The following is a 222,443-nucleotide window of genomic DNA, read 5'->3' on the forward strand; positions in this document are numbered from 1 at the left end:
GTTGATCTTCTCGCCGCGGAACATGGCGTCCCGCAGCCCGAACACGTCGGTGGCCGCGGCCAGCTCCCGCAGCAGGGCCAGCGTCTCGTCGGTGATCAGGTGCTTGGAGTAGTCGATGCGCAGGTCGCCGACGCGCACGACGTAGCGCTCGGCGCGGCCCGGGTCCTGCGCGAACAGCTTCCGCAGGTCCGGCTGCGGCAGCGCGTCCGCGCGGTGGTTCTCCAGGGCGGCCCACTCGGGCCGCCGGGTGAGCCGGGGCGAGCCGGCGGGGGAGTCAGACATGAGCGGGGGTCTCCTCGGTCGCCTCGCCGTTCAGGGCGATGGCGTACATCTCGTCGGCGTCGAGGCGCCGCAGCTCCTCGGCGATCAGTTCGGACGTGGCACGGACCTTCAGCGCGAGGGTCCGGGACGGCTGGCCCGGCAGGGTCAGCGTGGCCAGCGGGCCCTCGGGGCGGTCGATGACGATCTCGCCGTTCTCGGTACCCAGGCGCACGGCCGTCACGACCGGCCCGGCGCTGACCACGCGGTCCACCCGGACGTGCAGCCGGGCCTCCAGCCAGCGGGCCAGCAGCTCGGCGGCGGGGTTCTCGGCCTCGGCCTCCACGGTCGCCGAGACCACCTTCGCCCGGGCCTGGTCCAGCGCCGCCGCCAGCATCGAACGCCAGGGCGTCAGCCGGGTCCAGGCCAGGTCCGTGTCGCCGGGCGCGTAGGAGCGGACCCGCCGCTGCAGGGTCCCGAGCGGGTCCTCGACGGCGTACAGGTCGGTGATCCGGCGCTGGGCCAGGGCTCCGAGCGGGTCCTTGGCGGGGTTGTCGGGGGCGTCCACCGGCCACCACACCACCACCGGCGCGTCCGGCAGCAGCAGCGGCAGCACGACCGAGTCGGCGTGGTCGGACACCTCGCCGTAGGTCCGCAGGATCACCGTCTCGCCGGTGCCCGCGTCGGCGCCCACCCGGACCTCGGCGTCCAGCCGGGAGGACTGGCGGTCGCGCGGGGTGCGGGCGTGACGCTTGATGACGACCAGGGTGCGCGAGGGGTGCTCGTGCGAGGCCTCCTCGGCCGCCTTGATCGCGTCGTAGGCGTTCTCCTCGTCCGTGACGATGACCATCGTCAGGACCATGCCCACGGCCGGTGTGCCGATGGCGCGGCGGCCCTGCACCAGCGCCTTGTTGATCTTGCTTGCCGTGGTGTCGGTCAGGTCGATCTTCATGGCCTGCGCCAGCTCCGTCCGTCTCGTGCGAGCATCTCGTCGGCTTCCGCGGGTCCCCAGGTGCCCGCGGCGTACTGCGCGGGCCGGCCGTGCGTGGCCCAGTACTGCTCGATCGGGTCGAGGATCTTCCAGGACTCTTCCACTTCCTGGTGACGCGGGAACAGGTTGGCGTCGCCCAGGAGGACGTCCAGGATCAGCCGTTCGTACGCCTCGGGGCTCGATTCGGTGAACGACTCGCCGTAGGCGAAGTCCATCGTCACGTCCCGGATCTCCATCGACGTGCCCGGCACCTTGGAGCCGAAGCGGACCGTCATGCCCTCGTCCGGCTGGACGCGGATGACGATCGCGTTGGCCCCCAGCTCCTCGGTCGCGGTGGAGTCGAAGGGGGAGTGCGGGGCGCGCTGGAAGACGACCGCGATCTCCGTGACCCGGCGGCCGAGCCGCTTGCCGGTGCGCAGGTAGAACGGCACGCCGGCCCAGCGGCGGTTGTCCACCTGGAGCCGGATCGCGGCGTAGGTGTCGGTCGTGGAGGACGGGTCGATGCCCTCCTCCTCCAGGTAGCCGCGCACCTTCTCGCCGCCCTGCCAGGCCGCCGCGTACTGCCCGCGCACGGTGCCCTGCCCCAGGTCCTGCGGCAGCCGCACGGCCTTGAGCACCTTCAGCTTCTCGGTGAGCAGCGAGGGGGCGTCGAAGGCGGCCGGCTCCTCCATCGCGGTGAGCGCCATCAGCTGCAGCAGGTGGTTCTGGATGACGTCACGGGCCGCGCCGATGCCGTCGTAGTAGCCGGCCCGGCCGCCGATGCCGATGTCCTCGGCCATGGTGATCTGCACATGGTCCACGAACGACCGGTTCCAGATCGGTTCGAACATCTGGTTGGCGAAGCGCAGGGCCAGGAGGTTCTGGACGGTCTCCTTGCCCAGGTAGTGGTCGATGCGGAAGACCTGCTCCGGGTCGAACACGTCGTGCACGATCCGGTTGAGCTCCTCGGCCGACTCCAGGTCGTGCCCGAACGGCTTTTCGATGACCGCGCGGCGCCAGGAGCCCTCCGGCGCGTCGGCCAGCTTGTGCTTCTTCAGCTGCTGGACGACCTTGGGGAAGAACCTCGGCGGCACCGAGAGGTAGAAGGCGTAGTTGCCGCTGGTGCCCCGGGAGGCGTCCAGCTCCTCCACGGCGGAGTGCAGCTGCTCGAACGCGTCGTCGTCGTCGAAGTCACCCGGGATGAACCGCATGCCCTCGGCGAGCTGCTGCCAGACCTCCTCGCGGAACGGCGTGCGGGCGTGCTCGCGCACCGCGTCGTGCACGACCTGCGCGAAGTCCTGGTCCTCCCAGTCCCGGCGGGCGAAGCCCACCAGCGAGAAGCCCGGCGGCAGCAGGCCGCGGTTGGCCAGGTCGTACACGGCCGGCATCAGCTTCTTGCGGGACAGGTCGCCGGTCACGCCGAAGATGACGAGCCCGGAGGGGCCCGCGATCCTGGGCAGACGGCGGTCCTGGGCGTCGCGCAAAGGGTTGACGAAGTCGGTGTCGGCCCGGACCGGGTGCGCGGCGGCCCGCGGTGTGCCGCCGTCACCGGCCTGTTCGCCCTCGTCCGGTTCCTGCGCGCCGCTCACCCCCGTCTGCTCGACCCCGGCCGCCTCCTGGGCCGCCCGGGCCTCCTTGTCCTCCTTGGTCCCCTTCGTCTCCTGCTCGGCCGTCCGGTGGATGCCCTCGCTCATTCCGCGTCAACTCCCATGCTGTTCAAGGACTTGGTGACCGCGTCCAGCAGGTCCTGCCAGGCCACCTCGAACTTGGCCACTCCCTCGTCCTCCAGTTGCCGCACCACCTCGTCGTATGCGATGCCGAGCCGTTCGACTGCCGCCAGGTCCGCCCGCGCCCGGTCGTAACCGCCGGTGACCGTGTCGCCCCGGACGTCGCCGTGGTCGGCGACGGCGTCCAGGGTGGCCTCCGGCATGGTGTTGACCGTGCCGGGGGCGACCAGCCCGTCCACGTACAGGGTGTCCGCGTAGGAGGGGTCCTTCACACCGGTGGAGGCCCAAAGGGGGCGCTGGCGGTTCGCCCCGGCCTCCTGAAGGGCCTGCCAGCGCGGCCCGATCGACGGGTTGGTGGTGACGCCGACGACTCCCTTGGTGCGCACGAGCTCGGCCAGGTTGCCGGACTCGATGCGCCGGCGGGACAGGTCGTCCAGCCAGATCGACACGCCCGCCTCGGACAGGCGCTTGAGTGCTCCCGCGCTCGCGGTTGCTTCGGTCACAGTGATCATCTTCCTTCGGGCGGCCGGATCAACCGCGCGCGGCGGCGAGGGATTCCCGGGCGGCCGCGACGACGTTCTCGGGGGTGAAGCCGTACTCGGCGAACAGCGTCCTGGCGTCGGCGGAGGCGCCGAAGTGCTCCAGCGAGACGATGCGTCCCGCGTCGCCGACGAACCGGTGCCAGGTCAGCCCGATCCCGGCCTCGACCGCGACCCGGGCCCGCACGGACGGCGGGAGCACGCTGTCGCGGTAGGCGCGCGGCTGCTGCTCGAACCACTCCACGGACGGCATCGACACCACCCGCGTGCCGATGCCCTCGGCCTGGAGCGCCTCGCGCGCGGCGACGGCGAGCTGTACCTCGGACCCGGTGGCGACGACGATCACGTCCGGCACCTCGGTGGAGGAGTCGGCGAGGACGTACCCGCCGCGCGCCGCGTCCGGGTTCGGCTCGTAGGTGGGCACGCCCTGGCGGGTGAGCGCGAGACCGTGCGGGGCGGGGTCGGTGGTGTGCCGCCGCAGGATCTCCGCCCAGACGACCGCGGTCTCGTTGGCGTCGGCGGGCCGTACGACGTTCAGCCCGGGGATGGCCCGCAGCGCGGCCAGGTGTTCCACCGGCTGGTGGGTCGGGCCGTCCTCGCCGAGACCGATCGAGTCGTGCGTCCACACGTACGTCACCGGCAGCTGCATCAGCGCCGACATGCGCACGGCGTTGCGCATGTAGTCGGAGAACACCAGGAACGTGCCGCCGTAGATCCGGGTGTTGCCGTGCAGGGCGATGCCGTTCATCTCCGCGGCCATGGAGAACTCGCGGATGCCGAAGTGCACGGTCCGGCCGTAGGGGTCGGCCTCCGGCAGCGGGTTGCCCCGCGGCAGGAAGGACGACGTCGTGTCGATGGTCGTGTTGTTCGAACCGGCCAGGTCGGCGGAGCCGCCCCACAGCTCGGGAACGACCGGGCCGAGCGCCTGGAGCACCTTGCCGGATGCGGCGCGGGTGGCGACCGCCTTGCCGGGTTCGAACACCGGCAGGGCGTCCTCCCAGCCCTCGGGCAGTTCGCCCTTGCCGACCCGGTCGAAGGTCGCGGCCCGCTCCGGGTTGCCGGCACGCCAGGCGACGATCCGCTTGTCCCAGGCGGCGTGCGCCCGGGCACCCCGGTCCAGTGCCGTGCGGGTGTGCGCCAGCACCTCGTCGGAGACCTCGAAGGTCTTCTCCGGGTCGAAGCCGAGGACGCGCTTGGTGGCGGCGACCTCCTCCTCGCCGAGGGCCGAGCCGTGGGACGCCTCGGTGTTCCGCGCGTTCGGGGCGGGCCAGGCGATGACCGTGCGCATCGCGATGATCGAGGGGCGCCCGGTCTCGGCCCGTGCCGCCCGCAGCGCCGCGTACAGCGCGCGCACGTCGATGTCGCCGTCCTCCTGCGGGGCGATCCGCTGCACGTGCCAGCCGTAGGCCTCGTACCGCTTCAGCACGTCCTCGGAGAACGCGGTGGCGGTGTCGCCCTCGATGGAGATGTGGTTGTCGTCGTAGAGGAGGACCAGGTTGCCGAGCCTCTGGTGCCCGGCGAGGGAGGAGGCCTCGGCGGAGACGCCCTCCTGGAGGTCGCCGTCGGAGACGATCGCCCAGATCGTGTGGTCGAAGGGCGACTCGCCCTCGGGCGCGTCCGGGTCGAACAGGCCGCGCTCGAAGCGGGCGGCCATCGCCATGCCGACCGCGTTGGCGACGCCCTGGCCCAGCGGGCCGGTGGTGGTCTCCACACCGGCGGTGTGGCCGTACTCGGGGTGGCCGGGCGTCTTCGAGCCGTGCGTGCGGAACGCCTTCAGGTCGTCCAGCTCCAGCTCGTAGCCCGCCAGGTACAGCTGCGTGTAGAGGGTCAGCGAGGTGTGGCCGGGGGAGAGGACGAAGCGGTCACGGCCCGTCCATTCGGGGTCGGCGGGGTCGTGCCGCATCACCTTCTGGAAGAGCGTGTAGGCGGCCGGCGCCAGGCTCATCGCGGTGCCGGGATGCCCGTTGCCGACCCGCTGGACGGCATCGGCCGCCAGGAGACGGGCGGTGTCGACGGCACGCCGGTCGAGATCGGTCCATTCGAAGCTGTCCGCTGTCTGCGTGCTCATCTTCAAGAAGTCCTCGATGGGAGCGGAGGGGCTGGTCTGACGCGTTCAAAACTAAAAGTCTGACTTTTTTGGCGGAAGGTCGCCGTGTGCCAGCCTGTGGTGAAAGTGGGACACCGGCAGGCGATGCGGCGCGGCACGACACGGCAACGGGGCGGTACGAGGCGGACATGGCGGACAGAAGCAGCCAAGGCGGCGACGGGATCAGAACGTTCCCCTTCCCGGTCGAGCTGAGCGTCGGCGGCGTCGGCATGCAGGTCGGCCCCATGGGCACCGGCCGCACCTGGCACGCCGAAGCGCCGCTGGAGCGCGTGCACCGCATCGACTTCCACGTCGTGATGCTGTTCGGCGAGGGCGGGGGCCCGGTCCGGCACATGGTCGACTTCACCGAGTGCGAGGCCGGTGCCGGGGACCTGCTGTGGATCCGCCCGGGGCAGGTCCACCGCTTCTCGCCCACCGACGAGTACCGCGGAACGGTGCTCACCATGCAACCGGGCTTTCTGCCCCGCTCGACCGTGGAGGCCACCGGCCTGTACCGCTACGACCTGCCGCCCCTGCTGCGCCCCGACGCGGCCCGGCTCGCCGGACTGTGCGCCGCGCTCGGCCAGTTGCGGCGCGAGTACGAAGACACGGCCACGCTGCCGCTGAGCCTGCACACCGCCGTCCTGCGCCACACCCTGACGGCGTTCCTGCTGCGCCTCGCGCACCTGGCCACGAGTTCGGCGGAGGCGGTGCGCCGGCAGACCGACTCGACGTTCACGCTGTTCCGGGACGCCGTGGAGCGGGACTTCGCCACCAATCACAGCGTCAGTGCCTACGCCGACGCGCTCGGTTACTCCCGCCGCACCCTGGTCCGCGCGGTCCGGGCCGCCACCGGCGAGACCCCCAAGTCCTTCATCGACAAACGCGTCGTCCTGGAGGCCAAACGCCTCCTCGCCCACACCGACCTGCCGATCGGCCGGGTGGGCGCGGCGGTCGGCTTCCCGGACGCCGCGAACTTCTCCAAGTTCTTCCACCAGCACACGGACCAGACCCCGGCGGCGTTCCGCGCCGAGCTGCGCTGAGGGCAGCGAGAGCCGAGCTGCGCCGAGGGCGGCGAAAAGGGGCTCCACGCGCGCGCGGAGCCCCCTGTGCCGGGCCGGGTCAGCGCCCGAACGTGAACCAGTTGACGTTCACGAAGTCCGCCGGCTGCCCGCTGGTGAAGGTCAGATACACGTCGTGGGTGCCCGTCACGGTACCGATGTTGGCGGGTATGGTCCGCCACGACTGCCAGCCACCGGTGTTGCCCACCGCGAAACTCCCGACAGGCGCGTTGCTCCGGCTGTCCAGCCGTACCTCGACCAGCCCGCTGACGCCGTTCGCGGCGCCGCTCGCGACCCGGGCGCTGAACTGCCGGGCCGCCGTGGAGCCGAAGTTCACGCCCTTGAACTGCAGCCAGTCACCGTTGGCCAGCGCGCCGACGTTCTGGCCGCCGCCGGAGTCGGTGGTCGTCTCGGTCATGGCGCCGGACTGGGCGTCGAACGACTCGGCCTGGATGGTGCCGTAGGCGTCGCGGTTGCCGGTGGGCGGGGGAGTGGTGCCGCCGCCCGAGGACAGCACCTGCACGTAGTCGACGACCATCGCGTGGCCGGGCTGTGTCCCGGCGTCCGGGCCGCCGCCGAACGCGTCGGGGAAGCCGCCGCCCATCGCCACGTTGAGGATGATGAAGAAGCCGTGGTCGGTGGCGTTCCGCCAGGTCGTGGCGTCGACCTGGTTGGCCCGCACGGTGTGGAAGCTGACGCCGTCGAGGTAGAAGCGGATCTCCTCGACGCTCGTCGAACGGTCCCACTCCATCCGGTACGTGTGGAAGCCCGCCTGGCAGGTGGTGCCCTGACAGGTGGTCGAGGAACCGATGCCGCTGGTCTCGTTGCAGGGCCCGCCCGGCGAGGTGCCGCAGTGCATCGTCGCGAACACCGTGTTCATGCCCTGGGTGTTCTCCATGATGTCCAGCTCGCCGACCGCCGGCCAGTTCCAGTAGTTGCCGCGGTAGGGCGCGCCCAGCATCCAGAACGCCGGCCAGTAGCCCTTGGCGGCGGCCCCGGTGACGTTCGGCACCTGGATGCGCGACTCGACGCGGAGCTTGCCGCCGGCCGGGGGCTGGAAGTCGGTGCGGTTGGTCTCGATGCGGCCGGAGGTCCAGTTGCCGGCGGCGTCCCGGCGGGGCGTGATGCGCAGGTTGCCGCTGCCGTCGAGGGAGACGTTGTCCGTGCTGCTCGTCATCGTCTCGATCTCGCCGGTGCCCCAGTTGGCGGGGCCGCCCGGGTATCCCTTGCCGGTGGCGTACTGCCAGTTGGAGGTGTTGACGCCGCTGCCGGCCGGGCCGGTGAAGTCGTCGAGGAACACTTGCGTCCAGCCCGAGGGGGGCGGCGGGGCCGAGGCGTTGGCCGAAGGGGTGGCGACCGCGGCGGCGGCAGCCGCGAGGCCGAGCGTGCTGACGACGGCGACGAACGCCCGTCGGAAGGGGCGGGATCTGCGGGAGGTGCTTGAGGTTCCGCTCATGTGGGGGCCTCTCGGGGAAGGGGTGAGAGCGCTCTCAAAGTGCCGTCAATGTGCTCCACCGCAGACGAGTCGTCAAGGGATGAACCAAGAAAAGCGCGCGGGCGGCCGCCGGCTGCAGAGTCTGAACGAAGAAGACCGCGAGTCAGCCGCAGGCCCTCTCGTCGTCCGCCCCGGCCGGCTCGGCGGACCATCGCTTCACGTACCGGCCCACCGCGTCGTCCATGATCAGCATGAGAAGGACACAGACGCCCAGCGTCCACTCGGGGAAGCCGGACGCGGCACAGATGACGACGAGGGGCATCCCCACGACGGCCATCAGCAGCCACCGCAACCCGTGCTGCCACCACCGGTGCGCCGCCAGCCACCGAGCCCACCGCCGCGCCCTGTCCGACCGTGCCATCCCGGTCTCCCCCCGTCGAGCACCTCGCAGGGTTCGACTCCCGCCGGGTCGCGACGGTTGCCCTCCGCGTTGTTGAAACGGGCCCGGCGGGGCACTCGGGACGCACTACCGGTCGAGGCAGCAGGAGGCACCCGTGGCCGTACGCCATCACCTGATCCGAGTCCCGCCGAGTGCCGTGTGGGACGTCCTCGCCGACGGCGACCGCTACGGGGAGTGGGTGGTGGGGACCTCCGGGTCCCACCCGGTACGCGGGCACTGGCCGCACAAGGACGCCGCGATCCGTTACCGGGTCCGGCTCGGCCCGGTGCGGCTGGACAACGAGACGACCGTCCGCCACTGCGAGGAGGGCAGCCGACTGGAGCTGGAGGCCCACGCCGGTGCGCTCGGCACCGCGCGCATCGCCATCGAGCTGCGGCCCTGGGGTGAGGACTGCCTGGTCATCGTGGACGAACATCCCCTGCGCGGCGCGGGCGGCCGGCTGCACAACGTCGGCTTCGAGGCGCTCATCCAGCTGCGCCACCGTGCCATGCTGGCCCGGCTGGCCCGCTTGTGCGAGGACCAGGCGGGGGTGGGAGCGGAGCGCGGCCGCGCCCTGGGCCAGGTGACCGTGGGCTCCCACGCGGACGGGGGCCGGCATGCCTGACGCCGTGGTGATCGGCGCGGGACCCAACGGCCTGGTGGCCGCGAATCTCCTGGCGGACGCCGGGTGGAGCGTGCAGGTGCTGGAGGAGCAGCCCGAACCGGGCGGCGCGGTGCGCCACGACCGGGGCGTCGACCCCGCGTTCGTCAGTGACCTGTTCAGCTCCTTCTACCCCCTCGCCGCGGCCTCTCCGGTCCTGGACAGCCTGCGTCTGCACGACCACGGACTGCGCTGGAGCCACGCGCCCAGCGTGGTGGCGCACCCGCTCACCGACGGAAGCTGCGCCGTCCTGGGCCGCGACGTCGACGCCACCGCCGCCTCCCTCGACGCCTTCGACCCGGCCGACGGTGACGCCTGGCGGCGGCTGCACGACGTGTGGCAGGGCCTGCGCACCGACCTCCTGGACGCGCTGTTCACCCCGTTCCCGCCGGTGCGCGCGACAGCCCGGCTCGCGCTGCGGCTGCGCGCGGCGGGCGGCCTGCGCATGGCCCGGTCCCTGGTGCTGCCGGTGCGCCGCCTGGGGGAGGAGGAGTTCCGCGGCGAGGGCGGCCGGCTGCTGCTGGCCGGCAACGCCCTGCACGCCGACCTCGCTCCCGAGTCCGCCGGCAGCGGCGGCTTCGGCTGGCTGATGGCCATGCTGGGGCAGACCTACGGCTTTCCCGTCCCGGAGGGCGGCTCCGGCGCGCTGACCGCGGCCCTGGTGCGCCGCCTGGAGAGCAGGGGCGGCCGGGTGCGTTGCGGGCAGCGCGTCGAGCGGATCGTCGTCCGTGGCGGGCGCGCCCTCGGGGTGCGCACGGCGGCCGGTGACGCGGTGCGCGCTCGCCGGGCGGTGCTCGCGGACGTCTCGGTGCCCGCCCTGTACGGCGAGCTCGTCGAGCCGGAGCACCTGCCCGCGCAGCTCCTTGCGGACCTGCGGCGCTTCCAGTGGGACTTCGCCACCTTCAAGGTCGACTGGGCGCTGGACGGACCGGTGCCCTGGCAGGCCGAGCAGGCGTCCCGCGCCGGAACCGTGCACCTCGCCGACGGCGTGGACGAGCTCACCCGCTTCACCGCGCAGATCGCCATGCGGCAGGTCCCGGACCGCCCGTTCGTCGTCTTCGGCCAGATGACCACCTCCGACGCCACCCGCTCCCCGCAGGGCACCGAGTCGGCCTGGGCCTACACCCACATCCCGCACGAGATCCGGGCCGACGCGGGTGACCAGGGCATCACCGGCGACTGGTCCGCCAGGGACCAGGAGCTCTTCGCCGACCGGGTCGAACGCCAGGTGGAGCGGTTCGCGCCCGGCTTCCGCGACCGGATCCGGGCCCGCCGCATCCTGGCGCCCCCGACGCTTCAGGCCATGGACGCCAATCTGCCGGGCGGCGCCATCAACGGCGGGACGACCGCGATGCACCAGCAGCTCTTCTTCCGCCCCCTGCCGGGCACCGGCCGTCCGGAGACGCCGGTGCCCGGTCTGTTCCTCGCCTCCTCGGGAGCCCACCCGGGAGGCGGGGTGCACGGCGCGCCCGGGGCCAACGCCGCCCGGGCCGCGCTGCGCCGCAACCTGCCGCCCGGCCTGGCCCGGGCGCAACGGGTCCTGGCCGGCCGCGACCGCGCCGGAACCAGGCGCTGAACCCCCAGCCCCGGCAGCCGGGAAGGCAGGGCAGCCATGCACAGCAGTCCACTCGCCGACCGCATGGTCGTCATCACCGGAGCCGCCCGCGGTGTCGGCGCCGCGCTGGCCCGCGAGACAGCGCGGCGCGGCGCCCGGGTGGCGCTGCTCGGGCACGAGAGGGCCGCCCTGGAGGCGCTGGCCGCCTCCCTGCCGGGCCCGGCGCTGGCCGTGGAGGTCGACGTCACCGACCTCCCCGCCCTCCACGCGGCGGCCCGCACCGTGCGCGACGGACTCGGCCGCCCCTCGGCGGTGGTGGCGAACGCCGGCGTCGCCGAGGGCGGCGCGTTCCTGGACTCCGATCCGGACGTCTGGCGGCGGGTGATCGACGTCAACCTCACCGGCAGCGCCCACACGGCCCGGGCGTTCCTGCCGGACCTCCTCGACACCGCGGGCTACTTCCTCCAGGTCGCCTCGCTGGCGTCCATCGCCGCCGCCCCGCTGATGAGCGCCTACTGCGCCTCAAAGGCGGGCGTGGAGGCCTTCACGCACGCGCTGGGGGCGGAGGTGGCGCACCGAGGCGTCGGCGTCGGCATCGCCTACATCAACTGGACGGACACCGACATGATCCGCGACGCGGACCGTTACGACGTCCTGCGGGAACTGCGCGCCCACATGCCCCCGCCGGCCCGGCGCGTGTATCCCGTGGACGTGGTCGCCGCCCGCCTGGCCGGATGCCTGGAGCGCCGCCGCACGGCGGTGTACGCGCCCGCCTGGCTCCGGCTGACGCAACCGGTGCGCTCGGCCGTGCCGCCCGTGGTGCTGCGGGTGGCCCGCCGCGAACTGCCCCGCCTGGAGGCCGCCGGCCCCCTCCGCTGCACCGGGCTGCTCGGCGCGGGCGGCCGGGCCGACCGGGCGGCGGCCAAGCACCGGTCCTGACCGCCGCGGCCCGCCGGGCCCGTCAGCCGCGGACATGACGGACACTGGTTGGCAGGGGAAGGGAGGCCGACCGTGCTGACCGGAGTTCGAGAACACCTGGGCCAGGCCCTGTTCCGCCGTGTAGCGGGACCCGGCGGGCCGCAGGCCCGTGCCCGTATCCACCACACGCCCGGACCGCGCTGGTTCGGGCCCGACCGGCCGATCCGCACGGTCCACGGTGACGCCTCGATGTTCATCGGCGGGCTGACCGCGCTGCTGCTGCAGTCCCTGCACCCGCTCGCGATGGCGGCGGTCGCCGGGCACTCCGGCTACCGCGGCGACCCGTGGGGCCGCCTGCAGCGCACCAGCACCTTCCTGGCCGTGACCACCTACGGCACCGCCGAGGACGCCCGGCGGGCCGTCGACCAGGTCCGCGGCATCCACCAACGGATCCGCGGCACGACCGCGCAGGGCGAGCCGTACCACGCGGCCGACCCGCACCTGCTCGCCTGGGTGCACGCCGCCGAGACGGACAGCTTCCTGCGCGCCCACGAACGTTACGGGGCCCGGCCCCTGGACGCCTCCGGCTACGACGCCTACGTCGCCGACACCGCCCGCGTCGCCGAGGCCCTGGGCGCCGAGGACCCGCCGCGCGACCGCCGCGAGCTGTCCGAGCGGCTGACCGCCTACCGGCCCGAGCTGCGGGCCACGCCCGAGGCCCGGGCGGCGGCCCGCTTCCTGCTCTTCCAGCCGCCCCTGCCCCTGGCCGTGCGGCCCTTCTACGGGGGCCTGGTGGCCAACGCCGTCACGCTGCTGCCGCCCTGGGCGCGCGGCATGCTGTGGCTGCCCCGGGTGCCGGTCGTCGAGACCCTCGCCGTCCGCCCCACCGGGCATGCCCTGACCCGGACCATCCGCTGGGCGATGACCCCGGGCCGTCAGGCGTCAGGGCTGCCACCCCAGCGCACGTGAGACGCCCCGTGCCGCCAGCCGCACCGCCGGGGCCAGCACCGGGACCTGGGCGTCCGCGTACGGCACGACGACGGACACGGCGGCGGTGACCGTACCGTCGGCGCCGCGCACCGGTGCGGCCACCGACAGCGCGTCCCCGGTGACCTGACGGTCGCTCACGGCGACCCCGGACCTCCAGCACCCGCCGCAGCCGCGCCGGGTCGGTGATCGGGTACGGGGTGAAGGCGGCGAGTTCCCCCGCGCCGTGCTCGTCCTGGAGGTCCGGGCCGCCGTGGGCCAGCAGGGCGAGTCCGACGCCGGTGGCCGGACGCCGACCTGTCCGCGCTCTCCTGCGGCCGCAGATACGGCGTGAACAGCTCGTCCACCGCCAGCGCGTGATGGCCGACGGGCGCGCCCGCGGTCCGGTCCGGATACGACTCCCAGAGGCCGTGCCCGAACCACTCCCCCAGGGTGAGCCCTTGGACCGTCTCGAACATCGACCCGACCCGGGCCACGTCGTGCAGCGTCCCGGGCAGCTCGGCGCGCTCCTCGACGAGCAGCCCGTCCTCGACCGCCGTGAGCACCTGCTCGTGCCGGACGGTGCCGCCCGGGCAGAGGTGGTCGGCGACCACCGTCACCCGGCCCGGTTCACGCCGTACGGCCACGACCTCGCGGGTGGGCCGGTCCAGCCCCCGGTCGCGCAGCGGCCCGCCATGCCGCCCGGTTCGTCGTTTGTCGGTGGGTGCCCGCCACAGGGACAGCGCGGCGCGGCCGTCAGCAGCGGATGGACCAGCAGCCCGTCCTCGTCGACGTCGACCGCGCGGCCCGCCACGGGGGCGCGCACCTCGGGGGGCGCCGCCGCAGCCGCACCCGGGGCAGGCACACGACCGTGCCGCGCGGCGCCCACGGCTAGTCGCGAGCCGTCGTGACGCGCAGCGTCAGCCACGCCTCGCCGCCGTCCTCCGGCAGCGCGAACGGCGGCGGCACCGCGGCCGTCTCGCCCGGCCGCAGATCGAGAAGCTCCCCGGACGCCGGCCCACGGCGTTCATCGGCAGCCGCCCCCAGGAGGTCACCTCGGGTGCCTCCCAGGGGGCGCAGGGCGATCAGGGGATCGCTCGTCATCCGCGGACGGCTCCCTTCGCGAGGTCGCCGATGATCTGCCGGGCGCCGAGGGCGAACACGATCAGCAGGGGCACGAGCGCGAGCAGCGCACCGGTCATCACCATGCCGTAGTCGGTCGTGCCGTGGGTGCCGTTGAGCTGGGACAGCGCGACCTGGAGGGTGACGTTGTCCGGGTCGGTCAGGGCGATCAGCGGCCAGGCGTAGTCGTTCCACTGGCCCATGAAGGTGAAGATGCCGAGGAAGGCCAGCCCGGGACGGACCACCGGCAGCGCCACGTGCCAGTACTGGCGCAGGAACCCGGCCCCGTCGAGCCTGGAGGCGTCGATGAGTTCGTCGTGGATGGCGCTCCTCATGTACTGGCGCATCCAGAAGATGCCGAACGCGTTGGCCGCCGCCGGCACGATCAGCGACGTCATCGACCCGATCCAGCCCAGCTTCGCCATGATCACGAACTGCGGGATGGCCTGGAGCTGCATCGGCACCATGAAGATGAGCATCAGCAGCGCGAACAGCGCCCGCTTGCCGGGGAAGTCGAACTTGGCGAAGACGAACGCCGCGAGCGAGTCGAAGAACAGCACCAGCGCCGTCACACAGACCGCGACCAGCAGCGAGTTCAGCAGCGAACCGAAGAAGTCCACGGTGTCGAGGAGGTTGCGGACGTTCTCGGTGAAGTGCGAGCCCGGCAGCAGCTTGGGCGGGTAGGAGAAGATCTCGGTCGACGTGTGCGTCGACATGATGACGGCCCAGTAGAAGGGGAAGGCCGACAGCAGCAGGCCGGACACGAGCACCGCGTGCAGTGCGACGCCCCGGCCGCGGGGACCCTTGGTGGATGCCATGGTGACCGTGTCTCCCTAGTCTTCGCCCCGGCGCCGCACCAGGCGCCAGTTGATGATCGAGAAGAGGACGACGACGAGGAAGATGCCCCAGGCCACGGCCGCGCCGTAGCCGAAGTCGTTGTTGTCGAACGTCTGCTGGAAGAAGTAGAGGACCATCGTCCGGCCGGCGTGGTCGGGGCCGCCCGAGAACGTGGACTCGTTCGCCGTGGTCTGCAGCAGCACCTGCGGTTCGGCGAAGCTCTGCAGTCCGGTGACCGTCGAGACGACCAGCACGAACAGCAGGGTCGGCCGCAGCAGCGGCAGCGTGACCCTCAGGAAGGTCTGCACCGGGCCGGCGCCGTCGATCCGGGCCGCCTCGTAGAGGTCGCTCGGGATGGTCTGCAGCCCGGCGAGGAAGATGATCGCGTTGTAGCCGGTCCACTGCCAGGTCATCAGCGTCGCGATGGCGACCTTGATGCCCCACGGCGTGTTCAGCCACGCCACCTGGTCCAGGCCCACCGCCTGCAACAGGGCGTTCATCAGGCCGAAGTCGGTGGAGAACACCGAGCCGAAGACGATCGCCACGGCGACGATCGAGGTGACGTTGGGCAGGAAGTACGCGAACCGGTAGACGTTCTTGAAACGGACCGCCGAGTTGAGCATCACGGCCGTCACCATCGCCAGGAGGATCATGGGGAAGGTGGCCAGCGCCCAGATGATCAGCGTGTTCCCGATGGAGCTCCAGAAGTCGGTGTCGGTGAGCAGGTAGCGGAACTGCGCCAGGCCCGCCCACTCCATCGGGCCCAGACCGTCCCAGCGGTGGAGGGACAGGTAGAGCGAGAAGCCGACGGGATCAGACCGAAGCAGAGGAAGAGCAGGTAGAACGGGGAGATCGCGGCGTACAGCCGCCAGTGGCTCACCACGCCCTTGCGCCGGTGGACGGCCGGCGTTCCGGTCACGGCCGCCGGGGGCTTGTCGAGCGCGGGTGCGGTGGCCATCAGTAGCTCACCCCCAGGTGGTCGGCGATCCGCCGGCACTTGCCCATGGCGTCCCTCCAGGCCTTGTCCGGGTCCTTGCCGAGGACGCCGACGTTCTTGATCTCGTCGCGGACGGGCTGCCCGAGCGCGATGTCGTACGGGCTGTTGTAGGCCACCGGGATCTTCTCGGCCGCCGGGCCGTAGACGTCCATGGTGATCTGGCCGCCGAAGAACGGATCCGGTTCCCGCAGCTTCCGCATCCCGTACGAGGCGGGGGTGGACGGGAAGAGACCGGCGTCGACGAAGCCCTGTGCCTGGTTGTCCGCGTCGAGCATCCAACTGATGATCTCGAAGGCCCGCTCGGGCTCCCGGCACGCCCTGGTGATCGCCAGGAAGGAGCCGCCGACGTTGGAGGGGCCTCCCGGGCAGTCGGCCACGCGCCATCTGCCCTTGGTCTTCGGCAGGCCGAGCTTGAGGTCGCCGGCGGCCCAGGAGGCGTTGAGCTGGCTGGGCAGCAGCCCCCGCTCGGCGGCGGAGTTCCAGTCCGGGGTGCCGCTGACGATGTGAGACACCAGCCCGCGCCGCTTGGCCTCCACGGCACGGTCCCAGCAGGCGCGCACCTGCTCGCCGTCGCCGATGAAGTGCCGGTCCCTGTCGACGAACCGGGTGGTGCCCTGCCCGAGCGACATCTCGAAGACGCTGCCGGCGTCGGTGAGCAGGAACGCCCCGCGCACCCGCCGCTTCAGCTGCTCGCCGGCCGCGAAGAACTTCTCCCACGTGTCCAGCTCCCGGGACACGTCGGCCGGCTCGTGGGGCAGCCCCGCCTTGTCGAACACGGCCGGCTGGTAGTAGTGCACGACCGGGCCCACGTCGATCGGGAAGCCGACCAGGGAGCCGTCGTCCGCCACGCCCTGCTGCCACTTCCAGTCCAGGTAGCGGCCCTTGAGCCGCTCGGCGCCCAGTGTCCGCAGGTCCACGAACTGGTCGGCGTTCGGCAGGTAGGAGGCCATGTCCTCGCCCTTGAGCCCCGCGATGTCGGGGATGTGGGCGCGGCCGGCCAGCGTGGTGATCAGCTTGGACCGGTAGTAGCCGCCGATCTGCTGGGCCTTGAGGCTGACGTCCTTGCCGTAGCGGGCCTCGGCCGCCTTGACGACGGTGTCGCTGAGACCGCCGCTCCAGTACCACAGGACCATGTTCCGGCCGGTCGAGCCGGCCGGGACGGCGCAGCCGGTCGCCAGGCCGCCCAATGCCGTGGCGGCCGCACCGGCCAGGCCCGCGCGCAGCAGGCCTCTTCGTGAGAGCCGCACAGCTCCCACCGCCTTTCGGATCTGTTCGTGATGTCGCTTGGGAAGGGCACGTGAGGGGGCGTGGGGGAGGGGGTGCGTCAGTGCCGCGGGGCCGGAGGGGTGACGGGCGCGTACCGGATCGGCGGCCCCGGGTTCTCCGGGATCCGGTCCGCCAGGAAGCCGTACGCCCGCTTCAGCTCCGGGTCCGTCAGCGCGTTCCACCAGCGGCGGACGCCGTACCAGCCCGGGGCCGCGAGCGCCCCGCCGTGGTGGCGGACCGACAGCCCGGCGGCGAGGACCGCGAACCGCAGCCGCTCCTGGAGGGGCCAGCCGCCGAGGGAGGCCGCGACGAAGCTCGCGCCGAAGACGTCGCCGGCGCCGGTGGCGTCCAGGGCGTCGACGTCGAGGGCCGGGACCTGCGCGTACTCGCCGGTGATCTGGTCGACGGCGAGCGCGCCGTCCCGGCCCCGGGTCACGACCGCCACCGGCACCAGTTCGCAGAGGGTGCCGAGCGCGGCGACGGCGCTGTCGGTGCGGGTGTAGGCCATCGCCTCGGACTCGTTGGGGAGGAAGGCGTGGCAGAGGGCGAGCTGGTCCAGCAGGTCCCTCGACCACTGCTGGGTGGGGTCCCAGCCGACGTCCGCGTAGATCCGCGTGTCGTTCGCCGCGGCCTTGGCGAGCCATCCGCGCGGCTGGGCCTCCAGGTGGACGAGGGCGGTGCGCGCCCGGGGCGGGTCGCCCATCAGCACGTCCTGGGAGAACGGCGGTTCCTGGCCGTGGGTCAGCAGGGCCCGGTCGTGGCCGTAGGCGACGGAGACGGTGACCGGGGTGGGCCAGCCGTCCGCCGTGCGCGAGAGCGAGAGGTCGACGTCCTCCTGGCCGCCGAGGACGTCCCGGCAGTAGGCGCCGTAGAAGTCGTCGCCGAACACCGTGGCCAGCGAGGTGCGCAGGCCGAAGCGGGCGGCGGCCACCGCCAGGTTCGCGATGCCGCCCGGGCCGCAGCCCATGCCCGCCGTCCAGATCTCCTCGCCCGGCGTCGGCGGCTTCCCCAGGCCCGTGAGCACGAGGTCGTAGAAGAGCAGCCCGGTCAGCAGCACATCGGGCCGGTCGTCGTCCACGGTTGCGTCCTCTCGCTCGGGCTTCGACGGAGGTCGTCAAAACTCTTCATTTCGGTGAGCGGAATCGTGCGCCGCTTGCCGAGATTGGTCAATACCCGAGCAGAAACAAGCATGGCGATGATTGAAGATGACGAGTAATGTGCACGACGTGCTGGCAGAACGACGACACCGACTCATCCTGCGGGCCCTGCGCTCCGGCGGCCCCGCGGCTGTGACCGACCTCTCCGAGCAGCTGGGCGTGAGCCCGGCCACCATCAGGCGCGACCTGGTGAAGCTGGAGGAGGACGGTCTGCTGACGCGGGTCCACGGCGGCGCCGTGGTCGAGGAGGGCGACCAGCCCTTCGCCGAGGTCGCCGAGGTGCGCGTCCCGGAGAAGGACGCCATAGCGCAACGCGCCGCGGCGATGATCGGCGACGGCCAGTCGGTGCTGCTGGACATCGGGACGACCGCCTACCGCCTGGCCCGGCAACTGCACGGCCGCCGGCTCACCGTGATCACCAGCAACCTGGTGGTCTACGAGGAACTCGCCGACGACGAGGGCATCGAGCTGGTCCTGCTCGGCGGCATGGTCCGCCGCGAGTACCGCTCCCTGGTCGGCTTCCTCACCGAGGACAACCTGCGCCAGCTGCACGCCGACTGGCTCTTCCTCGGCACCAGCGGCGTGCGGCCCGGCGGGCAGGTCATGGACACCACGGTCGTGGAGGTGCCGGTCAAGCGCGCCATGATCCGGGCCGGTGAGAAGGTCGTGCTGCTCGCCGACGCGGCGAAGTTCCCGGGGCACGGCATGGCCAAGGTCTGCGGCCCGGAGGACCTGGACGTGGTGGTGACGAACGAGCCGCCGGACACGGTGACGCGCGCCTCCCTGGACGAGGCGGGCGTCGAGGTCGTCGTGGCGGGAAGGACGCAGTCGTGAACGCTTTTCCAGGGCCGACGGCCCGGGCCGCGCGAAGGCGCGGCGCACCGGCAGGACCCAAACCCCCGACCCCCGGGCCGGAGCGGACCCGGGACCAGGCACAGCGAACGAGGCGGCGCGCGCCCGGCTCCCCCGGTGCACCGCGCGCGGCCCACGGAGTCGGAGGAACCCGGTGAGACTGACGATTCTGGGCGGCGGAGGATTCCGCGTACCGCTGGTGTACGGGGCGCTCCTCCAGGACCACGCCGAAGGCCGGGTGACCCATGTCGTCCTGCACGATCTGGACGCCGGACGGCTGTCGGCGGTGACCCGGGTCCTCGCCGAGCAGGCGGCCGGCGTCCCCGACGCGCCCGAGGTGAGCGCCACCACCGATCTGGACGAGGCCCTGCGCGGCGCCGACTTCGTGTTCTCCGCGATCCGCGTGGGCGGCCTGGAGGGCCGGGCCAACGACGAGCGCGTGGCCCTGGCCGAAGGCGTCCTCGGCCAGGAGACGGTCGGCGCCGGCGGCATCGCCTACGGCCTGCGCACGGTCCCGGTCGCCGTCGACATCGCCCGGCGGGTGGCCCGTCTCGCGCCCGACGCCTGGGTCATCAACTTCACCAACCCCGCCGGCCTGGTCACCGAGGCCATGTCCCGCCACCTCGGCGAACGCGTCATCGGCATCTGCGACTCCCCGGTCGGGCTCGGCCGCCGCATCGCGCGCGTGCTCGGCGCGGACCCGAAGGAGGCGTGGATCGACTACGTGGGCCTCAACCACCTCGGCTGGGTGCGTGGCCTGCGCGTCGCCGGCCGGGACGAGCTGCCCCGCCTGCTCGCCGACCCGGACCTGCTCGGCTCCTTCGAGGAGGGCAAGCTCTTCGGCGCCGACTGGCTGCGCTCGCTGGGCGCGATCCCCAACGAGTACCTGCACTACTACTACTTCAACCGCGAGGCCGTCCGCGCCTACCAGCAGGCCGAGAAGACCCGCGGCGCCTTCCTGTACGAGCAGCAGGCCCGCTTCTACGCCGAGATGCGCAACCCCGCCGCCCCCGCCTGGAAGGTCTGGGACGACACCCGCGCCGAGCGCGAGGCCACCTACATGGCCGAGAACCGCGAGAGCGCGGGCGCCGGCGAACGCGACGAGGACGACCTGTCCGGCGGTTACGAGAAGGTGGCCCTGGCGCTCATGCGGGCCATCGCCCGCAACGAGCGCACCACCCTGATCCTCAACGTCCGCAACCGGCACACGCTGTCGGTCCTGGACACGGACGCCGTCATCGAGGTCCCCTGCCTCGTCGACGCGGGCGGCGCCCACCCCGTCACCGTCGACCCGCTGCCCGACCACGCCACCGGTCTGGTCTGCGCGGTCAAGGCCGTCGAGCGGGAGGTCCTGGCCGCGGCCGAGTCCGGCTCCCGCGCGACGGCCGTGAAGGCCTTCGCGCTGCACCCGCTCGTCGACTCCGTGAACGTGGCCCGCCGGCTGGTGGAGGGCTACACCGAGGTCCACCCGGGGCTCGCGTACCTTGGGTGAACGCCGTACGGTAAGCGCTTTCCCGCCTGTCTTCCCGCCTCTGGAGACCTCCCATGCACGACGAAAGCCGCCGGATCGAAGAGCGCGTGCAGCGCCTCCACGACCAGCGCATCAGGACCGCGGTCTACGCGGCCACCGTCCCCTTCCAGGTCGAGGCCTGGCAGGCCCCGGGCGAGCCGGTGCCCTTCGAGGAGGCGGCCGCGGCGTCCTACCGGCCGTTCGCGATGGGCACCCCGTGGGGCCCGCCCTGGGGCACCACGTGGTTCCGGATGCGCGGGCAGGTGCCCGAGGCCTGGGCCGGCAAGCGCGTCGAGGCGGTCATCGACCTCGGCTTCACCGGCGACTGGCCGGGCAACCAGGCCGAGGCCCTGGTCCACCGCACCGACGGCACCCCGCTGAAGGCCGTCAACCCGCTCAACCAGTACGTGGCGATCGCCAACCCGGCGGCCGGCGGGGAGACGGTCGACTACCTCGTCGAAGCCGCCTCCAACCCGGACATCCTCGCCGACAACTTCGCGAAGCCCACCCCGCTCGGCGACAAGCTCACCGCGGGCGACAAGCCGCTCTACACCTTCCGCAGCGCCGACATCGCCGTCCTGGACGAAGAGGTCTGGCACCTCGACCTCGACATCCAGGTGCTGCGCGAGCTGATGCTGGAGCTCGGCGCGCACGACCCGCGCCGCCACGAGATCGCCCACGCCCTCGACCGGGCGATGGACCTGCTCGACCTCGACGACGTCTCCGGCTCCGCCCCCGCGGTGCGTGCGGCGCTGCGGCCGGTGCTGTCCAAGCCCGCGCACGCCAGCGCGCACACGATCTCCGGCGTCGGCCACGCCCACATCGACTCCGCCTGGCTCTGGCCTATCCGCGAGACCAAGCGCAAGACGTCCCGCACGTTCTCCAACGTCACGTCCCTGGCCGACGAGTACGAGGACTTCGTCTTCGCCTGCTCCCAGGCCCAGCAGTACGAGTGGGTGCGTGACCACTACCCCGAGGTCTGGGCCCGCATCCAGGACTCCGTCAGGAAGGGCCAGTGGGCGCCGGTCGGCGGCATGTGGGTCGAGTCCGACGGCAACCTGCCCGGCGGCGAGGCCGTCGCCCGCCAGTTCGTCCACGGCAAGCGGTTCTTCATGGACCACTTCGGCATCGAGACCAAGGGCGTCTGGCTGCCCGACTCCTTCGGCTACAACGCGGCCTACCCGCAGATCGCCAAGCTCGCCGGCAACGAGTGGTTCCTCACCCAGAAGATCTCCTGGAACCAGACCAACAGGTTCCCGCACCACACCTTCTGGTGGGAGGGCATCGACGGCACCCGCATCTTCACGCACTTCCCGCCCGTCGACACCTACAACGCCCGTTTCAGCGGCGAGGAGATGTCCCGCGCCGTCCGCAACTACGCCGAGAAGGGCGGCGCCTCCCGCTCCCTGGCCCCCTTCGGCTGGGGCGACGGCGGCGGCGGTCCCACCCGCGAGATCATGGAACGCGCCCGCCGGCTGGCGGACCTGGAGGGCTCCGCCAGGGTCGTCGTCGAACACCCCGACGACTTCTTCGCCAAGGCCCGCGAGGAGTACCCGGACGCGCCCGTGTGGGTGGGCGAGCTCTACCTGGAGCTGCACCGCGCCACCTACACCTCCCAGGCCCGCACCAAGCAGGGCAACCGCCGCTCCGAGCACCTGCTGCGCGAGGCCGAGCTGTGGGCGACCACGGCCGCGCTGCACGCGCCGGGCTACTCCTACCCGTACGAGAAGCTGGACCGGCTCTGGAAGACGGTGCTGCTGCACCAGTTCCACGACATCCTGCCCGGCTCCTCCATCGCCTGGGTGCACCGCGAGGCCGAGGCCGAATACGCGCGCGTGGCCCGCGAGCTCCAGGCGCTGACCGCCGAGGCGCTGGCCGCGCTCGGCACGGGCGGCCCCCGCGTCTTCAACACCAGCCCCCGCGACCGCGCCGAAGTGATCAGGAGCGCCGACGGCGCGCCGGTGTACGTGGAGGTGCCCGCGAGCGGCTCCGCGCCGCTCACCGGCGCCCGGCCTCCGCATCCCGTGACGGTGGACGGCCGGGTCCTCGACAACGGCCTGGTCCGCGTCGAGGTCGCCGAGGACGGCACCCTCGCCTCGGTGTACGACCTGCGCGCCCGGCGCGAGGTGCTCGCCGAGCCGGGCAACCTGCTCCGCCTGCACACCGACCTGCCCAACTACTGGGACGCCTGGGACATCGACAAGCACTACCGGAACCGCTACACGGACCTGCTCGACGCCTCGTCCGTCACGGTCGTCGAGCAGGACCCGCTCATCGGCGCGATCCGCGTCGAGCGGTCCTTCGGCAGGGGCTCGACGATCACCCAGACGCTCACGCTCCGCGCCGGCAGCCCCCGCATCGACTTCGAGACCGACATCGACTGGCACGAGGCCGAGAAGATCCTCAAGGCGGCTTTCCCGGTCGACATCCGCGCCCCGCACTCCTCCGCCGAGATCCAGTTCGGCCACATCCAGCGCCCCACCCACACCAACACCAGCTGGGAGGCGGCCCGCTTCGAGGTCTCCGGCCACCGCTGGGTGCACATCGGCGAACCCGGCTACGGCGTCGCCGTCATCAACGACTCCACCTACGGCCACGACGTCACCCGCACCGTCCGCGAGGACGGCGGCACGACCACCACCGTCCGTCTCAGCCTGGTCCGCGCCCCGCGCGTCCCGGACCCCGAGGCCGACCAGGGCCGCCACCGCCTCACCTACGCGCTGCTGCCCGGCGCGCGCATCGAGGACGCCGTCGCCGAGGGCTACGCCCTCAACCTCCCGCTCCGGGTGGCCGACGCGGCCGGAGCCTCGGAACCCGTCGTCTCCGTCGAGGGCGAGGGCGTCACCGTGGAGGCGGTCAAGCTCGCCGACGACACCTCGGGCGACGTCGTCGTACGTCTCTACGAGTCCCGCGGCGGCCGCGCCACCGGCGTCCTGCGCACCGGGTTCCCGCTGGCCGGGGCGCAGATCACCGACCTGCTGGAGCGCCCGCTCCAGGACGCCGACCTCACCGGCGGTGGCGTCGCCGTCGCGCTGCGGCCGTTCCAGATCCTGACGCTCCGCCTGAAGAGGGGCTGAGCGCGTGGCCGTGCAACGGTGGTTCATCGACGCCAGGCTCGGCATCTTCGTCCACTGGGGCGTCTACGCCGTCGACGGCGTCCAGGAGTCCTGGTCGTTCTACGACGGCATCGTCCCCTACGACCGGTACATGTCCCAGCTCGACCGATTCACGGCCCGCTACGACCCGCGCGACTGGGCCGGGCTGTTCGCGCGGGCCGGCGCCAGGTACGCGGTGCTGACCAGCCGCCACCACGACGGGGTCGCCCTGTGGGACACCGCCCACGGCGACCTGAACGTGGGCCGCGACCTGATCGGCGGCTACACGGACGCCCTGCGCGAGCGGGGCCTCAAGGTCGGCCTCTCCTACTCGCACTCCGACTGGAGCCACCCCGACTACACCTCCACCTGGGAGCGGTATCTCCCCTACCGCGACGGCCGGATACGGGAGCTGACCGGCCGCTACCGGCCCGACCTGATGTGGTTCGACGGCGAGGTCACCGGGGGCCTGCACGAGACCCCCGGCGTCCTGTGGATCCAGCCTCCGGCCGCGGCCGACCTCGATCCGCACGCCACGTGCTGGCCGTGGAACTGCAAGGGGAGCTGGAGCTGTACCGGGGCGCGGGCCGCTCCTGACCCCGCACCGGACGCGGGGGCGGCCCGGCCACCGCTACGTGGACAGTCCCGTGGGGCGCGAGACGCTCGCGGCGAGGTCCTGGAGGGGCGGCGTCCCGGCTGCTTCGGCGGCGCCGACCGGTCCGGCCGGGGCGGGCACCGCCGGAAGCGGTTCGGACGCCTCCGGGCGCTGCTGCGGCAGCGACAGCGGCCGCAGCGGACGAGGCCCCGACACCACTGTGTAGTCCTGCCCCAGGAACGGCGGAACCACCTCGCCCGGGTCCTCGCCGAGCACCAGCTGCACAGCGGCCCACGGGGCGTTGACCCCGCACAGGGACAGCTGGTGCAGACCGCCCGCCGGACGGGTGTTGACGTCCATCAGGACCGGCCGGTCGCCGAGCATCCGGAACTGGATGTTGGACAGGTAGTGCAGACCGAAGCCCTCGGCGATCCGGCGGGCCGGGTCCAGCCACTGCTCGTGCAGCGTGAAACCGCGACGCCGGCCGTTCTTCGTGCGGCCGATGGCCAGGCGGATGCGGTTGTCCGGGCCGGTCAGGCAGTCCACCGACACCTCCGGCTGCTCCAGACGCGGCATCACCAGCCAGTCGACCGGCTCCTCGGCCCGCCGCAGCGCCTCCAGCACCAGGTCGAGCGGTACATACGGGCTCGGGAACCCGTTCAGCTGCATCATCGAGAAGGGCGAGCGCGTGATCACGCGGAAGCCCACCCCGCCCGCCCCGGACGCCGGCTTGAAGCACGCCTTGTGCCCGGCGTCCTCCAACTCCTCGACAGCCGCGACGAGTTCATCGGCCGAGCGGACCCGCCACCACGGCGGCACCGGTACCCCGATGGCCTGGACCGCCTCGTAGGCGATCACCTTGTCCTGGAAGACGGCCACCGCCTCGGGCGGCGGCGCCAGCACCGCCGTACCGGCCGCCTCGAACTCGGCGCGGTGCGCCACGATCGCCGACTGGTGCAGCCGGGGCACGAACACGTCGATCCCGCGCCGGGCGCACTGGTCCAGCGCGTACTCGACGTACCCGGCCGGGGACAGGCCCTCGGGTTCCAGCTCGGCGGTGTCGGCGGCGGCCAGCACGGGCGAGTCGGGGTCGCCGTGCGTGGCGTGGATCTCGACGGCCCGGTCGCTGGGATTTCTCCGCAGCTGATCCATGAAGAACACGTTCTCCGCGTACGTGCGGTTGAGCCAGACGCGTACGCGAGAGACCATGCAGGCCGCCTTCCACGGTCGCGGGCACGGCGCGGCAGCCCGTGCCCGGGCAGGATGAATGGAGGGACACCGAGCCGCCCCCGTGAGAGGGAAGTTTCGTAGCGGTGGTGTTGGGGCAGATCATACGGCTTCGGCGGGCCGTTCCGTGCAACGCGCGGGTTACGGATCGCGGGGCGCGGCTCCCGGGCCGGCCTTGTCCCCGGCGCGCGGATGTGATCTCGTGGGGACGGCGTGCGCGAAGCGCGGAGGGGGGCGAGAGGTGACGTCGACGGCCGGGGGAGCCGGACAGCTGCTGGCCATCAGCGATCTGCACATCGGCTACCCGGAGAACCGCTTGCTGGTCGAGGAGATGCGGCCCGGGACGGACGACGACTGGCTGCTCGTCGCCGGTGACGTCGCGGAGACCGTGGCCGACATCCGCTGGACCCTCAAGACGCTCGCGGCCCGCTTCCGCAAGGTCGTCTGGGTGCCCGGGAACCACGAGCTGTGGACCCATCCGAGCGACTCGGTCACCCTGCGCGGCGTGGCCCGGTACGAGTACCTGGTCGAGTTGTGCCGGGAACTCGGCGTGACCACACCCGAGGACCCCTACCCCGTGTGGCGTGGCCCCGGCGGCCCCGTGGCCGTCGCCCCGCTGTTCCTGCTGTACGACTACTCGTTCCTGCCGGCCGGGTGCGCCACCAAGGAGCAGGGCCTGGAGTACGCCCAGGGCACCGGGATCGTCTGCACCGACGAGTACCTGCTGCATCCCGATCCGTACCCCAGCCGGGAGGCCTGGTGCCGGGCCCGGGTCGCACAGACCGCACGCAGACTCGCCGAGCTGCCCGCCGACCTGCCGGTGATCCCCGTCAACCACTATCCGCTGCACCGGCATCCGATGGACGTCCTGTGGCACCCCGAGTTCGCCATGTGGTGCGGGACGGCCCTGACCGCCGACTGGCACCGCAGGTTCCCGGTCCACACGATGGTCTACGGCCATCTGCACATCCCCCGGACCACGTTCCACGACGGCGTGCGCTTCGAGGAGGTCTCGGTGGGCTATCCCCGCGAGTGGCGCAAGCGGCCCGGGCCGCCGGGGCGGCTGCGGCGCATCCTGCCGAGGGAGGGCGAGAAGCGGTGATCGAGGAACTGCTGCCGCAGACCGTGGTCACGGTCGAGGCGTACGGCCACGACGGCCCGGACACCCCGCTGTACCCCGAGGAGGCGGCCCTGGTGGTGCGGGCGGTCCCCAAGCGGCAGCGGGAGTTCGCCGTCGTCCGCTCCTGCGCCCGGCGCGCCATGGAGAAGCTCGGCGTGCCGCCGCAGCCGATCCTGCCCGGGGAGCGCGGCGCCCCCGGCTGGCCGGACGGGCTGACCGGCAGCATGACCCACTGCGACGGGTACTGCGCCGCCGCGCTGGTGCGCGCCGGCGACCTGGCCTCCGTCGGGATCGACGCGGAGACCCACGCGCCGCTGCCCGAGGGGGTCCTGGAGTCCGTGGCGCTGCCGGACGAGGCGGAGCGGCTGCGGCGGCTCGCCGCGCAACGCCCCGGCGTCCACTGGGACCGGCTGCTGTTCAGTGCGAAGGAATCCGTCTACAAGGCGTGGTTCCCTCTCACGGGGAAGTGGCTGGACTTCCTGGAGGCCGACATCGAGATCGCCCCGGACGGCGACTTCACCGCCCGCCTCCTCGTCCCCGGACCACTGGTGGGCGGCCACCGCCTCGACCGCTTCGACGGCCGCTGGACGGCGGACCGAGGGCTGGTCGCGACGGCCATCAGCGTGCCGCGTCCCTGAGGCGTGGGCCGGCAGCCGGACCGGGCTCCGGGGTCCCGCTCGCCACCCTGGTCCCCATACGGGCCGGGGGGCCGGGCCCTGGGTCCCGGGCCCGGCCCCTGCCCACCTCTCGCCCCGGCCGTCACCTCAAGGCCCTGGCTCCGGGCACCAGCTCTCCAGCAGACGGAAGAAGGCCTCCTCGTTGCCCGTCAGGCCCGCGCGCTCCAGGGCCTGTTCCGCGTCGGCCAGCACGGCGGGCGGGACGACCGGGGGGCCAGTCTCCCGGTCGAACGCGGCGCGGACGGTGTGCAGCAGCCGCAGATAGGCCTGGACGGCGGTGCGCTCGCGGTCGGTCAGTACGGCGGTGGGCATCGGTCGGCTCTCCCCGTGTCGGCGTCGTCGCTCCCCGCGCCTCGCGGCGCGCACGCCCCGCACAGCCGGGGGCGCACCTCCAGCTTGCCGCCCACCACTGACAATCCGGCCCCGCCGCCCGCCGGTTCGCCCGCCCGGCGGAGACCGGAACACCCCTTCACCCTGGTGAAGGGGCAGGTCAGCTCTGCGGACCCCGGTAGCCCAGCGACGCCTCGATCCGCCCCGCCAGATGGTCCCGCTGCACCGGCCCCCGCGACGCCGAACCCGACAGCCACGCCCGGCACTTGCTGGCGAGCAGCAGACCGAAGCTCTCGGCCTCCTTCTCGTCGTCGAGATCGAAACGCGTACGGGCGGCCACCTTCAGCACGGTCGCCTCCAGATCGGCGCCCTCGTCGAGCAGCCGGGCCGCGACGGCCGCACCCTCGACGTGGTGGGAGCAGTGCCCGGCCTTCATGTGCCACAGCTCGTGGCCCAGGATCACCAACTGGTGGTCAGGCGCCGTGCGTTCCTCGATCACGACGAGGTCCTGTTCGGCCATGTCGAGCCAGAGCCCACTGGCGGTCCCGGGCGGGAAGGCGGCCGTACGGAAGTGGACGGGGCGGCCCCGGCGTCTGCTCATGGCGTCGCACAGCGCGGCGTACAGCTCATCGGGCCGTGCCGGCGCGGGGAGGGTCAGCTCCGCGACCAGCTCGCCGCACAGGCGGCGCATTTCCTTACCGATGCCCACAGTTCTCCCCACGGTCACGACTCGGGCCGCTTGACGCTCTCCAGGAGCATGTCCAGCCACTCCGCGACCTTGTCGCGGTGCTGGTCGGTGGGCAGCTGCGCGGCCCGCCAGGCGATGCCGCGCACGCCGTGGTCCTGCAGCAGCCGCTCCAGTGGGTCGTCCGCCGCCGCTGCCGCCTCCCGCTCCCGGTCGGCGAGCTTCTGCAGCAGCTCCTGTTCGGTGTGCTGAAGGGCGCTGACCAGCGCCTCGGGATCCTCGGCGGTGAGGAAACCGGCGTGCACCCGGAAGAACCGCTGCAGGGCGTCGCAGTGCTCCATGGTCGGCCGGCGGTCGCCGTTGATGAGGGCGCCGGCCTGCTGCCGGGACATGCCCGCGCCGTCGGCGATCTCCTGCTGGGTGTACTTGCGGCCGTTGGGCTTCAGGCGGGTCCGCCGCAACAGGTCAAGCCGCTGCAGGAACCGGGCCTGCACATCGGGCTGACCGGCGGGCCGGCCACTGAGCAGCGCCTTGACCACCGGCTCCGGCACCCCGGAGGCGACGGACAGCCGACCGGTGTCGAAGACCTCGCCGTGCGGCACGCCGAGCCGGTCGGCGAGCGCGGTGACCCGGGAGACGACGGCCGGTAGCACGGCCGTACGCGTGGCGCCCGGACCCTCGACGAAGCCACCCGTCACCGACGATTCTCCTACGTCTCTCACAGGCTTCTCACAAGCGGATGCCGTGACTTACCCGGCGTGAACTTCCCGGAGCGTAGCCGGTGCCTCGAACTCACATCCAGGTCTCGCCACAACTGTGGCCAATTTCAGCCGTCAACAGGCACGAAATGCCACGATAGTTGACACGCCACAGTCCGGGGCACCAGGATCGGGGCGCCGCGTCAAGGCCGCACAGGCAAGAGGGGTGACCTCCCGATGGCATTTCAGGCAGGAGGGCAGCGGCCGGCACCGCGGCCCGTCCCCGAGAACCCAGAGGCCCAGGCCTACCTGGAAGACTGCGCCGGGCTTCTGGAAGCCGTCTCCTTCCCCTCGCTCGTCGTCGACTACTGCTGGGACGTCGTCCTCACCAACAGCGCCTTCCGGTCGCTTTTCCGCGGGGTGGGCCCGCACCCCACGGCCATGCCGGACGGCAACTTCCTCCGGTTCGTGCTCTTCCACCCCGACGCGCCCACGGTGCTCGGCGAGCACGAGGCGAGCTGGTGCCTGCCGATGCTGGCTCACTTCGCGCGGGCGGTGGAGAGCCACGGCCCCGACCACGGCCTGCAGGCCATCCGCCGCGAGATCGCCCAGGACCCGATCATGGAGGCCGCCTACCGGCACGGCCTGCCGCACTGGATCCGCGCGGTGGGCGAGGAGGCCGCCGAGCTCGACGGCGCCGTGCGGCCGCTGCTGCACCCGGACCCGCGCTGGGGCGCCACCGACTGCCGGGTCGTCGCCGAGACGTCCCGGACGCTGGAGGAACTGGGCTGCACCCGGCTCACGTTCGTCCTGCGCGAGGCCCGCCGCGCCCCGTCCCGGGAGCGCAGGACGCGCCGCACCGCCTCCCACCTCAGGGTCGTCCCGGCGGCCGGCTGACCGCTCGGCCACCCTCCCGGCAGATCCTCGCCGCTTACTTCCCGGATGGTGTGATGTGTGACATAGTACTGGCGTGAGCAAGCCGCTGACCTGCGATGTCGTGGTGATCGGCGCCGGAGTGGTCGGCGCCGCCTGCGCCCTGTACGCGGCCCGGGCGGGTATGGACACCGTCGTGGTGGACCGGGGCCCGGTGGCCGGCGGGACGACCGGCGCGGGGGAGGGGAACCTCCTCGTCTCCGACAAGGAGCCCGGCCCCGAACTCGATCTGGCGCTGCTCTCCGCCCGTCTGTGGGCCGAAGTGGCGGCGGACGGGCTGGGGGAGGCCGTCGAGTACGAGGCCAAGGGCGGACTCGTCGTCGCCGGCACGGACGCGGCCCGGGCCCGGCTGGCGGCGCTCGCCGCGGGACAGCGCGCGGCCGGGGTCGAGGCGGTGGCCGTGCCCGCCGACCGGCTCGCGGATCTGGAGCCGCAGCTGGCTCCCGGCCTCCTCGGCGGCGTGCACTACCCGCAGGACGCCCAGGTGATGCCCGCCCTCGCGGCGGCGCACCTGCTGCGCGCGTCGGGCGCCCGGCTGTGCACCGGCCGGGAGGTGACCGCGGTGCTGCGCGGCCGGGGCGGTGCGGTGCGCGGGGTGCGGACCGACCGGGGCGACCTGCACGCCCCCGCGGTGGTGAACGCGGCCGGCACCTGGGGTGGCGAAGTGGCCGCCCGGGCCGGTGTGTCGCTGCCGGTGCTGCCCCGGCGCGGCTTCGTCCTGGTCACCGAGCCGCTGCCGCCCAGGATCCGGCACAAGGTCTACGCCGCCGACTACGTGGCCGACGTGGCGAGCGACGCGGCAAAGCTGCAGACCTCGCCGGTGGTGGAGGGAACTCCCGCCGGTCCGGTCCTCATCGGTGCCAGCCGCGAACGGGTCGGCTTCGACCGCTCGCTCTCGCTCCCGGCCCTGCGCGCGCTCGCGGCGGGCGCGACCCGGCTCTTCCCGTTCCTCACCGGCGTGCGGGCCATGCGCGCGTACGCCGGCTTCCGGCCCTACCTGCCGGACCATCTGCCCGCGATCGGCCCCGACCCCCGGGCGCCCGGGCTGTTCCACGCCTGCGGCCACGAGGGCGCGGGCATCGGGCTGGCCACCGGCACCGGGCATCTGATCGCCGCACTGCTGACCGGGCGGGCGCCCGGCCTGGACCCCGCCCCGTTCCGACCCGACCGCTTCGCCGAGGAGGCCGTGTGAATCCCCTGGAACGGGTGGGGGCGCGACCCGGGCCCGCCTTCACGGTCACCTTCGACGGGCGGCCGGTCGAGGCGCTGCCCGGGCAGACGGTCGCCGCCGTGCTGTGGGCGGCGGGCGTCACCTCCTGGCGGGCCACCCGCGGTGAGGGCCGGCCGCGCGGCGTGTTCTGCGGCATCGGCGTCTGCTTCGACTGCCTGGTGAGCGTCAACGGCCGCCCCAACCAGCGGGCCTGCCTGCTGCCGGTCCGGCCGGGGGACGCGATCGCCACACAGGACGGCACCGGGCACGAAGGAGCGGACCGTGCGCAATGACCCCGGCGTGAGCGAGAGGGCCCCCGGCCCCGGGGCGGCGGAGCTGCGCACCGACCTCGCCGTGATCGGTGCCGGGCCCGCCGGGCTCGCCGCCGCGCTCGCGGCGTGCGCGCGGGGCGTGCGGGTCGTGCTCGTCGACGCCGCGCCCGAGCCGGGCGGCCAGTTCTACCGGCAGCCCGCCGCCGGGCTCGGGGCCCGGCGCCCCGAGGCGCTGCACCACGGGTGGCGGACCTGGGAGCGGCTGCGTGACGGACTCGCCGCCGGCTCCGTGCGCACGCTGACCGACCACCACGTGTGGTGCGTGGAGCGAACCCCGGACGGTTTCACCGTGCACGCGCTGCTCGGGCCCGAGCAGGAGGAGCCGGCCGAGGTGCACGCCCGGTCCGTGCTCCTGGCCACCGGCGGCTACGAGACGGTGCTGCCCTTCCCCGGCTGGACCCTCCCGGGCGTCGTCACCGCCGGGGGAGCCCAGGCCCTGCTCAAGGGCGGCCTCGTGGTGCCGGGGCGCCGGGCCGTCGTCGCCGGGACGGGGCCGCTGCTGCTGCCCGTGGCGACCGGCCTCGCGACCGCCGGGGTCGAGGTCGCCGCCCTGGTGGAGTCCACCGGCCCGCAGCGCCTCGCCCGCCACGTCCGGGCCCTGGCCGACAAGCTCCCGGAGGGCGCCGGGTACGCCGCGCGGCTCCTGCGCCACCGCGTGCCGGTCCTGGCCCGGCACACCGTCGTCCGCGCCCACGGCGACGACCGGCTGACCGGGGTGACGGTCGCCGCCCTCGGCGCCGACGGCCGGGTCCGGCCCGGCACCGGGCGGCACTTCGCCTGCGACACCCTCGCCGTCGGCCACGGCATGCTCCCGCACACCGACCTCGCGGAGAGCCTGGGCTGCCGCCTCGACGGGCCGGCCGTGGCCGTCGACGACGAGCAGCGCACCGACGTGCCCGGCGTCTGGGCGGCCGGGGAGGCCACCGGCATCGGCGGCGCGGCCCTCGCGCTCGCCGAGGGACACATCGCCGGCTGTTCGGCCGCCGCCCGCCTGCGCGGCACCGCCCCGGACCCGGCCCCCGCCGCGCTGAAGGCCCGCACGCGGCTCAGAAGATCCGCGGCGGCCCTGGGCTCCGCCTGGGCGCCGCCCGCGCACTGGGCCGAGCAGGTCACCGACGACACCGTCGTCTGCCGCTGCGAGGAGGTCACCGCCGGGGCCGTGCGCGACGCCCTGGACCTCGGGGCGGGCGACGAACGGACCGTGAAGCTGCTGACCCGGGCCGGGATGGGCTGGTGCCAGGGACGGATGTGCTCCCCCGCGGTCGCCGGCCTCGCCGGCTGCGCGCCTGCCCCGGCCCGGCGGCCCCTCGCCCGTCCCGTACCGCTCGGCGTCCTCGCCCGGCACCACCCCCAGGAGGGACCGTCATGACCGACCACCGCCCCTGGCGCGGCGTCCTCGTCGCCACCGCGCTCCCGCTGAACGACGACCTGTCCGTGGACCACGACCGATACGCCGAGCACTGCGCCTGGCTGGTCGACAGTGGCTGCGACGGCGTCGTGCCGAACGGCTCCCTCGGCGAGTACCAGGTGCTCACCCCCGAGGAGCGGAGCCGGGTCGTCGAGACGGCGGTCGCCGCGATCGGCGGGGAGCGCGTCATGCCCGGCGTCGCCGCCTACGGCTCCGCCGAGGCCCGGCGCTGGGCCGAGCAGGCCGCCGAGGCCGGCTGCCGGGCGGTGATGCTGCTGCCGCCCAACGCCTACCGCGCCGACGAGCGCGCCGTCCTCGCCCACTACGCCGAGGTGGCGAAGGCGGGCCTGCCGGTCGTCGCGTACAACAACCCGATCGACACCAAGGTCGACCTCGTGCCGGAACTGCTCGCCCGGCTGCACGGCGAGGGACACATCCAGGGGGTCAAGGAGTTCTCCGGTGACGTCCGCCGGGCGTATCGGATCGCCGAACTCGCCCCCGAACTGGACTTGTTGGCCGGCGCGGACGACGTCCTGCTGGAGCTGGCCGTCGCCGGCGCCAAGGGCTGGGTGGCGGGGTATCCGAACGCGCTGCCCCGGGCCTCGGTCGAGCTGTACCGCGCGGCCGTCGGCGGCGATCTCGTCGCCGCGCTGCCGCTGTACCGGCAGTTGCACCCACTGCTGCGGTGGGACTCGCGGGTGGAGTTCGTCCAGGCCATCAAGCTGTCCATGGATCTCGTCGGCCGCCACGGCGGCCCCTGCCGCCCGCCCCGGATGCCGCTGCCGCCCGAGCAGGAGGCCGCAGTCCGGGCCGCCACCGAGAAGGCGGTCGCCGCCGGACTCGCCCAGTAAAGGACCGGACTCGCCCAGTAAAGGACCGATCATGCGCAGCGGACTCGTCCTGCACGCCGTCGACTCGCACACCGAGGGCATGCCGACCCGGGTGATCACCGGCGGCATCGGCACCATCCCCGGCGCCACCATGAACGAGCGGCGGCTGTGGTTCCGCGAACACCGCGACCACGTCAAGCAGTTGCTGATGAACGAACCGCGCGGCCACTCCGCCATGAGCGGCGCGATCCTCCAGCCGCCGACCCGGCCCGACTGCGACTGGGGCGTCGTCTACATCGAGGTCTCCGGCTACCTGCCGATGTGCGGGCACGGCACCATCGGCGTGGCGACCGTGCTCGTCGAGACCGGCATGGTCGAGGCCGTCGAGCCGGTCACCACCGTCCGGCTCGACACCCCGGCGGGCCCGGTGGTGGCCGAGGTGGCCGTCGAGGACGGGGCCGCCAAGGAGGTCACCCTGCACAACGTGCCCTCCTTCGCCGTCGGCCTCGACCGCGAGGCCGTCCTGCCCGACGGCCGGACGGTGACCTACGACCTCGCCTTCGGCGGCAACTTCTACGCCATCCTGCCGCTGGAGAGGCTCGGCCTGCCCTTCGACCGGTCCCGCAAGGACGAGATCCTGGCCGCGGGCCTGTCCCTCATGGCCGCCGTCAACACCGAGGATCCCCCGGTCCACCCGGAGGACCCCTCCATCCACGGCCTCCACCACGTCTACCTGGCCGCCCCCGGATCCACCGCCCGGCACTCCCGGCACGCCATGGCCATCCACCCGGGCTGGTTCGACCGCTCGCCCTGCGGCACCGGCACCAGCGCCCGCATGGCCCAGCTCCACGCGCGCGGCGAACTGCCCCTGCGCACCGAGTTCGTGAACGAGTCCTTCATCGGCACCCGGTTCACCGGCAGACTGCTCGGCACCACCGAGGTCGCCGGACGCCCGGCCGTCCTGCCCAGCTTCACCGGACGCGCCTGGATCACGGGAACGGCCCAGTACCTGCTCGATCCCGACGACCCGTTCCCGGCCGGGTTCGTCCTGTGAGCCGTACGTCCACCCGGAGAGGAAACCCCGACCGCCATGGCCCCGCAGCACACCCCCGCCCTGCCCGTGCTGGGCAGCAGGAAGCCCAGCCACCGGGAGCGGGTCGCGGACGCGCTGCGGGCCGCCCTGATCGCCGGTGAACTGCGCCCCGGTGAGGTCTACTCCGCGCCCGGCCTCGCCGCCCGCTTCGGTGTCTCCGCCACACCCGTGCGCGAGGCCATGCTCGACCTCGCCAAGGAGGGTCTGGTCGACACCGTGCCCAACAAGGGCTTCCGGGTCACCGCCGTCTCCGAGAAGCAACTCGACGAGTACACCCACATCCGGGCGCTGGTCGAGATCCCCACCACGGCCGGCCTGACGGTCACGGCCGACCCGGTGGCCCTGGAGGCGCTCCGGCCGGTCGCCCGGGAGATCGTCGCCTCGGCCGCGGCGGGCGACCTCATCGCCTACGTCGAGGCCGACCTGCGCTTCCACCTCGGCCTGCTGGCACTCGCCGGCAACGACCACCTCGTCGACGTCGTCCGCGACCTCAGGCGCCGCTCCCGGCTGTACGGGCTGACCGCGCTGGTCGAGCAGGGGCGGCTGGAGGCCTCCGCGAAGGAGCACCTGGAGATCCTGGACGCGCTGCTCGCCCGGGACGAGGAGGCCGTCCGGGCGGTGATGACCCGCCACCTGGGGCATGTCCGGGGCCTGTGGGCAGCTCCCTGACCCATCCCTTTGCGCGATTACGCAAACTGCTTGCGTAAATTGCGCTACGCTTGCGGGCATGACGCGACGACTTGCCGAGGTGGCGAAGAAGGTCGGGGTCAGCGAGGCCACGGTCAGCCGGGTGCTCAACGGCAAGCCGGGAGTGTCCGAGCCGACCCGGCAGGCGGTGCTCTCCGCCCTGGACGTGCTCGGCTACGAGCGGCCCACGCAGCTGCGCGGCGAACGCGCCCGGCTGGTCGGCCTGGTCCTGCCCGAGCTGCAGAACCCCATCTTCCCCGCGTTCGCCGAGGTCATCGGCGGTGCCCTGGCCCAGCTGGGGCTGACCCCCGTGCTGTGCACCCAGACCCGGGGCGGTGTCTCCGAGGCGGACTACGTGACGTTGCTGCTCCAGCAGCAGGTCTCCGGCGTCGTCTTCGCCGGCGGGCTCTACGCCCAGGCCGACGCGCCGCACGACCACTACCGGCAGCTCGCCGAGCGCAACATTCCGGTCGTGCTGGTCAACGCGGCCATCGAGGACCTGGGCTTCCCGCAGGTGTCCTGCGACGACGCGGTGGCCGTCGAGCAGTCCTGGCGGCACCTGGCCTCGCTCGGGCACGAGCGGATCGGGCTGGTGCTCGGTCCCGGTGACCACCTCCCCTCGGCGCGCAAGCTGGCCGCCGCGCGGGCGATCGGGCACGTACCCGACGAGTTCGTCGCACGTGCCATGTTCTCCATCGAGGGCGGCCATGCAGCGGCGGCCCGGCTCATCGACCGGGGCGTCACGGGCTTCATCTGCGCGAGCGACCCGCTCGCCCTCGGTGTCGTACGGGCCGCCCGCCGCAAGGGGCTCGACGTGCCGTCCCGCATCTCGGTCGTGGGCTACGACGACTCCGCGCTGATGAACTGCACCGAACCCCCGCTGACCACGGTGCGCCAGCCCATCGAGGCCATGGGCAAAGCCGTCGTGGAACTGCTGAACGCGCAGATCAGCGGGGGTTCCGTGGCGGCGGAGGAGCTTTTGTTCGAGCCGGAGCTTGTGGTGCGCGGGTCGACCGCGCAGGCACCGCGTATCTGAGATCCATCCAGCTGTCGAATAATTACATATTCTGCGCGACATCTTGCGGTCCGTTGTCGCCGGTGCTTGAGTGTGCGGCGCCCCTCGCTCCTGTCCTGAGGCGTCCACTCGCTCCTGCCCTAAGGGGTCCACCGATGAGAAGCACCGGGATCCGCCGTACCCTCGCCCTGCTCGGCGTCAGCGCCCTCACGCTCACCGCCTGCGGCGGGAACACCGACGAGTCCGCCGGCGGCAAGACCCGCATCACGGTCAACTGCATGCCGCCCAAGAGCGCGAAGACCGACCGCGCCTTCTTCGAGGAGGACGTCGCCGCCTTCGAGAAGCAGCACCCGGACATCGACGTCGTCCCGCACGACGCCTTCCCCTGCCAGGACCCGAAGACGTTCGACGCCAAACTCGCCGGCGGGCAGATGGAGGACGTCTTCTACACGTACTTCACCGACGCCCGCCACGTCGTCGACATCGACCAGGCCGCCGATCTCACCCCCTACGTCAAGGAACTGAAGAGCTACGGCACCCTGCAGAAGCAACTGCGCGACATCTACACCGTCGACGGCAAGGTCTACGGCATCCCGCGCACCGGCTACTCGATGGGCCTGATCTACAACAAGGCACTCTTCGAGAAGGCCGGCCTCGACCCGGACCGGCCGCCCACGACCTGGGCCGAGGTCCGCACCGCCGCGAAGAAGATCGCCGGCTTGGGCGGCGGCACCGTCGGCTACGCCGACTACAGCGCCCAGAACCAGGGCGGCTGGCACTTCACCGCCGAGCTGTACTCCCAGGGCGGCGACGTCGTCAGCGCCGATGGCAAGCAGGCCACCGTCGACACCCCCGAGGGCCGGGCCGTGCTGCAGACCCTGCACGACATGCGCTGGACGGACGACTCCATGGGCAGCAGGCAGCTGCTCGTCATCAACGACGCCCAGCAGATGATGGGTTCGGGCAAGCTCGGCATGTACCTCGCCGCCCCCGACAACATCCCCATCCTCGTCAAGGAGAAGGGCGCCAGCTACGCGGACATCGCCATCGCCCCGATGCCCGGCGGCAAGGCCACCCTGGTCGGCGGCGACGGCTACATGGTCAGCAAGAAGGCGAGCCCCGCGCAGATCCGCGCCGCGCTGAAGTGGCTCGACCACATGTTCCTCACCCCCGGCGACGGCTTCCTCGGGGACTACGCCCGCGCCAAGAAGCACGACGCCCCGGTGGGCCTGCCCGAGCCGCGGCTGTTCACCGGCGCCGCCGACGCGGAGGACCAGCGGGTCAAGCAGGCCAACGCCAACGTCCCGGTGGAGAACTACCAGTCCTTCCTCGACGGCAACCAGCGCCTGGACATGAAGATCGAGCCGCCGCACGCCCAGCAGCTCTACTCCGTCCTCGACGGGGTCGTCTCCGCCGTCCTCACCAAGGAGGACGCCGACATCGACCGGCTGCTGAAGGACGCGTCCGGCAAGATCGACGGCATCCTGGCGCGAGGCTGAGCCCGATGAAGAACACGGGTCCGACCCCCCTGGAGACCGCCGAGCGCCGGGCCCGCCCGGCGATCGAGGTCCGCCCGGTGCAGGCGCCGCCCCCGGCAGGGGACTTCAGGCGGCGCCACCTCGCCGACCAGGGCCGCGCCTACGCCTTCCTCCTCGGCGGGCTCGTCTGCTTCGCCCTGTTCTCCTGGTACCCGGCGATCCGCGCGGTCGTCATCGCCTTCCAGAAGTACACGCCGGGCGCGGAACCCGAGTGGGTCGGCACCGCCAACTTCACCCGCGTCGTGCAGGACCCCGAGTTCGCCGCCGCCTGGCGCAATACCCTCACCTTCACGCTGCTCGCCCTGGTCATCGGCTTCGCGATCCCGTTCGTCCTGGCCCTCGTCCTGAACGAACTGCGGCACGCCCGGGCCTTCTTCCGGGTCGTGGTCTACCTGCCGGTGATGATCCCGCCGGTGGTCAGCGCCCTGCTGTGGAAGTGGTTCTACGACCCCGGCGCCGGCCTGGCCAACGAGGTGCTGCGCTTTGTGCACCTGCCGACCTCGAACTGGTCCAACGGCGCCGACACCGCCCTGGTCTCCCTCGTCATCGTGGCCACCTGGGCCAACATGGGCGGCACCGTCCTGATCTACCTGGCCGCCCTGCAGTCCATCCCGGGCGAACTGTACGAGGCGGCCGAACTGGACGGGGCGAGCCTGCTGCAACGCGTCCGGCACGTCACGATCCCGCAGACCAGGTTCGTCATCCTGATGCTGATGCTCCTGCAGATCATCGCCACCATGCAGGTGTTCACCGAACCGTTCGTCATCACCGGCGGCGGCCCGGAGAACGCCACGGTCACCGTCCTGTACCTGATCTACAAGTACGCGTTCCTCTACAACGACTTCGGCGGCGCCTGCGCGCTGAGCGTGATGCTCCTGCTGCTGCTCGGCCTGTTCTCCGCCGCCTACCTCCGACTCACCCGGACCGACGGGGAGACCGCATGAGCAGCACCCGCACCCTCGTCTCCCCGGCCGTCCTGGCCCGTCCGCGCGGCCGGGCCGTCTACTGGAGCGTCTTCACCGGCGTCGTCCTGCTCTTCGCGCTCGCCTTCCTCTTCCCGGTCTACTGGATGGCCACCGGCGCGCTGAAGTCCCCCGACGAGGTGGCCCGGACCCCGCCGACCCTGGTCCCCGAGGACTGGCGGTTCAGCGGCTACACCGACGCCTGGGAGCTCATGGAGCTGCCGACCCACCTGTGGAACACGGTCGTCCAGGCGGCCGGCGCCTGGCTGTGCCAGCTGGTGTTCTGCACGGCCGCCGCCTACGCCCTGTCCAAACTGAGGCCCGTGTTCGGCAAGGTGATCCTGGGCGGCATCCTGGCCACCCTGATGGTCCCGGCGCAGGCCCTCGTCGTACCGAAGTACCTGACCGTCGCCGACCTCGGCCTGCTCAACGACCCGCTCGCCATCTGGCTCCCGGCCGTCGCCAACGCCTTCAACCTCTACCTGCTCAAGCGGTTCTTCGACCAGATCCCGCGCGATGTGCTGGAGGCCGCCGAGATGGACGGGGCCGGGCGGCTGCGCGTGCTGTGGTCGATCGTGCTGCCGATGTCCCGGCCCGTCCTGGGCGTCGTCTCGATCTTCGCGCTGGTCGCCGTCTGGCAGGACTTCCTGTGGCCGCTGATGGTCTTCTCCGACACCGGCAAGCAGCCCATCAGCGTCGCCCTCGTCCAGCTGTCGCAGAACATCCAGCTGACCGTGCTCATCGCCGCCATGGTGATCGCCAGCATCCCCATGGTCGCCCTGTTCCTCGTCTTCCAGCGGCACATCATCGCCGGGATCAGCGCGGGCAGCACGAAGGGCTGACGCCGCCGACCCCCTCCGACGAAAGGCACCGACCGTGGGACAGCCCACCCCTGCCTCCCCGATCCCCTCGCCTTCCGCGCCTTCAGCCCCTTGCGCGCACGGTGACTGGTGGCGCGACGCCGTCATCTACCAGGTGTACGTCCGCAGTTTCGCCGACGGCGACGGCGACGGCACCGGCGACCTCGCGGGCGTCCGCGCCCGCCTGCCCTACCTCGCCGACCTCGGCGTGGACGCCCTGTGGTTCACGCCCTGGTACCTGTCCCCGATGAAGGACGGCGGCTACGACGTCGCCGACTACCGGGTGATCGACCCGGCGTTCGGCACCCTCGCCGAGGCCGAGAAACTCATCGCCGAGGCACTCCAGCTGGGCATCCGCACCATCGTCGACATCGTGCCGAACCACGTCTCCGACCGGCACGCGTGGTTCCGGGCGGCGCTGCGCGGAGGCCCCGAGCGGGAGCTGTTCCACTTCCGCCCGGGCCGCGGCGCCGACGGCGAACTCCCGCCGAACAACTGGCGTTCCGAGTTCGGCGGACCCGCCTGGACCAGGGTCGCGGACGGCTCCTGGTACCTCCACCTGTTCGCCCCCGAGCAGCCCGACCTCGACTGGTCCCACCCGGCGGTCCGCCAGGAGCACGAGGACGTCCTGCGGTTCTGGCTCGAGCGGGGCGTCGCCGGGGTCCGCATCGACTCGGCCGCCCTGCTGGTGAAGGACCCGGACCTGCCCGATCTCACCGAGGACCGCGACCCCCACCCGTACGTCGACCGCGACGAACTCCACGACATCTACCGGGCCTGGCGGGCGATCGCCGACGAGTACGGTGGCGTCTTCGTCGGCGAGGTCTGGCTGCCGGACACCGAGCGCTTCGCCCGCTACCTGCGCCCCGACGAGCTGCACACCGCCTTCAACTTCTCCTTCATGACCTGCCCCTGGGACGCGCGGCGGCTGCGCGGCTCCATCGACGAGACTCTCGCCGAACACGCCCCCGTGGGCGCCCCCGCGACCTGGGTGCTGTGCAACCACGACGTGACCCGCACGGTCACCCGCTACGGCCGCGAGGACACCGGCTTCGACTTCGCGACCAAAACGTTCGGCACCCCCACGGACCTGGCCCTCGGCACCCGCCGGGCCCGCGCCGCCGCCCTGCTGTCGCTGGCCCTGCCCGGCGCGGTCTACGTCTACCAGGGGGAGGAACTGGGCCTGCCCGAGGCCGGCATCCCCCTGGACCGGATCCAGGACCCGATGCACTTCCGTTCCGGCGGCACCGATCCCGGCCGGGACGGCTGCCGGGTTCCGCTGCCGTGGACGGCGGGGGCACCGCACGCGGGTTTCGGCGGCGAGCCCTGGCTGCCCCAGCCGGAGGGATGGGCGGAGTACGCCGCCGACCGGCAGGCCCGGGACCCCGCGTCGATGCTGAGCCTCTACCGCGAGGCCATCCGGCTGCGCCCGGCCCTGGGCACCGGGCCGCTCACCTGGCTGCCCGCCCCGGACGGCGTCCTCGCGTTCCGCCGGACCACGGGGATCTGCCTGGTGAACCTGGCCGACACCCCGGCCGTCCTGCCCGCCCACTCCGGACTCCTCCTGACCAGCGGCCCGTTGGACGCCGACGGGCGGCTGCCGAAGGACACGGCGGTCTGGCTGCGCGCCTGAGACCGCGACCGCACCGCGCTGTCCCCGTACCCCCACCACGAAGGGATGAGCCCATGCACGCCCGTAGATCTGTCAGGAGCATGCCCGTGCTGGCCGTGGCCGTGGCGATGGCCGCCGGCACGCTGGTCGCCCTGGCCCCCGCCCCCGCCCACGCCGCCGCGGGTGCCACCGTCCCCTTCACCTCGGTCGAGGCCGAGTCGGCGAGCGGCACCGGCACGCGGATCGGCCCCGACCACACCCAGGGCACCCTCGCCTCCGAGGCCTCCGGACGCCAGGCCGTGCGGCTCTCGTCCGGGCAGCGCGTGGAGTTCACCGTGCCCCGCGCGGCCAACGCGGTGAACGTCGCCTACAGCGTGCCGGACGGCCAGTCCGGCTCGCTCGACGTCTACGTCAACGGCCGCAGGCTCGCGAAGACGATCCCGGTGACGTCGAAGTACTCCTACGTCGACACGCCCTGGATCCCCGGCGCGAAGACCCACCACCTCTACGACAACGCCCGCCTGCTGCTCGGGGAGAACGTCCAGGCGGGCGACAAGGTCGCGCTCCAGGCCACGAACGTCCAGGTCACCGTCGACGTCGCCGACTTCGAGCAGGCGTCCCCTCCCGCCTCCCAGCCCGCCGGATCGGTCTCCGTCACCTCCAGGGGCGCCGACCCGAGCGGCCGGGGCGACTCCACCCAGGCCTTCCGCGACGCCATCGCCGCCGCGCGGGGCGGGGTGGTGTGGATCCCGCCGGGCGAGTACCGGCTCACCTCGTCGCTCAACGGCGTGCAGGACGTCACCCTCCGGGGCGCGGGCCACTGGCACTCCGTCGTGCGCACCTCCCGCTTCATCGACCAGTCCAGCTCCACGGGGAACGTCCACATCCGGGACTTCGCGGTGATCGGCGAGGTCACCGAGCGGGTCGACTCCAGCCCGGACAACTTCGTCAACGGCTCGCTCGGACCGAACAGCTCCGTCTCCGGCATGTGGCTCCAGCACCTCAAGGTGGGCCTCTGGCTGACCGGCAACAACGACAACCTGGTCGTCGAGAACAACCGCTTCCTCGACATGACCGCCGACGGCCTCAACCTCAACGGCCACGCCCGCGGTGTCCGCGTCCGCCACAACTTCCTGCGCAACCAGGGCGACGACGCCCTCGCCATGTGGTCGCTGAACGCGCCCGACGTCGACAGCAGCTTCGAGAACAACACCGTCACCCAGCCGAACCTCGCCAACGGCATCGCGATCTACGGCGGCACGGACATCGCCGTGCGGAACAACCTGATCTCCGACACCAACGCCCTCGGCAGCGGCATCGCCATCTCCAACCAGAAGTTCCTCGACCCCTTCCACCCGCTCGCCGGCACCATCACCGTCGCCGGCAACACCCTCGTGCGCACCGGCGCGATGAACCCCAACTGGAACCACCCCATGGGCGCGCTGCGGGTCGACTCCTACGACAGCGCCATCGAGGCCCAGGTGCGGATCACCGACACGACGATCACCGACAGCCCCTACAGTGCCTTCGAGTTCGTCTCCGGCAGCGGGCGCGGCCACGCGGCGAAGAACATCACCGTCGACGGCGCGACCGTGCGCAACACCGGCACGGTCGTCGTCCAGGCCGAGACGCAGGGCGCCGCCACCTTCCGCAACGTCACCGCGACCGGCGTCGGCGCCGCGGGTGTCTACAACTGCCCCTACCCGACCGGCTCCGGCACCTTCACGCTGACCGACGGCGGCGGCAACTCCGGCTGGAGCAGCACCTGGTCCGACTGCTCCACCTGGCCGCAGCCCGGCCAGGGCAACCCCGACCCGGACCCGGGCCGCAACCTCGCCAGGGGCCGCCCGGCCACGGCCACCGGCTCCCAGGACGTCCACACACCCGCCAAGGCGGTCGACGGCGACGCGAACACCTACTGGGAGTCCGCCAACCACGCCTTCCCGCAGGCGCTGACGGTCGACCTCGGCTCCCGGGAGGCGGTGCGCCGGCTGGTGCTGAAGCTGCCGCCGCAGAGCGCCTGGCAGGCCCGGACCCAGACGCTGTCCGTGCAGGGCAGCGCGGACGGCTCGGCCTGGTCGACGGTGGTCGCCGCGAAGGACCACCGCTTCGACCCGGCCACCGGCAACACGGTCACCGTGTCCCTGCCCGACGGGACCAGCCTGCGTCACCTGAGGCTCCAGGTGACGGCCAACACCGGCTGGCCGGCCGCCCAGTTCAGTGAAGTGGAGGCCTATCTGTCCTGACCGCGCCGGGCGCCTCGCGCTTCGCCGCCCGGGTCTGCTCCCACACGCGGGTCCGCGGCTCGGCGAAGCGCGGGGCGACGCGCGTGCGCACCTGGTCCCGCTCGGCCGGTCAGAGGTCCAGCACCAGCCGCCCGCCGCGGCAGCGGGAGACACAGGTGAGCATGGTCTCGCCCGCCGCGCGTTCCTCCTCGGACGGCACCGAGTCGCGGTGCTCCGGCTCGCCCTCCAGGACGTCGGTCTCGCACGTGCCGCAGGTGCCCTCGCTGCAGGAGTACAGCACCTCGACCCCGGCGGCGCGCACGGTGTCGAGGACGGACCCGTCCGGCGCCACGGTGAGCGTCCTGCCGCTGCGCGCCAGCTCCACCTCGAACGCGCTGTCGCCGCCGGTCTCCCGCTCCCCGGGCCGGAACCGCTCCACGCGCAGCACCCCGGTCGCGCACCGGGCCTCGACCGCGTCCAGGAGCGGGCCGGGGCCGCAGCAGTAGACGAGCGTGCCCCCCGGGTACGTCGTCCAGCACCGGCGCCAGGTCCAGCAGGCCCGTCTCGTCCTCGGGCGCGATCGTCACCCGCTCGCCGTAGCGGACCAGTTCACCGGTGAAGGCCATCGACCGGCGGGTGCGTCCGCCGTACAGCAGGGTCCATTCGGCGCCGGCCGCCTCGGCCGCCGCCAGCATCGGCAGGACCGGGGTGATGCCGATGCCGCTCGCGACGAAGCGGTAGCGGGGCGCGGGCTCCAGGCGGAAGCCGTTCCGGGGACCGCGCACCCGCACCTTGTCCGCCCCGGCGGGGCGCCCGCTCAGCGGCGCAGCGGCGCGTGAGCCGTCTCCGGCAGCCGCAGGTACACCACCGACGACACGAGGCAGACCACCGCCACGTACCAGGGGAACAGCCCCGAGTGCCCCAGCTCCTTGAACTGCGTGCCGACGTACGGGGCGGTCCCGCCGAAGAGCGCGACGGTCAGCGAGTAGGGGAAACCGATGCCGGCCGCGCGGACCCGGGGCGGGAAGATCTCCGCGTTCACGGCCGCACTGATCGAGGTGAAGCCGGTCAGCAGCACCATGCCCGCGCAACTCACCAGGAGCAGCACGGTGAACGAGTCGCGCAGGGTGTGCAGCAGCGGCACCGCGAGCAGGGCGAAGCCCAGGCCGAAGAAGAGCAGCAGGGGACGGCGGCCGAAGCGGTCCGACAGCAGGCCGCCGAGGGGTTGCAGCAGCGCGAAGAAGGCCAGTGAGACGGTGCCCGCGAGCAGCGCGTCCGACTTCTCCATCCCCGCGTCGAGTTCGGCGTACGTCGGCAGGTACGACGTCCACGTGTAGTAGGCGAGGGTGCCGCTCGCCGTGATGCCGCCGATCAGCAGCGACTCGCGCGGATGCCGGCGCAGCGCCTCGAACAGGTCCGGGTGCGGGGCCCGTTGCTGCTCGGCGCTGCGGGTCTCCTGCGCCCCCTGCCGGATCCAGAAGCCGACCAGGCTGAGCACGGCCCCGAGCACGAACGGCACGCGCCAGCCCCAGCCGTTCATCCGCTCGTCGCTCAGCGTGTTCACGAGCAGCGTGGCGACGCCGGAGGCGACGAGCTGGCCCACGGTGGTCGACACGTACTGGAAGCTGGAGAACAGCCCGCGCCGGCCGGGTCCCGCCGACTCGACCAGGAAGGTCGTCGAGGCCGCGAACTCGCCGCCCACGGACAGGCCTTGCAGCAGCCGCGCGAGGACGAGGATCACCGGGGCCAGCACGCCCGCCGCCGCGTACGTCGGGGTCAGCCCCACCAGCAGGCTGCTGCCGCCCATCAGCAGGATGGTGACCGTCAGCGCGGCCCGCCGCCCGTGCCGGTCCGCGACCGCGCCCATCAGCAGCCCGCCGACCGGCCGCATGAAGAATCCGACCGCGAAGACCGCGAACGTGGACAGCAGCGGCACCAGCGAGTTGTCCGCGCTCTTGGGGAAGACCTGGGCGGCGATGTAGGTGGCCAGAAACGTGTAGGCGTACCAGTCGTACCACTCCACTGCGTTTCCCACGGAGGCGGCGAGGAGCTGGCGAACGGGCCGTTTCGTCGGCGGGGAAGCCGTCTGCGTCTTCGTCACGTCCCTGTCCCTCCCCGGGAGGCGCACCGGCACACCTCACGTACCGGCGACTTTCACACCCCGGTCACGCGCCCCTTCCTTGGCGTTTGGTGTCCCTGAAACACTCCTTCCGCGCAGATTCCGTCACGTTCCGGCCATCCCGTACCTCAGCATGAGAGGTCTGTCCCACATGTCCGAAGTCAACCGGCGCCGCTTTCTCCAGCTCGCGGGTGCCACCACGGCCTTCAGCGCCCTGTCCGCCAGCATCCAGCGCGCCGCCGCCCTGCCGGCGAACCACCGCACCGGGTCGATCGAGGACGTCGAGCACATCGTCGTCCTCATGCAGGAGAACCGCTCCTTCGACCACTACTTCGGCACCCTGAGAGGCGTCCGCGGCTTCGGCGACCCCCGCCCGGTCACCCTCGGCAACGGCAAACCGGTCTGGCACCAGGAGAAGGACGGCAAGGAACTCCTGCCGTTCCACCCGGACGCCGACGACCTCGGCATGCAGTTCCTGGAGGGCCTGCCGCACTCCTGGCCCGACGGCCAGCAGGCCTACAACGGCGGCAAGTACGACCGGTGGGTGCCCGCCAAGGGCACCACGACCATGGCCTACCTGACCCGCGAGGACATCCCCTTCCACTACGCCCTCGCCGACGCCTTCACCGTCTGCGACGCCTACCACTGCTCGTTCATCGGCTCCACCGACCCCAACCGCTACTACATGTGGTCCGGGTACACGGGCAACGACGGCACCGGCGGCGGCCCGGTCCTGGACAACGCCGAACTGGGCTACGGCTGGACGACCTACCCCGAGCGACTGGAGCAGGCCGGCATCTCCTGGAAGATCTACCAGGACATCGGCGACGGCCTGGACGCGGCCGGCTCCTGGGGCTGGATCCAGGACGCCTACCGCGGCAACTACGGCGACAACTCCCTGCTGTACTTCGACAAGTACCGCGCCGCACAGCCCGGCGACCCCTGGTACGACAAGGCCCGCACCGGCACCGACGTCAAGAACGGCGACGGCTACTTCGACCTGCTGAAGGCCGACGTCAAAGCCGGCAAGCTGCCCCAGATCTCCTGGATCGCCGCGCCCGAGGCCTTCTCCGAGCACTCCAACTGGCCCTCGAACTACGGCGCCTGGTACATCGCCCAGGTTCTGGACGCCCTCACCTCCAACCCCGAGGTCTGGTCGAAGACGGCCCTGTTCATCACCTACGACGAGAACGACGGCTTCTTCGACCACGTGGTCCCGCCGCTGCCGCCGAAGGACGCCTCCCGGGGCCTGTCCACCGTCGACGTCTCCCTCGACCTCTTCCCGGGCGACAGCCGCAAAACGGCCGGCCCCTACGGCCTGGGCCCGCGGGTGCCGATGCTGGTCGTCTCGCCCTGGAGCAAGGGCGGTTACGTCTGCTCCGAGACCCTCGACCACACCTCGATCCTGCGGTTCATGGAGCGCCGCTTCGGCGTGCGCGAGCCGAACATCTCGCCGTGGCGCCGGGCGGTCTGCGGTGACCTCACCGCCGCCTTCGACTTCTCCCGCAAGGACGCGCGCCCGGCCCCGCTGCCCGGCACCGACGCGTACGAGCCGCAGGACCGCGAACGCCACCCCGACTACAAGCCGACACCGCCCGCCGACCCGCGCATGCCCCGCCAGGAGCGCGGCCTGCGCCGCTCCCGGCCGCTGAAGTACGCCCCGCACGTCGACGCCTCGGTCGACGCGGCGGCCGGGAAGCTCACCCTCACCTTCGCCTCCGGACCCAAGGCGGGCGGCGCCTTCCACGTCACCTCCGGCAACCGCGCCGACGGCCCCTGGACGTTCACCACCGAGGCCGGCAGGACACTCAAGGACACCTGGAACTCCGCATACTCCGCGGGCTCCTACGACCTGACGGTGCACGGCCCGAACGGCTTCGTGCGCGTCTTCAAGGGCTCGAACAAGGCGGCCGGCTGCGAGGTCACCGCCCGCCACAAGGGCGACGACATCGAGCTGACCTTCACCAACAAGGGCTCCGGCACGGCCCGGCTGCGGATCGCCGACGGTTACGGCGGCAGGCCCTCGGCCGTCACCGTCCGCCCGGGCGCGACCGTGCGGCGCACCGTCGACCTCACCAGGGGCCGCCGCTGGTACGACCTGACCGTCACCGCCGAGGGCGACACTGCCTTCCTGCGGCGGTTCGCGGGGCACGTCGAGAACGGGCAGCCGGGTGTGAGCGACCCGGCGATCATCACCGCGTGACCGTGGTGAGGTGCCCCGGATCGTGCGGCCGGGGCACCCACGCCGGTTCGGCCGTAGCCGAGTCCGGCCCCAGCGCCAGGACGGCGGCCACCGGATGGTCGTCGTCCGCCGGTTCCTCCCGGGGCGCCTGCCTGCTGAGCAGGATCACACCCCAGCAGGCCAGGCCGGCCCCGGCGAGCGCCAGCAGCACGCCCGCCGGGCCGCCCTGGAGGCGCTCGCCCAGCAGCGACAGGCCGATCGCCGCGGCGGCCAGCGGATTGGCCAGGGTCACCATGGCCAGCGGGCCGCCCAGGCCGCCCCGGTACGCCGTCTGCGACAGCAGCAGCCCGCCGGCCGCGAACGCCGCCACGAGCAGCGCCACCCCGACGACCTGGAGGCTCAGCAGCGGTCCGGTCCGGTCCGTCGCGGCCACCGTCACGGTCTGCGTGAGAGCGGAGGCGACCCCGGAGGCGACCCCCGACGCGGTCGCGTGCCGCAGGCCGGGCCGGGCGCCCGGCCGGGACAGCACTCCGATGAGGGCGGCCGTGGCTCCCGCCACCGCCAGCGCCTCGGGCACGCTCAGCACGTCGTCGGGCGCCGGCCCGGACGCCGTGACCAGGATGGCGCCCAGGCCCAGCAGGGTCAGTGCCGTGCCCCTCCACTCGGCCGCGGCCACCCGCCGTCCCGCCATCCGCGCGCCCAGGGGCACCGCCGCGACCAGGGTGAGCGCGCCGAGCGGCTGCACCACCGTCAGCGGGCCGTACCGCAGCGCCACCACGTGCAGCAGCGCGGCCGCCGCGTTCAGCCCGACCGACCACCACCAGACGCCGCTGCCGAGCAGCCGCAGGGCGCCCGAGCCGGGGGAGCCGGCGGCGAGCCGCTCCTGGGCGACCGCGGCGGCCGCGTAGGCGACGGCGGAGACGAGGGAGAGGGCGACGGCGACCAGCACGGCGTTCACCGGCCCGCCCCGATCAGCGACTGCTCGTCCCGCTGCGCGGGGACGAGGCCGTCCCGCGCACGGCCGGCCGTGGACGCCGTGGACGGCGTGCGGTGCGGCAGGGGGACGGCCACGAGCACGAGGCCCAGCAGGGCCCCCGCCACGATCGCGTCGAGCCAGTAGTGGTTCGCCGTGCCTACGATCACCAGCAGCGTCAGCGTGGGATGCAGCAGCCACAGCCACCGCAGGCGGGAACGGGTCGCGACGATCAGCCCGATCGCCGCCATCAGCGCCCAGCCGAAGTGCAGCGACGGCATCGCCGCGAACTGGTTCGACAGGGAGTCGTTCGCCGGATCGCCGTACACCGACGGCCCGTACACCCGCGCGGTGTCCACGAGACCGGCCGCGGTGAGCATGCGCGGCGGGGCGAGCGGGAAGAGCAGGTGCAGCACCAGCGCGGCGGCGGTCAGCGCGGCCAGGACCCGGCGGGCCCACACGTAGTGGGCCGGGCGGCGCAGGTAGAGCCAGACCAGGAAGGCGGCGGTGGCCGGGAAGTGGACCGTCGCGTAGTACGTGTTCGCCACGTGCACCAGGCCGTCACCGTGCAGCAGCAGCGACTGCACCGCCCCCTCGCCCGGCAGCCGGACCGCTCGTTCGACGTCCCACACCCGGTGCGCGTTGGCGAAGGCCTCGCCGGTGTGGCCCGTGGCCAACTGCCGGCCGAACTTGTAGACGAGGAAGAACCCTGCGACGAGCAGGAGCTCCCGGACGAGCGGTGGTCGCGCTATCGCGTCGGACCCCGTCGGCACAGGCTCGGTGCGGGCATTCATCCCCCGGCCCCTTCGATGACGGTGGTGCTCTTATCGGTACGAGTGCGTACCGATACGCCAGTGTACCGATACGACCGCGTACCGGTACACTGGCGTATCGATAGACGAGGAACACAGCACCGGCCGGGAATACTCCGGCCGCCGACGAGAGCCGGGAGCACACGCCATGACGTCGCAGGCAGCGGACCGACCCGAGCAGGTCGGTTCCTCGCGCCGCTCCAAGATCACGCCGGAGCGTGAGCAGGAGTTCTTCGACGCCGTGCTGGACCAGCTGCGCGAGTGCGGCTACGACGCCGTCACCATGGAGGGGATCGCCGCCAGCACCCGCTGCAGCAAGTCCACGCTGTACCGCCAGTGGAAGACCAAGCCGCAGTTCGTCGCGGCGGCACTGCGGTCCCGCCGGCGCACGCGCTGCGTCGACACCGGCTCGCTCGCCGAGGACCTGCGGGAGGCCGCCCGGGTGATCGGCGACCTGTCCGGCCGCGACACCAAGCTCCTGCACGCGCTCGCCCACGCCGCCGGGCAGGACCCGGAGTTGCAGTGCGCGCTGCGCGAGGCGGTGGTGGAGCCGGAGATCGCCGCGCTGAAGGAGATCGTCCGCCGCGGGGTCGAGCGCGGGGAGGTGCCGGCCGACCACCCGGCGCTGCCGTACGTCCCGGCGCAGATGCTGGGCGTGCTGCGGCTGCGGCCCGTCCTGGAGGGCCGGCCCGCCGACCCGGACTACCTCGTGCGTTTCGTGGAGGCCGCGGTGCTGCCGGCCCTGGGCCTGACCTGAGACCCGGGCCGCCGTCCACGGATGACCGGACGACGACCCGACCGCGCCGACCCGTGGGGACGGGGGCGGCGCGCACCCCCCGGCCGGGTGGGGTGCCCCTGTGAGCGGCGGGGGCGCCCCACCCGGCCGACCGGTGTCCGGCGGTGGAGCGCCGGATCAGACGTCCTGGCCGTTGCCCCGGCCCGTCGACACCTTGATGCCGCGGGTGATCTCGTCCAGGACGGACTCCTGCTGGCCGGCGTCGACGCCGAACCGTACGACGACCATCAGCTTCGCGTTCGCGGGGGAGGGGAACGCGAGCGACTCCACGATGCCGTCGGCGCCCTTGCTCGTGACGGCCTTCCAGCGGACCAGGTAGCCCTTCTGGCCGGCCACGGTCACGGCCTGGGAGGCCAGCACGTCGTGGGAGGTGATCCCGCCGTAGGACTTGCCGCCGTAGGACTCCTCGGCGTTGGCCGCGATGTCCGCCTTGGCGATCTCCTCCGGGGTGTCGCCCTTGGTGCCGAGGGCCAGGGCGGGGGCGGAGTAGGCGCCGCCCTTGGTGCAGGTGGAGGCGGTGTCGCCGGGGCACTTGTAGGAGTCGTCGGACGTCACCTGCGCACCGGCCTGACCCTGCTGCCCGTACCACCCCTTCGGGATGGGCAGGCTGATCCCGCTGACCGGGTCGGTCACCGAGCCGCTCCTGAGCTTCGGGGGCTCGGACCGGTCGGGCTGCGGACTCTGCCCGCCGGAGCCGCCGGAGCCTCCTGATCCGCCGTCGCCCCCGGAGCCTCCGGACCCGCTGTCTCCGCCGGACCCGCCGGACCCACCGGAGCCGCCCGGCGCCTGCGACGTGGCGGAACCACCGCCGCCGTTGTCGGTCAGCGCGTAGACGCCGACACCGATGCCGGCGAGCACGACGACGGCGGCCCCGACGGCGATACCGGCCCGCAGCCGCCGCCCGCGGGGTGCGGACGGCGGTGCGGCGGGATGGCCGGGGTGAGCCGGGTGGCCGACGGCTGCGGGGTAACCGGGGGCGGTGGGGTGACCTGCGGGGTTGGGGTGACCGTAGGGGGAGGGATGGCCGAAGGGCGCGGCATGGCCGCTGCCCTGCTCCGTCCCAGGACTCGGCGTCGGTGCGGAGGCCGGTTCCCGCGCGAGGGCGGAAGCCCCGGCCGGACCGGCAGCGGCCCCTGCGGGGGGTGCGTCCGCCACCGAGGCTGTGTCCGCCGAGGAAGGGGACTCCGTAGCCGAAGGGGATTCCGTAGCCGAAGGGGATTCCGTAGGCGAAGGAGGCTGTGTAGCCGATATCGGGTCCGCCGCAGCCCTCGGGTCCGCCGCAGCCCTCGGGTCCGCCGCAGCCCTCGGGTCCGCCGTGCCACGCGGGTCCGCCGCGCCGCTCGGTTCCGCCGCGCGTGCCGGATCTCCCGCGCGTGCCGGATCTCCCGCGCGTGCCGGATCTCCCGTGCGGGCCGCGTCACCCTCGCTCGGCGGGCCCGCCGGTGGGCCGCCTGCCCCGGGCCGCTCCTTCGGGCGGATGTGGGCCGTCCAGGCCCTGCCGTCCCACCAGCGCTCGGTGGCGGGGCCGTCCGCTGTCTGTCCGGGGTCCGGGTACCACCCGGGAGGAGTCTCGCGCGTCATGCCCCCACCGTATGAGGCGTCGGTGAAAGAGGCATGAGAGGAGCCGGAATCGATCGTTCCACCCGGGCCCGCACCCGCACCCGCACTTGCACCGGCCGAGGCCCCGAAATCGGAGGCTTCCGCACCTCCCGTCGGAAACGGCCGAAAAGCGCTGCCCCGGCGGGACCGAGGAAGAACGCCACCGCACACCCCGGCCTCCGTCTCCGCCGGCCGCTCCGTCCCGCCGCCGCCCTCCGGTGTGAGGAACGGCGCCGCGACGATCACCGGGAAGTAGCCGTAGACGCCGTACTCGCACCACTCGATGAGGTCGCCCACCGACCCCGCGGTCAGCGCCGGCGGCCCCGCCGTGTCCTCGCAATCCGGTGATGGAGCGTCACCTCCCTTGCAATTGCACGCCGTTGGCGCGAAGACGACTGGTGACGGGCTGGGCGCGTCGTCCTGTCGTACCCGGTGTCACCCGTCACGGCAACAGGTGCCCCGACCATCCTCCACTCGGGCAATCGGACGGCTACGCTCGATGTCTGTACGTCGTTCGGGCGACTTGGGGAGGTAGCGGGATGACGGAGGTACGGCCCACGGCCGCCGCCTCGGCTTCCCTGTGGGAGCGCGACGAGGAAGTCGCCGCCGTCACAAGGGCGGTCGACAGCCTGTGCGCGGACCGCTCCTCGACCGGCGGACTGCTGGTCTTCAGCGGCGAGGCCGGACTCGGCAAGACGGCGCTGCTGGCCGAAACCCGCCGCATCGCCGAGGCGCGCGGCTGCACCGTCTGGTCAGCCCGCGGCGGCGAGACCCTCAGGTCGGTCCCCTTCAACGTGGTACGGCAGCTGCTGCAGCCGGCCCTGGTGCCGATGCTGCCGGAGGAGGCCCGCGAGTACCTCGGCGACTGGTACGACATCGCCGGACCCGCCCTCGGCATAGTGGACCCCGGCGACCGCCAGGCCGACCCGCAGGGCGTGTGCGACGGCCTGGTCGCGGCCGTGCGGCGGCTCTCCCGCCGGGACTGGCCGCTGGTGCTGCTGATCGACGACGCCCACTGGGCCGACCAGGAGACCCTGCACTGGCTCGCCGGACTGGCCGGGCGGCTCGAGGAGATGTCCGTCCTGGTCGTGGTCGCCCGCCGCCCGGGCGACCTCTCCGGCGCGAGCGCCCGGCACCTCGACACCGTCGCGGCCGCCGCCGACGGCCCGGTCACGACCCTGAGCGCCCTCACCCCGGACGCGACGGCCGGCCTCACCCGCGCCACCCTCGGCCGGCACGCGGACGCCGCGTTCTGCCGCGAGGTCTGGGCCGTCACCGCCGGCAACCCCTACGAGACCGTCGAACTCCTCGCCCGGGTGCGGGACAGCGAACTCGAACCGGTCGAGGCCCGGGCCGGGGAACTGCGCGAGCTGAACCGCTCGGCCCGCGGCGGCGGCCTCGTCGCCCGCCTGGAGGAACTCGGCATCGACGCGACCCGGTTCGCCTGGGCCGCCGCCATCCTCGGCACCGGCATCTCCGTCGGCCTGGTCGCCAAACTCGCCACCCTCAGGACCGAGGACGCCCGCCGCTGCGCCGAACTGCTGCGCACCGCCCGCATCCTCACCGCGCCGGACCCCGCCACCGGCCGCGGCGCCGAGGGCGACCTGGAGTTCGTCCACCCGCTCATCGCCACCGCCGTCTACGACTCCATCCCCGACGCCCTGCGCACCGCCATGCACGGCATCGCCGCCCGCATCGTCACCGACGAGGGGCACGGCGCCGCGGTCGCCGCCCGGCACCTGCTGGAGGTCCACCCGGACGACGACGAGGAACTCGTCGGGCAGCTGCGCGAGGCCGCCCGCGAGCACCTCGCCGTCGGCGCGCCGGACGCCGCCCGCCGCTGCCTGGAGCGCGCCCTGAAGGAACCGCCCCGGCCCGAGTCCCATCCGCACGTGCTCTACGAACTGGCCGAGGCCACGTTCCTCACCGCACCCGCCCGCACGATCAGCCACCTGCGCGCCGCGCTCTCCATGCCCGGACTCGACGGCCAGAAGCGGGTGGACGCCGTCTTCCGCCTCTCCCAGGCGCTCCTGCACAACGACCAGCTGGAGGAAGCGGTCCGCACGGTCGAGGCGGAGGCGGCCCGGCTCGAGCCCGGCCCCGCCCGGATGCGGCTCCAGGCCGTCCACTTCATGTGGGAGGGCATCCACGCCGGCGAGGCCACCTCACCCGGCCGCTCCCAGCGCCTCGCCGACCTCGCGGCCACCTGCACCGGCCGGGACAACTCCGAACGGGCGCTGCTCATCCTGCGCGGCTTCGACGCCCTGATGCACGGCGAGAACGCCGAGGAGGTCGCCGAGTTGTGCGACCGCGCCCTCGTCAACGGCCGCCTGGCACCCGGACTCGGCTGGACCGACACCGAGTGGGGCATCGAACTGCTGCTGATGCTGGCCAACGCGTACGCGTTCACCGACCGCCTCGACCGGGCCGAGACCCTCTACAACGAGGCCCTGCGCGCGTACGAGTCGGCCGGCTGGAGCGGCGGTCACCTCGCCCTGGCCCACGCCTACGTCGGGCTCGGCCACCGCAGGCGCGGCCGGCTGGAGGAGGCCGAGACCTCCCTGCGCGAGTCGCTGCGCCTCGCCGAGCGCGTCGGCCGCGGGCTGCCGCTGTACTGGTCCGCGATCTGCAACCTCGTCGACACACTCCTCGCCCGCGGCAGGGTCGAGGAGGCCTGGGGCGTCGCCGAGCGGTACGGCTTCGCCCCGCCCTACCCCTCCACGATCGTCCTGCCCGACCCGCGGTCGGTGCGCGGCCGGCTGCTGCTGGCCGTCGGCCGCACCAAGGACGGCATCAACGAACTCGAGGCCGCCGAGAAGGCGGCGGCGGCCCGGGGCCACCACAACCCGGTGCTCGTCCCCTGGGCGACGGACCTCGCCCGCGCGCTGAGCACCGAGGACCCGGCCCGCGCCGCCCGGCTCGCCGTCGACGTCCGCCGCCAGGCCGAGCGCTTCGGCACGGACACCGCCATAGGGGAGGCCCTGCGCTGCGCCGCGGCCCTGGAGACCGGCCAGCGCGCGGTGCGGCTCCTGGCCCGGGCCGTCACCTACCTGGAGGCCTCGCCCTGCCAGTACGAGCACGCCGCGGCCCGCATCGAATACGGCATCGCCGCCCGCTCGGCGGCCGACCTCCGGCGCGGCCTGGACCTGGCTGTCTCGTGCGGCGCGGACGGACTGGCAGAACGGGCGCGCGCGGAACTCGCGACGGGCGCCGCCCCGCGGTGAGCCGCGCGCCCCGGTCACTCAGGCGCGGACCAGCTGGTCCGTCACCGCCGCCAGCCGGGCCCGCACCCGCGGGTCGTACGCCGCCTCGTGGGCGCGGGCCGGGCGTGTCCCGTCGAAGTAGCGGCCGGTGCCCGCGTCCCGCGTGGCCAGGGCCAGCAGGGCGGCCGCCCCGTCGGCGACGGTGTACCAGGGGGTGACGTCCGCCTCGCGGACCATCGCCGTGTCCATGAAGGTCGCCGGGTGCAGCACGTTCACCGTGACACCGGTGCCGTCCAGCTCATCGGCGAGGGCGAACGTGTGCGCCGCGAGGGCGAACTTGCTGCGGCGGTACGCCGCGGTGCCGTCGTAGCCGCGGCCGAACTCGGGGTCGTCGAAGACGAGCGGTTCCTGCCCGGCCGAGCCGACGTTGACGATCCGGGACGGGGCGTTCGCCCGCAGCACGGGCAGCAGGGCCCGGGTCAGCACGACCGGCGCGAGGTAGTTGACCGCGAGCCGCAGCTCGTGCCCGTCGGCGCTGAGCTCACGGCCCGCCCCGGGCACCCCGGAGCCCACCCCCGCGTTGTTGACCAGCACGTCGAGTTCGGGGTGTGCGTCTGCGACGTGCGCGGCCAGCTCGCGCACCTGCGTCAGGGAGGCCAGGTCCGCGACGAACGCCTCGGCGTCGCCCTCGGTGCGCAGCTCCGCGGCCAGCCGCTCGGTGCGCTCCGGGTCCCGGCCGTGGACGAGGACGACGTGCCCGGCGCGGACCAGTTCGAAGGCGGCGTACCGGCCGAGCCCCGAGGTGGCGCCGGTGATCAGCAGGGTGGACATGCCCCCACCGTAGGCACGCCGGAAGGGCCCGGGCGAGCTGCCGCCGTGCGTACGACCGGCAGGGTCACCCTCCCGCGCCGTCCTCCTCCGCCAGCACCCGCTGGGCCGTCGCGAACGCCGAGTTCGCCGCCGGCACCCCGCAGTACACCGCCGTCTGCAGCAGGACCGCACCGATCTCCTCGGCGGTGAGCCCGTTGCGGCGGGCCGCCCGGACGTGCATCGCCAGCTCGTCGTAGTGGCCGTGCGCGACCAGCGCGGTGAGGGTGATCATGCTGCGCTCGCGGCGCGACAGGGTCGGGTCGGTCCAGATCTCGCCCCAGGCGTAGCGGGTGATGAAGTCCTGGAACCGGGCCGTGAAAGGCGTCTGCCGGGCCTGTGCCCGGTCCACGTGCGGGTCGCCGAGCACCTGGCGCCGCACCTCCGTCCCCCGCCCCGCGGGCCGGCCGAGGTGGGACCCCAGCGCGGCCAGCACCTCCTCCGGGCACTGCGCGGGCGCCAGGTGCGAGGCGCCCGGGATCTCCACCAGGGCCGCGCCCGGTACCGCGTCGGCGATCTCCCGCAGGTGCGCGGGCGGGGTCGCCGGATCCTCGCGGCCGGCGACCAGCAGGGTCGGCACGGTGATCTCCGCCAGCCGGTCCCGCAGGTCGAACGCGGCGAGCGCGTCACAGCAGGCGGCGTACGCCTCCGGGTCGGCCCGGCGATGGTCCGTCACCAGCTCCGGCACGGTGAAACCGGGCGTGAACCAGCGCGCGTCGGCGGTCTCCGCCAGCGCGGCCAGTCCCTCGCGCCGCACCCGCGCGGCCCGTTCCTCCCACGGCCCGGCCCCGTCGAAGTGCGCCGAGGAGCAGATCACGGCCAGCGAGGACAGCCGCTCGGGGTGGTGCACGGCGAGATGCAGCCCCACGGCGCCGCCCAGCGACACCCCCGCGTAGGCGAACCGCCGGATGCCGAGCGAGTCGGCGAGCGCCAGCACCAGCCCGGCCAGATCGCCGACCGTGGCGCCCGCCGTGAGGAGACCGGCGGCCGAACCGCCGTGCCCCGGCAGGTCCCAGCGGATCACGCGATGGGTGACCGACAGCTCGGGCGCCACCCGGTCCCACAGGGCGTACGAGGTGCCGAGCGAGGGCCCGAGCAGCAGCGGGGGAGCGGCGGCGGGGCCTTCGGCACGGTGATGCAGCAGGGTCAACGTCGCTCCAGGGCACGGTCGGTGAGGGTTCCGGCGGAGCCGGTGTAGTGCGTGGGGTCGAGGTCGGCGCCCGCGAGTTCCGGCGCGTCGGCGAGCGGGCGCCCCTCGGCGGCCAGCCGGGTGAGCAGTTCCCTGGCCCGGGCGCGGCCCAGCACCCCGGCCAGTTCGGCGGACAGCCGCTCGGAGACGATCGCCCCGCCGGTCAGGTCCAGATGGGCGCGCATGGCCTCGGGTCTGATCCGCAGCTCCTCGGCCAGCTCCGCGGCGTCCCGGGCGGCTCCGCCGGCCAGCCGCAGCAGGTCGCGCAGCGGCTCCCACTCGGCGTGCCAGGCCCCGGCCGGGCGTTCGTCCTCCGCCGCCATCGCCCCGTAGAGCGTGGCCGCGAGCTGCGGTGCCCGCCGGGCGGCGGCGGCGATGAGGGTGGACCGTACGGGATTCGCCTTGTGCGGCATGGCGGACGAACTGCCGCCGCTGCCCTCGGCGACCTCGGCGATCTCGGTGCGCGACAGGGTGAGGACGTCCACGGCGATCTTGCCGAGGGCGCCCGCGGTGAAGGCGAGGCAGCCGGCGAGGTCCGCGACGGGTGTCCGCAGGGTGTGCCAGGGCAAGTCGGGCGCCCGCAGCCCGAGTTGCCGGGCGTATGCCGTCGGCAGCGCGGTCGGGTCGGCCGCTCCGTACGCGCCGAACGCCGCCAATGTTCCGGCCGCGCCACCGAGTTGGACGGGCAGCGTGTCCCGCACGGCGCTCACCCGGTCCCGCGCGTCGAGCACCAGCGACCGCCACCCGGCGGCCTTGAGACCGAACGTGGTCGGCACGGCGTGCTGGGTGAGCGTCCGCCCCGGCATCGCCGTGTGGCGGTGCTCGGCGGCCAGCCGGGCCAAGGCCTCCGCGGCGCGGCCGAGGTCGGCGAGGACGAGCTCCAGGGTGCGCGAGGCGACCAGCATGGCCGCGGTGTCCAGGATGTCCTGGCTGGTCGCGCCCCGGTGGACGTAGGGGCCGAACGGGTCGCCGACGGCCCTGGTCAGGTCCGCGACCAGCGGGATGACCGGGTTGCCGCCCGCCCGTGCCCGGGCCGCCAGGGACCGTGCGTCGAAGGCGCCGGAGCGTGCCGCCCCGGTCACCGCCTCGGCGGCCTCGGCCGGGGCGAGTCCCAGCGCCGCCTGGGCCCGGGTCAGGGCGGCCTCCGCCTCGAGCAGGGCCCGCAGATACGCGTCGTCGCCGGTCGCGGCCGCGGCCGGCGAGTCGGCCCAGCCGGGGGCGAGCAGGCCGGGGTCGCCGTGGGGAGATGTCACTGGAACTCCAGGAAGACCGTCTCGCCTTCGCCCTGAAGGCGGATGTCGAAACGGTACGTGCCGTCCGGCTCCACCCCGGCGATCAGCGTGTCGCGCCGCTCCGGCTCCACCCGGGACAGCAGCGGGTCGGCCGCGAGGACGGCGGCGTCGCCCGGCAGGTAGATCCGGGTGAACAGGTGCACCAGGAGCCCTCGCGCGAAGACGCACACGCTCAGGTACGGGGCGCCGCGCCCACGCGCCCCGGGCCGCAGCGTCCGCGCGTACCAGTGGCCGTTCGCGTCGGTCTGTATGCGCCCCCAGCCGGTGAACTCCACGCCGTTGCGGCCCAGAAAGCCGCCCGAGGCCGGGTCGCGCCGCATCGAGCCGTCGGCGGTGGGCAGGTTCCCCTCCGGGTCCGGACCCCACAGCTCGATCAGCGCGTCGGGCAGCGGCGCGCCCGCGCCGTCGGTGACGTATCCGTGCACGGTGATCGTGTCCGGGTGCCCGGCGGGTGCGATGTCCTCGCCGCCGCGGAACGGCAGGGCGTGGCCGTAGAACGGGCCGACGGTGTGCGAGGGGGTGGGCAGCACGCTCTCGGGGCGGCTCGGGTCGATCCTCGTCATGGTCGGTCAGCGCCCCTCTTCCACCCAGGTGGCCCGCGGGCCGTCCAGCACGATGTCCCAGTGGTAGCCCATCGAGAACTCCGGCACCGACAGACTGTGGTCGTAGGTGGCGACCAGCCGCTGCCGGGCCGCGTCGTCCGTCACCGACTGGATGATCGGGTCGTGGGGGAACAGCGGGTCGCTCGGGAAGTACATCTGCGTCACCAGGCGCTGGGTGAACGCCGTGCCGAACAGCGAGAAGTGGATGTGTGCGGGCCGCCAGGCGTTGAGGTGCTGGCGCCACGGGTAGGGGCCGGGCTGGATGGTGGTGAAGTGGTAGCGGCCCTGGTCGTCGGTGAGGGTGCGGCCCACACCCGTGAAGTTCGGGTCGAGCGGGGCGTCGTGCTGCTCGCGCTGATGGGCGTAGCGGCCCGCGGAGTTGGCCTGCCAGATCTCCACGAGCTGGCCGCGCACCGGGCGGCCGTCCCGGTCGAGCACCCGCCCGGAGACGGTGATGCGCTCACCGATCGGCTCGCCGGGGTGCTGCCGGGTGAGGTCGTTGTCGATCTCGGTGATGTCCCGCTCGCCGAAGGCCGGGGAGCCCAGCTCCACCAGCTCCGGGTCCTTGCTCACGTCGATGGTGAGGGGCGGTCGCCCGGGGTGCCGGAGCACCGAGGAGCGGTACGGCGCGTAGTCGCGGCGCGGCTGGTGCTCGACGGGCCCGCCGTCGGCGAGCCGCTTGGCGTAGGCGGCGCGCTCGGCCGCGATCTCCTGATCGATGTCGTGCTGCGTGAGCGTCATGAAAGTCCCTGGGGTACGTGCAGGCCGCGCTCCGGCAGGGGCGCGGGGCGGTATCGGTATGCGGCTTCGCCGCGTGGGCGCGTGACTGCGCAGCTCGAACTCGTCCTGCCGCTCGCGGCTGATCCTGCGCAGGTACGCGATGAGTTCGGCGCTCTCGCCCAGCGGAATCGTCCGCTGCGGATCCATGCGCGGGCCGACCATCCGCCGGCCGAGGGTCGTGGGGTACAGCTCGGTGTGCCCGGCCGGGAAGGCTGGTCGTTCCTGGGCAGCACGTACGGCGCCCGGATCATCGACTCGACACCGCCCGCGAGCGCGATCCAGCCGTCGCCGAGCGCGATCGCGCGGGCCGCCTGGATCACGGCCTCCAGGCCGGACGCGCACAGCCGGTTGGCGGTCACGCCCGGCACAGGGGTGGGCAGGCCCGCGAGGAGGGAGCGGCCATACGACCGACGTTGCGGTTCTCCTCGCCGGCGCCGTTGGCGTTGCCGGGAGGGCGTCGTCGATCCGCGCCGGGCCCAGCTCCGGTGTGCGGGCGGGGAGTTCACGGATCGCGTGCGCGGCCAGGTCGTCCGGGCGTACGCCCGCCGGCCCGCCGTCGTAGCGGCCGATCGGCGTGCGGACCGCGTCGACGAGGTAGACGTCCTTCACTTCAGGCGCTCCGGCACGGTGAGTCCGGCGGCGGTCCGGGCGGCGATCTCGCCGGCGCTGACGCCCGGCGCGGTCTCGGCCAGCACCAGCCCGTCGTCGGTGACGTCGAGGACGCCCAGGTCGGTGATGATCCGGTCGACGCAGCCCTGGCCGGTCAGCGGCAGGGTGCACTCGGTGAGGATCTTCGGGGAGCCGTCCTTCGCGGTGTGCGTCATGACGACCACGACCGTGCGGGCGCCGTGCACCAGGTCCATCGCCCCGCCGATGCCCGTGACCAGCTTGCCGGGGACGGCCCAGTTGGCGAGGTCGCCCCGCGCGGAGACCTGCATCGCCCCCAGCACGGCGACATCGATGTGCCCGCCGCGGATCATCGAGAAGGACAGCGCCGAGTCGAAGAAGGAGGCGCCCGGCAGGACCGTCACCGTCTCCTTCCCGGCGTTGATGAGGTCCGGGTCGACGGTGTCCTCGGTGGGGTAGGGCCCGGTGCCGAGGATGCCGTTCTCCGATTCCAGGACGACCTCGACGCCCTCGGGCAGGAAGTTGGGGATCAGCGTGGGCAGGCCGATGCCGAGATTGACGTACTGCCCGTCGCGCAGTTCCCGCGCCGCCCGTGCGGCCATCTCCTGGCGCGTCCAGGCCATCAGGAGCTCACCGTCCGCTGCTCGATCCTCTTGTCCGCCGCCTGCTCAGGGGTGAGCGCCAGCACCCGCTGCACGAAGATGCCGGGCAGGTGCACCGCGTCCGGGTCGATCGCGCCGGGTTCGACGAGCTCCTCCACCTCGGCGACCGTCACCCGCCCGGCCATCGCGGCCAGCGGGTTGAAGTTCCGGGCGGACTTGTTGAAGACCAGGTTGCCGTGCCGGTCGCCCCGGGCCGCCCGGACCAGGGCGAAGTCGGTGCGGATGCCGCGTTCCAGCACGTACGGGGTGCCGTCGAACTCCCGGACCTCCTTGGGCGGTGACGCCAGCGCGACCCCGCCCTGCCCGTCGTAGCGCCAGGGCAGGCCGCCGTCGGCGACCTGGGTGCCCACCCCGGCGGGCGTGTAGAAGGCGGGGATCCCGGCACCGCCGGCCCGCAGCCGCTCGGCCAGCGTGCCCTGCGGGATCAGCTCGACCTCCAGCTCCCCGGCCAGGTACTGCCGGGCGAACTCCTTGTTGGCGCCGATGTAGGAGCCCGTCACCCGGGCGATCCGGCCGGCGGCCAGCAGGACGGCCAGCCCCGACTCCATGGCCCCGCAGTTGTTGGAGACCACCGACAGACCGGACACCCGGCGCTCGTACAGCGCCTGGATCAGCACGTTCGGGACCCCGCTGAGCCCGAAACCGCCCACCGCGAGCGACGCGCCGTCCGGCACGTCGGCCACGGCCTCCAGGGCCGTGGCGACCACCTTGTCCATCCGACCAGCCCCATCTCTTCCGCGCGACCCGAATTATTCAGGGCACTGAGTATTCCGCGAGCCGCCTCTCACGCTGCCACCGGACGGCAGGGGCGTCAAGGCCCGGGATGGCAGGCCTTCGAGGTGGCAGACAGCTTTGCGATGGTCGACTATCGTTCAGTGCACCGACTAATCGACCGAGGGGTGCACATGGCGGCGGCGGACCTCACCACCCACCCCGGGCACCTCGCCCGGCGGCTCCAGCAGGCACACCATCTGCTGTGGAACGCGATGGTCTCCGAGGAGATCACCTCGCCCCAGTACGCGGTCCTCAACACGCTCGTCGACGAGCCCGGCCTGGACCAGCGCACGGTGGGGGAGCGGGTGGGCCTCGACCGGTCCACCATCGCCGAGGTGATCAGCCGGCTCAGCCGGCGCGGGCTGCTGGACAAGGTGCGCGACCCTCAGGACGGCCGCCGCTCCCTGCTGCGCCTGACGGACCAGGGGGCGCGCACCCACCGCAGACTCACCGTGCGCGCCGCCCGGATGAACCAGGTCTTCCTCGCCCCGCTGACCGCCGGCGAGCGGACGGTGTTCCTCGACCTCCTCCGGCGGGTGGCGGACGCGGCCGAGGAGCTGCGCCACCCCGAGGAGCCCGCGGCCCTGCCCCGCTGAGGGATCCGGGCCGGTCAGGAGGCCTGGACGTACACCACCCACACCTGGCCCCGCGCGAAGTTCACCGGCGAGCCGTCGCCGGTGGTGAACGCGGTGCCGTCGGTGGCCTTCGCGCGCTTCCAGTCCACCTCCCAGGCCCGCCCGTCGCGCAGCACGGTCGCCTTCCCGGAACCCACCGTCTCGGTGTACGGCGAGTTGTTCCCGAGGAAGTCCCGGAAGCCGGACTCGCGGATCCTCACGTACTGCACGACGACGGTCGCCGCCGTCATCCGCTCACCGCCGGCCGACGTGGCGGAGGAGCCGTCCATGCCGACCAGCCAGCGATCGCGGGCGTCGGACCAGGTGAAGGTGAAGCGGGCCGCCGGGTAGCGCACCGTCCGCGAGGCCGTCGCCGTGCCACCCGCCGGGGCGGAGCCGTAGCGGAAGCCGGTGTTCAGGGCCGCCCGGCCCGGGGCCTCGTTCACGATCCGCCCGGGCCGCAGGTAGAGGTTGTGCGGGGCGGCCCGGTCGCCGCCGCGGTAGAAGGCGTCCGGGGCGTCGGACGGGGTCACCGCCCGCAACGGCGCCTCGTCGATCAGCGGCAGGAGCTTCTTCTGCGCCCCGGAGAACGCCAGCGTGGGCCGGTGGAACTGGCGCAGCAGCTCCAGGTCGGACTCACGGGCGCTGCGCACCGGGCCGACCGCCTCCGGCACCCGGGTCGCGTACACCGCCATCAGCCGGCTCAGCCCGCCCTCGACCTGCTCCACGTACACCACGTCCGCGGCGTCGACGCCCGTGTGCGGACGTGCCGCGCTCGCGTTGTCGAGCTTGACGGCGAGTGCGGAGGGGCCGGTCGCCGACGGGGACCGTTCCGAGGCGCTGGGGGAGCCCCGTCCGTCGTCGGGAGCGCCGCTCCCGCCGGTGCACCCCGCGGCCAGGGCGGCCGTCAGCGTGACGGCCAGCAGTGACGCCGTCGTCGCGGCGCGCCGTCCGCGTGCCCCTCGTCCCATGCCCACCGTCGTCACCGGCCCCTGTCATCGATATGTATTAATTGTGCACTTATCTGACCATTTACGACCAGGCTCGATCCTTCATGACGGGACGGTGTCCCGGCCGCGTCCGTCGATCGGCGCGAAGGTTCAGCGCGGGGCGCCCGGGTACCCGGGCCCCGCCGACCGACCGACGCGCACGCCGACGGAGGGAGCGCGAAGCGATGAGGGCAGTGACCTGGCAGGGCAAGCGGGACGTGCGGGTGGAGAGCGTGCCCGATCCGGGCATCCAGGAACCGACGGACGCGATCATCCGCATCACCTCCAGCGGACTGTGCGGATCCGATCTGCACCTGTACGAGGTGCTCACACCGTTCATGACCCCGGGCGACATCCTCGGCCACGAACCCATGGGCATCGTCGAGGAGGTCGGCGCGGGCGTCCCGGACCTCCAGGCGGGGGACCGGGTCGTCGTCCCGTTCCAGATCGCCTGCGGCAACTGCTGGATGTGCCTGACCGGCCTGCCCACGCAGTGCGAGACCACCCAGGTCACCGGCGAGGGCATGGGCGCCGCCCTGTTCGGCTACACCCGTCTGTACGGCGCGGTGCCGGGCGCCCAGGCCGAGTACCTGCGCGTCCCGCAGGCGCAGTTCGGCCCGATCAAGGTCCCCGAGGGCCCGCCCGACGACCGGTTCGTCTACCTCTCCGACGTGCTGCCCACCGCCTGGCAGGCCGTCGCCTACGCCGACGTCCCGCAGGGCGGCAGCGTCGCCGTGCTGGGTCTCGGGCCCATCGGCGACATGGCCTGCCGCGTCGCCCAGGTGAAGGGCGCCGGGCGGGTGTTCGGCGTGGACCTGGTCCCGGAACGGCTGGCCCGGGCCAAGTCGCGCGGGGTGGAGACCTTCGACCTGCGGTCCTTCGACGACGAGAAGGAACTCGTCGCCGCGATCCGCGACGAGACCGACGGCCGCGGCCCCGACGCGGTGATCGACGCGGTCGGCACCGAGGCCCACGGCAGTGCGGTATCCCGCCTCGTGCAGAACACCGCCGCGCTGCTCCCGCGCAAGCTGAGCGGCCCGATGTCCGAGCGGTTCAGCGTCGATCGCCTCGCCGCCCTCTACACGGCCATCGACCTGGTGCGCCGCGGCGGCACCATCTCGCTCTCCGGCGTCTACGGCGGCATGGCCGACCCGATGCCGATGCTCACCCTGTTCGACAAGCAGGTCCAGATGCGGATGGGCCAGGCCAACGTGCGCCGCTGGAGCGACGAGATCATCCCGTACCTGACCGACGAGGACCCGCTCGGCGTGGACGACTTCGCCACCCACCGGGTGCCGCTGTCGCAGGCGCCGCACGCCTACGAGATGTTCCAGCGCAAGCAGGACGGCGCGGTCAAGGTCCTGATGCAGCCCTGAGCGGCCCTCGCCGCCGGGTCCCGCGTCAGGTGCCGAGGATCTCCCCGAGGTCGTAGCGGACCGGCTCCTCCAACTGGGCGTACGTGCAGCTGGAGGGGGTCCGGTCCGGGCGCCAGCGGCGGAAACGGGCGGTGTGCCGGAAGCGCTGCCCGTTCTCCATGTGGTCGTAGGCCACCTCGGCCACCCGCTCCGGCCTCAGCGGCACCCACGACAGGTCCTTCCGGCCCGACCAGCGGCTCGGCGCCCCCGGCAGCCGGGCCGTCGCGTGGGCGGCCTCCTCGGACCAGGCCGCCCAGGGATGCCCCGAGACGTCGTCCATGCGCAGCGGCTCCAGCTCCGCCACCAGCTCCGCCCGCCGCTTCATCGTGAAGGCCGCGGACACGCCCACGTGCTGCAGCGTGCCACGGTCGTCGTACAGGCCGAGCAGCAGCGAGCCCACCACCGGGCCGCTCTTGTGCAGCCGGTACCCGGCGACCACGACGTCCGCCGTCCGCTCGTGCTTGATCTTGAACATGGCCCGTTCGTCCGGGCGGTAGCGCCCGGTCGGCGGCTTGGCGATGACCCCGTCCAGACCCGCCCCCTCGTACTGCTCGAACCACTGCCGCGCCACCTCGATGTCCGTGGTCGCCGGCGCGAGGTGCACCGGCGCCGTCACCCCGGACAGCGCCTGGGCCAGCCGCTCCCGCCGCTCGGTCAGCGGGGCGTTCATCAGGGACTCGTCCCCGAGCGCCAGCAGGTCGAACGCCACGAGCGACGCGGGCGTCCGCTCCGCCAGCGTCCGCACCCGCGAGTCCGCCGGGTGGATCCGCTCCGACAGCGCGTCGAAGTCCAGATGCCCCTCCCGCGCGATCACGATCTCCCCGTCCACCACGCACCGCCCGGGCAACCGCTCCCGCACGGCCGCCACCAGCTCGGGGAAATACCTGGTCAGCGGCTTTCCCGTGCGACTTCCCAGCTCGACCTCGTCCCCGTCGCGGAACACGATCGCCCGGAACCCGTCCCACTTCGCCTCGTAGTGCATGCCCGCGGGGATCGCCGCCACGGACTTGGCGAGCATCGGCAGCACAGGGGGCATCACCGGCAGATCCATGGCTCGATTCTGCGCGCACCCGCAGCGATCTGCCCGATGTGCGAGGTATGCGGGCTACGCCTACCGTGACGGACATGGGTGACGCGGTGGAGCTGGAGGTGGGCGGCCGGACCGTACGGCTGTCCAGCCCGGACAAGGTCTTCTTCCCGGAGCGCGGTTTCACCAAGCTGGACCTCGCCCGCTACTACATCGCCGTCGGCCCCGGCATCCTGCGCGCCCTGCGCGACCGGCCGACCACCCTGGAGCGCTACCCCGAGGGCGTGAGCGGGGAGAACTTCTTCCAGAAGCGGGCGCCGAAGAACATGCCCGACTGGATCCCGACCGCGCACATCACCTTCCCCAGCGGCCGCAGCGCCGACGAGATGTGCCCCACCGAGGTCGGCGCGGTGGTGTGGGCCGCCCAGTTCGGCACCCTCACCTTCCACCCCTGGCCGGTCCGCCGCGACGACGTCGACCGCCCCGACGAACTGCGCATCGACCTCGACCCGCAGCCCGGCACCGACTACGACGACGCCGCTCGCGCCGCCCACGAACTGCGGGCCGTGCTCGACGAGTTCGGCGGACTGCGAGGCTTCCCCAAGACCTCCGGAGGCCGGGGCCTGCACGTCTTCGTGCCCATCGAACCCCGCTGGACCTTCACCCAGGTCAGGCGCGCCGCCATCGCCGTCGGCCGGGAGATGGAACGCCGGATGCCGCGGCAGGTCACCATCAAGTGGTGGAAGGAGGAGCGCGGCGAGCGCATCTTCGTCGACTACAATCAGACGGCCCGCGACCGCACGATCGCCTCCGCCTACTCGGTACGGCCCCGCCCGCACGCCCCCGTCTCCGCGCCCCTGCGCTGGGAGGAGGTCGGGGTCGCGCACCCGCAGGACTTCGACCTCGCGACCATGCCCGCGCGCTTCGCCGAACTCGGCGACGTGCACGCGGACATGGACGAGCGTCGCTACTCCCTCGAAGCCCTGCTCGACCTCGCCCGCCGCGACGAACACGACCACGGGCTGGGCGACCTGCCGTACCCGCCCGAGTACCCGAAGATGCCGGGGGAGCCCAGACGGGTACAGCCGAGCAGGGCCCGCAAGGAGAAGGAGCCTCCTACAACTCCTTGATCCGGATGTCGCGGAACGAGACCACGTCCGTCGTGCCGTGCACCTGGAGCCCGATGTAGCCGGAGGCGAAGCGCCGCCCGTCCGTGCCCGGGTCGTCCGAGCGCGGGGGAGTGAACTCCTGGCCGCCGGTGTTGTCGAACTCGTTGATCAGCACGCCGTTGCGAAAGACCGAGTAGTGCTGGCCCTCCACCCGGATCTCGTAGTCGTTCCAGGTGCCCTTCTGCGTCACCCCGGCCCCGGCCAGTCCCACGCGGTCGAAGCCGTAGACCGAGCCGGTCTTGTACATGTCGCCGTCGGGCCGGTCGAGCACCTGCACCTCGTGCCCGTACTTGATGGCGACCCACTCGGGCCGTGACTCCTCCGGGTGGTCGTGGACCCAGGGGAAGCGCACGAAGACGCCCGAGTTGGCGTTGCCGGTGCCGGGCGCGTCGTCACGCCACTGCAGCTTCAGCGAGAAGTCGCCGTACTTGCGCTGCGGGAACCACAGCATGCCCATGCCCGGCGTGGTGGTGCTGGAGGTGATCGTGCCGTCCGGGTTCAGCCCGAACGAACCGCCGCCCACATGCTGCCACTTGGCCAGGGACTCCGCGCTGCCGTCGAAGATCGCCCGGTAGCCCTCGGTCTGCCCCGGCTTGCCGATGCCCGACTGGCGGGCGGCCTTGCGGACGGCGTTGGACTCGCGCTGGTCGATCACGCCTTCCTTCAGCAGCGCGTCCAGGACGGACGTGACGTGCTTGAGGAACAGCGCGTGGGACGTCCACTCCTTCTCGTCCTCGATCAGCTCGCCGATCCGGCACCGGTTGTCGGTGACCCGGTTGCGCACCCCCGAGTCGACCGTGCCGACGAACACCGTCAGCCGCTCGTCGTACTCCGGGCAGTCGGGCGCCGGGACACCGCCGGAGACGACCGTGAAGGTCACGGTGCGGGCCGCCGAGGTGTTGCCGGCCTTGTCGGTCGCCCGGTACGCCACGGTGTGCGCACCGGCCCGGTCCACCATCACCGGCGCCGAGTAGGCCAGGTACGGTCCGCCGTCCAGCGAGTACTCGATCCGCTCGACGCCCGAGCCGTGCGCGTCGGTCGCCGTGACCGTCACCCGGGCGCTGTTGACGTACGCCCCGTCTGAGTTCTTCGTGCCCTCCACGGTCACGCCCGTCACCGGCGGGGTGGTGTCCTGCGGCGGCGCGGCGGCGACCGTGAACCGCACGTTCTTCTCGGCCGCCACGTTGCCCGCCTTGTCGGTGGCGCGGTAGCGGACCGTGTGCTCGCCCACCTGGTGCACCATCACGGGCGCGGTGTACGGCTGCCAGGCGCCGGAGCCGATCGCGTACTCGATCGCGTTGACCCCGGAGCCGGTGTCGGACGCGGAGACGGTGACCGTCGCCATGTCGATGTACGCCCCGTCCGGATTGCGCTCGCCGGTCACCGTCGCCGAGGTCTCCGGCGCGGTGGTGTCGTCCGACTGCGGTGCCACGACCGTGAACGCGGCGCTCTTCTCGGCGGATACGTTGCCCGCCTTGTCGAACGCCCGGTAGCGGACCGTGTGATCACCGACCTGGTCGACCACGACCGGCGTGGTGTACGGCTGCCAGGCACCCGTGGCGCCGAGCGCGTACTCGATCCGGTCGACACCGGAGCCGCCCTCGTCGGTGGCGTGCAGCGCCACGCTCGCGGAACCGACGTACTGGCCCTGCGTGTTCTGCGTGCCGCTCACGTGCGCCGAAGCCTCGGGCGCGGTGGTGTCCTCACCCGTGCCCTCGGTCACCGTGAGGATGCCCTGCATCTGGCCGTGGCCGGGGATGGTGCAGTGGTAGAAGTACCGGCCCGGCGTGAGCGTGACCTGGGCGGTGTGCTTGCCGCCCTGGGCGTCGTTCGGGTTGGCCAGGAGGTTCAGCTGCACGTCGCTGTTGAACTCGGGGTCGCTCGTCACGAACGTCAGCGTGTGCGGCATGCCCGTGGTGTTGCCGGTGGCCGCGCTGTTCTCGAAGACGATCGTCGCCTGACCGGCGACCGCCGTCCTCGGCGCCGACAGGTACTTGTCGATGTCGTTGCCGGCCGTCCAGGTGAGCACCTGTTCGGCGGTCGGCGCCGTGGTCTGCCCGGCCGCGGGCATCGCCTGCAGGCCGAGCATCACGAGCAGGGCGGCCAGCAGGGCGGCCCGGACTCTTCGGTGCGCTAGGTGCCGTGTCACTCGGTCCCCCTCGCCAGCTGACCGGCGGCCGGGGTCGGCCCGCCGCCCTTGTAGACGACCCGCCACAGGGCCGACTTGGAGTCCGAGGTGAAGAAGCCGCGGCCGTAGTCGAGGACGTACAGCGCGCCGTCCGGACCGAACTTCCAGTCCATCAGGTTCTTGATGCCGTCGTTGCCGATCGGCACGATCTTCTTCAGCGACTCCGAGTGCACCGGCAGACCGCCGTCTCCTTGCGTCTTCGGGTCCATGAGCACCGCGTTGCGCGGCTGGTCGGCGTCGTAGAAGTCACCGACGAACCACTTGCCGTCCCAGTAGGCCGGCCACTTGACGGTGCTGTCGGCCGCGACCGCGTCGGAGCGGTACACCGGCCCGTTCATGGCCGCCTGCCCGCCGCCCTTGAGCCAGGGCAGCTCGTAGGTGGCCTCCTCCGGCTTGTAGGAGGGGATCCCGTTGGCGTCCCGCGGGTAGTCCGGCGCGCCGCCCGAGGGCGAGTACCAGATGTTGTTGCCGGTCACCGGCGGCAGGTTGACCAGGCCGTCGTTGTTCGGCGACTCGTTCTTCGGGTGGTCGCAGTCGTACCAGCCCAGAGGCTTCGACGGGTCCGGCAGATTGCGGTCGCGGTAGGGCTGCTTGTTGCCCATGCAGTACGGCCAGCCGCGGTGGCCCGCCTCGGTGATGGCGGCGAACGTGTCGTACTTGGCCGGTCCCCACGTGGTCGAGGGCGCTCCGGCGTCCGGCCCGACCCAGCCCGCGTAGAGCACGTCGGTCGACTTGTCGACGAAGATGCGCGCCGGGTTGCGCACGCCCATCACGTAGATCTCGCCGCGCGTCTTGCCGCCGCCCTCGTCGGTCTCCTTCCCGGTGAACAGGTTGCCCTCGGGCAGCGTGTAGGTGCCGTCCGGCTCCGGGTGGACGCGCAGGATCTTGCCGTTGAGGTTGTTGGTGTTGCCGGCGGTGCGGCGCGCGTCGGCGAACGAGACGCCCTTGTAGTTCGGTTCGGGGTTGTTGCCCGAGTAACCGCCGCTGAAGCCGCTGGAGTTGTTGTCACCCGTGGCGATGTACAGGTTGCCCTTGGAGTCCCAGGCCATCCCGCCGCCCGCGTGGCAGCAACTGTGGATCTGCACCGGCCACTTCAGCAGCACCTTCTCGCTGGACAGGTCCAGCTTGTTGGTGGCCTGGTCGAGCGTGAACCGGGAGACCCGCCGCTCCGCCATCCGCGTGTCACGGTTGATCCGCTCGTGCGGCGTGTAGTGCAGGTACACCCAGCCGTTCCGCGCGAATTGCGGGTCCAGCTCGATGCCGAGCAGCCCCTCCTCGACCTTGACCAGTTCGTCGCCACCGCCCTTGTTGCCGAAGACGGTCAGCGCGCCGGCGAGGGTGACCTGCTTGGTCCTCGGGTCGTAGACGTGGATCTCGCCCTTGCCCTTGCCGATGTCGGGGTTGTTCCAGTCCGTGATCACCGGCTGCGAGGAGTCGGCGCCGCCCCGGCCGATGTAGAAGACGCGGCCGTCGGGTGCGGTGACCAGCCCGTGCGGCTCGCCGATCTGGTCGTTTCGCCCCGGCTGGTTGGGCTTGGTCAGGCGCTCCGCCGCGTAGTTGGCGTTGATGGCCGCCTTGCAGTCGGCCTGCTCCAGGCGGGTCGTCCACATCAGCGCGCCGCGCAGGTGGGCCCGGAAGTCGGTCTCGTCGTACGACGACACCGTGCCGCCCATGCCGGTGTAGAAGGAGCGGCCGCCGTCGTAGTCGCGGCACCAGCTGACCGGGTGGTCCCAGCCGTTGGCACCCGTGCCCGGCTGATAGGTCGACTCCCGCACCCGGGCCACCGTGTGGACGTCGCCCGAGGGGTTCTTCACCCAGTTGAGCCACTTGTCCGGGCGTTTCCACTGCACCGGCAGGTCCTTGGTGGCCGGGTGCCGGCGGTCGCCGACCTCCACGGTCGCCCGCTGCACGGCCGCGGGGCTGGAGGCGCCAGGGCGGGCGCCCACCAGACCGGTGAACCAGTCCGAGTACGGCTCCGCGCGCGCCGCGTCATGGATGCCGACGAACCCGCCGCCGGCCTCCATGTACGCCTCCAGGCCCGCCTCCTGCTCCGGTTCGAGGACGTCGCCCCCGCCGGTCAGGAACACGATCGCGTTGAAGCGGCCGAGCCTGGTCTCGTCGGTGAACACCGAGGCGTCGCCGGTCGCCTGGACCTTGAAGCGGCGGTTCGTGGGGCCGGTCAGCCCGATGTCCTCGATGGCCTCGATCGCGGCGTTCACGACCGGGGACTCCTCCCCGGCCGCGGAACCGTGGAAGACCAGCACCCGTACGTTCGCGCCGCCCGGCGGCGACTTGATCGACATCGTTGTCAAGGGTGGTTCCGGATATGGACGAGCACTCGCCGCGGGCCCCGACAGCAGCCCGGCGGTCACGACACCGGCGGCCACCGAGGCCGCCCAGACGCGTCTTCTCTGGCTCAGCCCTCGTAAGTGCATGGGCACCTCCTCGGTCACAGCGACACCGCCAAGGAAGCTAAACCCCTTTGCCCATCTCGCCAATACCTATGACCGGGATGGCACCAACTTTGTCTTGAGTGTGGATAAACGGCGGCGTGGCCGGTACCGTCTCACCGGTTCATCACAGGTACGCCTCCGTAAGAGCCTTACCAGGGTGGGGAGTTCCGCATGGACAGACGCAGCTTCAACCGGCGCGTGCTGCTGGGCGGCGCGGCCGTCGCGACATCGTTGTCCGTGGCGCCGGAGGCCATCAGCGCCGACGGGCCGGCTAAGACGGCACCCGCCGGAGGCGAGGTGAAGCGCATCAGGATGTACGCCGAGAAGCTGGCGGACGGTCAGATGGGCTACGGCCTGGAGAAGGGCAAGGCCACCGTCCCCGGCCCGCTGATCGAGCTCAACGAGGGCGACACCCTGCACGTCGAGTTCGAGAACACCATGGACGTGCCGGTGAGCCTGCACGTGCACGGCCTGGACTACGAGATCACCAGCGACGGCACCAAACTGAACCGCAGTCACGTCGAACCGGGCGGCACCCGCACCTACACCTGGCGCACCCACGCCCCCGGCCGCCGCAAGGACGGCACCTGGCGGGCGGGCAGCGCCGGCTACTGGCACTACCACGACCACGTCGTCGGCACCGAACACGGCACCGTGGGGCTGCAGAAGGGCCTGTTCGGACCGGTCATCGTCCGCCGCAAGGGTGACGTCCTGCCCGACCGCACGCACACGGTCGTCTTCAACGACATGCGCATCAACAACCAGGCGCCGCACTCCGGGCCGAACTTCGAGGCGACGGTGGGCGACCGGGTCGAGTTCATCGTGATCACGCACGGCGAGTTCTACCACACGTTCCACATGCACGGTCACCGCTGGGCGGACAACCGCACCGGCATGCTGACCGGCCCCGACGACCCCAGCCAGGTCATCGACAACAAGATCACCGGACCGGCCGACTCCTTCGGCTTCCAGGTGATCGCGGGGGAGGGGGTGGGGGCCGGCGCCTGGATGTACCACTGCCATGTGCAGAGCCACTCCGACATGGGGATGGTGGGACTGTTCCTGGTGAAGAAGCCGGACGGGACGATCCCCGGCTACGACCCGCACGAGCACGAACACGGGCACTCCGAGCAGCCGGCGGACGGGGGACAGGGCGGCGGACACGACCACTGACGGGTACCTGACACCGCGAAGGCGCAGGCGAGAGCGCTCTCACCGGCGGCGCACCCGGGGCTATCCTGATCCGCAGCCGCAGGTGAGGAGCCCCGAAGTGACCGAGACAGCGCCGCGTCCCACCCTGGAGGCCGTGGCCGCCCGGGCCGGTGTCTCGCGGGCCACCGTCTCCCGCGTGGTCAACGGCGGGGACGGGGTGCGGGACGTCCTCGTCGAGCGGGTCCGCAAGGCCGTCGAGGAACTCGGTTACGTGCCCAACCAGGCCGCCCGCTCCCTGGTGACCCGGCGGCACGACGCGGTCGCCGTGGTCGTCGCCGAACCGGAGAGCCGCGTCTTCGCCGACCCGTTCTTCGCGCTCCAGCTGCGCGGCATCAGCAAGGAGCTCACGGCCCACGACAACCAGCTCGTGCTGCTGCTCACCGAGGGCCGCGACGACCACGCCCGGGTCGGCCGGTACCTCGCCGGCGGCCATGTCGACGGTGCGCTGGTCTTCTCGCTCCACCTCGACGACCCGCTGCCGGAGCTGATCCAGCGAGCCGGTGTCCCGACGGTCTTCGGCGGGCGGCCCGGCTGGAGCGGGGGCCGGAGCGACGTGGTGTACGTCGACAGCGACAACCGCGGCGGAGCCCGCGACGCCGTCCGCCACCTGGCCGGCCTCGGCCGCACCCGGATCGCGCACATCACCGGTGCCCTGGACCAGACGTCGGCGGTGGACCGGCTGGACGGCTACCGGGACGTCATGGCGGACGCCGACCCACGGCTGATCGCCGAGGCCGACTTCACCCCGGCCGGGGGCGAGCGGGCGATGCGCGAACTCCTCGACCGCTGCCCCGACCTGGACGCGGTGTTCGCCGCGAACGACCTCACGGCCTCCGGCGCCCTGCGCGTCCTGCGCGAGTCCGGCCGCCGCGTCCCGGACGACGTGGCCGTCATCGGCTTCGACGACATGCAGCCCGTCGCCGAGCAGACCGACCCGCCGCTCACCACGGTCCGCCAGGACATCGAGGAGATGGGCCGCCTCATGGCCCGCCTGCTGCTGCACGGCCTCGACCGAGCCCACCGCCACGAGGCGGTCGCCACCCCACCGTCCAGCGTGGTGTTGCCGACGACGCTGGTGCGGCGCCGGTCGGCCTAGGAGGGAGCGGGTCCGCCCGGTCCGGACGTCCGGGCTACAGGGCCCGGCCCTGCCCCGGCTCGGTGCGGATCACCGCGAAGCGGGCGCCGTAGGGGTCGGTGAGCCTGGCGACGCGGCCGACGTCGGGCAGGTCCGTGGCGGGCACGCGCAGCGTGCCACCGTGTTCCTGGGCGACGGCGGCGACGGCGTCGGGGTCGGCGACCTCGAAGTAGGGGAGCCAGTGGGGCTCGTGCTCGGCCGGGTCGTCGGCGAGGGGCACGACCGCGCCGAACATCGCGTCCTCGTCCTCCCCGGCGGGGCCGAAGGTGGTGTACGTGCCGCCGTACAGGTCGACGCCGTAGGTCTCCAGGCCCAGCACGGAGTGGTAGAACGCGGCGGCGGCCGGGACGTCCGCCGTGTACAGCTCGGCCCAGCACAGCGAGCCGGATTCCCCGACCACGTCCAGACCCCGGGTGCGTCCCGGCTGCCACAGGCCGAAGGGCACCCCGGCGCGGTCGGCGAGGATCGCCGTCCGGCCCAGGTCCTGCACGTCCATGGGCGGCAGCAGCACCGAGCCGCGTGCCTGCCGGGCCGCCTCGGCGGTGGCGTCCGCGTCCGGCGTCAGGAAGTACACCGTCCAGGAGGGCGGCCCCTGCTCCGGCGTGGTCCGCATGCCGCCGGCGACGGTCCGGCCGCCGAGCTGGAAGAGGCCGTACCCGCCGACCTCGGGCCCGCCCGGCCGGAACCGCCAGCCGAACAGGGCCTCGTAGAAGACCGTCGCGCCGTCGATGTCGGGGGTGGCGAGATCGATCCAGTTCGGAGCGCCGGTGACATAACGGGTGGTGAGCATCCTCGCCCTCCTCGCACAGGGGACCGTTCGGCCGCACTGCCGAGTCTCGCACCGCCGGCGGGCGGGCGCCGCGTCGCCGCGCGGCCGGACGCGCTCGTCCGGTCCCGCGCGCCGCCGTGCACCGGCGGCCCCGGCGGGCGACGATCGACACCGGGCTCAGGCCCGTGAACGCCGTGTTGATCGCGCGTTGATCGAACGTTTTGCACCGGCCGGGACGCTACTGGCCATGCCCATCGACACGATCACCCCGCCCGAACTCGCCTGGCAGCAGGAAGCGCTGTGCGCGCAGACCGGGGCGGAGTTCTTCTTCCCGGAGCCCGGCAGTTCGGTGCGGGAGGCGAAGCGGATCTGCGGTCTGTGCCCGATCCGGACGGCCTGCCTGGAGTACGCGCTCGACCACGACGAGCGCTTCGGCGTCTGGGGCGGCCTGTCGGAGAAGGAGCGGCTGGAGCTGCGCCGGGCGTCACGGTAGCCACACCGACCGCCCACGTCGCCCTGCGTCGCCCCGCGTGTCCCGCCGGTCCGCATGTACTGCGTCGCCCCGTGCCGGTCCGCGTCACCTCGCGCCGGCCCGCGTTGCCGGGGGTGTCCGTGTCGGCCCGTGCCGGTCCGTGTGGGTCCGTGCCGGTCCGTGTGGGTCCGTGCCGGTCCGTGCCGGTCCGCGTGTCCCGCGTCGCCCCGCGTGTGCCGCGTCGCCCCGCGCCGGTCCGCGCCGCCCTGCGTGTGCCGAGCCGGTCCGCGCCGCCCCGCGTGTCCCGCGCCGCCCCGCGTCGCCCCGGGTGCGTCGCGTTGCCCGGGTGTCCCGTGTCGACCCGGGCGTCCCGCGTTCGCAAGGGTGAGGCCCCCGGCCGCTAGTAGCGGCCGGGGGCCTCAGGGCCTGGTTGCGCGGGCTGACGTCAGGCGCCGGCTCGGGCCGCCATGCGGGCCTTGCGCGCGGCCAGCTTCTCGTCGAACTTCGTGGCCTCCGCGTCCAGTCCGTCCATGTACAGTCCGAGCTCCTCCTGTGCCTTGCGGCCCTCGGGGCCCAGGCCGTCGATCTCCATGATCTTCAGGAAGCGCAGCACGGGCTGCAGGACGTCGTCGTGGTGGATGCGCAGGTTGTAGACCTCGCCGATCGCCATCTGCGCGGCGGCGCGCTCGAAGCCGGGGATGCCGTGGCCGGGCATCCGGAAGTTGACGACCACGTCGCGGACGGCCTGCATGGTCAGGTCGGGGGCGAGATCGAACGCCGCCCGCAGCAGGTTCCGGTAGAAGACCATGTGCAGGTTCTCGTCGGTCGCGATGCGGGCGAGCATGCGGTCGCAGACCGGGTCGCCGGACTGGTGGCCGGTGTTGCGGTGCGAGATGCGGGTGGCCAGCTCCTGGAACGCGACGTAGGCGATCGAGTGCAGCATCGAGTGGCGGTTGTCCGACTCGAAGCCCTCGCTCATGTGCGACATCCGGAACTGCTCCAGCTTGTCCGGGTCGACCGCGCGCGAGGTGAGCAGGTAGTCGCGCATCACGATGCCGTGCCGGCCCTCCTCCGCGGTCCAGCGGTGCACCCAGGTGCCCCAGGCGCCGTCACGGCCGAAGAGGGAGGCGATCTCGTGGTGGTAGCTGGGCAGGTTGTCCTCGGTCAGCAGGTTGACGACCAGCGCGATGCGGCCGATCTCGGTGACCTTGGACTGCTCCTTCTCCCAGGCCTCGCCGTCCTCGAAGAGGCCGGGGAAGTTGCGCCCGTCGCTCCACGGCACGTACTCGTGGGGCATCCAGTCCTTGGCGACCTGCAGATGCCGGTTGAGCTCCTTCTCGACCACTTCCTCCAGGGCGTACAGCAGCTGAGCGTCGGTCCAGGTGCCGGCGGGGCTGCCGAAATGGGGAGTGGTGATCGTCATGGACTCTCCAGGGGGACATGCGTACGAGCGGTGTGCAGTAACTTACGGCATCGTAGGCTACGTTCCCGTAGGTTACGACGTCGTAGATTAAAGACACCGTAAAGCGGCTGGCCAGCGGGGTGTCCGCGTGTCAGCCGGAGTGCCCGGACCCGCAGGTCGGCGGCCGGGCGGTGGTGCCGTCGACTCCTCAGACGTACAGCTCGCGCAGCCGGACCGAGAGGCATGTCACACAGCCTTCGAGCTTCTCGAACTCGCTGATGTCCACGACGACCGGTTCGTACCCGAGGTCGGAGAAGAGGTCCGCGGTCTTCGGGGCACTGGCAGCCATCAGCAGCTTGTCCCCGCCGAGCAGGACGACGTGGGCGCCGGTCTCCTCCGGGACGGGCAGGAAGCGGGCGAACAGCGACGGGGCGTCCATCTTCGGGATGTGGCCGATGACCGTCCCGTCGGGCAGGGCCGTGACCGCGGACTTCAGGTGCAGCACCTTGCTCACGGGTACGGCGACGACCCGGGCGCCGAGCGGCTCGAACGCGGCGCGCAGCTGCTGGACGCCGGCGGCGTTGGTGCGCCCGCCGCGGCCGACGTACACGGTGTCGCCGATCTTCAGGACGTCCCCGCCGTCCAGCGTCCCCGGCTCCCAGATCCAGTTCACCGAGCAGCCGAGAGCGGCCACGGCCTCCTCCACCCCGGCGGTCTCCGCGCGCCGGGAGTCGGCGCCCGGGCGGGTGATCAGCGCCACGTTCCGGTACATCACGACCGTGTCCTCGACGAACACCGAGTCCGGGCAGTCGTCGGCCGGGTCCACCTCGATGGTCTCCCAGCCGTGCGTGCGCAGGGCCTCCACGTACGCCTCCCACTGCTCGCCCGCGAGGCCGGCGTCGACCCCCTCCCGTTCGATGTGCGTCACCAGCCCTTCGGCCAGGCGCGGGCTGGGGCGGCGGACGAGGGCCTTCTTGCTGGGCACGAGCGTGACTCCGTATGGGATGGGACGTGTCTGGACCACACCGGCGGAGTTCCCGGATCGACCGGAACCCATCGGGCGTCGGCCGACCATCATGCAGGGCGAGGACGGCGGAGGACACCCCTGGGGGCAGGCGGCGGGAGGGTCCGGCCGCGGCGCCCGCACCGTGCCGCTCGCACCCCCTGCCGTGTCAACGGTTCCGCGTCCGGCATTCCATCGCAGTAGCCGATCAACGGTTGTGCAGATCATTCACCTGGTCGGGGCCGTACCGATCGTCCGGTGGGTCGTTGGTCGTAGTGCTCCGGCCGAGACGGCCGGCGACCGATCCGGCGAAAGGAAACCGATACAGATGTACGGCACGCGGCGCATGGCGGTGGTGGCCTCGATCGCGGGGATGCTGATGGCCGTTCCGGCCGGCATGGCCACGGCTCATGCCGGTGACGGCGACGCGGGGGCGGGCGGTGTGCTGTCCAACCTCTCCGGCCGGAACTCGTCCGGCCACGCCAACCTCTGCGGCACCGGAAAGGTGGCCCTGTTCAAGGAGCGCACCTGTGTGACCGAGGACGACGGCAGGGGCGGCGGCGACCAGGCGGGCCCCAGCGGCGGCGTCCTGTCCAACCTGCTCTTCGCCCGGAACGCCTCGGGCCACAGCAACAACTGCGGCAACGAGACGGTGGCGGTGTTCAGCAGGACCACCTGCGTCACCGCGGACCGTTCCGGCCGCTGAGCGGTCACACCGGACACACGAGAGGGGCCTCGGTGCAGTCGACTTCCTTGTGCGTGGGCGTGGTCGCGCCTCTGACGGGCCGACTGGCCCCTCTCGGATCCCCGTTGTCGTACGTCCTGCGCAGACTCGGCCCCCGCCTCGCGCACGTGCGCAACGGCGGCCGCCGGCACGCCGTGACCGTCGCCGTGCGCGACAGCCGCTCGGACCCCGAGGCGGCCCGGCGGGCCGTGCGCGACCTGGCCGGTGCCGGCGCGCACCTCGTGCTGACGATGGCCGGGACCCGGGTGCTGCCCGCGGTCACCGACGCCTGCGAGGAGGCCGGCGTTCCGTGTGTGTCGACCACGTTCCCGTGGCAGGCCTACCTCCAGGCGCGCGCCGCCGAGCCGGGGCACCGCTTCCGGTGGACGTACCACTTCGCGTGGGGGCTGGACGACATCGCCGCCGTCTTCGCCGACCTGTGGGAGCGCGTCGGCGGCCGGGGCGCCGTCGGGTGCCTGTGGAACGACGACCTGCAGGGCGCGCTGCTGCGGCACCAGCGGTACGGCTTCGCCCCGGTGACGTCCCCGCGCGGGCACACCCTGGTCGACCTCGGCGCCTACCGGGAACCGGCCCCCGGCTTCGCCGCGCAGGTCGCCCGGCTGCGCGAGCACGGCGCCGACCTCGTCACCAGCGCCGCCACCGCAACCGACCTGGCCCTGTTCCACCGCGAGGCCCGGGCGGCGGGGGTGCGGCCGCGGCTGATCACCTGCTCCCGCTGGCTGACCTACCCGCACACCCACACCACCCCCGCCCCCGGCGTCCACGGTGAACTCGGCGACGCGCGCGTGGCCACCCTCGTGTACTGGAGCCCGGACCACCCCTACCGCTCCGGTCTCGACGGCACCACGTGCGCCGAACTCGCCCGCGCCTATGAGCGCGAGACCGGCGCCCCCTGGCTGCAGCCCCTGGGCCTGGCGCACGCGCTGCTGGAGACCGCCCACCACGCCCTGACCGCCGCGGACGACCCCACCGACCGGGCCTCCGTCGCCGGGACCCTCGCGGACACGACCCTCGACACCGTCGCGGGCACCCTCGACTGGACCCGGGGACCGGCGCCCAACATCGCCCTGCTCCCCCTGGTGGGCGGGCAGTGGCAGCCGACTCCGCGGGGCCCCCGGCTCGCCGTCGTCGGCAACCAGGCCCACCCGGGCGTTCCGCTCACCGGGGAGCTCACGCCGGCCCGCTGACTCCCGACCGCACGAACCGCCGCAGATGCTCCCCGGTGAACGATCCGTCCGCCTCCAGGAGTTGCCGCGGCGTGCCCTCGAACACCACCTCGCCACCGTCGCGGCCGCCGTCCGGGCCGAGATCGATCACCCAGTCGGCCCGGGCGACCACGTCCAGGTTGTGCTCCACGACGACGACCGTGTTGCCCGTGTCGACCAGCCGGTCCAGCAGGCCGATCAGGCCCTCGACGTCGGCCATGTGCAGACCGGTCGTCGGTTCGTCCAGCACGTAGACCGCGCCCGTCCGGTGCAGCCGCGTCGCCAGTTTGATGCGCTGCCGCTCACCGCCGGAGAGCGTGGACAGGGGCTGGCCGAGCGTCAGATACGTCAGTCCGACGTCCCGCAGGGCGCGCAGCCGGCGCCGTACCGCCTCGTCGTCGAAGAAGCCGAGCGCCTGCTCGGCCGTCATCTCCAGCACGTCGGCGACGGAACGGTCCCGCACGGTCAGCCGCAGCACCTCCTCCTTGAAACGCCGCCCCTCGCAGTCGTGACACGTCGTCGTCACCGGGTCCATGAAGGCGAGGTCGGTGTAGATGACGCCCCGGCCCTCACAGGTGGGGCAGGCGCCGCCGGAGTTGAAGCTGAACAGGCCCGCCTCGGCCCCCGTCTCGCGGGCGAAGATCTTGCGGACGGTGTCCATGATCCCCAGGTACGTGGCCGGTGTGGACCGGCCCGAGATGCCGATCGAGGACTGGTCGACCACCACGGCCTCCTGGTGGGCCGCGGTGAACTCCGCGACCAGACTGCTCTTGCCCGAGCCGGCGACCCCGGTCACCGCGGTGAGCACACCCGTGGGGAACCGCACGGTCACGTCCCGCAGGTTGTGCCGGCCGGCGCCCTTGACCCACAGTTCGCCGGTGGGCCTGCGCACCTCCTCCTTGACCGCCGTACACCGGCGCAGACAGCGCCCGGTGAGCGTGTCCGACGCGGCCAGTTCCTCGGGTGTCCCCGCGAACACCACCGTGCCGCCCCCGGCGCCGGCACCCGGCCCCATGTCCACCACGTGGTCGGCCAGCGCGATGACGTCCGGGTCGTGCTCGACGACCAGCACGGTGTTGCCCTTGTCGCGCAGCCGCAGCAGCAGGTCGCCGAGCCGGCCCACGTCCCGCGGGTGCAGCCCGACGCTCGGCTCGTCGAAGATGTACGTCATGCCGGTCAGGCTGGAGCCGAGGTGCCGCACGGTCTTCAGCCGCTGCCCCTCCCCGCCGCTGAGGGTGGCGGTCTCCCGGTCGAGGCTGAGATAGCCCAGGCCGATCGCCTCGATCCGCTCCAGCGCGGCCACGGCCGCCCCGGCGATCGGCCGGGCCACCGGGTCGTCGATCTCCTTCAGCACCGTGATCAGGTCCGTGACCTGCATGCGGGTGCAGTCGGCGATCGACCGGCCGCCGATCCGGGTGGCCAGCGCCGCCGCGTTGAGCCGTGCTCCGCGGCAGGCCGGGCAGACGCCCTCCACCAGGAACTCCCGGACCAGGTCGCGGGTCTTCTGGCTCATGGCCGACAGGTCCCGCTTCAGGTACAGCCGTTCGAAGCGGTCGGCGAGTCCCTCGTACTCGGTGGTCCAGGTGCCGCCGCTGCCGGTGACGGTGACCTTGCTCCCGGGGCGCCCGCGCATCAGGAACTCGCGCTCGGCGGCGGTGAACCGCCCCACGGGCTTGTCCGGGTCGAGGTCGGGGCTGTTGGTGTACGCCTGGCCCTGCCAGGTCCCCGCCGCGAACGGAGGGAAGCGGACCGCCCCGTCCGCGAGCGAGCGGTCCGGGTCCAGGATGCGGTCCCAGTCGGGCCCCACGGTACGGCCGAGACCGTCGCACTCGGGGCACATGCCCGACGGGTCGTTGAACGAGTAGGCCGTGGCCGGGCCGGCGCTCGGCGTGCCGTGCCGGGAGAACAGGACGCGGATCACCGAGTAGACGTCCGTCATGGTGCCGACCGTCGACCGGGAGTGGCCGCCGACCGGCCGCTGGTCGACGACGATCGCGGGGGTGAGGTCCTCCAGGGCGTCCGCGTGCGGCCGTTCGAACTTGGGCAGCCGGTTGCGGACGAACCACGGGTAGGTCTCGTTGAGCTGGCGCTGCGACTCCACCGCGATCGTGTCGAAGACGACCGACGACTTCCCCGACCCCGAAACGCCGGTGAACACGGTCAGCCGGCCCTTCGGGATGCGGAGAGTGACGTCCTTGAGGTTGTTCTCGCGGGCTCCGGTCAGGGTGATGAATGCGGGCATGTGCCCGACGCTAGGCGTAATACCCGACAGCCTCTGGCGTGATTTCCCGCAGTTCTCCCTCCTCCAGCCGCAGCCAGCGCGTGATGCCGATCGACTCCAGGAACGGCAGGTCGTGACTGGCCACGATCAACGCCCCCTCGTAGGAGTCCAGGGCCGTGGTCAGCTGCCGCACGCTGGCCATGTCCAGGTTGTTGGTCGGCTCGTCCAGCAGGAGCAGCTGCGGGGCCGGCTCGGCCAGCATCAGGGCGGCCAGGGCCGCCCGGAAGCGTTCGCCGCCCGACAGCGTCGATGCCCGCTGGTCGGCCCGGCCGCCCCGGAACAGGAAGCGGGCCAGGCGCGCCCGGATCCGGTTGTTGGTGGCGCCCGGCGCGAACCGGGCCACGTTCTCGGCGACCGTCCGCTCCCCGTCCAGGACGTCGAGGCGCTGCGGCAGGAACCGCAGCGGGACGTGTGCCGTCACCTCGCCCGACTCCGGAGCCAGCTCCCCGGTGATCGTGCGCAGCAGCGTGGTCTTGCCCGCGCCGTTGCGTCCGATCAGCGCGACCCGCTCGGGACCGCGCAGTTCGAGCCCGCCCTCGACCCGGGCGCCGTACCGGAGCCCGAGATCCTGGAGGGTGAGGACGGTACGCCCCGGCGGGACGGCCGTGAACGGCAGGTCGACGCGGATCTCGTCGTCGTCCCGCACGGCCTCCACCGCCTCGTCGAGCCGCTCCCTGGCCTCCGCCAGCTTCTCCTCGTGCATGATCCGGTGCTTGCCCGCCGAGACCTGGGCCGCGCGGCTCTTGAGCTTCATGACGGCCCGGGGTTCGCGCTTGGTGTCGTACATCTTCTGCGCGTACCGCCTGCGGCGCGCCAACTTCACCTGGGCGTCGGTCAGTTCGCGTTTCTGCCTGCGGAAGTCGGCCTCGGCGACGCGCACCATGCGCTCGGCGGCCTCCTGCTCGGTCTCCAGGGCCTCCTCGTACGCGGAGTAGTTGCCGCCGTACCAGGTGATCCCGCCGGAGCGCAGGTCGGCGATCTGGTCGACGAGGTCCAGCAGTTCCCGGTCGTGGCTGACGACGACCATGACGCCCTGCCAGGACCGGACGGCCGCGTACAGCCGCCGGCGGGCGTACAGGTCGAGGTTGTTGGTCGGCTCGTCCAGCAGCAGCACGTCGGGCCGGCGCAGCAGCAGCGCGGCCAGCCGCAACAGGACGGACTCGCCGCCGGACACCTCGCCGACGGTGCGGTCCAGCCCGATGTGCCCGAGGCCGAGTTCGCCGAGCGTGGCCAGGGCGCGTTCCTCGACGTCCCAGTCGTCGCCGACGGTCTCGAAGTGCTCCTCGGCCACGTCGCCCGCCTCGATGGCGTGCAGCGCCGCACGCCGCGCGGCGATGCCGAGCGCCTCGTCGACGCGCAGGGTGGTGTCGAGCGTGACGTTCTGCGGCAGGTAGCCGACCTCGCCCGCGACGCGGACGGTGCCGTCCGCCGGTACGAGTTCACCGGCGATCAGCCGCAGCAGGGTCGATTTCCCCGACCCGTTGACCCCGACCAGGCCGGTCCGGCCGGGGCCGAACGCGACGTCCAGGTCCTCGAAGACGACAGTGCCGTCGGGCCAGGTGAACGACAGGGAGGTGAGGGTGACGGAAGTGGACATGGTGGCCTCACTCGCGGTTGCTCGAAGCAGTCAGGGGCAAACGCGTGTCGAGACACCTGCGACCAGGGAGGAGGCCTCACGGGCATGAGAAGAGCCCTGCACCGGGGGACGGCTCGGACGCCGAGGTCGCACGCAGCGCACACACCTCACGGGTGGGGCGCGGTGTCTCAGGACCTCAGACGAGCAACGTCCTTCTCCAATCGACGGCAACAGGACCGCTGTACACCGTAGGAAGGGGTACAGGGGCCTGTCAACGCATTTAACCGAAGCCGATCTCCCGCCCCAGGAGGCCTCGTGTCCCATGGTTCGCTCACGCTGCCGGCCCGGCTGTCGCTGCTGGCCTGGGACACCGCGCGGCCCCCGGCGGGCGGCGCCGCGCACCCGGCGGGCCCGGTGCGGGCCGGTGCCCTCGTCGACCTGGCCCGGCGCGGGCTGCTCACCGACGAGGACGGCATCGCCACGCCGGCCGACATGGACTCCCGCAGCGGTGACGCCGCCCTGGACGGGCTGCTGGTACTCGTCCACGAGTCGTGCCCGCACCCCTGGCGGACCTGGGTGACGCTGCGGGCGCGGGTGACCGCCGACGCAGTACGGGAGCAGCTCGTGGCCGGGGGGTACCTGCGGGCGGAGAAGAGACGTGTCCTCGGTGTGTTCCCCTCCGTCGAGTACGAGCTGGAGCGCGCAGCCGCGGTGAAGGTGCTGCGGGAGGAGACGCGTGAGGCCCTCCTCGGGCCGCTCCCGGCCGCCGGCCTCGCGGAGCGGGACGCGGCGGTCGCCGTCCTGGCCGACGCGGCGGACCTGCTGGGCGTGAGCGCGGGCGAGCGGCGCGTCGGGGAGCTGACCGAGCGGGCCGGGGCGTCGGTGCCGGGCCTGGAGAGGATCGTCCGCGAGGTGCGCGCGGCGGTGGCCGCGACCGTGCCGGTGCCGGCGTCCCTCTGACGGACCGTTCCACGTCCCGGTCGGGTTCCGGCCGGCCGGCGGGCCGGCGGGCGGTGGCGGCTGGTCGAGTGACGGGCATGACGAACCAGAACTGCCGTGCCGCGGCCTTCCACGCCCTGCCCGTGCCCGGCACTGCGCTGGTCCTGCCCCGCGCAGGGGACGCCGTCAGCGCGCGGCTCGTCGGGGAGGCCGGCGCTGCGGATCTTCGTCCCCGGGGCCGTCGACCCGGGAACCGTCGGGGAGCTCGTGGCGGGCGTCGGGCCCGCTCGACGTCGTGGCCAACCCCGGCGCGCCGCCGGTCGCCGAACCGGCCGCCCCGGGCGTCGCCCGCGTCAGCACCGGCTCGGGCCTCGCCCAGGCCGAGAGCGCCCCGGTCCGCCGGGCCGCGCGGGAGCTGCCGGCGGCGGGCACCTACCGGTCGCTGACCGGAGTGCTCGGCTACGGCAGGGTCAACGCCCTCTTCCCGGCGCCGCGTCGACGCTCAGCAGGCGTCCCGCATGAGCTCCGCCAGGCCGTGGTCGAGGTCCAGCTGCAGGTGCTCGAGGCCGACGGGCACGAGCTCGCTCGTCGCCGCAAGGAACGAGCGGATCTCGCTCGACCGGACGTGCACCACGGCGGTGCCCTCGGGGGCGTGGAACTCCAGCACCGTGCGGTCGTACCCGTAGGGCCGTACCCGCACGTCGCCGGGCCCCTCGGGGCCGTCCAACCCGGCGGCGAGCAGCTCGCGGGAGAAGGTCCAGCACACGTCGACGCCCTCCAGCGTCGCCGGGGCGGGGAAGGACATACGGACGGCGAACGGGTCGCGCCGGTCGTAGTGCAGCGTCGCGGGAATGCTCGGCATACGCGGCGCGGCGGCGACGAGGCGGGCCTCCACGGGCTGCTCGATGACGATGGACAACGCCTTGCTCCCTTGTGACGGCTGGACGGACACGTCCGGGCGGATGAGGCCGGGCATGGGAAGAGACGATGGAATCGGCCATTCCGTGCACACGAGATGCGAGTGACCTCTGTCACCGCGTTCATGCGCGGGAGTGACCTGGCTCTCCTCGTGTGCCCTGAAGGGCACTTGTGACGCCTCCCCGGACAGCCCGGTGTGACCGCGAGGCCGTCTGGACGGCACCCGGGCGGTGGGCTAGCTTCCCCGGCCATGAGGCGCATGGGGAGCAGGCGACGGACGGGACGGACAAGGCGCGGCGTGATCGCGGCCACGGCGTGCGCGGCGGCACTGGCCGCCCTGACCGCCGGGCCCGCGGGGGCGGGGGAGCCGGACCGCCGGGCGCCGCACTGGGAGCTCAAGGACACCGGCACCCCGGACGTACGGTTCCGCGGTCTCGCCGCCGTCGGCCGCAACACCGCCTGGGCCGCAGGAACCGCCGGCACCGTGCTGCGCACCACCGACGGCGGTGCCACCTGGCGGAACGTCTCGCCGCCGGGCGCCGGGGAGTTGCAGTTCCGGGACGTCGAGGCGTTCGACGCGCGCCGGGCCGTCGTCCTGGCCATCGGCGAGGGCGAGGCGTCCCGCGTCTACCGCACCGACGACGGCGGAACCACCTGGACGGAGTTCCGCAACACCGACCCGAGGGCCTTCTACGACTGCCTCGCCTTCTTCGACCACCGCCACGGCCTCGCCCTGAGCGACCCCGTGGACGGGAGGTTCCGCATCCTGTCCACCGGCGACGGCGGCCGGACCTGGACGGTGCTGCCGGACCGGGGCATGCCGCCCGCGCAGGAGGGAGAGGCCGCCTTCGCCGCGAGCGGGCAGTGCCTGGTGACGTCCGGGCCGAGGGACGCCTGGGTCGCCACCGGCGGGGCCGCGCACGCGCGCGTGCTGCACTCCGCCGACCGGGGACACACCTGGCGGGCCACCGGCATGCCCCTCCCGGCGGGCGACCCGGCCCGCGGGGTCTTCGCGCTGGCCTTCCGCGACCGGGCCCACGGCCTCGCCGTCGGCGGCGACTTCCGCCCCGACCGGCCCTCGCCCCGCGCCGCCGCGCGCACGTCCGACGGCGGCCGCGGCTGGCGCCCCGCGGCCACACCTCCCCCCGCCTACCGCTCCGGCGTCGCCTGGCTCCCGCACAGCCGCACCGCCGCCCTCGCCGTCGGCCCCACCGGCACCGACCTCACCACCGACGCCGGCCGTACCTGGCGGACCGTCGACGCGGGCTCCTACGACACCGTCGACTGCGCCCCGGACCACGGCTGCTGGGCCGCCGGCGAGAAGGGGCGGGTGGCCCGCCTGGAGCAGTGAGCGAGCGGGGTGCGGTGAGGGTTGGCAGTGTGGGTACCCGTTCACGGGACGTGAAAGGAAGTGAGCGAGCATGCCACGCGGTTCCAGCCCGAAGCGGGAGCGCCAGTACGAGCACATCAAGGAGAGCGCGAAGGACCGGGGCGAGAGCACCGGCCGCGCCAAGGAGATCGCCGCACGGACGGTGAACAAGGAACGCGCCCGCTCCGGCGAGTCGAAGACGGCCAGCCGCACCTCCACCAAGGACATGTCGTCCGGCAGGCGCGGCGGTCAGCGGTCGGGGCAGGGCTCCCAGGGCCCCACCTACGACCAGCTGTACCAGGAGGCCAAGCGCAAGGGCGTCGAGGGCCGTTCCAGCATGAACAAGAGCCAGTTGCAGCGCGCACTGGGCAAGTGAGGCGCCCGCTCCACGAGGCCGGCGGGACACCCTGACCCCGCCTGCCTCGGCGCGCGACGTAGGCTCGGGGCACCATGACGACCGTACGCATCCCCGAGGACTGGCCCGCCACCGAGGAGCAGGCGCGCGCCGTCCAGGACGCCCTGCGTGAGCGGGTCGTCCTCGACGAACCGGGCCCGCCGCCCGGAAGCGGCCGTGTCACGGGTGTCGACGTCGCCTACGACGACGAACGCGACGTCGTCGCGGCGGCGGCGGTCGTCCTGGACGCGGCGAGCCTCGATGTCGTCGCCCAGGCCACCGCGGTGGGCCGGATCTCCTTTCCCTACGTGCCCGGGCTGCTCGCCTTCCGCGAGATCCCCACGGTCCTGGCCGCCCTCGAAGCCCTCCCGTGCGACCCCGGATTGGTGGTCTGCGACGGCTACGGCCTCGCCCACCCCCGCCGCTTCGGCCTCGCGAGCCACCTCGGCGTCTTGACGGGTCTGCCCACGATCGGCGTCGCCAAGAACCCGTTCACCTTCGCTTACGGCGACCCGGACACCCCGCGCGGCAGCACCTCGGCCCTGCTCGCCGGCGACGAGGAGGTCGGCCGCGCCCTGCGCACCCGGCACGGGGTCAAACCGGTCTTCGTCTCGACGGGTCACCGCGTGAGCCTGGCCAACGCCTGCGCCCACACCCTCGCCCTGACCCGCGCGTACCGCCTCCCGGAAACCACCCGCAGGGCGGACGCGCTGTGCCGCGAGGCGCTGCGCCGGACCCGGCCGGCCTCGCCCTCCATCCACCAGCGGCCCCCCTCGCTGTAGTGCGAGTCGTGGAGGAATCGCATGCCTTCGCGGGTTTTCGAACTCCTCGTGGGGACTTCCCGAGCGGCCACCGCCGGGCGGAACGCCGGAAGTCCCCGACCGGGGAGGAAGGCCGAGGTGGCGGCCGGAGCGCGGGCCGGGCGCGGGGCCGGATCTGAGTACCGGCTCTGAGTACTCGTACGGATGCCCGGCCGGCGCCCCCCGGGAAGGGTGGGGTGCATGACAACGCACCGTGCCCCCAAGCCAGTTGCCGGCCCGACCCAGACGGTCGAGCGGGCCGTCACCATCGGTCTGATCCTCGCCGTGCTCGCGGGGCTCGGCTGGATAGCCGGGATGATCTACACCATCGCCGAATGGCCGCTGTAGGCCACCCGGCGACTCCTCAGCGCACCGACGCCACGCGGAAGCGGATGCCCGCCGCCCGCAGCCGGCCGACGAGCGCGTCGCCCATCGCGACCGCCGTGGTGACCTGGCCGGCCGCCTCCGGCAGCTCGTCGAAGGCCAGGCACAGGGCCGACTCGGCCAGCATCTTCGCCGTCTCGCCGTAGCCGGGATCGCCGCCCGAGACCTCCGTGTACACCCGCCGGCCACCGCCCTCACCCACGAAACGCACGGAGAACCAGCTCCTGGCCCGCTTCTGCGGATCCGGCCCGTCCCCGGGCGCGAGCCGGTCCGACAACCAGCGCCGCGCGGGCGGCACCTGGGCCGCCGCCACCAGCGCGCCGACGGCCGCGACCCCGCCCACCGCGACCGGCAGCCGGCGCACGGCCGCGTACTGGCGGTAGCGGAAGTCGGGCCCGTACCGGTCCAGGGCCGCCGCCGAACGCCGCACGATCTGCGGGTCGATGGTCGGCATCGGCAGCGCCCACGCCCCGACCTCCCGGGCGAACCGCGGCCCGCCCAGCGGCGCCGAAGCCCGCCGGCCCACCAGCCGCGGCTCGTGCCGCCGCCGGTCCCGCGCGGCGGCCGCCATCTGCCGCCGCCGTGCGAACTGGTTGAGGGCCGAGGCGAAGGTCCCGCCCGAGAATGCCGCGTCGGCGGTCACGAAGCCCTCGATGCTCAGCGGCACCCCCTGGGGCAGCTGCTGCACGGTGAAGTACACGCCCAGGTCGTGCGGGATCGAGTCGAACCCGGCGGCGTGCACCAGCCGCGCCCCGGTCTCCCGCGCGCGTGCGTCGTGCCGGACGTACATCAGGTCCACGAACTCCGGCTCGCCGCACAGGTCCAGGTAGTCCGTCCCGGCGTCCGCGCAGGCGGCGACGAGCGCCTCGCCGTAGGTGACGTACGGCCCGACCGTCGTGGCCACCACGCGCGCCTGTTCGGCGAGGGCGCGCAGCGAGGCCGGTTCCGACACGTCCGCCCGCACCACATCCACCTGCGCCTTGCCGGGCAGCCGCTCCCGCAGCCGCGCCAGCTTCTCCTCGCTGCGGCCCGCGATCGCCCAGCGCAGCCCCTCCGGCGCGTGCTCGGCCAGGTACTCGGCGGTGAGCGTGCCGGCGAAACCGGTTGCTCCGAAGAGCACGATGTCGTAGGGACGGTCCGTCCTGTTTTGCCTGTTCATGACACCCCTCGGTCGCGCAGCCCGTGCCGCTGTCGGTGGCCGAGGCTAGCGTGAACGGTGCGGAGCCCGACGACGAGCCCGGAGGAACGCGATGGCCCTGCCCAGGAATGCCCTGAAGAAGCGGGAGAAAGTGCGCGCGTTCGCGCTGGGGCTGCCGGGCGCCGTGGAGGAGTTCCCGTGGGGCGAGTCCGTCGCGAAGGTCAACCGGAAGGTGTTCGTCTTCCTCGGTGCGGGGGACGGCAGTCACCCCCTCGGGGTGACGGTGAAGCTCACGGACGAGACGGCGCACGCGCACGCGCTGGCGTGCCCCGGCGCCGAGCCCGCGGGATACGGCCTGGGCAAGGCGGGCTGGGTGAGCATCCCCCTGGAAGCGCGGGGCGCCCCGGCCGCGGAACTCCTGTGCGACTGGGTGGAGGAGAGCTACCGGGCGATCGCACCGAAACGGCTGACAGCGGAGCTGGACGAGGCCTGACCCGTACGGCACATTACTAAGCGCTTGCTCGTTCAGCTCTTGTGCCGAGTGGAACGTGTTCTTAGCATCACTGGTGTTACATCATGTGTGTCACAGACCTGGGGGCCGGATGACCACGGCAGGGACGGCAGCACACGGCCCGCTCACCGGCGTGCGCGTCGTCGAGCTGGCCGGGATCGGGCCCGGTCCGTTCGCCGCCATGCTCCTGGCCGACCTCGGAGCCGACGTCGTACGCGTGGACCGGCCCGGCGGCCCCGGGCTCGCCATCGACCCGGCCTACGACGTCACCAACCGCAACAAGCGCTCGGTGCTCGTCGACCTGAAGGCCCCGGACGGCCCGGAGCGGGTGCTCGCCCTGGCCGCTCGCGCCGACATCCTGGTCGAGGGCTACCGCCCCGGCGTCGCCGAGCGCCTCGGTGTCGGGCCCGGGGACTGCCACGCCCGCAACCCGCGCCTGGTGTACGGCCGGATGACCGGCTGGGGCCAGGAGGGGCCGCTCGCCCCGCGCGCGGGACACGACATCGCCTACATCGCCCCCACCGGCACCCTCGGCATGATCGGCCGCCCCGGCGAGCCGCCGCCGGTCCCCGCCAACCTGCTCGGCGACTACGCGGGCGGCTCCCTCTACCTCGTCGTCGGCGTCCTGGCCGCCCTCCACCACGCGCGGGCGACCGGGACCGGGCAGGTCGTGGACGCCGCCATCGTCGACGGCACCGCCCACCTGGCCACGATGATCCACGGCATGCTCGCCGCCGGCGGCTGGCAGGACCGCCGCGGCGCCAACCTCCTCGACGGTGGCTGCCCCTACTACGGCACCTACGAGACCGTCGACGGCCGGTACATGGCCGTCGGCGCCCTGGAGCCGCGGTTCTACGCGCAGTTCCTCGACCTGCTGGGGATCGAGGACCAGGGACCCGCCCGCGAGGACGTCGCCCGCTGGGGGGAACTGCGCGAGGAGGTCGCCGCCCGCTTCAGCAGCCGCACCCGGGACGAGTGGACGGCCGTGTTCGACGGCACCGACGCGTGCGTGGCGCCCGTGCTGTCGCTGCGCGAGGCCCCGCACCATCCGCACCTGGCCGCCCGCGGCACCTTCACCGACCACGGCGGCATCACCCAGCCCGCCCCGGCCCCCCGTTTCTCCACGACCCCGACCTCCGTCCGCAGCGGCCCGGCCCGGCCCGGCGCCGACACGGCGGACGTCGCCCGGGACTGGGACGTCCCCGGGCTGCTCCCCTCGTCCCGCACCCCCCAGTGAAAGGCCTCCTCGTGAGCACCGAAGCGTACGTCTACGACGCGATCCGCACCCCGCGGGGGCGCGGCAAGGCCAACGGCGCTTTGCACGGCACCAAGCCCATCGACCTGGTCGTCGGACTCATCCACGAGATCCGCGCCCGGTTCCCCGGCCTCGACCCGGCCGCCGTCGACGACATCGTGCTCGGCGTCGTCGGCCCGGTCGGCGACCAGGGCTCCGACATCGCCCGGATCGCCGCCATCGCCGCAGGACTGCCCGACACGGTCGCCGGAGTGCAGGAGAACCGCTTCTGTGCCTCGGGCCTGGAAGCCGTCAACCTGGCCGCGGCGAAGGTCCGTTCCGGCTGGGAGGACCTCGTCCTCGCGGGCGGTGTCGAGTCGATGTCCCGGGTGCCGATGGCCTCCGACGGCGGCGCGTGGTTCAACGATCCGATGACCAACCTCCAGGTCAACTTCGTGCCGCAGGGCATCGGCGCCGACCTCATCGCCACCATCGAGGGCTTCTCCCGCCGGGACGTCGACGAGTACGCCGCGCTCTCCCAGGAGCGGGCCGCGACCGCCATGAAGGAAGGCCGCTTCGACCGGTCCGTGGTCCCCGTGAAGGACCGCAACGGGCTCGTCGTCCTCGACCACGACGAGTTCCCGCGCCCCGGCACCACCGCCGACTCCCTCGCCAAGCTGAAGCCGTCCTTCGCGGACATCGGCGAACACGGGGGATTCGACGCGGTCGCGCTCCAGCGGTACCACTGGGTGGAGAAGATCGACCACGTCCACCACGCGGGCAACTCCTCCGGCATCGTCGACGGCGCCTCGCTCGTCGCGATCGGTTCCAAGGAGGTCGGCGAGCGCTACGGACTCACGCCCCGTGCGCGGATCGTCTCCGCCGCGGTATCCGGCTCCGAGCCCACCATCATGCTCACCGGCCCCGCGCCCGCCACCCGCAAGGCCCTCGCCAAGGCCGGGCTGACCATCGACGACATCGACCTCGTCGAGATCAACGAGGCGTTCGCGGCAGTCGTGCTGCGCTACGCGCGGGACATGGGCCTGTCCCTGGACAAGGTCAACGTCAACGGCGGCGCGATCGCGCTCGGCCACCCCCTCGGCGCCACCGGCGCGATGATCCTCGGCACCCTCGTCGACGAACTGGAGCGCCAGGACAAGCGCTACGGTCTCGCCACGCTGTGCGTCGGCGGCGGTATGGGCATCGCCACGATCATCGAGCGCATCTGACCTCCTCCTGACGGATCACACGGAGCACCTCCACATGAGCACTGAGTCCACCACCATCCGCTGGGAGCAGGACCGCACCGGCCTCGTCACCCTGGTCATCGACGACCCGAACCAGTCCGTGAACACCATGAACCAGGCGTTCCGCGAGTCCCTCGCCGCCGTCACCGACCGTCTGGAGGCCGAGAAGGACACCATCCGGGGCGTCATCATCACCTCGGCCAAGAAGACCTTCTTCGCCGGCGGGGACCTGCGTGACCTCGTCCGGGTCACGCCGGGGACCGCCCAGGAACTGTTCGACGGCGGCATGGCCGTCAAGCGGAACCTGCGCCGCATCGAGACCCTCGGCAAGCCCGTCGTCGCCGCCCTCAACGGCGCGGCCCTCGGCGGCGGTTACGAGATCGCCCTGGCCTGCCACCACCGCGTCGCACTGGACGCGCCCGGCTCCAAGATCGGCTGCCCCGAGGTCACCCTCGGCCTGCTCCCCGGAGGCGGCGGCGTCGTCCGCACCGTCCGGCTGCTGGGCATCGCCGACGCCCTGCTGAAGGTCCTCCTCCAGGGCACCCAGTACAGCCCGCGCCGCGCCCTGGAGAACGGCCTCGTCGACGACGTCGCCGACAGCCCGCAGGACCTGCTCGCCAAGGCCCGCGCCTTCATCGACGCCCACCCCGAGTCGCAGCAGCCCTGGGACCGGCCGGGCTACAGGATCCCCGGCGGCACACCGGCCGACCCCGCGTTCGCCGCGAACCTGCCGGCCTTCCCGGCCACCCTGCGCAAGCAGACCAACGGCGCCCCCTACCCGGCCCCGCGCAACATCCTCGCCGCCGCCGTCGAGGGCGCCCAGGTCGACTTCGAGACCGCCCAGGTCATCGAGGCCCGCTACTTCGTCGAACTGGCCGCCGGGCAAACCTCGAAGAACATGATCCAGGCGTTCTTCTTCGACCTCCAGGCCGTCAACTCCGGCGCCGGCCGCCCCAAGGGCGTCGAGCCGCGCACGGTCCGCAGGGTCGCCGTCCTCGGCGCCGGCATGATGGGCGCCGGCATCGCCTACTCCTGTGCCCGCGCCGGCATCGACGTCGTGCTGAAGGACGTGTCCCTGGAGGCGGCCCTCAAGGGCAAGGGCTACTCCGAGAAGCTGTGCGCCAAGGCCGTCGCCAAGGGCCGCACGACCCAGGAGAAGGCCGACGCGCTGCTCGCCCGCATCACGCCCACGGCCGAGGTCCAGGATCTGGCGGGCTGCGACGCGGTCATCGAGGCCGTCTTCGAGGACACCTCCGTCAAGCACAAGGTGTTCCAGGAGATCCAGCACGCCGTCGCCCCCGACGCGCTGCTGTGCTCCAACACCTCCACCCTGCCCATCACCGCCCTCGCCGAAGGGGTCGAGCGCCAGGGCGACTTCGTCGGCCTGCACTTCTTCTCGCCCGTCGACAGGATGCCGCTCGTCGAGATCATCAAGGCCGAGCGCACGGGCGAGGAGGCCCTGGCGCGCGCCTTCGACCTGGTGCGGCAGATCAACAAGACGCCGATCGTCGTCAACGACTCGCGCGGCTTCTTCACCTCCCGCGTCATCGGCCACTTCATCAACGAGGGTGTCGCCATGGTCGGCGAGGGCATCGAGCCCGCCTCCGTCGAACAGGCCGCCGCCCAGGCCGGCTACCCGGCCAAGGTCCTGTCCCTCATGGACGAGCTGACCCTCACCCTGCCCCGCAGGATCCGCGCCGAGACCGAGCGGGCGGTCGAGGAGGCCGGCGGCACCTGGACGCCCCACCCCGCCGAGGCCGTCATCGACCGCATGGTCGAGGAGTTCGGCCGCACGGGCCGCAGCGGCGGCGCCGGCTTCTACGACTACGACGAGGACGGCAGGCGCACCGGACTCTGGCCGGGCCTGCGCGAGCACTTCACGAAGCCCGGCCACCGGATCCCGTTCGAGGACATGCAGGAACGCATGCTCTTCTCCGAGGCGCTGGACACCGTCCGGCTGCTGGAGGAGGGCGTGCTGACCTCCGTCGCCGACGCCAACATCGGCTCCCTGTTCGGTATCGGCTTCCCCGGCTGGACCGGCGGTGTGCTCCAGTACATCAACGGCTACGAGGGCGGGCTGCCCGGCTTCGTGGCCCGTGCGCGGGAGCTCGCCGAGCGCTACGGCGACCGGTTCACCCCGCCGGCCCTGCTCGTCGAGAAGGCGGAGAAGGGGGAGCGCTTCGCCGACTAGTCCGCGGCCGGCCCGCCGGCAGGACCGGTCAGCCACTCGCCCAGCTCTTCCCTGAGCGAGCGCTGGAACGCGGCGAGGAGCGCCTGCACCACCAAGGGGTGCATGTGTGCCGACAGGGACCGCACGTCCCGCGCGTCGCGCTCCGCCATCTCGGCGCGGAAGAGCTGGGAGAGCTCCCGGGCCGCGGCGCGCGTGTGTTCCAGGAGGACCTTGCGCGCCGCGAAGATCGCCTGAGGGGAGAGAGGCACGTCCAGCAGCCCGGCGCCCAGCCGGAGCAGGCCGAGGTCGGTCTCGTAGCCGTCCTCGGCGGGCCGGACCACGCCCATCGCGACGAGCCGCTCGACGTCCTCCTCGTCCAGCGGCCGCCCGGCCCGCCGCGCCAGTTCCTCGTGGGTGACCGTCTCGACGGTGTCCGGCGCCCAGGACGCCACCACCGCCCGCTGCACGGCCAGGTCGTGCGCGCTCAGGTCGGGCGGCAGCTGCCGCAGGTACCGCTCGATGCCGGCCAGCGTCATGCCCTGCCGCTGCAGCTCCTCGATCAGCGCCAGCCGGGCCAGGTGCTCCCGCCCGTAGTGGCCCACGCGCCGGGGACCGAGCACCGGCGGCGGCAGCAGCCCCTTCGTCCCGTAGAAGCGGACCGTGCGCACCGTGACACCGGTCCGGGCGGCCAGCTCGTCGATCGTGAGGGTCGGCTCCTCGGCGTCGGTCGTCATGCGCAGCAGTATCGCTGTCCCACCAGAGCTGTGACACCTCGTCCGCAGCGGTCGATGAGCATGCGGTGAACGTCGGGCGGCCGCTGTGCGGGTCCCTGGTGGACCTTGTGAGAAGTGACGCTCTGTGACGCCGGTCACCGTGTGCGAGCTGAGGCGTGTGGGAAAGTGCTGCCTTGGTCTGTGCCGCGTCACGAGGGTGGTGCGGGCCGACGCACTGTACGGACCCCGGACCCACGACGTCCGGGGCGATCCAGGAAGTGGAACCACCCGTGAGCAAGGACGCCGTGAACACGGCTGCGGCCACGCCGCGTACCGATGCGGCCCAGGTGCCCGCGGACGCGGGCGACGCCGGCTACAGCAAGGACCTCAAGGCCCGCCACGTCAACATGATTGCCATCGGCGGCGCGATCGGCACCGGACTGTTCCTCGGGGCGGGCGGCCGGCTGCACAACGCGGGCCCGGCGCTCGCGTTGGCCTACCTGGTCTGCGGCATCTTCGCCTTCTTCGTCGTGCGGGCCCTCGGCGAGCTGGTCCTGTACCGGCCCTCCTCCGGCTCGTTCGTGTCGTACGCGCGTGAGTTCCTCGGTGAGAAGGGCGCCTACGTCGCCGGCTGGATGTACTTCCTGAACTGGTCGACCACCGGCATCGCCGACATCACCGCGATCGCGCTCTACACGCACTACTGGAGCCTGTTCACCGACATCCCGCAGTGGGTGCTGGCGCTGATCGCCCTCGCGGTGGTGCTGGCCGTGAACCTGATCTCGGTGAAGATCTTCGGCGAGATGGAGTTCTGGTTCGCGATCATCAAGGTCGCGACGCTGGTCGGCTTCATGCTCATCGGCATCTTCCTGCTGGCCACGCAGCACGAGGTGGGCGGTCAGACCCCGGGCCTGAGCGTGATCACGGACAACGGCGGCGTCTTCCCGCACGGCATGATGCCGGTCGTCCTCGTCATGCAGGGCGTGATCTTCGCGTACGCCGCGCTGGAGCTGGTCGGTGTCGCCGCGGGCGAGACCGCCGAGCCGGAGAAGGTCGTCCCGCGCGCGGTGAACTCGATCATGTGGCGCGTCGGCCTGTTCTACGTCGGCTCGGTCGTCCTGCTGGCCCTGCTGCTGCCCGGCTCGGTCTACTCGGCCGACCAGAGCCCCTTCGTCACGGTCCTGTCGAAGATCGGCGTCCCGGCCGCGGGCGACGTGATGAACCTGGTGGTCCTGACCGCCGCCATGTCCTCGCTGAACTCGGGCCTGTACTCCACGGGCCGCATCCTGCGCTCGATGGCGATGGCCGGCTCCGCGCCGAAGTTCACCGCCCGCATGAACCGCAGCCAGGTCCCCTACGGCGGCATCCTGCTCACCTGCGCGGTCTGCGTGCTCGGCGTCGGCCTGAACTTCCTCGTGCCGGCCCAGGCCTTCGAGATCGTGCTGAACGTCGCCTCCCTCGGCATCATCAGCACCTGGGTGATCATCATGATCTGCCACCTGGTCTTCGTCCGCCGCGCCAGGGCGGGCCTGGTCGCCCGCCCCTCCTTCCGCCTCTTCGGCAGCCCGGTCACGGAGATCGCCACGATCGCCTTCCTGCTGGCCTGCCTCGGCATGATGTGGAACGACCCCGAGGTCGGCCGCAGGACGCTCCTGCTCATCCCGCTGATCGCGATCATGCTGGTGGCGGGCTGGTTCGGCGTCCGCCGCCGGGTGTCGCAGACGGCCGACCAGGAGCTGTCGAAGCTGACGAGGTAGCGGACCGGGGCCGCTGTCAGTGGCCGCGGCTACGGAGGCGTCATGCCGGGCATCGCATATGTCCGGCATGACGCCACCGCTCCGCCGGTGAAGGGCGTCAGGATCATCGCCCATGTCTGCGACGACCTGGGGGGCTGGGGCAAGGACTTCGTCCTCGCGCTGTCGCGCCGGCGGCCAGAGCCGGAGGCGGCGTACCGGGCCTGGCACCGCGACCGCGCGGCGAACGACTTCGCCCTCGGCGCGGTGCGGTTCGTCCAGGTCGAGCGCTACGTCTGGGTGGCCGACATGATCGGCCGGCGCGGCACCAGGACCGGCAGCAAGGGCGTCCCCGTCCGCTACGAGGCGATCGACCGGGCTCTCGGGGCCGTCGCCGACAGGGCCCGGGAGCTGGGTGCCTCCGTGCACATGCCCCGGCTCGGCTGCGGTCTGGCCGGGGGCAGCTGGTCCCGTGTGGAGCCGCTGATCGAGGAGCGGCTGGTGCGGCAGGGCATACCGGTGACGGTGTACGACCACGGGAAGTGAGCCCCCGGCTCAGTCCAGGCCGTCGAAGGCCCGGACCAGGCAGTCGGCCAGGCGGTGCGTGAGCGTCCCGTCGGGGTCCAGGCGGGGATTGAAGATCGCCACGTCGAGGCCCTCGGCCGCGCCGCAGGACAGGGCCGTGCGCAGGACCGTCTCCAGCTCCTGCCAGGTCAGGCCGTCCGGCAGTCGGTAGTCGACGGCGGGCATCACCGCGTCGTCCAGGACGTCGACATCGAGATGGACCCAGTACCCGGCGCCCCCGCCGGAGCCGGTCAGCAGCCCGACCGCCCGCCGGGCGGCCTCGCCGGCGCCCAGGGCGCGTACGGTGTCCAGCTCCATCGCGTGCAGCGCGTCGGGCAGCGGCTGCATCCCGTACGCCGCGGACTCCTCCGCGTCCCGGAACCCCAGGGCGACGACGTCCTCGTCCCGTACCAGCGGGCCGCGCCCCTCCAGGTCGGCCAGGACGCGCGGGCCGCGCCCGGTGGCCAGGGCGAGTTCCATGGAGGCCACCTCGCCGGCCGGCTCGGCCTGAGGCTGGTAGAAGTCGGTGTGCCCGTCGAGGAACAGCAGCCCGTGCCGGTCCCGGCGGCGCAGCGCGAGCAGGGTGCCGAGCAGCACGCTGCAGTCGCCGCCGAGCACCAGCGGGAACCGGCCGCCGTCGAGGACCCCGCCCACGGCGTCGGCCAGCTCCGCGGAGTAGGCCGCGATGCCGCCCGGGTTCAGCATCCCGGTCCCCGCTTCCCGCTCCGGGTCGTGGGGCGGCGGCTCGACCCGCCCCACGCTCTGTGCCGCGAGTGCCTCGGCCAGCCCGGCGCCGAGCAGCGCCGGCGCCAGGTCCTGGACCCCCGTCGGGCGCAGTCCGAGAACGGACGGAGCCTCGATGATCGCCACGTTCCGCACGCCCGGCTCCTCGTCGCCAGCCCATACGCACCGGCCCCATACGCCCGGTGCGTATGGGCCCACCGTAGACCGCGGGGCGGGACGGGGCGCGTCAGTGACGGTGCCCTGCGCCCTGCGCGTGGCCGCCGTGCTCGTGCACCCCGTTGGTCGCCGCGATCTTCTTCCACGACTTCGGCCGGGCCACCGTCTTGGCCGCCTTCGCGACCGCCGCGGCCCGGGCCGCGGGCACCCCCGGCTTGGACGGCTGGAACAGCCAGGTGTCGAAGAGGGCGGCCAGCGGCTTGCCGGACACCTCCTCGGCGTACCGCCGGAAGTCGGCGACGGACGCGTTGCCGTGGGCGTACTTCTGCGGCCAGCCCTTGAGGATCGTGAAGAACGCCTCGTCGCCGATCGCGTTGCGCAGCGCCTGCACGGCCAGCGCGCCGCGGTCGTAGACCGCGATGTCGAACTGGTCGTCCGGCCCGGGGTCCCCGGGCCGCACCGTCCAGAACGGGTCGTCGGCGGGGTGCGAGGCGTACACGTAGTCGGCGAGTTCCTGCGCGGTGCCCTCGCCCTCGTGCTCGGACCACAGCCACTGCGCGTACCGCGCGAAGCCCTCGTTGATCCAGATGTCCTTCCAGCCCTTGAGGGACACCGTGTCCCCGTACCACTGGTGGGCCAGCTCGTGGACGACGAGGGACACGTTCGACCCGTTCGCGAACTGCCGGGGGCTGTAGAACGGCCGGGTCTGGGTCTCCAGCGCGTACCCGGTGTTCGTGTTCGGGACGTACCCGCCGAGCGCGTTGTACGGGTAGGGCCCGAAGTAGCCGCTCAGCCAGTCCACGATCTCGCCGCTGCGCTCGATGCTCGCGCGGGCCGCGCCGGCGTGGTCGCCGAGGTCCTTGCTGTACGCGTTGACGACCGGGATGCCGCTCTCGGTCGTGCCGGTGGTGAGGTCGAACTTCCCGACCGCGAGCGTGGCGAGGTAGGTGGCCTGCGGCTTGTTGGAACGCCAGTTCCAGCGCGTCCAGCCGAGCCGTGAACTCGTCGACTGCAGCGTGCCGTTGGAGATGGCCTGCGTGCCGTCCGGCACCAGCACGGACACGTCGTAGGTGGCCTTGTCGAGCGGGTGGTCGTTGCTCGGGAACCACCACGCGGCCGCCTCCGGCTCGTTGGCCGCGACACCGCCGTCCGGGGTGCGGTGCCAGCTGGTGAAGCCGTAGGCCCGCTTCGACGACGGCACGCCGTGGTAGCGCACGACGACCGTGACGGCCGTGCCCTTGGACAGCGGGGTCTTCGGCGTGATCTCCAGCTCGTGTTCGCCGGAGGTCGTGAACGAGGCCTTGACCCCGTTCACGCGTACCTCGTCGACGTCCAGCAGGAAGTCGAGGTTGAAGCGCGACAGCTCCTGGGTGGTGCGGGCCACGAGGGTGGCCGTGCCCTCCAACTCGTCCGTGGCCGGCTGGTACTTCAGCCGGAGGTCGTAGTGGGAGACGTCGTATCCGCCGTTGCCGTAGGCCGGGTAGTAGGGGTCGCCGATCCCCGGCGCGCCGGGGGAGTGGGGGGCGGCCGATGCCGGGATCGCCAGCAGGAGGACGGCCGCTGCCAGGGCTCCCGGCGCGATGATTCTGCGGTGCACGCAAGGCTCCAAGTCGTAGGTCCCGAAGTCTGTCCGGAGCCTATTGACTCCCTGTGTCACTGGTCATGTCCATGGCCCCTGTTGTCACACGATCGCCATTCGGCCGACATGAGACACCCGCCCCGCGGAGCGCTCCCGGACACGCCGTCCCGTCAGCGGCCCTCTTCTGAAGGGGAGTTCACCGATGTACCGTCCGGCGCATGCCGAAACGCACGCGCTTCACGACCTGGAGACCGCTCGCGACGGCGGCCACGGCCGCCCTGATGGCCACACTGCTCACCCCGGCGGCCGCACAGGCGACCCCCCGCGGGAGCCAGCCCGTCCACTCCTACGAGAACGCCATCCGCGAGGCCGTCTGGGTGGACACCGGACTCGACGGGGACGGCGACGGGAAGGCGGACCGGGTCGCCGTCGACATCGTCCGCCCCCGCGAGCCCGCCGCCCGGGGCCGCAAGGTCCCCGTCATCATGGACGCCAGCCCGTACTACTCCTGCTGCGGGCGCGGCAACGAGAGCCAGAAGAAGACGTACGACGCGAACGGCGACATCGTGCAGATGCCGCTGTTCTACGACAACTACTTCGTCCCGCGCGGCTACGCCGTCGTCGGCGTCGACCTGGCCGGAACCAATCGCTCGGACGGCTGCGTCGACGTCGGCGGCCGCTCCGACGTCCAGTCGGCCAAGGCCGTCGTCGACTGGCTCAACGGCCGCGCCAAGGCCTACACCACGCGCACCGGCACCACCCGCGCCAAGGCCGGCTGGACCAACGGCCGCACCGGCATGATCGGCAAGAGCTGGGACGGCACCATCGCCAACGGCGTCGCCGCCACCGGCGTCGAGGGCCTGGAGACCATCGTCCCGATCAGCGCCATCTCCTCCTGGTACGACTACTACTTCCAGCAGGGCGCCCCGCTCTACGACTCCGGCCCCGACTGGCTCTCGCACTACGTCGACAGCCCCGACGCCCGCGCCAAGTGCGGCCCCGTCCAGCGGAAGCTGGCCGAGGGCGCTCCGCGCACCGGCGACTGGACCCCGCTGTGGACCGAGCGCGACTACGTCGAGGCCGCCCGCAAGGTGAAGGCCAGCGTCTTCCTCGTCCACGGCATGCAGGACCTCAACGTCCGCATGAAGCACGTCGGGCAGTGGTGGGACGCTCTCGCGAAGAACGGCGTCGACCGCAAGATCTGGCTCTCCCGGACCGGCCACGTCGACCCGTTCGACTTCCGGCGCGCGGCGTGGGTCGAGACTCTGCACCGCTGGTTCGACCACGAACTCATGGGCCACGACAATGGCATCGACCGCGAGCCCATGGCCGACATCGAACGCGCGCCCGACCAGTGGAGCACCTCCCGGACCTGGCCGCCCAGCGGCACCCGCGCCGCCACCCTGCGCCCCGGCCAGGGCGCCCAGGACGGCGTCGGCACCCTCGGCCTGCACCGCCGCCACGGCACCGAGACCATCACCGACGACCCGGCGCTGAGCGAGACCGACTGGGCCGCGAGCATCGACAAGCCCACACCGGACAAGGCCGGCTTCGTCACCGGAGCGCTCAGCCGCGACCTGCGCCTGTCCGGCTCGTCCGAGGTCACCGTCACCGCGACGCCCTCCACCCCCACGGCCCACCTCTCCGCCGTCCTCGTCGACATCGGCCCCGCCACCATCCGCGACTACGCCGACCCGGGTGAGGGCGTCACCACGCTCACCGACCGCACCTGCTGGGGCGCGAGCACCGCCGGCGACAGTGCCTGCTTCAAGGAGACGAAGGCGAAGACCGCCGACGTCGACTACACGATCGTCAGCCGCGGCTGGGCCGACCTGGGCAACCACGCCTCCGACGTCAGGGGCACCCCGCTCACCCCGGGCAAGCGGTACACGATCACCCTCGACCTGGCGGCCACCGACCATGTCGTGCCGAAGGGCCACCGCCTGGCGCTGATCGTCGCGGGCACCGACAAGGATCTCATCGACCCTCCCCCGAGCTCTCGGCTTGGCTCGAGCACGGGGGACCCCCATGCCGACCGGCCAAAGCTGACGCTCGACCTCGCGCGTACCTCGGCACGCGTGCCGTTCGTCGGCGGGGCCACCGCCTTCGCCCGCGCCACCGCGGGTGGAGCGTCCGCCACGCCCGGCGCCTCCCTCCTGGACGGCGTACGGGAGCCGCGCACCACCCACCGCCTCCCGGGGGGAGCCCGGTGATCCGCGCCCTGGCCCTGACCGCCGCGGCACTCGCCGCGTCCCTGGTCGCCGTCCCGGCCGAGGCGACGGCCACGGACGCACCGCCGCGCACCGGCTTCGAACAGACGAATGGAGCCCGGTGGACCACCCAGCCCGAGGAGCAGGACTTCCTCAGGGCCGTCGACCGGTCGAGCAGCCGTGTCTCCGTGTCCCGCTTCGGCACGACGAAGCAGGGCCGCCCCCTCCAGCTCGTCCGGATCGGCACCCGGCCGAGTCCCAGCAAGGTGCTCCTCGTGTGCAGCCAGCACGGCGACGAGCCCTCCGGCCGCGAGGCCTGCCTCACCACGATCCGCGATCTCGCCCACGCCCGGGACAGCCGCACCCGGCGCTTCCTGGACCGCACCACGGTCCTCGTCGTGCCCACCGCCAACCCGGACGGCCGGGCCGCGAACACCCGCGGCAACAGCGACGGCGTCGACATCAACCGCGACCACCTCGCCCTGCGCACCGCCGAGGGCCGCGCCCTCGCCGCCGTCCTGCGCGACCAGCGCCCCGACCTCGTCTACGACCTGCACGAGTACGGCGCCACACCCCCCTACTACGACAAGGCCCTGTTCGACCTGTGGCCGCGCAACCTCAACACCCATGACGCGGTCCACGAGGAGGCGCGGACACTGTCCGAGGCGTACGTCCGGCCCGCCGCGCGGCGGGCCGGCCACTCGACCGGCACCTACGGCATCTGGACCGACCCGGACACGGGCGAACCGATCAGGCAGGTCGCCGGGGACGGGCAGGAGCGCATCCTGCGCAACATGTCCGGGGTGAAACACTCCGTCGGCCTGCTCATCGAGAGCCGCGTGGACCCGCTCACCGACGCCGAGAAGGCGGACGAGGCGCTGAACAACCGGCGCCGGGTGACCTCGCAACTGGCCGCCCTGAAGGGCTTGTTCGGCTACACCGAGGAGCGCCGTGGCCGGATCGAGGCGGCCACGGGCCGGGCCCGTCTCGCCGGGTACGCCACCGGCGGCCCGGTCTACCTCGGCGGCGCCGACAACGACCCGCCCGAACCGGCGGACGTCATCGCCGACCCGCCCTGCGGTTACCGGCTCACGGCCGCCCAGTACGCCGAGGTGGGAGACGAACTCGCCCTGCACGGCGTGCGCGTGCGCGACGACGCCGAGGGCGTGCTCGTGCCCGTGCGCCAGTCCCTGCGGGCGCTCGTCCCGCTGCTGCTCGACGACCGGGCCGAGTACCACCTGACCGGAGGTTCACGCGAAACCGCATGCTGAGGGGGGTGAAAATCCGCCACACGTGGTAGCAGCGTTACGGAGGAACCGATTCTCCACGCTGTCCCGATGAAAGGTGCCGCCTGTGACGCAAGAACGACCAAGCGACAAGGACCCCCACGAGGGAGCCGCGCTGCCGGGGTCGGAAGCGGGCCTGCCCGGCCGGGACCGGCCGCAGACCGACCGCATCGTCTTCGGCGTCACAGCGGTGCTCACCCTCGCCTTCGTGGTCTGGGGCGCCGCGGCGACCGACTCGCTCGAAGACGTCTCCACGAGCATGCTCAGCGGCCTGATGCACAACGGCGGCTGGGCGTTCATGCTCGCCGCCTCGGGCTTCGTCGTGTTCGCCCTGTGGCTCGCGATCAGCCGCTACGGCCGGATCCACCTGGGCGCGGAGGGTGAGGAGCCCGAGTTCCGCACGGTCTCCTGGGTGGCCATGATGTTCAGCGCCGGCATGGGCATCGGCCTGATGTTCTACGGCGTGAGCGAGCCGCTGTCGCACTACTCGACGGCCCCGCCGGGCACCGACCCGGCCGACTCCGGTGAGCGCATGGAGACGGCCATGGCGACCACCCTCTTCCACTGGACGCTCCACCCCTGGGCGATCTACGCCGTGGTGGGCCTGGCCATCGCCTACAGCACCTTCCGCAGGCGCCGCCGGCAGACCATCAGCGCCGTGTTCACCCCGCTCATCGGCAAGAAGCACGCCAACGGCGCCGCCGGCCGGGTCATCGACATCCTCGCGATCGTCGCGACCGTCTTCGGCTCCGCCGCCTCCCTGGGGCTCGGCGCGCTGCAGATCGGCTCCGGTGTGCAGGAGCTGGACTGGATGGACGAGGTGAGCACCGGGCTGCTGGTCACGATCATCGCGGTGCTGACCCTGGCTTTCGTCGCGTCCGCGGTGTCGGGCGTGGAGAAGGGCATCCAGTGGCTGTCCAACACCAACATGGTGCTGGCGCTGGTGCTCGCCCTGTTCGTGTTCGTCGCCGGGCCGACCATCATCGTCCTGGACCTGCTGCCCACCTCGGTCTTCGCCTACCTCGGCGACCTGCCCCAGCTGGCCGGGCGCACGGAGGCCAGCGGCGGCGAGGGCGTCGGGGACTGGCTGGGCAGCTGGACCGTCTTCTACTGGGCGTGGTGGATCTCCTGGACGCCCTTCGTCGGCATGTTCATCGCCCGCATCAGCCGGGGCCGCACCATCCGGCAGTTCGTCGGCGGTGTCATCCTCGTGCCCAGCACGGTCAGCCTCATCTGGTTCGCGATCTTCGGCGGCTCGGCGATGAAGATGCAGGAGCAGGGGCAGCTCGGCAAGGAGACGACCCCGGAGGGCCAGCTCTTCGGCGTGCTCCAGCAGTTCCCGATCGCCACCGTGACCAGCCTGCTCGTGATGATCCTGGTCGGCATCTTCTTCGTCTCGGGCGCGGACGCGGCCTCGATCGTCATGGGCACGCTGTCGCAGAAGGGCGCGCTCGAACCGGGCCGGCTGGTCGTGGTGTTCTGGGGCGTGGTCACCGGAGCGGTCGCCGCGATCATGCTCATGGTCGGCAGCGGGCAGGGCGACGCCCTGACCGGCCTGCAGAACCTCACGATCCTCGCGGCGGCGCCGTTCGTCGTCGTGATGACCTTCATGTGCGTCGCCCTCATGCGCGACCTGCGCCGCGACCCGGTCATCGTGCGCGAGCAGATGGGGTCCGAGGCCATCGAACTGGCCGTCATCGAGGGCCACAAGAAGTACGACGGCGAGTTCGAGTTCCGCGTCGGCCCGGGCCGCGGCCCGGACGTCGAGGGCGACCCGATCGGCAAGCACTGACACGAGCCTTCAGGGCGCCCCGGGCATTCCACCCGGGGCGCCCTGGCCGTTCCACGGGCCCCGCGCACCGGATGCGGTCCTCGCCGCAGGCGTCGTCGGCCGCGCCGCTTCTCTGCGGCCGTGGTCGTACGGGTTCGGTTGCCCCGCGGGGGCTCGTGGTCCAGGCGGTCCGGAGGGTGGGGTGGGCTGTGGCGCGGTGCTGGAGCAGCCGGGTGCGGTGCTCGCCGCAGGCGTCGTCCGGCCGCGCCGCTTTCCCGGTGCATCCCTGCGGCCGTGGTCGCACGGGTTCGGTTGCCCCGCGGGGGCTTGTGGTCCAGGCGGTCCGGAGGGTGGGGTGGGCTCCGGCCCGGCGCCAAAGCAGCCGGGTGCGGGCCCCGCCTCAGCCGGTGACCAGCTCCGCCGCCTCCTCCGCGCACCCCCACGCCACCGTGACGCCCGCGCCGCCGTGGCCGTAGTTGTGCACCAGGAGCCGGCCGTCCGGCAGGGTGTCGCGCTCCAGGCGGACCGCCGGGCGGGTGGGGCGCAGCCCGACCCGGTGCGCCAGCACCTTCGCCCCGGCGACCTCCGGCCGCAGCGCCGCGCAGCGGGTGACGATCGCCTCGGCCGTCGCCGGGTCCGGCTCCAGGGACCACACGTCCTCCTCCGCCGTACCGCCGAGGACGAGCCCGCCCGGCTGCGGGAACAGGTACGCGTACTCCCCGGCCGCGTCAGTGGCGACCAGCCACGTGTCGATGCCGGGGTTCTCCACCACGACCAACTGCCCGCGCACCGGCCGCACGGACGGATCCGGCACCAGCTCCCGCGCCGCGAGCCCCGTGCAGTTGACCACGACCGGCGCGTCGGCCTCCGCGAACGAGGACACCGTACGCGCCTCGACCACCCCGCCCGCCGCGACGAACCGCTCGCGCAGCCACGCCAGATGCACCGGCATGTCGATGAGCGGCAGCCGCGCGCGCACGCCCGGCCCCGCGTACTCCCCGGCCGTGGTGGCCCGCAGCCCCGGCACCCGCTCCGCCAGCCACCCGGCCACCTCGTCGAGCCGGGTCTCGCCCAGTACCCCTTCGACCATGCGTACGCCGGCCGTCCCCGGCCGCCCGGCCAGCTCCTCGTACACCTCCAGCGACCGCAGGGCCCACGCCCGCGCCAGTCCGGCCGGCTGGATCCGGTAGGGCCACCACAGCGCACCGGCAACGGCGGAGGTGGTCGCCTCGGCGGGGTCCCGCGTCCACAGCCGCACCCGCCGTCCGCGCCCGGCGAGAACCACCGCGGTCGTCAGCCCGACGACCCCGCCTCCGACCACCACGATCTCGTCACTCGGTTCGTCTGCCATGGCCGGACCGTAGCGGAATAAGGCATGCCGTGCTCACATCACGCCCAGTGTGGGGATACTCACCCCATGTGCGCCGAGTACGCCCAGTACACGACCTTCGGCCTGGCCCCCGCGATGCGGGCCGGCGGAGTCCTCACGGACGGTGGTTACCAGGTCCACCGGGACTTCCTCGACTTCATCGTCGACGGACGCCCCCTGCTGTTCCAGCTCTCCGATCTCGACGCGGTCTCCCCGCTCGCCTCCGACGTCCCGCCCGCGATCTTCACCGCCCAGGTCCGCAGCCTGCTCCTGGAGAGCCCGGCCCCGCTGCCCGGGGACCGGTACGTCGTCTACGGCTGCCCCGAGTGCGAGGACCTGGCCTGCGGCGCCGTCACCGCCGTGATCCGCCCCGACGGCGAGGACGTCGTCTGGCGGGACTTCGCCTGGCAGACCGACGAACACGCCGACCTCGAACGCAACGGCTACCACGGCATCGGCCCGTTCCGCTTCCGCGGCGCCGAGTACCGCACGGCCCTGACCACCCTGCTCGACGGCTCCGTCCCGGATCCCCGCCGCCGCGTCCTGCTGATCGGCGCCCGCGTCGCCGTCCTGGCCAGGCTCGCCGCCGCGTTACGCATCATCGGCGTCGGCGCCGACATCGCCCACGACGCCCACGGCGTGCCCGCCGACGAACTGCGCGGCTACGCCGCCGTCGTCTTCGGCCCGGACACCGCCGAGCTGGAACGGGCCGCCGTCCGCCGCGCCTTCGAACACGCCCGGGTCCCGGTCGCCCACGTCGACGGCCTCGCCCCGATCGTCCCGCTCCTCGTCGCCCAGATCGAACACGCCCTGGACCGCAGCCCCGCCGGACAGCGCCGCCTGACCGCCCTGACCGCCGACGGCGGCGGCGCGGACGTCGAGGTCACCTCCGCCTGCCGGCTCACCCTCACCGCGTTCCGCGTCGACCGGCTCTCCCGCACCCACACCCACGAACTGTTCGACGGCGTCCTGCAACCGGGCCGCCACCGCATCCCGCTGGACGCCAAGGCGGTGAAGGGGCGGTCCTTCCTCGTCGCGCGCACCACGGGCAGCGTCTTGGCGACGGCGGTGACCCACCCAGCGGCCCCTTAGGATCGGCCCTGAGATGACTGCCACCCTCGTCGCCAAGAACCTCGCCGCCGGCCACGGCGACCGCGCCCTGTTCACCGGGCTCGACCTCGTCGTCGCGCCCGGCGACGTGATCGGCCTGGTCGGCGCCAACGGCGCGGGCAAGTCCACCCTGCTCCGGATGCTCGCCGGCCTCACCACACCCGAGCAGGGGGAACTGCGCCTGTCCCCGCCGAGCGCCACCGTCGGCCACCTGCCTCAGGAGCCCGACCGCCGGCCCGGCGAGACCGTCCGGGCGTTCCTGGCCCGCCGCACCGGCGTCGCCGAGGCGCAGCGGCTCATGGACGAGGCGACGCAGGCCCTGGTCGACGCGGCGCCGGGCGCCGACGACGCCTACGCCACGAGCCTGGAGCGCTGGCTCGCCCTCGGCGGCGCCGACCTCGACGACCGCGCCGAGGAGGTGGCCGACTCCCTCGGTCTCGCGATCGACCTGGACCAGCCGATGACCTCCCTGTCCGGCGGCCAGGCCGCCCGCGCCTCACTCGCCTCCCTCCTGCTGTCCCGCTACGACGTCTTCCTCCTGGACGAGCCGACCAACGACCTCGACCTGGACGGCCTGGAGCGCCTCGAACGCTTCGTCTCCGGCCTGCGCGCCGGCACGGTGGTCGTCAGCCACGACCGCGAGTTCCTCACCCGCACGGTCACCAAGGTCCTCGAACTCGACCTCGCCCAGGGGGAGATCAACCTCTACGGCGGTGGCTACGCGGCCTACCTGGAGGAACGGGACGTCGCCCGGCGGCACGCCCGCGACGAGTACGAGGAGTACGCCGACAAGAAGGCGGCCCTCCAGGACCGCGCGCAGACGCAGCGCTCCTGGATGGACAAGGGCGTGAAGAACGCGCGCCGCAAGGCGGGCAACGACAACGACAAGATCGGCCGCAAGTTCCGCAGCGAGGCCAGCGAGAAGCAGGCCGCGAAGGCCCGCCAGACCCAGCGCATGATCGAACGCCTGGACGTCGTCGAGGAGCCCCGCAAGGAGTGGGAACTGCGCATGGAGATCGCGTCGGCGCCCCGCTCGGGCGCCGTCGTCGCGACCCTGCGGGACGCCGAGGTGCGCCGCGGCGGCTTCGTCCTCGGCCCGGTGTCCCTCCAGATCGACTGGGCGGACCGGGTGGCGGTGACCGGCGCGAACGGCGCCGGCAAGTCCACGCTGCTCGCCGCCCTGCTCGGCCGGATCCCGCTGGACGCCGGGCACGCCGCGCTCGGCTCGGGTGTCCTGCTCGGTGAGGTCGACCAGGCCCGCAAGCTGTTCCACGGCGAGGAGTCCCTGCTCGACGCGTTCCGCGCGGCCGTCCCGGACACCGAACCGGCCGAGGTCCGCACCCTCCTGGCCAAGTTCGGTCTCAGGACGGACCACGTGCTGCGCCCGGCGGCGACCCTCTCCCCGGGCGAGCGCACCCGGGCCGCCCTCGCCCTGCTCCAGGGCCGGGGCGTCAACCTCCTGGTCCTCGACGAGCCGACCAACCACCTGGATCTGCCGGCCATCGAGCAACTGGAGTCGGCCCTCGACGCCTACGAAGGCACCCTCCTGCTGGTCACGCACGACCGCCGCATGCTGGACGCGGTGCACGTCACCCGCCGCCTGGAGGTGGCGGACGGCAAGGTGACCGAGCGCTAGGCAGCGGCCAGGCGCCTCGCGAGCGAGGGGTAGTCGACGACGAACCCCTCCTCGTCGAACTCCAGGTCACTGCGGAAGTCACCGGAGGCGTACCGGACCCGCCCGGGGCGCAGATGCGTGTACGTCTGCCGCGACGGCCACACCGCCAGGTCCGGCACGGACACCCAGGCCATCAGCAACTCCGGCTCGCCCGGCCCGCGATGGAGCCCGTGCCGCAGCACCGGCATGCTGTTGGTCAGCGGGCACAGCCCGAGGTCGCAGTCGAGGGCCCCGTCGACGTCCGGCAACCGCTCGCCGTCCGCGGACCATCCGCCCCCGCCGTCGTGCCGCAGATCGAGCGTGCGGCTGCCGCCGGCGGAGTCGACCGTCACCCGCAGCCGGCGGGTGACGAACCCCTCGGCGGTGTCCAGGTCGTATGTGACCCAGTAGGGCTCAGGCTCGGTCCCGACGGCCCGCCCGCGCGCCCGCAGGACGCCGTCCCGTACCTGGACCCAGGCGGTCTCGAACCCCCGGCTCGCGGACACCTCCCAGGTGAGGACGCGTGCAGCAGACATACCGACAGTCTAGATCCGCCCCGCCAGGGGCGCGGGGGCTGCGGTCGATGTGCGGCTGCCGCCGCGTGGGGGCGACCAGCCACGACGGACCCGCGGCTCCCCACGCCACGACCACCCCGGCCGAGCCGTCAGCGGCGGCCGTTCTTCGGATCGGCCAGACCGGCCCGGCGCAGCGCGTCGGCCATCGCACTGTTCGCCGGCGCGGGCGCCTGACGCGACCCCCCGCCCTGGCCCCCGCGGCCCCCGCCCTGGCCCCCGCCCTGGCGCTGCTGAGGCGGTCGCCCGCCCCGCCGGCGACGCTCGCCCTCGCCGGAGCCGCCGCCCTGCGGGGCCGCCTCGTCGTCCAGGCGCAGCGTCAGCGAGATCCGCTTGCGCGGGATGTCGACGTCCAGGACCTTCACCTTGACGATGTCTCCGGGCTTGACCACGTCACGTGGGTCCTTGACGAACGTCTTCGACATCGCGGACACGTGGACCAGGCCGTCCTGGTGGACACCGACGTCGACGAACGCCCCGAAGGCGGCCACGTTGGTCACCACACCCTCCAGGACCATCCCGGACGACAGGTCGGAGATCTTCTCCACGCCCTCCTTGAAGGCGGCCGTCCGGAACGCCGGTCGCGGGTCGCGGCCCGGCTTCTCCAGCTCCCTGAGGATGTCGGTCACCGTCGGCAGACCGAACGACTCGTCGACGAAGTCCTCGGGCCTCAACGAGCGCAGCACGGAGGTGTTGCCGATGAGCGCGGCGACCTCCTGCCCGGTCGTCTTCACCATGCGCCGGACCACCGGGTAGGCCTCCGGGTGCACGCTCGACGCGTCCAGCGGGTCGTCGCCGCCGCGGATGCGCAGGAAGCCCGCGCACTGCTCGAAAGCCTTCGGGCCGAGCCGCGCCACCTTCTTCAGCTGGCCGCGGGACGTGAACGGCCCGTTCTGGTCGCGGTGCGCCACGATGTTCTCGGCGAGCCCGGAGGTGATGCCGGAGACCCGGGCGAGCAGCGGCGCCGAGGCCGTGTTGACGTCCACGCCCACGCCGTTCACACAGTCCTCCACCACCGCGTCCAGCGAGCGCGACAGCTTCACCTCGGACAGGTCGTGCTGGTACTGGCCGACGCCGATCGACTTCGGGTCGATCTTCACCAGCTCCGCCAGCGGGTCCTGCAGCCGGCGGGCGATCGACACGGCGCCGCGCAGCGAGACGTCCATGTCGGGCAGCTCCTGCGAGGCGAACGCGGACGCCGAGTACACCGACGCGCCGGCCTCGGAGACCATCACCTTCGTGAGGTTCAGCTCCGGGTGCCTGGCGATCAGTTCCCCGGCGAGCTTGTCGGTCTCGCGCGAGGCCGTGCCGTTGCCGATGGCGATCAGCTCGACCGCGTGCTCCTTCGCCAGCCGGGCCAGCTTGGCGATGGCCTCGTCCCACCGGTTGGCCGGGACGTGCGGGTGGATGACGTCCGTGGCGACGACCTTGCCGGTCGCGTCGACCACGGCGACCTTCACACCGGTACGGAAGCCGGGGTCCAGGCCGAGCGTCGCGCGCGTGCCGGCCGGGGCGGCGAGCAGCAGGTCGCGCAGGTTCGCCGCGAAGACCCGCACCGCCTCGTCCTCGGCGGCCGTGCGCAGCCGCAGCCTGAGGTCGATGCCGAGGTGGACGAGGATGCGGGTGCGCCAGGCCCAGCGGACCGTGTCCGCCAGCCACTTGTCGGCGGGACGGCCCCGGTCGCCGATCCCGAACCGGTGCGCGACGATCCCCTCGTACGACGAAGGGCCGTCCGTCGGCTCCTCGGGCTCCAGGACGAGGTCGAGGACCTCCTCCTTCTCGCCGCGCAGCATCGCCAGCACGCGGTGCGAGGGCAGCTCCGTGAACGGCTCGGCGAAGTCGAAGTAGTCGGCGAACTTCGCGCCCACCTCCTCCTTGCCCTCGCGCACCTTGGCGACCAGCCGCCCGCGCACCCACATGCGCTCACGCAACTCGCCGATGAGGTCGGCGTCCTCGGCGAACCGCTCGGTGAGGATCGCCCGGGCACCGTCGAGGGCGGCCTGCGGATCGGCCACGCCCTTGTCCGCGTCGACGAACGCGGTGGCCGCGGCGAGGGGTTCGACGGTCGGATCGCCGAGCAGCCCCTCCGCCAGCGGCTCCAGGCCCGCCTCGCGGGCGATCTGCGCCTTGGTGCGGCGCTTGGGCTTGAACGGGAGGTAGATGTCCTCCAGGCGCGCCTTGGTCTCCGCGCCCCGGATCCGGGCCTCCAGCTCCTCGGTGAGCTTGCCCTGCTCGCGCACCGAGTCCAGGATCGCGGCCCGCCGCTCCTCCAGCTCCCGCAGGTAGCGCAGCCGCTCCTCGATCGTGCGCAGTTGCGCGTCGTCGAGCATCTCGGTCGCTTCCTTGCGGTAGCGAGCGATGAAGGGCACCGTGGAACCGCCGTCGAGCAGTTCCACGGCGGCCCTGACCTGCCGCTCCCGTACGCCGAGCTCCTCGGCGATCCTGCCTTCGATGGACACTGCGCTGGTGGACCCGTTGGACCCGGGTGTCGTCACGATCCCGTACCGCCTTCTCCGCTGAGGTTGCGCGGCAATTGTGGCAGGTGACACCGACACCCGGGGATCAAGGCGGCACGCGGCGGCCCGTCGGCAGCGGTCAGGCCCTGCGGCTGCGGGTGGAGGACGAGGCCCCGCCGAAGAGCCGGGCCAGGGCCCGGAAGGGCAGCGTCACGACGGTGGCGATGGCCCCGCCGATCTGGCGCAGCACGTCTGCGATAGCACGGAACACGAAATTCCCCTTTCTCCACTCCCGGCCGCGACGGCCGGTGCGGAGCGAGTACCGCGCAGACTCCTCACCATGCGTCACGGCCGGACACGCGTGCCCGGAAGGGTCCCGGGCGTGAGCGGAGCGGCCCCGACGAACTTCCCGCCCCGAGAAGCCGTCAGCCCTTGCCGATCAGGTCCGCCGGGAACGCCCCCGCCATGACAGCGGCCTGCGCGAACGCTCCGCCCAGCTCGGTCAGCCGGGCCACGCCCTCCGGGCCCAGGTGCTCGTACGGGGCCCGGTCGAGACGGTCCGTCTCCTGCTCGATCTCGCCGCGCAGGGCCACGCCCCGCTCCGTGAGCTCGCCGCTCCCGTCCAGCAGCCCGCGCTCGCGCAGCCGGTCCGACGCCGTGTCCCAGTCCTCCCGGCTCCAGCCCCGGGTGGCGAACACCCACTTCGGCGTCATGCCCTTGCCCGTCGCCGTATGGGTCACCAGGGCTTCGAGTCCGTCCAGGCCCGCGGACACCAGGGCGGCCAGGTGCCCGTCGCCCCGGTGCTCGCGCAGCAGGGTCGCCGCGTGCCAGTACCTCAGGTGCGGCTCCTCGGGGACGGGCAGGTCGGCGTGGGCGGCGTACAGCGGCCGCGCCTCGCGCGCACAGGCCTCGGCGGCCCGCAGGGCGAGCCGGGCGGCCTCCGCCATCTCCGCCGACGCCAGGGCCTCCTCGCCGAGCAGCCGGCGCAGGGTCGCGTCCACGGCACGCACGCGTGCGGCCAGCACCTGCCCGGGCGTGGCGGTCTCCCACACCGCGGGCACGTGCCGGGCCACCAGCTCGTACCGGTAGTTGTAGAAGACCGCGGCCACCGCCCCGGCGCCGACCGGACCGAAGGCGGCGGAGCGCACGGCGAAGTTCACGGCCCGGGGGTCGGTGATCCCGACGGCACCCAGTTCCCGGCCGAGGTCCGGCGAGAAGTAGTGCGTCGCGTGCAGGGAGTTGAGCACGTTGTGGCAGCGTCGGCCGGCACGCGGCTCCAGGGCGGCAGTGGTCATGCCGCGCAGGTTACCAACCGCTTGGTATGACCTCCACAGCCGTGCGCGACAGGGCAGGAAAGGTGGGTACTCGTCATTGCGGCCGTGCGCCGTGCCCGCGCACCATCGACGGCATGGCCCAGCGCACGGTTCTCGCCGTCCTCTACGACGGCGCGCAGAGTCTCGACGTGTCCGGCCCCGTGGAGGTCTTCGCGGGCGCGGAGCTGCTCGCCCCGGGGACGTACCGGATCCGCACGGCCTCCCTGGACGGCGCGCCCGTACGGACCACCAGCGGCCTGACTCTCGTACCCGACGCGCCCCTGGACGGCGCGCCGGACCCGGACATCCTGCTCGTCCCCGGCGGCACCGGCGGTCTGCGGCCCGACGCGCGACTGGTCGACTGGGTGCGCGAGCACGGGCCGGGCGCCGGGCGGCTGGTCTCCGTGTGCACCGGAGCGACCGTGCTCGCCGCGGCCGGGCTGCTGGACGGCCGGCGCGCCACGACCCACTGGGCCTACAGCGCCCGGCTCGCCCGCGACCATCCGGCCGTCGAGGTCGACCCCGACCCGGTCTACGTCCGCGACGGGCACGTCGCCACCTCGGCCGGTGTCACCGCCGGCATCGACCTCGCCCTCGCGCTGGTCGAGGAGGACCTGGGCCGGGAGGTGGCCCTCACCATCGCCCGGCACCTCGTGGTGTTCCTGCGCCGGCCCGGTAACCAGGCCCAGTTCAGCGCCCAGCTCGCGGCCCAGACCGCCCGGCGCGAGCCCCTGCGCGAGGTCCAGCGCCACATCGCCGAGCGCCCGGACGCCGACCTGTCCGTCGAGTCCCTCGCCGCCCGGGCCCGCCTCTCGCCCCGCCACTTCGCCCGCGCCTTCCGCGCGGAGACCGGCATGACGCCCGGCCGCTACGTGGACCGCGTCCGCCTCGAACACGCCCGCCGCCTCCTGGAGGACACGGTCGACGGCATCGAGGAGATCTCCCGCACCAGCGGCTACGGCACGCCCGAGGCCATGCGCCGCGCCTTCGTCAAGGCCCTGGGCACACCCCCGGCGGAGTACCGCCGCCGCTTCCGCCCCGCGCCGGCACCCTGACCACCGCACCCGACCGGAAGGGATTCCATGCAGATCGCCATCGTCCTCTACGACCGCTTCACCGCACTCGACGCCGTCGGCCCCTACGAGACCCTCGGGCGGCTCCCGGGCGCGCGGACGGTCTTCGTCGCCGAGGAGCCCGGTCCCGTGCGCAACGACTCGGGCAGCCTCGCCCTCACCGCCGACCGGGCCCTGGCCGACGTGCCGAACCCCGACATCATCGTCGTCCCCGGCGGCCCCGGCCCGCTGCCGTCGGCGGCGGACGGCCCCCTGCTCACCTGGCTGCGCGCCGCCGACGCCACCAGCACCTGGACGACGTCCGTGTGCACCGGCTCCCTGCTGCTCGCGGCGGCCGGGCTCCTGCGCGGCCGCCGCGCGACCTCCCACTGGCTGGCCCTGGAGGAACTCGCCCGCCACGGCGCCGAGCCGACGGGGGAGCGGGTCGTCACCGACGGCAAGTACGTCACCGCCGCCGGCGTCTCCGCCGGCATCGACATGGGACTGACCCTGCTCGGCCGGATCGCCGGCGACGACCACGCGCGCATCGTCCAACTGGCCACCGAGTACGACCCCCAGCCGCCCTACGACGCCGGATCACCGGAGAAGGCCCCCGCCCACCTGGTCGACCTGGTCCGGACCCACGCCGGGCTCATCCTGACGTAGGCACGCTCCAGCCGAACCGGGGCTGCCTGCGCTCCAGGAACGCGCCGACCCCCTCCGCGGTGTCACCGCTCGCGCGTGCCTGCCCGGCCCAGTGCGCGTCCCGGTCCGTGCGGCCGTCCGCGAACTCCTTGGCCGCCGCCTGTGTCAGCTGCGAGCGGGACGCCAGGACCCGGGTGAACTCGGCCACCCGCTTGCCGAGTTCACCCGCGGGCAGCACCTCGTCGACGAGGCCGGTGCGCAGCGCCCGCTCCGCGTCGATCAACTCCGCCGAGAACAACAGGTACTTGGCGGTGGCCGGCCCCACCAGGGACACCAGCCGCCGGGTGGCGGACGAGGGGTACACGATGCCGAGCTTCGCGGGCGTCACGCCGAACAGCGCGCCCTCCTCGGCGAACCGCAGGTCGCAGGCCGCCGCCAGCTGCGCACCGCCGCCCACGCAGTGCCCCCGGATCGCCGCGAGCGTCGGCTTGGGGAACGCCGCGAGTGCCTCCTCGGCCCGCACGGCCAGCCGCTGCGCCTCCCGAGGCGAGCCCCGCAGCGTGGCGATGTCGGCCCCGGCGCAGAACGTCGCGCCCTCCCCGGTGAGCACCAGCACCCGCACGGCCGGGTCGCCCGCGAGCTCTCCGAGCAGCGGCGGCAGGGCGCGCCACATCGCGGCCGTCATGGCGTTGCGCTTCTCCGGGTGGCTGATGACGACCGTCGCGACCGAGCCGGCCACGCTGTGCTGCAGCTGCGGATCCATGCGCCGGATGCTATCCGGAGGTCAAACCCGTACAACCCGAATAGTTCGCCAAGACGGCACAACAGGGGCAGGACCAGTCCCACAACTGACCGTGTCAAGCGCCAACGGTCAGAAGCGCTCGATACTTGCTGACTTCTGTTCAGCACCGGGGTCCGGAGCGCATCGTTACCAACACTCGACGTGTGGCGACAATCGAGCGTGAGGGTGGCGACCGGACGATGGACGACGAGGGGCGCGGGTTCGGCCCACGCCCAGAGGGCGGCGCGGCGCCCCTAGGTGCCGGGCCGGCGGATCCGCTGCCGTACGAGGGGATCTGGCGGTTCACCGCACCGGCCGTCGACGCCTCGGTCCCGCAGGCGCGGCACGCCGTACGGGACCTGCTGCGCCGTCAGGCGGTGCCGGTCGCGGACGACCTGGCCCAGGGACTGCTGCTGATCGTCTCCGAACTGGTGACGAACGCCGTGAAACACGCGGCCGTGCTGTCGCCGACGATCGCGGTCGAACTGGCCGTCGGCGCCGAGTGGCTCCGGGTGTCCGTGGAGGACAACCACCCCTACCGGCCGACGGCCCTGGAGACCGACCACGGCCGGACCGGGGGCCGCGGCCTGCTCCTCGTCCGCGAGATCACCCGCGAGGCAGGCGGTCTGTGCGAGGTCGAACACACCGCGAGCGGCGGCAAGGTGATCTGGGCCGCCCTGCCGCTCCGGCCCGCCCGCTTCTCCTAGGCCTGCCGGCGGGTCCTCACCAGCCGGCCGAGGTGCCCGTCAGCTCCCTGATCGCCGGCCGGGCGGCGTCCAGGACGGTCATGAACCAGGCCGAGAAGGTGTCCCTGGCGTGCCGCTCCGCGAGCTCCGGTGGCGTCACGAACGCCGTCGACGCCACCTCCGCCGGATCGGGCCGTAGCACGGCCTGCACCATGCCGACGAAGAGGTGGTTGTACTCCTGCTCCACCAGTCCCGACTCCGGGTCCGGGTGGTTGTAGCGGACCGTGCCCGCCTCGGCCAGCAGGGAGGGGGAGGCGCCGAGCTCCTCGAAGGTGCGCCGCGCCGCCGCCGCGAAGGGCGCCTCACCCGGGTAGGGGTGGCCGCAGCAGGTGTTGGACCACACCCCGGGGGAGTGGTACTTGCCCAGCGCGCGCTGCTGGAGCAGCAGTCGGCCGTACTCGTCGAAGAGGAACACGGAGAACGCGCGGTGCAACTGCCCGGGCGGCCGGTGTGCGGCGAGCTTCTCCGCGGTGCCGATCGTCACGCCGTCCTCGTCGACCAGTTCCAGCAAAATCGCGTCTGCGGTGCCGTTCGACGGGCTGTGCGTCGCGGTGGCAGGTGTGATCGGCATACCCATCCTTCACATCGGTCTTCGCGCCCCAAGTCTGCCGTACGAATCCGGCACTCCCGGCACTTCGCTGTCCCCGCATGTCCCGCACGGCGGATGGCGTCTGCCGGGACGCCGGAAGGAGGGACCCCGCAGGGGATCGTGCCCGGGCCGATGGGCCGGAAATCGTCTCCGCCGATGCGGTGAGAGCCTCCGGCGCGGGCGCGCCCCGGACGGTCGTGCCCCCCGGCGCACACCAGAGGTCACGCGCCCCATGGGCCTCCCGCGCCTCAGTGACAGAGGTGCGCCTCGTGCTCCGCGTGCCCGCCCGGCTCCAGCTGGAAGGTGCAGTGCTCCACGTCGAAGTGGTCACCGAGGCAGTTCTGCAGCTCGTGCAGCATCTTCTCGTGGCCGGTCGCGCTCAGCGCCTCCGAGCTGACGACCACGTGGGCCGACAGCACCGGCATGCCCGAGGTGATGGTCCAGGCGTGCAGGTCGTGGACGTCCTCCACCCCGTCCGTGGCGAGGATGTGCGCCCGCACCTGCGCCATGTCGACCCCCTTGGGGGCCGCCTCCAGCAGCACGTCGAGGGTCTCACGCAGCAGCTTCAGGGTCCGGGGCACGATCATCAGCGCGATGACGAGCGAGGCGATCGGGTCGGCCGCCTGCCAGCCCGTGAGCATGATCACCACAGCGGAGACGATCACCGTGACCGACCCCAGCGCGTCCGCCGCGACCTCGAGGAACGCGCCGCGCACGTTCAGGCTCTCCTTCTGCCCCCGCATCAGCAGCGCCAGCGACACCAGGTTCGCGACCAGGCCGATCGCACCGAACAGCAGCGCCAGCCAGCCCTCGGTCTGCGCCGGGGTGAGGAAGCGCTGCACCGACTCGTACACCACGTACCCGCCGGCCCCCAGCAGCAGCAGGCAGTTGGCCAGGGCGGCGAGGATCTCGGCCCGCGCGTAGCCGAAGGTGGCCCGGTCGCTCGGCGGGCGGTTCGCGAAGTGGATCGCGACCAGCGCCATGGCCAGGCCCAGCGCGTCCGTCGCCATGTGCGCCGAGTCCGCGACCAGCGCCAGCGAGTCGGCGAGGACGCCACCGACGATCTGGACCGCCACGATGCCGAGCGTGATCGCCAGCGCGACCCGCAGCCGGCCCCGGTACGCCGAGGTCGCCGTGGCGCCGCCCGGCCCACCGTGCGCGTGCCCGTGATCGTGCCCAGCCCCCATGAAAAGCCACCCTCCGCGTCCGCCTCATCGTGCTCGGGGACCCCAGTGAACTACGGGGAGGGGGTATGCGCAACGCGGCACTGAACACCGTTGTCATGTGCCCTGACCTGCGGAAACGATACGCAGGTCAGGGCGCCCTCAGCCGCTCTCGGGGGGTCGCGAGCCGTGGTGCAGCAGCCAGCCGTGCCAGGCCGACGCGGCCATCTCGCGCACCCCGCGCCGGGCGGTCCAGCCGAGTTCCGAGGCCGCCCGCGCCGCGGACGCGACCGCCCGCGGCGCGTCCCCGGGGCGCCGGCCCTCGACGACCGGGGGCCGCCGGTCGCCCGTGACCTCACCGATGACCGTGATCAGCTCGCGCACCGAGACGCCCTCCCCGCGGCCGATGTTGACCGTCAGATCGCCCGGGACGCCGTCCCCGGCGAGCCGCCGGGCCGCCGCGAGGTGCGCCTCGGCCAGGTCGGCGACGTGGATGTAGTCGCGCACACAGGTGCCGTCCGGGGTCGGGTAGTCGTCGCCGAAGATCCGGGGCGCCTCGTCGCGGGTCAGCCGGTCGAACACCATCGGCACGATGTTGAACACCCCCGTGTCCGCCAGCTCGGGCGCGGCCGCCCCCGCCACGTTGAAATAGCGCAGGCACACGGTGGAGATCCCGTGCGCCCGGCCCGCCGCCCGCACCAGCCACTCCCCGGCCAGCTTGGTCTCCCCGTACGGGTTCACCGGCGCGCAGGGTGTGTCCTCCGTGATGAGGTCCACACCCGGGTCGCCGTACACCGCCGCCGACGACGAGAACACGAAGCGCCGGACGCCCGCCTCGGCCACCGCGTCCAGCAGGGTCGCAAGGCCGCCCACGTTCTCCCGGTAGTACCGCGTCGGCTGCGCCACGGACTCGGCGACCTGCTTGCGCGCCGCGAGGTGCACCACCCCCGTCACGCCGTGCTCCGCGAACACCCGCTTCAGCAACGCCCCGTCGAGCGAGGAGCCCCGCACGAGCGGGACGCCGGACGGCAGCCGCGCGGGCACCCCGGCCGAGAGATCGTCCAGGGCGACGACGCGCTCCCCGGCCTCCGTCATGGCCCTGGCCACATGGGCCCCGATGTAGCCGGCCCCGCCGGTGATCAGCCAAGTCATGGTCGCCCACCCTATGCCGCCACTCCCGTGCCCGGTGCAATGTCCCCGATGTCCGGTACGGGAAGCGCGGTTTGTGGGGCGGCCCCCGGATCCACGATGATGATCGCGGCAAGGGCTCGGGCGAACTGCGTCGATCCATCCGCCGAACGGGTGGTGAACACGCCCTTCCCGGGATCCGATAGCCTCTGCCGACAGCCGCCCGGCAGTCACCGGCACGGGCGCCCCCATCGTGCACACCACCGGCGCGGACGCGTCGGTACCAGGGAGTGAATTCGGTTGTCGACCGCCATCCTCACCGGTCAGCCGGTCCCCGGATCGTCGATCGAGGGCGACCTGCGGTCCCTCGGGTTCGACGTCCGGGTCGCAGCCGACGCCACCGAGGCCGAGACACTGCTCGCCGAGGTGCCGGGCGACGAGCGGGTGGCCCTGGTCGACGCCCGGTTCGTGGGGCACGTGCACGCCCTGCGCCTCGGCCTCACCGACCCCCGCTTCCCGCTCGCCGCGATCCCCGGCGCCGTCACCGCCCGGCCCGCCGGCCGCCAGGCCCTCACCCGGGCCATGGCCCGCGAGAACTCCTCAGGCGGCGGCACCACCCTGGTCGACAGCCTCGCCGACCGCGTCCTCACCGCCCTGGACGCCGACGGCACCGCCGTGCACCGCCCCGAGCTGGGCACCCTGGTCGCCGCCGTGCCCGCCGACCCGCAGGCCCGCAACGAGGCCCGGCAGGCGGTCGCGGACGTCGACGACGAGGCCGTACGCCTGAAGTCGGCCGTGAAGGCCCGCGACGGCTTCTTCACCACCTTCTGCGTCAGCCCGTACTCCCGTTACATCGCCCGCTGGTGCGCCCGCCGGGGCCTGACCCCGAACCAGGTCACCACCGCCTCGCTGCTGACCGCCCTCATAGCGGCGGCCTGCGCGGCCACCGGCACCCGCGGCGGCTTCGTCGCGGCCGGCGTCCTGCTGATCGCCTCCTTCGTGCTCGACTGCACCGACGGCCAGCTCGCCCGCTACTCCCTGCAGTACTCCACGCTCGGCGCCTGGCTGGACGCCACCTTCGACCGGGCCAAGGAGTACGCCTACTACGCCGGCCTCGCCCTCGGTGCCGCCCGCGGCGGCGACGACGTCTGGGCCCTGGCCCTCGGCGCCATGGTCCTGCAGACCTGCCGGCACGTCGTGGACTTCTCCTTCAACGAGGCCAACCACGACGCCACCGCCAACACCAGCCCCACCGCCGCCCTGTCCGACAAGCTCGACAGCGTCGGCTGGACGGTCTGGGTGCGCCGCATGATCGTCCTGCCCATCGGCGAACGCTGGGCGATGATCGCGGTGCTCACGGCCCTCACCACCCCCCGCATCACCTTCTACGCCCTGCTCGTCGGCTGCGCGTTCGCGGCGACGTACACCACGGCGGGCCGGGTGCTGCGCTCCCTCACCCGCGGGGCACAGCGCACCGACCGGGCGGCACGCGCCCTGGCCGACCTCGCGGACAGCGGCCCGCTCGCCCAGGGCATCGCCGAGGCGCTGCGCAAGCCCGCGCGCTCGCTGCCGGGCTTCACGGCACCCGCCGTCGCCCTCCTCGGCGGCCTCGCCGTCGTCCTCACGTCCGTGCTGACCGGCTTCGGCGGGCCCTGGCCGGTCGTCGCCGCACTCGCCTACGCCCTGACCTCGGGCCTCGCCGTCGCCCGCCCCCTCAAGGGCGCCCTCGACTGGCTCGTGCCCCCGTTCCTGCGCGCCGCCGAGTACGGCACCGTCCTGGTACTGGCGGCCCGGGCGGACGTGAACGGAGCCCTTCCTGCGGCTTTCGGGCTGGTGGCCGCGGTCGCCTACCATCACTACGACACGGTGTACCGCATCCGCGGCGACGCCGGAGCGCCCCCCGCCTGGCTGGTGCGTTCCATCGGGGGGCACGAGGGACGGACGCTGCTCGTCACCGTCCTCGCCGCGCTGCTCACCGCCCCGCAGTTCACGGTCGCGCTCACGGTCCTCGCCGTGGCCGTGGCCCTGGTGGTGCTCGTCGAGAGCATCCGCTTCTGGGTCGCCGCCCACCAGGGCGGCGCACCCGCCGTACACGATGAAGGAGAACCCGCATGATCGGCCTCGTGCTGGCGGCCGGCGCCGGACGGCGTCTGCGCCCCTACACCGACAGCCTTCCCAAGGCGCTGGTGCCGGTGGGGCCCGCGGGCATAGAGGGCGAACCAACGGTTCTCGACCTGACCCTCGCCAACTTCGCCGAGGTCGGCCTCACGGAAGCGGCGATCATCGTCGGCTACCGCAAGGAGGCCGTCTACGCGCGCAAGGAGGCGCTGGAGGCGAAGTACGGCCTCAAGCTCACCCTCATCGACAACGACAAGGCCGAGGAGTGGAACAACGCCTACTCCCTGTGGTGCGGGCGTGACGCCCTCAAGGACGGCGTGATCCTCGCCAACGGCGACACCGTCCACCCGGTCTCCGTCGAGAAGACGCTGCTCGCCGCCCGCGGTGAGGGCAAGAAGATCATTCTCGCGCTCGACACGGTCAAGCAGCTCGCCGACGAGGAGATGAAGGTCGTCGTCGACCCGGCCAAGGGCATGACGAAGATCACCAAGCTGATGGACCCCGCCGAGGCCACCGGCGAGTACATCGGCGTCACCCTCATCGAGGGCGACGCGGCCCCGGAGCTCGCCGACGCGCTCAAGGCCGTCTGGGAGACCGACCCGCAGCAGTTCTACGAGCACGGCTACCAGGAGCTGGTGAACCGCGGCTTCCGCATCGACGTGGCACCCATCGGCGACGTCAGCTGGGTCGAGATCGACAACCACGACGATCTCGCCCGTGGACGGGAGATCGCATGCCAGTACTGACCCGGCTGATCCCCTCGCCGCTCGTCGTCGACATCCGCCCGGGCGCCCTCGACGACCTGGCCTGCGTCCTCGCCGACGAGCGCATCTCGCACTCCGGCCGCCTCGCCGTCGCCGTCAGCGGCGGCTCCGGCGCGAAGCTGCGCGAGCGCATCTCGCCCGGCATGCCCGGTGCCACCTGGTACGAGGTCGGCGGCGGCACCCTCGACGACGCGGTCCGGCTGGCCGGTGACATAAAGGCCGGCCACTACGACGCGGTCGTCGGCCTCGGTGGCGGCAAGATCATCGACTGCGCGAAGTTCGCCGCGGCACGCGTCGGGCTGCCCCTGGTCGCCGTGCCGACGAACCTCGCGCACGACGGCCTGTGCTCGCCGGTCGCCACCCTCGACAACGACGCGGGCCGCGGCTCCTACGGCGTGCCGAACCCGATCGCGGTCGTCATCGACCTGGACGTCATCCGTGAGGCCCCGGTCCGCTTCGTCCGCGCCGGCATCGGCGACGCCGTCTCCAACATCTCGGCGATCGCCGACTGGGAGCTGGCCAACCGGGTCAAGGGCGAGCGGATCGACGGACTCGCCGCGGCCATGGCCCGCCAGGCCGGCGAGGCCGTGCTGCGGCACCCGGGCGGCATCGGGGACAACGACTTCCTCCAGGTGCTCGCCGAGGCGCTCGTCCTCAGCGGCATCGCCATGTCGGTGTCGGGCGACTCACGGCCGTCCTCCGGGGCGTGCCACGAGATCAACCACGCCTTCGACCTGCTCTACCCGAAGCGGGCCGCCGCCCACGGCGAGCAGTGCGGTCTCGGCGCGGCCTTCGCGATGTGGCTGCGCGGGGCGCACGAGCAGTCGGCGTACATGGCCGAGGTGCTGCGCCGCCACGGTCTGCCCGTGCTGCCGGACGAGATCGGCTTCACCACGGACGAGTTCGTCAGGGCCGTCGAGTTCGCCCCCGAGACCCGGCCCGGCCGCTACACCATCCTCGAACACCTCGACCTGAACACCGAACAGATCAAGGACACCTACACCGACTATGTCAAGGCCATCGGTAGCTGAACTACGCCCCGTCGTTCACCCCGCAGGGGTGAAGGACCGGCGCAGCGGTGAGCACTGGATGGGACGCCTCTACATGCGCGAGGTGTCCCTGCGGGTCGACCGCTACCTGGTCAACACCAGGGTCACGCCCAACCAGCTCACGTACCTGATGACCGTCTTCGGTGTGCTCGCGGCCCCGGCACTGCTCGTGCCGGGGATCCCGGGCGCCGTGCTCGGCGTCGTGTGCGTCCAGATGTACCTGCTGCTGGACTGCGTCGACGGCGAGATCGCCCGCTGGAAGAAGCAGTACTCGCTCAACGGCGTCTACCTGGACCGCGTCGGCGCCTACCTCACCGACGCCGCCGTGCTCACCGGCTTCGGCCTGCGCGCCGCCGACCTGTGGGGCAGCGGCCGCATCGACTGGCTGTGGGCCTTCCTCGGTACCCTGGCCGCCCTCGGCGCCATCCTCATCAAGGCCGAGACCGACCTCGTCGGCGTCGCCCGGCACCAGGCCGGCAAGCCGCCGGTCAAGGAGGCCGCCGCCGAGATGCGCTCCTCCGGCATGGCGCTGGCCCGCAAGGCCGCCGCCTTCCTGAAGTTCCACCGCCTCATCCTCGGCATCGAGGCGTCCCTGCTGATCCTGGTCCTGGCGATCGTCGACCAGGCCCGCGGTGACCTGTTCTTCTCCCGGCTCGGCGTGGCGGTGCTGGCCGGCATCGCCCTGGTGCAGACGCTGCTGCACCTCGTCTCCATCCTCGCTTCGAGCAGGCTGAAGTGAGCGGCATGAAGGTCGGCGCCGTCATCATCACCATGGGCAACCGCCCCGACGAGCTGCGCGCCCTCCTCGACTCGGTCGCCAAGCAGGACGGCGACCCGGTCGAGGTGGTCGTGGTCGGCAACGGCTCGCCCGTCCCGGACGTCCCCGAGGGCGTGCGCACGATCGAGCTGCCCGAGAACCTCGGTATCCCCGGCGGCCGCAACGTCGGCATCGAGGCCTTCGGCCCGGCCGGCCGGGACGTCGACATCCTGCTCTTCCTCGACGACGACGGGCTCCTCGCGAGCCACGACACCGCCGAACTGTGCCGCAAGGCGTTCGAGGCCGACCCGAAGCTCGGCATCATCAGCTTCCGCATAGCCGACCCGGACACCGGCGTCACCCAGCGCCGCCACGTCCCCCGGCTGCGCGCCGCCGACCCGATGCGCTCCTCCCGGGTCACCACTTTCCTGGGCGGCGCCAACGCCGTCCGCACCCGCGTCTTCGCCGACGTCGGCGGCCTGCCCGACGCGTTCTTCTACGCCCACGAGGAGACCGACCTCGCCTGGCGGGCCCTCGACGCCGGCTGGATGATCGACTACCGGTCCGACATGGTGCTCTACCACCCGACGACCGCCCCCTCGCGGCACGCGGTCTACCACCGGATGGTGGCCCGCAACCGGGTCTGGCTGGCCCGCCGCAACCTCCCCGCGCTCCTCGTCCCCGTCTACCTCGGCGTGTGGCTGCTGCTCACCCTCCTGCGCCGCCCCTCCCGCCGTGCGCTGCGGGCCTGGTTCGGCGGATTCCGCGAGGGCTGGGCCACCCCCTGCGGGCCCCGCCGGCCCATGAAGTGGCGTACGGTGTGGCGGCTGACCCGACTGGGCCGGCCCCCCGTCATCTGACAAGCTCGTGTCCGCGAGCGTCCGGGAGCATCCGGGAGGGGCCGTACCCCGGCCCCCGGCTCATGCCAGGCCCGCACAGGCCGCGCATCTCGAAGACGAAAGTTTCCACTAGTGAGTGAGACAACGCACGACGCCACGGTCGCGGTGAGCGCGCCCACGGCGCCCGACGAGGGCCTCACGGCGAGGGAGCTCGCCGCCAAGTACGGGCTGAGCGTGAGCGGCGCCCGGCCGTCCCTCATCGAGTACGTCCGTCAGCTCTGGGGACGGCGGCACTTCATCCTCGCCTTCTCCCAGGCGAAGCTGACCGCACAGTACAGCCAGGCCAAGCTCGGCCAGCTGTGGCAGGTGGCCACGCCGCTGCTCAACGCGGCCGTGTACTTCTTCATCTTCGGCCTGCTGCTGGAGGCCGACCGGGGCATGTCCCGCGAGGTGTACATCCCGTTCCTGGTCACGGGCGTGTTCGTGTTCACCTTCACGCAGAGCTCGGTGATGGCGGGCGTGCGCGCGATCTCCGGCAACCTCGGCCTGGTCCGCGCCCTGCACTTCCCGCGCGCCTCACTGCCGGTCTCGTTCGCGCTGCAGCAGCTCCAGCAGCTGCTGTTCTCGATGATCGTGCTGTTCGCCGTGGCGATCGGGTTCGGCCACTACCCGGACCTGTCCTGGGCGCTGATCGTGCCGGTGCTCGTCCTGCAGTTCTGCTTCAACACCGGCCTCGCGCTGATCATGGCCCGGGCGGGCGCCAAGACCCCCGACCTCGCGCAGCTGATGCCGTTCGTGATGCGGACGTGGATGTACGCGTCCGGCGTGATGTTCTCCATCCCGATCTTCCTTGAGGACAAGCCGGCCTGGATCGCCAACGTCCTGCAGTGGAACCCGGCCGCGATCTACATGGACCTGATGCGCTTCGCGCTCATCGACGACTACGGCTCGCAGTACCTGCCCGACCACGTCTGGGCGGTCGCGGGCGGCTGGGCCGTGCTGTTCGCCCTCGGCGGCTTCGTGTACTTCTGGAAGGCGGAGGAGAGGTACGGCCGTGGCTGAGCAGAAGCAGGACGCGAAGATCCCCACCGTCATCGCGGACGATCTGCACATCGTCTACCGCGTCAACGGCGCCAAGACCGGCAAGGGCAGCGCCACCGCCGCCCTCAGCCGCATCCTCAAGCGCGGCTCCGACGACGCCGCGCGGGGGGTGCGCAAGGTGCACGCCGTGCGCGGGGTCTCCTTCGTCGCCTACCGGGGCGAGGCCATCGGCCTGATCGGTTCCAACGGCTCCGGCAAGTCCACCCTGCTGCGCGCCATCGCGGGTCTGCTGCCCGCCGAGCGGGGCAAGGTCTACACCGACGGCCAGCCCTCGCTGCTCGGTGTCAACGCGGCCCTGATGAACGACCTCACCGGCGAACGCAACGTCATATTGGGCGGGCTGGCCATGGGCATGTCCCGCGAGGAGATCAAGGAGCGCTACCAGGACATCGTCGACTTCTCCGGCATCAACGAGAAGGGCGACTTCATCACCCTGCCCATGCGCACCTACTCCTCCGGCATGGCGGCCCGGCTCCGGTTCTCCATCGCCGCGGCCAAGGACCACGACGTCCTGATGATCGACGAGGCACTGGCCACCGGCGACCGCAAGTTCCAGAAGCGCTCCGAGGACCGCATCCGGGAGCTGCGCAAGGAAGCCGGCACGGTGTTCCTGGTCAGCCACAACAACAAGTCCATCCGCGACACCTGCAACCGCGTCCTGTGGCTGGAGCGCGGCGAGCTGCGCATGGACGGCCCGACCGACGAGGTGCTCAAGGAGTACGAGAAGTTCACCAACAAGTAGCCCGGCTCGGCCAGGGCCCCGGCGGAACTGTTCCGGCGGGGCCCCGCGTCTGCAAAGGAAGCGTCAACTCCGGTCCTTTGCAGGAAGCTTGGGGCCGATCGGTGTGTTCTCGTGATGTGCAGGACACCCAGGCGATCCGCGATGCGTTGTACAACGTAAGCTGTACCGGTCCCGAAACACGGCAATCAGGGCGATAATGCGCGACACCGCTCGTCGGGTCGCCGTGCGGACGGTCGGGCGGCGTGTCCGAAATAGTGTGTATTGGGTCGGCAGTGTAGAACGGGAGATGTGACGGCGATGGCTACGGAAACTCCCCAGCTCCACGCAGCACGTGCCGTCCCCGCGCCGGGCAGCCGGCGGTGACGGGAACCGGCACGGCGCGCGCCCTCGACCCGGAGCGCGGCACCCTCGGCAAGGCCGCGGGCGAGAACTTCCCGGTGGCCCCCTTCTTCCTGCCCCGGGTCTGGCGCACCGACCTCATGGCCGTCTACGGCTTCGCCCGCCTCGTCGACGACATCGGCGACGGTGACCTCGCCCCCGGCGGTGCCGACGCCCGGCTGCTCGGGGTCTCCCCGCAGGAGGCCGACGACCGGCTGGTCCTGCTCGACGCCTTCGAGGCCGACCTGCGCCGGGTCTTCGACGGCACGCCCCGCCACCCGCTGCTGCGCCGCCTGCAGCCGACCGTCCGCCGCCGCTCCCTGGCCCCCGAGCCGTTCCTCGGCCTGATCGCCGCCAACCGCCAGGACCAGCTGGTCGGCCGCTACGAGACCTACGACGACCTGCTCGCCTACTGCGAGCTCTCGGCCAACCCGGTGGGGCGCCTCGTCCTCGCCGTCACCGGCACCTCCACGCCCGAGCGGATCCGCCGCTCCGACATGATCTGCACCGCCCTGCAGATCGTCGAGCACCTCCAGGACGTGGCCGAGGACCTCGGCCGGGACCGGGTGTACCTGCCCGCCGCCGACCTGAAGCGTTTCCACGTCGAGGAGGAGGATCTCGCCGCGGACACCGCCGGCGCCCCGGTCCGCGCGCTGATCGCGTACGAGGCGCAACGGGCCCGGGATCTGCTGAATGAGGGCGCCCCCCTGGTGGGTAGCGTCCACGGCAGACTGAAGCTGCTGCTCGCCGGGTTCGTGGCGGGAGGAAGGGCGGCTCTGCACGCGATCGCCGCCGCCGACTACGACGTACTTCCCGGCCCGCCCAAGCCCGGCAAGGTCCGCTTGCTGCGTGAGGTGGGCGTGACCCTGCGAGGAGAGGGGTGATCCGGACCGTGGAGTCGGAACCACACACATCCCCGCCGGTACTCGCCGCCTACAGCTACTGCGAGGCCGTCACCGGGCGGCAGGCCCGTAACTTCGCCTACGGCATCCGGCTGCTGCCGACGGCCCAGCGCCGGGCGATGTCGGCGCTGTACGCGTTCTCGCGGCGGGTCGACGACATCGGTGACGGCGCGCTCGCCGACGACGTCAAGGTCGCCCGGCTGGAGGAGACCCGGGCGCTGCTCACCCGCATCCGCGAGGGCGGTGTCGACGAGGACGACACCGACCCGGTCGCGGTCGCCCTCACCCACGCGGCCGGGCAGTTCCCGATCCCGCTGGGCGGCCTGGACGAACTCATCGACGGCGTCCTCATGGACGTCCGCGGCGAGACCTACGAGACCTGGGACGACCTGAAGGTGTACTGCCGCTGCGTGGCGGGCGCCATCGGGCGGCTCTCGCTCGGCGTGTTCGGCACCGAACCGGGGGCGCGCGGCGTCGAGCGCGCGCCCGAGTATGCCGACACGCTCGGTCTCGCGCTCCAGCTCACCAACATCCTCCGGGACGTCCGCGAGGACGCCGTGGAGGGCCGTACCTATCTGCCCGCCGACGATCTCGCGAAGTTCGGCTGCTCGGCCGGCTTCAGCGGGCCGAAGCCACCCGAGGGCTCCGACTTCGCGGGCCTGGTGCACTTCGAAGTGCGACGGGCCCGCGCTCTTTTCGCCGAGGGCTACCGGCTGCTGCCCATGCTCGACCGGCGCAGCGGCGCCTGCGTCGCCGCCATGGCCGGCATCTACCGCCGCCTGCTCGACCGCATCGAGCGCGACCCCGAGGCCGTGCTGCGCGGCCGGGTCTCGCTGCCCGGCCGGGAGAAGGCGTACGTCGCCGTGCGCGGGCTGTCCGGCCTGGACGCCCGGCACGTGACCCGACAGGCCGTCAGGAGGCGCGCATGACCCGCGGCACCGCCCTCGGCGGAAAGCGGCGGGCAACCCTCCGGCCGGGGCCCGCGTCCCTGACACAGACGGCCGGCCGCGCACGGTCCGGGCAGCACGGCCGCCGCACAGGGGAGGGCGCGTGATGAGCACACGGTCCCACGGACCGGTCGCGGACGGCCGGCACACCGTCGTGGTGGGCGGCGGGCTCGCCGGCGTCACCACCGCGCTCGCGCTCGCCGACGCCGGAGTGCGCGTCACCCTGCTGGAGGGCCGGCCCCGGCTCGGCGGCCTGGCCTTCTCCTTCCAGCGCGGCGACCTCACCGTCGACAACGGCCAGCACGTGTACCTGCGCTGCTGCACCGCCTACCGCTGGTTCCTCGACCGCATCGAGGGAGCGGCGCTGGCCCCGCTGCAGGACCGGCTCAACGTCCCCGTCGTGGACCTCGCGCGGCCCGAAGGGCGGCGGCTCGGCAGGCTGCGGCGCGAAGCGCTGCCCGTGCCCCTGCACCTGGGCCGCAGCCTCGCCACCTATCCGCACCTGTCGCTGGCCGAGCGCGCCCGGGTGGGCCGGGCGGCGCTCGCGCTGAAGGGGCTCGACCTCGCCGACCCGGCGCTCGACACGCAGGACTTCGGCAGCTGGCTCGCCGCGCACGGCCAGTCGCCGCGCGCCGTCGAGGCCCTGTGGGACCTGGTCGGCGTCGCCACCCTCAACGCGGTCGCGTCGCAGGCCTCCCTGGGGCTCGCCGCGATGGTGTTCAAGACCGGTCTGCTGTCCGACCCGGGCGCGGCCGACATCGGCTGGGCGCGTGTCCCGCTGGGCGACCTGCACGACCGGCTGGCCCGCAAGGCCCTGGACTCCGCGGGCGTCCGCACCGAGGTCCGTACCCGCGTCACCTCCGTCTCCCGGAACGCGGACGGCGGGTGGAGCGTCCAGGTTCCCGGCGAGACGCTCGACGCCGACGCCGTCGTGCTCGCCGTACCGCAGCGCGAGGCGCACGACCTGCTGCCCCAGGGCGCCCTCGACGCGCCCGAGCGGCTCCTGGAGATCGGCACCGCGCCGATCCTCAACGTCCATGTGGTGTACGACCGCAAGGTCCTCGCCCGGCCCTTCCTCACCGCCCTCGGCACGCCGGTCCAGTGGGTGTTCGACCGGACCGAGGCGTCCGGGCTGCGCTCCGGGCAGTACCTGGCCCTGTCCCAGTCGGCGGCCCAGGACGAGATCGACGCGCCCGTCGCCGTCCTGCGCGAGCGGTACCTGCCCGAGCTGGAGCGGCTGCTGCCGCTGACCCGGGGCGCCGAGGTGAAGGACTTCTTCGTCACCCGGGAGCGCACCGCGACGTTCGCTCCCACCCCCGGCGTCGGGCGCCTCAGGCCCGGCGCCCGCACCAAGGCAACCGGCCTGTGCCTGGCCGGAGCGTGGACCGCCACCGGGTGGCCCGCGACCATGGAGAGTGCGGTCCGCAGCGGTGTGAGCGCGGCGGACGCCGTGCTGGGCGCCCTGGGCCGGCCCCGCCCCCGTCACCTCTTCGACTTCGAGGAGGCGGCGTGATGCCGGCCCAGGCCGGCGCGGCGGGCGGCGGCCCCCGCACCCCCGGTACCGCAACAAGAGGAGAGACTGTGCCCACTGTGCCCCCGGCCTCGAGGACTGCCGAGGCGGTGGACGTGACCGCGCTGCTGGAGCGCGGCCGGACCCTGGCCACTCCGGTGCTGCGGGCGGCCGTCGACCGTCTGGCCCCTCCCATGGACACGGTCGCCGCCTACCACTTCGGCTGGATCGACGCCCAGGGCAGGCCAGCCGAGGGCGACGGCGGCAAGGCCGTGCGCCCCGCCCTCGCGGTGCTGTCCGCCGAGGTCATGTCAGCCGCTCCCGAGACCGGCGTCCCCGGCGCCGTCGCCGTGGAGCTCGTCCACAACTTCTCCCTCCTCCACGACGACCTCATGGACGGCGACGAACAGCGCCGCCACCGCGACACGGTGTGGAAGGTGCACGGCCCCGCCCAGGCCATCCTGGTCGGCGACGCCCTGTTCGCCCTCGCGGGCGAGGTGCTCCTCGAACTCGGCACCGTCGACGCCGGCCGCGCCACCCGCCGCCTGACCACCGCCACCCGCGCCCTGATCGACGGCCAGGCCCAGGACATCTCCTACGAGCACCGCGACCGCGTCAGCGTCGAGGAGTGCCTGGAGATGGAGGGCAACAAGACCGGCGCCCTGCTCGCCTGCGCCAGCTCCATCGGCGCCGTCCTCGGCGGCGCCGACGACCGCACCGCCGACTCGCTGGAGAAGTACGGCTACCACCTGGGCCTCGCCTTCCAGGCCGTCGACGACCTGCTCGGCATCTGGGGCGACCCGGTCTCCACCGGCAAGCAGACCTGGAGCGACCTGCGCCAGCGCAAGAAGTCCCTGCCGGTCGTCGCCGCGCTCGCGGCCGGCGGCCCCGCCTCGGAGCGGCTCGGCGAGATCCTCGCCGCCGACGCCAAGGCCAGCGACTTGGAGAACTTCTCCGAGGAGGAGTTCGCGGCCCGCGCCGCCCTCATCGAGGAGGCCGGCGGCCGCGAGTGGACCGCCGACGAGGCACGCCGTCAGCACACCATCGCCATCGAGGCCCTCGACGCCGTGGACATGCCCGAACGGGTGCGGGAACAGTTCACGGCGCTCGCGGACTTCGTCGTCGTACGGAAGAGATGATCACTATCGGCCGAATAACCCTCGCGTAGTCGCCGGCCGGTGCCGCGAGCCAGCACGGAGCACCGGCCGACGGCGGACCCACAGCAGCTGCACACCTTGCACCACTGCACGAAGGGGAAGCCATGACAGCGACGACCGACGGAAGCACCGGGGCCCTGCCACCCCGCGCCGCCGCGGCCAGCGACACCGACACGGACACCCCCGGGGCGGCCGGGGTACCCGAAGCCGCCGCCCGCGCCGCCCGGCGCGCCACCGACTTCCTGCTCTCCCGCCAGGACGCCCAGGGCTGGTGGAAGGGCGACCTCGAGACCAACGTCACGATGGACGCCGAGGACCTGCTGCTCCGCCAGTTCCTCGGCATCCGCGACGAGAAGACCACGCAGGCCGCCGCGCTCTTCATCCGCGGCGAGCAGCGCGCGGACGGCACCTGGGCCACCTTCTACGGCGGCCCCGGCGAACTCTCCGCCACCATCGAGGCCTACGTCGCCCTCCGCCTGGCCGGGGACGCGCCCGACGCCCCGCACATGGCGAAGGCCTCCGCCTGGATCCGCGCGCGGGGCGGCATCGCCGCCGCCCGGGTCTTCACCCGCATCTGGCTGGCCCTGTTCGGCTGGTGGAAGTGGGAGGACCTGCCCGAACTCCCGCCGGAGCTCATCTTCTTCCCCACGTGGGTGCCGCTCAACATCTACGACTTCGGCTGCTGGGCCCGCCAGACCATCGTCCCGCTGACGGTCGTCTCCGCGAAGCGCCCGGTCCGCCCTGCCCCCTTCCCGCTCGACGAGCTGCACACCGACCCGCGGCAGCCGAACCCGGCCAAACCCCTCGCGTCTCCGCTCAGTTGGGACGGAGCCTTCCAGCGGATGGACCGGGGCCTGCACGCCCTGCGGAAGGTCGCTCCGCGCAGACTCCGCGAGGCCGCCATGAGAAGCGCCGCCCGCTGGATCATCGAACGGCAGGAGAACGACGGCTGCTGGGGCGGCATCCAGCCTCCGGCCGTGTACTCGATCATCGCCCTGCACCTGCTCGGCTACGACCTCCAGCACCCCGTGATGCGCGCAGGGCTCGCGTCCCTCGACCGGTTCGCCGTGTGGCGCGAGGACGGGGCCCGGATGATCGAGGCCTGCCAGTCGCCGGTGTGGGACACCTGCCTCGCCGCGATCGCGCTGGTCGACGCCGGGCTGCCCGCCGACCACCCGCAGTTGGTGAAGGCGGCCGACTGGATGCTGGGCGAGGAGATCGTCCGGCCCGGTGACTGGTCGGTGCGGCGGCCCCAACTGCCGCCCGGAGGGTGGGCGTTCGAGTTCCACAATGACAACTACCCCGACATCGACGACACCGCCGAGGTGATCCTCGCGCTGCGCCGGATCGCCCACCACGACCCGGAGCGGGTCGACCGTGCCATCGGCCGGGGCCTGCGCTGGACGCTCGGGATGCAGTCGAGGAACGGGGCGTGGGCCGCCTTCGACGTCGACAACACCAGCCCCTTCCCCAACCGGCTGCCGTTCTGCGACTTCGGCGAGGTCATCGACCCGCCCTCCGCCGACGTCACCGCGCACGTCGTCGAGATGCTCGCCGTCGAGGGCCTCGCCCACGACTCGCGCACCCGGCGCGGCATCGAGTGGCTGCTGGCCGAACAGGAGCCGGACGGTTCCTGGTTCGGGCGTTGGGGCGTCAACTACGTCTACGGCACCGGGTCCGTCGTCCCGGCCCTGGTCGCGGCCGGCATCCCCGCCGCGCACCCGGCGATCCGGCGGGCGGTGGCCTGGCTGGAGTCGGTGCAGAACGACGACGGCGGCTGGGGCGAGGACCTGCGCTCCTACCAGGACATCGCGCGGTGGAGCGGCAGGGGTGCCTCGACCGCCTCCCAGACGGCCTGGGCGCTGATGGCGCTGCTCGCGGCGGGCGAGCGGAACTCCAAGACCGTCGAACGCGGCGTCGCGTGGCTCGCCGCCACCCAGCGGGAGGACGGCTCCTGGGACGAGCCCTACTTCACCGGCACCGGCTTCCCCTGGGACTTCTCGATCAACTACCACCTCTACCGCCAGGTGTTCCCGCTGACGGCGCTCGGCCGGTACCTCCACGGAGAGCCCTTCGCCGACCGGGTCAAGGGGAACTGATGGGGGCACGGCCCGCCCCGGCCCCGCTGCTGATCGCCTGCGCGCTCGGCATCGAGCAGTTCGCCCTGCGCGCCGGCGGGCGGGGCGGCGCCGGCGGTCCGGTCACCGTGCTGCGGACCGGCATGGGACCGGCGGCGGCCGAGCGGGCCGTGACGCGGGTGCTGGCCGACCCGGCGCTGCGCGACGCCGCCGTGCTGGCCACCGGCTTCTGCGCGGGGCTCGCGCCCGGCATGCACCCCGGTGACCTGGTGGTCGCCGAGGAGACCCGCGACCCACGCTCGACGACCCCCTGCGTCGGGACGGAACTGCTGGTCGAGGAGCTGGGCCGGGCGGCGCCCGGGCGGACCGTGCACACCGGGCCGCTGACCGGCTCCGACCACGTCGTGCGCGGCCACGAGCGGTCCGCCCTGCTCGCGACCGGCGCGATCGCCGTCGACATGGAGTCGGCGGCCACGCTCCTGAGCGCCGTGCGCGCGGGCGAGCGCCCGGTTGCGGCCGTCCGGGTGGTCGTGGACGCTCCTGAACATGAGCTCGTCCGGATCGGCACGGTGCGCGGTGGAATATCAGCTTTCCGTGTTCTTCGCTCGGTCCTTCCCGCTTTCTTCGAATGGCACCGTTCCTTGCTGCTCCCCAGGAGGTGAGCCAGATGGCCATGCCGCTCCGACAGTCCATCAAGGTCGCTACGTACTTGGCTGAACAGAAGCTCCGGCGGCGGGACAAGTTCCCCCTGATCGTCGAGTTGGAGCCGCTGTTCGCCTGCAACCTCAAGTGCGAGGGCTGCGGCAAGATCCAGCACCCGGCCGGGGTGCTCAAACAGCGGATGCCGGTCGCCCAGGCGGTGGGGGCGGTCATGGAGTCCGGCGCCCCCATGGTGTCCATCGCCGGCGGCGAGCCGCTGATGCATCCGCAGATCGACGAGATCGTGCGTCAGCTCGTGGCCAAGCGCAAATACGTCTTCCTCTGCACCAACGCCATGCTGCTGCGCAAGAAGATGGACAAGTTCACGCCGTCGCCCTACTTCGCCTTCGCGGTGCACATCGACGGACTGCGCGAGCGGCACGACGAGTCCGTGGCCAAGGAAGGCGTGTTCGACGAGGCGGTGGAGGCGATCAAGGAGGCCAAGCGGCGCGGCTTCCGGGTCACCACCAACTCCACCTTCTTCAACACCGACACCCCGCAGACCATCGTCGAGGTGCTGAACTTCCTCAACGACGACCTCCAGGTCGACGAGATGATGATCTCCCCCGCCTACGCCTACGAGAAGGCCCCCGACCAGGAGCACTTCCTCGGCGTGGAGCAGACCCGGGAGCTGTTCAAGAAGGCCTTCGCGGGCGGCAACCGGCGACGCTGGCGGCTCAACCACTCCCCGCTCTTCCTGGACTTCCTGGAGGGCAAGGTCGACTTCCCGTGCACGGCGTGGGCGATCCCGAACTACTCCCTCTTCGGCTGGCAGCGCCCCTGCTACCTGATGAGCGACGGGTACGTGCCGACCTACCGGGAGCTGGTCGAGGAGACCGACTGGGACAAGTACGGCCGCGGCAAGGACCCGCGCTGCGCCAACTGCATGGCGCACTGCGGCTACGAGCCCACCGCCGTCCTCGCCACCATGGGCTCGTTGAAGGAGTCCCTGCGCGCCATGCGCGAGACGGTCTCCGGGAACCGGGAGTGAGGACGTGACGGCCATCGAGCTGGGCGTCCCCGAGGTGCCCCTCCGGCCGGTCGCCCAGCGGCGCGTGTCGCGGCGGATCCAGGTCGGTCCGGTGCCGGTCGGGGGCGGGGCCCCGGTGTCGGTGCAGTCGATGACGACGACCCGCACCTCGGACGTCGGCGCCACGTTGCAGCAGATCGCCGAACTCACCGCGTCCGGCTGCCAGATCGTCCGGGTCGCCTGTCCCACGCAGGACGACGCTGACGCGCTGGCGACCATCGCCCGCAAGTCGCAGATCCCGGTGATCGCCGACATCCACTTCCAGCCGAAGTACGTGTTCGCGGCCATCGAGGCGGGCTGCGCCGCCGTCCGCGTCAACCCGGGCAACATCAAGGAGTTCGACGACCGCATCAAGGAGATCGCCCGGGCGGCCAAGGACCACGGCACCCCGATCAGGATCGGCGTCAACGCCGGATCGCTGGACCGCAGGCTGCTGCAGAAGTACGGCAGGGCCACCCCGGAGGCGCTGGTGGAGAGCGCGTTGTGGGAGGCCTCGCTGTTCGAGGAGCACGACTTCCGCGACCTCAAGATCTCCGTCAAGCACAACGACCCGGTCGTGATGATCGAGGCCTACCGGCAGCTCGCCGAGCAGTGCGACTACCCGCTGCACCTCGGCGTGACCGAGGCCGGCCCCGCGTTCCAGGGCACGATCAAGTCGGCGGTGGCGTTCGGGGCGCTGCTGTCGCGGGGCATCGGCGACACGATCCGGGTGTCGCTGAGCGCGCCGCCGGTCGAGGAGGTCAAGGTCGGCATCCAGATCCTGCAGTCGCTGGGGCTCAGGGAACGCCGGCTGGAGATCGTCTCCTGCCCCTCCTGCGGACGCGCCCAGGTCGATGTGTACAGGCTGGCCGAGGAGGTCACGACCGGGCTGGAGGGCATGGAGGTGCCGCTGCGCGTCGCCGTCATGGGGTGCGTGGTCAACGGGCCCGGCGAGGCGCGGGAGGCCGATCTGGGGGTGGCCTCCGGCAACGGCAAGGGGCAGATCTTCGTCAGGGGCGAGGTCGTCACGACCGTCCCCGAGACGAGGATCGTCGAGACGCTGATCGAAGAGGCGATGAAGCTCGCCGAGCAGATGGAGCAGGACGGCGTGGGGCCGGGGGAGCCGGCCGTCACCGTGAGCTGAGCAGCACGGAACCGAAGGGGGCCCGAGCGTGACGATTCTGGAGAGCATCCGGGGACCACGCGACCTGAAGGCGCTGTCCGAGGCCGAACTGGGGGAACTGTCCGACGAGATCAGGGAGTTCCTGGTGCACGCGGTCGCCAGAACCGGCGGCCATCTGGGACCCAACCTGGGCGTGGTCGAACTGACCGTCGCCCTGCACCGGGTCTTCGAGTCGCCGGCCGACCGCATCCTGTGGGACACCGGCCACCAGAGCTACGTCCACAAGCTGCTGACCGGACGCCAGGACTTCTCCAAGCTGCGCGGCAAGGGCGGCCTGTCCGGCTACCCCTCGCGCGAGGAGTCCGAGCACGACGTCATCGAGAACAGCCACGCCTCCACGGCGCTCGGCTGGGCCGACGGCCTCGCCAAGGCCCGGCAGGTGCAGGGGGAGAAGGGGCACGTCGTCGCGGTCATCGGCGACGGCGCCCTCACCGGCGGCATGGCCTGGGAGGCCCTGAACAACATCGCGGCCGCGAAGAACCGTCCGCTGATCATCGTCGTCAACGACAACGAGCGCTCCTACGCGCCGACCATCGGCGGCCTCGCCGACCACCTCGCGACGCTGCGCACCACCGACGGCTACGAACGGGTCCTCGCCTGGGGCAAGGACGTGCTCCAGGCCACCCCGCTGGTCGGCACCACCCTCTACGAGGCCCTGCACGGCGCCAAGAAGGGCTTCAAGGACGCGTTCGCCCCCCAGGGCCTCTTCGAGGACCTGGGACTGAAGTACGTCGGCCCGATCGACGGACACGACATCGGGGCCGTGGAGTCCGCGCTGCGCCGCGCCAAGCGCTTCCACGGGCCGGTCCTCGTGCACTGCCTCACGGAGAAGGGCCGCGGCTACGAACCCGCCCTCGCGCACGAGGAGGACCACTTCCACACCGTCGGCGTGATGGACCCGCTGACCTGCGCGCCCCTCTCGCCCGCCGGCGGCCCGTCCTGGACGTCCGTGTTCGGCGACGAGATGGTCCGGATCGGCGAGGAGCGCGCGGACGTCGTGGCGATAACCGCCGCCATGCTGCACCCGGTGGGTCTCGGCCGGTTCGCCGAGCGGTTCCCGGACCGGGTGTGGGACGTCGGGATCGCCGAGCAGCACGCGGCCGTCTCCGCGGCAGGGCTGGCGACGGGCGGCCTGCACCCGGTCGTCGCCGTCTACGCCACCTTCCTCAACCGCGCCTTCGACCAGCTCCTGATGGACGTGGCCCTGCACCGCTGCGGGGTGACCTTCGTCCTGGACCGGGCCGGCGTCACCGGCGTCGACGGGGCCTCCCACAACGGCATGTGGGACCTGTCCGTCCTCCAGGTCGTCCCGGGCCTGCGCATCGCCGCGCCGCGCGACGCGGAGCAGCTGCGGGCCCAGCTGCGCGAGGCGGTCGCCGTCGACGACGCGCCGACCCTGGTGCGTTTCCCGAAGGAGTCGGTGGGCCCGGACATCCCCGCCGTCGACCGCGTGGGCGGACTGGACGTGCTGCACCGTGCGCCCGAGCCGCGGGTGCTGCTGGTGGCCGTGGGCGTGATGGCGTCCGTCTGCCTCCAGGCCGCCGAGCTGCTGGAAGCCCGCGGCATCGGCTGCACCGTCGTCGACCCGCGCTGGGTCAAGCCCGTCGACCCGGCACTGCCCGCACTCGCCGCCGAGCACCGCATGGTCGCCGTCGTCGAGGACAACAGCCGGGCCGCCGGGGTCGGCTCGGCCGTGGCACTGGCCCTCGGAGACGCCGAAGTCGACGTGCCCGTACGGCGGTTCGGCATCCCGGAGCAGTTCCTCGCGCACGCCAAGCGCGCCGAGGTGCTCGCCGACATCGGCCTGACGCCCGTCGAGATCGCCGGACGGATCAGCGCGAGCCTCACCGTCAAGGAAGAGCTGTCCAAGGAGCCACAGGAATGACAACCGCCGAATCCGCGTCGGAGTCGTCGCGGGCCGCAGAGTTCGACCTCGGCAGGCTGCTGGCCGAGCGCGGGCCCGAGCGCTACGAGCTGCACACCCGGTACCTCAACCACCAGCTCCCGCGCATGCTGCACACCATCGGCTTCGACAAGGTCTACGAGCGCGCCGAGGGCGCCTACTTCTACGACGCGGACGGCAACGACTACCTGGACATGCTCGCCGGGTTCGGAGTGATGGGGCTCGGCCGCCACCACCCCGTGATCCGCAAGGCGCTGCACGACGTGCTGGACGCCTCTCTCGCCGACCTCACCCGGTTCGACTGCCAGCCGCTGCCCGGCCTGCTGGCGGAGAAGCTGCTCGCGCACAGCCCGCACCTGGACCGTGTGTTCTTCGGCAACAGCGGCACCGAGGCCGTCGAGGGCGCCCTGAAGTTCGCCCGGTTCGCCACCGGCCGTCCCAGGGTCCTGTACTGCGCGCACGCCTTCCACGGCCTGACCACCGGCTCCCTCTCCGTCAACGGCGAGTCCGCCTTCCGCGACGGCTTCGCCCCGCTGCTGCCCGACACGGCCGTGCCGCTCGGCGACCTCGACGCGCTGGAGCGGGAGCTGCGCAAGGGCGACGTCGCCGCCCTGATCGTCGAGCCCATCCAGGGCAAGGGCGTGCTGCAGGCCCCGCCGGGATACCTGCTCGCCGCCCAGGAGCTGCTGCACCGGCACAAGGCGCTGCTCATCGCCGACGAGGTGCAGACGGGCCTCGGCCGCACCGGCGACTTCTACGGCTACCAGCACGAGGACGGGGTGGAACCCGACCTGGTGTGCGTGGCCAAGGCGCTGTCCGGCGGCTACGTGCCGGTCGGCGCCACGCTCGGCAAGGACTGGATCTTCAGGAAGGTCTACTCGTCCATGGACCGGGTGCTGGTCCACTCGGCGAGCTTCGGCTCGAACGCGCAGGCCATGGCGGCGGGTCTCGCCGTGCTGTCGGTGATGGAGAACGAGCAGATCGTCGCAGGCGTCCGGGCCACGGGGGAGCGGCTGAAAACCCGGCTCGCGGCGCTGACGGACCGGTACGAGATGCTCGCCGACGTCCGCGGCCGGGGCCTGATGATCGGCATCGAGTTCGGCCGGCCGAAGTCACTGAAGCTGCGCAGCCGGTGGACCATGCTCCAGGCCGCGCGCAAGGGACTGTTCGCGCAGATGGTGGTCGTACCGCTGCTGCAGCGGCACCGGATCCTCACCCAGGTCTCCGGTGACCATATGGAGGTGATCAAGCTGATCCCGCCGCTGATCATCGGGGAGCGGGAGGTGGACCGGTTCGTCGACGCGTTCACGGCCGTGATGGACGACGCCCACAACGGCGGACTGGTGTGGGACTTCGGCAAGACGCTCGTCAAGCAGGCGGTCGCCAACCGGTGAGACGGCCCCTCTTGCCTCAGGGGCAAAAAATTTGCCGCTGAGGCAACACTTCGGCTGAATGGAGCCATGAGCTCCCCCGAGACCGAGCGGCCCCCCGGGGCCGACTCGCCGGCCGACCCGGCCGGTGCGCTGCCCGCGGTCGCGCCGCAGCTGCGGGCCCTGCGGCGCCAGGCCTCCCTGACCCTGGAGGCCGCGGCCCGCGCCGCCGGACTTTCGCCCGCCCACCTCTCCCGCCTGGAGACCGGGCAGCGCCAGCCCTCGCTGCCGATGCTGCTCACGCTCGCCCGCGTCTACGGTACGACCGTCTCCGAGCTGCTCGGTGAGACCGTCGCCGGCCGGGACGCCGTCGTGCGCGCGGCCGACATGGAACCCACCGCTGCGGGCGGCTGGACGTACTGGCAGGCCGGCGCCTCCGGCCGCGGGATGCAGGCCCTGCGGGTCCACGTCCCGTACGGCTCCCAGGGCGACATCGTGCGCGTCCACCCCGGCGAGGAGTGGCTGCACGTCCTGCGGGGCCGGCTTCGGCTGCGCCTGGGGGACACCACGCACCGGCTGGCGGCCGGCGACAGCGCCCACTTCGACTCGCTCACCCCGCACCGTATCGCCGCCGAGGACCACGACGGCGTCGACCTGCTGTTCGTCCACACCCTGCTGCAGAGCCCCACGGCCGCCCTGTGCCTGGGGCCGGCCTCCGGAGACGCGTCATGAGCGACATAGAGGACAAGTTCCCCCGCGCCCTGTGGGTGCGGCTGTTCGTCTACCTCGTCCTGGGGCACGTCTTCGCCGCGTTCGTCTACCTGCTGTTCGAGGTGGGCGCCAAGTAGCCGCCGGGCGGTGCCTCAGTCCAGGAGCCGCTCGCGCAGCCGCTCCCGGGTTTGCGAGGAGAGCTTCAGCCCCTTCTCCAGGTAGGGGTCGACGCCGCCCCAGGTCTCCTCGATGGTGTCGAAGGCGGCCGTCAGGTACTCGGCGCGCGCGTCGAACAGCGGGCTGAGCAGCTCCATGACCTCGGGGGAGTAGGCCGAGGCGTGCGAGCTGCTGCGGTGCACCTTGTAGCGGCGGTGCTTGGCGTTCGACTTCAGGTAGTCCTCGACGATGGCGTCCCGCTCGACGCCCAGGGCGAGCAGCGTCACCGCGATGGACAGGCCCGCGCGGTCCTTGCCCGCCGCGCAGTGCATCAGCGCGGGGACGCTGTCCTCGGCGAGCGCGTGCAGCACCCGGGAGTGCTCCGCGGTGCGGTCCTTGATGATCATGCGGTAGGACGCGATCATCCGGTCCGCGCCCTTGCCGTCCGCGAGGATCGCGCGCAGCTGGTCCAGGTCGCCGTCGCGGACCATCCTCCAGAACTCGGCGCCGTCGGCCGGGTCGCTCAGCGGCAGGTTCACATTGCGCACGCCCGGCAGGTCGATGTCCGGGCCTTCGAGCTTCTGGTCGGCGGCGTTGCGGAAGTCGAAGACCGTGTGCAGACCCAGCGTGGCCAGGAAGGCGGCGTCCTCCCCGGTCGCGTGCGCCAGGTGGCCGCTGCGGAACAGCACGCCCTGCCGCACCCGCCGTCCGTCCACGGTCGGCAGTCCGCCCACGTCGCGGAAGTTGCGCACTCCGGCCAGCTCGGGCTCGGTCGACGGGACCTGCTGTGTCACCTGGGCTCCTCCCCATCGGCGCCGCCGACGCGGGCTCGCCGACGGGCACCACTCGACCATACGACATGCCTGCCAGGGGCAATGAGTCGTCCACAGGCGTTGCCCGAAGCGCCCGCGGCACTCGATGATGTTGCTGCTTGATCGCACCTGGTCGCGCTTGTTCGAATCTGTGAGGGCTCGATGCTGGACATCTCCGAGGACGGTCGTACATGGGTGCTCTCCGGGCCGGCCAGCAGCTACGCCCTCCATGTCACCGACCGGCATGAACTGCTGCACCTGCACTGGGGCCCCCGGATCGCGCTCGCCGACGCCGAGGCCCTCGCCGCGCGCCCGCTGCCGGAGTACTGGCCGTTCGAGTCCCCGCTCGACGGCCGCGAGGAGTACCCGGCCGAGGGCGGCCCCCGGTTCGTCCACCCCGCCCTGTCCGTGCGCACCGCCGGGCGGCGCGGCACCGAGTGGGTCCACGAGGGGCACGACACCGAGGACGGCGAGCTGCGCCTGCGCTTCCGTGACGACGGCCTGACCGTCACCCTGCACTACCGGATGCGCCCCTCCTCGGACGTCGTCGAGCGCTGGGTGACCCTGGACAACCGGGGACCGCAGGCCGAGGTGCTGCGCGCCGACTCCGCCACCTGGACCCTGCCCGACCGCGACACCTGGCGGCTGTCCCAGCTGCACGGCCGCTGGGGCGCCGAGTCCCGGCTGGTGCGCTCCGAACTGACCTACGGCGAGAAGGTGATCGGCAGCCGGCGCGGCCACACCGGACACCAGCATCTGCCCTGGGTCGCCCTCGACACCGGCGCGACCGAGGAGCACGGCGAGGTCTACGGCTGCGCCCTGGGCTGGTCCGGCTCCTGGCGGATCTCCGTGGCGCGGCTCCCCGACGCGCGCGTGCAGATCACCGGCGGCGCCGGCCACGACGACTCGGGCCTGCTGACGCTGGGCACGGGCGAGTCGTACACGACCCCCGTCTTCGCCGGGCTGTGGAGCGACGGCGGCTTCGGCGGGGCGAGCCGCGCCTGGCACGCCTACCAGCGGGCGTACGTGATCCCGGACGCCGGGCAGGACCGGCCGGTGCTGTTCAACTCCTGGGAGGCCACCGAGTTCGACATCTCCGAGGAGCGGCAGCGGGCGCTCGCCGAGCGGGCCGCCGCCCTGGGGGTCGAGCTGTTCGTCGTCGACGACGGCTGGTTCGGGGCACGCACCAGCGACCGGGCGGGGCTCGGCGACTGGACGCCCAACCCCGACCGCTTCCCCGGCGGGCTGAAGCCGCTCGCCGACCATGTGCACGGCCTCGGCATGCGGTTCGGCATCTGGGTCGAGCCCGAGATGGTGAACCCGGACAGCGACCTGTACCGCGCCCACCCGGACTGGGTGCAGTACCAACCAGGACGAAACCGGACTGAGTTCCGCAATCAGCTCGTACTGAACCTGGCCCGGGAGGACGTCCAGGAGTACCTGTGGGAGCAGCTCGACGGGCTCCTCTCCAGCGCCCCGATCGACTACGTCAAGTGGGACTTCAACCGCTGCTTCACCGACGCCGGCTGGCCCGGCGACCCCTACCCGCAGCGGCTCTGGGTCGACCACGTCCGCGCCCTGTACGCCCTGTTGGACCGGTTGCGGGCCGCCCACCCGGGCGTGGCCTTCGAGTCCTGCTCGGGCGGCGGCGGCCGGATCGACCTCGGCGTGCTGAGCCGTACGGACCAGGTGTGGACCTCCGACAACACCGATCCGCTCGACCGGCTCGCCATCCAGCACGGCTTCAGCCAGATCCACCCCGCGCGCGTGATGGCCGCCTGGGTCACCGACAGTCCGAACGCCATGCTCAACCACCGGGCCAGTTCCCTGCGGTTCCGGTTCGTCAGCGCCATGGCCGGGGTGCTCGGGGTCGGCGGCGACCTCACGAAGTGGACGGAGGAGGAGCTCGCCGAGGCGCGGGAGTGGGTGGGGCGCTACAAGGAGATCCGCCCCGTGGTGCAGCGCGGTGACCTCCATCGGCTGCGGCCCCCGGAGGGCGGACTGAGCGCCGTGCAGTACGTCCTCGGTGACGAGACCGTGGTCCTCGCCTGGCTCCAGGCGCAGCGCTACGGCGAGCCCGTGCCGGCGCTCCGGCTGCGTGGGGTGGATCCGGCGGCGACGTACGAATGCCTCGAAACGGGCGAACTGCATCGAGGGGCCGTCCTGCTGCACCACGGGCTGCGGGTCGGTCTGCGCGGAGATCTGGACGCCGCCGTGGTCCACCTTAAGCGGAAGTAGCCCTTCTTGTCCGAATAAGGTGCTTCAGTCGCTTCGTCATAACGTGCCCCGGTCGTAGAGGAGATGGGGCCGGGGTGCGTGACCATCGTCATATTCGTGACGATGCGTTGTCGCCATGTGCACGTAATCAACGCGTTATTCAGGGCGATTGAGGAAATCCGGAGATCCGCAATCCACGCTCGGTGACGGGAAATGTGCCGACGCGTCGAGGAAAACGCCTTCACAGGCAACCCCAAGCTTGTCCCGTCGCGTCCTGGTCGCTTACGTTCCACACCAATCCGGACGGACGCCTAATCCTGCCGCCGCCCGGAGCCCGCACACACTGACCCGACGTACGGCAGGAGCGGGGGACCCACAGGTAAGACGCCTGTTCCGGTTCCCGGAACGGGCTTGGGGTTAAGCCGCGCCTTGGCGCGGCCGGGCATCTCCAGCCCGCACCCGACAGCTCACCTCGCAGGCGACGGAGAGGAATTCGTCATGCCCGCGAAGGGTAAGCACCGCCGCCCCAAGACCCAGCGTTTCACCCGCTCCATCGCCGTCGCCGGAACCGGTGGAGCCGCTCTCGCCCTTCCCCTCATGGGGGCCGCCGGCGCCCACGCCGCCACCCCGCAGTCGGCTCCGGAAAAGGCCGTCCAGGCCGCCCCGGCCGCCGAGAAGAAGGCCGCGGAAAAGGGCACCGGCGCGCGCACCTACACGGTGAAGGCCGGCGACTATCTCGCGAAGATCGCCGACGACCAGAACGTCAGCGGCGGCTGGAAGAAGCTCTACTCCGACAACCGGGACGCCGTCGGCGACGACCCGTCGCTGATCCACCCGGGCCTGAAGCTCACCCTCGGCAAGAAGGCCGCCGCGAGCGCCCCCGAGGCGTCCGCGCCGTCCGCGCCAAAGGCCTCGGCCGGGAAGGCGGAGAAGGAGTCCGCGGAGAAGTCCGCGAAGTCCTCGTCCGCCGGATCGTCCGCCGGGACGGAGACCGCGGCGAAGCCGGCCGCAGCGAAGCCGGCCGCCGCCAAGCCGGCCGCCGCCAAGCCGGCCGCCCAGAGCAACGCCGGCGGTTACAGCTCGCCGGTGGACGGCGCCATCGTCGGCACCCCGTACCGCATGTCCGGCAGCATGTGGTCCAGCGGCTACCACACCGGCGTCGACTTCGTCGTCCCGACCGGCACCTCCCTCAAGGCCGTCGGCGCGGGCACGGTCGTCTCCGCCGGGTGGGGCGGCGCGTACGGCAACCAGGTCGTCATCAAGCTGAACGACGGCCACTACGCCCAGTACGCCCACCTGTCCCAGCTGTCCGTCTCGGCCGGCCAGACCGTGACGGCCGGGCAGCAGGTCGGCCTGTCCGGCGCCACCGGCAACGTCACCGGACCGCACCTGCACTTCGAGATCCGCACCGCCCCGGGCTACGGCTCGGACGTGGACCCGGTCGCCTTCCTGCGCTCCCACGGCGTCTCCGTCGGCTGACCGACCGCGCCACCAGCTGCCCGGCATGGCCTGACACGCTGACATGCCTGACATGGCAGGCACGGCTGACTCCTGACACGTCACCGAAGGCCGGACCCCGATCCCCGGGGTCCGGCCTTCGGTGTGCGCGTTCCCTGATCGGCCCATGGGGTCGACTGGGGGCGGCAGTCGGGACACAGTGATCCGACCAGCAGCGGCTCGGTGTAGCCGAAGACCAGCGGCCGGACCCCGGGTCCGCCGACGCAGCGGCGCAGCCGGGTCGTGGTGTTGTGATTGGCGCCGCTGGCGATTCACCCGGCAACACCCCTGACGCGTCGGCTATTCCGGAATTGGGGAACACTTCAGGAGTGGCTTATCTCACCGCCCGTCAACTCTTTCCTACGGTCGCGTAGGTCACATTCGAGGGTGAATCATGAGCGGCTGTGGCAGACGATTCGAAGAGTGACAGCAGAGCAGTGATCGGGTCGTACGTGGCGGTGGGGGACAGCTTCACCGAGGGCGTCGGTGATCCCGGCCCCGACGGGGCGTTCGTCGGCTGGGCCGACCGGTTCGCCGTCCTGCTCGCCGACCTCCGGCCCGAGGGCGACTTCCAGTACACCAACCTCGCCGTGCGCGGGAAACTCCTCGACCAGATCGTGGCGGACCAGGTTCCGCGGGCCATCGAGATGGCCCCGGACCTCGTGTCGTTCTGCGCCGGGGGCAACGACATCATCCGGCCCGGCACCGACCCGGACGAGGTGGCCGAGCGCTTCGAGCGGGCGCTGGCGCGGCTCACCGCGGTGGCCGGGACGGTGCTGGTGACGACCGGGTTCGACACGCGTGGCGTGCCCGTGCTCAAGCATCTGCGCGGCAAGATCGCCACGTACAACGGCCATGTCCGGGCCATCGCCGACCGGTACGGCTGCCCGGTGCTCGACCTGTGGTCCCTGCGCAGTGTGCAGGACCGCCGGGCCTGGGACGCCGACCGGCTGCACCTGTCGCCCGAGGGGCACACGCGCGTGGCGCTCCGCGCGGGGCAGGTGCTCGGTCTCGACGTGCCGGCCGATCCCGAGCAGCCCTGGCCGCCGCTGCCGCCGCGCGGCACGCTGGAGGTCCGGCGCGACGACGTGCAGTGGGCGCGGGAGTTCCTGGTGCCGTGGATCGGGCGACGGCTGCGGGGGGAGTCCTCCGGGGACCAGGTGACGGCCAAGGGGGCGTTGTCGCCGGCGGACATCCGGATGCGGATCGCCGCTGTGGCGTGAGGGCGTAGCGGGTTGCGCGTCTTCGCCTGACCGTGGGTGGTGGGTCGGGGCCGCGCAAGGGGGTGTCCGTCCTCGCAACGGCGCGATGGAGTGTCGTACCGACTCACTGTCCGCTGACGCGCCAACCGCTGCGGGCGGACCCCCCCGACACGTTCCCTCGCGCCGTCCGGCGGGTGCGGGTGGTCCTTCGCGTGGCTGCGGGCTCGCGTGCCGCCTGGGCGGTCCTACGCCGGGTTGCTCATCGGCGGGGTCAAAGGAACCGACTCCAGGCCCAGTTCGCGGGTCAGGGCCTCCTCCGTCCACTGCTGGGCCCAGGCTCGGGGGATCGCGCCGGGGTAGGACGTCAGCCGGACGGCCAGGCCGTCGAGGAACGCGGTGAGGCGCAGGGCCGTGGCCTGCGGGTCCGGGCAGTGGAACTCGCCCGCCGCCACGCCCTCCGCGATGACCTCCGCGAGCGCGGCCTTCCACTGGCGGTCGAGGTTCTGCGTGACCTCCCGCAGCACCGGCTCGCGCGGGGCCGCCGCCCAGCCCTCGATCCACAGCCGCCAGCCCTTGGCCTGGCCGGTCGGGGCGTACCAGCGGACCGCCGACCGCAGCCGCCGCAGCGCCGACGTGCGGCGGCCCAGCAGCTTGCGCAGGTGCGCGAGGTCGGCCTCGGCCGCATGGCGGAACGCCGCCGCGACCAACTGCTCCTTGGACGAGAAGTGGTAGAGCACCAGCGCGTTGCTCACCCCGAGCGCCGAGGCCACGTCGGCGATCCTGACCGCGGCCACGCCCCGGGCCTCGATCTGCTCGACGGCGGCCCGCAGCAGTTCCCCGCGCCGCTCCGCCACGCTCAACCGGACTCTCGTCACGCCGTCACCCTACCCACGCGCTCGGTCTCGCCGACGTGCGGATCCGGCCTGCCTCAGCGGTAGCAGCCGTACCGCTGCGCGATCACCGGCAGCCGGTCGGTGGCGATCGCGTGGGCCGCCGCGCGCGGTGTCGTCCCGTCGGTCCCCGCGCGGGTGAGCATCAGCTCGACCAGGGCCCGCATCGAGCGGCGCGTGTACGCGAACGCCTCCTCGGCGTCGGCGCCGACCTCCCCGAACAGCGTCCACCACCACCAGGCGTTGGTCCCGGAGTTGACCACCACGTCCGGCAGCACGCTCACCCCGCGGCCGGCCAGCAGCAGCTCCGCCTCCGGCCGTACCGGCATGCTGGCCGCCTCGACGATCCAGCGGGCCGTGATGTGCCGCTGGTTCTCGGCGTCGACGGCGTACGACACCGCCGCCGGCACCAGCACCTCAGCGTCGGCCGACAGCCAGGCGTCACCGGGCAGCTCCACGTCGCCTGGCCGCAGCGCGGAGCGGTCCACCGTGCCGTGGGCGTCCCGCGCGGCGAGCAGTGCCCCGACGTCGAGTCCGGCCGGGTTGGCGATCGTGCCCTTGAGATCGGCGACCGCCACGATCCTGAGCCCCGCCCGCGACAGGAAGCGTGCGGTGGCACCGCCCATGGTGCCCAGCCCCTGGAGGGCGACCCGGGTCCCCCGGTGCGGCACACCGGCCCGGTCCAGCGCCGTGAGGGCCGCCTCGGCGACGCCGCAGCCGCCGGCCAGTTCGTCGAGCCCGATGCCGTCCACCTCGACGGCGAAGGCGTCCGCCAGCTGTCGGCGTGCCCCGGCCTCGTCGTCCAGCAGCGGATACACGGCCTGGATGGAGGAGACCAGCCCCGCCTCGGCGACGGCCCGGTCCACCGTGTCCTGGGAGAGCCCGAGGTCCTCGCCCGTCGTCCACATGCTCTCGACGTACGGCCGCATCGCGCGCAGGTAGCGCACCAGCAGCGGGTACGCCCCGGGGTCGCGCGGGTCGCAGTCGATGCCGCCCTTGGCGCCGCCGAGCGGGACGCAGCGGCTCGCCGGGTCGTAGTGCAGGGCCTCCTTCATTGTCATGCCGCGGGCCAGACCGGTGACCTCGTCCAGCGTGCAGCCGGGGCGCATCCGCAGTCCGCCGCTGGCGACGCCGCGCACCAGCCGGTCGACGACCAGGAAGCCCTGCCGGCCGGTGACGTGGTCGGTCCAGGTGAGGGACAGCAGGGGGCCGGCCGCCATGGGGGGATCTCCTTCGCAAGGTGTTCGGGGGGTTACTGAATCATCGGTCAGTATCGCGCCCGGAGGGACCCCTGCGCCCCGGTGGTGCCGGAGGGGCCGACCATAATGGAAAGCCTGACCGATTCCACCTGGAGGTACCGTGGCCGGTTTCCGTCCCCTGAGCGCCGGGCTCCGCACCCTGCGGCCCGCAGCGTTCGGCGCGGACCCGCGCGGTGAGCGCATGGCGCGCATCCGCAGATCGCCCCACTTCAAGGACGGGGTCTTCCAGAACCCCGGCGGCCCCGCGCGGACCCGGCCCTCGGGCTCGACCCTGGACTTCGCGAAGGTCTTCTTCGACAAGGACACCCGGCCCCGCCGCGCCCCGCGGGGCCCGGTGCCGGTGCACACCACCACCCTCGCCGACATCTCCCGGCCCCCTGCCACCGGCCTGCGGCTGACCTGGATGGGGCACTCCAGCGTGCTCGCGGAGATCGACGGCCGGCGCGTGCTGTTCGACCCGGTGTGGGGCGAACGCTGCTCCCCGTTCCCCTTCGCCGGTCCCAAGCGCCTGCACCCGGTGCCCCTGCCGCTGGCCGCACTCGGCCCGGTCGACGTCGTCGTCATCTCGCACGACCACTACGACCACCTGGACCTGCCCAGCATCAAGGCCCTGGCCGGCACGGACACGCTGTTCGCCGTGCCGCTCGGCGTCGGGGCGCACCTGGAGCACTGGGGCGTCCCCGCCGACCGGCTGCGCGAACTGGACTGGCACGAGTCGACCAAGGTCGCCGGCCTCACCCTCACCGCCACCCCGGCCCGGCACTTCTGCGGCCGGGGCCTGCGCAACACCCAGCACACCCTGTGGGCCTCCTGGGTGGTCGCCGGCGACGGGCACCGGGTCTACCACAGCGGGGACACCGGCTACTTCGGGGGCTTCAAGGAGATCGGGGCGGAGCACGGGCCGTTCGACGCCACGATGATCCAGATCGGCGCCTACTCCGACTTCTGGCCCGACATCCACATGACCCCGGAAGAGGGCATGCGCGCCCACCTCGACCTCCAGGGCGGGCCGGAAGGGGGCCCGATGCTGCCGATCCACTGGGCCACCTTCAATCTGGCCACGCACCCCTGGGCGGAACCGGGCGAGGGGACCCGCTCGGCCGCCGCCGCGGTGGGCGCCCGGATCGCCCTGCCCCGCCCGGGCGAGCCCTTCGAGCCCACGGCCGGGACCATCCCGTCCGAGCCGTGGTGGCGTGGGGTGGCGCGCACACCGGCGGGCGGCACCCCACGGGCCGGGCAGGCCGTCACCGACGCCGCGATCAGGACCGCGTCAGACGCGGCAGCCATGGCCCAGGCCGATACGCTGAGTGACGGCCGGAGGGGTGCGGCCAAGGGCACCGAAGGCTCCGAAGCGCTCCCGGCGGGCTGACCCGGGACGCGTGCGAGGCGACGGCGAGGGCCGGGGAGCGAGATGCTCCCCGGCCCTCGCTGTCTATGTATGACCAGTGCTGACCAGGTCCGATCGAACCCTTACCGTTCGCGACGAGTTCGGCGGCGAGGTTATCGGTCTGTCGTACGAGGCCTCATACCAGAGCGGGACGCTCACCGTATGAGTTTGTCAACTGCCCACCGCACATGATGCGCTGGCGACTACTGTCAGTGGCCGTCGGAAGCAGGGCGGATCAGGGAGCGGGGGCCGGCACGTGCAGGCGCAAGGTGGACGAGGGAGCCGACGCGAGGACGATCCCCGCTGCCCGCGCGCCACCGAGACCGGCCCGGGCGCCGCCCCGGCCCCCGGCCCTCGGCAGCCGGCCGAACCGGTCCGGGGAGCCGACGCGCGGCCACGGGGAGAGTCCGGGCGGACGACGCGAGGGGAATCCGGGTGGACGACGCGAGGGGAATCCGGGCGGACGACGCGTAGGGATTCCGGGCGGATGGACCGGGGCGCGCGGAAGCGGCCGCGGGAGCCCGGGCGCGCCTCCGCGAACTCCCCTGGCACCAAGGCCCGACGGACCAGTACGAGGACACCGATGTCTCACCTCCGCGCCCCGGCCGCACGAGCGGACCGCCGTGAGGGCGCGCGGCACGGGCGGCCCGCCGCCCGCACCGCCCCCGCGCTGCCCGAGACCCACATACGGCCCCAGCTGCTGCGTCTCGCCGTCCTGCCGCCGGTCGCCGTCGCCCTGAGCGGCTGTGCCGCCGTCCTCTTCACGGTCCGGTCCACCGGAGCGCGGCCGGGACCGACCCTGTGGGCCGTGCTCGGCGGAGCCGTCTTCGTGACCCTGGTGGGCATCGCCGTCGCCGCGGTGGCCGCGGACCGCGCCGCCCGCTCCGTGCACGACCGCATCGGCGTGCTGCGCCGCGCCACCGCACGCCGCGAGGCCGATCTGCGCACCCTGGTCGAGACGCTGCGCCGGGGCGACGGGCCCCCGCAGCACACCCCGCACAGCCGGCGCGCCGGCACCGACGAGGACGCCGACGACCTCGATCTCCTCGCGGGCGACCTGGCCCGGGCGCACGACGGTGCCGTCACCGCCGTCGTCCAGGCCGCGCAGCTCTCCAGCCAGGCGGGCAGCGAACAGAAGCTCGAAGTGTTCGTCAACCTCGCGCGGCGCCTGCAGTCGCTGGTGCACCGCGAGATCTCCATCCTCGACGAGCTGGAGAACGAGATGGAGGACCCCGATCTGCTCAAGGGGCTCTTCCACGTCGACCACCTCGCCACGCGCATCCGCCGCCACGCCGAGAACCTCGCCGTGCTGGGAGGAGCCGTCTCCCGCCGCCAGTGGAGCAACCCGGTCTCCATGACCGAGGTGCTGCGCTCGGCCATCGCCGAGGTCGAGCAGTACTCGCGGGTCAAACTCGTCCCGCCGATCGACGGAACCCTGCGCGGTCACGCCGTCGCCGACGTCATCCACCTGCTGGCCGAACTCGCCGAGAACGCCACGGTGTTCTCCGCTCCGCACACCCAGGTGCTGCTCCGCGCCAACCTCGTCACCTCCGGGCTCGCCGTCGAGGTCGAGGACCGTGGGCTCGGCATGCCGCTGGAGGAGCAGACGCGGATGAACGCACTGCTCGCCGACCCCGACCAGGTGAACGTCGCGCGGCTCCTCGCGGACGGCCGCATCGGCCTGTACGTGGTATCGCAGCTGGCCCGGCGGCACGGCATCACCGTCCGTCTGCAGAGCAACATCTACGGCGGGGTGCAGGCGGTGCTCGTCGTGCCGCAGGCGCTGCTGGGGGCGGAGGCCGGGGCGTCTCCGGCCGGGGGCACGGGGCAGGACGGACGGGACGGGCGGGCATCGGCCGGTGCCGGTGCCGGTTTCGGAGGCGGAGCGGGGGAGGGCTCCCTGTGCGCGGGCGCGTCCGGCGCGCAGGCTCCGGCTCCGGGTGCGGGTGCGGGTGCGGGTGCGGGCGTGGTGCCCGGGTTCCCGCCCGCCCCCTCGTCGGTCATGGGGTTCGCTCCGGAGATCGGCGCCGGGTCCGGCACCGGGGCCGAGTCCGGGGCGCCGTCGGCGAGCAGGGCCGTGTCCGACGCGTGGCCCCCGGCTCCGAGCGGAATCCCCGCCGCACCGCGTGGCAGGCATCACGCGCCCGAACCGGGCCCGGAGGGCCGGGTCACCGGACGGCCCGCGCCGCTGCCGGTGCGCGGTGCCCATCGTGAGCGGCCCACCCCCGCCGAGGCCCGGCCCGGCATCAGCGACGACGACCGGCGCGTCCTCGCGGAGAACGTGACCGCGATGCCCACCCCTCGCAACGGCGCCGTGCGCGGCACCATGGGCAAGCCCCAACTGCCCCGCCGCCGCGCCCAGGAGCACATCGCGCCGCAGTTGCGCGACGGCCCGGTGCCGCGCCAGGACTCCGAGGTCCTCGTCGGCCACGACCCTGGTCTGATGGCGGCCTTCCAGCGCGGCATCAGCCTCGCCGAGGCCCAGCAGCACATGGAGGCCGAATCCAGGGAGACGGCACCCATGGAGCGAGGCCACATGGAGCGAGGCCACATGGGGCCGAGCCGTATGGAGCCGGGCCACGTGGAGTCGACGAGCACGGCGACCGCACCCGCGGAGCCCTCGCGTACGGCGTCGTCCGAGCCCGTGGATTCCCCCCACATGGATTCTCCCCACGTGGACTCCCCCCACATGGATTCCGCGCACGCGGCGCCTCCGCACGCGGCGCCTCCGCACGCGGCGCCTCCGCACGCGGCGCCTCCGCACGCGGCGCCTCCGCACGCGGCGCCTCCGCACGCGGCGCCCCCGCACACGGAGCCAACGCACACGGCGTCCCCGCACACGACGCTCCCGCACACGGAGCCAACGCACACGGAGCCAACGCACACGGCGTCCCCCCACGTGGAGCCGACCCACATGGAGCCGACCCACGTGGACCCGGCGCACGCAGAGGCCGTCCCCAGGGACCCGATCCCTCTGCGGCCGTCCCACCGGGGCTCGTACCCGACCGGGCTGACGTCCTCGACCACCCCGGCCGACCGGGACGTGTCCCGCCCCGACCGCACCACCACCCGGCACGACGGGAGCGCACCCGCCGGATGACCACCCCCGTTACCACCCCCACCCCCAGCGCTCCCGCAGACCTTCGTACCCCAAGGAGTCGATCCACCATGGCGAGCGATGCGCCGACCGCCCACGTATCCGATCTCGACTGGCTGATGAGCGGCCTCGTGCAGCGCGTACCGCACACGAGTGCCGCGGTGCTGCTGTCCTGCGACGGGCTCGTGAAATCCGTGCACGGCCTGGACCCGGACAGCGCCGACCACATGGCCGCCCTGGCCTCCGGCCTGTACTCCCTCGGCCGCAGCGCCGGAGTCCGCTTCGGCGACGGCGGCGACGTGCGGCAGGTCGTCGTCGAGCTCGCCTCGACCCTGTTGTTCGTCACCACAGCCGGTTCCGGCACCTGTCTGGCCGTGCTCGCCGGCCGCGAGGCCGACGCGGCCGTGCTCGGCTACGAGATGGCGATGCTGGTCAAGAGCGTCCGGCCGTACCTGGTGACCGCTCCCCGCCAGCAGTCCGTCGAATCCCCGGCGATGAGGGCTTGAGCGTGACGGCGGCCGGCGACGGGCCCTGGCTCGACGAAGCGGCCGGGCGGCTGGTGCGGCCGTTCACGGTCAGCAACGGCCGCACCCGTCCCACCGTCGCGCTCGACCTCATGTCGCAGGTGATGGCCACCGGGGCGACCCCCCTCGGCTATCTCGGCCCCGAACACGCGCAGGCGCTCGAACGGTGCCGCGTGCCCGTCGCGGTCGCCGAGGTCGCCGCCCATCTCAAACTGCCGGTGGCCGTCACCAAGGTGCTGCTGGCGGACCTCGTCGACTGCCGGGCGTTGACGACCAAGCCCCCCGCGTTCCACCACAACCCGACGGACCGGGCTCTTCTGGAGGCAGTGCTCGATGGACTACGACGACAGCTCTGACTACGCCGACCGCGCCGACCGTGGCGCCGATCCCTTCCCGACCGCGCTGAAGATCCTGGTGGCGGGCGGGTTCGGGGTGGGCAAGACGACCTTCGTCGGCGCGGTCAGCGAGATCGCACCGCTCAGCACGGAGGAGCTGCTCACCACCGTCAGCGCCGCGACCGACAACCTCGACGGCATCGAGAACAAGGTCGAGACGACCGTGGCCATGGACTTCGGCCGCATCACGCTCGACGCGGAACACGTGCTGTACCTGTTCGGGACCCCCGGCCAGGAACGGTTCTGGTTCATGTGGGACGAGTTGTGCGAGGGCGCGCTCGGGGCGGTCATCCTCGCCGACACGCGCCGCCTGCAGGAGTGTTTCGCGGCCGTGGACTTCTTCGAGCAGCGCGGCCTCGAGTTCATCGTCGCCGTCAACGAGTTCGACGGCTCCTACCGCTACGACCCCGAGGAGGTGCGCGGTGCCCTCGACCTGTCCGACGACGTCCCCGTGGTGTGCTGCGACGCGCGGATCTCCAGCTCCGGGGTCCAGACCCTGCTGACCCTGGTGCGCCACCTGATCGCCCACACGCCGGCCACCCCGACGGGGTACGGCGCCCACATGTGACATCCCAACACCCGTCAGGGAGAACCTGTATGACACATGCCCACACTCCGGGAGCACGCCCATGAGCTACGACCCGCCGCGCCCGGCCGGTCGTCTGCTGCTCACACCCGAGGACAAGGAGGCCCCCGCACGCGCCCGCCGACTGCGCGGGATGGGCCTGGGGGAGCGCCCCGAACCCGCCCTCGACGCCTTCGCCCAGCGTCTCGCCCAGCTGACCGGGGCGCCGTACGCCATGGTCAACTTCCCCGGCGAGCACGGACAGTTCTACGCCGGCCTGTGCGTGCCGGCCGTGGCGCCGGTGGTGCGCAGCGACGGCACCGGTGCGTGCCTCGGCCGTGCCCTGCCCCGCGACCACGGCTTCTGCCCCCATGTGGTGGCGCGCCGCAAGGCCCTGGTCCTGGAGGACGTCGCCGACTACCCCCGGTTCGCGGGCAACCCGGTGGTCGACGAGTTCGGCATCCGCTCCTACCTCGGGGCACCGCTCATCGACGGCACGGGCCTGGTGCTCGGCACGGTGAGCGTCGCCGACGTCGGGCCGCGGCCGTGGGGGAAGACGGGCCTGACGGTCATCAAGGAACACGCCGCCGAGCTGGTCATGCACCTGGAGAGCGGGGGCGGCCTGCTGCCCTGGTGAGTCGCACCCGGCTCGGAACACCGCGGCTCCGGCCGCTCCCGCCGAGGCGTGAAGGAAAGCTGAGGCGGCGCTTAAGAAAACCTCGATGGACCGGTGCGCCGTCGTACGGCAGATTGCTGTGCGATTCCACTCCTCTCCCGGCCCAGGGGCTCGTTCGGCATGCCCGGAGCCGGGACTCACCCCCAGGAGCCGTAGCGGTGAAGGCGCTGGTCAAGCAGAAGGCGGAGCCCGGCCTGTGGCTCGCGGACGTCCCCGAGCCGGTGATCGGTCCCGGTGACGTCCTGATCAAGGTGCTGCGCACCGGAATCTGCGGCACGGACCTGCACATCAGGGCCTGGGACGGCTGGGCCCGGCAGGCGATCAGCACCCCGCTCGTGGTCGGGCACGAGTTCGTCGGCGAGGTCGTCGAGACCGGGCGCGACGTCACCGACGTCTGCGTCGGCGACCGGGTCAGCGGCGAGGGCCACCTGGTGTGCGGCAAGTGCCGCAACTGCCAGGCGGGCCGCCGGCACCTGTGCCGGGCCACCGTCGGGCTGGGCGTGGGCCGCGACGGCGCGTTCGCGGAGTACGTGGCGCTGCCCGCCGGCAACGTCTGGGTGCACCGGGTGCCCGTCGACCTCGACGTCGCCGCGATCTTCGACCCGTTCGGCAACGCCGTGCACACCGCGCTGTCCTTCCCGCTCGTCGGCGAGGACGTCCTGATCACCGGCGCCGGCCCCATCGGCCTGATGGCCGCGGCCGTGGCCAAGCACGCCGGTGCCCGCAATGTCGTGATCACCGACGTCAGCGAGGAGCGGCTGGAGCTGGCCCGCAAGATCGGCGTCAGCCTCGCGCTCAACGTCGCCGAGGCAGGTATCGCCGACGGGCAGCGCACGCTCGGACTGCGCGAGGGCTTCGACATCGGCCTGGAGATGTCCGGCCGCCCCGAGGCGATGCGCGACATGATCGCCAACATGACGCACGGCGGCCGCATCGCCATGCTCGGCCTGCCCGCTCAGGAGTTCCCCGTCGACTGGGCGCGGATCGTCACCTCGATGATCACCATCAAGGGCATCTACGGCCGCGAGATGTTCGAGACCTGGTACGCCATGTCGGTCCTGCTGGAGGGTGGCCTGGACCTCGCCCCGGTGATCACCGGCCGCTACGGCCACCGCGACTTCGAGGCGGCCTTCGAGGACGCGGCGAGCGGCCGCGGCGGCAAGGTCATCCTCGACTGGACCGCGTAGCACGCCACACGAGCGCCCGCCCCCCTCCCGCGAGCACCTTTAGGAGAGCTTCCCCATGTTCGACTCCGTGCGCGACGACCTGCGCGCCACCCTCGACGAGATCCGCGCCGCCGGACTGCACAAGCCCGAGCGCGTCATCGGCACCCCGCAGTCCGCCACCGTGAACGTCACCGCGGGCGGTCGCCCCGGCGAGGTCCTCAACTTCTGCGCCAACAACTACCTCGGCCTCGCCGACCACCCCGAGGTGATCGCCGCCGCCCACCAGGCCCTGGACCGCTGGGGCTACGGCATGGCCTCCGTGCGCTTCATCTGCGGCACCCAGGAGGTGCACAAGGAACTGGAGGCGCGGCTGTCGGCGTTCCTCGGCCAGGAGGACACGATCCTTTACTCCTCCTGTTTCGACGCCAACGGCGGCGTCTTCGAGACGCTGCTCGGCCCCGAGGACGCGGTGATCTCGGACGCCCTGAACCACGCCTCCATCATCGACGGCATCCGCCTCAGCAAGGCCAGGCGCCTGCGCTACGCCAACCGCGACATGGCCGACCTGGAGGCCCAGCTCAAGGCCGCCGGAGACGCCCGGCGCAAGCTGATCGTCACCGACGGCGTCTTCTCCATGGACGGCTATGTGGCCCCGCTGCGCGAGATCTGCGACCTCGCCGACCGCCACGACGCGATGGTCATGGTCGACGACTCGCACGCCGTCGGCTTCGTGGGCCCCGGCGGCCGCGGCACGCCCGAGCTGCACGGCGTCATGGACCGCGTCGACATCATCACCGGCACCCTCGGCAAGGCCCTCGGCGGAGCCTCCGGCGGCTACGTCGCCGCCCGCGCCGAGATCGTCGCCCTGCTGCGCCAGCGCTCCCGGCCGTACCTGTTCTCGAACACGCTGGCCCCGGTGATCGCGGCGGCCTCCCTGAAGGTCCTCGACCTGCTGGAGTCGGCGGACGACCTGCGCGTCCGGCTGGCCGAGAACACGGCCCTGTTCCGCGGCCGGATGACCGAGGAGGGCTTCGACGTCCTGCCCGGCGACCACGCCATCGCCCCGGTCATGATCGGCGACGCGGCGAAGGCCGGCCGCATGGCCGAACTGCTGCTGGAGCGCGGCGTGTACGTGATCGGGTTCTCCTACCCCGTCGTGCCGCAGGGCCAGGCCCGCATCCGCGTCCAGCTGTCCGCCGCGCACTCCACGGACGACGTGCACCGCGCCGTGGACGCCTTCGTCGCGGCCCGGGCGGAGCTGGACGGCTGAAAACCGCCGGTGACCTGAGAGAATCGGTCGCATGATCGAGGCGCGGCGGCTCCACATCCTCCGTGCGGTGGCCGACCACCGCACCGTGACGGCGGCTGCCGCCGCGCTGTACCTCACCCCGTCGGCCGTCTCCCAGCAGCTCGCGGCGCTGGAGCAGGAGACCGGCCACCGGCTCGTCGAGCGCGGCGCCAAGGGCGTGCGCCTGACCCCGGCGGGCGAGATCCTGCTCAATCACACCAACGCGGTCCTCGCCCAGCTGGAGCGGGCCGAGGCGGAGCTGGCCGCGTACAGCTCGGGCGCGGCCGGCACGGTCACGGTGGCCTCCTTCGCCACCGGGATCGCCCTGGTCGTGGCGCCCGCGCTGGCCCGCCTCGCCGAGTCGGCACCCGGCATCCGCATCCGCGTCCAGGACGCCGAGGGCGACGCCAGCCTGCCGATGGTCCTGGACCGGCAGGTCGACGTCGCCGTCGCCGTCGAGTACCGGGGCGCCCCGCCCGCCGACGACCCGCGGCTGACCCACGTACCGCTGTACGCCGAGCCCTTCGACGCGGTCGTGCCCGTCACCCACCGGCTGGCCGACGCGGCCGAGGTGCCCCTCGCCGAACTGGCCAAGGACACCTGGATCGGCCCGTACCCCGGCAACCCCTGCCATGACGTGGTGGTCCTGGCCTGCGAGAGCGCCGGATTCCAGCCGCGCATGGAGCATTCCTCGGACGACTTCCGCGCGGTAGTGGCGCTGGCCTCGGCCGACGCCGGTGTGGCGCTGGTGCCGCGCTCGGCGCTGCGCGGCATGGATCTCGCCGGTGTGGTCGTCCGCCCGGTCGACGGGACGGCGCCCACCCGCCGGGTCTTCGCCGCCGTGCGCCGGGGAGCCGAGGGGCATCCCCTGATCCGCCCGGTGCTGGACGCGCTCGACGCCGCGGCCCGGGTGTGAGGACTCCGTAACCGGGCCGTCTCATTTCCGGGATAGCGTCCCGGATATGAGAAGCGATGAGGTGGACGCCGTCGACACCCGGCTGGGTACCCGCCTGGCCGAGCTGCGGGCCGAACACGGCTGGTCCCTGGGGGAGTTGGCCGAGCGCAGCGGAGTGAGCAGATCCACCCTGTCCCGGGCCGAACGCGCGGAGACCAGTCCCACGGCCTCCGTGCTGAACCGCCTCTGCGCGGTCTACGGCCGCACCATGTCCCAGCTGCTCAGCGAGGTCGAGGCCGCGCCGGATCCCGTCGTGCGCGCCGACGCCCAGCGCGTGTGGCAGGACCGTGCCTCCGGCTTCGTCCGCCGGTCGGTCTCCCCGCCGCACCCCGCGCTGCGCGGCGAACTCGTCGAGGGACGCCTGGACGCCGGCGCCGACATCGCCTACGACCGCCCGCCCGTGGCCGGCCTGGAGCAGCACATCTGGGTGCTGGAGGGCGCCCTGGAAGTGACCGCGCAGGACACCGTGCACCACCTCGGCAGCGGCGACTGCCTGCGCATGCGGGTGTGGGGGCCGACGCGCTTCCGGTGCGCCGTTGCCGAGGGTGTCCGGTACCTGCTGGCGGTGGTGCGGCCGTGATCCGCCTGGACGCGACGCGACTGCGCGGCCACGCCGGGGCGTTGGCCGACCTGCTGACCGGCACCGTGCACGCGGGAGCCTCGGTCGGCTTCCTCGCCCCGCTCGGCCGTGCCGAGGCCCTCGCCTGGTGGGAGGGACGGGCCGCCGACGTGGCCGCCGGCCGGCTCGCCGTGTGGGCCGTGCCCGACGGCGACCGGGTGCTGGGCACCGTGAGCCTCGCGTTCCCCGCCAAGGCCAACAGCCGTCACCGCGCCGAGCTCGTCAAGCTCATGGTGCACCCGGACGCCCGCGGGCGCGGTCTCGGCCGCCGGCTCCTGGCCACCGCGGAGGACGCCGCCGCGGCGGCCGGCATCACCCTGCTGCACCTCGACACCGAGACGGACAGCCCCGCCGAGCGGCTGTACCGGTCCGCCGGCTGGACACCCGTCGGCGCGATCCCCGACTACGCGGCGCGCCCCGACGGGGTGCTGCGCCCGACGACCCTCTACTACAAGCGCCTGCCGGCGACCGCTCCCACCAGGTGAATGTCAGTGCCGGGCGCTACGGTTCCTGCCATGCCGGACGCCGAAGACGTACGCCGTATCGCCCTGTCCCTGCCGGACACGACGGAGAAGATCGCCTGGAGCATGCCCACGTTCCGGGTCGCGGGGAAGATGTTCGCCACGCTGCCGGAGGACGAGACCTCCCTCGCCGTGCGCTGCCCCAAGGAGGAGCGGGACGAGCTGGTGCTCGCCGAGCCGGGCAAGTTCTGGATCGCCGACCACGAGGCGCAGTTCGCCTGGGTCCGCGCCCGGCTCGACGCGCTGGAGGACGAGGCCGAGCTGCGGGACATCCTGGCCGACTCCTGGCGCCAGGCGGCCCCGGCCCGGCTGCTGGAGGCCCATCCCCGGCTCGGACTCCCGGCACACTGACGCCCCCGGGGGCTCACGCGGGCGTCGCCGCCTTGAGGAAGCCCTCGATCCGCTCCCGCAGCGAGCGGGCGTCGAGGCCGTGGGCGGCGACGTGCTCCCCCACCTGCCCGTAGCGGCGCAGTTCCCGGCGTCCCACGCCCAGTCCCAGGATCCGGTGCGGCACCTCCGCCAGGGCGTCGTTCGCCGCGGTCGTCGACGTGCCCGCCAGGTAGGGCTCGACCAGGACGACGTCCGTCCCGGCTGCCTCGGTGGCCCGGCGCAGGGCGGCCCCGTCGAAAGGACGGACGGTGGTGGCGTAGAGGACGGTGACGTCCAGGCCCTCGGTGGCGGCGAGCGTGGCGTCGAGCATCGGCCCGACGGCGACGACGACGCCGGAGCGCCCCTCGCGGACGGTCCTGAACCGCTGCCCGTCGACGGGCAGCCCCTGCCGGTTGGACTGCACGGAGAGCCGGACGTACACCTTGTCGTCGCCCGCGGCGACCGCGTGCCGCAGCAGTGTCTCGGCCTCGTCCGGGTGGCCCGGGACGTGGACGGTCCAGCCGTCCAGGGTGTCGAGCAGTGCCACGTCGCCGGGCGCCATGTGGGTGTAGCCGCCCGCCGGCCAGTCGAAGGAGGCGGCCGCGCTCACCAGCACCGCGCCCGCGTCCTGGTGCCCGAGGTCCAGCTTGACCTGCTCGAAGGGCCGCTCGACCAGGAAGCTGGCGAAGGTGTGCACGACGGGCCGCAGCCCGGTCAGCGCCAGCCCCGCCGCCGCCCCGACCAGGAGCTGCTCGCGGATGCCGACGTTGACGACCCGGTCGGGGTGCCGGCGGGCCGCCTCGGCGAAGCCGTCCGCGCCGATCTCGGCGAGGACCACCGCGACCCGGGGATCCTCGTCGAGCAGCCGGGAGACGACGGGGGCGAAACGGTCACGCATGGTGTCCATGGGGTGAGGGTTCCTTTCCGGTCGGTCGCAGATCAGGCGTGCTTCGGCTCGACTCGGGCCACCACCACGTGCGGGCGGCCCGGGTGCGGCGCGGTGAAGGCGGCGTACAGCGCCTCGTGGTCACGGCCGTCGACGGTCAGCGCGGACCAGCCGGCCACCTCGAAACGGGCGGCGATCCCGCCCGGCCGCGCGTGGCTCGCGGAGGAGTTGTCGACGACGACGGTGTGCAGCCGCTCCAGTCCGACGGGTCCCGCGAAGGCGATCGCCTCGTGGTTGCTGCCCTCGTCCAGCTCGGCGTCCCCGATCAGCGTCCACACCCGCGGCTCGTGGAGCCCCTGGGCGCGCAGCCCCAGCGCCGTGCCGACGGCGAGGGGCAGCCCGTGCCCCAGCGAACCGCTGCCGATCTCGGCCCCGGGGACGAGCGTGCGGTCGGGGTGGTGACCGAGCGGGGAGTCGTAGGAGCCGAAGCCGGGCAGCCACTCCACCGGCACGAAGCCCTTGGCGGCCAGGACGGCGTAGTACGCCATCGGCCCGTGCCCCTTCGACAGCAGGAACCGGTCACGCCCCGGGTCGGTCATCCGCTCCGGGCCGACCCGGAGCACCCGGTCGTAGAGCACCCAGAGCACGTCCAGCGTGGACGTCGCGGCCGGGCCGTGTTTCTCGTCGCCGGTCATCAGGCCCATGAGTTCCGGCAGGTCGGCGTAGGTGTACGTGCGGGTCGTGGTGGTCATGGAGACGAGCGTGCAACCTCAACCATTCTTGAGGTCAAGCGGTGGGGCCGGGAAACGGATGCGCGATCACCGGCACGAGTGCGGTATTGTTTCCCTGCGCGTTCGGCCGGGGGAAACCCCCAGGTCAGACGGGCAACGGGACGTGGCGCAGCTTGGTAGCGCACTTGACTGGGGGTCAAGGGGTCGCAGGTTCAAATCCTGTCGTCCCGACAGTACGGATACGACCAGCGGGTCTGCCGATATCGGCAGACCCGCTGTCTGTCTCCCGGACGGCCGCGCGCCGGCCGAGGTCGGGAGCCCGCGCGCCGGCCGCCGCCCGGGCCCTCCCGTCCGGCGCCCGTCAGATCACACAGCCCGCGTGCGCCAGCGCCTGCTTCAGCAGCACCCCGTGCCCGCCCGGCATCTCACTCTGCACCGCCGCCGAGACGGCCTCCTGCGGGCTGAACCACACCAGGTCGAGCGCGTCCTGGCGGGGCCGGCAGTCGCCCGTCACCGGCACGATGTAGGCGAGGGACACTGCGTGCTGGCGGGGGTCGTGGTACGGCGTGACGCCCTGCGTCGGGAAGTACTCCGCGACCGTGAACGGCTGGAGCGAGGCCGGGACCCGGGGCAGCGCGACCGGGCCGAGGTCCTTCTCCAGGTGGCGCAGCAGGGCGTCCCGGACACGTTCGTGGTGCAGTACGCGGCCGGATACCAGCGTCCGGCTGACCGTGCCGTCGGGCCCGATGCGCAGCAGCAGGCCGACACTGGTGACTTCGCCGCTGTCGTCGACGCGGACCGGGACGGCCTCGACGTACAGGATCGGCATGCGGGCGCGCGTCGACTCCAGTTCGTCGGAGGACAGCCAGCCGGGCGTGGTTTCGGTCATGTCAGACATCGCTTGATCATACTTTCAGCCGTTCGGACTTCCTGGGCAGCCGCTCCAGAAGAACTGTGACCGGCCACACGCCCGTTCAACCGTCCTCGCGCGAGCGGACTCGTCAGGGCTTCACGGCCACCGCGCCGTACTGGGGGACCAGGACCGCCGTGCCGGGCGCGGCGCGCCACTGGCCGCACGACACCATGCCGGGTTCGAGCAGTTCGAGACCGTCGAAGAACTCCGCGATGTCCGCGCCGCTGCGGGCGGTGATCGGGGGAGTGGCGTTCTCGTTCCAGAACTTCATCGCGGGGATCTGGCCCGCGCCGCCCAGCGCGTCGTCGAAGGTCGGGTGGGTGAGGACCAGGTAGCTGCCGGAGGGGACCGCGGCCATCACGCGGTGCGCGATGTCCCGGGCCTTGGCGGTGTCCAGGACGAAGTTGAGGATGCCCAGCATCATCACGGCGACCGGCTCGGTGAAGTCCAGGGTGCCCGCGGCCCGTTCCAGGATGGCGTCCGGGTCGTGCACGTCGGCGTCGATGTAGGCGGTGACGCCGTTCTGGGTGCCGGTCAGCAGCGTCCGGGCGTGCACCAGGACGATCGGGTCGTTGTCGACGTAGACGATGCGTGAGTCGGGCGCGATCCGCTGGGCGATCTCATGGGTGTTGTCCGCCGTCGGCAGACCCGTGCCGATGTCGAGGAACTGCCGCACTCCGCGCTCGCCGGCCAGGAAGGACACGGCACGGCCCAGGAAGTCCCGGTCCGCCCGGGCGATGTCCCGGATGATCGGGAACATACCGGCGACGTGCTCGCCGACCTGCTGGTCGACCTCGTAGTTGTCCTTGCCGCCGATCCAGTAGTTCCACACGCGCGCGTTGTGCGCCACACCGGTGTTCAGCCGCGCCGAGCCGCTCGGCGGGGTGTGGCTCTCACTCACGTCTCTTCCTCTCCTCGCCCGTACGGCCGCGACCGGCCGCCGCCGCCATTGTGCCGCTCCGTTGATCACGTTGTCCCGGGAATCGGCCGCCGAGTCTCGCCGCCTGCTCGACGGAGTCGTCCTCGCCGCCGTCGATGCCGCCCGCCGTGACGGTGATCGCGTCGTCGCCGACGCCTACGGCGGCGACGTCCAGGGTGAGCGTGGCGTCCGTGCCGCCCGCCGAGCCCTTCACGGAGACGCGCACGGCCTCGCGGGCGTCGGCCACGGCGGGCAGTGAGGTGTCGACCACCTGGACCGTGCGCTGCTCACCCCGCGGCCGGGTCGCCATTTCACCCCAGGGAGTCCTGTGGGTCGGTCCGGCCGTAGGAGGCCACCTGGTACAGCAGGCGCGACTCGCCCCGTTCGAAGCCGCGCAGGACGGACGCGAGCCGCCTCCGGTCCCCGACCGGTCCGGCGCGGCACGCCGGGCGGGCTCGGTGATCGACGGCGACCCGGGCGCGGCCGGCTCGCCACCGTGGCGGACGTGGTGGACGCGGTCGGCTTCCTGCTGTGCGGCGTCGGGTCGGTCGTGGCCGTCGAACCGACCATGGACGGCCAGTGGTTGCCGGGTGGGCCGGGGCCGGCACGGCGCGTGCCGGTCAGCCGGCGCGGCGCAGGGTGTCCTCGGCCACCTTCCTGTCCACCGCCGCGCGCACCAGCGCGGCGGCGAGCACGGCCGTGCCGGTGTTCCCGGCCAGCGCCGCGAGCCGCTCCGGATCCACCGGCAGGTTCAGCCGCTCGGCGCCCTGCAGGGCCTTGGCGTCGAGGCAGGGGGCCACCTCCGGCCAGACCTCCTGCGCCTCGCGCAGGAAGATGTCGGCACCGGCGGGCCCGATGCCCGGGAACTGCCGCAGCAGACGCCGCAGTTCGGACGGCTCGCCGTCCGCCTCCCGGCGCAGGCGCCGCAGATCGCCGCCCCACCGCTCGTTCAGCAGGGTGGCTGCGTCGCCGAGTTGGGTGGCCGTGCGTTCGTCGTAGCGCCGGTAGCCGCCGCGGCCGAGCGCGTCCACCCGGTCCTGCCGGGGCGACCCGGCCATGCGGCGCGGATCGCGCAGCCCCGCCTCGTGCAGGGCACGGGCGGTGGCCAGCGCGATGGAACCGCGGATGCGGGCACTGAGCAGGTGGGACAGCACCAGCAGCCGGTACAGGGGCTGCGGCGTGTCCTTCAGCCGGATGCCCGCCTCGTCCGCGAAGGTCCTGCCGTGCGCGTCGAGGAGCGCGTGCACGACGCGCTCCCGGCGGTCCACGCCTAGCCCTTCAGCGGATCGTGGCCGAGCGTCATCAGCCGGTGCCGGCGGCGGGTGTCCTCGGCCGTGGTCTCGGGCTCCGGCTCGTTCTCCAGGTCGGCCTGCTCCGTGACGGTGTCCACGACCTCGCGCATCACGCGCAGGTCGTCCCCGGTCAGATCCGTGCGCCGCTTCTGCAGGATCGCCAGGACGTGCTGCCCGGTGGGCGTTCCCGCCTGCTCCGGAAGCGGTTCCGTCGCCTCGTCGGCGTCCCGCACCCGCAGCCAGGCCGCGAGTTCCTGGGAGGTCATGTTCACCACGCGGTGGAAGTCCTCCCACAGCGCGTCGAGTTCGAGGGCGTCGGTCATCGCCTGCCCCTTTCCGTACGTACGTCGGGTGCTCTGCGCCGGATCCGCGGAGGTCAGCTCTCGCGGGGGAAGTTCTCGGCGTCGAACATCCAGCGCTGCTTCTCCAGCTCCGCCGTGACGGCGATCAGCAGGTCCTGGGTGACCGGGTCGGCCGTCTCGGTCGCCTCGATGCGCCCGCGCAGCCGGCCGATCGCCTCCTGCAGCGCATCCACCATCACCTGCACGGCGTCCTCGTCACGGACCCAGCCCTCCTTCGGGGCCGGCAGCGTGAAGGCCTTGGCGACGGTCTCCGGGCGGCCGTCCGGCGGCACGCCGAGCGCGGCGGAACGCTCCGCGACCGTGTCGGCGAAGTTCCGCGCGGCCACGACCACCTCGTCCAGCTGCAAGTGGATGGACCGGAACCGCGGTCCGACGATGTTCCAGTGCGCCTGCTTCCCCGTGAGCGAGAGTCCGAGCAGATCGACCAGGGTGTCCTGGAGTGCCTCGCAGGCGACCTTGCGGGCGTCGTCGGGCAGGGTGCTCCTCACAGCCGTCATAGGGCGCTTCTCCTTCTCGCGTCGTTCCTCGTGGTCCGGAGCAGTGCGTCGCGCTCCTCCTTGCAGGTGCCGCCCCACACGCCCGATGCCTGACCACTGCCGAGCGCGAAGCTCAGGCAGTCGTCGGTCACCGGGCAGCGCGCACAGATCCGCTTGGCGGCCGTCACGTCGGGCAGGGCCGGGCCCGCGGTGCCCACGGGAAAGAACAACTCGGGGTCCTCGTCCACGCAGGCGGCGCTCCGCAACCACTCCATGAACGCGCGGGTGCCCAGGGCCCACGGGTGCAAACGCGCGGCAGACCGGCTCAGCCGGCCCCCGGCCTGCGAGAACACCGTACGGGAGCCCTTTCGGCCACCGAAATCTTCCCAGCGAGAGGTGAAGGGGCTATCATCCGAAACTAGCAGTGCTAATTAACTGGCGGTGTGAGGAGTCCTCTCGTGCGTCCCGTCCACTTCGCGGCCGCCCGCCGCACCCCCATCGGCAAACTGCGGGGATCCCTCTCCTCGGTACGGCCCGACGACCTCGCCGCGGCCGTCGTCCGTGCCCTGGTCGGCGGCGTGCCCGCGCTGGACCCGGCCCGCGTCGACGACGTCTACTGGGGCGCCGCCAACCAGGCCGGCGAGGACAACCGCAACGTCGCCCGCATGGCCGCCCTGCTCGCCGGCCTGCCCGAGTCCGTCCCCGGCGCCACCGTCAACCGCCTGTGCGCCTCCGGCCTGGAGGCGGTGACCACGGCCGCCCGCACCATCGCCGCCGGTGAGGCGGACGTCGTCGTCGCGGGCGGCTCCGAGTCGATGAGCCGCGCCCCCTTCGTGCTGCCCCGCCCCGACGAGGCCCTGCCGCACCGCATCGAGACCGTCGACACCCGCCTGGGCTGGCGCCTGGTCAACCCGGCGATGAAGGACCTGCACGGCCTGCTGTCCATGGGCGAGACCGCCGAGGAGGTCGCCGCCCGGTACGGCATCCCGCGCGAACGCCAGGACGAGTTCGCCCTGCGCAGCCACCAGCGCGCCGCCGAGGCCCGCAAGAACGGCCACTTCGACGACGAACTGCTGCCCGTCGAGCGCCCCGACGGCGTGGTCGTCGACACCGACGAGTGCGTCCGCGAGGACACCTCGTACGAGAAGCTGTCCCGGCTGAAGCCGGTCTTCCGGCAGGGTGGCACGGTCACCGCCGGCAACGCCTCCCCGATGAACGACGGCGCCGCCGGACTGCTGCTGGTCAGCGAGGAGGCGCTGAACGACCTGGGCCTGGAGTCCCTCGGCCGCTACGTCGCCGGCGCGTCCGCCGGCGTCCACCCCGACGTCATGGGCATCGGCCCGGTCCCCGCCACCCGCAAGGTCCTGGCCCGGGCCGGCTGGGACATCGCCGACCTCCAGGAGGCCGAGTTCAACGAGGCGTTCGCCGCCCAGGCGCTGGCCTGCGTCGACCAGCTCGGCATCGACCCCGACCTGGTCAACCCCAGCGGCGGCGCCATCGCCCTCGGCCACCCCCTGGGCTGCTCCGGCGCCCGCATCCTCACCACACTGCTGCACCGCATGCGACGGACGGGGGCAGCCCGAGGGCTGGCCACGATGTGCGTCGGCGTCGGGCAGGGCAGCGCGGTGCTGGTCGAACGGCCCTGAGCCGCACCGGACCGGCAGGCCCAGCAGGCGAGACGGCGCTCACCGCACCGGTTCGTTGCACATAGCATCGGTGTTCGCATGAACACCATGACGCTCTGGCACATCACCGGCTGGGAGTTCGCCGCCCTGGCCTTCGCGGCCCTGCTCGTCGGCTTCTCCAAGACCGCCGTGAGCGGGGCCAACACCGTCAGCCTCGCCATCTTCGCCGCGGTGCTGCCGGCCCGGGCCTCCACCGGCGTGCTGCTGCCGGTCCTGATCGCCGGGGACCTGCTCGCGGTCGCCACCTACCGGCGGCACGCGCACTGGCCCACGCTGTGGCGGCTGTTCCCCGCGGTCGCCGCCGGCGTCGTCGTCGGCACCGTGTTCCTGATGTGGGCGGACGACACGATCGTACGGACCTCCATCGGCGCGATCCTGCTGCTGATGGCGGCCGTGACGGTGTACCGCAGGCGCACGGCGGACGCGCAGGAGGAGCCGGAGCCGGTCACCACCCGGCCGGGCCGCCTCAAGGCCCGCTCCTACGGCGTGCTGGGCGGCTTCACCACCATGGTCGCCAACGCGGGCGGCCCCGTGATGTCGATGTACCTGCTGTCGGCCGGCTTCCGCAAGCTCGGGTTCCTCGGCACCTCGGCGTTCTTCTTCCTGATCGTCAACGTCTCCAAGCTGCCCTTCAGCGCCGGCCTCGGCCTGATCGACGGCCGCTCCCTCCTGCTCGACCTGGCGCTCGTGGTGTTCGTCGTGCCCGGCGCGCTGCTCGGCAAGTGGGCCGTCGGCAAGATCGACCAACAGCTGTTCGAGCAGCTGGTCATCGCCGCGACCGTCGTCGGCGGCCTGCAGCTCCTGCTGCGCTGAACCCCGCGCTACCGCCGCCGCGCCCAGTCCCGCAGCAGCGCCGGCACGCCCGCGAACGAGTCGATCACGTGGTCGGGCGCACCGTCGGCGGCGTCCAGCGCCTCCGGCTGGAACTTGCCGGTCCGCACGAGGACCCCGGTGATGCCGGCCCGCTGGGCCGCCAGGACGTCGGACTCGACGTCGTCCCCGACCATCACGGCCTCGCCCGCGCCGACGCCGAGCCGGGAGAGGGCCGCCTCGAAGAACGCCCGGGCCGGTTTGCCCGTGATCTCGGCCTCCACCCGCGCCGCCCGCTCCAGGCCCGCGAGGAAGGCGCCCGAGTCCAGCCGCAGCCCCTCGGTCGTACGCCAGTACAGGTTGCGGTGCATCGCCACCAGCCGCGCCCCGCGCTGCAACTGCCCGAAGGCCCGGTCGAGCGCCTCGTAGCCGAACTCGGGGCCGGCCCCGCCGACCAGCACCACGTCCGGCACGGCATCGCCGTCCGCGGGGTCGACGAGCGTCACCCCCTCCAGGTCCGCCGCGATGTCACCGCTGTTGAGCAGCGCGCACCGGGCACCAGGGGCGTGCGCGGCGAGATGGGCGGCGGTGGCCGCGGGCGCGGTCAGGACGTCCTCGGCGGACACCGGGAACCCCGCGTCCGCCAGCGTCCCGGCGATCGACCCCCGCGTCCGGGACGTCGTGTTCGTCACCAGCAGGACCGCGTATCCGGCCTCCCGGATCTCCCGCAACGCCTCGACGGCACCGGGCAGCGGCCGCCACGAGACGGTCAGCACCCCGTCGATGTCCACCAGCACGGCACGCACGGACTCCATGCCAGGACCATAACCACCCCGGGCCGCGCCCGCCGGTCCGCACCCGCCCCGAAGTCCGCCGCGCGGGACCTCGTACGCTCGACGCGTGTCCCCTCACGTCCTGATCCTCGGCGGCACGGCCGAGGCCCGTGCCCTGGCCACCGCGTTGTCCGCCCACCCCGGTGTCCGCGTCACCACGTCGCTGGCGGGGCGCGTGGCACGGCCGGGCGCGGTGGACGGCGAGGTGCGCGTCGGCGGCTTCGGCGGGGCCGAGGGGCTCGCCGGGTGGCTGCGGCGGGAAGGGGTGACCGCGCTGGTCGACGCCACGCATCCCTTCGCGGAGTCGATCACGGCCAACGCGGTACGGGCCGCGGCTTCTGCCGGGGTGCCGGCGGTGGTGCTGCGCCGCCCGGGGTGGCGGCCCGGCCCGGGCGACCGCTGGCACCCGGTCCCCTCACTGGACGCGGCGGCGGACCTGCTGCCCGGTCTGGGCCGCCGGGTGTTCCTCACCACCGGGCGCCTCGGCCTCGCCTCGTTCGCGCACCTGACCCGACTGCGCTTCGTGGTGCGGTCGGTGGATCCCCCCGAGCCGCCGATGCCGCCCGACACGCACGTACTGCTGGCCCGGGGCCCGTTCACGGTGCCCGGCGAGACGGCCCTGCTGCGGGAACACCGCGTCGACGTCCTGGTGACCAAGGACAGCGGGGGAGCGGCCACGGCGGCCAAGCTGACCGCGGCGCGGGGCCTCGGGCTGCCGGTGGTGGTGGTCGGCCGGCCACCCCTGCCGGACGGCGTGCCGACGGTCCCCGACGTGGAGAGCGTGCTGGAGCGGCTGGGGTACGGCGCGGCGTCCTGAGGACCGTGTGACGGCTGTGCGGCTGTGCGGCAGTGCGGCTGTCCGGCAGTGCGGCTGTCCGGCAGTGCGGCTGTCCGGCAGTCGGCTGTGCGAGTGTGCGGGTGTCCGGCTGTGCGGCTGTGCGGGTGTCCGGCTGTCCGGGGCGCGCTGGGGCGTCAGGCCGCGCTCGTCGCCAGGGACTTCGGCGGCCTGGCCGGCAGGCCTCGGCCCAGGTCCTCCACCAGCAGCCGTTTCGCGATCGCGTCGACCGCGATGCGCAGGTCGCTGTCCGAGGGGCGGCCGACGTCCCGTCCCAGCCGGTCCTCCAGCCACGCCGCCCAGGCCCTGCTGATCACCGCGGCCTCCCGGGCGCCCGCCTCCGTGTGGGAGAACAGCGAGCCGCTGCGGGTGAGGAACCCCTCCTCCACCATCCGCTCGAAGACCGGCAGCAGCACCTCCGGCGGCATCCGGCGCCGCGCGGCGATCAACCCGAGGCTCGCGTGCCCGACCATCCGCGTGAACAGTTCCACCTGCATCACGGCCCACGCCCCGGCCACGTCCAGCCGGGTGTCGGACTCCACGACGATCCGGCGCGTGGTGTCCAGGTCCGTACTGCCGATGATCTTCCCGACGGCGGCCTCCAGCACCCGCCGGGAGTCCGCGCCGTGCGGCGAGGCGAACCCCTCGCCCAGATCGGTCGACCCGGTCCGCGCGGTGTCGCGCAGCCGGACCTGCTTGAGGAACAGGGCGACGAGGAAGCCCAGGACGGCGACCGGCACGGTCCACAGGAAGACGGTCTGCAGCGTGTCCGCGTAGGCGTCGACGATCGGCGCCGCCGTGGCCGACGGCAGCTCGTGCACGCCCTCGGGGCTGGTCGCCGCCCGGCCGACGACGGCCGGGTCCACCTCACCGGCCCGCGCGGCGCCCGCGACGCCCTCGCGCAGGTTGGACGCCAGAGCGTTGGTGTAGATCGTGCCGAACACGGCCGTGCCGAACGAACTGCCCAGCGTACGGAAGAAGGTGACGCCGGAGGTGGCCGTCCCGAGGTCCGCGTAGTCGACGGTGTTCTGCACCGCGATCGTCAGCACCTGCATGCTCAGCCCGATGCCGGTGCCCAGCACGAACATGTAGAGGGACTCAAGACCCGCGCCCGTGCCCGGCCCCATCAGGGACATCAGGTACAGGCCGAGGCCCATCACCAGCGAGCCGACGATCGGGAAGAGACGGTAGCGGCCGGTCCTGCCGACCACGGTGCCGCTGAACACCGACGCGATGAGCAGCCCCGCCACCATCGGCAGCGTCCGCACGCCGGACACCGTGGCCGAGTCGCCGTCGACGTACTGCAGGTAGGTCGGCAGGTACGTCAGCGCGCCGAGCATCGCGAACCCGACGACGAAGCTCAGCACCGAGCAGACCGTGAACACCGGGTTGGCGAACAGCCGCATGGGCAGCATCGGTTCGCGCGCCCGGGCCTCCACCCGGCAGAACAGCGCGAGCGCGACCACACCGCCCACGAACAGCCCGATGATCACGCCCGAGCCCCAGGCGTACTCGTTGCCGCCCCAACTCGTCGCCAGGATCAACGCGCCGGCGCCGACCGCGACCAGCGCGATGCCCAGGTAGTCGATGACGGGCCGGGTTGCCGCCTTGACCACCGGAATGGTCCGGGCCGCCGCCGCGACGACCACGATCGCGATGGGCACGTTGACGTAGAACGCCCAGCGCCAGGTCAGATGGTCGGTGAACAGCCCGCCCAGCAGCGGCCCGACGACGGTGGCGACCCCGAACACCGCGCCGATCGCGCCCTGGTACTTGCCGCGCTCCCGCAGCGGGATCACGTCCGCGATCAGCGCCATGGAGGTGACCATGAGCCCGCCCGCGCCGATGCCCTGCATCGCCCGCCAGGCGATCAGCAGCGACATGTTCGTGGCCAGACCGCACAGGAACGAGCCCGTGATGAACACGATCGCCGAGACCTGGAAGACCAGCTTGCGGCCGAACAGATCGCCGAACTTGCCGACCAGCACGGTCGCGACGGTCTCCGCGAGGAGGTACGAGGTGACCACCCACGACATGTGCTCCGCGCCGCCGAGGTCCGACACGATGGTCGGCAGGGCGGTGCCGACGATGGTCTGGTCGAGCGCCGCGAGCAGCATGCCCAGCGTGATCGTCACGAAGACGACGTTGCGGCGCCGGGTGTCCAGCACCGGGGGCTGGGAGGCGGGCGGTGCGGTTTCCTCCACGACGGTCACGTCGTCACCTTCACACCTGTGGACTACGCGCGCATGCCAGAACGTCCGCACGGGTGCCCGGTGTCGTGCGCCCCGGTCGGGTCAGTCCCGGGGGTGGCGGCGCAGCAGATACGTGTCCATGATCCAGCCCTTGCGCTCCCGGGCCTCGGCGCGCAACCGCTCGATGCGGGGAGCGGCCTCGGCGATCGGGCCGGAGACCAGGATCTCGTCCGGGGTGCCGATGTAGGCGCCCCAGTAGATGTCGACGTCCTCGTCCGCGTACCGGCGGAACGTCTGGTGCGCGTCGAGCATCACCACCACGTCGTCCACGTCCTGCGGGAAGCCCTCCGCGAGCCGCCGTCCCGTGGTGATCTGCACCGGGCGGGCGACGCGGTTGAGGCCCGTGCGGTGCCGCGCCACGAGCGCCGAGACACTGCTGATGCCGGGCACGACGTCGTACGCGAACGCGACGGCGCCGCGCTCCAGCACCTCCTCCAGGATCGCCAGGGTGCTGTCGTACAGCGAGGGGTCGCCCCACACCAGGAACGCGCCGGTCTGGTCCTCGCCGACCTCCTCGGCGATCAGCCGCTCGTAGATGTCGGCCCGGGCGCTGCGCCAGTCCCCGACGGCGGGGGAGTAGGCGGCACCGCCGGCGCGCCGGTCGCGCTCCGGGTCCCGCGCCTCGACGACCCGGTACGTGCCGTGCGGAACGTGCGTGTCGAGCATGTCCCGCCGCAGGCCGGTGAGGTCCGCCTTCACCTCGCCCTTGTCGAGGATGAAGAACACGTCCGTGCTCCGCATCGCCCGGACCGCCTGGAGGGTGAGCTGGTCGGGGTCGCCCGCGCCGATACCGATGACATGAATCTTTCGCACGCCCCGAGTCTGCCGCACGGGCCGGGGCGGCCCTCCACCGCGTCCCGGGTCGGTCCGGTCCCGGGTTGCTGCGCGGGCGATCGGGTGGTCCCGCGCCGTGTTCCGACAGGCCCGGGCCCCCGCCCTGGGTCGGCTCGCTCGTCCGCCCCTGCCGGGACCGGTCGGTTCAGTCGTCCGCGCCCGGTCCTGGCCGGTTCAGTCGTCCGCCCCCGGTCCTGGCCGGTTCAACCGTCCGCGCCGCGCAGCCGGGGTGCCCGCGCTCCCGCGTCCACGGCCCGGCCCTCCCGCTCGACCTGTCCGGCCAGTTCCCGTGCCCAGGCGGCGACGGTCTCGACGTCGATGCCGTGCGGCCGGGCCCGCCCGGAGTCCGACACCCACGCCTCGGCCGCGCCCGCACCGCGCCGCAGCAGCCGGGCGCCGCCGGTGAGGTTGCCGCGGGCGGCGTGCGTCAGGCCCACGGCGAGCTGGGCCAGGCCGCGCCACAGCTCCCGTTCCTCCTCGGGACCCGACTTCCACGCGTCCTCGAAGACCTCGTGCGCGTGGAACGGTTTCCCCTCGTCCAGCAGCCGCTGCGCCTCGGTCACGGTCTCCCCGGGCGTGCGGACCACGCCCTCCGGCTGCCGGGGCACGCCGTCCGCCCCGTACGGCAGGGGCCGGCCGAGACCGTCCCGCGGCCGGGCGTTGCGGGCCCGGCCCTCCGTGTCGCGGTCCCGCGCGCCGCCCGGCCGGTCCGAGTACGTCTCTCCTGTGCTGCCCATACGCCGATTGTCCCGCCCGGGCCGCTTTCGGCGCGGCCAGGGGTGTGGGGTAAAGTGCTGTTCGCGCGATCACGCGGCTCACCGCGGGTGGCGCGCACCGGGACGTGGCGCAGCTTGGTAGCGCACTTGACTGGGGGTCAAGGGGTCGCAGGTTCAAATCCTGTCGTCCCGACGGTGCGGAAGGTCCTCGCAGGCGGATGCCCGCGGGGGCCTTCTTCCGTCGGGATCGCTTCCGGGCCTGCTGCGCGCGGGTGATCAGGGCACGCGGTGTCCGTAGAGCCAGTCCAGCCGGCGGTGGTACGCGCCGGGAGCCGGTTTCCCGAGGAACCACAGGGGCACGTGGGCGAGGCCGTCTCCCCGGTGGAATCCGCTGCCCGTTCCGGCGTGACCCCCTCCTGGACGCGAGCGGTGCGCGGTCGCCGTGCCGCGGCGTACTCCCGCAGCGAGGCGCATCGGATCACCGCCGTCCGCCCTCCCCTGCCCCGCGGCCCCTCGCCACCAGGCCGCGGGAAGCGGGCTCCCACCGTCCCCCACCTCACGGGGCGGGGGCAGTCCCGGACACGTCATGCTCGGTACCCCCGCGCCCCGGCCGCCCCCGGGATGGATGGTAGAAGCGGGCATGACCCTTTCGATCCTCCCGCCCCGCCGTCCGGCCGGTGCCCGATGACCGCCGGCATCGACACGCCCGACCGCAGGGGCCGCACCGGACTCGACCGCGCCGGCCGGGACCTCACCGGCAACCCCCGCGTCAGAGTCCGCGACGTGAAACTCCTGTCCAGCCACTGGTACGTCGAGCGGACCACGACCTTCGACTTCCGGCACGCCGACGGCACTTGGAGCACCCAGGAACGCGAGACGCATGACCGGGGCAACGGGGCCACCATGCTCCTGTACGACGCCGCCCGCGAAACCGTCCTGCTCACCCGCCAGTTCCGCTTCCCCGCGTACGTCAACGGGCACCCCGACGGCATGCTCGTGGAGACGCCGGGCGGTCTGCTCGACGACGAGGACGAGCACCCGGAGATGGCGGTCCGGCGCGAGGTCGTGGAGGAGACCGGCCACACCATCGGCGAGGTCCGGCACGTTTTCGACGTCTACATGAGCCCCGGCTCGGTCACCGAACGCGTCAGCTTCTACGCCGCCGCCTACGGCCCGTCGACCCGCACCCACGAGGGCGGCGGCCTCGGCGAGGAGGGCGAGGACATCGAGATCCTCGAACTGCCCTTCCGCCGGGCCCTGGAGATGATCCGCACCGGTGAGATCGCCGACGCCAAGACGATCATGCTGCTGCAGTGGGCGGCACTGGAAGGGCCGTTCGCCCCCGGCGCTCCCCGTCCTTGACCTGGAGCGCACTTCAGCAGGAAGACTCCCGTGCCGTGCCCCGAGGCCCCGGGGCGCGCACGGGAGGAGCAGCCATGAAGTACCGCACGATCGGCACGGACCCGCGCACCCGCCGCGAGGTGAGCGTGCTCGCGCTCGGCGCCATGCTGTTCGGCTCGGTGACGGACGAGGCGACGTCCTTCGCCCTGCTCGACCGCTACGCCGAGGCCGGCGGCACCTTCATCGACACGTCCGACAACTACGCCTTCTGGGCCGACGGCGGCCAGGGCGGCCAGAGCGAGGAACTCCTCGGGCGCTGGCGGCGCAGCCGCGGCATCGGCGACGAGATCGTCATCGCGACCAAACTCGGCGCCCGCCCCCTGGCCCCGGGCACCGGCTACATCGACAACCCCGAGGGCCTGTCGGCGAAGGCGATCCGCGAGTCGGCGGAGCGCAGCCGCGAGCGGCTCGGCATGGAGAAGCTCGACCTGCTCTACGCGCACATCGAGGACCACACCGTCCCGCTCCAGGAGACCGTCGAGGCCTTCGGCGCCCTCGTCGCCGAGGGCACGGTGGGACTGCTCGGCGTCAGCAACCACGCCACCTGGCGCGTCGAGCGGGCCCGGGCCCTGGCCGCCGCGGCCGGACTGCCTGGCTACGAGGTGCTCCAGTACGCGCACACCCACCTGCGCCCCCGCACCGACGTGTCCGACGGTCTCTTCCCGGACGGCAGCCTCGGCCACGCCGGCCCCGACCTCCTGAGCTACCTGCGGGCCGAACCCGGCCTGACCCTGGTCGCCTACTCGCCCCTGCTGAGGGGGGCCTACAGCCGCCCCGAGCGCCTGCCCGCGGACTTCGACCACCCCGGCACCCCGCCCCGCCTGGCGGCCCTGCGCGACGTGGCCCGCGAGACCGGCGCGACGGTCAACCAGGTCGTCCTGGCCTGGCAGATCGGCGGCGCCCTGCCGGTCGTCCCGCTCGCCGGGGTCTCCACACCGGCCCAGCTGGAGGAGAACCTGGCCGCCGTGGACCTGGAACTGACCGAGGAGCAGCGGGCCGGGCTCGACGCGGCGCACTGAGAGCCGTGGGACGGTGGAGGGGAACGGACCTCCGGACCCCGACAGGTGTGGGCTCCGGTCCACTCCGGGGCCACGGACCCTTGCGGACCTCCTGCGCGTGAAGGAGACACCGGCCATGACCACCCACCCCGCCCACCCCGCCGCCCGGTCCCTCAGGACCACCCCCGAAGGCCTCACCTGGGAGCCCAGCGAGCGCTGGGTGCGCGGCCGCAAGGGCGACATCACCGTCGTCGACAGCCGCCACCCGGTGCTCGTCTGGGAGCCCGGCCTGCCCGTGCCCCAGTACGCCTTCCCGCGCGCGGACGTCCGCACCGACCTCCTGCGCCCCGCGGCCGACCCGCCCGTCGGCACCCACACCGGCTCCCGGGTCTTCTACGACCTGGCCGCCGACGGCGAGGTGCGCGCGAACGCGGCCTGGACCTTCCCCGCCGAGGACCTGGCCGGCCACATCGCCTTCGAGTGGTTCCGGCGCGCCGACACCGGCCTCGACCACTGGTACGAGGAGGAGGAAGAGATCTTCATCCACCCCCGTGACCCGCACAAACGCGTGGACGCCCTGCCCAGCAGCCGCCATGTCCGCATCGAGATCGAGGGTCACGTCGTCGCGGACACCCACGCCCCCGTCCTGCTCTTCGAGACGTCCCTGCCGACCCGGTACTACCTCCCCCGCGAGGACGTCCGCCTCGACCTGTTCCAAGCCACCGACCACAGCACCGGCTGCCCCTACAAAGGCACCGCCTCGTACTGGTCCTGGCGCGGCGAGGGCGACGTGCCGCCCGACGTCCTCTGGAGCTACCCCGACCCGCTGCCCGCAGTGGCGGCGATCCGGGGACGCCTCGCCTTCTTCAACGAGGTCGTGGACATCACGCTGGACGGGGAGCGCCTGGAGCGCCCTGAGACGCCGTTCAGCGGGATGCTGCGGAAGACGAGCCGCCGGTGAGGCCGTCGAGCACCACTTCGTGGACGGCCCCGGCGAACCGTTCCACCGGGCGAGGACCTGGGGGTGCGGTGAGGGGTGCGGTCAAGCCCGGACCAGCAACTGGAAGTCGAACGTGTACCGCGACGCCGGATAGATGTGGCTGCCGTACTCCACCGCCCGCCCGCTGTCGTCGAACGCCGTCCGCTCCATCGTGAGCAGTGCCGCCCCCGCGGTCTCCTCCAGGCGGGCCGCCTCCTCGCGGGTCGCCGCGCGGGCGCCGACCGTCTGGCGGGCGCGGTGCAGGGTGATGCCCGCCGAGCGCAGCATCCGGTACAGGCCGGTCGACTCCAGACGGGCGGTGTCGAGGCGGAGCAGGGACGGCGGGAGGTAGTTGCGGAGCAGGGCCACGGGGCGGCCACGGGTGCGGCGCAGGCGTTCCAGGGCCGCGACCTCGCTGCCCTCGGGCACGCCGAGCGCCGCCGCCACGTCGCAGGGGGCCGGGACGACCTCGTTGCGCAGGACCTGTGTGGTCGGGCTTTGCCCGGCCGCCTCCAGGTCGTCGTAGAGGCTGCTCAGTTCCAGGGGGCGCCTGACCCGGCTGTGCACCACCTGGGTGCCCACCCCGCGCCGCCGGACCAGCAGCCCCTTGTCGACGAGGCACTGGATGGCCTGGCGGACGGTGGGGCGGGACAGGCCGAGGCGCGCGGAGAGGCCGACCTCATTGCCCAGCAGGTCGCCCGGGGCGAGGGCGCCGTGCTCGATCGCGGCCTGGAGCTGCTGCGCGAGCTGGTGGTACAGCGGCACGGGAGTGGTCCGGTCCAGGGCGAAGTCCAGTCCGGCCAGCGCGGGGGCGGTCGCCGTCCGGGTCCGGTCACCGGTCCTCGCCATGGATGGATCCCCCTCGGGGCGTCAGGAGTTGCTCGGGAAACCGAGGTTGATGCCGCCGTCGGACGGGTCCGGCCAGCGCGTGGTGACGACCTTGCCCTGGGTGTAGAAGGCGATGCCGTCGTTGCCGTAGATGTGCAGGTCCCCGAAGAGGGAGTCCTTCCAGCCGCCGAAGGAGTGATAGCCCACGGGAACCGGGATGGGCACGTTGACGCCGACCATGCCGGCCTTGACCTCCAGCTGGAAGCGGCGGGCCGCGCCGCCGTCCCGGGTGAAGATCGCGGTGCCGTTGCCCCAGCGGGAGTCGTTGATCAGCTTGATGGCGTCGTCGTAGGTCTCGGCGCGGACCACGCACAGCACCGGGCCGAAGATCTCGTCCCGGTAGGCGTCAGCCGTGAGCGGCACCCGGTCCAGCAGGGAGACGCCGAGGAAGAAGCCGTCCTCGTGGCCGTCCACCGACAAGCCCGTGCCGTCGACCACGACCTCGGCGCCCTGCTCGGCGGCCGACGCCACGTAGGAGGCCACCTTGTCGCGGTGCTCGCGGGTGATCAGCGGGCCCATCTCGGACGCCGGGTCGGTGCCGGGGCCGATCCTGAGCTTCTTCGCCCGCTCGGCGATCTTGCCGACCAGCTCGTCACCGGTGTCGCCGACCGCGACCACGACCGACACGGCCATGCAGCGCTCGCCCGCCGAACCGTACGCCGCGTTGATCGCCTGGTCGGCGGCGAGGTCCAGGTCGGCGTCGGGCAGCACCAGCATGTGGTTCTTGGCACCGCCGAGCGCCTGGACGCGCTTGCCGTGCTCGACGGCCTTGAGCTGGATGTATTTCGCGATCGGGGTCGAGCCGACGAAGGAGACCGCCTCGATGTCCGGGTGCTCCAGGATGCGGTCCACGGCCGTCTTGTCGCCCTGCACGATGTTCAGCACACCGTCCGGCAGGCCCGCCTCGGCGGCCAGTTCGGCCAGGCGGAAGGAGGCCGACGGGTCCTTCTCCGACGGCTTCAGCACGAACGTGTTGCCGCACGCGATGGCCAGCGGGAACATCCACATCGGCACCATCGCCGGGAAGTTGAACGGCGTGATGCCCGCGACCACGCCCAGCGGCTGGCGGATCGAGGCGACATCGACCCGGGAGGACACCTGGGTGGACAGCTCGCCCTTCAGCTGGACGGAGATGCCGCAGGCCAGCTCCACGATCTCCATGCCGCGCGCGACCTCGCCTAGCGCGTCGGAGTGCACCTTGCCGTGCTCGGCGGTGATCAGCGCGGCGATCTCGTCGCGGTGGGCGTCCAGCAGCTCGCGGTACTTGAACAGCACCGCCGTGCGCCTGGCCAGGGAGGACTGGCCCCAGCTCGCGAAGGCGGCCCTGGCGGAGGCGACCGCGGCGTCCACCTCGGCGGCGGTCGCGAAGGCGACCTGCTTCTCCTGGGCGCCGGTGGCCGGGTTGTAGACGGGGCCGAACCGGCCGGAGGTGCCCTCGACGGGCCTGCCGTCGATCCAGTGGGTGATGGTCTTCATGGTGCGCATGGGCCTTTCGGGGAGCCAGGGAGCAACAAAGGGGGTCACAGGTGGCGGCGGCGGCCGGCCACCTGGCGGTCGTAGCGCTCGCGGGCCTCGACGGCGGCCTCGCGGGCGGCGGTCTCGGCGACCGGCACGTCCCACCAGGCCTCCGCCGGGGGAGCGGTCGGCGACGGGTCGGTCTCGACGTACACGCACGTCGGCCGGCCGGAGGCGCGGGCCGTCGCCAGGGCCTCGCGCAGCTCGCGCACCGTCTTGGCGCGCAGCACGTCCATGCCGAGGCTCGCGGCGTTCGCGGCCAGGTCGACGGGGAGCGGGGCGCCGGTGAAGGTGCCGTCGGCGGCCCGGAAGCGGTAGGCGGTGCCGAAGCGCTCACCGCCCGTCTCCTGTGACAGGCCGCCGATGGACGCGTAGCCGTGGTTCTGGATGAGGACGATGTTGAGCGGCAGGCCCTCCTGGACGGCCGTGACGATCTCCGTCGGCATCATCAGGTAGGTGCCGTCGCCGACCAGCGCCCACACCGGCGTGCCCGGCGCCGCCTGCTGGACGCCGATGCCGGCCGGGATCTCGTAGCCCATGCAGGAGTAGCCGTACTCCAGGTGGTACTGGCGCGGGCTGCGCGAGCGCCACAGCTTGTGCAGGTCGCCGGGGAGCGAACCGGCCGCGTTGATCACCACGTCGTCGTCGCCGACGACGGCGTCCAGCGCGCCGAGCACCTGCGTCTGGGTCGGGACGGCGCTGTCGTCGCCGGCGCGGTAGGCGGCCTCGACGACCTCGTCCCAGCGGTCCTTGCCGGCGCGGTACTCGGCCGCGTACTCCCGGCTCACCCGGTGGCCTGCGAGTGCCTCGAGGAGCCGTTCGAGACCCGTCCTCGCGTCGCAGACCAGGGTGCGCGCCGCGAGCTTGTGCGCGTCGAAGCCGGTGATGTTGAGGTTGAGGAACCGCACGTCCGGGTTCTGGAAGAGCGTGCCGGAGGCGGTGGTGAAGTCGGTGTAGCGGGTGCCGACGCCGATCACGAGGTCGGCCGTGCGGGCGAGGTCGTCGCTGACCGCCGTGCCGGTGTGGCCGATGCCGCCGAGGTCGGCGGGGTGGTCGTGGCGCAGTGATCCCTTGCCCGCCTGGGTCGAGGCGACGGGGATGCCGGTGGCGTCCACGAACGCCTTCAGCGCCTCCTCGGCCTCGCTGTGGTGGACGCCGCCGCCCGCCACGATCAGCGGCCGCGCGGCCGACCGGATCGCCTCCACGGCCGCCGACAGCTCCACCGGGTCGGGCGCGGGACGCCGTACGGACCACACGCGCTCGGCGAAGAACTCCTCCGGCCAGTCGTACGCCTCCGCCTGCACGTCCTGGGGGAGGGCGAGGGTGACGGCGCCGGTCTCGGCCGGGTCGGCCAGCACGCGCATCGCCTGGAGCGCCGAGGGGATCAGCGCCTCGGGGCGGGTGACGCGGTCGAAGTAGCGCGAGACCGGGCGCAGGGTGTCGTTGACCGACACGTCCGCCTCGACCGGGTGCTCCAGCTGCTGCAGCAGCGGGTCGGCGGAGTGCGAGGCGAAGTAGTCGCCGGGCAGGAGCAGCACCGGCAGGCGGTTGATCGTCGCGAGCGCGGCGCCGGTGACCAGGTTGGTGGCGCCCGGGCCGATGGAGGTCGTCACGGCCTGCGCGGACAGGCGGTTGAGCTGCCGGGCGTAGCCGACCGCCGCGTGCACCATCGACTGCTCGTTGCGGCCCTGGTGGAACGGCATCACCTCGGCGTACTCGACCAGCGCCTGGCCGACCCCGGCGACGTTGCCGTGGCCGAAGATGCCCCAGGTGCCCGCGATCAGCCGGCGGCGCACGCCGTCGCGCTCGGTGTACTGGGCGGACAGGAACCGCACCAGGGCCTGGGCGGTGGTCAGTCGGCGGGTGCGGGCGCTCATGCGGAGATCTCCGGGGCGGTGTAGAGGGGGAGGCGGGGATCGACCGGCTGGTCCGGCCAGGTGTCGCGGACCCAGGCGTGGTCGGGGTGGTCGCAGATCAGCCAGGCGCGCTCGGCCTCCGGGCCCGCCATGACGTTGAGGTAGTACATGTGGTGGCCGGGGGTGGCCATCGACGGGCCGTGCCAGCCGTCCGGGATCAGGACGACGTCCCCGTCGCGGACCTCGGCCAGCACGTCGGTGTCGCGGCCGGGGCCGGAGGGGGTCACGCGCTGGTAGCCGAGGCCGGGGACACCGTCGTGCCCGGCGAACTCGAAGTAGTAGATCTCCTCCAGCACGGACTCCTCGCCCGGCCGGTGCTCGTCGTGCTTGTGCGGCGGGAACGACGACCAGTTGCCGCCCGGGGTGATCACCTCGACCGCGATGAGCTTGTCGCACTCGAAGACCCCGGCCGCGCCGAAGTTGTTGACCTGCCGCGAGCAGTTCCCGGTGCCGCGCAGCTCCACGGGGACCTCGGAGGCCGGGCCGTAGCGGGCGGGCAGACGGCGGGAGCAGCGCGCGCCGGTCAGCGCGAACCGGCCGCCGCCCGCCGAGGTCACGGTCGTGCGGGCGTCGCGCGGCACGTAGGCGAAGTCGCTCACCGCGCTGAACACGTCGGGGCGGCCGTGCAGGTCGAAGGTGTCCTGGCCGAGGTCGTCGGCGGACGCGACCGTGCAGGCACCGCTCAGCGGGACGACGATCCACTCGCTGTCGCCGGTGTCGAAGGTGTGGGAGCCGCCCGGCGGCAGCTGAAGCACCCGCAGGCTCGAGTGGCCCCAGCCGGCCTTCTCGGGCGTGACGTCGACGGTGTAGGGGCCGCCGAGTGCCTTGCCGACGGGAAGGTGGTACGTCATGGCATCCTCCGGGATCACAACAGGCCGACGGCCGTGTCCACCGCTTGCTCCACACTGCCCTCGGCCGGGTAGAGCAGCGACCTCCCGACGACCATGCCCTGGACGGTGGGCAGGCGCAGGGCCTTGCGCCAGCGTTCGTAGGCGCCCTCCTGGTCGTCGCCGACCTCACCGCCGAGCAGCACGACGGGCAGTGTGGAGGTCTCCAGGACCTCGGCCATGTCGTCCGGGTCGTCGGTGACGGGGAGCTTCAGCCAGGTGTAGGCGGAGGTGCCGCCCAGGCCCGAGGCGATGGCGATCGACTTGGTGACGGCCTCGGCGGACAGGTCGTTGCGGACCCTGCCGTCGACGCGCCGGGAGAGGAACGGCTCGACGAACAGCGGCAGGCGCAGGGCCGCCATGGCGTCGATGGCCCGCGCGGTGGACTCCAGCGTGGTCAGCGAGCCCGGATCGTCGTAGTCGATGCGGACCAGCAGTTTGCCCGCGTCGAAGCGGAGCCGGGCGATGTCCTCGGCGCGGTGGCCGGTGAAGCGGTCGTCCATCTCGAAGGCGGCCCCGGCGAGGCCGCCGCGGTTCATCGAGCCCATGACGACCTTGTTCTCCAGCACGCCGAGCAGGAGCAGGTCCTCCAGGATGTCGGCGGTGGCGAGCACCCCGTCGACGCCGGGCCGCGACAGCGCGGTGCACAGGCGCTGGAGCAGGTCCGCGCGGTTGGCCATGGCCAGGCGCCGGTCGCCCACGCCCAGGGCGCCGCGCGCCGGGTGGTCGGCGGCCACGATCATCAGCCGGCCGCTGTCGCCGATCAGCGGGCGGCGCGCCCGGCGGGCGGCCGCCTCGGCGACGGCCTCGGGGTGCCGGGCTCGCACCGTGGCGAGGTCGGGGATGCCGATGTTCAAGGAAGACTCCGTTTCAGTGGCTCGGGCTCGGCGCCGGCACCCCGGCGAGGAGGTCCTGGACCTCGGACTCGGTGGGCATCGCGGAGGAGCAGGCGAGGCGGGAGGCGACGAGGGCTCCGGCGGCGTTGGCGTGGCGCATGGTCCGCTCCAGGTCCCAGCCGGCGAGCAGCCCGTGGCAGAGAGAGCCGCCGAAGGCGTCGCCCGCCCCCAGCCCGTTCACGACCTCGACCGGCACCGGCGGCACCTCGGCCCGGGTGCCGTCCCGGTGCACGGCCAGCACGCCCTTGGGGCCCTGTTTGACGACGGCCAGCTCCACGCCCGCCTCCAGCAGGGCGTCCGCGCAGGCCTGCGGTTCGCGCACGCCGGTGGCGATCTCGCACTCGTCGAGGTTGCCGACCGCGACCGTGGCGTGGCGCAGGGCCTCGCGGTAGTAGGGGCGGGCCTGTTCCGGGTCGCGCCAGAACATCGGGCGCCAGTCCAGGTCGAAGACGGTGGTGCCGGCCTTGTCACGGGCCTTGAGGGCGGCGAGCGTGGCGGAGCGGCTGGGCTCCTCGCTCAGGCCGGTGCCGGTGATCCAGAAGATCCGGGCCCCGCGGACGGCGGAGAGATCCAGCTCGTCGGTGTGGATCTCCAGGTCCGGGGCCTTGGGGCGGCGGTAGAAGTACAGGGGGAAGTCGTCCGGCGGGAAGATCTCGCAGAAGGTGACCGGCGTCGGGTGGGCGGCGACCGGGGTGACCCAGCGGTCGTCGACGCCGAAGCCCTTCAGCTCCTGGTGCAGGTACGTGCCGAAGGGGTCGTCGCCGGTGCGTGTGATCACCGCCGTACGGCGTCCGAGCCGGGCGGCGGCGACCGCCACGTTGGCCGCGGAACCTCCCAGGAACTTGCCGAAGGTCTCCACGTCGGCCAGCGGGACGCCGGTCTGCAGGGGATACAGGTCGACTCCGATGCGGCCCATCGTGATCACATCGAAATACTGTGCCGGCCCGGCCATGCGTGACCTCCTGGGGAAGCTGGGGATGCGGGTCCCGGGACGCCCTGACACCGTGGGGGCGTGGCGGAACGGGACCTGACGCCTCCCAGGTGTAGGTCCCGGAGGGCGGGCTGTCAATACTTTGTACTTACATTCGGACCTGCTCGTGAAATGATGTCTTAACAAAGTATTGACAGCGGGCGCGGCAGGGACTTGTATCCCGTGCCATCGCAACAGTCGGTTTGCGGCATCATGATCCGGACTCCGTAAGGCTCCGGGACCACGGATCCCTTCGTGATCCCTTCCTTTCCCCGCAGTAGCACAGTGAGGTGCCAGGAAAGATGGACCGCTCTTCTCACCCCCGCTCTCGCAGGTTCGCGCCCGTCGTCGCCGTCGCCGCGGCAGCGGCCCTGACCCTCGCCGGCTGCTCCAGCGGTTCGGGGGGCAAGAAGTCCGAGGAAGGCGGCGCGAACGCCTCGGCCGGCAAGGCCACCACGCCGCGCATGACCGTCGCCCTGGTCACCCACCAGGCGCCCGGTGACACCTTCTGGGACACCGTCCGCAAGGGCGCCGAGGCCGCGGCCGCCAAGGACAACATCAAGCTCATCTACTCCGCCGACCCGAATGCGGGCAACCAGGCCAACCTGGTGCAGAACGCCATCGACCAGAAGGTCGACGGCATCGCGGTCACGCTCGCCAAGCCGGACGCGCTCAAGGGGGTCGTCGGCAAGGCGGAGAAGGCCGGCATACCCGTGGTCGGCCTCAACTCCGGCCTGAGCGACTGGAAGAACCTCAACCTGCTGGAGTTCTTCGGCCAGGACGAGTCCGTCGCGGGCGAGGCCTTCGGCAAGAAGCTGAACGAGGTCGGCGCCAAGAAGGTCCTCTGCGTCATGCAGGAGCAGGGCAACGTCGGCCTGACGCAGCGCTGCGACGGCGTGGCCAAGACCTTCGAGGGCACGGTCGACCCGCAGAACGTCAACGGCACCGACATGCCGTCCGTGAAGTCGACGATCACCGCCAAGCTCAAGCAGGACCCGTCGATCGACTACGTCGTCACCCTCGGCGCTCCCTTCGCGCTGACCGCGGTCCAGTCGGTCTCCGACGCCGGCAGCAAGGCGAAGATCGCCACCTTCGACCTCAACAAGGACCTGATCAAGTCGATCAAGGCCGGCGACATCCAGTTCGCCGTCGACCAGCAGCCCTACCTGCAGGGCTACCTGGCCGTCGACGGCCTGTGGCTCTACAAGAACAACGGCAACTACAGCGGCGGCGGCGAGCAGCCCGTGCTGACCGGCCCGGCCTTCGTCGACAAGTCCAACGTCGACCGGATCGGGGAGTTCGCCGCGAAGGGCACCCGGTGATGAGCATGACCCAGCAGGCCACGCCGGCGGTGGACACACCGCCGGCCCCCGGCCCCAGGCAGTCCGACGGCCGGACCCGCCAGCGCCCGCTCGCGCTGCGGCTGCTCGCCCGGCCCGAGGTCGGCGTCTTCCTCGGCGCCGTCGCCGTGCTCGTGTTCTTCCTGTTCGCCGCGCCGCCGGTGCGCGACGGCAGCTCGATGGCCAACATCCTCTACCAGTCGTCGACCATTGGGATCATGGCGCTGCCCGTGGCCCTGCTGATGATCGGCGGCGAGTTCGACCTGTCGGCCGGTGTCGCCGTGATCACCTCGGCGCTGACCGCGTCGATGCTCAGCTACCAGCTGACCATGAACGTCTGGGTCGGCGTGATCGTCGCCCTGCTCGTCTCGCTCGCGATCGGCGCCTTCAACGGCTGGCTGCTGGTCAAGACCGGCCTGCCGAGCTTCCTGGTCACGCTGGGCACCTTCCTGATCCTCCAGGGCGTGAACCTGGCGATCACCAAGCTCGTCACGGGCAACGTCGCCACCGACGACATCAGCGACATGGACGGCTTCGCCCAGGCGCAGAAGCTCTTCGCCTCGACGTTCGAGGTCGGCGGGGTCAACGTCAAGATCACCGTCGTGTGGTGGCTGGTCTTCGCCGCCCTGGCGACCTGGGTGCTGCTGCGCACCAGGTACGGCAACTGGATCTTCGCCGTCGGCGGCAACAAGGACTCCGCCCGGGCCGTCGGCGTGCCCGTCACCTTCACCAAGATCTCCCTGTTCATGCTGGTCGGCTTCGGCGCCTGGTTCGTCGGCATGCACCAGCTGTTCTCCTTCAACACCGTGCAGTCCGGCGAGGGCGTGGGCCAGGAGCTCATCTACATCGCCGCGGCCGTCATCGGCGGCTGCCTGCTCACCGGTGGCTACGGCTCCGCGATCGGCCCGGTCTTCGGCGCCTTCATGTTCGGCATGGTGCAGCAGGGCATCGTCTACGCCGGCTGGAACCCCGACTGGTTCAAGGCCTTCCTCGGCGTGATGCTCCTCGGCGCCGTCCTCATCAATCTGTGGGTCCAGCGCACGGCGACCCGGAGGTGACCGCGATGACCAGCAACGAAACCGGCACCCACGGTGCCGTCCTGAAGGACACCCCGGCCGAGGGCCGCCCCCTGGTCGAACTGCGTGGCGCGGGCAAGTCCTACGGCAACATCCGCGCCCTGCACGGCGTCGACCTGGAGGTGTACCCCGGCAAGGTCACCTGCGTCCTCGGCGACAACGGCGCCGGCAAGTCCACCCTCATCAAGATCGTCTCGGGGCTGCATCAGCACACCGAGGGCGAGTTCCTCGTCGACGGCGAACCGGTGCGCTTCTCCACCCCGCGCGAGGCCCTCGACAAGGGCATCGCCACCGTCTACCAGGACCTCGCCGTCGTCCCGCTGATGCCGGTGTGGCGCAACTTCTTCCTCGGCTCCGAGATGACCAAGGGCCCCTGGCCCGTGCGCCGTCTCGACATCGACCGGATGAAGAAGACCGCCGACGAAGAGCTGCGCAACATGGGCATCGTCCTGGACGACCTGGAGCAGCCCATCGGCACGCTCTCCGGCGGCCAGCGCCAGTGCGTCGCCATCGCCCGCGCCGTCTACTTCGGCGCCCGCGTCCTCATCCTGGACGAGCCGACCGCCGCCCTCGGCGTCAAGCAGTCCGGCGTGGTGCTGAAGTACATCGCCGCCGCCCGCGAGAAGGGCCTCGGCGTCATCTTCATCACGCACAACCCCCACCACGCCTACATGGTCGGCGACCACTTCAGCGTGCTGCGCCTGGGCACGATGGAGCTGTCCGCCTCCCGCAGCGAGGTCAGCCTCGAAGAGCTGACCAACCACATGGCCGGCGGTGCCGAACTGGCCTCCCTCAAGCACGAGTTGGCGCAGGTCCGCGGCGTCGACGTCGAAGGGCTCCCCGAGGAGGGGGACCTCACCGCTCCCGTAGCCACGTCTTCGGAAGGAAAGTCCTGACATGGCGCTCGCGCTCGACCGTATCCGGGTCGGCTCCGCCCCCGACTCCTGGGGCGTCTGGTTCCCCGACGACCCCCGGCAGGTGCCCTGGGAACGCTTCCTCGACGAGGTCGCCGAGGCCGGCTACTCCTGGATAGAACTCGGCCCCTACGGCTACCTGCCCACCGACCCGGCCCGCCTCACCGAGGAGGTGGCCAAGCGGAACCTGCAGGTCTCCGCGGGCACGATCTTCTGCGGACTGCACCGCGGCCCCTCCGAGTGGGACTCCACCTGGGAGCAGGTCAGCCGGGTCGCCGCCCTCACCCAGGCCATGGACGCGAAGCACCTGGTCGTCATCCCCTCCTTCTGGCGGGACGACAAGACCGCCGAGATCCTGGAGCCCCCGGAGCTCACCACCGAGCAGTGGCGCGACCTCACCACCGGCATGGAGCGCCTCGGCCGCGAGGTGAAGGACCGCTACGGCCTGGACATCGTCGTCCACCCGCACGCCGACACCCACATCGACACCGAGGAGCACGTCGAGCGGTTCCTCGACTCGACCGACTCCGACCACGTCAACCTCTGCCTGGACACCGGGCACTACGCCTACTGCGGCGGCGACAGCGTCAAGCTGATCGAGACCTACGGCGAGCGCATCGGCTACCTGCACCTGAAGCAGGTCGACCCGGAGATCCTCGCGGACGTCGTCAAGAACGAGGTCCCGTTCGGCCCGGCCGTCGCGCGCGGTGTGATGTGCGAACCGCCCGCCGGCGTCCCGGAGCTGGGCCCCGTCCTCGCGGCCGCCCAGAAGCTCGGCGTGGACCTCTTCGCCATCGTCGAGCAGGACATGTACCCGTGCGAGCCGGACAAGCCGCTGCCGATCGCGGTGCGCACCCGCAAGTTCCTGAGGTCCTGCGGCGCCTGACGACCCGAAAGGACGGCCATGACCGAGCGCGCCACTGTGGGAGTCGCAGTCGTCGGTACGGGCAGGATGGGCGCCGACCATGTGCGCCGCATCCACGAAGTCACCAGCGGGGCACGGGTGGTGGCCGTCGCCGACGTCGACGCGGAGCGCGCGAAGGCCGTCGCCGCCCGCGTCGACGGCTGCACCGCCCACACCGACCCGGCCGCCGCGCTGGCGGCGGACGGCGTCGACGCCGTCCTGATCGCCTCCCCGGGCCCGGCCCACGAAGCCACCCTGCTCGCCGCCTTCGAGCGCGATCTGCCCGTACTGTGCGAGAAGCCGCTCACCCCCGACGCGGCCTCCGCCCTGCGTGTCCTCGAAGCCGAACAGCGCCTCGGCCACCGCCGGGTCCAGGTCGGCTTCATGCGCCGCTACGACCCCGAGTACGCCAAGCTGAAGGCCCTGCTGGCGACCGGACAGCTGGGTCGTCCGCTGATGCTGCACAACCGGCACCGCAACGTCGCCAGCCCGCCCTTCTTCACCAGCTCCATGCTCGTCACCGACTCCGTCGCCCACGAGGCCGACGCGACGCGCTGGCTGCTGGACCACGAGATCACCGCCGTCACGGTGCTGCGCCCCACCCCCTCCGCCAGCGCCCCGGACGGCTTGCAGGACCCGCAGTTCGTCGTCTTCGAGACCGACGGGGGCGCCCTCAGCGACGTCGAGATCTTCGTCAACTGCGGCTTCGGCTACCAGGTCCAGGCCGAGCTGGTCTGCGAGCGCGGCACCGCCCGCATCGGCGACGGCCACGCCCTGGTCACCCACATGGCCGGCCGCTGGGGCGGCACGATCGCCCAGGACTGGACGGAACGCTTCGAGACGGCCTACGACCGCGAGGTCCAGGCCTGGATCGACGCCACCCGCCGCGGCGTGGTCACCGGCCCGAGCGCCTGGGACGGCTACGCCGCGACGGCGGTGTGCGAGGCGGGCGTGCGGGCGCTGCGGGACGGCGGCCGGGTGGAGGTCGATCTGGTGGAAAGACCCGAACTGTACGCGTGAGAAGGGGCCCCTGGGACGTCCCCGGGACCCCTTCGGGCTGCGGTGCCTCAGATCCGGGTACGCGGCCGGGGCTCGAACCCGGCCTTTCGGTAGCAGGCGTCGATGAGCCGCAACGTCGCCACCGCGTCGTTGGCGTCCAGCGGCAGGGACGCCCCCTCGCGCACCCCGGCGGCGAACGCCTCCAGCTGGTACGTGTACGACGAGCGGATGCCGAGGTGCTCGGTGCGCTCGCCCCGCGCCGTGCGGACCACGACGCGGTCGTCCAGCCGGGGCAGGACGAAGTTCGGGGCCGTCGCCTCGCCCCGGGAGCCGACGATCCGAAGGCTCATGTCGAGCCCGCCGTACGCCATGTGGCAGCGGGCCGCACCGGTCGCCCCGCCGGGGAACTCCAGGTCGGCGTCCAGCCACTCGTCGACACCGGGGGCACCCGCGCGTTCCCCGGCCCGGGACGCCGTCAGCCGGGGCGCGCCGCCCGCCCAGGGGGCCAGCATGCGCAGGGCGTGCAGGCCGTAGCAGCCGAGGTCCATCAGGGCGCCGCCGGCCAGCGGCAGCGACCAGCGCGGGTCGTCCTGCGCCGGCGCGGCGATCGCGACCATGGCCTCGACGTGCCGCAGTTCGCCGAGTTCGCCCGAGGCCAGCAGCTCGTGCAGCCGGCGGGTGACCGGGTGGAAGAGGTAGTGGAACGCCTCCATGAAGACCGTCCCGGCCCGCTCGGCGGCGGCTCGCACCTCCGCCGCCTCCTCGGCGTTGCTCGCCGAGGGCTTCTCCGACAGCACGTGCTTGCCCGCCGCGAGGGCGGCGAGGTTCCACGGGCCGTGCAGACCGTTGGCGAGCGGGTTGTAGACGACGTCGATCTCCGGATCGGCCACCAGCTCGGCGTACGAGGACGCCACCCGTTCCACGCCGTGCCGGGCGGCGAAGACCTCGGCCCGGGAGCGGTCGCGGGCGGCCACCGCGACGAGGCGGTGGCCGGTCGCCCGGACCGGGTCGATCAGGGAGCGTTCGGTGATGCGCGCGGCTCCCAGCACACCGATGCGCAGGGGATCCCGGCCCGGGCCGCTCATGCCTGCCGCACCTCCGCGATCGTCACGGGGCGGCGCTCGTGCAGCGACAGGGTGCACGCGTCGGCGATCCAGCCCGCCTCCAGGGCGTCCTCGATGGTGCAGGGGGACGGGCGGGTGCCGGCCACGACCTCGGTGAACGCGGTCAGTTCGGCGCGGTAGGCCGCGGTGAAACGGTCCATGAAGAAGTCGTGCGGGGTGCCCGCCGGGAAGGTCACGCCCGGTTCGACCGAGCGCAGCGGCAGTTTGTCCTCCAAGCCGACGGCGATGGAGTCCTCGAAGCCGTGGATCTCCATGCGGACGTCGTAACCCCGTCCGTTGTGACGGGAGTTGGAGACCACCGCGAGCGTGCCGTCGTCGAGGGTGAGGATCGCGCCGGTGGTGTCGGCGTCACCCGCCTCCCTGATGTACCCGGCGCCGCGGTTGCCGCCCACGGCGTACACCTCGCTCACCTCGCGCCCGGTCACCCAGCGGATGATGTCGAAGTCGTGCACCGAGCAGTCGCGGAAGATGCCGCCGGAGGCGGCGATGTACGCGGCGGGCGGCGGCGCCGGGTCCAGCGTGGTCGAGCGGACCGTGTGCAGGGTGCCCAGCTCACCGCTGCGCACGGCGGCACGGGCGTTGACGAAACCGGCGTCGAAACGGCGGTTGTACCCGATCTGGATCGGCACGTCCGTGCCCTGGACGGCCTTGAGCACCTCGACGCCCTCGGCCATGGTCCGGGCGACGGGCTTCTCGCAGAAGACCGGGACCCCGGCCTCGACCCCGGCCAGGATCAGCGCGGGGTGGGCGTCCGTGGCGGCCGCGACGACGATCCCGTCGACCCCGGCGGCCAGCAGCGCCTCCGGCGAGTCGACGACATCGGCCCCGAACCGCTCGGCGGCGGCCTTGGCGGCGTCGGCGAACGGGTCGGTCACGACGAGGGAGTCGACCGCGTCGAGGCCGGAGAGGGTCTCGGCGTGGAAGGCGCCGATGCGGCCGAGGCCGAGGATTCCGATACGCATGGGTGTTGCTCCTGGAGAGGGTGGGTGTCGTGCGGGGGTGTTCAGTCCAGTCCGCCGAGGACGTTCTGGTCCCAGTCGATGACCGACCCGGTGACCACGCCGGACCGGTCGGACAGCAGGAAGACCACGAAGTCGGCGATCTCGTCGGGCTGTCCCAGCTTGCCCATGGGCAGCTTCGCGGCGGCCTCCTCGCGCCAGTCGTCCCCGGCCCCGTGGAACGTCTTCTGCGTGGCGTCCTCGCCCTCGGTCGCCGTCCAGCCGATGTTGAGGCCGTTGATCCGCACCCGGTCCCAGCGGTGGGCGTGCGCGGCGTTGCGGGTCAGGCCGATCAGCCCGGCCTTGGCGGCGACGTACGGCGCGAGGAAGGGCTGCCCGCCGTGCGCCGACGACGTGATGATGTTGACGACCGTGCCGGGCGCCCGGCGTGCCACCATGTCCGCGACCGCCGCCTGCATCGCGAAGAACGGCGCCTTCAGGTTGATCGCGATGTGCTGGTCGAACAGTTCCGGCGTGGTGTCGAGCAGCGTCCCGCGGGACGTCAGCCCCGCGGAGTTGACCAGGCAGTCGACCCGGCCGTACGCGTCGACCACCCGGGCCACGGCCGCCTTCGCCTGCCCGGCGTCGGCGAGGTCGGCGCGGACGAACATCGCCTTGGCCCCGGCGGCGGTCAGCTCCGCCACCAGCGCCTCGCCCGGCTGTGGACGCCGCCCGGTGACGGCCACGACCGCCCCCTCGCGGGCCGCGGCCCGCGCGATCGCGGCACCCACCCCCTGGCTGCCGCCGTTGACCAGGACGACCTTGTCGTCGAGAAGTCCCATGGAGTTCCTCAGCTCTCTCGTCGTTCGGCGGCGGCCCGCAGCTCCGCCCGGAACGCCTGCGGCGTCCACCCCTCGCGCAGCGCCCGCCGCATCAGGTCCGCCTGGGAGAGCGGGGCCAGTCCGTCGAGCGGCGGATCGCTGTCGAGGTTGGTCGGGAAGGGGTAGCCCTCGGCGCTCGCCGCGACCACGTTGTCGAGCCACGCCTGGTCGGCGCCCTCGGCCTTGCGCCTGAGCAGGACGGGATACACGGCGTTCGCCACGGCCTGCCGGTCCACCGTCTCCATCGCGCGGCCGAACGCCGACGACACCTGCAGCAGGTTGGCCATGCGGCGGATGTCCGCCGAGTGGTTGGTGCCGGCCGCGTGGAACAGCGCGGGGTTGAAGAACACCGCGTCGCCCTTGGCCAGCGGCAGCTGCACGTACCGTGCCTCGAAGTACGCCCGGAACTCGGGCAGCCGCCAGGCGAGGTAGCCCGGCTCGTACTTCTGCGAGTGCGGCAGGTACATCGTCGGCCCGGACTCCACTGGCATGTCGCAGTGGGCGACCGCGCCCTGGAGGGTCAGCACCGGGGAGAGGCGGTGCACGTGCGCGGGGTAGGCGGCGGCGACGTCGTTCGACAGGAAGCCGAGGTGGTAGTCGCGGTGCACCGTCTGCGCGGCGCCACCCGGGTTGACCACGTTGAGCTGGGAGGTGACCTGGTAGCCGGGGCCCAGCCAGGCCGTGCAGACCAGGGCGAGGATGTCGTTGGCGTAGTAGTCGGCGAACGCCTCCGCGTCGTACAGGGCGGCCTTCTCCAGGGCGTTCCACACCCGGTCGTTGGCGCCGGGCCTGGCGAAGTGGTCGCCGGCCGTGGCGCCCGAGGCGCGCTGTTCGGCGATGAGCCCCTCGAACACCGCGGTCGCCCGGTCCACGACCTCCGGGTCGGGAAAGGCGCCGCGGAAGACGACGATGCCGGGGCCGTCGGCGAGGGCCCGCACCAGTTCGGCCTGGACCACGCGGTCGCCTTCGAGGAGGCCGCAGTCGTAGACCGGCACGTTCCGCTCGACGGCCACGGCGTGCGGATAGTCGTCGGGATCGGTCGCCTGCTCGACCAGCGCGCGGAACGCGTCGAGGTCGCAGTCCTGCTCGGAGAGCCAGGCGCGGCGGTGTACGGAAGTGAAGGACATCGTCGTCCCTTCAGGGGTCACGGAGCGACGCAGCCCTGTCATTCTTGTCAGTACAAACCCCTCGAACAACCAGCAGCGACCCATCAAAAACCCCTCAAGGAGCCGAGGCGTGGGACACCCCTTCCCGATCCGCGAGATCGCACGTCAGGCGGGTCTGAGCGAGGCGACCGTGGACCGGGTCCTGAACGGCAGGGGAGGCGTGCGCGAGAGCACCGCGCGCGAGGTCCACCAGGCCATCGCGGACCTGGACCGGCAGCGCACCCAGGTCCGGCTCGTCGGCCGGACGTTCATGGTCGACCTCGTGATGCAGGCGCCCGAACGCTTCACCACCGCCATTCGGGCCGCCCTGGAGGCCGAGCTGCCGGCGCTGCACCCGGCGGTGCTGCGCTCCCGCTTCCACTTGCGCGAGACGGGCCCGGTCGGAGCGCTGGTGCGGACCCTGGACCGGATCGCCCGGCGCGGCTCGCAGGGGGTGATCCTCAAGGCGCCGGACGTCCCCGAGGTCACCGCCGCGGTCGGCCGGCTCGCCGCCGCCGGGATACCGGTCGTGACCCTGGTGACCGACCTGCCGTCCAGCGCCCGCCTCGCCTACGTGGGCATCGACGACCGGGCGGCGGGAGCGACGGCCGCGTACCTCATGGGGCAGTGGCTGGGGGAGCGGCCGGGCAACATCCTCACCAGCCTCAGCAGTGGCTTCTTCCGCAACGAGGAGGAGCGCGAGATGGGCTTCCGCAGCGCCATGCGCGCCCGGCACCCCGAGCGCACGCTGGTCGAGATCGCCGAGGGACAGGGCCTGGACGCCACCCAGTACGACCTGGTCCGGGCCGCCCTGGAACGCGACCCGGACATCCGCGCCGTCTACTCGATCGGCGGCGGCAACATCGCCACGCTGCGGGCCTTCGACGACCTCGGCCGCGACTGCGCCGTTTTCGTCGCGCACGACCTGGACCACGACAACACCCGGCTGCTGCGCGAGCACCGGCTGTCGGCCGTGCTCCACCACGACCTGCGCCAGGACGTGCGCGAGGCCTGCCACACCGTCATGCGCGCGCACGGCGCCCTGCCCCCGGCCGGCCCGACGCTTCCGTCGGCGATCCAGGTGGTGACGCCGTACAACATGCCACCGCAGGCGGCCGTGTGATCCGGGGACGGGACCGGGCGCGGGGCAGGGGCAGCGCAGGCCCCGGCCCCTGCCGTCGGGCCCATGTGGACCTCACGCCGCCGCCTGCCGCGCGGCCCTGCGCGAGCTGCTCCCGGCCGGGTACGCGCGAGCGGTCGCCGCTCCCGGCGCCTTCCGCCTGGCGGTGCCGCCGTCCTGGCCAGGCGCCCCGGGCCGCGCCACGACCGGCCCCGGGATCAGGGGGAGGCGGCTCGCCCCGCTCCAGGCGAAGGTCTGCCGGGCCGGCGGCTCCAGACCCGGGCCTGACGGCGGGGATCACGCCGGCCCGTCCACCCGCTCCCAGGCACCGCTGTGCGCCGACCGCGCCATGGCGTCCAGCGCGGCCGCGCTGTGCACGGCGTCGGCGAGCGTCGCCCCGTGGGGGGTGCCCTCGGCGACCGACCGCAGGAAGCGGTACGCCTCGATGACCTTCAGGTCGTCGTACCCCATGGCGTTCGCCGCGCCCGGCTGGAACGCGGCGAACTCGCCGTGGCCCGGGCCCACGTAGACCGTGCTGACCGACTGGTCCTGGTACGTCGTGCCGCGGCTGATCCCCAGCTCGTTCATGCGCCGGAAGTCCCAGAAGACCGCTCCCTCGGTGCCGTGCACCTCGAAGCCGTAGTTGTTCTGCTCGCCGACCGAGACCCGGCAGGCCTCCAGCACGCCGCGCGCACCGGAGGCGAAGCGGAGCAGACAGCCGACGTAGTCCTCGTTCTCGACCGGGCCGAGCTCACCGCCCGTGGCGCGGCTGTGGCCCGCCGTCGCGCCGGCCGGGCGGGCCCGCTCCGGGAGGAAGATCGCCGTGTCCGCCGTGAGGGACGTGATGTCGCCGAGGAGGAACCGGGCCAGGTCCGCCCCGTGCGAGGCCAGGTCGCCCAGCACCCCGCTGCCCCCGCGCTCCCGCTCGTAGCGCCAGGTCAGCGCGCCCTCCGGGTGGGCCGCGTAGTCGCTGAACAGCCGCACGCGCACATGCGTGACCGTGCCGAGCTCCCCGGAGGCGATCAGCTCGCGGGCCGCCTCGACGGCCGGCGCGTTGCGGTAGTTGAAGCCGACCGCGCCCTGCACGCCCGCCTCGGCCACCGCGTCCGCCACCGCGCGGGCGTCCGCGGCGGTCAGGCCGACCGGCTTCTCGATCCAGACGTGCTTGCCCGCCCGGGCCATGGCGACGCCGATCTCGCGGTGCAGGAAGTTCGGCGCGGTGATGCTGACCGCCCGCACCCGCGGGTCGGCGGCCACCTCGCGCCAGTCGCGGGTGGTGGAGGCGAACCCGAACTGCGCGGCGGCCTCCTCCGCCCGGCCCGGCACCTCCTCGGCGACCGTCACCAGCTCCGGGACGAGAGGCAGTCGCGGATAGTGGTGCCGCACACGCGCGTACGCCTGGGTGTGCACCCGCCCCATCCAGCCGAATCCGACGACGGCGACGCCGAGCGTGTCCACCATGAGAGCCCCTCTTTGGACCGTTCCAGAACCTGTCCGGGCCACCCTCGGTGCGTGTTCCCGGCGCTGTCAACCCTTTGACAAGCACACGGGGGTCATGGAACGGTCCACGGCATGAGACCACCGACCATCCGAGACGTCGCCGAACGGGCCGGCGTCTCCAAGTCGCTGGTCTCCCTCGTGCTGCGCGGCTCCGAGCAGGTGCGCCCCGGGAAACGGGACGCCGTCCTGCGGGCCGCCCGGGAACTGGGCTACCGGCCCAACGCCGCCGCGCGCTCCCTCAGCGAACGGCGCACCCGCACCGTCGGCGTCCTCCTCAACGACCTGCGCAACCCCTGGTTCGTGGACCTCCTCGACGGCCTGAACTCCCTCCTGCACGCGCACGGCCTGCACATGCTGCTGGCCGACGCCCGCCTGAACCGCCGCACCGGGCAGGACCCGGCCGACCCGCTGCTCGACCTGCGCGTCGACGGCCTGGTCGTGGTCGGCACCCTGCCCGACCCGGCGGCCCTCGGCACGGTCGCCGAGCGGATGCCGGTCGTGCTGGCCGGTGCCCGCGAGCCGGTGCCGCCCGGCGTGGACCAGGTCGCCGGCGACGACGAGCGGGGCGCCCGGCTGGTGACCGAGCACCTCATCGGACTCGGTCACCGCCGCATCGCGCACCTCGCGGGCTTCGGTGCGGTGGGCGAACTGCGCCGCCGCAGCTTCGAGGCGACGATGCGGGCGCACGGCCTGGCGGACCGGGCCGTCGTCGAGTCCGGCGACATGACCGAGGAGGGCGGCTACCGCGCGACCGTCCGCCTGCTCAGCCGCCCCGACCGGCCCACCGCAGTCTTCGCCGTCAACGACATCACCTGCGTGGGCGCCCTCTCCGCCGCCGAGGAACTCGGACTGCGCGTACCGCGCGACCTCTCCCTCGTCGGCTACGACGACACGAGCCTGTCCCGGCTGCGCCACCTGTGGCTCACCACGGTCGACAACGCCGGGCACGACGTCGGCCGCCGGGCGGCCCGCTTCCTCCTCGACCGGCTGGATCGGCCCGGGGGAGAGGGGCGGGTCCAGCTGGCCGCGCCGACGCTCCAGGTCCGTGGGACGACCGGGCCGCCGGCCGGCACGGCGTCCGGCGGCTGAGGGGGCGAGCGGCCGACCGCCGTGCGGGGCACGCCGGACCCGGCTCATGGCGAGCAGGACGCCAGGCGCCGCCGGACCGGGTGCGGCGGTCGTGCCGCACGGCACGACCGGAGGACAGCGCGCCGCCGCACCGCGGTGGTGAAGCGTCCGGCGGCCCACCCCGTATGACGATCTACGCGACCCTCTCGATCACGCTCGGCGCCCGACAGCCGCGCCGCCACCGTCGGCTAGACACCGGCAGGGCCGCTTCGGCGCCGTCTGCGGCCGTGGCGCGGCGGGCGGTCGCTCGCCGCCGACCGGGGCACCGGCGCCTCACCGCCTTCGCGCCGGCGGGCGTGAGTTCCCTGGGCTCCATCGGCCTGGCCGCGGTCCGTGGCGCGCGGCGGACGGCCGGGGACAGCGCGGAGCGGACACCGATCGGCGCGCGACTGATGGCGTGCGCCGCCGCACAGGGCGCGCACGGACATCGGCCGGCGCGTCAGCGCGCGGCCGGTGTTCCGTCCCGCCGTACGCCCTGGTCGGATGCGCCTCTGGAGCCCGCTTATGGTGTGCGGCATATGCCCGGCAGCGGATGCCGGGCGTCCGAGTGCGAAGGGGGCCACGGGGTGGACGAGGCGGGGGACCGGCGTGTCCGGCGGGCCGACGCGGCCGGGGGTGCCGTCACGGCGCTCCTCGCGGTGGCGGCCTGCGCCGGACACGCCACCAAGGCGGAACTGCCCTGGTGGGCCGTCCTCGCGGTCGCCGTGTCGACGGCGGGGCTGGCCGGCTGGACCGGCGCGCGGATGGGCGGCCGGCGCGGCCCCCGCGACGAACCCCTGCCACCCGTCGAGCACGTGCCGGCCCACCCCGTGCCCGGCGCCGCCCACCCGGAGCACCTCACCGCCCCGGGGCCCGCGCGGCTGACCCCCCCTTCCCGTATGCGGTAGGGTTGACCTGCGCGATCACGCGGTTCACCCCGCGCGAGACGCATCGGGACGTGGCGCAGCTTGGTAGCGCACTTGACTGGGGGTCAAGGGGTCGCAGGTTCAAATCCTGTCGTCCCGACTTGCTGAGACAGCGGGTCGCGAGGCCGTACCGGGTGTTGCCGGTACGGCCTTTCGCTCATGGCCGGTCAGACGCTCCCGGCCATGAGCCGTCGACCCCCAGCGCCACCAGCCGCAGATCCGGCTCCGGCCCGGCCGCGGCCCCTCGCGCCCCGAGCCCGGGCGGCTCGTGCGCGGTCCGTTCCGCGATGCGTTCCACGTAGGCGCGCACGGACATCCCCTCGGCCGCGGCCACCGCCGCCAGGCGGTCGTACGCGGACGCCGAGATGGTCAGGTCCCTCGTCTCAGGCACCGGTGGCCTGCCTCCCCTCCGCCAGCAGGTCGAGCAACTCCCCGGCCCACGACGGGTCGTAGCGGTCGAGGCGCGGCACGCCCCCCTCGTTCGGGTCCTTCGTCCACTCGACGTGCGCACCCGGGTTGTGGGCCGCGTACCCTCCCGGCGCGAACAGGTGAGGGCTGCCCTGGACATCCGGTCCCTGGGCGACGCGGAACTGCTCGTGGATCTCGGCGCGGCCGGCGCCGCGCTCCAGGGCGCGGGCCAGCGCCTGCTCGTCCACGTGCTCGCACCGCGCGGCGACGTCGAGGATCTCCGAGGGGATGCTGACGCACCGGCTCTCGACGTAGAACGCGTGCCGCAGGCCGGCGTCCAGTTCGTCGCTGCCGCGCAGGCCGCCGACGGACGGGTCCTTCGCGGCCTGGACCGCCTCCATCGCCGGCAGCATCGTCGACGGGTAGTCGTACTCCCGCCCCGCCCACAGGCGCCAGCCGAGGTCGGGACGGTGCGCGGAGATCACCACGATCTCGGGCTCCACGATGAACTTGGGCGTCGGCTGGTGGTTGAACAGCTCCAGGGGGAACGCCCGGTGGTCGATCAGGAGGTCCTGCCCGCGGTCCCGGGCCGTGGTGCGCAGCGTGTGCAGGGCGAGGGAGGCCCAGGGGCACCCCAGATCCGACCAGACGGTGACGGGTCGTGGCTCCGGGGCAGCGCTCATGGTGTCCTCCTTGGTAGCGGGACCACACCGGGGTCCCCGTCGCGTGTGCCGAGGCATGGAACTCCATGGTGACGCGCCTGCGGCGCCCGGCGCCCGATGCCGGTGTCACTCTGTCAACTCCCCCCGACAGGGGCCCCGGACACGGCCACCGCGGACCGTGCGGTGGTCCGGACACATCCTGAACGCAGTGTTCCGGATCGGGCCGCCGGGGCAGAGGGACGCGATGGTGGCCCGGCCACCGCCGCCCGTCACAAGTCCTGTGCTCCGTGTACCTGGGACCCGCGCCCCGCCTGCCCGCACAGTGGACGGGCAGCCCTTCGGATCGTCTTCGTCTACTCCCGATGGAGGGTCCGTTCATGAGTGTGGTCGTGCTGAGCCCTGACCAAGCACAGAGTCCGACCATGCACGAGCCGTCGTACGCCTCTCCGTGCGCCGTGTCACTGCCGGAGATGTGTTCACTGCTGTTCGCCTCCCTGCCCCGCAGCGACCAACGTCGCAAGGGCATGGAGTACATACGTGGTTTGCTGGAGGTGAGGGGACGCAAGTCGATACGGAACATCGCCGCGCTTGTCGGAGGACAGGCGACGGAACAGAGCCTGCACCACTTCATCAGCGATTCGAGTTGGGAGTGGGGGCCGGTGCGCCGGGCACTGGCCCGGTACGTGGTGAGTGTGGCCCCGCCACAGGCGTGGGTGGTGCGCCCCATGGTGATCCCCAAGGCCGGGCGGCACTCCGTCGGAGTGGAGCGCCGCTTCTTCCCGGAACACGGCCAGATGCTCAACGCACAGCAGGCCGTGGGCGTATGGGCGGTCTGCGAGGAGACGAGCGTGCCGGTCAACTGGCGCCTGCAGCTCTCCCCGTCCTGGTTCGCCGAGGACCGTCGGCGCCGTGCCTCCATCCCGGACGACGCGTCGGCCGAGACCCTCGGCGAATGCGCACTCCAGGCCTTCCTGGAGGCGGCCGCGTGGCGGCTGCCGCCCCGCCCCGTGGTGATGGACGCCCGCGGCGGTGACGTCGCCTCGACCGTGTCGCGGCTCCTGGACCGGGGCATGCCGATGATGCTCAGGGTGGACGACACCCTGCGGCTGTCGGTCACGGACCCCGCGCTCAAGGGCTTCGACGCCGTCCCCCGGTCGGTACGCCAGATCATGGGCGCGAGCCGGGGCCTGCAGCGGCCGGTGGTGTGGCCGGACGACAGCATGGGGACGGTCAGGCGCTCCGGGCTCGTCACCGCCGTACGGGTGGCGCTGCCCGGGCCTTCGCGCCGGCGGACCGGAACGGGGCCCTGTGACCTGCTCCTGCTCGGGGTGGGGAACAACGACCGGAGCCGGCCGCGGGACGTGTGGCTGACGGACCTGACGTCGGTTCCGCCCGCGTTCCTGATGCGGCTGCGAGGGATGGTCCGCCGGGTGGACCAGGACTTCGCCCGGGGCGCCGACCAGGTGGGGATCCGCGACTTCGCCGGACGCTCCTACCGCGGCTGGCACCGGCACGTCACCCTCGCGTCGGCCGCGCACGCCCTGGCGGCCCTGGGCGACACCGAGGACGGCGCACTCGACTATGCGTCCTGATCCCCGGCCGGCTCCCCGCGCTCCCCCAGCACCCGCCTTATCCGGGACATCCTCAGCGCGAGCTGGATCTCCAGGGCACGTTCGGGCCGCTGCCAGTCGGAGCCGATCAGGTCACCGATGCGCTCCAGCCGGCGGGCCACGGTGTTGGGGTGCACGTGGAGCTTCTCGGCCGCGTACGTGGGGCTCCCCCCGGTGTCGAAGTAGGCGTCCAGCGTGCGGACCAGCTCCGTCAGGCGCTGCTCGTCGTAGTCGAGCACCGCTCCTATGGTGCTCTGGATGAACCTTTCGGCGTCCACCTGCTCCGACAGCAGCAGACCCACGAACCCCATCTCGTGGGTCGAGGCCGAGGTACCGGTGGCGCCGAGGGCGGTCATCGCGTCCAGGCAGCGTGCCGCTTCCCGGTACCCGTGGAGGACCGCACCGGGGTCCGACACGGGTCCGGAGCCGCTGACCGTGGGCGGACCGCCGGGCAGGGACGACAGCTCGTCGTGCACCGTCCGGGCGGCGTCGCCCGGGTCGGTGCCCGGCAGCAACAGCACGATGTCGCCCTCGTGCGTCGTCTGGAGCCCGTTCATCCGGCGCGCGCACGACGACGCCCGGGTCACCGCATGCGCCTGCGGGTCCCCCGCGACGCGGGCGACGACGACCACGTGCGGCTGATCCAGGCCGATGCCGAGCCGGCGGGCGCGCCGCTCCAGCACGTCCCGGGGCCGGGGCACACTGATCAGCAGGTCCCCGAGCAGTTCGTCGCGGAACTGCCCCTCCACGACCGTGCCGCCGCCCTCCTGCAAGGACAGCAGCACGGCGGCGGCCCGGGCCGCGTGCCGCAGCAGTTCCGCGGTGTCGCCGGAGAGCGCGGGACCGGCCTGCACGTACAGGGCGCCCAGATGGTGACTGCCGGCCAGGACCGGCACGGACCAGATGCCGTAGTCCAGGAGGGCGGGTGAGGGATCCAGCAGGGTCCCGGTGTCCTCCGCGGCGCGGGCGAACTCCTCGCGGGTGCGCCCGGACAGGGCCCCGGAGGCGGCGATCGCCGTGCCGTGCGGACCGCACAGCAGCACCGGGGCACCCAGTCTGCGACGGCACTCCTCGACCAGCAGCTGCGGATCACAGCCACCGAGGACCAGGTCCAGCAGCGCCCCCTGCGCCGCGGCCAGCGCGCGCGCCTCGTCCCCCGCGGCCTCCGCGCGCAGCACCCGCTCGCGCAGGGCCGACATCTCCGCGACCGTCTCGTCCAGGTACACGGCGCGGTCCAGCGCCACACCGCCGATCTCGGCGAGCATGTTCACCAGCGCTATCTCGTCGGCGGAGAAATGGCGCACACTGCGGTCCGCCACGTGCAGGGTCCCGACGGTGACCGCGCGGCTCAACGGCACGGCGAGAACGGCGTGCAGCCCCTCGGCGCTGATCCACTGATCGAGCTCGTGGGCGTGCCGGAAGCTGTCGTCCGTCAGGTAGTCGGAGGTCCACAGCGGCGCGCGATGCGCCCGTACGGCGGCCGCGAGTCCCGCTCCCTTCGGTAATCGCAGCCGGGCGTTGAGCATCGTGACGTGGCCGTCGAGCGAGTGCAGCCGGAACCCTCCGTCGTCCTCGGCGGCGGGCAGGGTGACCCAGGAGACGTCGGCGCCGAGCAGCAGCCGCGCCCGGCGGGTGATGATCTTGAGGGTGTCCTCGACGGTGTGCGGACTGGCCAGGTCGGCGGCGGTGTCGACGAGCGCGGCGAGGGCTGCGCTCCACTGCTGACGGCGCTCCAGCCGGGCCTGGATGCCCAGGGCCAGCCGTCTGGTCTGTTCCACCATGCGCAGGTCGGCGCCGGTCACGCCCTGTCTTCGGGCCTCCTCGACCACCGCTTCGAAGCGGTTCGCCGGCCCCTCACCCGCCAGGAGGTCCAGCAGCGCCAGCACGGCCGCCACCGATGCGTCCTTCTTCTGCGACACGAGGCCCTCCGGTGTCTCGTTCCCCAACCGCCGGCAGTGACGGTGCACGACGGCCGAGTCGCACGGACCGCGGCCTACCGGCGCAGCGGGAGGACTCCCGCGTGCATTCCGCGAGCCGTGCCCGCGAACCGGGAGCCGCAGCCTCTCCCCCCCCACATGGTCACCTGGTGGCCTGCGGCCCGGACCGGTGCCGGCCGACAACCGGGCAGACGCACTGTCCTTTCGCGAACCCCGCTGGCGATTATGCCAGTTGACGCATGTGGAGGTGCTTCGGAAAACGCGGTGTGCGCCGTCACACCCACGGGGTGTGACGGCGCACCCGGACCGGACGCCGGCGGTCAGAGCGCCAGGAGCGAGACGATGGCGGGCCCGAACGCCGCACCCAGCAGATAGGACAGGTTGAACATGCCGATGGCCGGGGGGCGTTGATCGTCGGGAACGGCCGAGGCGGCGTGCACCGCGAACGCTCCCTGGCCCGAGGCCGCCGCGATCGACGTCAGGGCCTGAGCGGCCAGCAGGACCGCGGCGGACGTGCCGACGAAGGCCAGCACCGCTCCGAGCACGGCGAGGGTGACCAGCGCGCTGATCACGGTCCGGCGTCCCGTCCGCGCCGACACCGCCACGACGAACCAGGACAGGGCGCCGCCCAGCAGCAGCGGCCACACCATGGCGACGCCGATCTCACTGGTGGACCACGTCGTGTGGTCCTCCAGCCGCTCCGGAATCGCGTACATCATGCCGAAGTTGACCACCGCCAGGCACAGCGCGAGGCCCGCCGAGACCAGGAAGCCCGGGTTGCGGACCAGGACGGCGGGGACGAAGCCCCGCGGCCGCGCGCGCACGTGGGCCGCCAGCAGCCCCGCGGCGAGGACGGAGCACACACCGGCCACCAGCGGCTGGTGCGGCACGAACACCAACGCGGTGACCAGCGCGGTCAGCAGCACCGCGCCCAGCGGGTCGAACGGCTCCCGGGTGACCGGGGCGCCGTGCGCGCACCGGGCCACGGCGAAGGGCACGGCCACCGCACTGAGCACCGGCAGCGCGAGGGTGGCCTGCCAGGACAGCACGTCGTTGACGAGGGAACCGGCCAGCGGGGCCGTCGAACCCACCACGGCGAGCGAGGCGGTGACCAGCCCCATGGCGCGCGGCGAGCCGGCGAGGCTCATGGCCGTCGCCGTGAGACCGGCCGTGCCCAGACCCATCAGGGCGGTGCCCAGGACGAGGACCGGCAGCACGGGTATCCCGGCCACCAGGCCCGCCCCCAGCAGGACGAGCACACCGCACACGGTCAGCGCGGCGCGCGCCCCCCGGCGGTCCAGCAGCCCGGCCAGCAGGGGGGTGCCGACCGCTATGCCCCAGCCGAACGCGGTCACGGTCCAGGTGGCGGTGCCGGTCGAGACGCCGAGGTCCCTCGCGGCGTCGTCCAGGACCAGGGCCGGGCCCGCGATGCCGAAGGACAGCGGGCCCGCCATGAGGGCAAGCCAGAGGGCCGCGGCTCCGTGGAACGGGCCGCGGGCTTCGTTTTCGTGAGGTTTCCTGCCCGGCGCGGCGGGACCCGGGGCGCCGGACTCGGCGAGTGAGTTGCTCATCTGCTGCTCCCTGAGCGGTCGTTCGTCGCTGGACCACCCTGGCCCGGTCCGGCGTGCAGCCCTTCGGGGGAGAAGGCGCCGGCCGGGCCAGGGAGCCGGGGAACGGGCGGTGCGGAAGCGGGGCGGGACGGGCCGGGCCGGGCGCCGACCGCGTGCCCCGCTGCCGCCTGCCCGGTCGGTCAGCTGTCCAGCGTCGGGTAGTCGGTGTAGCCCCGGTGGTCGCCTCCGTAGAAGGTCTCCGGGTCGGGGGTGTTGAACGGGCCGCCGGCCTTGATCCGCTCGGGCAGGTCGGGGTTGGCGAGCCACAGCGAGCCGATGCTCACCGCGTCGCACAGGCCCTCCTCCAGCACCGCCCGGGCGGCCTCGGGCGTCACCGCTTCCTCCTCGCCCGTGGCGTGCGGGTTGAGGATCAGCACTCCGGGCCATTCCTGCCGGATCAGCTTCGTGACGTCACGGCCGCCGAACTCCATCAGGTGGACGTAGGCCAGGTTGAGCGGCGCCAGGGCCCGGATCAGGGCCCGGTACAGCGTGGCCGGGTCGCTCTCCTCGATGCCGTTGCTCGTGTTGGCGGGGGAGAGGCGGATGCCGACCCGCTCGGGGCCGATGGCGTCGGAGACCGCCTGGGCGACCTCGACGGCGAAGCGGATGCGGTTGTCGACGCTGCCGCCGTAGGCGTCGGTGCGGAGGTTGGTGTTGTCGGCGAGGAACTGGTGGATCAGGTAGCCGTTGGCGCCGTGCAGCTCCACACCGTCGAACCCGGCGTCCATCGCGTACTTGGCGGCGGAGATGTGGTCCTCGACCGCCCGGGCGATGTCCTCCAGGTCCATGGCCTTGGGCGTGGGGTGGTCCAGCATGCCGTCCGGCGTGTACATCCGGCCGCCCGAGGCCACCGCCGAGGGGGCCAGGGGCAGTGCGCCGTCCGGGTAGAGGCTCGGGTGCCCGATGCGGCCGGAGTGCATGATCTGCACGAAGATCCGGCCCTGCCTGTCGTGCACCGCGTCGGTCACCCGGCGCCATGCCTCCGCCTGCTCGGGCGTGTGCACACCCGGGGTGTCGATGTATCCCTGCCCGATCACGCAGGGCTGCGTGCCCTCGGTGATGATGAGACCCGCTCCGGCGCGCTGTGCGTAGTACTCGGCCGCCAGCGGGGTCTGCACGCCGTCCCTGGCCCGGCTGCGCGTCATCGGCGCCATGACGAGCCGGTTGGGCAGCGTCAGCTTTCCCAGGGGCAGCGGTTCGAAAAGGTGGCTCACGATCTCCTCCATCGGGGAACCGGCTTGTTCCACACCGTAGGAAGGGGGGCGGCCGGGCCGAATCAGTAAGATTTCTGAAACCGGATACGTACTTAGGCACGGCCTGCCTACCGATGGGCCGCGTCACGGGGAGTGGGGGCACCGACGTGCTGTACGGCAGGTCCACCGAGCTGGCGGCGCTTGAGGATCTGGCCGCGGGAGCCCGCGAGGGACGCAGCGGTGCCCTGGTGCTGCGGGGTGAGGCGGGCATCGGGAAGACCGCCCTGCTCGACCGCGCGGCGAAGTCGGCCTCGGCGGCCGGCATGCGCGTCCTGCGGGTCACCGGGGTCGAGCCGGAGGCCGACCTCGCCTTCGGCGGGCTCGTGCAGTTGCTGTGGCCCGTGCAGGACCGGCTGGACGCCCTGCCCGAGCCGCAGGCGCAGGCGCTGCGGGCGGTGCTCGGCACGGGCAGCACCCGGACCCAGGACAGGTTCCTGACCGGGCTGGCCGTGCTCACGCTCCTGGCGGACCTGGCCGAACAGGGACCGTTGCTCTGCCTGGTGGACGACGCCCAGTGGCTGGATCAGGCCACCTCCGACGCGCTGCTCTTCGCCGCGCGCCGGCTCGCCGCCGAGCAGGTGGCCATGGTGTTCGCGACCCGGGACGAGGGCTTCGCCGCGCCCGGGCTCGCCGAACTGCGGCCCTCCCGGCTGGACACCGGCGACGCGGTGAGCCTCCTCGCCGACCTGGGGCTGACCCCCGCCCTGCGGGACCAGGTCATCGCCGAGTCCGCGGGGAACCCGCTGGCGCTCATCGAGTTCGGGGCCGCCCGCCGCGACGACCCCGGCCGGTTCACGCCCGTGACGGTCGCCGACCGGGTGCTGTCGTCGTACCGCACCCAGATCGCCGGACTCCCCGAGAAGACGCGGCTGGCGCTGCTGTTCGCCGCGGCCGAGGGGCGGGGCGACCTGCCGCTGCAGATGAAGGCGGCCCGGTCCCTGGGCGTGGGCCTGGAGGATCTGGAGGACGCGGAGCGGGCGGGGCTGATCCAGGTGACCGAGAGCACCGTGGTGTTCCGCCACCCGCTGATCGGGACCGCCGCCTACCAGGGGGCCGTGCTGGCCCGGCGGATCGCCGTCCACCAGGCGCTGGCCGACGCGGCGGAGGACCCCGACTGCCGGGCCCGGCACCTGCCGCTGGCCACCACGTCACCCGACGACGGGGTCGCGGCCGAACTGGTCGCCGCCGCCGAGCGGGCCGCCGACCGCAGCGCCTACGCCGCCGCCTCGCTCCTGCACCAGCAGGCCGCCCGCCTCACCCCCGACCGCCGCGCCCAGGTCCACCGGCTCACGGACGCGGCGACCTGCGCACTCAACGCCGGGCACGCCGGCCAGGCCCGGGACCTGGCCGAGCAGGCCGAACAGTCGGCCGCCGCACCGGAGGACCTGGCCCGGCTCGCCCCCGTGCGGGCCGCCGTGATGTTCGAGTCGGGTCACCAGCGGGAGGCCGCCCGGCTGCTGCTGCGGCGTACGCACGCGGCCGGTGCCGGCCTGGCCGCGGTCATGCTCCGCACGGGCGCCACGTACGGCTGGTTCGCCGGTGACGCGGACTCGGTGCGGGAGGCCGCCGAGCGGCTGGCGTCCCTCGGGGAGGCCGACCCGATGGTGGAGGGCATGGCGCACCTCGTCGACGACGACTACGCCCGCGGACTGCCCCTGCTGCAGCGCGCCGTCGCCGCCGGCCAGGACGGCTCGGACGCGGCGCGCACCCACGCCCTGCACAGCGCGGTCCTGCTGGGGGACGACGCCGCGGCCATGGAACTGGCCGCGGCGGAGGTGGCCCGCTGCCGCGCGCAGGGCCTCATCGGCGCCCTGCCGCAGGCCCTGCACCTGCTGGCGGAACGCCAGGTGCTGGCCGGGGCGCACCGGGACGCCGAGGCGGCGGTGGCCGAGGCCGTGGAGATCGCCCGCGACACCGGCCTGCGCGAGCGCGTCGCCTGGCTGAACGGCGTTCCGGCGCGGATCGCGGCGATCGAGGGCGACGAACAGCGCTGCCGCGACCTCACGCGGGACGTGCCCGACGCCGGCCGGGTGGCCGGTGAGAGCGCCCTGAGCCTGCTCGAACTGGCGCGCGGCGACTACGAGGCGGCGCTCGGCCGGCTGGAGAGCGCCGTCGGCCCGGGGCCGCAGCGCCACACGGCGATGGCCATGGCCACCGTCGCCGACCAGGTGGAGGCCGCGGTACGGCTCGGGCGGCACGAGCGGGCCGAGCGGCCGATGCGCGCCTTCGAGGCCTGGGCGCGGGCCGGTGACCAGCCGTGGGCGCGGGCGGTGGCGCACCGCTGCCGGGCCCTGGTCGAGGGGCGCGAGGAGGACTACCAGGAGGCGGTCCGGCTGCACGAACAGGGCCGGCGGCCCTTCGAGGGGGCCCGCACCGCGCTGCTGTACGGGGAGTGGCTGCGCAGGGCCCGGCGCCGCAGCGAGGCCCGTGACGCGCTGCGGTCGGCCCTGGAGGACTTCGAACGGCTCCGCGCCGAGCCCTGGGCGGAGCGTGCGCGTGCCGAGCTGCGGGCGGCGGGCGACGCGACGACGGGCGCCAAGGCCACCGCGGAGAACGTCCTCGACCGGCTGACCCCGCAGGAGCTGCAGGTGGTCCGGCTGGCCGCCGACGGCAACAGCAGCCGGGAGATCGCCGCGCAGCTGTTCCTCAGCCGCAGGACCGTCGAGCACCACCTGTACAAGGCCTATCCCAAGCTGGGCGTCGGCTCCCGGCGGGAACTGGCCCGCCTCGACCTGGCCTGAGCGCGGCGGATCTGACAGACATGGTCCCGATCTGACAGATCCGCGACGGTGTCCGGGCCGCTCGCGGACGGGGGCGGGGCCCCTTTGCCAGAATCCGTGACCATGATGCGTGCTGCCTACATTGAACAGCTCGGATCTCCGGACGTCATCCGTTACGGTGATCAGCCCACGCCGGAACCCGGGCCGACCGACGTCCTGGTGGACGTCACGGCCGTCTCCGTCAACCACGTCGACACCTTCGTGCGCTCGGGCGCCTGGCGCACCCCGCTCACCTTCCCCTTCGTCATAGGCCGCGACCTCACCGGCACCGTCGCCGCGGTCGGCGCCGGCGTCCACCGGTTCCGTCCCGGCGACCGGGTGTGGTGCAACAGCCTCGGCCACGACGGCCGCCAAGGAGCCGCCGCCGAGCGGGTGGTGGTGCCCGTCGACCGGCTCTACCACCTGCCGGAGGGCGCCGACCCGTACGAGACCGTGGCGCTGGCCCATCCGGCCGCGACCGCCTACCTCGGCCTGTTCACCCACGGGCGGCTGCGCCCCGGCGAGACCGTCGTCGTGGTCGGCGCTGGCGGGAACGTGGGAAGCGCCATGGTGGTGATGGCCGCCGCCGCGGGCGCCCGGGTCGTCGCCGTCGCCTCCGCGCGGGACGCCGGGTACTGCCGCGGTCTCGGCGCCGACCACGTCGTCGACTACCGGGACCCCGACGTGCCCGGGCGCATCCGGGCCGCCGCCCCCGGGGGCGCCGACCTCTACCTCGACGCCTCCGGCACCAACGACCTGGACACCGCGGTGGACCTGCTCGCCGGGCGGGGACGGATCGTGCTGCTCGCCGGACTGCGCACCAGGCCCGTGCTGCCCGCGGGGCCGCTGTACCTGAGGGACCGTTCGATCCACGGGTTCGCCATCTCGCACGCCACCGCCGGAGAGCTCGCCGAGGCCGCCGGCACCATCAACCGGCTGGTCGCCGACGGCCGTCTCGGGCCCCGGGCGATCGAGCGGCTGCACCTGAGCGACGCCGCCGAGGCGCACCGCCGGCTGGAGGAGGGCAAGGTGCACGGAAAACTCGTGCTGAGCGTGGGCGCCGAGGCCTGAGGAACCCCCGCGGGCGGCGCCGGTGAAATGCGGGAATTCGGACCTGACAAATGAGAAAGCCGCTCTTTGACCGGCGCCCGACGGCCTCGACAGAATTCTGCACATGACTCAGTCAATCATCGACACCTCGCCGCTGTTCGAGCTCAAGGCCGACATTCACGTTTCCGCGACCCCGCTGGAGGTCTACTCCGTCGTCAGTGATCTGCCGCGCAGTTCCGAGTGGAGCCCCGAATGCCGGGGCGGCACGTGGGTCTCCGGGGAACCGTCCACGGTCGGCGCCATCTTCCGGGGCGAGAACCTCCGCAGCGAGGACGTCGTCGCCTGGGCGCCCCTGGTGCGCGGCGTCTGGCACACCGAGTGCCGCATCACCGCCGCCGACCCCGGCCGCACCTTCCAGTGGATGATGCTCACCCACGCCCGCGAGGACCAGGAGAGCATCTGGGGCTTCGACATGGCGCCCGCCGACGAGGGCTGCGTGCTCACCCACCACTTCCGCATGGGCCGCGCCACGGCCGGCATCCACAAGATCGTCGCCGACCTGGACGAGAACGACCGCAAGCGTTTCGTCGCCGACTGGACCGCCAAGCTCGAACAGGACCTCGACGCCACGCTGAAGCGCATCAAGGATGTCATCGAAAAGCGGTGACATTTCCCCGGCGATCCGTACGGGAGCCTGAAATTCGAAACGGCCTGCCGCACGGCTGAGGGACAGTCGCGGCGGATGAGAGGGTGGGCAGATGTTTCTCCAGCGCATCGGAAACAAGGGAATTCGGCTGGGTACGCTTTTCGACCGGGCCGCGGCTCGGCACCCGGCGAATCCCGTGATCCTCGACCATGATCTCGACGTCGCTCCGGAGCGCGGGCGCCGCATGACGCTGACGGAGGTCGCCGACCTCGTCGACGACCTGGCCTCGCGGCTGTGGGCGGCGGGTGTCCGGCCCGGGGAACGCGTGGTCGTCCACAAGACCAACGGGTTCGACATCACGCTCCTGGCCTGCTCCACGGCCAGGATCGGCGCCGTGCCGGTCCTGCTGTCCCCGAAGCTCGACGGCGCGACCGTGTGCGAGCTGGTGCGCCGCGTGGACCGGCCGTACCTGGTGACCGACCAGGACAAGCTGGACCACCACCTGCCCGCCGAGATCTTCGGCCTGACCCGGCAGGTGCTCCTCGCCTCCGGCAGCCACGACGAGGCCGTCACCCTCGCGTCGCTGGCCGGCTCCACCCGGGTCGCGCCGGTGACCATGCCGCCGGACCACCCGACGCTGGTCACCCACACCTCCGGCACCACCGGGACGCCGAAGCTGGCGGTGCACACCGGGCGCACCTTCGAGGCGCGCTACCGCCCCCAGGGCACGGTGGCGTCCCTGGTGGGCCGCAGCGAACCGGTGGCCATCCACGTGTCGTTCGTGCACTCGCGGATGTTCACCGCCATGCCCATCACGATCCTCCAGGGACACCCGATGATCATCCTCCGGGACGACGACCCGGAGGTCGTGGCCGAGGTGTTCGGGCAGGCCCCGCCGGGCCTGATCGAGGCGCACCCGAACACGTTCCTGCGCTGGGAGGTGCTGGTCGACGACCCGCGCCGGCCGCTGGCGAACGTGAAGTACTTCAGCAGCACCTTCGACGCCATCCACCCGCGCACCGTGCACCTGATGCTCACCGCGTCCCGGCGCGAGAAGCCGCAGTTCGTCCAGATGTACGGCCAGAGCGAGGTCGGCCCGATCGCCGGGCGCACCTACTCGAAAAAGCGCGGCGCGGACGCCGACGGCCGCTGCGTGGGCTCCCCGTTCCCCGGCATGACGGGCGTGCGGGTCGTCAGCCGGGACGGCGAGCGGCCCACCAAGTCCAACCCCGGGTACATCGAGGTCCGTTCCGACGGACGGATCGTCACCTACCTCGGCGAGCACGAGCGGTGGGAGAAGCAGGCCGACGGCGAATGGTGGCGCATGGGCGACCTGGGCTACCGCACCAAGTGGGGCTGCCTGCACCTGCTCGACCGGGAGGTCGACGAGATCGAGGGCATCGACAGCACCCTGGAGATCGAGGACACCCTCTTCGCCCGGATACCGGAGCTCGTCGAGGTCATCATCGTCCCGGACGAGGACGGCAAGCCGCTGCCCGTGGTGTGCACCCGCGACGACAAGCCGCTCGACCTCGCGGCCTGGAAGCGGGCCGTGGCCGGCCTGCCCGCCATGGCGGAGCCCGTGCAGTGGAAGCTCGACGACCTGCCGCAGACCGCCACCACCAAGATCAAGCGGCTGGAGCTGGCCCGGCTGCTGAAGGCGGAGCGGACCGGAGCGTAAGCCCCGGCCCCCGCACCGCCGCCTCCCGGGGCGCGGGCCCATCCCCCCCCGTGGGCCCGCGCCCCCGTCACGCCCCCGCACGGCGGCCCGTCACCCGCCCCCGCACGGCGGCCCGCGCGCCACGCGCCCGGCCGCCGTCCCCAGCCGAGGAGTTGCCCCGATGACGGCACTGCGCGCCTCCCGACGCCGGATCGAGCACTGGGACCCGGAGGACGAGGAGTTCTGGGAGCGCACCGGCAAGCACGTCGCACGACGCAACCTCGTCCTGTCCGTCCTCTCCGAGCACATCGGCTTCTCGATCTGGAGCATGTGGTCGGTCCTGGTGCTGTTCATGTCCCCGGCCATCGGCCTGGGCTTCGCCCCGAGCGAGAAGTTCCTGCTGGTGGTCACCCCCACTCTGGTGGGCGCGCTGCTGCGCCTGCCCTACAGCCACGCCGTGACCCGGTTCGGCGGGCGTGACTGGACCGTCTTCAGCTCGGCCCTGCTGTTCGTACCGGCACTGCTGGCGCTGTACTTCGTCCAGCGGCCCGGCACGCCCCTGTGGGTGTTCCTGCTCATCGCCGCCACCGCGGGCGTCGGCGGCGGCAACTTCGCCTCCTCCACCACCAACATCGCCCACTTCTTCCCCCGGCGGCACCAGGGCTGGGCGCTCGGCCTCAACGCCGGCGGCGGCAACCTGGGCGTCGCCGTCATCCAGCTCGTCGGTCTGCTGGTCATCGCCACCGCGGGCGACACCCACCCCGCCTACGTCATCGCCGCCTACCTGCCGCTGATCGCGCTGGCCGCCCTGCTCGCGGCGCTCGGCATGGACAACGTCGACACCGGCCCGGCCTCCTCCGGCGTGCTGCGCGAGGCGGCGGGCAATCCGCACACCTGGTGGATCTCGCTGCTGTACCTCGGCACGTTCGGCTCGTTCATCGGCTACGGCTTCGCCTTCGGTCTCGTGCTGCAGAACCAGTTCGGCTCCACCCCGCTGGAGGCCGTCGGCTACACGTTCCTCGGTCCGCTGCTCGGCTCGCTGTCCCGGCCGCTCGGCGGCCGGCTCGCCGACCGCTTCGGCGGAGCCCGGGTCACGTTCTGGAACTTCCTCGCCATGGGCGCCGGCACGCTGTTGCTGCTGGTGGCCTCGGCCCACCACTCCCTCGCCCTGTTCGTCGCCGTGTTCACGGTGCTGTTCGTGCTCAGCGGCCTGGGCAACGGGTCCACGTACAAGCTGATCCCGGTCGTCTTCGCCGGGCAGGCGGAGGCCGCCGTCACCGCCGGCCACGACGCGACCGAGGCCTTCGCCCGCGCCCGCCGCCTGACCGGCGCGGTCATCGGCATCGCCGGTGCCGTCGGCGCGCTCGGCGGCGTCGTCGTCAACCTCGCCTTCCGGGCCTCCTACGGCAGCCAGGGCACGGGCGAGCCCGCCTTCTGGTTCTTCCTCGCCTTCTACGCGGTGTGCGTGACCGTCACCCGCCTGGTGTACCTGCGCGCCCCGCACGGCACCGTGCCGGGCGAGGCACGGGACCCCCGTCGGGCCGGGCGTGGGGCCGCCGAGTCCTCGGAGGTCACCCGTGCCTGACACGGCGCCGCGCTCCGGCGTGGCCACGCACTGCCCGTACTGCGCCCTGCAGTGCGGCACCCGCCTCGGCCACGACGCCTCGGGGACCGTGGTGGAACCCTCCGACTTCCCCGTCAACGACGGCCACCTGTGCCAGAAGGGCTGGACGGCGCCCGCGCTGCTCGGCGTCCCGGACCGGCTGCGCCAACCACTGGTGCGCGGCGCGGACGGCCGCCACGCCCCGGTCGACTGGGACACCGCCCTGGACACGGTCGCCGCGCGCCTGCGGCGGATCCGCGACACGCACGGCCCGGACGCGCTCGCCGTGTTCGGCGGGGGCGGCCTGACCAACGAGAAGGCCTACCTGCTGGGCAAGTTCGCCCGGCTCGCCCTCGGCACCAGCCAGATCGACTACAACGGCCGGTTCTGCATGTCCTCGGCCGCCGCGGCCGGAAACGCCGCCTTCGGCCTGGACCGCGGCCTGCCGTTCCCCGTCGCCGACCTCGGCGCGGCGGACGCGATCCTGCTCGCCGGCGCCAACCCCGCCGAGACCATGCCCCCGCTGATGCGGCACCTGCGCAAGGCGGAGCTGATCGTCATCGACCCGCGCCGCACCCGGACCGCCGAGCGGGCCGCCCTGCACCTGCAACCGGTGCCCGGCACCGACCTCGCCCTGGCACTGGGCCTGCTGCACATCGCCGTGAGCGACGGCTGGTGCGACAAGGAGTACGTCCAGGAGCGCACCACCGGCTTCGACGCGGCCTGGCGACGCGCCGTCACCTGGTGGCCCGAGCGCGTGGAACAGGTCACCGGCGTCCCCGTCGCCGAACAGCGCGCCGCCGTGGAACTGCTGGGCGAGGCGCGCCGGGCCTACGTGCTCACCGGCCGGGGCGCCGAGCAGCACAGCAAGGGCGCCGACACCGCCGCGGCCTTCATCAACCTCGCCCTCGCCCTGGGCCTGCCCGGGGTCGCCGGAAGCGGCTACGGCTGCCTGACCGGGCAGGGCAACGGTCAGGGCGGCCGCGAGCACGGGCAGAAGGCCGACCAGCTCCCCGGCTACCGCATGATCACCGACCCGGAGGCACGGGCCCACGTCGCACGGGTCTGGGGCACCACCCCGGATACCCTGCCCGGCCCCGGCCGCAGCGCCTACGAGCTGCTCGACGCGCTCGGCACCGAAGGCGGCCCCCGCGCCCTGCTGGTGTTCGGCTCCAACCCCCTGGTGTCCGCGCCCCACTCCGCGCACGTCGCCGACCGGCTGGCCGCCCTCGACCTGCTGGTGGTGGCCGACTTCGTGCCCTCGGAGACCGCGCGGACGGCCGACGTGGTCCTCCCCGTCGCCCAGTGGGCCGAGGAGGAGGGCACCCTGACCAGCCTGGAGGGCCGGGTGCTGCGCCGCCGCCGGCTGCACCCGCCGCCCGAGGGCGTGCGCACCGACCTGGAGGTCCTGCACGGCCTCGCCGTCCGGCTCGGCGAGCCGGCCCACCGCTACCCGACCTCGCCGCACCAGGTCTTCGACGAGCTGCGGCGCGCCTCCCGCGGCGGCAAGGCCGACTACTCCGGCATCACCTACGAGCGGCTGGACGCGGGGGAGAGCCTGCACTGGCCCTGCCCCGAACTCCCGGACGGACAACCGCACCCCGGCACACCCCGCCTCTTCCTCGACGGCTTCGCGACCCCGGACGGACGCGCCCGGTTCGCCGAGGTCGACCACCGCGACCCGGCCGAGACACCCGACGCCGGCCACCCCCTGTACGCCACGACCGGCCGGGTCCTCGCCCACTACCAGTCCGGCGCGCAGACCCGCCGCGTGCCCGAACTCAACGACGCCGTCCCCGAGCCGTTCGTCGAGATCCACCCCGACACCGCCGAACGCGCGGGCCTGCGCGAGGGCGACACGGCCCGCGTCACCTCGGCCCGCGGCACCACGGTCGCGCGGGTCAGGCTGGTCGGCAGCATGCGCACGGACACGGTGTTCCTGCCCTTCCACCACCCCGGCACCGGCCGGGCCAACCTGATCACCAGCACCGCCCTCGACCCCCGCAGCAAGATGCCCGAGTTCAAGGTCTGCGCGGTGCGGATCGAACCCGGCACCGACGCGTCGTGAGGCCCGCCATGCCCGACTCGCAGCACGTCCTCGTCGTGGGGCACGGCCCCGCGGCGCACCGGCTCGTCGAGCGTCTGTCCCGGCTCGGCCACCCGGGCCCGGTCACCGTCCTCGGCGCCGAACCGCGACCGGCCTACAACCGGGCCCTGCTCACCTCCCTCCTCGACGGCACCCTCACCGACCAGGACCTGCAACTGCCCGCCCCGCCCGACGGGGTGCGCGTCCGGCCCGGCGTCACCGCCACCGCCGTCGACCGCGCCCGCCGCCTGGTGCGCACCGGCACCGGGGAGACACTCCGCTACGACCGGCTGGTGCTGGCCACCGGCGCCCGGCCGCGGATCCCGCGCCTGCCCGGCGTGCTCACCGAGGACGGCCGGCTCACCGAGGGCGCCACCGCCCTGCGCACCCCCGCCGACGCCGAACGGCTCACAAACGGGCCGGTGGTGGTGCTCGGCGGCGGGATCCTCGGCACCGAGACCGCGCTCGCCCTGCTGCGCGCCGGCCGCGACGTCACCCTCGTGCACCCCGGGCCGCACCCCATGGACGACCGGCTCGACCACACGGCCGGTGCCCTGCTCGCCGGCCACCTCCGCTCCGCCGGTGCCCGCCTCCACCTCGGGCGCGCCGCCGTGGAGTACCGGCCGGGCAAGCTGGTCCTCGACGACGGCGAGGTCCTCCGCGCCGACGTGCTCGCCCTGTGCACCGGTGTGGCACCCGAGACCGCGCTCGCCCGGCGGGCCGGACTGGCCGTGCGCACGGGGGTGGTCGTCGACCGGCACCTGCGCACCAGCGATCCGCACATCCACGCCGTCGGGGACTGCGCGGAGTTCGGCGGCGAGGTCCCCGGACTCGCCACGACCGCCTGGGAACAGGCCGACACCCTCGCCCACATCCTCATCGGCCACGACAGGCACCACCACGCCGGCCGTCCCGTGCTGCGACTGAGGACGCCCGGCTTCGACCTGGCCTGCCTCGGCCCGCCCGAACCGCCGCAGGCCGACCGGCACATCACCCTGTCCGACCCCGCCCGGGGCCGCTACGCCGCTCTCGCCCTGTCCGGGGAGCGGCTGGCGGGCGCGGTCCTCGTGGGACTGCCGCGCGCCACCGCCGCGCTGGCCCAGCTGTACGCGCGCGACCTGCCGGTGCCGTCCGACCGGTTCGGGCTCCTGCTGGGCACCGCGACCGGCGAGGGACCCGCCCGCGTCGAACTGCCGGACGCGGCGGTGCTCTGCCACTGCAACCACGTCACCAAGGCCGACCTGCTCCGCGCCTGGCGCGACGGCGCCCGCGGCCTGACCGAGATCGCCGCCGCGACCCGGGCCACCACCGGCTGCGGAGGCTGCGCGGACGACGTGCGCCTGGTCCTCGCATCCGCGACCGGAGGGAACAGCGACCCATGACCCGCACCCCGCGCACCCTGGTGGTCGTCGGACACGGCATGACCGGCCACCGCCTCGTCGAGCACCTGCGGGCCCACGACCGGCACGGCGCCTGGCGCGTCGTCGTCCTGGCCGAGGAACCCCGTCCCGCCTACAACCGGGTCGCCCTGTCGTCCTACCTGGAGGGGAAGACCGCCGCCGACCTCACCCTCGCCGGCCACGACTTCCTCACCGACCCCCTGGTGGAGCTGCGCACGGCCACCCCGGTGACCGGCGTCGACCGGCGGGCCCGCACGGTCACCACCGCCGACGGCACGCGCACCCGCTACGACGCCCTGGTGCTCGCCACCGGCTCGCGTCCGTTCGTACCGCCCGTCCCGGGGCACGACCTGCCCGGCTGCTTCGTCTACCGCACCTTCGACGACCTCGACGCCCTCCGCGAGGCGGCACACGCGAAAGGGCCCGGGGTCGTGGTGGGCGGCGGCCTGCTCGGCCTGGAGGCCGCCAACGCGCTGCGGCTGCTCGGCGTACGGCCGCACATCGTGGAGCTCGCGCCCCGCCTGATGCCGGTGCAGCTCGACGACGGGGGAGCGCGCGTGCTCACCCGGCTCGTCACCGGCCTGGGCCTGCGGGTGCACTGCGGCACCGCCGTCCGCGAGATCCGCGCGGGCGGCGACGGCCGGGTCGAAGGGGTCCGCCTCACCGACGGGACCGCGCTCGACGCCCGGCTGGTGGTGTTCTCCGCCGGCGTGCGTCCCCGCGACGACCTGGCCGGGCCCGCCGGGCTCGCGACGGGAGAACGCGGCGGCTTCCTCGTCGACGACCTGTGCCGCACCGCCGACCCGGCCGTCTGGGCCGTCGGCGAGTGCGCGGCCGTCGGGGGCCGCACCTACGGTTTGGTGGCACCCGGCTACCGGATGGCCGAACTGGTCGCCGACCAGTTGCTCGGCCGCTCCCCGGCCCCCTTCGCCGACCCCGACACCGCCGCCAAGCTCAAACTCCTCGGCGTCGACGTGGCCAGCTTCGGCGACGCCCACGCCGAGACCGAGGGCGCCCTGGAGTACGTCCTGCGCGACGACGGCGCCGGCACGTACGCCAAGCTCGTCCTCGATGCGCAGGGGCGAATCCTGCGCGGCGGTGTGCTCGCCGGCGACGCTTCCGCCTACCGCACTCTGCGCGCCCTGACCGGCCGCGAACTGACCGCTTCCCCCGACCGGTTGCTGTCCGCGCCGGACCCCGGCGGCCCACCGCACCGCAGCCGCGCGGCGGACGCGGCCTGACTTGACGGAGTAGTGACCGGCGGTTGGCGGCCGGCCCGGCACCGGAGCGACGATCACTGTGCTCCATTGATGCGCGCCGCGCCGCCCCGGCAGCGCCGAGGCGGGAAGTGAGGTTTCACCAGATGCCCAGTCGCACAGTGGTCGTCCGGACGACGGCGGGACGAGTGGCGGGGGAGCGGACCGACGGACTCACCGTCTTCCGGGGCGTGCCCTACGCGGCTCCGCCGGTGGGACCGTTGCGGTTCTCCTCGCCCCGGCCGCCCGAGCCGTGGCAGCGCGTACGGGACGCCACCGCCTTCGCCGCCGCCTCGCTCCAGGGCGACTACCTGCCCGACAGCAGCGAGGACAGCCTGTACGCCAACGTGTGGACCCCGGACGTGGACGGCCGTTTGCCGGTCCTGGTCTACATTCACGGCGGCGGCTGGATGCTCGGCGCGGGCAGCGAGCCCGACTACGACGGTGCGCGCACCGCCGTCCACGGCCGGATGGTCGTCATCACCTTCAACTACCGTCTGGGCGCGTTCGGCTGGGGACTGCACGAGGAGCTCACCGACCCGCACACGGGCTCCTGCGCCAACTGGGGCCTGCAGGACCAGGCCGCGCTCGTGCGCTGGGTCCGGGACAACGCCGGCGCGTTCGGCGGCGACCCCGGCAACATCACCGTCGCCGGCACCTCGGCGGGCGGCTCCAGCACCTGGCAGCTGGCCCTGCTGCCCGAGCTGCGCGACATCATCCGCAGGATCATCCCGATCAGCGTCAAACACGTCTGGGAGCCCGCCAGTTCGACCACCCCCGAGGAGTCCCGCCGGGTCTACGAACACCTCGCGCGCCGCTTCGGCACGACCGTCCCGGGGCTGCGCGCCGTACCGGCCGCCGAACTGCGGGACGCCTGGGACGACGTGTACGCGGGCCGCCCCACCGAGCGGTTCGTGGAGGGCGGCCGGGAGTACCGGGGCCCGGTCGTCGACGGGCGGTGGATGCGCGGCTACGACCACGCGCTGCCCACCCCCGGCGTCCCCATGATGCCGATCCACTGCCGCACCGAGGGCTCCTTCTTCACCACCGGCCCCGGCTACCCCTACCCGGGCCCGCACCCGGCCGACGAGGCCGGACTGAGCGCGGCCGTCCGCGAGGTGCTCGAGAAGGGCGCCGCCAAGGTCACCGACGAGCAGGTGGCGGACTGCGTCGCCCACTACCGCCGGGCGTCGCGGGCGGAGGGCCTGCCCGTCGACCCGGTGTCGGTGTGGACGCAGGTGTGGGGCGACGGACTGTTCCGCTACCAGATCGTGCGGCTGGCCGAACGGCACGCCCGCGAGCGGGACCCGGCCGCCTCCCCGCAGTACCTGATGGAGTTCGCCCACCCCCTCAGGCCGCCGTACGCCGGCACCACCCCGCACGAGGCCGTCGCGAAGTTCCTCTTCGGGACGTTCGCGCTGCCGGTCAACGCGCCCTTCTACGGGAACGGACCGCTGGAGCGGCGGATCTCGAACGCGCTGATCGACCTGGTGGCCTCCTTCGCCCACGGCAGGACACCGAGCAGTGAACACGCTCCCGAATGGCCGGTGTTCACCCCCGACCGGCCGACCGTGATGGTCCTCGGCGGCGAGCGGGTGGCACGGATCGGCACGGTGTCGGCCCAGGCCCACCTGACGTACTGGGACCGCGCCGGCTGGGTGCCGCGGCCCTGAACACCCCGCCCACACACCACCACAGCAACGAAAGGACTGGGACTTCGATGTGCGGACTCGCAGGCTGGGTCGCCTACGACCACGACCTGACGGCACACGGCGCGACGGCGTCGGCCATGACGGAGACGCTGGCGTGCCGGGGACCCGACGACCGCGGCGTGTGGAACTCACCGCACGCGATCCTCGGCCACCGCCGGCTCTCCATCATCGACCTGGAGGGCGGGCGCCAGCCCATGCACGTCACCGGCGAGACCGACGGCCTGCCCGTCCTCGCCTACACCGGCGAGGTGTACAACTACCGCGAGCTGAAGGAGGAACTCGCCGGCCTCGGTCACGCCTTCCGCACCTCCAGCGACACCGAGGTCGTCCTGCACGCCTACCTGGAGTGGGGCGAACACTTCGCCGAACGCCTCAACGGCATGTACGCCCTCGCGTTGTGGGACCCGCGCACCGAGGAACTGCTCCTGGTCCGCGACCGCATGGGCGTCAAGCCCCTCTTCTACTACCCGACGCCCGACGGCGTGCTGTTCGGCTCCGAGGCCAAGGCCATCCTGGCCCACCCCGACGCCGAGGCGGTCGTCGACCGCGAGGGCCTGGCGGAGATCTTCGCCATCATCAACACCCCCGGCCACGCCATCTTCAAGGGCATGCACGAGGTGGTGCCCGGCACCGTCGTGCGCTTCCACCGCGGGGGCCACACCACCCGCACCTACTGGCAGCTCGAGGCCCGCCCGCACACCGACGACCTCGACACCACCGTCACCCGCGTCCGCGAACTCCTCGAGGACATCGTCGAACGCCAGCTCATCGCCGACGTCAAGGTGGGCACCCTGCTCTCCGGCGGCCTCGACTCCAGCGCAATCACCGCCCTCGCCGCGAAGGTCTTCCGCGACCAGGGCAAGCAGGAACGCATCAAGGCCTTCTCCATCGACTTCAAGAACAACGAGGAGAACTTCCGCGGCAACGGCATCTGGATGGACCCGGACACGCCGTACGCCGTCGACGTGGCCCGGCAGTCCGGCGCCGAGCACGTCATCGTCGAGCTGGAGAACCACCACGTCCTCGACGAGGACGTGCGCATGCGGGTGCTGCGCGCCCAGGACCTGCCCATCTCCACCGGCGACATGGAGCACTCCCTCTACCACCTGTGCAAGGCCCTCAAGGAGCAGGTGACGGTCGCCCTGTCCGGCGAGACCGCGGACGAACTCTTCGGCGGCTACAACTGGTTCTTCGACAAGGAGGCCGTGGAGGGCGACACCTTCCCCTGGTACGACGCCTGGCGCCGGCTCGGCGGCCTGGACACCATGAAGGAGATCGGCCTCTGGGACCGGCTCGGCCTCGACGAGTACGTCGCCAAGCGGTACGCCGAGGCGCTCGCCGAAGTGCCCCGCCTGGAGGGCGAGTCCGCCCAGGAGGCGCGGATGCGGGAGCTGTCGTACCTCAACATCAGCCGCTGGGAGAACTTCCTCCTCGACCGCAAGGACCGCATCAGCATGGCCGCCAGCCTGGAGGTGCGGGTGCCGTTCACGGACCACCGGCTGGTCGAGTACGTCTTCAACGTGCCGTGGGCGATGAAGACCTTCGACGGCCGCGAGAAGAGCCTGCTGCGCGCCGCCGCCGCCCACGTCCTGCCCGAGTCGGTGCTGGAACGCAAGAAGAGCCCCTACCCGTCCACCCAGGACGTGGAGTACGTGCGGGCCCTGCGCGCCAAGGTCGAGGCACTGCTCGACGGTTCCCCCGTGCTCGACCTCGTGCCGGCCGAGGGCATCCGCAAGCTGCTGGACAGGCCCGTCGAGTCCTACGCCGGTCTCGGCGGCCTGTGGGGCATGCGGGCCGTGATGGAGCGGCTGGTCGAGTTCGACGCGTGGGTGAAGGAGTACGACGTCCGCGTGGAGTGGTGACACTCCCGCCGGCGCGGGGGGGGGGGGGCCGGGCGGCCCCCCCCGCGGGCCGGCGCGCGCCCCCCCCCGCCCCCCGCGGCCCGCCCGGCCC

General features: G+C 72.9%; 194 protein-coding genes, 3 tRNA genes, 8 pseudogenes and 1 riboswitch. Of the genes and pseudogenes, 118 read left to right on the forward strand and 87 right to left on the reverse strand.

The window, feature by feature from the left end:
• The 5 genes and pseudogenes from ABTZ58_RS16360 to tkt all read right to left on the reverse strand — a co-directional run.
• A partial coding sequence (locus ABTZ58_RS16360; protein ID WP_502996077.1) for a phosphoglucose isomerase-related protein occupies positions 1-282 on the reverse strand: 282 nt, incomplete at its 3' end.
• Positions 275-1,210, reverse strand: coding sequence for a glucose-6-phosphate dehydrogenase assembly protein OpcA (gene opcA, locus ABTZ58_RS16365; RefSeq protein WP_351356170.1), 936 nt, complete (start codon positions 1,208-1,210; stop codon positions 275-277). The genes opcA and ABTZ58_RS16360, both read right to left, overlap by 8 nt.
• A complete protein-coding gene (gene zwf, locus ABTZ58_RS16370) occupies positions 1,207-2,922 on the reverse strand; it encodes a glucose-6-phosphate dehydrogenase (RefSeq protein ID WP_351356173.1) in 1,716 nt (571 codons plus the stop codon). Before zwf ends, opcA begins: the two co-directional genes overlap by 4 nt.
• Positions 2,919-3,290, reverse strand: a pseudogene (locus tag ABTZ58_RS16375) (transaldolase family protein); the annotation flags it as partial. The pseudogene ABTZ58_RS16375 and the gene zwf, both read right to left, overlap by 4 nt.
• A gap of 196 nt (positions 3,291-3,486) precedes the next feature.
• Positions 3,487-5,562, reverse strand: coding sequence for a transketolase (tkt, locus tag ABTZ58_RS16380; protein WP_351356179.1), 2,076 nt, complete (start codon positions 5,560-5,562; stop codon positions 3,487-3,489).
• A 167-nt stretch (positions 5,563-5,729) separates the two neighbouring features.
• Between tkt and ABTZ58_RS16385 the strand changes: the two genes are divergently transcribed.
• Complete coding sequence (locus ABTZ58_RS16385; RefSeq protein ID WP_351356182.1) at positions 5,730-6,623, forward strand: helix-turn-helix domain-containing protein; 894 nt, start codon at positions 5,730-5,732, stop codon at positions 6,621-6,623.
• Positions 6,624-6,702: 79 nt separating this feature from the next.
• On the opposite strand, the gene ABTZ58_RS16390 is transcribed toward ABTZ58_RS16385, so the two are convergent.
• Both ABTZ58_RS16390 and ABTZ58_RS16395 read right to left on the reverse strand, forming a co-directional pair.
• Complete coding sequence (locus ABTZ58_RS16390) at positions 6,703-8,097, reverse strand: glycoside hydrolase family 16 protein (RefSeq protein WP_351356185.1); 1,395 nt, start codon at positions 8,095-8,097, stop codon at positions 6,703-6,705.
• A 142-nt stretch (positions 8,098-8,239) separates the two neighbouring features.
• A complete protein-coding gene (locus ABTZ58_RS16395) occupies positions 8,240-8,497 on the reverse strand; it encodes a hypothetical protein (RefSeq protein ID WP_351356188.1) in 258 nt (85 codons plus the stop codon).
• A 133-nt stretch (positions 8,498-8,630) separates the two neighbouring features.
• Here ABTZ58_RS16395 and ABTZ58_RS16400 point away from each other — a divergent pair, with 133 nt between their 5' ends.
• The 4 genes from ABTZ58_RS16400 (at position 8,631) to ABTZ58_RS16415 (ending at position 12,618) form a co-directional block, all read left to right on the forward strand.
• Complete coding sequence (locus tag ABTZ58_RS16400; RefSeq protein ID WP_351356191.1) at positions 8,631-9,140, forward strand: SRPBCC family protein; 510 nt, start codon at positions 8,631-8,633, stop codon at positions 9,138-9,140.
• On the forward strand, positions 9,133-10,752 hold the full coding sequence (locus tag ABTZ58_RS16405; RefSeq protein ID WP_351356194.1) for a phytoene desaturase family protein: 1,620 nt from the start codon (positions 9,133-9,135) through the stop codon (positions 10,750-10,752). The genes ABTZ58_RS16400 and ABTZ58_RS16405 overlap by 8 nt, the downstream gene beginning before the upstream one ends.
• 36 nt (positions 10,753-10,788) lie before the next feature.
• Complete coding sequence (locus ABTZ58_RS16410) at positions 10,789-11,670, forward strand: SDR family oxidoreductase (RefSeq protein ID WP_351356197.1); 882 nt, start codon at positions 10,789-10,791, stop codon at positions 11,668-11,670.
• A 72-nt stretch (positions 11,671-11,742) separates the two neighbouring features.
• The gene (locus ABTZ58_RS16415; protein ID WP_351356199.1) at positions 11,743-12,618 is read left to right on the forward strand and encodes an oxygenase MpaB family protein; all 876 of its coding nucleotides are present in this window, start codon (positions 11,743-11,745) and stop codon (positions 12,616-12,618) included.
• Here ABTZ58_RS16415 and ABTZ58_RS16420 read toward each other — a convergent pair.
• Together ABTZ58_RS16420 and ABTZ58_RS40185 are read right to left on the reverse strand one after the other, a co-directional pair.
• Positions 12,592-12,922 (reverse strand): annotated as a pseudogene (locus tag ABTZ58_RS16420) (IclR family transcriptional regulator domain-containing protein); the annotation flags it as partial. The gene ABTZ58_RS16415 and the pseudogene ABTZ58_RS16420 sit on opposite strands and share 27 nt — an antisense overlap.
• 67 nt (positions 12,923-12,989) lie before the next feature.
• Positions 12,990-13,358, reverse strand: a pseudogene (locus ABTZ58_RS40185) (beta-galactosidase small subunit-related protein); the annotation flags it as partial.
• A 23-nt stretch (positions 13,359-13,381) separates the two neighbouring features.
• Between ABTZ58_RS40185 and ABTZ58_RS40190 the strand changes: the two are divergent.
• Entirely contained in the window at positions 13,382-13,510 is a 129-nt protein-coding gene (locus ABTZ58_RS40190; RefSeq protein WP_502996078.1) for a hypothetical protein, read from the forward strand.
• Here ABTZ58_RS40190 and ABTZ58_RS40195 read toward each other — a convergent pair.
• The 5 genes and pseudogenes from ABTZ58_RS40195 to ABTZ58_RS16445 all read right to left on the reverse strand — a co-directional run bounded on the left by ABTZ58_RS40195 (position 13,507) and on the right by ABTZ58_RS16445 (position 17,915).
• On the reverse strand, positions 13,507-13,719 hold the full coding sequence (locus ABTZ58_RS40195) for a hypothetical protein (protein ID WP_502996079.1): 213 nt from the start codon (positions 13,717-13,719) through the stop codon (positions 13,507-13,509). The genes ABTZ58_RS40190 and ABTZ58_RS40195 overlap by 4 nt on opposite strands.
• Positions 13,716-14,555, reverse strand: a complete 840-nt coding sequence (locus tag ABTZ58_RS16430; protein ID WP_351356202.1) for a carbohydrate ABC transporter permease — start codon at positions 14,553-14,555, stop codon at positions 13,716-13,718. Before ABTZ58_RS16430 ends, ABTZ58_RS40195 begins: the two co-directional genes overlap by 4 nt.
• Positions 14,556-14,570: 15 nt before the next feature.
• Positions 14,571-15,532, reverse strand: a pseudogene (locus ABTZ58_RS16435) (carbohydrate ABC transporter permease).
• On the reverse strand, positions 15,532-16,818 hold the full coding sequence (locus tag ABTZ58_RS16440) for an ABC transporter substrate-binding protein (RefSeq protein ID WP_351356205.1): 1,287 nt from the start codon (positions 16,816-16,818) through the stop codon (positions 15,532-15,534). The pseudogene ABTZ58_RS16435 and the gene ABTZ58_RS16440 overlap by 1 nt, the downstream one beginning before the upstream one ends.
• Before the next feature lie 77 nt (positions 16,819-16,895).
• Positions 16,896-17,915: a carbohydrate kinase family protein gene (locus tag ABTZ58_RS16445; protein WP_351356208.1), complete on the reverse strand. Its 1,020-nt coding sequence runs from the start codon at positions 17,913-17,915 to the stop codon at positions 16,896-16,898.
• Positions 17,916-18,063: 148 nt separating this feature from the next.
• Between ABTZ58_RS16445 and ABTZ58_RS16450 the strand changes: the two genes are divergently transcribed.
• The 4 genes and pseudogenes from ABTZ58_RS16450 to ABTZ58_RS16465 form a co-directional block, all read left to right on the forward strand.
• On the forward strand, positions 18,064-18,828 hold the full coding sequence (locus tag ABTZ58_RS16450) for a DeoR/GlpR family DNA-binding transcription regulator (RefSeq protein WP_351356685.1): 765 nt from the start codon (positions 18,064-18,066) through the stop codon (positions 18,826-18,828).
• A 172-nt stretch (positions 18,829-19,000) separates the two neighbouring features.
• Entirely contained in the window at positions 19,001-20,338 is a 1,338-nt protein-coding gene (locus tag ABTZ58_RS16455) for a 6-phospho-beta-glucosidase (RefSeq protein WP_351356211.1), read from the forward strand.
• A 53-nt stretch (positions 20,339-20,391) separates the two neighbouring features.
• A complete protein-coding gene (locus tag ABTZ58_RS16460; RefSeq protein ID WP_351356214.1) occupies positions 20,392-23,433 on the forward strand; it encodes an alpha-mannosidase in 3,042 nt (1,013 codons plus the stop codon).
• Between the two features lie 4 nt (positions 23,434-23,437).
• Positions 23,438-23,908: pseudogene (locus tag ABTZ58_RS16465) on the forward strand (alpha-L-fucosidase); the annotation flags it as partial.
• A 174-nt stretch (positions 23,909-24,082) separates the two neighbouring features.
• Here ABTZ58_RS16465 and ABTZ58_RS16470 read toward each other — a convergent pair.
• A complete protein-coding gene (locus tag ABTZ58_RS16470; RefSeq protein WP_351356217.1) occupies positions 24,083-25,255 on the reverse strand; it encodes an ATP-grasp domain-containing protein in 1,173 nt (390 codons plus the stop codon).
• Between the two features lie 259 nt (positions 25,256-25,514).
• On the opposite strand from ABTZ58_RS16470, the gene ABTZ58_RS16475 reads away from it, so the two are divergent.
• Both ABTZ58_RS16475 and ABTZ58_RS16480 read left to right on the forward strand, forming a co-directional pair.
• On the forward strand, positions 25,515-26,375 hold the full coding sequence (locus ABTZ58_RS16475) for a metallophosphoesterase family protein (protein WP_351356220.1): 861 nt from the start codon (positions 25,515-25,517) through the stop codon (positions 26,373-26,375).
• Positions 26,372-27,031: a 4'-phosphopantetheinyl transferase family protein gene (locus tag ABTZ58_RS16480; protein WP_351356223.1), complete on the forward strand. Its 660-nt coding sequence runs from the start codon at positions 26,372-26,374 to the stop codon at positions 27,029-27,031. Before ABTZ58_RS16475 ends, ABTZ58_RS16480 begins: the two co-directional genes overlap by 4 nt.
• A gap of 126 nt (positions 27,032-27,157) precedes the next feature.
• On the opposite strand, the gene ABTZ58_RS16485 is transcribed toward ABTZ58_RS16480, so the two are convergent.
• The 3 genes from ABTZ58_RS16485 to ABTZ58_RS16495 all read right to left on the reverse strand — a co-directional run bounded on the left by ABTZ58_RS16485 (position 27,158) and on the right by ABTZ58_RS16495 (position 28,783).
• Complete coding sequence (locus ABTZ58_RS16485; protein WP_309094789.1) at positions 27,158-27,382, reverse strand: hypothetical protein; 225 nt, start codon at positions 27,380-27,382, stop codon at positions 27,158-27,160.
• 178 nt (positions 27,383-27,560) lie between these two features.
• Entirely contained in the window at positions 27,561-28,091 is a 531-nt protein-coding gene (locus tag ABTZ58_RS16490) for a toxin-antitoxin system, toxin component (RefSeq protein ID WP_309094794.1), read from the reverse strand.
• A gap of 32 nt (positions 28,092-28,123) precedes the next feature.
• Entirely contained in the window at positions 28,124-28,783 is a 660-nt protein-coding gene (locus ABTZ58_RS16495) for a helix-turn-helix domain-containing protein (RefSeq protein WP_351356227.1), read from the reverse strand.
• A gap of 237 nt (positions 28,784-29,020) precedes the next feature.
• On the opposite strand from ABTZ58_RS16495, the gene ABTZ58_RS16500 reads away from it, so the two are divergent.
• The 13 genes from ABTZ58_RS16500 (at position 29,021) to ABTZ58_RS16560 (ending at position 43,509) form a co-directional block, all read left to right on the forward strand.
• Positions 29,021-29,680 carry an MmyB family transcriptional regulator gene (locus tag ABTZ58_RS16500; RefSeq protein WP_351356230.1) on the forward strand — a complete coding sequence of 220 codons (660 nt, stop codon included), beginning with the start codon at positions 29,021-29,023 and terminating at the stop codon, positions 29,678-29,680.
• Positions 29,681-29,753: 73 nt separating this feature from the next.
• Positions 29,754-30,908: an NAD(P)/FAD-dependent oxidoreductase gene (locus ABTZ58_RS16505; protein ID WP_351356233.1), complete on the forward strand. Its 1,155-nt coding sequence runs from the start codon at positions 29,754-29,756 to the stop codon at positions 30,906-30,908.
• The gene (locus ABTZ58_RS16510) at positions 30,905-31,219 is read left to right on the forward strand and encodes a (2Fe-2S)-binding protein (RefSeq protein ID WP_309094785.1); all 315 of its coding nucleotides are present in this window, start codon (positions 30,905-30,907) and stop codon (positions 31,217-31,219) included. Before ABTZ58_RS16505 ends, ABTZ58_RS16510 begins: the two co-directional genes overlap by 4 nt.
• 43 nt (positions 31,220-31,262) lie before the next feature.
• On the forward strand, positions 31,263-32,627 hold the full coding sequence (locus ABTZ58_RS16515; RefSeq protein WP_351356688.1) for an FAD-dependent oxidoreductase: 1,365 nt from the start codon (positions 31,263-31,265) through the stop codon (positions 32,625-32,627).
• Positions 32,624-33,517 (forward strand): dihydrodipicolinate synthase family protein, encoded by an 894-nt coding sequence (locus ABTZ58_RS16520; protein WP_351356236.1) that lies wholly within the window; start codon positions 32,624-32,626, stop codon positions 33,515-33,517. The genes ABTZ58_RS16515 and ABTZ58_RS16520 overlap by 4 nt, the downstream gene beginning before the upstream one ends.
• A gap of 31 nt (positions 33,518-33,548) precedes the next feature.
• Positions 33,549-34,550 (forward strand): proline racemase family protein, encoded by a 1,002-nt coding sequence (locus tag ABTZ58_RS16525; RefSeq protein ID WP_351356239.1) that lies wholly within the window; start codon positions 33,549-33,551, stop codon positions 34,548-34,550.
• Positions 34,551-34,586: 36 nt separating this feature from the next.
• Positions 34,587-35,258, forward strand: coding sequence for a GntR family transcriptional regulator (locus ABTZ58_RS16530; protein ID WP_351356242.1), 672 nt, complete (start codon positions 34,587-34,589; stop codon positions 35,256-35,258).
• A 58-nt stretch (positions 35,259-35,316) separates the two neighbouring features.
• A complete protein-coding gene (locus ABTZ58_RS16535) occupies positions 35,317-36,312 on the forward strand; it encodes a LacI family DNA-binding transcriptional regulator (RefSeq protein ID WP_309094781.1) in 996 nt (331 codons plus the stop codon).
• Positions 36,313-36,446: 134 nt separating this feature from the next.
• Positions 36,447-37,790, forward strand: a complete 1,344-nt coding sequence (locus tag ABTZ58_RS16540) for an ABC transporter substrate-binding protein (protein WP_351356245.1) — start codon at positions 36,447-36,449, stop codon at positions 37,788-37,790.
• A 5-nt stretch (positions 37,791-37,795) separates the two neighbouring features.
• Entirely contained in the window at positions 37,796-38,773 is a 978-nt protein-coding gene (locus tag ABTZ58_RS16545; protein WP_351356248.1) for a carbohydrate ABC transporter permease, read from the forward strand.
• Positions 38,770-39,633, forward strand: a complete 864-nt coding sequence (locus ABTZ58_RS16550) for a carbohydrate ABC transporter permease (RefSeq protein ID WP_351356251.1) — start codon at positions 38,770-38,772, stop codon at positions 39,631-39,633. Before ABTZ58_RS16545 ends, ABTZ58_RS16550 begins: the two co-directional genes overlap by 4 nt.
• A 34-nt stretch (positions 39,634-39,667) precedes the next feature.
• Positions 39,668-41,284: a glycoside hydrolase family 13 protein gene (locus ABTZ58_RS16555; RefSeq protein ID WP_502996080.1), complete on the forward strand. Its 1,617-nt coding sequence runs from the start codon at positions 39,668-39,670 to the stop codon at positions 41,282-41,284.
• Positions 41,285-41,364: 80 nt separating this feature from the next.
• Positions 41,365-43,509, forward strand: a complete 2,145-nt coding sequence (locus ABTZ58_RS16560; protein WP_502996081.1) for a discoidin domain-containing protein — start codon at positions 41,365-41,367, stop codon at positions 43,507-43,509.
• 109 nt (positions 43,510-43,618) lie between these two features.
• Here the strand turns inward: ABTZ58_RS16560 and ABTZ58_RS16565 are convergent.
• Both ABTZ58_RS16565 and ABTZ58_RS16570 read right to left on the reverse strand, forming a co-directional pair.
• Positions 43,619-44,291, reverse strand: a pseudogene (locus ABTZ58_RS16565) (flavin reductase family protein); the annotation flags it as partial.
• A 14-nt stretch (positions 44,292-44,305) separates the two neighbouring features.
• Complete coding sequence (locus ABTZ58_RS16570) at positions 44,306-45,589, reverse strand: MFS transporter (RefSeq protein WP_351356257.1); 1,284 nt, start codon at positions 45,587-45,589, stop codon at positions 44,306-44,308.
• Between the two features lie 169 nt (positions 45,590-45,758).
• Between ABTZ58_RS16570 and ABTZ58_RS16575 the strand changes: the two genes are divergently transcribed.
• Complete coding sequence (locus ABTZ58_RS16575; RefSeq protein ID WP_351356260.1) at positions 45,759-47,810, forward strand: phosphocholine-specific phospholipase C; 2,052 nt, start codon at positions 45,759-45,761, stop codon at positions 47,808-47,810.
• Here ABTZ58_RS16575 and ABTZ58_RS16580 read toward each other — a convergent pair.
• Both ABTZ58_RS16580 and ABTZ58_RS16585 read right to left on the reverse strand, forming a co-directional pair.
• On the reverse strand, positions 47,800-48,747 hold the full coding sequence (locus tag ABTZ58_RS16580) for a DMT family protein (protein WP_351356263.1): 948 nt from the start codon (positions 48,745-48,747) through the stop codon (positions 47,800-47,802). The two genes, ABTZ58_RS16575 and ABTZ58_RS16580, sit on opposite strands and share 11 nt — an antisense overlap.
• Positions 48,744-49,556, reverse strand: a complete 813-nt coding sequence (locus ABTZ58_RS16585; RefSeq protein ID WP_351356265.1) for a phosphatase PAP2 family protein — start codon at positions 49,554-49,556, stop codon at positions 48,744-48,746. Before ABTZ58_RS16585 ends, ABTZ58_RS16580 begins: the two co-directional genes overlap by 4 nt.
• Positions 49,557-49,722: 166 nt before the next feature.
• Here ABTZ58_RS16585 and ABTZ58_RS16590 point away from each other — a divergent pair, with 166 nt between their 5' ends.
• Positions 49,723-50,331, forward strand: a complete 609-nt coding sequence (locus ABTZ58_RS16590) for a TetR/AcrR family transcriptional regulator (RefSeq protein WP_351356268.1) — start codon at positions 49,723-49,725, stop codon at positions 50,329-50,331.
• Positions 50,332-50,487: 156 nt separating this feature from the next.
• Here the strand turns inward: ABTZ58_RS16590 and ABTZ58_RS16595 are convergent, their stop codons facing one another.
• On the reverse strand, positions 50,488-51,525 hold the full coding sequence (locus tag ABTZ58_RS16595) for a hypothetical protein (RefSeq protein WP_351356693.1): 1,038 nt from the start codon (positions 51,523-51,525) through the stop codon (positions 50,488-50,490).
• A 312-nt stretch (positions 51,526-51,837) separates the two neighbouring features.
• Positions 51,838-51,951: pseudogene (locus ABTZ58_RS16600) on the reverse strand (DUF2510 domain-containing protein); the annotation flags it as partial.
• 557 nt (positions 51,952-52,508) lie between these two features.
• Between ABTZ58_RS16600 and ABTZ58_RS16605 the strand changes: the two are divergent.
• Entirely contained in the window at positions 52,509-55,193 is a 2,685-nt protein-coding gene (locus ABTZ58_RS16605) for an ATP-binding protein (protein ID WP_351356271.1), read from the forward strand.
• Between the two features lie 18 nt (positions 55,194-55,211).
• Here ABTZ58_RS16605 and ABTZ58_RS16610 read toward each other — a convergent pair whose 3' ends face one another.
• The 8 genes and pseudogenes from ABTZ58_RS16610 to ABTZ58_RS16645 form a co-directional block, all read right to left on the reverse strand.
• Entirely contained in the window at positions 55,212-56,003 is a 792-nt protein-coding gene (locus ABTZ58_RS16610; RefSeq protein WP_351356274.1) for an SDR family NAD(P)-dependent oxidoreductase, read from the reverse strand.
• Between the two features lie 64 nt (positions 56,004-56,067).
• Positions 56,068-57,189, reverse strand: coding sequence for a bifunctional 3-oxoadipate enol-lactonase/4-carboxymuconolactone decarboxylase PcaDC (gene pcaDC / locus ABTZ58_RS16615; RefSeq protein WP_351356277.1), 1,122 nt, complete (start codon positions 57,187-57,189; stop codon positions 56,068-56,070).
• Positions 57,186-58,481: a 3-carboxy-cis,cis-muconate cycloisomerase gene (gene pcaB, locus ABTZ58_RS16620; protein ID WP_351356280.1), complete on the reverse strand. Its 1,296-nt coding sequence runs from the start codon at positions 58,479-58,481 to the stop codon at positions 57,186-57,188. The genes pcaDC and pcaB overlap by 4 nt, the downstream gene beginning before the upstream one ends.
• Positions 58,478-59,083, reverse strand: a complete 606-nt coding sequence (pcaG, locus tag ABTZ58_RS16625) for a protocatechuate 3,4-dioxygenase subunit alpha (protein WP_351356283.1) — start codon at positions 59,081-59,083, stop codon at positions 58,478-58,480. The genes pcaB and pcaG overlap by 4 nt, the downstream gene beginning before the upstream one ends.
• A gap of 6 nt (positions 59,084-59,089) precedes the next feature.
• Positions 59,090-59,863, reverse strand: a complete 774-nt coding sequence (gene pcaH, locus ABTZ58_RS16630; protein ID WP_351356696.1) for a protocatechuate 3,4-dioxygenase subunit beta — start codon at positions 59,861-59,863, stop codon at positions 59,090-59,092.
• 60 nt (positions 59,864-59,923) lie between these two features.
• Positions 59,924-60,511, reverse strand: a pseudogene (locus ABTZ58_RS16635) (thiolase family protein); the annotation flags it as partial.
• Positions 60,508-61,152: a CoA transferase subunit B gene (locus tag ABTZ58_RS16640; RefSeq protein WP_351356286.1), complete on the reverse strand. Its 645-nt coding sequence runs from the start codon at positions 61,150-61,152 to the stop codon at positions 60,508-60,510. The gene ABTZ58_RS16640 and the pseudogene ABTZ58_RS16635, both read right to left, overlap by 4 nt.
• Positions 61,152-61,907 (reverse strand): CoA transferase subunit A, encoded by a 756-nt coding sequence (locus tag ABTZ58_RS16645; RefSeq protein ID WP_351356289.1) that lies wholly within the window; start codon positions 61,905-61,907, stop codon positions 61,152-61,154. Before ABTZ58_RS16645 ends, ABTZ58_RS16640 begins: the two co-directional genes overlap by 1 nt.
• A 189-nt stretch (positions 61,908-62,096) precedes the next feature.
• Here ABTZ58_RS16645 and ABTZ58_RS16650 point away from each other — a divergent pair, with 189 nt between their 5' ends.
• Entirely contained in the window at positions 62,097-62,561 is a 465-nt protein-coding gene (locus ABTZ58_RS16650; protein WP_351356292.1) for a MarR family winged helix-turn-helix transcriptional regulator, read from the forward strand.
• Between the two features lie 14 nt (positions 62,562-62,575).
• Here the strand turns inward: ABTZ58_RS16650 and ABTZ58_RS16655 are convergent, their stop codons facing one another.
• Positions 62,576-63,550, reverse strand: coding sequence for a DUF3048 domain-containing protein (locus tag ABTZ58_RS16655; RefSeq protein ID WP_351356295.1), 975 nt, complete (start codon positions 63,548-63,550; stop codon positions 62,576-62,578).
• A gap of 203 nt (positions 63,551-63,753) precedes the next feature.
• Here ABTZ58_RS16655 and ABTZ58_RS16660 point away from each other — a divergent pair, with 203 nt between their 5' ends.
• Positions 63,754-64,944, forward strand: coding sequence for a zinc-dependent alcohol dehydrogenase (locus ABTZ58_RS16660; RefSeq protein ID WP_351356298.1), 1,191 nt, complete (start codon positions 63,754-63,756; stop codon positions 64,942-64,944).
• A gap of 25 nt (positions 64,945-64,969) precedes the next feature.
• Here ABTZ58_RS16660 and ABTZ58_RS16665 read toward each other — a convergent pair whose 3' ends face one another.
• Positions 64,970-66,034 carry an ATP-dependent DNA ligase gene (locus ABTZ58_RS16665; RefSeq protein WP_351356301.1) on the reverse strand — a complete coding sequence of 355 codons (1,065 nt, stop codon included), beginning with the start codon at positions 66,032-66,034 and terminating at the stop codon, positions 64,970-64,972.
• Positions 66,035-66,108: 74 nt separating this feature from the next.
• On the opposite strand from ABTZ58_RS16665, the gene ligD reads away from it, so the two are divergent.
• Positions 66,109-67,140 carry a non-homologous end-joining DNA ligase gene (gene ligD / locus ABTZ58_RS16670; protein ID WP_351356304.1) on the forward strand — a complete coding sequence of 344 codons (1,032 nt, stop codon included), beginning with the start codon at positions 66,109-66,111 and terminating at the stop codon, positions 67,138-67,140.
• Here the strand turns inward: ligD and ABTZ58_RS16675 are convergent.
• Entirely contained in the window at positions 67,127-69,268 is a 2,142-nt protein-coding gene (locus ABTZ58_RS16675) for an OmpL47-type beta-barrel domain-containing protein (RefSeq protein ID WP_351356699.1), read from the reverse strand. The two genes, ligD and ABTZ58_RS16675, sit on opposite strands and share 14 nt — an antisense overlap.
• A 56-nt stretch (positions 69,269-69,324) precedes the next feature.
• Positions 69,325-71,802 carry a ThuA domain-containing protein gene (locus tag ABTZ58_RS16680; protein ID WP_351356307.1) on the reverse strand — a complete coding sequence of 826 codons (2,478 nt, stop codon included), beginning with the start codon at positions 71,800-71,802 and terminating at the stop codon, positions 69,325-69,327.
• A 189-nt stretch (positions 71,803-71,991) separates the two neighbouring features.
• Here ABTZ58_RS16680 and ABTZ58_RS16685 point away from each other — a divergent pair, with 189 nt between their 5' ends.
• Positions 71,992-72,993, forward strand: a complete 1,002-nt coding sequence (locus ABTZ58_RS16685; RefSeq protein WP_351356310.1) for a multicopper oxidase domain-containing protein — start codon at positions 71,992-71,994, stop codon at positions 72,991-72,993.
• A gap of 97 nt (positions 72,994-73,090) precedes the next feature.
• On the forward strand, positions 73,091-74,128 hold the full coding sequence (locus ABTZ58_RS16690; RefSeq protein ID WP_351356313.1) for a LacI family DNA-binding transcriptional regulator: 1,038 nt from the start codon (positions 73,091-73,093) through the stop codon (positions 74,126-74,128).
• Between the two features lie 34 nt (positions 74,129-74,162).
• Here the strand turns inward: ABTZ58_RS16690 and ABTZ58_RS16695 are convergent, their stop codons facing one another.
• On the reverse strand, positions 74,163-74,957 hold the full coding sequence (locus ABTZ58_RS16695) for a VOC family protein (protein ID WP_351356316.1): 795 nt from the start codon (positions 74,955-74,957) through the stop codon (positions 74,163-74,165).
• A 226-nt stretch (positions 74,958-75,183) separates the two neighbouring features.
• Between ABTZ58_RS16695 and ABTZ58_RS16700 the strand changes: the two genes are divergently transcribed.
• Positions 75,184-75,429: a WhiB family transcriptional regulator gene (locus ABTZ58_RS16700; RefSeq protein WP_351356319.1), complete on the forward strand. Its 246-nt coding sequence runs from the start codon at positions 75,184-75,186 to the stop codon at positions 75,427-75,429.
• A 424-nt stretch (positions 75,430-75,853) separates the two neighbouring features.
• Here ABTZ58_RS16700 and ABTZ58_RS16705 read toward each other — a convergent pair whose 3' ends face one another.
• Both ABTZ58_RS16705 and ddaH read right to left on the reverse strand, forming a co-directional pair.
• Positions 75,854-76,831, reverse strand: coding sequence for an acyl-ACP desaturase (locus ABTZ58_RS16705; RefSeq protein ID WP_351356322.1), 978 nt, complete (start codon positions 76,829-76,831; stop codon positions 75,854-75,856).
• A gap of 187 nt (positions 76,832-77,018) precedes the next feature.
• Positions 77,019-77,795 carry a dimethylargininase gene (ddaH, locus tag ABTZ58_RS16710; protein WP_351356325.1) on the reverse strand — a complete coding sequence of 259 codons (777 nt, stop codon included), beginning with the start codon at positions 77,793-77,795 and terminating at the stop codon, positions 77,019-77,021.
• A gap of 346 nt (positions 77,796-78,141) precedes the next feature.
• Between ddaH and ABTZ58_RS16715 the strand changes: the two genes are divergently transcribed.
• Both ABTZ58_RS16715 and ABTZ58_RS16720 read left to right on the forward strand, forming a co-directional pair.
• Positions 78,142-78,519, forward strand: a complete 378-nt coding sequence (locus ABTZ58_RS16715; protein WP_351356328.1) for a hypothetical protein — start codon at positions 78,142-78,144, stop codon at positions 78,517-78,519.
• A 32-nt stretch (positions 78,520-78,551) separates the two neighbouring features.
• A complete protein-coding gene (locus tag ABTZ58_RS16720) occupies positions 78,552-79,745 on the forward strand; it encodes an ABC transporter substrate-binding protein (RefSeq protein ID WP_351356331.1) in 1,194 nt (397 codons plus the stop codon).
• Here ABTZ58_RS16720 and ABTZ58_RS16725 read toward each other — a convergent pair.
• Together ABTZ58_RS16725 and ABTZ58_RS16730 are read right to left on the reverse strand one after the other, a co-directional pair.
• A complete protein-coding gene (locus tag ABTZ58_RS16725; protein WP_351356334.1) occupies positions 79,729-82,005 on the reverse strand; it encodes an ATP-binding cassette domain-containing protein in 2,277 nt (758 codons plus the stop codon). The two genes, ABTZ58_RS16720 and ABTZ58_RS16725, sit on opposite strands and share 17 nt — an antisense overlap.
• A gap of 10 nt (positions 82,006-82,015) precedes the next feature.
• Entirely contained in the window at positions 82,016-83,641 is a 1,626-nt protein-coding gene (locus ABTZ58_RS16730) for an ABC-F family ATP-binding cassette domain-containing protein (RefSeq protein ID WP_351356337.1), read from the reverse strand.
• A 294-nt stretch (positions 83,642-83,935) separates the two neighbouring features.
• On the opposite strand from ABTZ58_RS16730, the gene ABTZ58_RS16735 reads away from it, so the two are divergent.
• On the forward strand, positions 83,936-84,580 hold the full coding sequence (locus ABTZ58_RS16735; protein WP_351356340.1) for a GOLPH3/VPS74 family protein: 645 nt from the start codon (positions 83,936-83,938) through the stop codon (positions 84,578-84,580).
• 481 nt (positions 84,581-85,061) lie between these two features.
• Here the strand turns inward: ABTZ58_RS16735 and ssgD are convergent, their stop codons facing one another.
• Positions 85,062-85,478 carry a spore wall synthesis regulator SsgD gene (gene ssgD / locus ABTZ58_RS16740; protein ID WP_351356702.1) on the reverse strand — a complete coding sequence of 139 codons (417 nt, stop codon included), beginning with the start codon at positions 85,476-85,478 and terminating at the stop codon, positions 85,062-85,064.
• A 258-nt stretch (positions 85,479-85,736) separates the two neighbouring features.
• Here ssgD and ABTZ58_RS16745 point away from each other — a divergent pair, with 258 nt between their 5' ends.
• The 4 genes from ABTZ58_RS16745 (at position 85,737) to mmpA (ending at position 88,388) form a co-directional block, all read left to right on the forward strand.
• Positions 85,737-86,828 (forward strand): WD40/YVTN/BNR-like repeat-containing protein, encoded by a 1,092-nt coding sequence (locus ABTZ58_RS16745; protein WP_351356343.1) that lies wholly within the window; start codon positions 85,737-85,739, stop codon positions 86,826-86,828.
• Between the two features lie 70 nt (positions 86,829-86,898).
• The gene (locus ABTZ58_RS16750; protein ID WP_351356346.1) at positions 86,899-87,222 is read left to right on the forward strand and encodes a plasmid stabilization protein; all 324 of its coding nucleotides are present in this window, start codon (positions 86,899-86,901) and stop codon (positions 87,220-87,222) included.
• Positions 87,223-87,296: 74 nt separating this feature from the next.
• A complete protein-coding gene (locus tag ABTZ58_RS16755) occupies positions 87,297-88,022 on the forward strand; it encodes an endonuclease V (protein ID WP_351356348.1) in 726 nt (241 codons plus the stop codon).
• A gap of 219 nt (positions 88,023-88,241) precedes the next feature.
• Positions 88,242-88,388 (forward strand): morphogenic membrane protein MmpA, encoded by a 147-nt coding sequence (gene mmpA, locus ABTZ58_RS16760; protein WP_010042861.1) that lies wholly within the window; start codon positions 88,242-88,244, stop codon positions 88,386-88,388.
• 16 nt (positions 88,389-88,404) lie between these two features.
• Here mmpA and ABTZ58_RS16765 read toward each other — a convergent pair whose 3' ends face one another.
• Positions 88,405-89,583, reverse strand: a complete 1,179-nt coding sequence (locus ABTZ58_RS16765) for a saccharopine dehydrogenase family protein (protein ID WP_351356351.1) — start codon at positions 89,581-89,583, stop codon at positions 88,405-88,407.
• A 91-nt stretch (positions 89,584-89,674) separates the two neighbouring features.
• Between ABTZ58_RS16765 and ABTZ58_RS16770 the strand changes: the two genes are divergently transcribed.
• The 4 genes from ABTZ58_RS16770 to ABTZ58_RS16785 all read left to right on the forward strand — a co-directional run bounded on the left by ABTZ58_RS16770 (position 89,675) and on the right by ABTZ58_RS16785 (position 94,745).
• Positions 89,675-90,055, forward strand: coding sequence for an MmcQ/YjbR family DNA-binding protein (locus tag ABTZ58_RS16770; protein WP_351356354.1), 381 nt, complete (start codon positions 89,675-89,677; stop codon positions 90,053-90,055).
• Positions 90,056-90,164: 109 nt separating this feature from the next.
• Positions 90,165-91,310, forward strand: a complete 1,146-nt coding sequence (locus ABTZ58_RS16775; RefSeq protein ID WP_351356357.1) for a CaiB/BaiF CoA transferase family protein — start codon at positions 90,165-90,167, stop codon at positions 91,308-91,310.
• 11 nt (positions 91,311-91,321) lie between these two features.
• Positions 91,322-92,536, forward strand: a complete 1,215-nt coding sequence (locus ABTZ58_RS16780) for an acetyl-CoA C-acetyltransferase (RefSeq protein WP_351356360.1) — start codon at positions 91,322-91,324, stop codon at positions 92,534-92,536.
• A 34-nt stretch (positions 92,537-92,570) separates the two neighbouring features.
• Complete coding sequence (locus ABTZ58_RS16785) at positions 92,571-94,745, forward strand: 3-hydroxyacyl-CoA dehydrogenase NAD-binding domain-containing protein (protein WP_351356363.1); 2,175 nt, start codon at positions 92,571-92,573, stop codon at positions 94,743-94,745.
• On the opposite strand, the gene ABTZ58_RS16790 is transcribed toward ABTZ58_RS16785, so the two are convergent.
• Positions 94,742-95,458, reverse strand: a complete 717-nt coding sequence (locus ABTZ58_RS16790; RefSeq protein WP_351356366.1) for a MerR family transcriptional regulator — start codon at positions 95,456-95,458, stop codon at positions 94,742-94,744. The two genes, ABTZ58_RS16785 and ABTZ58_RS16790, sit on opposite strands and share 4 nt — an antisense overlap.
• Before the next feature lie 269 nt (positions 95,459-95,727).
• Here ABTZ58_RS16790 and ABTZ58_RS16795 point away from each other — a divergent pair, with 269 nt between their 5' ends.
• On the forward strand, positions 95,728-97,194 hold the full coding sequence (locus ABTZ58_RS16795; RefSeq protein ID WP_351356369.1) for an amino acid permease: 1,467 nt from the start codon (positions 95,728-95,730) through the stop codon (positions 97,192-97,194).
• 42 nt (positions 97,195-97,236) lie between these two features.
• Positions 97,237-97,716: a macro domain-containing protein gene (locus tag ABTZ58_RS16800; protein WP_351356372.1), complete on the forward strand. Its 480-nt coding sequence runs from the start codon at positions 97,237-97,239 to the stop codon at positions 97,714-97,716.
• Between the two features lie 9 nt (positions 97,717-97,725).
• On the opposite strand, the gene ABTZ58_RS16805 is transcribed toward ABTZ58_RS16800, so the two are convergent.
• Both ABTZ58_RS16805 and ABTZ58_RS16810 read right to left on the reverse strand, forming a co-directional pair.
• Positions 97,726-98,613 (reverse strand): arginase family protein, encoded by an 888-nt coding sequence (locus tag ABTZ58_RS16805; protein ID WP_351356375.1) that lies wholly within the window; start codon positions 98,611-98,613, stop codon positions 97,726-97,728.
• Between the two features lie 91 nt (positions 98,614-98,704).
• Positions 98,705-100,231 carry a M1 family metallopeptidase gene (locus ABTZ58_RS16810; RefSeq protein ID WP_351356378.1) on the reverse strand — a complete coding sequence of 509 codons (1,527 nt, stop codon included), beginning with the start codon at positions 100,229-100,231 and terminating at the stop codon, positions 98,705-98,707.
• 200 nt (positions 100,232-100,431) lie between these two features.
• On the opposite strand from ABTZ58_RS16810, the gene ABTZ58_RS16815 reads away from it, so the two are divergent.
• The 3 genes from ABTZ58_RS16815 to ABTZ58_RS16825 all read left to right on the forward strand — a co-directional run bounded on the left by ABTZ58_RS16815 (position 100,432) and on the right by ABTZ58_RS16825 (position 105,501).
• Positions 100,432-102,426, forward strand: a complete 1,995-nt coding sequence (locus ABTZ58_RS16815) for a Xaa-Pro dipeptidyl-peptidase (RefSeq protein ID WP_351356381.1) — start codon at positions 100,432-100,434, stop codon at positions 102,424-102,426.
• On the forward strand, positions 102,423-103,694 hold the full coding sequence (locus ABTZ58_RS16820; protein WP_351356383.1) for a M14 family metallopeptidase: 1,272 nt from the start codon (positions 102,423-102,425) through the stop codon (positions 103,692-103,694). Before ABTZ58_RS16815 ends, ABTZ58_RS16820 begins: the two co-directional genes overlap by 4 nt.
• A gap of 82 nt (positions 103,695-103,776) precedes the next feature.
• Positions 103,777-105,501, forward strand: coding sequence for a BCCT family transporter (locus ABTZ58_RS16825; RefSeq protein WP_351356386.1), 1,725 nt, complete (start codon positions 103,777-103,779; stop codon positions 105,499-105,501).
• A gap of 379 nt (positions 105,502-105,880) precedes the next feature.
• Here ABTZ58_RS16825 and ABTZ58_RS16830 read toward each other — a convergent pair whose 3' ends face one another.
• Positions 105,881-106,831, reverse strand: coding sequence for an NAD(P)/FAD-dependent oxidoreductase (locus ABTZ58_RS16830; RefSeq protein WP_351356389.1), 951 nt, complete (start codon positions 106,829-106,831; stop codon positions 105,881-105,883).
• A 66-nt stretch (positions 106,832-106,897) separates the two neighbouring features.
• On the opposite strand from ABTZ58_RS16830, the gene ABTZ58_RS16835 reads away from it, so the two are divergent.
• The gene (locus ABTZ58_RS16835; RefSeq protein ID WP_351356392.1) at positions 106,898-107,941 is read left to right on the forward strand and encodes an oxidoreductase; all 1,044 of its coding nucleotides are present in this window, start codon (positions 106,898-106,900) and stop codon (positions 107,939-107,941) included.
• A gap of 13 nt (positions 107,942-107,954) precedes the next feature.
• Positions 107,955-109,595, forward strand: coding sequence for a ribosomal protection-like ABC-F family protein (gene abc-f / locus ABTZ58_RS16840; protein ID WP_351356395.1), 1,641 nt, complete (start codon positions 107,955-107,957; stop codon positions 109,593-109,595).
• On the opposite strand, the gene ABTZ58_RS16845 is transcribed toward abc-f, so the two are convergent.
• From ABTZ58_RS16845 to ABTZ58_RS16860, 4 genes are all read right to left on the reverse strand, one after another.
• Complete coding sequence (locus tag ABTZ58_RS16845) at positions 109,592-110,149, reverse strand: putative glycolipid-binding domain-containing protein (protein ID WP_351356398.1); 558 nt, start codon at positions 110,147-110,149, stop codon at positions 109,592-109,594. The two genes, abc-f and ABTZ58_RS16845, sit on opposite strands and share 4 nt — an antisense overlap.
• A gap of 128 nt (positions 110,150-110,277) precedes the next feature.
• Complete coding sequence (locus tag ABTZ58_RS16850) at positions 110,278-112,680, reverse strand: Tex family protein (protein WP_351356401.1); 2,403 nt, start codon at positions 112,678-112,680, stop codon at positions 110,278-110,280.
• Between the two features lie 100 nt (positions 112,681-112,780).
• A complete protein-coding gene (locus tag ABTZ58_RS16855; RefSeq protein WP_252100478.1) occupies positions 112,781-112,912 on the reverse strand; it encodes an LPFR motif small protein in 132 nt (43 codons plus the stop codon).
• 154 nt (positions 112,913-113,066) lie between these two features.
• Positions 113,067-113,936 (reverse strand): SCO6745 family protein, encoded by an 870-nt coding sequence (locus ABTZ58_RS16860; protein WP_351356405.1) that lies wholly within the window; start codon positions 113,934-113,936, stop codon positions 113,067-113,069.
• 113 nt (positions 113,937-114,049) lie between these two features.
• Here ABTZ58_RS16860 and ABTZ58_RS16865 point away from each other — a divergent pair, with 113 nt between their 5' ends.
• Both ABTZ58_RS16865 and ABTZ58_RS16870 read left to right on the forward strand, forming a co-directional pair.
• Positions 114,050-115,009 (forward strand): GlxA family transcriptional regulator, encoded by a 960-nt coding sequence (locus ABTZ58_RS16865; protein WP_351356408.1) that lies wholly within the window; start codon positions 114,050-114,052, stop codon positions 115,007-115,009.
• Positions 115,010-115,036: 27 nt separating this feature from the next.
• Positions 115,037-115,672 carry a DJ-1/PfpI family protein gene (locus ABTZ58_RS16870; protein WP_351356411.1) on the forward strand — a complete coding sequence of 212 codons (636 nt, stop codon included), beginning with the start codon at positions 115,037-115,039 and terminating at the stop codon, positions 115,670-115,672.
• Here ABTZ58_RS16870 and ABTZ58_RS16875 read toward each other — a convergent pair.
• Positions 115,659-116,414, reverse strand: a complete 756-nt coding sequence (locus ABTZ58_RS16875; RefSeq protein WP_351356414.1) for an enoyl-CoA hydratase/isomerase family protein — start codon at positions 116,412-116,414, stop codon at positions 115,659-115,661. The genes ABTZ58_RS16870 and ABTZ58_RS16875 overlap by 14 nt on opposite strands.
• Before the next feature lie 218 nt (positions 116,415-116,632).
• Here ABTZ58_RS16875 and ABTZ58_RS16880 point away from each other — a divergent pair, with 218 nt between their 5' ends.
• On the forward strand, positions 116,633-117,139 hold the full coding sequence (locus tag ABTZ58_RS16880; protein ID WP_351356705.1) for an ATP-binding protein: 507 nt from the start codon (positions 116,633-116,635) through the stop codon (positions 117,137-117,139).
• Positions 117,140-117,155: 16 nt separating this feature from the next.
• Here ABTZ58_RS16880 and idi read toward each other — a convergent pair whose 3' ends face one another.
• The 3 genes from idi to galE form a co-directional block, all read right to left on the reverse strand.
• On the reverse strand, positions 117,156-117,749 hold the full coding sequence (gene idi, locus ABTZ58_RS16885; protein ID WP_351356417.1) for an isopentenyl-diphosphate Delta-isomerase: 594 nt from the start codon (positions 117,747-117,749) through the stop codon (positions 117,156-117,158).
• 266 nt (positions 117,750-118,015) lie between these two features.
• The gene (locus ABTZ58_RS16890) at positions 118,016-118,954 is read right to left on the reverse strand and encodes a cation diffusion facilitator family transporter (RefSeq protein ID WP_351356420.1); all 939 of its coding nucleotides are present in this window, start codon (positions 118,952-118,954) and stop codon (positions 118,016-118,018) included.
• A 138-nt stretch (positions 118,955-119,092) separates the two neighbouring features.
• A complete protein-coding gene (gene galE / locus ABTZ58_RS16895; RefSeq protein ID WP_351356422.1) occupies positions 119,093-120,082 on the reverse strand; it encodes a UDP-glucose 4-epimerase GalE in 990 nt (329 codons plus the stop codon).
• A 276-nt stretch (positions 120,083-120,358) separates the two neighbouring features.
• Between galE and ABTZ58_RS16900 the strand changes: the two genes are divergently transcribed.
• The 20 genes from ABTZ58_RS16900 (at position 120,359) to ABTZ58_RS16995 (ending at position 141,412) form a co-directional block, all read left to right on the forward strand.
• Positions 120,359-122,173 carry a DUF5941 domain-containing protein gene (locus ABTZ58_RS16900; protein WP_351356425.1) on the forward strand — a complete coding sequence of 605 codons (1,815 nt, stop codon included), beginning with the start codon at positions 120,359-120,361 and terminating at the stop codon, positions 122,171-122,173.
• Positions 122,170-122,922, forward strand: coding sequence for a phosphocholine cytidylyltransferase family protein (locus ABTZ58_RS16905; protein ID WP_351356428.1), 753 nt, complete (start codon positions 122,170-122,172; stop codon positions 122,920-122,922). Before ABTZ58_RS16900 ends, ABTZ58_RS16905 begins: the two co-directional genes overlap by 4 nt.
• Positions 122,910-123,971 (forward strand): iron-containing alcohol dehydrogenase family protein, encoded by a 1,062-nt coding sequence (locus ABTZ58_RS16910; protein ID WP_351356432.1) that lies wholly within the window; start codon positions 122,910-122,912, stop codon positions 123,969-123,971. The genes ABTZ58_RS16905 and ABTZ58_RS16910 overlap by 13 nt, the downstream gene beginning before the upstream one ends.
• Positions 123,949-124,728: a CDP-alcohol phosphatidyltransferase family protein gene (locus tag ABTZ58_RS16915; RefSeq protein WP_351356435.1), complete on the forward strand. Its 780-nt coding sequence runs from the start codon at positions 123,949-123,951 to the stop codon at positions 124,726-124,728. Before ABTZ58_RS16910 ends, ABTZ58_RS16915 begins: the two co-directional genes overlap by 23 nt.
• 5 nt (positions 124,729-124,733) lie before the next feature.
• Complete coding sequence (locus ABTZ58_RS16920; protein ID WP_309093445.1) at positions 124,734-125,606, forward strand: glycosyltransferase family 2 protein; 873 nt, start codon at positions 124,734-124,736, stop codon at positions 125,604-125,606.
• A gap of 111 nt (positions 125,607-125,717) precedes the next feature.
• Positions 125,718-126,647, forward strand: coding sequence for an ABC transporter permease (locus ABTZ58_RS16925; protein WP_351356438.1), 930 nt, complete (start codon positions 125,718-125,720; stop codon positions 126,645-126,647).
• Positions 126,640-127,428, forward strand: coding sequence for an ABC transporter ATP-binding protein (locus ABTZ58_RS16930; protein ID WP_351356441.1), 789 nt, complete (start codon positions 126,640-126,642; stop codon positions 127,426-127,428). The genes ABTZ58_RS16925 and ABTZ58_RS16930 overlap by 8 nt, the downstream gene beginning before the upstream one ends.
• Positions 127,429-127,787: 359 nt before the next feature.
• Entirely contained in the window at positions 127,788-128,690 is a 903-nt protein-coding gene (hpnC, locus tag ABTZ58_RS16935) for a squalene synthase HpnC (RefSeq protein WP_351356444.1), read from the forward strand.
• Positions 128,687-129,637, forward strand: a complete 951-nt coding sequence (gene hpnD, locus ABTZ58_RS16940; protein WP_351356447.1) for a presqualene diphosphate synthase HpnD — start codon at positions 128,687-128,689, stop codon at positions 129,635-129,637. The genes hpnC and hpnD overlap by 4 nt, the downstream gene beginning before the upstream one ends.
• A complete protein-coding gene (locus ABTZ58_RS16945) occupies positions 129,634-129,762 on the forward strand; it encodes a DUF6380 family protein (protein ID WP_351356450.1) in 129 nt (42 codons plus the stop codon). The genes hpnD and ABTZ58_RS16945 overlap by 4 nt, the downstream gene beginning before the upstream one ends.
• The gene (gene hpnE / locus ABTZ58_RS16950; protein ID WP_351356453.1) at positions 129,762-131,168 is read left to right on the forward strand and encodes a hydroxysqualene dehydroxylase HpnE; all 1,407 of its coding nucleotides are present in this window, start codon (positions 129,762-129,764) and stop codon (positions 131,166-131,168) included. Before ABTZ58_RS16945 ends, hpnE begins: the two co-directional genes overlap by 1 nt.
• Positions 131,168-132,304: a polyprenyl synthetase family protein gene (locus tag ABTZ58_RS16955; protein ID WP_351356456.1), complete on the forward strand. Its 1,137-nt coding sequence runs from the start codon at positions 131,168-131,170 to the stop codon at positions 132,302-132,304. Before hpnE ends, ABTZ58_RS16955 begins: the two co-directional genes overlap by 1 nt.
• Positions 132,305-132,426: 122 nt before the next feature.
• Positions 132,427-134,421 carry a squalene--hopene cyclase gene (gene shc / locus ABTZ58_RS16960; protein ID WP_351356459.1) on the forward strand — a complete coding sequence of 665 codons (1,995 nt, stop codon included), beginning with the start codon at positions 132,427-132,429 and terminating at the stop codon, positions 134,419-134,421.
• Positions 134,421-135,062: a phosphorylase family protein gene (locus tag ABTZ58_RS16965; RefSeq protein ID WP_351356462.1), complete on the forward strand. Its 642-nt coding sequence runs from the start codon at positions 134,421-134,423 to the stop codon at positions 135,060-135,062. Before shc ends, ABTZ58_RS16965 begins: the two co-directional genes overlap by 1 nt.
• A gap of 5 nt (positions 135,063-135,067) precedes the next feature.
• Positions 135,068-136,090: an adenosyl-hopene transferase HpnH gene (hpnH, locus tag ABTZ58_RS16970; protein ID WP_309093353.1), complete on the forward strand. Its 1,023-nt coding sequence runs from the start codon at positions 135,068-135,070 to the stop codon at positions 136,088-136,090.
• Positions 136,091-136,094: 4 nt separating this feature from the next.
• The gene (gene ispG / locus ABTZ58_RS16975; protein WP_351356466.1) at positions 136,095-137,252 is read left to right on the forward strand and encodes a flavodoxin-dependent (E)-4-hydroxy-3-methylbut-2-enyl-diphosphate synthase; all 1,158 of its coding nucleotides are present in this window, start codon (positions 136,095-136,097) and stop codon (positions 137,250-137,252) included.
• Between the two features lie 28 nt (positions 137,253-137,280).
• Positions 137,281-139,176 (forward strand): 1-deoxy-D-xylulose-5-phosphate synthase, encoded by a 1,896-nt coding sequence (gene dxs, locus ABTZ58_RS16980; RefSeq protein WP_351356469.1) that lies wholly within the window; start codon positions 137,281-137,283, stop codon positions 139,174-139,176.
• Entirely contained in the window at positions 139,173-140,588 is a 1,416-nt protein-coding gene (locus tag ABTZ58_RS16985; protein WP_351356472.1) for an aspartate aminotransferase family protein, read from the forward strand. Before dxs ends, ABTZ58_RS16985 begins: the two co-directional genes overlap by 4 nt.
• A 66-nt stretch (positions 140,589-140,654) precedes the next feature.
• The gene (locus ABTZ58_RS16990; protein ID WP_351356476.1) at positions 140,655-141,296 is read left to right on the forward strand and encodes a helix-turn-helix domain-containing protein; all 642 of its coding nucleotides are present in this window, start codon (positions 140,655-140,657) and stop codon (positions 141,294-141,296) included.
• Positions 141,293-141,412 carry a DUF6126 family protein gene (locus ABTZ58_RS16995; RefSeq protein ID WP_351356479.1) on the forward strand — a complete coding sequence of 40 codons (120 nt, stop codon included), beginning with the start codon at positions 141,293-141,295 and terminating at the stop codon, positions 141,410-141,412. Before ABTZ58_RS16990 ends, ABTZ58_RS16995 begins: the two co-directional genes overlap by 4 nt.
• Before the next feature lie 15 nt (positions 141,413-141,427).
• Here the strand turns inward: ABTZ58_RS16995 and ABTZ58_RS17000 are convergent, their stop codons facing one another.
• Positions 141,428-142,225: a tyrosine-protein phosphatase gene (locus ABTZ58_RS17000; RefSeq protein ID WP_351356482.1), complete on the reverse strand. Its 798-nt coding sequence runs from the start codon at positions 142,223-142,225 to the stop codon at positions 141,428-141,430.
• 180 nt (positions 142,226-142,405) lie between these two features.
• Here ABTZ58_RS17000 and ABTZ58_RS17005 point away from each other — a divergent pair, with 180 nt between their 5' ends.
• The 3 genes from ABTZ58_RS17005 (at position 142,406) to ABTZ58_RS17020 (ending at position 147,180) form a co-directional block, all read left to right on the forward strand.
• Positions 142,406-144,481: an alpha-galactosidase gene (locus ABTZ58_RS17005; RefSeq protein ID WP_351356485.1), complete on the forward strand. Its 2,076-nt coding sequence runs from the start codon at positions 142,406-142,408 to the stop codon at positions 144,479-144,481.
• 317 nt (positions 144,482-144,798) lie between these two features.
• A riboswitch (cyclic di-AMP (ydaO/yuaA leader) is annotated at positions 144,799-144,954 on the forward strand.
• Between the two features lie 4 nt (positions 144,955-144,958).
• Positions 144,959-145,939 carry a M23 family metallopeptidase gene (locus ABTZ58_RS17010; RefSeq protein ID WP_351356488.1) on the forward strand — a complete coding sequence of 327 codons (981 nt, stop codon included), beginning with the start codon at positions 144,959-144,961 and terminating at the stop codon, positions 145,937-145,939.
• A 455-nt stretch (positions 145,940-146,394) separates the two neighbouring features.
• Positions 146,395-147,180, forward strand: coding sequence for an SGNH/GDSL hydrolase family protein (locus tag ABTZ58_RS17020; RefSeq protein ID WP_351356709.1), 786 nt, complete (start codon positions 146,395-146,397; stop codon positions 147,178-147,180).
• 224 nt (positions 147,181-147,404) lie between these two features.
• Here ABTZ58_RS17020 and ABTZ58_RS17025 read toward each other — a convergent pair whose 3' ends face one another.
• Together ABTZ58_RS17025 and ABTZ58_RS17030 are read right to left on the reverse strand one after the other, a co-directional pair.
• Positions 147,405-148,034 (reverse strand): TetR/AcrR family transcriptional regulator, encoded by a 630-nt coding sequence (locus ABTZ58_RS17025; RefSeq protein WP_351356491.1) that lies wholly within the window; start codon positions 148,032-148,034, stop codon positions 147,405-147,407.
• A gap of 53 nt (positions 148,035-148,087) precedes the next feature.
• Positions 148,088-149,269, reverse strand: coding sequence for a Glu/Leu/Phe/Val dehydrogenase dimerization domain-containing protein (locus tag ABTZ58_RS17030; protein WP_351356494.1), 1,182 nt, complete (start codon positions 149,267-149,269; stop codon positions 148,088-148,090).
• A 139-nt stretch (positions 149,270-149,408) separates the two neighbouring features.
• On the opposite strand from ABTZ58_RS17030, the gene ABTZ58_RS17035 reads away from it, so the two are divergent.
• The 12 genes from ABTZ58_RS17035 to ABTZ58_RS17090 all read left to right on the forward strand — a co-directional run bounded on the left by ABTZ58_RS17035 (position 149,409) and on the right by ABTZ58_RS17090 (position 160,852).
• Entirely contained in the window at positions 149,409-150,677 is a 1,269-nt protein-coding gene (locus ABTZ58_RS17035; RefSeq protein WP_351356497.1) for an MBL fold metallo-hydrolase, read from the forward strand.
• A 601-nt stretch (positions 150,678-151,278) separates the two neighbouring features.
• Entirely contained in the window at positions 151,279-153,795 is a 2,517-nt protein-coding gene (locus tag ABTZ58_RS17040; RefSeq protein ID WP_351356500.1) for a sensor histidine kinase, read from the forward strand.
• Between the two features lie 68 nt (positions 153,796-153,863).
• Positions 153,864-154,298, forward strand: coding sequence for a roadblock/LC7 domain-containing protein (locus ABTZ58_RS17045; protein ID WP_351356503.1), 435 nt, complete (start codon positions 153,864-153,866; stop codon positions 154,296-154,298).
• Between the two features lie 2 nt (positions 154,299-154,300).
• Positions 154,301-154,672 carry a DUF742 domain-containing protein gene (locus ABTZ58_RS17050; RefSeq protein ID WP_351356712.1) on the forward strand — a complete coding sequence of 124 codons (372 nt, stop codon included), beginning with the start codon at positions 154,301-154,303 and terminating at the stop codon, positions 154,670-154,672.
• A complete protein-coding gene (locus ABTZ58_RS17055; protein WP_351356506.1) occupies positions 154,650-155,279 on the forward strand; it encodes a GTP-binding protein in 630 nt (209 codons plus the stop codon). Before ABTZ58_RS17050 ends, ABTZ58_RS17055 begins: the two co-directional genes overlap by 23 nt.
• Before the next feature lie 61 nt (positions 155,280-155,340).
• Positions 155,341-155,913, forward strand: coding sequence for a GAF domain-containing protein (locus tag ABTZ58_RS17060; RefSeq protein WP_351356509.1), 573 nt, complete (start codon positions 155,341-155,343; stop codon positions 155,911-155,913).
• 197 nt (positions 155,914-156,110) lie between these two features.
• The gene (tdh, locus tag ABTZ58_RS17065) at positions 156,111-157,139 is read left to right on the forward strand and encodes an L-threonine 3-dehydrogenase (RefSeq protein WP_351356512.1); all 1,029 of its coding nucleotides are present in this window, start codon (positions 156,111-156,113) and stop codon (positions 157,137-157,139) included.
• Between the two features lie 55 nt (positions 157,140-157,194).
• Positions 157,195-158,388, forward strand: a complete 1,194-nt coding sequence (locus ABTZ58_RS17070; RefSeq protein ID WP_351356515.1) for a glycine C-acetyltransferase — start codon at positions 157,195-157,197, stop codon at positions 158,386-158,388.
• A gap of 31 nt (positions 158,389-158,419) precedes the next feature.
• On the forward strand, positions 158,420-159,322 hold the full coding sequence (locus tag ABTZ58_RS17075) for a LysR family transcriptional regulator (protein ID WP_351356518.1): 903 nt from the start codon (positions 158,420-158,422) through the stop codon (positions 159,320-159,322).
• Positions 159,323-159,368: 46 nt separating this feature from the next.
• Positions 159,369-159,941, forward strand: a complete 573-nt coding sequence (locus tag ABTZ58_RS17080) for a helix-turn-helix domain-containing protein (RefSeq protein WP_351356521.1) — start codon at positions 159,369-159,371, stop codon at positions 159,939-159,941.
• A complete protein-coding gene (locus tag ABTZ58_RS17085) occupies positions 159,938-160,465 on the forward strand; it encodes a GNAT family N-acetyltransferase (protein ID WP_351356524.1) in 528 nt (175 codons plus the stop codon). The genes ABTZ58_RS17080 and ABTZ58_RS17085 overlap by 4 nt, the downstream gene beginning before the upstream one ends.
• Before the next feature lie 30 nt (positions 160,466-160,495).
• Positions 160,496-160,852: an MmcQ/YjbR family DNA-binding protein gene (locus ABTZ58_RS17090; protein WP_351356527.1), complete on the forward strand. Its 357-nt coding sequence runs from the start codon at positions 160,496-160,498 to the stop codon at positions 160,850-160,852.
• A gap of 13 nt (positions 160,853-160,865) precedes the next feature.
• On the opposite strand, the gene ABTZ58_RS17095 is transcribed toward ABTZ58_RS17090, so the two are convergent.
• Positions 160,866-161,777: a transketolase family protein gene (locus ABTZ58_RS17095; protein WP_351356530.1), complete on the reverse strand. Its 912-nt coding sequence runs from the start codon at positions 161,775-161,777 to the stop codon at positions 160,866-160,868.
• Positions 161,778-161,809: 32 nt separating this feature from the next.
• The gene (locus ABTZ58_RS17100; protein WP_351356532.1) at positions 161,810-162,508 is read right to left on the reverse strand and encodes a thiamine pyrophosphate-binding protein; all 699 of its coding nucleotides are present in this window, start codon (positions 162,506-162,508) and stop codon (positions 161,810-161,812) included.
• A 136-nt stretch (positions 162,509-162,644) separates the two neighbouring features.
• Between ABTZ58_RS17100 and ABTZ58_RS17105 the strand changes: the two genes are divergently transcribed.
• A tRNA-Pro gene (locus ABTZ58_RS17105) sits at positions 162,645-162,718 on the forward strand.
• A gap of 130 nt (positions 162,719-162,848) precedes the next feature.
• On the opposite strand, the gene ABTZ58_RS17110 is transcribed toward ABTZ58_RS17105, so the two are convergent.
• The 7 genes from ABTZ58_RS17110 to ABTZ58_RS17140 all read right to left on the reverse strand — a co-directional run bounded on the left by ABTZ58_RS17110 (position 162,849) and on the right by ABTZ58_RS17140 (position 166,724).
• Entirely contained in the window at positions 162,849-163,376 is a 528-nt protein-coding gene (locus ABTZ58_RS17110) for an NUDIX hydrolase family protein (RefSeq protein WP_309093448.1), read from the reverse strand.
• Between the two features lie 112 nt (positions 163,377-163,488).
• Positions 163,489-164,301: an SAM-dependent methyltransferase gene (locus ABTZ58_RS17115; RefSeq protein ID WP_351356534.1), complete on the reverse strand. Its 813-nt coding sequence runs from the start codon at positions 164,299-164,301 to the stop codon at positions 163,489-163,491.
• Complete coding sequence (locus tag ABTZ58_RS17120; protein WP_351356537.1) at positions 164,294-164,629, reverse strand: hypothetical protein; 336 nt, start codon at positions 164,627-164,629, stop codon at positions 164,294-164,296. The genes ABTZ58_RS17115 and ABTZ58_RS17120 overlap by 8 nt, the downstream gene beginning before the upstream one ends.
• Positions 164,630-164,939: 310 nt before the next feature.
• Positions 164,940-165,587 (reverse strand): endonuclease, encoded by a 648-nt coding sequence (locus ABTZ58_RS17125; protein WP_351356540.1) that lies wholly within the window; start codon positions 165,585-165,587, stop codon positions 164,940-164,942.
• Between the two features lie 2 nt (positions 165,588-165,589).
• Positions 165,590-165,934 (reverse strand): DUF3140 domain-containing protein, encoded by a 345-nt coding sequence (locus ABTZ58_RS17130; protein WP_351356543.1) that lies wholly within the window; start codon positions 165,932-165,934, stop codon positions 165,590-165,592.
• 53 nt (positions 165,935-165,987) lie between these two features.
• On the reverse strand, positions 165,988-166,470 hold the full coding sequence (locus tag ABTZ58_RS17135; protein WP_351356546.1) for a Dps family protein: 483 nt from the start codon (positions 166,468-166,470) through the stop codon (positions 165,988-165,990).
• Positions 166,467-166,724, reverse strand: coding sequence for a WhiB family transcriptional regulator (locus tag ABTZ58_RS17140; RefSeq protein WP_351356549.1), 258 nt, complete (start codon positions 166,722-166,724; stop codon positions 166,467-166,469). The genes ABTZ58_RS17135 and ABTZ58_RS17140 overlap by 4 nt, the downstream gene beginning before the upstream one ends.
• 183 nt (positions 166,725-166,907) lie before the next feature.
• On the opposite strand from ABTZ58_RS17140, the gene ABTZ58_RS17145 reads away from it, so the two are divergent.
• Both ABTZ58_RS17145 and ABTZ58_RS17150 read left to right on the forward strand, forming a co-directional pair.
• On the forward strand, positions 166,908-168,095 hold the full coding sequence (locus tag ABTZ58_RS17145; RefSeq protein WP_351356552.1) for a thiolase family protein: 1,188 nt from the start codon (positions 166,908-166,910) through the stop codon (positions 168,093-168,095).
• A 78-nt stretch (positions 168,096-168,173) separates the two neighbouring features.
• Positions 168,174-168,947, forward strand: coding sequence for a sulfite exporter TauE/SafE family protein (locus tag ABTZ58_RS17150; protein WP_351356555.1), 774 nt, complete (start codon positions 168,174-168,176; stop codon positions 168,945-168,947).
• Between the two features lie 8 nt (positions 168,948-168,955).
• Here the strand turns inward: ABTZ58_RS17150 and ABTZ58_RS17155 are convergent, their stop codons facing one another.
• Positions 168,956-169,759, reverse strand: a complete 804-nt coding sequence (locus ABTZ58_RS17155) for an HAD-IIA family hydrolase (protein ID WP_351356558.1) — start codon at positions 169,757-169,759, stop codon at positions 168,956-168,958.
• An 85-nt stretch (positions 169,760-169,844) separates the two neighbouring features.
• On the opposite strand from ABTZ58_RS17155, the gene ABTZ58_RS17160 reads away from it, so the two are divergent.
• Entirely contained in the window at positions 169,845-170,594 is a 750-nt protein-coding gene (locus ABTZ58_RS17160) for a cobalt-precorrin-6A reductase (RefSeq protein ID WP_351356561.1), read from the forward strand.
• Positions 170,595-170,749: 155 nt separating this feature from the next.
• Here the strand turns inward: ABTZ58_RS17160 and ABTZ58_RS17165 are convergent, their stop codons facing one another.
• From ABTZ58_RS17165 to ABTZ58_RS17175, 3 genes are all read right to left on the reverse strand, one after another.
• A complete protein-coding gene (locus tag ABTZ58_RS17165; RefSeq protein ID WP_351356564.1) occupies positions 170,750-172,825 on the reverse strand; it encodes an MDR family MFS transporter in 2,076 nt (691 codons plus the stop codon).
• 81 nt (positions 172,826-172,906) lie between these two features.
• Complete coding sequence (gene cobF / locus ABTZ58_RS17170; protein ID WP_351356567.1) at positions 172,907-173,677, reverse strand: precorrin-6A synthase (deacetylating); 771 nt, start codon at positions 173,675-173,677, stop codon at positions 172,907-172,909.
• Between the two features lie 224 nt (positions 173,678-173,901).
• The gene (locus ABTZ58_RS17175) at positions 173,902-174,435 is read right to left on the reverse strand and encodes a DUF309 domain-containing protein (RefSeq protein ID WP_351356570.1); all 534 of its coding nucleotides are present in this window, start codon (positions 174,433-174,435) and stop codon (positions 173,902-173,904) included.
• Positions 174,436-174,533: 98 nt separating this feature from the next.
• Here ABTZ58_RS17175 and ABTZ58_RS17180 point away from each other — a divergent pair.
• From ABTZ58_RS17180 to ABTZ58_RS17195, 4 genes are all read left to right on the forward strand, one after another.
• Positions 174,534-174,607 (forward strand) — tRNA-Pro (locus ABTZ58_RS17180).
• Between the two features lie 491 nt (positions 174,608-175,098).
• Entirely contained in the window at positions 175,099-175,776 is a 678-nt protein-coding gene (locus ABTZ58_RS17185; RefSeq protein ID WP_351356573.1) for an NUDIX domain-containing protein, read from the forward strand.
• A 74-nt stretch (positions 175,777-175,850) separates the two neighbouring features.
• Positions 175,851-176,834 carry an aldo/keto reductase gene (locus ABTZ58_RS17190; RefSeq protein ID WP_351356576.1) on the forward strand — a complete coding sequence of 328 codons (984 nt, stop codon included), beginning with the start codon at positions 175,851-175,853 and terminating at the stop codon, positions 176,832-176,834.
• A 115-nt stretch (positions 176,835-176,949) separates the two neighbouring features.
• On the forward strand, positions 176,950-177,774 hold the full coding sequence (locus ABTZ58_RS17195) for a DUF427 domain-containing protein (protein ID WP_351356579.1): 825 nt from the start codon (positions 176,950-176,952) through the stop codon (positions 177,772-177,774).
• An 81-nt stretch (positions 177,775-177,855) separates the two neighbouring features.
• Here ABTZ58_RS17195 and ABTZ58_RS17200 read toward each other — a convergent pair whose 3' ends face one another.
• The 6 genes from ABTZ58_RS17200 to iolC are packed head-to-tail and all read right to left on the reverse strand — an operon-like array spanning position 177,856 to position 184,846.
• Positions 177,856-178,641, reverse strand: a complete 786-nt coding sequence (locus ABTZ58_RS17200; RefSeq protein ID WP_351356582.1) for a GntR family transcriptional regulator — start codon at positions 178,639-178,641, stop codon at positions 177,856-177,858.
• 21 nt (positions 178,642-178,662) lie between these two features.
• Positions 178,663-180,156: a CoA-acylating methylmalonate-semialdehyde dehydrogenase gene (locus ABTZ58_RS17205; RefSeq protein ID WP_351356585.1), complete on the reverse strand. Its 1,494-nt coding sequence runs from the start codon at positions 180,154-180,156 to the stop codon at positions 178,663-178,665.
• A gap of 44 nt (positions 180,157-180,200) precedes the next feature.
• Entirely contained in the window at positions 180,201-182,072 is a 1,872-nt protein-coding gene (gene iolD, locus ABTZ58_RS17210) for a 3D-(3,5/4)-trihydroxycyclohexane-1,2-dione acylhydrolase (decyclizing) (protein ID WP_351356588.1), read from the reverse strand.
• Positions 182,069-182,962: a 5-deoxy-glucuronate isomerase gene (gene iolB / locus ABTZ58_RS17215; protein WP_351356591.1), complete on the reverse strand. Its 894-nt coding sequence runs from the start codon at positions 182,960-182,962 to the stop codon at positions 182,069-182,071. The genes iolD and iolB overlap by 4 nt, the downstream gene beginning before the upstream one ends.
• A gap of 14 nt (positions 182,963-182,976) precedes the next feature.
• Entirely contained in the window at positions 182,977-183,855 is an 879-nt protein-coding gene (locus ABTZ58_RS17220; protein ID WP_351356594.1) for a Cgl0159 family (beta/alpha)8-fold protein, read from the reverse strand.
• Between the two features lie 13 nt (positions 183,856-183,868).
• On the reverse strand, positions 183,869-184,846 hold the full coding sequence (gene iolC / locus ABTZ58_RS17225; protein ID WP_351356597.1) for a 5-dehydro-2-deoxygluconokinase: 978 nt from the start codon (positions 184,844-184,846) through the stop codon (positions 183,869-183,871).
• A 320-nt stretch (positions 184,847-185,166) separates the two neighbouring features.
• On the opposite strand from iolC, the gene ABTZ58_RS17230 reads away from it, so the two are divergent.
• Genes ABTZ58_RS17230 through ABTZ58_RS17250 form a run of 5 tightly spaced genes read left to right on the forward strand, consistent with a single transcriptional unit; the run spans position 185,167 to position 190,118 of the window.
• Positions 185,167-186,186 carry a sugar ABC transporter substrate-binding protein gene (locus tag ABTZ58_RS17230; RefSeq protein ID WP_351356600.1) on the forward strand — a complete coding sequence of 340 codons (1,020 nt, stop codon included), beginning with the start codon at positions 185,167-185,169 and terminating at the stop codon, positions 186,184-186,186.
• Positions 186,186-187,262 (forward strand): ABC transporter permease, encoded by a 1,077-nt coding sequence (locus tag ABTZ58_RS17235; RefSeq protein WP_351356603.1) that lies wholly within the window; start codon positions 186,186-186,188, stop codon positions 187,260-187,262. Before ABTZ58_RS17230 ends, ABTZ58_RS17235 begins: the two co-directional genes overlap by 1 nt.
• 5 nt (positions 187,263-187,267) lie before the next feature.
• A complete protein-coding gene (locus tag ABTZ58_RS17240; RefSeq protein WP_351356606.1) occupies positions 187,268-188,176 on the forward strand; it encodes an ATP-binding cassette domain-containing protein in 909 nt (302 codons plus the stop codon).
• A gap of 1 nt (position 188,177) precedes the next feature.
• A complete protein-coding gene (locus ABTZ58_RS17245; RefSeq protein ID WP_351356609.1) occupies positions 188,178-189,080 on the forward strand; it encodes a sugar phosphate isomerase/epimerase family protein in 903 nt (300 codons plus the stop codon).
• An 18-nt stretch (positions 189,081-189,098) separates the two neighbouring features.
• Complete coding sequence (locus ABTZ58_RS17250) at positions 189,099-190,118, forward strand: Gfo/Idh/MocA family protein (protein ID WP_351356612.1); 1,020 nt, start codon at positions 189,099-189,101, stop codon at positions 190,116-190,118.
• A 47-nt stretch (positions 190,119-190,165) separates the two neighbouring features.
• Here ABTZ58_RS17250 and ABTZ58_RS17255 read toward each other — a convergent pair whose 3' ends face one another.
• From ABTZ58_RS17255 to ABTZ58_RS17270, 4 genes are read right to left on the reverse strand one after another with little or no spacing between them, the layout of a single operon-like run.
• Positions 190,166-191,182: a Gfo/Idh/MocA family protein gene (locus ABTZ58_RS17255; RefSeq protein WP_351356615.1), complete on the reverse strand. Its 1,017-nt coding sequence runs from the start codon at positions 191,180-191,182 to the stop codon at positions 190,166-190,168.
• A complete protein-coding gene (locus tag ABTZ58_RS17260; RefSeq protein WP_351356618.1) occupies positions 191,179-192,183 on the reverse strand; it encodes a Gfo/Idh/MocA family protein in 1,005 nt (334 codons plus the stop codon). Before ABTZ58_RS17260 ends, ABTZ58_RS17255 begins: the two co-directional genes overlap by 4 nt.
• 41 nt (positions 192,184-192,224) lie before the next feature.
• Positions 192,225-193,001, reverse strand: a complete 777-nt coding sequence (locus tag ABTZ58_RS17265; protein WP_351356621.1) for an SDR family oxidoreductase — start codon at positions 192,999-193,001, stop codon at positions 192,225-192,227.
• An 8-nt stretch (positions 193,002-193,009) separates the two neighbouring features.
• Entirely contained in the window at positions 193,010-194,167 is a 1,158-nt protein-coding gene (locus ABTZ58_RS17270) for a phytanoyl-CoA dioxygenase family protein (protein ID WP_351356624.1), read from the reverse strand.
• Positions 194,168-194,276: 109 nt separating this feature from the next.
• On the opposite strand from ABTZ58_RS17270, the gene ABTZ58_RS17275 reads away from it, so the two are divergent.
• Positions 194,277-195,308, forward strand: a complete 1,032-nt coding sequence (locus ABTZ58_RS17275) for a LacI family DNA-binding transcriptional regulator (protein WP_351356627.1) — start codon at positions 194,277-194,279, stop codon at positions 195,306-195,308.
• A 294-nt stretch (positions 195,309-195,602) separates the two neighbouring features.
• On the opposite strand, the gene ABTZ58_RS17280 is transcribed toward ABTZ58_RS17275, so the two are convergent.
• Complete coding sequence (locus ABTZ58_RS17280) at positions 195,603-196,766, reverse strand: Gfo/Idh/MocA family protein (protein ID WP_351356630.1); 1,164 nt, start codon at positions 196,764-196,766, stop codon at positions 195,603-195,605.
• Positions 196,767-196,877: 111 nt separating this feature from the next.
• On the opposite strand from ABTZ58_RS17280, the gene ABTZ58_RS17285 reads away from it, so the two are divergent.
• The 3 genes from ABTZ58_RS17285 (at position 196,878) to ABTZ58_RS17295 (ending at position 198,938) form a co-directional block, all read left to right on the forward strand.
• Complete coding sequence (locus ABTZ58_RS17285) at positions 196,878-197,894, forward strand: LacI family DNA-binding transcriptional regulator (protein WP_351356633.1); 1,017 nt, start codon at positions 196,878-196,880, stop codon at positions 197,892-197,894.
• Positions 197,895-198,499: 605 nt separating this feature from the next.
• On the forward strand, positions 198,500-198,820 hold the full coding sequence (locus tag ABTZ58_RS17290) for a hypothetical protein (protein WP_351356637.1): 321 nt from the start codon (positions 198,500-198,502) through the stop codon (positions 198,818-198,820).
• A gap of 44 nt (positions 198,821-198,864) precedes the next feature.
• Positions 198,865-198,938, forward strand: a tRNA-Pro gene (locus ABTZ58_RS17295).
• 57 nt (positions 198,939-198,995) lie between these two features.
• Here the strand turns inward: ABTZ58_RS17295 and ABTZ58_RS17300 are convergent.
• Both ABTZ58_RS17300 and ABTZ58_RS17305 read right to left on the reverse strand, forming a co-directional pair.
• The gene (locus ABTZ58_RS17300; protein ID WP_351356640.1) at positions 198,996-199,229 is read right to left on the reverse strand and encodes a hypothetical protein; all 234 of its coding nucleotides are present in this window, start codon (positions 199,227-199,229) and stop codon (positions 198,996-198,998) included.
• Positions 199,222-199,929, reverse strand: coding sequence for a DsbA family oxidoreductase (locus tag ABTZ58_RS17305; RefSeq protein ID WP_351356643.1), 708 nt, complete (start codon positions 199,927-199,929; stop codon positions 199,222-199,224). Before ABTZ58_RS17305 ends, ABTZ58_RS17300 begins: the two co-directional genes overlap by 8 nt.
• 356 nt (positions 199,930-200,285) lie before the next feature.
• Here ABTZ58_RS17305 and ABTZ58_RS17310 point away from each other — a divergent pair, with 356 nt between their 5' ends.
• Positions 200,286-201,500, forward strand: coding sequence for an IS701 family transposase (locus tag ABTZ58_RS17310; RefSeq protein ID WP_502996082.1), 1,215 nt, complete (start codon positions 200,286-200,288; stop codon positions 201,498-201,500).
• Here the strand turns inward: ABTZ58_RS17310 and ABTZ58_RS17315 are convergent.
• The 3 genes from ABTZ58_RS17315 to ABTZ58_RS17325 form a co-directional block, all read right to left on the reverse strand.
• Entirely contained in the window at positions 201,488-203,437 is a 1,950-nt protein-coding gene (locus tag ABTZ58_RS17315) for a helix-turn-helix domain-containing protein (RefSeq protein WP_351356649.1), read from the reverse strand. The genes ABTZ58_RS17310 and ABTZ58_RS17315 overlap by 13 nt on opposite strands.
• A gap of 338 nt (positions 203,438-203,775) precedes the next feature.
• Complete coding sequence (locus ABTZ58_RS17320; protein ID WP_351356652.1) at positions 203,776-205,026, reverse strand: MFS transporter; 1,251 nt, start codon at positions 205,024-205,026, stop codon at positions 203,776-203,778.
• A gap of 179 nt (positions 205,027-205,205) precedes the next feature.
• Positions 205,206-206,291, reverse strand: coding sequence for an alkene reductase (locus ABTZ58_RS17325; RefSeq protein WP_351356655.1), 1,086 nt, complete (start codon positions 206,289-206,291; stop codon positions 205,206-205,208).
• 134 nt (positions 206,292-206,425) lie between these two features.
• Between ABTZ58_RS17325 and ABTZ58_RS17330 the strand changes: the two genes are divergently transcribed.
• From ABTZ58_RS17330 to asnB, 10 genes are all read left to right on the forward strand, one after another.
• Positions 206,426-209,059 (forward strand): ATP-binding protein, encoded by a 2,634-nt coding sequence (locus tag ABTZ58_RS17330; protein WP_351356658.1) that lies wholly within the window; start codon positions 206,426-206,428, stop codon positions 209,057-209,059.
• A 105-nt stretch (positions 209,060-209,164) separates the two neighbouring features.
• The gene (locus tag ABTZ58_RS17335; RefSeq protein ID WP_351356715.1) at positions 209,165-210,148 is read left to right on the forward strand and encodes an NADPH:quinone reductase; all 984 of its coding nucleotides are present in this window, start codon (positions 209,165-209,167) and stop codon (positions 210,146-210,148) included.
• A 103-nt stretch (positions 210,149-210,251) separates the two neighbouring features.
• A complete protein-coding gene (locus ABTZ58_RS17340; protein ID WP_351356661.1) occupies positions 210,252-210,794 on the forward strand; it encodes an SRPBCC family protein in 543 nt (180 codons plus the stop codon).
• A 91-nt stretch (positions 210,795-210,885) separates the two neighbouring features.
• Positions 210,886-212,454 carry a class I adenylate-forming enzyme family protein gene (locus tag ABTZ58_RS17345; protein ID WP_351356664.1) on the forward strand — a complete coding sequence of 523 codons (1,569 nt, stop codon included), beginning with the start codon at positions 210,886-210,888 and terminating at the stop codon, positions 212,452-212,454.
• Positions 212,455-212,614: 160 nt separating this feature from the next.
• The gene (locus ABTZ58_RS17350) at positions 212,615-214,018 is read left to right on the forward strand and encodes a nitrate/nitrite transporter (protein WP_351356667.1); all 1,404 of its coding nucleotides are present in this window, start codon (positions 212,615-212,617) and stop codon (positions 214,016-214,018) included.
• Entirely contained in the window at positions 214,011-216,104 is a 2,094-nt protein-coding gene (locus ABTZ58_RS17355) for a molybdopterin oxidoreductase family protein (protein ID WP_351356670.1), read from the forward strand. The genes ABTZ58_RS17350 and ABTZ58_RS17355 overlap by 8 nt, the downstream gene beginning before the upstream one ends.
• Before the next feature lie 8 nt (positions 216,105-216,112).
• Positions 216,113-217,504 (forward strand): FAD-dependent oxidoreductase, encoded by a 1,392-nt coding sequence (locus ABTZ58_RS17360; protein WP_351356673.1) that lies wholly within the window; start codon positions 216,113-216,115, stop codon positions 217,502-217,504.
• The gene (locus ABTZ58_RS17365) at positions 217,501-218,763 is read left to right on the forward strand and encodes an FAD-dependent oxidoreductase (protein ID WP_351356676.1); all 1,263 of its coding nucleotides are present in this window, start codon (positions 217,501-217,503) and stop codon (positions 218,761-218,763) included. The genes ABTZ58_RS17360 and ABTZ58_RS17365 overlap by 4 nt, the downstream gene beginning before the upstream one ends.
• Positions 218,764-218,885: 122 nt before the next feature.
• Positions 218,886-220,451: a carboxylesterase/lipase family protein gene (locus tag ABTZ58_RS17370; protein ID WP_351356679.1), complete on the forward strand. Its 1,566-nt coding sequence runs from the start codon at positions 218,886-218,888 to the stop codon at positions 220,449-220,451.
• Between the two features lie 47 nt (positions 220,452-220,498).
• Positions 220,499-222,352 (forward strand): asparagine synthase (glutamine-hydrolyzing), encoded by a 1,854-nt coding sequence (gene asnB, locus ABTZ58_RS17375; RefSeq protein ID WP_351356682.1) that lies wholly within the window; start codon positions 220,499-220,501, stop codon positions 222,350-222,352.
• The last annotated feature ends 91 nt before the right edge of the window (positions 222,353-222,443 follow it).

Origin of the sequence: Streptomyces sp. NPDC094143, assembly GCF_040303825.1 — a bacterium.
In the GTDB taxonomy this organism is placed as follows: Bacteria; Actinomycetota; Actinomycetes; order Streptomycetales; family Streptomycetaceae; genus Streptomyces.

Excerpts from the sequence above, each read along its gene's own strand:
- opcA (WP_351356170.1), bottom strand. The coding sequence starts at position 1,210 with ATGAAGATCGACCTGACCGACACCACGGCAAGCAAGATCAACAAGGCG.
- zwf (WP_351356173.1), bottom strand. The coding sequence starts at position 2,922 with ATGAGCGAGGGCATCCACCGGACGGCCGAGCAGGAGACGAAGGGGACC.
- tkt (WP_351356179.1), bottom strand. The coding sequence starts at position 5,562 with ATGAGCACGCAGACAGCGGACAGCTTCGAATGGACCGATCTCGACCGG.
- ABTZ58_RS16385 (WP_351356182.1), top strand. The coding sequence starts at position 5,730 with ATGGCGGACAGAAGCAGCCAAGGCGGCGACGGGATCAGAACGTTCCCC.
- ABTZ58_RS16390 (WP_351356185.1), bottom strand. The coding sequence starts at position 8,097 with ATGAGCGGAACCTCAAGCACCTCCCGCAGATCCCGCCCCTTCCGACGG.
- ABTZ58_RS16395 (WP_351356188.1), bottom strand. The coding sequence starts at position 8,497 with ATGGCACGGTCGGACAGGGCGCGGCGGTGGGCTCGGTGGCTGGCGGCG.
- ABTZ58_RS16405 (WP_351356194.1), top strand. The coding sequence starts at position 9,133 with ATGCCTGACGCCGTGGTGATCGGCGCGGGACCCAACGGCCTGGTGGCC.
- ABTZ58_RS16410 (WP_351356197.1), top strand. The coding sequence starts at position 10,789 with ATGCACAGCAGTCCACTCGCCGACCGCATGGTCGTCATCACCGGAGCC.
- ABTZ58_RS40190 (WP_502996078.1), top strand. The coding sequence starts at position 13,382 with ATGGACCAGCAGCCCGTCCTCGTCGACGTCGACCGCGCGGCCCGCCAC.
- ABTZ58_RS40195 (WP_502996079.1), bottom strand. The coding sequence starts at position 13,719 with ATGACGAGCGATCCCCTGATCGCCCTGCGCCCCCTGGGAGGCACCCGA.
- ABTZ58_RS16430 (WP_351356202.1), bottom strand. The coding sequence starts at position 14,555 with ATGGCATCCACCAAGGGTCCCCGCGGCCGGGGCGTCGCACTGCACGCG.
- ABTZ58_RS16460 (WP_351356214.1), top strand. The coding sequence starts at position 20,392 with ATGCACGACGAAAGCCGCCGGATCGAAGAGCGCGTGCAGCGCCTCCAC.
- ABTZ58_RS16470 (WP_351356217.1), bottom strand. The coding sequence starts at position 25,255 with ATGGTCTCTCGCGTACGCGTCTGGCTCAACCGCACGTACGCGGAGAAC.
- ABTZ58_RS16485 (WP_309094789.1), bottom strand. The coding sequence starts at position 27,382 with ATGCCCACCGCCGTACTGACCGACCGCGAGCGCACCGCCGTCCAGGCC.
- ABTZ58_RS16490 (WP_309094794.1), bottom strand. The coding sequence starts at position 28,091 with ATGCGCCGCCTGTGCGGCGAGCTGGTCGCGGAGCTGACCCTCCCCGCG.
- ABTZ58_RS16500 (WP_351356230.1), top strand. The coding sequence starts at position 29,021 with ATGGCATTTCAGGCAGGAGGGCAGCGGCCGGCACCGCGGCCCGTCCCC.
- ABTZ58_RS16520 (WP_351356236.1), top strand. The coding sequence starts at position 32,624 with ATGACCGACCACCGCCCCTGGCGCGGCGTCCTCGTCGCCACCGCGCTC.
- ABTZ58_RS16525 (WP_351356239.1), top strand. The coding sequence starts at position 33,549 with ATGCGCAGCGGACTCGTCCTGCACGCCGTCGACTCGCACACCGAGGGC.
- ABTZ58_RS16530 (WP_351356242.1), top strand. The coding sequence starts at position 34,587 with ATGGCCCCGCAGCACACCCCCGCCCTGCCCGTGCTGGGCAGCAGGAAG.
- ABTZ58_RS16535 (WP_309094781.1), top strand. The coding sequence starts at position 35,317 with ATGACGCGACGACTTGCCGAGGTGGCGAAGAAGGTCGGGGTCAGCGAG.
- ABTZ58_RS16540 (WP_351356245.1), top strand. The coding sequence starts at position 36,447 with ATGAGAAGCACCGGGATCCGCCGTACCCTCGCCCTGCTCGGCGTCAGC.
- ABTZ58_RS16545 (WP_351356248.1), top strand. The coding sequence starts at position 37,796 with ATGAAGAACACGGGTCCGACCCCCCTGGAGACCGCCGAGCGCCGGGCC.
- ABTZ58_RS16550 (WP_351356251.1), top strand. The coding sequence starts at position 38,770 with ATGAGCAGCACCCGCACCCTCGTCTCCCCGGCCGTCCTGGCCCGTCCG.
- ABTZ58_RS16560 (WP_502996081.1), top strand. The coding sequence starts at position 41,365 with ATGCCCGTGCTGGCCGTGGCCGTGGCGATGGCCGCCGGCACGCTGGTC.
- ABTZ58_RS16575 (WP_351356260.1), top strand. The coding sequence starts at position 45,759 with ATGTCCGAAGTCAACCGGCGCCGCTTTCTCCAGCTCGCGGGTGCCACC.
- ABTZ58_RS16585 (WP_351356265.1), bottom strand. The coding sequence starts at position 49,556 with ATGAATGCCCGCACCGAGCCTGTGCCGACGGGGTCCGACGCGATAGCG.
- ABTZ58_RS16590 (WP_351356268.1), top strand. The coding sequence starts at position 49,723 with ATGACGTCGCAGGCAGCGGACCGACCCGAGCAGGTCGGTTCCTCGCGC.
- ABTZ58_RS16605 (WP_351356271.1), top strand. The coding sequence starts at position 52,509 with ATGACGGAGGTACGGCCCACGGCCGCCGCCTCGGCTTCCCTGTGGGAG.
- ABTZ58_RS16610 (WP_351356274.1), bottom strand. The coding sequence starts at position 56,003 with ATGTCCACCCTGCTGATCACCGGCGCCACCTCGGGGCTCGGCCGGTAC.
- pcaG (WP_351356283.1), bottom strand. The coding sequence starts at position 59,083 with ATGACGAGGATCGACCCGAGCCGCCCCGAGAGCGTGCTGCCCACCCCC.
- pcaH (WP_351356696.1), bottom strand. The coding sequence starts at position 59,863 with ATGACGCTCACGCAGCACGACATCGATCAGGAGATCGCGGCCGAGCGC.
- ABTZ58_RS16640 (WP_351356286.1), bottom strand. The coding sequence starts at position 61,152 with ATGGCCTGGACGCGCCAGGAGATGGCCGCACGGGCGGCGCGGGAACTG.
- ABTZ58_RS16645 (WP_351356289.1), bottom strand. The coding sequence starts at position 61,907 with ATGGACAAGGTGGTCGCCACGGCCCTGGAGGCCGTGGCCGACGTGCCG.
- ABTZ58_RS16650 (WP_351356292.1), top strand. The coding sequence starts at position 62,097 with ATGGCGGCGGCGGACCTCACCACCCACCCCGGGCACCTCGCCCGGCGG.
- ABTZ58_RS16655 (WP_351356295.1), bottom strand. The coding sequence starts at position 63,550 with ATGGGACGAGGGGCACGCGGACGGCGCGCCGCGACGACGGCGTCACTG.
- ABTZ58_RS16660 (WP_351356298.1), top strand. The coding sequence starts at position 63,754 with ATGAGGGCAGTGACCTGGCAGGGCAAGCGGGACGTGCGGGTGGAGAGC.
- ABTZ58_RS16665 (WP_351356301.1), bottom strand. The coding sequence starts at position 66,034 with ATGGATCTGCCGGTGATGCCCCCTGTGCTGCCGATGCTCGCCAAGTCC.
- ligD (WP_351356304.1), top strand. The coding sequence starts at position 66,109 with ATGGGTGACGCGGTGGAGCTGGAGGTGGGCGGCCGGACCGTACGGCTG.
- ABTZ58_RS16675 (WP_351356699.1), bottom strand. The coding sequence starts at position 69,268 with ATGCTCGGCCTGCAGGCGATGCCCGCGGCCGGGCAGACCACGGCGCCG.
- ABTZ58_RS16680 (WP_351356307.1), bottom strand. The coding sequence starts at position 71,802 with ATGCACTTACGAGGGCTGAGCCAGAGAAGACGCGTCTGGGCGGCCTCG.
- ABTZ58_RS16685 (WP_351356310.1), top strand. The coding sequence starts at position 71,992 with ATGGACAGACGCAGCTTCAACCGGCGCGTGCTGCTGGGCGGCGCGGCC.
- ABTZ58_RS16695 (WP_351356316.1), bottom strand. The coding sequence starts at position 74,957 with ATGCTCACCACCCGTTATGTCACCGGCGCTCCGAACTGGATCGATCTC.
- ABTZ58_RS16700 (WP_351356319.1), top strand. The coding sequence starts at position 75,184 with ATGCCCATCGACACGATCACCCCGCCCGAACTCGCCTGGCAGCAGGAA.
- ABTZ58_RS16705 (WP_351356322.1), bottom strand. The coding sequence starts at position 76,831 with ATGACGATCACCACTCCCCATTTCGGCAGCCCCGCCGGCACCTGGACC.
- ABTZ58_RS16715 (WP_351356328.1), top strand. The coding sequence starts at position 78,142 with ATGTACGGCACGCGGCGCATGGCGGTGGTGGCCTCGATCGCGGGGATG.
- ABTZ58_RS16725 (WP_351356334.1), bottom strand. The coding sequence starts at position 82,005 with ATGCCCGCATTCATCACCCTGACCGGAGCCCGCGAGAACAACCTCAAG.
- ABTZ58_RS16730 (WP_351356337.1), bottom strand. The coding sequence starts at position 83,641 with ATGTCCACTTCCGTCACCCTCACCTCCCTGTCGTTCACCTGGCCCGAC.
- ABTZ58_RS16745 (WP_351356343.1), top strand. The coding sequence starts at position 85,737 with ATGGGGAGCAGGCGACGGACGGGACGGACAAGGCGCGGCGTGATCGCG.
- ABTZ58_RS16750 (WP_351356346.1), top strand. The coding sequence starts at position 86,899 with ATGCCACGCGGTTCCAGCCCGAAGCGGGAGCGCCAGTACGAGCACATC.
- ABTZ58_RS16755 (WP_351356348.1), top strand. The coding sequence starts at position 87,297 with ATGACGACCGTACGCATCCCCGAGGACTGGCCCGCCACCGAGGAGCAG.
- mmpA (WP_010042861.1), top strand. The coding sequence starts at position 88,242 with ATGACAACGCACCGTGCCCCCAAGCCAGTTGCCGGCCCGACCCAGACG.
- ABTZ58_RS16765 (WP_351356351.1), bottom strand. The coding sequence starts at position 89,583 with ATGAACAGGCAAAACAGGACGGACCGTCCCTACGACATCGTGCTCTTC.
- ABTZ58_RS16770 (WP_351356354.1), top strand. The coding sequence starts at position 89,675 with ATGGCCCTGCCCAGGAATGCCCTGAAGAAGCGGGAGAAAGTGCGCGCG.
- ABTZ58_RS16775 (WP_351356357.1), top strand. The coding sequence starts at position 90,165 with ATGACCACGGCAGGGACGGCAGCACACGGCCCGCTCACCGGCGTGCGC.
- ABTZ58_RS16785 (WP_351356363.1), top strand. The coding sequence starts at position 92,571 with ATGAGCACTGAGTCCACCACCATCCGCTGGGAGCAGGACCGCACCGGC.
- ABTZ58_RS16790 (WP_351356366.1), bottom strand. The coding sequence starts at position 95,458 with ATGACGACCGACGCCGAGGAGCCGACCCTCACGATCGACGAGCTGGCC.
- ABTZ58_RS16800 (WP_351356372.1), top strand. The coding sequence starts at position 97,237 with ATGCCGGGCATCGCATATGTCCGGCATGACGCCACCGCTCCGCCGGTG.
- ABTZ58_RS16815 (WP_351356381.1), top strand. The coding sequence starts at position 100,432 with ATGCCGAAACGCACGCGCTTCACGACCTGGAGACCGCTCGCGACGGCG.
- ABTZ58_RS16830 (WP_351356389.1), bottom strand. The coding sequence starts at position 106,831 with ATGGCAGACGAACCGAGTGACGAGATCGTGGTGGTCGGAGGCGGGGTC.
- ABTZ58_RS16835 (WP_351356392.1), top strand. The coding sequence starts at position 106,898 with ATGTGCGCCGAGTACGCCCAGTACACGACCTTCGGCCTGGCCCCCGCG.
- abc-f (WP_351356395.1), top strand. The coding sequence starts at position 107,955 with ATGACTGCCACCCTCGTCGCCAAGAACCTCGCCGCCGGCCACGGCGAC.
- ABTZ58_RS16845 (WP_351356398.1), bottom strand. The coding sequence starts at position 110,149 with ATGTCTGCTGCACGCGTCCTCACCTGGGAGGTGTCCGCGAGCCGGGGG.
- ABTZ58_RS16860 (WP_351356405.1), bottom strand. The coding sequence starts at position 113,936 with ATGACCACTGCCGCCCTGGAGCCGCGTGCCGGCCGACGCTGCCACAAC.
- ABTZ58_RS16865 (WP_351356408.1), top strand. The coding sequence starts at position 114,050 with ATGGCCCAGCGCACGGTTCTCGCCGTCCTCTACGACGGCGCGCAGAGT.
- ABTZ58_RS16870 (WP_351356411.1), top strand. The coding sequence starts at position 115,037 with ATGCAGATCGCCATCGTCCTCTACGACCGCTTCACCGCACTCGACGCC.
- ABTZ58_RS16875 (WP_351356414.1), bottom strand. The coding sequence starts at position 116,414 with ATGGATCCGCAGCTGCAGCACAGCGTGGCCGGCTCGGTCGCGACGGTC.
- ABTZ58_RS16880 (WP_351356705.1), top strand. The coding sequence starts at position 116,633 with ATGGACGACGAGGGGCGCGGGTTCGGCCCACGCCCAGAGGGCGGCGCG.
- idi (WP_351356417.1), bottom strand. The coding sequence starts at position 117,749 with ATGCCGATCACACCTGCCACCGCGACGCACAGCCCGTCGAACGGCACC.
- ABTZ58_RS16890 (WP_351356420.1), bottom strand. The coding sequence starts at position 118,954 with ATGGGGGCTGGGCACGATCACGGGCACGCGCACGGTGGGCCGGGCGGC.
- galE (WP_351356422.1), bottom strand. The coding sequence starts at position 120,082 with ATGACTTGGCTGATCACCGGCGGGGCCGGCTACATCGGGGCCCATGTG.
- ABTZ58_RS16905 (WP_351356428.1), top strand. The coding sequence starts at position 122,170 with ATGATCGGCCTCGTGCTGGCGGCCGGCGCCGGACGGCGTCTGCGCCCC.
- ABTZ58_RS16910 (WP_351356432.1), top strand. The coding sequence starts at position 122,910 with ATGCCAGTACTGACCCGGCTGATCCCCTCGCCGCTCGTCGTCGACATC.
- ABTZ58_RS16915 (WP_351356435.1), top strand. The coding sequence starts at position 123,949 with ATGTCAAGGCCATCGGTAGCTGAACTACGCCCCGTCGTTCACCCCGCA.
- ABTZ58_RS16920 (WP_309093445.1), top strand. The coding sequence starts at position 124,734 with ATGAAGGTCGGCGCCGTCATCATCACCATGGGCAACCGCCCCGACGAG.
- ABTZ58_RS16945 (WP_351356450.1), top strand. The coding sequence starts at position 129,634 with ATGACCCGCGGCACCGCCCTCGGCGGAAAGCGGCGGGCAACCCTCCGG.
- hpnE (WP_351356453.1), top strand. The coding sequence starts at position 129,762 with ATGAGCACACGGTCCCACGGACCGGTCGCGGACGGCCGGCACACCGTC.
- ABTZ58_RS16955 (WP_351356456.1), top strand. The coding sequence starts at position 131,168 with ATGCCGGCCCAGGCCGGCGCGGCGGGCGGCGGCCCCCGCACCCCCGGT.
- shc (WP_351356459.1), top strand. The coding sequence starts at position 132,427 with ATGACAGCGACGACCGACGGAAGCACCGGGGCCCTGCCACCCCGCGCC.
- ABTZ58_RS16965 (WP_351356462.1), top strand. The coding sequence starts at position 134,421 with ATGGGGGCACGGCCCGCCCCGGCCCCGCTGCTGATCGCCTGCGCGCTC.
- hpnH (WP_309093353.1), top strand. The coding sequence starts at position 135,068 with ATGGCCATGCCGCTCCGACAGTCCATCAAGGTCGCTACGTACTTGGCT.
- ABTZ58_RS16985 (WP_351356472.1), top strand. The coding sequence starts at position 139,173 with ATGACAACCGCCGAATCCGCGTCGGAGTCGTCGCGGGCCGCAGAGTTC.
- ABTZ58_RS16990 (WP_351356476.1), top strand. The coding sequence starts at position 140,655 with ATGAGCTCCCCCGAGACCGAGCGGCCCCCCGGGGCCGACTCGCCGGCC.
- ABTZ58_RS16995 (WP_351356479.1), top strand. The coding sequence starts at position 141,293 with ATGAGCGACATAGAGGACAAGTTCCCCCGCGCCCTGTGGGTGCGGCTG.
- ABTZ58_RS17005 (WP_351356485.1), top strand. The coding sequence starts at position 142,406 with ATGCTGGACATCTCCGAGGACGGTCGTACATGGGTGCTCTCCGGGCCG.
- ABTZ58_RS17010 (WP_351356488.1), top strand. The coding sequence starts at position 144,959 with ATGCCCGCGAAGGGTAAGCACCGCCGCCCCAAGACCCAGCGTTTCACC.
- ABTZ58_RS17030 (WP_351356494.1), bottom strand. The coding sequence starts at position 149,269 with ATGGCGGCCGGCCCCCTGCTGTCCCTCACCTGGACCGACCACGTCACC.
- ABTZ58_RS17040 (WP_351356500.1), top strand. The coding sequence starts at position 151,279 with ATGTCTCACCTCCGCGCCCCGGCCGCACGAGCGGACCGCCGTGAGGGC.
- ABTZ58_RS17045 (WP_351356503.1), top strand. The coding sequence starts at position 153,864 with ATGGCGAGCGATGCGCCGACCGCCCACGTATCCGATCTCGACTGGCTG.
- ABTZ58_RS17055 (WP_351356506.1), top strand. The coding sequence starts at position 154,650 with ATGGACTACGACGACAGCTCTGACTACGCCGACCGCGCCGACCGTGGC.
- ABTZ58_RS17060 (WP_351356509.1), top strand. The coding sequence starts at position 155,341 with ATGAGCTACGACCCGCCGCGCCCGGCCGGTCGTCTGCTGCTCACACCC.
- ABTZ58_RS17070 (WP_351356515.1), top strand. The coding sequence starts at position 157,195 with ATGTTCGACTCCGTGCGCGACGACCTGCGCGCCACCCTCGACGAGATC.
- ABTZ58_RS17075 (WP_351356518.1), top strand. The coding sequence starts at position 158,420 with ATGATCGAGGCGCGGCGGCTCCACATCCTCCGTGCGGTGGCCGACCAC.
- ABTZ58_RS17080 (WP_351356521.1), top strand. The coding sequence starts at position 159,369 with ATGAGAAGCGATGAGGTGGACGCCGTCGACACCCGGCTGGGTACCCGC.
- ABTZ58_RS17090 (WP_351356527.1), top strand. The coding sequence starts at position 160,496 with ATGCCGGACGCCGAAGACGTACGCCGTATCGCCCTGTCCCTGCCGGAC.
- ABTZ58_RS17095 (WP_351356530.1), bottom strand. The coding sequence starts at position 161,777 with ATGGACACCATGCGTGACCGTTTCGCCCCCGTCGTCTCCCGGCTGCTC.
- ABTZ58_RS17100 (WP_351356532.1), bottom strand. The coding sequence starts at position 162,508 with ATGACCACCACGACCCGCACGTACACCTACGCCGACCTGCCGGAACTC.
- ABTZ58_RS17110 (WP_309093448.1), bottom strand. The coding sequence starts at position 163,376 with ATGACCGAAACCACGCCCGGCTGGCTGTCCTCCGACGAACTGGAGTCG.
- ABTZ58_RS17120 (WP_351356537.1), bottom strand. The coding sequence starts at position 164,629 with ATGGCGACCCGGCCGCGGGGTGAGCAGCGCACGGTCCAGGTGGTCGAC.
- ABTZ58_RS17130 (WP_351356543.1), bottom strand. The coding sequence starts at position 165,934 with ATGACCGACGCCCTCGAACTCGACGCGCTGTGGGAGGACTTCCACCGC.
- ABTZ58_RS17135 (WP_351356546.1), bottom strand. The coding sequence starts at position 166,470 with ATGACGGCTGTGAGGAGCACCCTGCCCGACGACGCCCGCAAGGTCGCC.
- ABTZ58_RS17140 (WP_351356549.1), bottom strand. The coding sequence starts at position 166,724 with ATGGAGTGGTTGCGGAGCGCCGCCTGCGTGGACGAGGACCCCGAGTTG.
- ABTZ58_RS17150 (WP_351356555.1), top strand. The coding sequence starts at position 168,174 with ATGAACACCATGACGCTCTGGCACATCACCGGCTGGGAGTTCGCCGCC.
- ABTZ58_RS17155 (WP_351356558.1), bottom strand. The coding sequence starts at position 169,759 with ATGGAGTCCGTGCGTGCCGTGCTGGTGGACATCGACGGGGTGCTGACC.
- ABTZ58_RS17175 (WP_351356570.1), bottom strand. The coding sequence starts at position 174,435 with ATGGGCAGCACAGGAGAGACGTACTCGGACCGGCCGGGCGGCGCGCGG.
- ABTZ58_RS17185 (WP_351356573.1), top strand. The coding sequence starts at position 175,099 with ATGACCGCCGGCATCGACACGCCCGACCGCAGGGGCCGCACCGGACTC.
- ABTZ58_RS17190 (WP_351356576.1), top strand. The coding sequence starts at position 175,851 with ATGAAGTACCGCACGATCGGCACGGACCCGCGCACCCGCCGCGAGGTG.
- ABTZ58_RS17195 (WP_351356579.1), top strand. The coding sequence starts at position 176,950 with ATGACCACCCACCCCGCCCACCCCGCCGCCCGGTCCCTCAGGACCACC.
- ABTZ58_RS17200 (WP_351356582.1), bottom strand. The coding sequence starts at position 178,641 with ATGGCGAGGACCGGTGACCGGACCCGGACGGCGACCGCCCCCGCGCTG.
- ABTZ58_RS17205 (WP_351356585.1), bottom strand. The coding sequence starts at position 180,156 with ATGAAGACCATCACCCACTGGATCGACGGCAGGCCCGTCGAGGGCACC.
- iolD (WP_351356588.1), bottom strand. The coding sequence starts at position 182,072 with ATGAGCGCCCGCACCCGCCGACTGACCACCGCCCAGGCCCTGGTGCGG.
- iolB (WP_351356591.1), bottom strand. The coding sequence starts at position 182,962 with ATGACGTACCACCTTCCCGTCGGCAAGGCACTCGGCGGCCCCTACACC.
- iolC (WP_351356597.1), bottom strand. The coding sequence starts at position 184,846 with ATGGCCGGGCCGGCACAGTATTTCGATGTGATCACGATGGGCCGCATC.
- ABTZ58_RS17230 (WP_351356600.1), top strand. The coding sequence starts at position 185,167 with ATGGACCGCTCTTCTCACCCCCGCTCTCGCAGGTTCGCGCCCGTCGTC.
- ABTZ58_RS17235 (WP_351356603.1), top strand. The coding sequence starts at position 186,186 with ATGAGCATGACCCAGCAGGCCACGCCGGCGGTGGACACACCGCCGGCC.
- ABTZ58_RS17240 (WP_351356606.1), top strand. The coding sequence starts at position 187,268 with ATGACCAGCAACGAAACCGGCACCCACGGTGCCGTCCTGAAGGACACC.
- ABTZ58_RS17245 (WP_351356609.1), top strand. The coding sequence starts at position 188,178 with ATGGCGCTCGCGCTCGACCGTATCCGGGTCGGCTCCGCCCCCGACTCC.
- ABTZ58_RS17250 (WP_351356612.1), top strand. The coding sequence starts at position 189,099 with ATGACCGAGCGCGCCACTGTGGGAGTCGCAGTCGTCGGTACGGGCAGG.
- ABTZ58_RS17255 (WP_351356615.1), bottom strand. The coding sequence starts at position 191,182 with ATGAGCGGCCCGGGCCGGGATCCCCTGCGCATCGGTGTGCTGGGAGCC.
- ABTZ58_RS17260 (WP_351356618.1), bottom strand. The coding sequence starts at position 192,183 with ATGCGTATCGGAATCCTCGGCCTCGGCCGCATCGGCGCCTTCCACGCC.
- ABTZ58_RS17265 (WP_351356621.1), bottom strand. The coding sequence starts at position 193,001 with ATGGGACTTCTCGACGACAAGGTCGTCCTGGTCAACGGCGGCAGCCAG.
- ABTZ58_RS17270 (WP_351356624.1), bottom strand. The coding sequence starts at position 194,167 with ATGTCCTTCACTTCCGTACACCGCCGCGCCTGGCTCTCCGAGCAGGAC.
- ABTZ58_RS17280 (WP_351356630.1), bottom strand. The coding sequence starts at position 196,766 with ATGGTGGACACGCTCGGCGTCGCCGTCGTCGGATTCGGCTGGATGGGG.
- ABTZ58_RS17285 (WP_351356633.1), top strand. The coding sequence starts at position 196,878 with ATGAGACCACCGACCATCCGAGACGTCGCCGAACGGGCCGGCGTCTCC.
- ABTZ58_RS17305 (WP_351356643.1), bottom strand. The coding sequence starts at position 199,929 with ATGAGCGCTGCCCCGGAGCCACGACCCGTCACCGTCTGGTCGGATCTG.
- ABTZ58_RS17310 (WP_502996082.1), top strand. The coding sequence starts at position 200,286 with ATGAGTGTGGTCGTGCTGAGCCCTGACCAAGCACAGAGTCCGACCATG.
- ABTZ58_RS17320 (WP_351356652.1), bottom strand. The coding sequence starts at position 205,026 with ATGAGCAACTCACTCGCCGAGTCCGGCGCCCCGGGTCCCGCCGCGCCG.
- ABTZ58_RS17325 (WP_351356655.1), bottom strand. The coding sequence starts at position 206,291 with ATGGAGGAGATCGTGAGCCACCTTTTCGAACCGCTGCCCCTGGGAAAG.
- ABTZ58_RS17335 (WP_351356715.1), top strand. The coding sequence starts at position 209,165 with ATGCGTGCTGCCTACATTGAACAGCTCGGATCTCCGGACGTCATCCGT.
- ABTZ58_RS17340 (WP_351356661.1), top strand. The coding sequence starts at position 210,252 with ATGACTCAGTCAATCATCGACACCTCGCCGCTGTTCGAGCTCAAGGCC.
- ABTZ58_RS17345 (WP_351356664.1), top strand. The coding sequence starts at position 210,886 with ATGTTTCTCCAGCGCATCGGAAACAAGGGAATTCGGCTGGGTACGCTT.
- ABTZ58_RS17350 (WP_351356667.1), top strand. The coding sequence starts at position 212,615 with ATGACGGCACTGCGCGCCTCCCGACGCCGGATCGAGCACTGGGACCCG.
- ABTZ58_RS17360 (WP_351356673.1), top strand. The coding sequence starts at position 216,113 with ATGCCCGACTCGCAGCACGTCCTCGTCGTGGGGCACGGCCCCGCGGCG.
- ABTZ58_RS17365 (WP_351356676.1), top strand. The coding sequence starts at position 217,501 with ATGACCCGCACCCCGCGCACCCTGGTGGTCGTCGGACACGGCATGACC.
- ABTZ58_RS17370 (WP_351356679.1), top strand. The coding sequence starts at position 218,886 with ATGCCCAGTCGCACAGTGGTCGTCCGGACGACGGCGGGACGAGTGGCG.
- asnB (WP_351356682.1), top strand. The coding sequence starts at position 220,499 with ATGTGCGGACTCGCAGGCTGGGTCGCCTACGACCACGACCTGACGGCA.